General features: G+C 49.3%; 174 protein-coding genes, 6 tRNA genes, 1 rRNA gene and 1 riboswitch (1 of these 182 running past the window's edge). Of the genes, 134 read left to right on the top strand and 47 right to left on the bottom strand.

Translation table 11 applies throughout. The annotated features are described in order from the left end of the window. The first annotated feature begins 167 nt into the window (after positions 1-167). The 5 genes from rrf to BMY63_RS08170 all read left to right on the top strand — a co-directional run bounded on the left by rrf (position 168) and on the right by BMY63_RS08170 (position 3,752). Positions 168-280: ribosomal RNA gene (rrf, locus tag BMY63_RS08190) — 5S ribosomal RNA — on the top strand. A gap of 650 nt (positions 281-930) precedes the next feature. Then, positions 931-2,130 (top strand): hypothetical protein, encoded by a 1,200-nt coding sequence (locus BMY63_RS08185; RefSeq protein ID WP_143065757.1) that lies wholly within the window; start codon positions 931-933, stop codon positions 2,128-2,130. A 212-nt stretch (positions 2,131-2,342) separates the two neighbouring features. Beyond that, complete coding sequence (locus BMY63_RS08180; RefSeq protein WP_091915851.1) at positions 2,343-2,882, top strand: hypothetical protein; 540 nt, start codon at positions 2,343-2,345, stop codon at positions 2,880-2,882. Positions 2,883-2,903: 21 nt separating this feature from the next. Then, the gene (locus BMY63_RS08175; protein ID WP_091902256.1) at positions 2,904-3,452 is read left to right on the top strand and encodes a cob(I)yrinic acid a,c-diamide adenosyltransferase; all 549 of its coding nucleotides are present in this window, start codon (positions 2,904-2,906) and stop codon (positions 3,450-3,452) included. Between the two features lie 78 nt (positions 3,453-3,530). After that, entirely contained in the window at positions 3,531-3,752 is a 222-nt protein-coding gene (locus BMY63_RS08170; RefSeq protein WP_021852076.1) for a DUF2795 domain-containing protein, read from the top strand. Positions 3,753-3,894: 142 nt separating this feature from the next. Here the strand turns inward: BMY63_RS08170 and BMY63_RS08165 are convergent, their stop codons facing one another. The 7 genes from BMY63_RS08165 to nrdD form a co-directional block, all read right to left on the bottom strand. Next, positions 3,895-4,179 carry a winged helix-turn-helix domain-containing protein gene (locus BMY63_RS08165; RefSeq protein ID WP_091902255.1) on the bottom strand — a complete coding sequence of 95 codons (285 nt, stop codon included), beginning with the start codon at positions 4,177-4,179 and terminating at the stop codon, positions 3,895-3,897. A gap of 3 nt (positions 4,180-4,182) precedes the next feature. Further along, complete coding sequence (locus tag BMY63_RS08160; protein ID WP_091915849.1) at positions 4,183-4,803, bottom strand: hypothetical protein; 621 nt, start codon at positions 4,801-4,803, stop codon at positions 4,183-4,185. Between the two features lie 563 nt (positions 4,804-5,366). After that, positions 5,367-6,206: an alpha/beta hydrolase gene (locus BMY63_RS08155; protein ID WP_218141888.1), complete on the bottom strand. Its 840-nt coding sequence runs from the start codon at positions 6,204-6,206 to the stop codon at positions 5,367-5,369. A gap of 23 nt (positions 6,207-6,229) precedes the next feature. Continuing rightward, positions 6,230-6,805, bottom strand: a complete 576-nt coding sequence (locus BMY63_RS08150; protein ID WP_091902252.1) for a hypothetical protein — start codon at positions 6,803-6,805, stop codon at positions 6,230-6,232. Between the two features lie 14 nt (positions 6,806-6,819). After that, the gene (locus BMY63_RS08145; protein WP_091902251.1) at positions 6,820-7,338 is read right to left on the bottom strand and encodes an RNA polymerase sigma factor; all 519 of its coding nucleotides are present in this window, start codon (positions 7,336-7,338) and stop codon (positions 6,820-6,822) included. 167 nt (positions 7,339-7,505) lie between these two features. Next, positions 7,506-7,973: an anaerobic ribonucleoside-triphosphate reductase activating protein gene (gene nrdG, locus BMY63_RS08140; protein WP_091902250.1), complete on the bottom strand. Its 468-nt coding sequence runs from the start codon at positions 7,971-7,973 to the stop codon at positions 7,506-7,508. A gap of 5 nt (positions 7,974-7,978) precedes the next feature. Continuing rightward, entirely contained in the window at positions 7,979-10,075 is a 2,097-nt protein-coding gene (nrdD, locus tag BMY63_RS08135) for an anaerobic ribonucleoside-triphosphate reductase (RefSeq protein ID WP_091902267.1), read from the bottom strand. 274 nt (positions 10,076-10,349) lie between these two features. On the opposite strand from nrdD, the gene BMY63_RS08130 reads away from it, so the two are divergent. The 7 genes from BMY63_RS08130 (at position 10,350) to priA (ending at position 19,195) form a co-directional block, all read left to right on the top strand. Then, a complete protein-coding gene (locus BMY63_RS08130; protein ID WP_371113579.1) occupies positions 10,350-11,285 on the top strand; it encodes a PorP/SprF family type IX secretion system membrane protein in 936 nt (311 codons plus the stop codon). Positions 11,286-11,319: 34 nt separating this feature from the next. Then, positions 11,320-12,756 carry a T9SS ring complex lipoprotein PorK/GldK gene (locus BMY63_RS08125; protein ID WP_091915845.1) on the top strand — a complete coding sequence of 479 codons (1,437 nt, stop codon included), beginning with the start codon at positions 11,320-11,322 and terminating at the stop codon, positions 12,754-12,756. A 36-nt stretch (positions 12,757-12,792) separates the two neighbouring features. Then, positions 12,793-13,482 (top strand): type IX secretion system motor protein PorL/GldL, encoded by a 690-nt coding sequence (gene gldL / locus BMY63_RS08120; RefSeq protein WP_091902247.1) that lies wholly within the window; start codon positions 12,793-12,795, stop codon positions 13,480-13,482. Positions 13,483-13,485: 3 nt separating this feature from the next. Further along, on the top strand, positions 13,486-15,051 hold the full coding sequence (gldM, locus tag BMY63_RS08115) for a type IX secretion system motor protein PorM/GldM (protein ID WP_091915843.1): 1,566 nt from the start codon (positions 13,486-13,488) through the stop codon (positions 15,049-15,051). A gap of 40 nt (positions 15,052-15,091) precedes the next feature. Next, the gene (gene gldN, locus BMY63_RS08110; protein ID WP_255397560.1) at positions 15,092-16,189 is read left to right on the top strand and encodes a type IX secretion system ring subunit PorN/GldN; all 1,098 of its coding nucleotides are present in this window, start codon (positions 15,092-15,094) and stop codon (positions 16,187-16,189) included. A 116-nt stretch (positions 16,190-16,305) separates the two neighbouring features. Then, positions 16,306-16,917 carry a porin family protein gene (locus BMY63_RS08105; protein WP_091915841.1) on the top strand — a complete coding sequence of 204 codons (612 nt, stop codon included), beginning with the start codon at positions 16,306-16,308 and terminating at the stop codon, positions 16,915-16,917. A gap of 7 nt (positions 16,918-16,924) precedes the next feature. Then, a complete protein-coding gene (gene priA, locus BMY63_RS08100) occupies positions 16,925-19,195 on the top strand; it encodes a replication restart helicase PriA (RefSeq protein WP_256218975.1) in 2,271 nt (756 codons plus the stop codon). 99 nt (positions 19,196-19,294) lie between these two features. On the opposite strand, the gene BMY63_RS08095 is transcribed toward priA, so the two are convergent. Further along, positions 19,295-20,854, bottom strand: coding sequence for an OmpP1/FadL family transporter (locus tag BMY63_RS08095; RefSeq protein ID WP_143065756.1), 1,560 nt, complete (start codon positions 20,852-20,854; stop codon positions 19,295-19,297). A gap of 180 nt (positions 20,855-21,034) precedes the next feature. After that, positions 21,035-23,086 carry an HD family phosphohydrolase gene (locus BMY63_RS08090; protein WP_091915835.1) on the bottom strand — a complete coding sequence of 684 codons (2,052 nt, stop codon included), beginning with the start codon at positions 23,084-23,086 and terminating at the stop codon, positions 21,035-21,037. Between the two features lie 106 nt (positions 23,087-23,192). On the opposite strand from BMY63_RS08090, the gene gltX reads away from it, so the two are divergent. From gltX to BMY63_RS08075, 3 genes are all read left to right on the top strand, one after another. Then, positions 23,193-24,710, top strand: a complete 1,518-nt coding sequence (gltX, locus tag BMY63_RS08085) for a glutamate--tRNA ligase (RefSeq protein WP_091915833.1) — start codon at positions 23,193-23,195, stop codon at positions 24,708-24,710. A 3-nt stretch (positions 24,711-24,713) separates the two neighbouring features. Then, on the top strand, positions 24,714-25,940 hold the full coding sequence (locus BMY63_RS08080) for a 3-deoxy-D-manno-octulosonic acid transferase (RefSeq protein ID WP_091915831.1): 1,227 nt from the start codon (positions 24,714-24,716) through the stop codon (positions 25,938-25,940). Positions 25,941-26,003: 63 nt separating this feature from the next. Next, on the top strand, positions 26,004-27,119 hold the full coding sequence (locus BMY63_RS08075) for a metallophosphoesterase (RefSeq protein ID WP_091915829.1): 1,116 nt from the start codon (positions 26,004-26,006) through the stop codon (positions 27,117-27,119). A gap of 391 nt (positions 27,120-27,510) precedes the next feature. On the opposite strand, the gene BMY63_RS08070 is transcribed toward BMY63_RS08075, so the two are convergent. Further along, positions 27,511-28,026, bottom strand: a complete 516-nt coding sequence (locus BMY63_RS08070) for a gamma carbonic anhydrase family protein (RefSeq protein ID WP_091915827.1) — start codon at positions 28,024-28,026, stop codon at positions 27,511-27,513. A gap of 56 nt (positions 28,027-28,082) precedes the next feature. After that, the gene (locus BMY63_RS08065; RefSeq protein ID WP_091902234.1) at positions 28,083-29,069 is read right to left on the bottom strand and encodes a malate dehydrogenase; all 987 of its coding nucleotides are present in this window, start codon (positions 29,067-29,069) and stop codon (positions 28,083-28,085) included. 166 nt (positions 29,070-29,235) lie between these two features. Here BMY63_RS08065 and hypD point away from each other — a divergent pair, with 166 nt between their 5' ends. From hypD to BMY63_RS07785, 56 genes are all read left to right on the top strand, one after another. Continuing rightward, positions 29,236-31,638 carry a trans-4-hydroxy-L-proline dehydratase gene (gene hypD / locus BMY63_RS08060; RefSeq protein WP_256218974.1) on the top strand — a complete coding sequence of 801 codons (2,403 nt, stop codon included), beginning with the start codon at positions 29,236-29,238 and terminating at the stop codon, positions 31,636-31,638. A gap of 1 nt (position 31,639) precedes the next feature. After that, positions 31,640-32,560, top strand: coding sequence for a glycyl-radical enzyme activating protein (locus tag BMY63_RS08055; protein ID WP_091915825.1), 921 nt, complete (start codon positions 31,640-31,642; stop codon positions 32,558-32,560). 44 nt (positions 32,561-32,604) lie between these two features. Next, complete coding sequence (locus tag BMY63_RS08050; RefSeq protein WP_091915823.1) at positions 32,605-34,410, top strand: aminopeptidase P family protein; 1,806 nt, start codon at positions 32,605-32,607, stop codon at positions 34,408-34,410. 229 nt (positions 34,411-34,639) lie between these two features. Continuing rightward, on the top strand, positions 34,640-34,831 hold the full coding sequence (gene rpsU, locus BMY63_RS08045) for a 30S ribosomal protein S21 (protein ID WP_013065274.1): 192 nt from the start codon (positions 34,640-34,642) through the stop codon (positions 34,829-34,831). A 74-nt stretch (positions 34,832-34,905) separates the two neighbouring features. Then, positions 34,906-35,784 carry a site-specific tyrosine recombinase/integron integrase gene (xerA, locus tag BMY63_RS08040; RefSeq protein WP_091915821.1) on the top strand — a complete coding sequence of 293 codons (879 nt, stop codon included), beginning with the start codon at positions 34,906-34,908 and terminating at the stop codon, positions 35,782-35,784. A gap of 36 nt (positions 35,785-35,820) precedes the next feature. Continuing rightward, a complete protein-coding gene (hpf, locus tag BMY63_RS08035) occupies positions 35,821-36,120 on the top strand; it encodes a ribosome hibernation-promoting factor, HPF/YfiA family (protein WP_091902226.1) in 300 nt (99 codons plus the stop codon). A gap of 102 nt (positions 36,121-36,222) precedes the next feature. Then, positions 36,223-36,296: transfer RNA gene (locus BMY63_RS08030), tRNA-Thr, on the top strand. 107 nt (positions 36,297-36,403) lie between these two features. After that, positions 36,404-36,486, top strand: a tRNA-Tyr gene (locus BMY63_RS08025). Between the two features lie 17 nt (positions 36,487-36,503). Beyond that, a tRNA-Gly gene (locus BMY63_RS08020) sits at positions 36,504-36,576 on the top strand. 76 nt (positions 36,577-36,652) lie between these two features. After that, positions 36,653-36,724: transfer RNA gene (locus BMY63_RS08015), tRNA-Thr, on the top strand. Between the two features lie 61 nt (positions 36,725-36,785). Continuing rightward, complete coding sequence (gene tuf, locus BMY63_RS08010; RefSeq protein ID WP_091915819.1) at positions 36,786-37,970, top strand: elongation factor Tu; 1,185 nt, start codon at positions 36,786-36,788, stop codon at positions 37,968-37,970. A 71-nt stretch (positions 37,971-38,041) separates the two neighbouring features. After that, positions 38,042-38,114: transfer RNA gene (locus BMY63_RS08005), tRNA-Trp, on the top strand. 16 nt (positions 38,115-38,130) lie between these two features. Next, positions 38,131-38,322 carry a preprotein translocase subunit SecE gene (gene secE / locus BMY63_RS08000; protein ID WP_091902222.1) on the top strand — a complete coding sequence of 64 codons (192 nt, stop codon included), beginning with the start codon at positions 38,131-38,133 and terminating at the stop codon, positions 38,320-38,322. Between the two features lie 12 nt (positions 38,323-38,334). Next, positions 38,335-38,880 (top strand): transcription termination/antitermination protein NusG, encoded by a 546-nt coding sequence (gene nusG / locus BMY63_RS07995; protein WP_091902220.1) that lies wholly within the window; start codon positions 38,335-38,337, stop codon positions 38,878-38,880. 97 nt (positions 38,881-38,977) lie between these two features. Beyond that, on the top strand, positions 38,978-39,418 hold the full coding sequence (rplK, locus tag BMY63_RS07990; RefSeq protein WP_091902218.1) for a 50S ribosomal protein L11: 441 nt from the start codon (positions 38,978-38,980) through the stop codon (positions 39,416-39,418). Between the two features lie 21 nt (positions 39,419-39,439). Further along, positions 39,440-40,132 carry a 50S ribosomal protein L1 gene (gene rplA / locus BMY63_RS07985; RefSeq protein WP_091842959.1) on the top strand — a complete coding sequence of 231 codons (693 nt, stop codon included), beginning with the start codon at positions 39,440-39,442 and terminating at the stop codon, positions 40,130-40,132. 20 nt (positions 40,133-40,152) lie between these two features. Continuing rightward, on the top strand, positions 40,153-40,668 hold the full coding sequence (gene rplJ / locus BMY63_RS07980) for a 50S ribosomal protein L10 (protein WP_091902215.1): 516 nt from the start codon (positions 40,153-40,155) through the stop codon (positions 40,666-40,668). A 49-nt stretch (positions 40,669-40,717) separates the two neighbouring features. Next, on the top strand, positions 40,718-41,098 hold the full coding sequence (gene rplL / locus BMY63_RS07975) for a 50S ribosomal protein L7/L12 (protein WP_091902213.1): 381 nt from the start codon (positions 40,718-40,720) through the stop codon (positions 41,096-41,098). A 130-nt stretch (positions 41,099-41,228) separates the two neighbouring features. After that, positions 41,229-45,041: a DNA-directed RNA polymerase subunit beta gene (gene rpoB, locus BMY63_RS07970; protein WP_091902211.1), complete on the top strand. Its 3,813-nt coding sequence runs from the start codon at positions 41,229-41,231 to the stop codon at positions 45,039-45,041. 46 nt (positions 45,042-45,087) lie between these two features. Continuing rightward, positions 45,088-49,419 (top strand): DNA-directed RNA polymerase subunit beta', encoded by a 4,332-nt coding sequence (rpoC, locus tag BMY63_RS07965; protein WP_091902209.1) that lies wholly within the window; start codon positions 45,088-45,090, stop codon positions 49,417-49,419. A gap of 93 nt (positions 49,420-49,512) precedes the next feature. Then, the gene (locus tag BMY63_RS07960) at positions 49,513-49,833 is read left to right on the top strand and encodes a DUF3467 domain-containing protein (RefSeq protein WP_091915817.1); all 321 of its coding nucleotides are present in this window, start codon (positions 49,513-49,515) and stop codon (positions 49,831-49,833) included. Positions 49,834-50,036: 203 nt separating this feature from the next. After that, on the top strand, positions 50,037-50,417 hold the full coding sequence (gene rpsL / locus BMY63_RS07955) for a 30S ribosomal protein S12 (protein ID WP_013063973.1): 381 nt from the start codon (positions 50,037-50,039) through the stop codon (positions 50,415-50,417). A gap of 162 nt (positions 50,418-50,579) precedes the next feature. Next, positions 50,580-51,056 (top strand): 30S ribosomal protein S7, encoded by a 477-nt coding sequence (rpsG, locus tag BMY63_RS07950; protein ID WP_091902204.1) that lies wholly within the window; start codon positions 50,580-50,582, stop codon positions 51,054-51,056. A gap of 38 nt (positions 51,057-51,094) precedes the next feature. After that, positions 51,095-53,224, top strand: a complete 2,130-nt coding sequence (gene fusA / locus BMY63_RS07945) for an elongation factor G (RefSeq protein WP_091902202.1) — start codon at positions 51,095-51,097, stop codon at positions 53,222-53,224. Positions 53,225-53,306: 82 nt separating this feature from the next. Next, complete coding sequence (rpsJ, locus tag BMY63_RS07940) at positions 53,307-53,612, top strand: 30S ribosomal protein S10 (protein ID WP_013064715.1); 306 nt, start codon at positions 53,307-53,309, stop codon at positions 53,610-53,612. 181 nt (positions 53,613-53,793) lie between these two features. After that, positions 53,794-54,234, top strand: a complete 441-nt coding sequence (locus BMY63_RS07935; RefSeq protein ID WP_091915815.1) for an HU family DNA-binding protein — start codon at positions 53,794-53,796, stop codon at positions 54,232-54,234. A gap of 310 nt (positions 54,235-54,544) precedes the next feature. Beyond that, a complete protein-coding gene (gene rplC / locus BMY63_RS07930; RefSeq protein WP_091902197.1) occupies positions 54,545-55,159 on the top strand; it encodes a 50S ribosomal protein L3 in 615 nt (204 codons plus the stop codon). A gap of 2 nt (positions 55,160-55,161) precedes the next feature. Then, the gene (rplD, locus tag BMY63_RS07925; protein ID WP_091902195.1) at positions 55,162-55,791 is read left to right on the top strand and encodes a 50S ribosomal protein L4; all 630 of its coding nucleotides are present in this window, start codon (positions 55,162-55,164) and stop codon (positions 55,789-55,791) included. A 15-nt stretch (positions 55,792-55,806) separates the two neighbouring features. After that, positions 55,807-56,154: a 50S ribosomal protein L23 gene (gene rplW, locus BMY63_RS07920; RefSeq protein ID WP_091902193.1), complete on the top strand. Its 348-nt coding sequence runs from the start codon at positions 55,807-55,809 to the stop codon at positions 56,152-56,154. A 5-nt stretch (positions 56,155-56,159) separates the two neighbouring features. Further along, positions 56,160-56,987, top strand: coding sequence for a 50S ribosomal protein L2 (rplB, locus tag BMY63_RS07915; RefSeq protein WP_091902191.1), 828 nt, complete (start codon positions 56,160-56,162; stop codon positions 56,985-56,987). A gap of 27 nt (positions 56,988-57,014) precedes the next feature. Beyond that, positions 57,015-57,281 carry a 30S ribosomal protein S19 gene (rpsS, locus tag BMY63_RS07910; RefSeq protein WP_013065476.1) on the top strand — a complete coding sequence of 89 codons (267 nt, stop codon included), beginning with the start codon at positions 57,015-57,017 and terminating at the stop codon, positions 57,279-57,281. Between the two features lie 45 nt (positions 57,282-57,326). Next, entirely contained in the window at positions 57,327-57,734 is a 408-nt protein-coding gene (rplV, locus tag BMY63_RS07905) for a 50S ribosomal protein L22 (protein WP_091902189.1), read from the top strand. A gap of 2 nt (positions 57,735-57,736) precedes the next feature. Then, positions 57,737-58,468: a 30S ribosomal protein S3 gene (rpsC, locus tag BMY63_RS07900; RefSeq protein WP_091902187.1), complete on the top strand. Its 732-nt coding sequence runs from the start codon at positions 57,737-57,739 to the stop codon at positions 58,466-58,468. A gap of 15 nt (positions 58,469-58,483) precedes the next feature. Then, complete coding sequence (rplP, locus tag BMY63_RS07895; RefSeq protein ID WP_091902184.1) at positions 58,484-58,912, top strand: 50S ribosomal protein L16; 429 nt, start codon at positions 58,484-58,486, stop codon at positions 58,910-58,912. Between the two features lie 6 nt (positions 58,913-58,918). Continuing rightward, positions 58,919-59,113 carry a 50S ribosomal protein L29 gene (gene rpmC, locus BMY63_RS07890; protein ID WP_091902264.1) on the top strand — a complete coding sequence of 65 codons (195 nt, stop codon included), beginning with the start codon at positions 58,919-58,921 and terminating at the stop codon, positions 59,111-59,113. Between the two features lie 2 nt (positions 59,114-59,115). Next, on the top strand, positions 59,116-59,382 hold the full coding sequence (gene rpsQ / locus BMY63_RS07885) for a 30S ribosomal protein S17 (protein ID WP_091902182.1): 267 nt from the start codon (positions 59,116-59,118) through the stop codon (positions 59,380-59,382). 2 nt (positions 59,383-59,384) lie between these two features. Further along, entirely contained in the window at positions 59,385-59,750 is a 366-nt protein-coding gene (gene rplN, locus BMY63_RS07880) for a 50S ribosomal protein L14 (protein WP_091902180.1), read from the top strand. Positions 59,751-59,771: 21 nt separating this feature from the next. After that, positions 59,772-60,089, top strand: coding sequence for a 50S ribosomal protein L24 (gene rplX / locus BMY63_RS07875; protein ID WP_091902263.1), 318 nt, complete (start codon positions 59,772-59,774; stop codon positions 60,087-60,089). Further along, positions 60,089-60,646, top strand: a complete 558-nt coding sequence (gene rplE, locus BMY63_RS07870) for a 50S ribosomal protein L5 (protein WP_091902178.1) — start codon at positions 60,089-60,091, stop codon at positions 60,644-60,646. The genes rplX and rplE overlap by 1 nt, the downstream gene beginning before the upstream one ends. A 5-nt stretch (positions 60,647-60,651) precedes the next feature. Beyond that, positions 60,652-60,969, top strand: coding sequence for a 30S ribosomal protein S14 (gene rpsN / locus BMY63_RS07865; RefSeq protein ID WP_091902176.1), 318 nt, complete (start codon positions 60,652-60,654; stop codon positions 60,967-60,969). Positions 60,970-61,080: 111 nt separating this feature from the next. Beyond that, on the top strand, positions 61,081-61,476 hold the full coding sequence (rpsH, locus tag BMY63_RS07860; RefSeq protein ID WP_091902173.1) for a 30S ribosomal protein S8: 396 nt from the start codon (positions 61,081-61,083) through the stop codon (positions 61,474-61,476). A 14-nt stretch (positions 61,477-61,490) separates the two neighbouring features. Further along, positions 61,491-62,060 carry a 50S ribosomal protein L6 gene (rplF, locus tag BMY63_RS07855; RefSeq protein WP_091902171.1) on the top strand — a complete coding sequence of 190 codons (570 nt, stop codon included), beginning with the start codon at positions 61,491-61,493 and terminating at the stop codon, positions 62,058-62,060. 19 nt (positions 62,061-62,079) lie between these two features. Further along, positions 62,080-62,424 carry a 50S ribosomal protein L18 gene (gene rplR / locus BMY63_RS07850; RefSeq protein ID WP_091902169.1) on the top strand — a complete coding sequence of 115 codons (345 nt, stop codon included), beginning with the start codon at positions 62,080-62,082 and terminating at the stop codon, positions 62,422-62,424. A 6-nt stretch (positions 62,425-62,430) separates the two neighbouring features. After that, on the top strand, positions 62,431-62,943 hold the full coding sequence (gene rpsE, locus BMY63_RS07845; RefSeq protein ID WP_091902166.1) for a 30S ribosomal protein S5: 513 nt from the start codon (positions 62,431-62,433) through the stop codon (positions 62,941-62,943). Between the two features lie 15 nt (positions 62,944-62,958). After that, positions 62,959-63,135 carry a 50S ribosomal protein L30 gene (gene rpmD, locus BMY63_RS07840; protein WP_091902163.1) on the top strand — a complete coding sequence of 59 codons (177 nt, stop codon included), beginning with the start codon at positions 62,959-62,961 and terminating at the stop codon, positions 63,133-63,135. A 24-nt stretch (positions 63,136-63,159) separates the two neighbouring features. Next, positions 63,160-63,606 (top strand): 50S ribosomal protein L15, encoded by a 447-nt coding sequence (rplO, locus tag BMY63_RS07835; protein WP_091902160.1) that lies wholly within the window; start codon positions 63,160-63,162, stop codon positions 63,604-63,606. 8 nt (positions 63,607-63,614) lie between these two features. Next, on the top strand, positions 63,615-64,952 hold the full coding sequence (secY, locus tag BMY63_RS07830; protein WP_091902158.1) for a preprotein translocase subunit SecY: 1,338 nt from the start codon (positions 63,615-63,617) through the stop codon (positions 64,950-64,952). A gap of 6 nt (positions 64,953-64,958) precedes the next feature. Further along, positions 64,959-65,756, top strand: a complete 798-nt coding sequence (map, locus tag BMY63_RS07825; RefSeq protein ID WP_091902155.1) for a type I methionyl aminopeptidase — start codon at positions 64,959-64,961, stop codon at positions 65,754-65,756. 18 nt (positions 65,757-65,774) lie between these two features. Next, positions 65,775-65,993 (top strand): translation initiation factor IF-1, encoded by a 219-nt coding sequence (gene infA / locus BMY63_RS07820; protein ID WP_004341775.1) that lies wholly within the window; start codon positions 65,775-65,777, stop codon positions 65,991-65,993. Positions 65,994-66,008: 15 nt separating this feature from the next. Then, positions 66,009-66,125, top strand: a complete 117-nt coding sequence (rpmJ, locus tag BMY63_RS07815) for a 50S ribosomal protein L36 (RefSeq protein ID WP_009160995.1) — start codon at positions 66,009-66,011, stop codon at positions 66,123-66,125. A 111-nt stretch (positions 66,126-66,236) separates the two neighbouring features. Next, positions 66,237-66,617, top strand: a complete 381-nt coding sequence (rpsM, locus tag BMY63_RS07810; protein ID WP_073207290.1) for a 30S ribosomal protein S13 — start codon at positions 66,237-66,239, stop codon at positions 66,615-66,617. Between the two features lie 33 nt (positions 66,618-66,650). After that, positions 66,651-67,040, top strand: a complete 390-nt coding sequence (gene rpsK / locus BMY63_RS07805; protein WP_091902153.1) for a 30S ribosomal protein S11 — start codon at positions 66,651-66,653, stop codon at positions 67,038-67,040. Positions 67,041-67,083: 43 nt separating this feature from the next. After that, the gene (rpsD, locus tag BMY63_RS07800) at positions 67,084-67,692 is read left to right on the top strand and encodes a 30S ribosomal protein S4 (RefSeq protein WP_091842887.1); all 609 of its coding nucleotides are present in this window, start codon (positions 67,084-67,086) and stop codon (positions 67,690-67,692) included. 14 nt (positions 67,693-67,706) lie between these two features. Further along, positions 67,707-68,699, top strand: a complete 993-nt coding sequence (locus tag BMY63_RS07795) for a DNA-directed RNA polymerase subunit alpha (RefSeq protein WP_091902150.1) — start codon at positions 67,707-67,709, stop codon at positions 68,697-68,699. Between the two features lie 42 nt (positions 68,700-68,741). Beyond that, positions 68,742-69,275: a 50S ribosomal protein L17 gene (gene rplQ / locus BMY63_RS07790; protein WP_091902148.1), complete on the top strand. Its 534-nt coding sequence runs from the start codon at positions 68,742-68,744 to the stop codon at positions 69,273-69,275. 258 nt (positions 69,276-69,533) lie between these two features. Next, positions 69,534-70,295, top strand: a complete 762-nt coding sequence (locus BMY63_RS07785) for a hypothetical protein (protein ID WP_091915812.1) — start codon at positions 69,534-69,536, stop codon at positions 70,293-70,295. A gap of 22 nt (positions 70,296-70,317) precedes the next feature. On the opposite strand, the gene BMY63_RS07780 is transcribed toward BMY63_RS07785, so the two are convergent. The 3 genes from BMY63_RS07780 to BMY63_RS07770 all read right to left on the bottom strand — a co-directional run bounded on the left by BMY63_RS07780 (position 70,318) and on the right by BMY63_RS07770 (position 73,800). Further along, positions 70,318-70,980: a septal ring lytic transglycosylase RlpA family protein gene (locus BMY63_RS07780; protein ID WP_091902144.1), complete on the bottom strand. Its 663-nt coding sequence runs from the start codon at positions 70,978-70,980 to the stop codon at positions 70,318-70,320. Between the two features lie 88 nt (positions 70,981-71,068). Further along, on the bottom strand, positions 71,069-72,403 hold the full coding sequence (gene gdhA, locus BMY63_RS07775) for an NADP-specific glutamate dehydrogenase (RefSeq protein WP_091902141.1): 1,335 nt from the start codon (positions 72,401-72,403) through the stop codon (positions 71,069-71,071). A 113-nt stretch (positions 72,404-72,516) separates the two neighbouring features. Continuing rightward, on the bottom strand, positions 72,517-73,800 hold the full coding sequence (locus BMY63_RS07770; RefSeq protein WP_091902139.1) for an O-acetylhomoserine aminocarboxypropyltransferase/cysteine synthase family protein: 1,284 nt from the start codon (positions 73,798-73,800) through the stop codon (positions 72,517-72,519). A 409-nt stretch (positions 73,801-74,209) separates the two neighbouring features. Here BMY63_RS07770 and BMY63_RS07765 point away from each other — a divergent pair, with 409 nt between their 5' ends. From BMY63_RS07765 to BMY63_RS07755, 3 genes are read left to right on the top strand one after another with little or no spacing between them, the layout of a single operon-like run. After that, positions 74,210-74,704 (top strand): RNA polymerase sigma factor, encoded by a 495-nt coding sequence (locus BMY63_RS07765; protein WP_091902137.1) that lies wholly within the window; start codon positions 74,210-74,212, stop codon positions 74,702-74,704. Next, positions 74,701-75,336, top strand: a complete 636-nt coding sequence (locus tag BMY63_RS07760; protein ID WP_091902135.1) for a hypothetical protein — start codon at positions 74,701-74,703, stop codon at positions 75,334-75,336. The genes BMY63_RS07765 and BMY63_RS07760 overlap by 4 nt, the downstream gene beginning before the upstream one ends. Beyond that, positions 75,326-76,252: a hypothetical protein gene (locus tag BMY63_RS07755; RefSeq protein ID WP_091915810.1), complete on the top strand. Its 927-nt coding sequence runs from the start codon at positions 75,326-75,328 to the stop codon at positions 76,250-76,252. Before BMY63_RS07760 ends, BMY63_RS07755 begins: the two co-directional genes overlap by 11 nt. A gap of 258 nt (positions 76,253-76,510) precedes the next feature. Here BMY63_RS07755 and BMY63_RS07750 read toward each other — a convergent pair whose 3' ends face one another. The 6 genes from BMY63_RS07750 to BMY63_RS07725 all read right to left on the bottom strand — a co-directional run bounded on the left by BMY63_RS07750 (position 76,511) and on the right by BMY63_RS07725 (position 84,042). Further along, positions 76,511-79,054, bottom strand: a complete 2,544-nt coding sequence (locus BMY63_RS07750) for a TonB-dependent receptor (RefSeq protein WP_218141887.1) — start codon at positions 79,052-79,054, stop codon at positions 76,511-76,513. Positions 79,055-79,062: 8 nt separating this feature from the next. After that, on the bottom strand, positions 79,063-79,722 hold the full coding sequence (locus tag BMY63_RS07745; protein WP_091915806.1) for a DUF4974 domain-containing protein: 660 nt from the start codon (positions 79,720-79,722) through the stop codon (positions 79,063-79,065). 12 nt (positions 79,723-79,734) lie between these two features. Further along, entirely contained in the window at positions 79,735-80,268 is a 534-nt protein-coding gene (locus tag BMY63_RS07740) for a sigma-70 family RNA polymerase sigma factor (protein WP_091915804.1), read from the bottom strand. Between the two features lie 121 nt (positions 80,269-80,389). After that, entirely contained in the window at positions 80,390-82,927 is a 2,538-nt protein-coding gene (locus BMY63_RS07735) for a TonB dependent receptor (protein ID WP_091915802.1), read from the bottom strand. A 9-nt stretch (positions 82,928-82,936) separates the two neighbouring features. Further along, complete coding sequence (locus BMY63_RS07730; protein WP_091902123.1) at positions 82,937-83,524, bottom strand: DUF4974 domain-containing protein; 588 nt, start codon at positions 83,522-83,524, stop codon at positions 82,937-82,939. Further along, the gene (locus tag BMY63_RS07725; RefSeq protein WP_091915800.1) at positions 83,521-84,042 is read right to left on the bottom strand and encodes a sigma-70 family RNA polymerase sigma factor; all 522 of its coding nucleotides are present in this window, start codon (positions 84,040-84,042) and stop codon (positions 83,521-83,523) included. The genes BMY63_RS07730 and BMY63_RS07725 overlap by 4 nt, the downstream gene beginning before the upstream one ends. A 273-nt stretch (positions 84,043-84,315) precedes the next feature. On the opposite strand from BMY63_RS07725, the gene BMY63_RS07720 reads away from it, so the two are divergent. The 4 genes from BMY63_RS07720 (at position 84,316) to ald (ending at position 90,068) form a co-directional block, all read left to right on the top strand. Then, positions 84,316-85,128, top strand: coding sequence for a carboxypeptidase-like regulatory domain-containing protein (locus BMY63_RS07720; RefSeq protein WP_177178406.1), 813 nt, complete (start codon positions 84,316-84,318; stop codon positions 85,126-85,128). Between the two features lie 7 nt (positions 85,129-85,135). Continuing rightward, positions 85,136-85,708, top strand: a complete 573-nt coding sequence (locus BMY63_RS07715) for a hypothetical protein (protein WP_143065754.1) — start codon at positions 85,136-85,138, stop codon at positions 85,706-85,708. A 143-nt stretch (positions 85,709-85,851) separates the two neighbouring features. Continuing rightward, the gene (locus BMY63_RS07710; protein WP_091915886.1) at positions 85,852-88,848 is read left to right on the top strand and encodes a PEP/pyruvate-binding domain-containing protein; all 2,997 of its coding nucleotides are present in this window, start codon (positions 85,852-85,854) and stop codon (positions 88,846-88,848) included. Positions 88,849-88,961: 113 nt separating this feature from the next. Continuing rightward, positions 88,962-90,068, top strand: coding sequence for an alanine dehydrogenase (ald, locus tag BMY63_RS07705; protein WP_091915884.1), 1,107 nt, complete (start codon positions 88,962-88,964; stop codon positions 90,066-90,068). Here ald and BMY63_RS07700 read toward each other — a convergent pair. The 3 genes from BMY63_RS07700 to BMY63_RS07690 are packed head-to-tail and all read right to left on the bottom strand — an operon-like array spanning position 90,063 to position 93,672. Further along, positions 90,063-91,313: a sensor histidine kinase gene (locus tag BMY63_RS07700; protein WP_091902115.1), complete on the bottom strand. Its 1,251-nt coding sequence runs from the start codon at positions 91,311-91,313 to the stop codon at positions 90,063-90,065. The two genes, ald and BMY63_RS07700, sit on opposite strands and share 6 nt — an antisense overlap. Beyond that, positions 91,310-92,653 carry a sigma-54-dependent transcriptional regulator gene (locus BMY63_RS07695; RefSeq protein WP_091902113.1) on the bottom strand — a complete coding sequence of 448 codons (1,344 nt, stop codon included), beginning with the start codon at positions 92,651-92,653 and terminating at the stop codon, positions 91,310-91,312. The genes BMY63_RS07700 and BMY63_RS07695 overlap by 4 nt, the downstream gene beginning before the upstream one ends. Next, entirely contained in the window at positions 92,650-93,672 is a 1,023-nt protein-coding gene (locus BMY63_RS07690) for a YqiA/YcfP family alpha/beta fold hydrolase (RefSeq protein ID WP_091902112.1), read from the bottom strand. The genes BMY63_RS07695 and BMY63_RS07690 overlap by 4 nt, the downstream gene beginning before the upstream one ends. 218 nt (positions 93,673-93,890) lie before the next feature. On the opposite strand from BMY63_RS07690, the gene BMY63_RS07685 reads away from it, so the two are divergent. The 22 genes from BMY63_RS07685 to BMY63_RS07580 all read left to right on the top strand — a co-directional run bounded on the left by BMY63_RS07685 (position 93,891) and on the right by BMY63_RS07580 (position 125,042). After that, positions 93,891-95,219, top strand: a complete 1,329-nt coding sequence (locus BMY63_RS07685) for a TolC family protein (protein WP_091902110.1) — start codon at positions 93,891-93,893, stop codon at positions 95,217-95,219. 12 nt (positions 95,220-95,231) lie between these two features. Continuing rightward, the gene (locus BMY63_RS07680; protein WP_091902108.1) at positions 95,232-96,485 is read left to right on the top strand and encodes an efflux RND transporter periplasmic adaptor subunit; all 1,254 of its coding nucleotides are present in this window, start codon (positions 95,232-95,234) and stop codon (positions 96,483-96,485) included. A 73-nt stretch (positions 96,486-96,558) separates the two neighbouring features. Further along, the gene (locus tag BMY63_RS07675) at positions 96,559-98,397 is read left to right on the top strand and encodes a MutS-related protein (protein WP_091915794.1); all 1,839 of its coding nucleotides are present in this window, start codon (positions 96,559-96,561) and stop codon (positions 98,395-98,397) included. 46 nt (positions 98,398-98,443) lie between these two features. After that, positions 98,444-99,130: a helix-turn-helix domain-containing protein gene (locus tag BMY63_RS07670; RefSeq protein WP_091915792.1), complete on the top strand. Its 687-nt coding sequence runs from the start codon at positions 98,444-98,446 to the stop codon at positions 99,128-99,130. A 98-nt stretch (positions 99,131-99,228) separates the two neighbouring features. Then, the gene (locus tag BMY63_RS07665; protein ID WP_091915790.1) at positions 99,229-101,271 is read left to right on the top strand and encodes a TonB-dependent receptor; all 2,043 of its coding nucleotides are present in this window, start codon (positions 99,229-99,231) and stop codon (positions 101,269-101,271) included. Between the two features lie 139 nt (positions 101,272-101,410). Continuing rightward, positions 101,411-102,148 carry a porin family protein gene (locus BMY63_RS07660; RefSeq protein ID WP_091915788.1) on the top strand — a complete coding sequence of 246 codons (738 nt, stop codon included), beginning with the start codon at positions 101,411-101,413 and terminating at the stop codon, positions 102,146-102,148. Between the two features lie 156 nt (positions 102,149-102,304). Further along, complete coding sequence (locus tag BMY63_RS07655) at positions 102,305-104,722, top strand: FtsX-like permease family protein (protein WP_091915786.1); 2,418 nt, start codon at positions 102,305-102,307, stop codon at positions 104,720-104,722. Positions 104,723-104,743: 21 nt separating this feature from the next. Further along, positions 104,744-105,406: an ABC transporter ATP-binding protein gene (locus BMY63_RS07650; protein ID WP_091902096.1), complete on the top strand. Its 663-nt coding sequence runs from the start codon at positions 104,744-104,746 to the stop codon at positions 105,404-105,406. 113 nt (positions 105,407-105,519) lie between these two features. Then, positions 105,520-106,746, top strand: a complete 1,227-nt coding sequence (locus BMY63_RS07645) for a sugar MFS transporter (RefSeq protein WP_091902094.1) — start codon at positions 105,520-105,522, stop codon at positions 106,744-106,746. A gap of 314 nt (positions 106,747-107,060) precedes the next feature. Beyond that, complete coding sequence (locus BMY63_RS07640) at positions 107,061-110,252, top strand: SusC/RagA family TonB-linked outer membrane protein (RefSeq protein WP_091902091.1); 3,192 nt, start codon at positions 107,061-107,063, stop codon at positions 110,250-110,252. 50 nt (positions 110,253-110,302) lie between these two features. Further along, positions 110,303-111,835: a RagB/SusD family nutrient uptake outer membrane protein gene (locus BMY63_RS07635; RefSeq protein WP_091902260.1), complete on the top strand. Its 1,533-nt coding sequence runs from the start codon at positions 110,303-110,305 to the stop codon at positions 111,833-111,835. A gap of 53 nt (positions 111,836-111,888) precedes the next feature. After that, entirely contained in the window at positions 111,889-113,790 is a 1,902-nt protein-coding gene (locus BMY63_RS07630) for a hypothetical protein (RefSeq protein WP_091915784.1), read from the top strand. 11 nt (positions 113,791-113,801) lie between these two features. Beyond that, the gene (locus BMY63_RS07625) at positions 113,802-114,905 is read left to right on the top strand and encodes a family 16 glycosylhydrolase (protein ID WP_256218972.1); all 1,104 of its coding nucleotides are present in this window, start codon (positions 113,802-113,804) and stop codon (positions 114,903-114,905) included. Positions 114,906-114,911: 6 nt separating this feature from the next. Then, on the top strand, positions 114,912-116,147 hold the full coding sequence (locus BMY63_RS07620; RefSeq protein ID WP_091915882.1) for a glycoside hydrolase family 5 protein: 1,236 nt from the start codon (positions 114,912-114,914) through the stop codon (positions 116,145-116,147). Positions 116,148-116,184: 37 nt separating this feature from the next. Next, a complete protein-coding gene (locus BMY63_RS07615; RefSeq protein WP_091915780.1) occupies positions 116,185-118,467 on the top strand; it encodes a glycoside hydrolase family 3 C-terminal domain-containing protein in 2,283 nt (760 codons plus the stop codon). Between the two features lie 302 nt (positions 118,468-118,769). Next, the gene (locus tag BMY63_RS07610) at positions 118,770-120,443 is read left to right on the top strand and encodes a DUF6377 domain-containing protein (protein WP_091915778.1); all 1,674 of its coding nucleotides are present in this window, start codon (positions 118,770-118,772) and stop codon (positions 120,441-120,443) included. Between the two features lie 19 nt (positions 120,444-120,462). Beyond that, on the top strand, positions 120,463-121,368 hold the full coding sequence (locus BMY63_RS07605; protein ID WP_091915776.1) for a TraB/GumN family protein: 906 nt from the start codon (positions 120,463-120,465) through the stop codon (positions 121,366-121,368). A gap of 770 nt (positions 121,369-122,138) precedes the next feature. After that, positions 122,139-122,522, top strand: a complete 384-nt coding sequence (locus BMY63_RS07600) for a hypothetical protein (RefSeq protein ID WP_091915774.1) — start codon at positions 122,139-122,141, stop codon at positions 122,520-122,522. Positions 122,523-122,575: 53 nt separating this feature from the next. Further along, positions 122,576-123,160, top strand: a complete 585-nt coding sequence (locus BMY63_RS07595; RefSeq protein WP_091915772.1) for a hypothetical protein — start codon at positions 122,576-122,578, stop codon at positions 123,158-123,160. A gap of 71 nt (positions 123,161-123,231) precedes the next feature. After that, complete coding sequence (locus BMY63_RS07590) at positions 123,232-123,906, top strand: hypothetical protein (RefSeq protein WP_143065753.1); 675 nt, start codon at positions 123,232-123,234, stop codon at positions 123,904-123,906. A 111-nt stretch (positions 123,907-124,017) separates the two neighbouring features. Next, the gene (locus BMY63_RS07585) at positions 124,018-124,401 is read left to right on the top strand and encodes a hypothetical protein (protein ID WP_091902072.1); all 384 of its coding nucleotides are present in this window, start codon (positions 124,018-124,020) and stop codon (positions 124,399-124,401) included. Positions 124,402-124,454: 53 nt separating this feature from the next. After that, positions 124,455-125,042 (top strand): hypothetical protein, encoded by a 588-nt coding sequence (locus tag BMY63_RS07580; RefSeq protein ID WP_091915768.1) that lies wholly within the window; start codon positions 124,455-124,457, stop codon positions 125,040-125,042. 66 nt (positions 125,043-125,108) lie between these two features. Here the strand turns inward: BMY63_RS07580 and BMY63_RS07575 are convergent, their stop codons facing one another. From BMY63_RS07575 to BMY63_RS07565, 3 genes are all read right to left on the bottom strand, one after another. Then, positions 125,109-125,894 carry a LytR/AlgR family response regulator transcription factor gene (locus tag BMY63_RS07575; RefSeq protein ID WP_091915766.1) on the bottom strand — a complete coding sequence of 262 codons (786 nt, stop codon included), beginning with the start codon at positions 125,892-125,894 and terminating at the stop codon, positions 125,109-125,111. Further along, positions 125,891-126,946 carry a sensor histidine kinase gene (locus tag BMY63_RS07570; RefSeq protein WP_177178405.1) on the bottom strand — a complete coding sequence of 352 codons (1,056 nt, stop codon included), beginning with the start codon at positions 126,944-126,946 and terminating at the stop codon, positions 125,891-125,893. Before BMY63_RS07570 ends, BMY63_RS07575 begins: the two co-directional genes overlap by 4 nt. A 95-nt stretch (positions 126,947-127,041) precedes the next feature. After that, positions 127,042-129,522, bottom strand: a complete 2,481-nt coding sequence (locus BMY63_RS07565; RefSeq protein WP_091915761.1) for a TonB-dependent receptor — start codon at positions 129,520-129,522, stop codon at positions 127,042-127,044. A gap of 322 nt (positions 129,523-129,844) precedes the next feature. Between BMY63_RS07565 and BMY63_RS07560 the strand changes: the two genes are divergently transcribed. From BMY63_RS07560 to BMY63_RS07550, 3 genes are all read left to right on the top strand, one after another. After that, positions 129,845-130,906 carry a sensor histidine kinase gene (locus BMY63_RS07560; RefSeq protein ID WP_256218971.1) on the top strand — a complete coding sequence of 354 codons (1,062 nt, stop codon included), beginning with the start codon at positions 129,845-129,847 and terminating at the stop codon, positions 130,904-130,906. Next, positions 130,903-131,613 (top strand): LytR/AlgR family response regulator transcription factor, encoded by a 711-nt coding sequence (locus tag BMY63_RS07555; protein WP_091902399.1) that lies wholly within the window; start codon positions 130,903-130,905, stop codon positions 131,611-131,613. The genes BMY63_RS07560 and BMY63_RS07555 overlap by 4 nt, the downstream gene beginning before the upstream one ends. Positions 131,614-131,805: 192 nt before the next feature. Then, a complete protein-coding gene (locus tag BMY63_RS07550) occupies positions 131,806-132,807 on the top strand; it encodes a class II fructose-bisphosphate aldolase (protein ID WP_091902402.1) in 1,002 nt (333 codons plus the stop codon). A gap of 81 nt (positions 132,808-132,888) precedes the next feature. On the opposite strand, the gene BMY63_RS07545 is transcribed toward BMY63_RS07550, so the two are convergent. Then, positions 132,889-133,995, bottom strand: coding sequence for a DUF4831 family protein (locus BMY63_RS07545; RefSeq protein ID WP_091915759.1), 1,107 nt, complete (start codon positions 133,993-133,995; stop codon positions 132,889-132,891). A gap of 4 nt (positions 133,996-133,999) precedes the next feature. Next, positions 134,000-135,511, bottom strand: a complete 1,512-nt coding sequence (locus BMY63_RS07540; RefSeq protein WP_091915757.1) for an NAD(P)H-hydrate dehydratase — start codon at positions 135,509-135,511, stop codon at positions 134,000-134,002. Between the two features lie 157 nt (positions 135,512-135,668). On the opposite strand from BMY63_RS07540, the gene hpt reads away from it, so the two are divergent. From hpt to thiD, 15 genes are all read left to right on the top strand, one after another. Then, positions 135,669-136,205, top strand: coding sequence for a hypoxanthine phosphoribosyltransferase (hpt, locus tag BMY63_RS07535; RefSeq protein WP_091902454.1), 537 nt, complete (start codon positions 135,669-135,671; stop codon positions 136,203-136,205). Positions 136,206-136,225: 20 nt separating this feature from the next. Next, positions 136,226-136,798 carry an adenylate kinase gene (locus BMY63_RS07530; protein ID WP_091902409.1) on the top strand — a complete coding sequence of 191 codons (573 nt, stop codon included), beginning with the start codon at positions 136,226-136,228 and terminating at the stop codon, positions 136,796-136,798. Then, a complete protein-coding gene (gene obgE / locus BMY63_RS07525; protein WP_091915754.1) occupies positions 136,788-137,960 on the top strand; it encodes a GTPase ObgE in 1,173 nt (390 codons plus the stop codon). Before BMY63_RS07530 ends, obgE begins: the two co-directional genes overlap by 11 nt. Further along, positions 137,935-138,774 carry a peptidoglycan editing factor PgeF gene (gene pgeF / locus BMY63_RS07520; protein ID WP_091915752.1) on the top strand — a complete coding sequence of 280 codons (840 nt, stop codon included), beginning with the start codon at positions 137,935-137,937 and terminating at the stop codon, positions 138,772-138,774. The genes obgE and pgeF overlap by 26 nt, the downstream gene beginning before the upstream one ends. Positions 138,775-138,915: 141 nt before the next feature. Next, entirely contained in the window at positions 138,916-142,278 is a 3,363-nt protein-coding gene (locus BMY63_RS07515; protein WP_091915750.1) for a TonB-dependent receptor, read from the top strand. 27 nt (positions 142,279-142,305) lie between these two features. Further along, entirely contained in the window at positions 142,306-143,892 is a 1,587-nt protein-coding gene (locus BMY63_RS07510) for a BACON domain-containing protein (RefSeq protein ID WP_091915748.1), read from the top strand. A 3-nt stretch (positions 143,893-143,895) separates the two neighbouring features. After that, complete coding sequence (locus tag BMY63_RS07505; RefSeq protein ID WP_091915746.1) at positions 143,896-144,963, top strand: endonuclease; 1,068 nt, start codon at positions 143,896-143,898, stop codon at positions 144,961-144,963. A gap of 117 nt (positions 144,964-145,080) precedes the next feature. Beyond that, positions 145,081-145,181: riboswitch (TPP riboswitch) on the top strand. Between the two features lie 78 nt (positions 145,182-145,259). After that, a complete protein-coding gene (gene thiS, locus BMY63_RS07500; protein ID WP_091902422.1) occupies positions 145,260-145,457 on the top strand; it encodes a sulfur carrier protein ThiS in 198 nt (65 codons plus the stop codon). After that, positions 145,447-146,082 carry a thiamine phosphate synthase gene (locus BMY63_RS07495; protein ID WP_091902425.1) on the top strand — a complete coding sequence of 212 codons (636 nt, stop codon included), beginning with the start codon at positions 145,447-145,449 and terminating at the stop codon, positions 146,080-146,082. The genes thiS and BMY63_RS07495 overlap by 11 nt, the downstream gene beginning before the upstream one ends. After that, on the top strand, positions 146,075-146,848 hold the full coding sequence (locus BMY63_RS07490; RefSeq protein ID WP_091915744.1) for a thiazole synthase: 774 nt from the start codon (positions 146,075-146,077) through the stop codon (positions 146,846-146,848). The genes BMY63_RS07495 and BMY63_RS07490 overlap by 8 nt, the downstream gene beginning before the upstream one ends. Positions 146,849-146,864: 16 nt before the next feature. Beyond that, positions 146,865-148,559 carry a phosphomethylpyrimidine synthase ThiC gene (gene thiC, locus BMY63_RS07485; RefSeq protein ID WP_091915742.1) on the top strand — a complete coding sequence of 565 codons (1,695 nt, stop codon included), beginning with the start codon at positions 146,865-146,867 and terminating at the stop codon, positions 148,557-148,559. Then, positions 148,556-149,368, top strand: a complete 813-nt coding sequence (locus tag BMY63_RS07480) for a HesA/MoeB/ThiF family protein (protein ID WP_442512584.1) — start codon at positions 148,556-148,558, stop codon at positions 149,366-149,368. The genes thiC and BMY63_RS07480 overlap by 4 nt, the downstream gene beginning before the upstream one ends. A 4-nt stretch (positions 149,369-149,372) precedes the next feature. Further along, positions 149,373-150,506 (top strand): 2-iminoacetate synthase ThiH, encoded by a 1,134-nt coding sequence (gene thiH, locus BMY63_RS07475; RefSeq protein ID WP_091915738.1) that lies wholly within the window; start codon positions 149,373-149,375, stop codon positions 150,504-150,506. Beyond that, entirely contained in the window at positions 150,503-151,039 is a 537-nt protein-coding gene (locus BMY63_RS07470; protein WP_091915736.1) for a thiamine phosphate synthase, read from the top strand. The genes thiH and BMY63_RS07470 overlap by 4 nt, the downstream gene beginning before the upstream one ends. Further along, positions 151,030-151,830: a bifunctional hydroxymethylpyrimidine kinase/phosphomethylpyrimidine kinase gene (gene thiD, locus BMY63_RS07465; RefSeq protein ID WP_091915734.1), complete on the top strand. Its 801-nt coding sequence runs from the start codon at positions 151,030-151,032 to the stop codon at positions 151,828-151,830. The genes BMY63_RS07470 and thiD overlap by 10 nt, the downstream gene beginning before the upstream one ends. Before the next feature lie 41 nt (positions 151,831-151,871). On the opposite strand, the gene BMY63_RS07460 is transcribed toward thiD, so the two are convergent. Beyond that, positions 151,872-151,946 (bottom strand) — tRNA-Val (locus tag BMY63_RS07460). Between the two features lie 118 nt (positions 151,947-152,064). After that, the gene (locus BMY63_RS07455) at positions 152,065-152,760 is read right to left on the bottom strand and encodes a hypothetical protein (protein ID WP_143065752.1); all 696 of its coding nucleotides are present in this window, start codon (positions 152,758-152,760) and stop codon (positions 152,065-152,067) included. Between the two features lie 232 nt (positions 152,761-152,992). On the opposite strand from BMY63_RS07455, the gene BMY63_RS07450 reads away from it, so the two are divergent. From BMY63_RS07450 to BMY63_RS07440, 3 genes are all read left to right on the top strand, one after another. Next, positions 152,993-154,534 carry a glycine--tRNA ligase gene (locus BMY63_RS07450; RefSeq protein WP_091915730.1) on the top strand — a complete coding sequence of 514 codons (1,542 nt, stop codon included), beginning with the start codon at positions 152,993-152,995 and terminating at the stop codon, positions 154,532-154,534. Positions 154,535-154,537: 3 nt separating this feature from the next. Next, complete coding sequence (locus BMY63_RS07445) at positions 154,538-155,149, top strand: BamJ family beta-barrel-assembly machinery protein (protein WP_091915728.1); 612 nt, start codon at positions 154,538-154,540, stop codon at positions 155,147-155,149. 215 nt (positions 155,150-155,364) lie between these two features. Further along, positions 155,365-155,835: a hypothetical protein gene (locus BMY63_RS07440; RefSeq protein ID WP_091915726.1), complete on the top strand. Its 471-nt coding sequence runs from the start codon at positions 155,365-155,367 to the stop codon at positions 155,833-155,835. Between the two features lie 770 nt (positions 155,836-156,605). Here BMY63_RS07440 and BMY63_RS12325 read toward each other — a convergent pair. The 10 genes from BMY63_RS12325 to BMY63_RS07390 all read right to left on the bottom strand — a co-directional run bounded on the left by BMY63_RS12325 (position 156,606) and on the right by BMY63_RS07390 (position 166,808). After that, the gene (locus tag BMY63_RS12325; protein WP_176771136.1) at positions 156,606-156,782 is read right to left on the bottom strand and encodes a hypothetical protein; all 177 of its coding nucleotides are present in this window, start codon (positions 156,780-156,782) and stop codon (positions 156,606-156,608) included. Between the two features lie 70 nt (positions 156,783-156,852). After that, complete coding sequence (locus BMY63_RS07435; protein WP_143065751.1) at positions 156,853-159,705, bottom strand: RICIN domain-containing protein; 2,853 nt, start codon at positions 159,703-159,705, stop codon at positions 156,853-156,855. 18 nt (positions 159,706-159,723) lie between these two features. Beyond that, positions 159,724-160,299 carry a hypothetical protein gene (locus BMY63_RS07430; protein WP_091915721.1) on the bottom strand — a complete coding sequence of 192 codons (576 nt, stop codon included), beginning with the start codon at positions 160,297-160,299 and terminating at the stop codon, positions 159,724-159,726. After that, positions 160,296-160,838, bottom strand: a complete 543-nt coding sequence (locus tag BMY63_RS07425; RefSeq protein ID WP_256218969.1) for a stage II sporulation protein M — start codon at positions 160,836-160,838, stop codon at positions 160,296-160,298. The genes BMY63_RS07430 and BMY63_RS07425 overlap by 4 nt, the downstream gene beginning before the upstream one ends. Positions 160,839-161,335: 497 nt before the next feature. Continuing rightward, complete coding sequence (locus BMY63_RS07415) at positions 161,336-161,602, bottom strand: hypothetical protein (RefSeq protein WP_091915715.1); 267 nt, start codon at positions 161,600-161,602, stop codon at positions 161,336-161,338. 23 nt (positions 161,603-161,625) lie between these two features. Continuing rightward, a complete protein-coding gene (locus tag BMY63_RS07410; protein ID WP_091915713.1) occupies positions 161,626-161,913 on the bottom strand; it encodes a hypothetical protein in 288 nt (95 codons plus the stop codon). Positions 161,914-162,019: 106 nt separating this feature from the next. After that, positions 162,020-163,237, bottom strand: a complete 1,218-nt coding sequence (locus BMY63_RS07405; RefSeq protein ID WP_177178404.1) for an O-antigen ligase family protein — start codon at positions 163,235-163,237, stop codon at positions 162,020-162,022. 553 nt (positions 163,238-163,790) lie between these two features. Further along, positions 163,791-164,495, bottom strand: coding sequence for a type 2 periplasmic-binding domain-containing protein (locus BMY63_RS07400; protein WP_091915708.1), 705 nt, complete (start codon positions 164,493-164,495; stop codon positions 163,791-163,793). Further along, entirely contained in the window at positions 164,496-165,572 is a 1,077-nt protein-coding gene (locus BMY63_RS07395; RefSeq protein ID WP_091915706.1) for an efflux RND transporter periplasmic adaptor subunit, read from the bottom strand. 12 nt (positions 165,573-165,584) lie between these two features. After that, the gene (locus tag BMY63_RS07390) at positions 165,585-166,808 is read right to left on the bottom strand and encodes an ABC transporter permease (protein ID WP_091915704.1); all 1,224 of its coding nucleotides are present in this window, start codon (positions 166,806-166,808) and stop codon (positions 165,585-165,587) included. 590 nt (positions 166,809-167,398) lie between these two features. Between BMY63_RS07390 and BMY63_RS07385 the strand changes: the two genes are divergently transcribed. Both BMY63_RS07385 and BMY63_RS07380 read left to right on the top strand, forming a co-directional pair. Further along, positions 167,399-168,235, top strand: a complete 837-nt coding sequence (locus BMY63_RS07385) for an AAA family ATPase (protein WP_091915702.1) — start codon at positions 167,399-167,401, stop codon at positions 168,233-168,235. A 21-nt stretch (positions 168,236-168,256) separates the two neighbouring features. Next, positions 168,257-169,270 carry a DUF4435 domain-containing protein gene (locus BMY63_RS07380; protein WP_091915700.1) on the top strand — a complete coding sequence of 338 codons (1,014 nt, stop codon included), beginning with the start codon at positions 168,257-168,259 and terminating at the stop codon, positions 169,268-169,270. A 104-nt stretch (positions 169,271-169,374) separates the two neighbouring features. Here the strand turns inward: BMY63_RS07380 and BMY63_RS07375 are convergent, their stop codons facing one another. The 4 genes from BMY63_RS07375 to dxs are packed head-to-tail and all read right to left on the bottom strand — an operon-like array spanning position 169,375 to position 175,131. Next, entirely contained in the window at positions 169,375-170,328 is a 954-nt protein-coding gene (locus tag BMY63_RS07375) for a type I phosphomannose isomerase catalytic subunit (protein ID WP_091915698.1), read from the bottom strand. Between the two features lie 33 nt (positions 170,329-170,361). Next, on the bottom strand, positions 170,362-171,819 hold the full coding sequence (locus tag BMY63_RS07370) for a TrkH family potassium uptake protein (protein ID WP_091915696.1): 1,458 nt from the start codon (positions 171,817-171,819) through the stop codon (positions 170,362-170,364). Then, entirely contained in the window at positions 171,813-173,168 is a 1,356-nt protein-coding gene (gene trkA / locus BMY63_RS07365; RefSeq protein ID WP_091915694.1) for a Trk system potassium transporter TrkA, read from the bottom strand. Before trkA ends, BMY63_RS07370 begins: the two co-directional genes overlap by 7 nt. A gap of 55 nt (positions 173,169-173,223) precedes the next feature. After that, positions 173,224-175,131, bottom strand: coding sequence for a 1-deoxy-D-xylulose-5-phosphate synthase (gene dxs, locus BMY63_RS07360; RefSeq protein WP_091915692.1), 1,908 nt, complete (start codon positions 175,129-175,131; stop codon positions 173,224-173,226). A 101-nt stretch (positions 175,132-175,232) separates the two neighbouring features. On the opposite strand from dxs, the gene BMY63_RS07355 reads away from it, so the two are divergent. Then, positions 175,233-176,156: a putative 2-dehydropantoate 2-reductase gene (locus BMY63_RS07355; protein ID WP_091915690.1), complete on the top strand. Its 924-nt coding sequence runs from the start codon at positions 175,233-175,235 to the stop codon at positions 176,154-176,156. 12 nt (positions 176,157-176,168) lie between these two features. After that, a complete protein-coding gene (locus tag BMY63_RS07350; RefSeq protein ID WP_091915688.1) occupies positions 176,169-176,651 on the top strand; it encodes a nucleoside deaminase in 483 nt (160 codons plus the stop codon). A gap of 96 nt (positions 176,652-176,747) precedes the next feature. On the opposite strand, the gene BMY63_RS07345 is transcribed toward BMY63_RS07350, so the two are convergent. Further along, the gene (locus BMY63_RS07345) at positions 176,748-177,272 is read right to left on the bottom strand and encodes a hypothetical protein (RefSeq protein WP_143065750.1); all 525 of its coding nucleotides are present in this window, start codon (positions 177,270-177,272) and stop codon (positions 176,748-176,750) included. Positions 177,273-177,495: 223 nt separating this feature from the next. On the opposite strand from BMY63_RS07345, the gene BMY63_RS07340 reads away from it, so the two are divergent. From BMY63_RS07340 to BMY63_RS07315, 6 genes are all read left to right on the top strand, one after another. Next, positions 177,496-178,179: a lipoate--protein ligase family protein gene (locus tag BMY63_RS07340; RefSeq protein WP_091901196.1), complete on the top strand. Its 684-nt coding sequence runs from the start codon at positions 177,496-177,498 to the stop codon at positions 178,177-178,179. Positions 178,180-178,213: 34 nt separating this feature from the next. Then, the gene (gene gcvT / locus BMY63_RS07335) at positions 178,214-179,356 is read left to right on the top strand and encodes a glycine cleavage system aminomethyltransferase GcvT (RefSeq protein ID WP_091901198.1); all 1,143 of its coding nucleotides are present in this window, start codon (positions 178,214-178,216) and stop codon (positions 179,354-179,356) included. Between the two features lie 16 nt (positions 179,357-179,372). After that, positions 179,373-179,753 carry a glycine cleavage system protein GcvH gene (gene gcvH / locus BMY63_RS07330; RefSeq protein WP_091901200.1) on the top strand — a complete coding sequence of 127 codons (381 nt, stop codon included), beginning with the start codon at positions 179,373-179,375 and terminating at the stop codon, positions 179,751-179,753. Between the two features lies 1 nt (position 179,754). Further along, a complete protein-coding gene (gene gcvPA / locus BMY63_RS07325) occupies positions 179,755-181,071 on the top strand; it encodes an aminomethyl-transferring glycine dehydrogenase subunit GcvPA (protein WP_091901598.1) in 1,317 nt (438 codons plus the stop codon). 65 nt (positions 181,072-181,136) lie between these two features. Then, the gene (gene gcvPB / locus BMY63_RS07320) at positions 181,137-182,543 is read left to right on the top strand and encodes an aminomethyl-transferring glycine dehydrogenase subunit GcvPB (protein WP_091901202.1); all 1,407 of its coding nucleotides are present in this window, start codon (positions 181,137-181,139) and stop codon (positions 182,541-182,543) included. Between the two features lie 13 nt (positions 182,544-182,556). Beyond that, on the top strand, positions 182,557-183,870 hold the full coding sequence (locus BMY63_RS07315; protein WP_091915684.1) for a dihydrolipoyl dehydrogenase family protein: 1,314 nt from the start codon (positions 182,557-182,559) through the stop codon (positions 183,868-183,870). Positions 183,871-183,883: 13 nt separating this feature from the next. Here the strand turns inward: BMY63_RS07315 and purN are convergent, their stop codons facing one another. Both purN and BMY63_RS07305 read right to left on the bottom strand, forming a co-directional pair. Continuing rightward, positions 183,884-184,450 carry a phosphoribosylglycinamide formyltransferase gene (gene purN / locus BMY63_RS07310; protein WP_091915682.1) on the bottom strand — a complete coding sequence of 189 codons (567 nt, stop codon included), beginning with the start codon at positions 184,448-184,450 and terminating at the stop codon, positions 183,884-183,886. 79 nt (positions 184,451-184,529) lie between these two features. Then, the gene (locus tag BMY63_RS07305) at positions 184,530-185,429 is read right to left on the bottom strand and encodes a diaminopimelate dehydrogenase (protein WP_091901600.1); all 900 of its coding nucleotides are present in this window, start codon (positions 185,427-185,429) and stop codon (positions 184,530-184,532) included. A gap of 238 nt (positions 185,430-185,667) precedes the next feature. Between BMY63_RS07305 and ruvA the strand changes: the two genes are divergently transcribed. From ruvA to BMY63_RS07290, 3 genes are all read left to right on the top strand, one after another. After that, the gene (gene ruvA, locus BMY63_RS07300) at positions 185,668-186,291 is read left to right on the top strand and encodes a Holliday junction branch migration protein RuvA (protein ID WP_091915680.1); all 624 of its coding nucleotides are present in this window, start codon (positions 185,668-185,670) and stop codon (positions 186,289-186,291) included. A gap of 116 nt (positions 186,292-186,407) precedes the next feature. Continuing rightward, positions 186,408-193,805 (top strand): T9SS outer membrane translocon Sov/SprA, encoded by a 7,398-nt coding sequence (gene sprA / locus BMY63_RS07295; RefSeq protein ID WP_256218976.1) that lies wholly within the window; start codon positions 186,408-186,410, stop codon positions 193,803-193,805. A gap of 164 nt (positions 193,806-193,969) precedes the next feature. Continuing rightward, positions 193,970-194,688 carry the 5' portion of a hypothetical protein gene (locus BMY63_RS07290; RefSeq protein WP_091915676.1) on the top strand. Its footprint extends 154 nt past the window's final position, so only the first 719 of its 873 coding nucleotides appear in the window; it begins with the start codon at positions 193,970-193,972; its stop codon lies off the right edge, out of view.

Below are 194,688 nucleotides of genomic sequence, written 5' to 3'. Positions count from 1 at the left end.
GAGATCTTTCGCCGCGAGGCGGTACTTTCAGTTGTATGCTGAGAGATGTATGTTCATCAGTAGACATGGCCTTTGGCTTAGGTCTTGTGTGGAGATAGTCACCCATACGTTGGCAAGTGTCCGTTCCTCCTGAGATGGAGACGGCCGTTGTCCAATGAAATGATTTATCAGGTGGTTATTGCAGCGGGGTCCCACCTCTTCCCATTCCGAACAGAGAAGTTAAGCCCGCCTGCGCCGATGGTACTGCAATGCAATGCGGGAGAGTAGGAGGCCGCCACTTTTTCTTCAACCGAAGCCCTGGAACAGCAATGCTCCAGGGCTTCTTCGTTTTCCACGGTCCCTGAGTCCATCCTTCACGGTCCCTGAGCCTGTCGAAGGGACAAGAAACCATCCCTTTCGTTGAAAGACCATATCTCCTCGCCCCGTTCCCCTATCATCTCTCGAAGTAAAACAAGTTGTTTTACTGTCGTGGAGATAGGAGTTACGAGTCATGGAGATGCCTTCCATGAAGGTAAAACAAGTTGTTTTACTGTAAGAGAAGATATGTCTTATGGTGTAAAAGATACCTTCCAAGAAAGTTGAATATGGGCATCATGCTAATAGTCAGACGTTTATTTCGATGATGCCGACCTGCCGCGTTTTCTTGTCAGCCGACATCCGTACAACTCCAGATGTACTTGTTATTCAGTGTGAATCCATCTCGCTCTAACTAGAGGATCAATCGTGACACCTATGATCAAGAACGACAACGGATGGATGTAAAGAGGAAATTTTCTTTGAAAAGTTTTTTTATTTCAGATTTAATTAGTACCTTTGTATGTCGTTCTCATGTTGCTGTTCATTGTGTATGCAGCGCAAAGACCGGTGAAAAGCAGTTTACTCAAAAAACTAAAAACTTCGTATTATTAACACCATAATGAATTATTATTAATGAAAAAGGTATTTTTTTTCGTCCTGTTGGCAATCTCTGCAACAGCGGCTATGGCACAGTCTAACCCCAGAACAGGATTTATCATCACGAACGATGGCGACACTGTCCGTGGAATTATAGACTTCCGTACTAACGAGAAACTTTCGAGACAATGTGATTTCTGGGCTAATGGAGGGAGCGAGGGCAAGACTTATAAGCCTGGCGATATAGAAGGGTTCAGGTTTGACGAGGGAGGAAAGTATTTCGTTACGCGTCGCCTGACTGTTGCGGGCGACACCCAGCTGTATTTCGCGGAGTTTATGGTTCAGGGAAAGATGAACCTTTATTGTGTGGCGTACAATTCTGATGAGTACTTCTTCTTTGAACGTGAGGATGGTGAGATGGCCGAGCTTACTAACAGAGCATTCTATACGTCGTCTACTCTGGCCCGGGAACAGGAAAAGGAGCAGGAAAGAAAGGCGCAATACGGTAAGGTGAGGTTCCTGCTGAAGGACTCATGGAAAGCCATTAAGGACATGAACGACAAGGATATGTCGAGAAAGAAACTCGTGAGCATCGTACGCGACTATCATGATGATGTATGTACTGATGGCAGCACGTGCATGGTGTATGAGTACAAGCCGAAATCCGACAAGGCGAAATGTTACGTCAAGGCATTCGCTGGTTATGCATATTATTCAAAGGAGAGAACGGTCAATCAGACTTTGGAGGATGCGAGCTATCATGGTAATGCCTTAGAGTTTGGTCTTGGTGTAGAGACGGAAATAAATCGTATGGTACGTGGCGGTAGTGTGGAGTTTTGTGTTGCGTATTCTCCTAAGACAAAGTTTGAGCACGACGTCATGGTTCTTGGAGGACATGAACCCTCACATACCATATATGAAAGGGATAGTAGGTGGACCTTCTCTGTAGGTCTTGTTAAGCGCTTCGGCAAGGGAAAGATTTGTCCACTTGTTCGTGCTGGAGGCTTCTATACGTTACATTATGGAAACCATGAAAGCAGATACTACATGTCTAAGAAGATTGTGGACACGGAATGGGATAACACCGCGTTCTTTGGGGCATACCTCGGTGCCGGTGCCCAGATGGCGATGGGCAGACATTTTGTCCGGCTGCATGGCGACTGGTACAAGTCTTTAGCAATTTCGAATACTGGAAATATGATGAAGTGGGGGATTACAGCTGAATTCGGGTTGTAGTTTTCCTCCAATGAAGAAAGGCCGGATTGTGAAAATAATCCGGCCTTTCTTGGTATACCGTATACCAGCGTAACAAGTATGCTGGTTTTGTGTCTGACATTCCACGCTTTTTCCAGATCTTTATGACGGAAAAAGCCAAGATACATGTACTCAGCAAAAAAAATAAGTGAACTTATTTTGTTCTGCCCTCGATTATTCTTATCTTTGCACATATGTATTGGTTGAAGCGTCCTTTTGTATGGATGAGCAGGATTGGGCATTGCCGTGGCTTTGGCATCCAGTCGCCTACAGACTATTGGTTTGTGAGGTATGTCATCAATGAGCATTGGCCATATTACCTGTATGAGACGCTCGGTCAGGGAGATGGCCCCCGAAGGCGGAAGTTGGGGCGCCTGTATTTCCGTCTGGCGAACTGGCGGCAGCCGCAGACGATCCTCGATACCTCTCCACTCTATCGTGAATACTGGCAGGCAGGGTGTCGAAAGGCAGTGATCACGTCCGACACAGATCGTCTGGAACTGATAAGACTGGATATGAAGGATGATGTGCGTGGACAGTGGAAGCGCCTGTTAGCCTCCGGAGGGCTGGACGAACGGACTGTTCTCGTTCTGGAGAATATCCGACGCGACAAGCGACTCTGGCAAGAGATTGTTTCAGACCCTCGCACAGGCATTTCCTATGATCTGTATGATTGTGGTATTGTCCTGTTTGATACGAAGCGACATAAGAGGAACTATATAATAAACTTCTAACTGATAAATACCGATAAGCTTATGAAGATAACTAAAGTCTATACCCGTACGGGCGATCAAGGAGAGACGAGTATCATCGGTGGTATTCGCGTGAAGAAATCGTGTGAGCGACTGGAAGCCTATGGGACGGTCGACGAGCTGAGTTCCCATCTTGGACTGTTGGCAGCCCTTCTGCCGCAAGGCAATGATCGGTCGATGATTACCCGTATCCAGAAGAACCTGTTTGTGGTCTGTTCCAATCTGGCGACAGATCAGGCGCAGACAGCATTGTCAGACACCGCCAGGCTACCCAAAGGAGAGATAGAACTGCTGGAACAGGAGGTGGATAAGATGATGAGCCTGTTGCCGGAGCGGCATGGCTTTATTCTTCCTGGAGGAACGCAGGCAGCTGCTCAGGCTCATGTCTGCAGGACGGTCTGCCGACGCGCCGAACGCCGTATTGTCGCATTGGCAGAGCTTACCCCGGTATCCCCCGAGACACAGTGCTATATAAACAGATTGAGTGATTACCTGTTTGTCTTGGCAAAAAAAATAAATTTTAACGCAAATGTCAGTGAAATAATATGGTAAAATGTTTGCAGATAGGAAATAATTGATTACTTTTGCGTCCAAATTTAAAGAAGAGTAAAAACCAAAGACTAAGAATATATGTATTGGACACTGGAATTAGCATCGAAACTGGAGGACGCTCCTTGGCCAGCAACCAAGGATGAGTTGATAGATTACGCAATACGTTCAGGTGCCCCCCTGGAGGTGCTTGAGAACTTGCAGGAGATAGAGGATGAGGGCGATGTATACGAGAGCATCGAGGACATCTGGCCCGATTATCCCACCAAGGAAGACTTCCTCTTCAACGAGGATGAGTATTAGACAGTAAGTGCTTGTCTATTATCAGAACATCAGCGAGATGAACAAATTATAATTGTTTGTCTCGCTGATGTTTTATGATTTCGGCATCATTCGTCTGACCAGGTGGGATGACCACCGGTCTTTATGCTATGTTCCACCTTCGTTATTTGTGAAGATAGCTTTTCAGTGCCTCAATATAAGCCTCGAACGCTTGCCGTCCTTTGTCAGTGATGCGGCAGACGGTGCAAGGACGCTTGCCCTTGAAAGTCTTCTCTACCTCGATGTAGTCTGCCGCTGATAGCTTGTCTACCTGCACACTCAGATTGCCCGCCGTAGCTCCCGTCTGTTCCTTGATGTAGGGGAACTCAGCTTCTTCGGTACTGATGAGCAACGACATGACGGCCAGTCGTAGCTCAGAGTGCAGTAGTGGGTCTAATGGCTGGAACATAGGCTAATCGACCTTGATACCTGTTTGTATCTTAATGATGAGTCCGGGGATGACAAGACCGACGAAGGCCACAGCCGCCATCACATAGAGCTGGTCTATCTGGGGATATTGCATGGTTGTGAAAAAACCGCCTAAGCCAGCAATGATACCACATATCTGCATAATCCGGTTTTCAAGAACGAATCCCGTGATAGTAGCTGCAATACCAAAACCGAGTGAGATAATACTGGTGATGTTGAGACAGATGTGCCCGTCGGGTAGGACCAGTTCTGCTGGCAAGACACCACATCCACCGAAACCGAGAATGACACCGATGGTACCGAAGAAGAGGCCGAATGTGGTCCATACCTGTCCTATCGTCTTGCCGATAAAACTCTTTGGGGCTGGTTCCTTTCTCCTGCTGATAAACCATTGTCCAACGGCACAAATAACTAACATTAAGCCCCATAGGTCTTTCCATGCCTGACCCAGGTAGGCGATTAAAAGGGAAAATACGATGATCCATGATCCCCACCAGATGAGTGACCATACTGAATTCTTTGTAATAGAGCGACGACTGCGCTCAATCTGTTCTGTGATTATCTCCAGACTGCGCTCGGCAGTCAGATTGTTATTTTCTTCCATTGTCTTTACGTTGTTTGATGTTACAGACTTAGTTTACTTGTTCTCCGGTCTCGCCCAGGCTCCTGCAGAAAGACTGGTCTCGACCTTATGTGTTCGAATCACGGTGCAAAGATAAACAAGTTTATAATATAAACCAAATATTATAGAAGAAATTATTCATGCAAATGCAATATTTAACATTTGAAGGGTGAAAAGAAGAGAAAAAAGACAAGCGATGATTCTCTAATGTTTCATCGCTTGTCTTTTTGTAGGTAGTGTAAGTCAAGAGACGAAAGAAGCATATACAAGGAGATTCCTTGGACTTTGCTCTTAGTCAATCGTCCGGGGCACCTTGATAATAATACTCGTCGCTACTTACTAGCATCGCGGACTGTAGTTCTAACAGCAGCACTTTCATCGAAGGTTTTTTATACGTTTTCTTTTCCATATTGTCTTTTAAAAGTTATTGGCTACTTGCAAAGGTAATAAATAATCTGCAATACCACAATATAATGAACGGGAGATTTCATTAAGATGCCGATTTGTTGTATTAGTAATGAGAACAAGTCGTTTGCACATATACCTTAGACAGCTTTATCCACGTGGTAGTTAAAGAAACTCATAATATGGTTGATGTACCAATCCCAATCATCGTACATGATGAAATGAAGACCTTTCGATGCAAAGTGAATCTCTGTGTCCTTTTTTCCTGCGAATTGGTGTCTGACCGTGTTCTCGATACCTCGGAACTGTGGCTCAAGTAATACAAGCATTTTTGTCTGGACCCTATTGAGGGTTTCGCGTAGGTCGGTATTGCTATAGCTGTGGTACATGCTAATGTATGTCCGTCGATCTGTTTTTGCGACCCAATCCAAGATGGTTGGGATTCTTTCCGGACTGCATGTTTGTGTAGCTGCTCCCATCTGTTGCGTCCGTTTATACTGCTCATCATCCATCGACATGAATCTCTCGACCTCTGCGGAGTAGTCTTTGTCAGGATTGGCTTTGAATGCGGGGTTGTAGAGCGCAGACAGACAGGGAAGGGCATCGACGATGCAGACGCTCTCGACCATCTCTGGATAGTCGGCAGCTATAGCCATCGCCAGTCCTCCGCCCATGCTATGACCGATGAACGAGGCTTTCTGTATATGGCGCTTCAGCAACTCACCGACAATCTGTTCTTCCATCTTCTGGAAAGAAGGCTGTTCTGTTGGAACAGCGCCCGCAAAACCCGGTAGGGTCAATTGCAAACAGTGATACTGAAGACTGAGGGCCGCCGCCGTCTCATCCCATACATCTCCCGAACAAGCAAACCCAGGTATCATCACTAGTACACGGTTGCTGTCACCGGTTTCCTTGACGATCATCTCTCCTCTTGCGTTTCCTATGCCTGCCGATACAAGCAGAACGAAAAATAATAGCATCTTTCTCATGGCCTCAAAACATTCTATTTCTGTTTAAAATCATTCAACTCTTCTAAATTCTTCTCAATCCTCTGCATCGTTGTCTTGTGTTTTATCCATCCCATCCATCCGCAGCTTATTCCCATAAGAATACCGAGGACGATGAAGAAATAACCAGTTGGCGAGGCGACATTCTCAAAAAAGATTGATAAGAAGATACCGCTGCCTGCAAGCGGAATGCCCAAAACGGTCTCATAGGCATAACACCGTTTATAGTTGATAAGGTTGTGGAGCTGGTGCTGTGGTGATTTCAGCACATTAAAGCGAGATATGATCCAGAGGCGACAGACTGCCATCAGTACACAAAGAAGACAGACACCCTCTAAGATGTAGAACGATGTGTCGTGGCAGATTCCCTTGACGTGCATTATTGGGACAAGTACTGCAGCAAAGAAAAGTGCAGTGAAGAGGTTGATCAGACCACCATTGCGGATCTCTTTGTAAGAGGTCTTGTTCTTACGTCTGATGATCTCTGTGAGCATAGGCTGGTTATATACATCACTTGTTGAGAGCCGCTCATCAAGTATATTCCATTTCTGTTTCAGTTCTTGTAAATCCATTGCTGTTTCTGATTCTAATTGTTCGACATGACCTTGAGCTTCGTTTTGATACGGTTAATGCGGACACCTACATTCGAGACCGAAATATCAAGTATTTCTGCGATTTCCTCATAACTCCTCTCGTCCAGCCATAGCATAATAAGCGCGCGTTCCAATTCGCCGAGTCGGTTGATAAGAGTATATAGTTCGTGCAGTTGCTCCTTTTCTACTGTGTCAGGGAAGAGTTCATTCATCGATGTCGTCAGGGGAATCGTATCAGGACGTCTCTTCGTCTGGCGGAGGTTGGTGATACAGGTGTTCACGCAAATCCGGTAGACCCACGTCGAGGTTTTGCTCTCACCACGGAACCGGGGGAACGCCGTCCAGAGATTCAGTACTGCTTCCTGATAGAGATCACTGATAGCCTCATCGTTGTTGGCATACATAAAGCAGACCTTGTAGATAATCTGCCTGTGTTGTTGTATGAGATCGAGGAACCTTTGTTCTTGTTCCTCGCAGAGCGATGCGACATGGTCGATGGCTGAGTCTTTCATCTGTTTTCTTTCTTCTGTTGTTTACTCCATTAGTCGTCTGATAAACCCAAAACTTACACCATATTGAAACTTTTTAGAGAAATAATATAGAATCCACTTTTATGGTGATATGACACCTATTTAATATATATAATATAGTGGAAGTGATGTCTAATATGTTGGTTAGTCTATCGCTTCCAGAAGCGTGAGGTGATATCAATGAACTCACCGTCCTCATCTTGCTTGTAAAGTCGTTGGTTGGTAGTCGGCTTCTTCAGTGGTCCCAGATGACGGATGTATGGACCGATTTTGATATAGTCGAAGTCGTGCTTGTTGATCTCGCGGGAGATCCGAAGTCGTCCACTATACCATGCAACCTTGAATAGGGGGTGCTTTTCATGGATGTATTTCGCCAGGAGGTTAACCTCCATAGGATCGGCATCGCCTCCCATGAAGGCGATACAGGTGATGTCGTCGCCAAACTGTTTGACGAACGCATCGATAGCTTTGGCATCCAGAGGTTGCCCGATGTCCTCCCATAGATAATGGCTATGACAACCCGGACAGTGACACGGGCAATTAGAGATATTAATTGCCAGTGTCACTTCGTCGGGAATCTCTTGAAATACGATGCCTGTATTGACGTATTTGAGCATTCAGACTATTCTGCGTGTGCGTAGAACCTGCGTGAGGCCTCCTCCTGACGAGCCTGTGAGAAGTTGCTGACACGTTTCAGATAGCCGATAATTCGTGTCATGTAGTCCACATTCTTTGAGTGACAGTGCGGACACTCTTTCAGATAGCGCTTATCGATATGCCCGCAATCGTTGCAGACGGTGTTGGGAATATTGAAAGTGAAGTAGTTGCATCCCTCTTTGGCAGCGACCTTCAGCAGATGCGCATACTGCTCTTTTGAAAGGTGTTCATCCAGGTTCATGTGTAGGGCAGAACCACCTGTCAGGTGCTCGATATAAGGTGCTCCGTGGAGCTTGAACTTATCGATGATAGTGAGTGAGTCGTCTTCCACCACATAGAAATAGCTGTTGTAGCAGTCACGTGGTACGAAGTAGCCGTCCTCGCGATCCCACTTGGCATGTTTTACACCGACATTCTCGGCAGGAATCATCTCGCAGTTGAACATCACCTCTTTTGTGCGGTACTGCTTGTTGTACTTCTCAATGAGCCCGAGGATGCCTTGTACGAAGTGTAGATAGTCATCGTTCGGGGTGATCTTCAGTCCCATGAACTCAGCTGCCTCCACCAGTCCGTTGATGCCGATGGTCAGGTATTGACGGTTGATGTTGATATAGCCCGCATCAAACAGCGGCAACATCCCGTGAGCCTGTAGTTCCTTCAGGTTCTCGTTATAGGCGAGTTGTACTTTGTGACAAAGATCGATGATGGTGCCCAGGTATTCTAAGTAATCAATCTCATGGTTTACCGCATATTGGATGCAGCGGTTCAGGTTGATGGTGAGCACGCTTTTAGAACCCGTAGACACGCCTCCGGCACCGAGGGTGTAGCTGAAGCCATTGTCCGTGATTTCGTTACGCAGACGACAGCAGGAACTCAGTGAGTCGGCATTATTACTCATATAGGTAAAGAACGAGTGTCCTTCGCTATACATTTCTGCCGTGAAGTCGCCCCATTCCGGGTCTTTGCATTCGCCGTTCTCGTCGGTCAGCAGTGCCATCGTCTCCACAGGGAAGGTTAGCAGTGTCTTTGTACGTTCGTGGTTGAACCACTTCATAAAGCGTTTCTGCAGCCAAGACAGACCATCCCAGTCGGGCTTGGAACCATCGGGGAAGTAGAAGTCGCCGAAGATGCTTTCGAAATAATACTTGTCGTAATAGGCAATGTTCCAGAAGACGGCCTGATAGTTACGAGCACCTGTCGGTTGGTTTAATGTATAGACAATCTGCTCGAAATAGTCGGTGATTACTTTGTCAATGGAACGCTTCTTCAGACTAAGGTCTGCCTGATCGTTAGGGCGCTTCCAATAGTCCAGTCCATACTCTTTGCCGATGAAGTAGTTCATATACATCAGAAACTCTGGAGTAGCGCAGGCACCAGAGAGCATGGAACTAACCATGAACACCATGTTGACGAAACCACCGGCAAACGACTTTAGGTTGGTTGGAGCCGTCGAGTTGCCACCGATGCTGGTGGTGCCACCAATAAGCCATGGGTACATGGTGATCGAGGCACAATAGTTGGCAAGACTCGTCTCGTCGTTCTTGTATATATAATGATGTGTCAGTTTGTCGATATATTCGTCGGCTAAATGCTTGCCGTACATCTTTTTGATACGGTCGGTGAGCAGTCGACGATTCAAACGGATGAAGTTTGACTTCGGTAACTCTCCGATAAGGGTCGCGATATTCTTGTGCTCCACGTTAGCGTTAGCGTCGTATTTCGATCCAGTCGCAGCGTTCACAGAATCGCAGTATTCTGACAGGAATTGTAACTTTGCCAGTGTTTCGCGATCTTCAGAGTGAGCTTGACGATAGAGCATAAACGATTTGGCTACCTGATAATAGCCTTCGCGCATCAGCGCCTCTTCTACCTGATTCTGGATGTTTTCCACCGTGATATCGTCGTGGATGTCCAGGTGACTGAGGATCTTGGAGATGGTTCCTAGATCTGCGGGGCAGTCCACACTGTCGAATGCCTTGACAATGGCATTCATAATCTTGTCCAAAGAGAATTGATCTTTCGATCCGTCTCTTTTCGTGATGGTAAAGTTTTTCATTTCCATGTGTATCATCGTTAATAATTGTCGTTCTCTCTCCTATAAAGTTCTCCGTTTTGGGAAACTTTTTGGTTTTTAGTTTTGGAAAAGTTTCCCGTTTTGGGAAACATCAACCGTTTGCAAAGATACAAAATATTCCCAAAACTGCTAATGCTAATATCTAAAAAAAATATAAAAAAGAGAGAAGTCTTGATGTCCAGAATCGGGACGACTGGCGAAAAAACGCATGTGCAATATGGTAGTATGCAATAAAGAAGCCTAATAGTACGTTATAGAGAAGGTGTTGAGACGTTATGGTATATTACTAATAGTACTGTCGCTTTCGGTCCGTTTGATGGCACAGTATGATGCGGCTTTCTCCCATTATTGGGCGATGGAGCCGTCGTTTAATCCGGCTACAGTGGGAAAGGAGGTCAAACTGAACGCAGTAGCAGTTTATGCCATCCAGTTGGCCGGTTTTGATCATCATCCGAATACGATGTATGCATCGGTTGACATGCCGATTTATATTTTTGGTACCCATCATGGGGTAGGGGTACAGCTTTTGAATGATGCCATAGGACTGTTTACGCATAAACGTGTTGCCCTACAGTATGCTTGGCAATCCCGTATGTGGGGTGGAACATTTAGTCTTGGTGCTCAGGCTGGTATGCTTAGTGAGCATTTCGACGGTTCAAGACTAGATCTGGATGATGCCGATGACCCGGCATTTACATCGTCGTCGGTTGACGGGTCGAGTGTTGACGTGGGTATAGGTGCCTATTACAGGTGTCATGACTGGTATGTCGGTGTCTCGGCTATGCACCTGAACTCACCGCAAGTGGACTTGGGTGAGACCAATGAGTTGGATATCTCTCCTACATATTATTTGAGCGGTGGATACAATATTCGTTTGAGTCATCCGTTTTTATCCATACACACCTCCCTTCTGGGACGAACAGATGGGGTAGACTGGCGGGCAGATATCTCGGGTCGTCTGATGTACACCCATGAGAAAAGGGTCATGTATGCAGGACTGTCGTATAGTCCAACCCGTTCTGTGACGCTCCAATTGGGAGGAGATATCCGTGGTATCCGTGTCGGATATAGTTATGAGGTATATACCTCTGCTATTAGTTTCATCCATGGAAGCCACGAACTCTTCATCGGTTATCAGACCGAGTTGGATTTGTTTAAGAAAGGGCGAAACCTACATAAGAGTGTCAGGTTTCTATAATAATATATAAGGTGAAAACAATCAAGAAAGAGATATGAGACGAGGAATAATTTGTCTTGCAGGTCTGCTACTTCTGACTGGTTGCTATGGTGGTAAGATAGCCATGTCGGGTGGCGGCGGAGAAGTAACGGGTACGAGTGGTAGAGCCTTCGCGGAGCCGACTCCATATGGGATGACGCTGGTGAAACGTGGACATCTGAAGATGGGTATTGAGAAGCAGGATACACTTTGGGGTAAGAAGACCCCGTTGCGTGACATCTCTGTGGAAGGCTTCTGGATGGATGAGACGGAGGTGACGAACTCGAAATACCGTCAGTTCGTAAACTATGTGCGTGACTCCATCCTTCGTGAGCGGCTGGCCGAGATTGACGAGACCTACAAGACCGTCAGGACAGATCGCGATGGTGAGGAGATTGGTTCGCGCTTGAACTGGAAGAAACCTTTGCCCCGTAAGCCGAACGAGGATGAACAGGAGATCATTGATGCGATGTATGTGACGAATCCAGTGACCGGCGACAAAATGCTCGACTATCGTCAGTTGAACTACCGCTATGAGATCTACGATTATACCGCAGCTGCCCTTCGTCGTAACCGTCTAGATCCGCAGGAGCGTAACCTGAACACGGATATCACAGTGGATCCGGAACAACAGGTGTGGATATCCAAAGATACAGCTTATGTCGATGATGAGGGACGTATCATTCGTGAGACCATCAACCGTCAGTTGTCGGGACCGTGGGATTTCCTGAACACCTATATCGTCAATGTATTTCCAGATACGACCTGTTGGGTCAACGATTTTCCTAATGCCGACAATGAGATGTATTTGCGCTATTATTTCTCTAATCCTGCCTATAACGACTATCCAGTTGTGGGGGTCACTTGGGAACAGGCGAATGCCTATTGTGCTTGGCGTACAGAGTATCTGTTGAAGGGACTGGGGCCGGCGGCAAGATACGTACAACGCTATCGATTGCCGACAGAGGCCGAATGGGAGTATGCGGCCCGTGGAAAGGATCAGAATGAGTTCCCGTGGGACAATGAGGATGTGGCCAGTGGTAAGGGATGCTACTTTGCCAATTTTAAGCCCGACGACGGAAACTACACCAAGGATGGAAACCTGATCACCAGTAAGGTGGGTATCTATGCTGCCAACTCCAATGGACTTTATGACATGGCAGGCAATGTGGCGGAGTGGACAAGCACCATTTATACCGAGGCAGGTGTCGAGGCGATGAATGATATCAATCCGCAGTTGAAATACAATGCGGCACTGGAGGATCCGTATCGTCTGAAGAGAAAGAGTGTGCGTGGTGGTTCCTGGAAAGACCCTGAGTCGTATATCCGCTCAGCCTGGCGTTCGTCAGAGTACCAGAACCAGCCGCGATCATATATCGGCTTCCGATGTGTGCGCAGTCTCGCCAATACAACCAGTGAGAAGGCGAAGCAGACCAAACGCAAGAAGAAATAATCATTAACGGGAAAATAATAAATAGTTTTTGTTCCGATGACTACATATAGTAAATATAATTTCGTCTATCGCTTACAAAAGTGGATGGACAGCGTGCCGGGGCAGACGTTCCTGAATTATGCCTATAGTTGGGGTGCTGCAATCGTGATTCTTGGTACGCTCTTTAAGTTGACCCATCTTCCGGGAGCAAACTTCTTCCTGTTCCTTGGCATGGGAACAGAGGTGTTTGTGTTCTTCATCTCAGCCTTTGACCGTCCCTTTGATAAGACGACCGACGGCATGGATCTGGATACTCATATGAAGATTGGTAAGGATACCGCAGAGCCAATATCTGTTAATGCTGCGGTGGTTGCTACCCCTGTGGAGTCCAAGGCTACGGGACCAGTAGTGGCCACTGGCACATGCGGTATACCGGTCGTGAGTCCGGATATGGAGGAAGCAACATCTCATTATGTGGATGAGTTGAAACGACTGACGGAGATGCTCTCAAAAGTGTCGACACAGAGTGAACGACTGACACAGGACTCTGAGGAGATGGAGAATCTGAACCGTACGTTGACAGGTATCAGTAAGGTCTATGAGATGCAGCTGAAGAGTGCCAGTTCACAGATTGGCACCATCGACGAGGTTAATGAGCAGACCCGTAAGATGGCATCCCAGATCGCAGAGCTCAATAAGATTTATGCCCGTATGATCGAGGCGATGACGGCAAAGATGAACGGATAGCACATGGCAATCAAGAAACGACCCGTATCCCCCCGTCAGAAGATGATCAATCTGATGTATGTCGTTCTGATGGCGCTGTTGGCACTCAACGTGTCCAGCGAGGTGCTCAATGGTTTCTCTATTGTAGAGGATAGTCTGAACCGTACGACCAGTAATTCCTCTAAGGAGAATCAGACTATCTATGAGACATTTGAGGCCCAGATGAAGTCGAATCCTCAAAAGGTGGGCATGTGGTATGATAAGGCACAGCAGGTCAGACAGATGAGCGACTCGCTCTTTAACCTTGCCGCAGACTTGAAGATGGCTATTGTCAAGGAGGCCGATGGTCGTAACGGAGATGTCCGTCGTATCAAGAACAAGGAAGACCTCGAGGCTGCCAGTCAGGTGATGTTAGCTCCAGGCAGCGGTAGGGGCGGAGAGTTGTTCCGGGCCATCAATTCGTTCCGACAGCGGATGCTGATGATGGTGACTGATGAGCGACAGAAGCAGATTATTGCCAGTAACTTAACGACGGAAATCCCAAAGGACGCTGTCACAATGGGCAAAAACTGGCAGGAGTATATGTTCGAGTCGATGCCAGCCGCCGCAGCTGTTACGTTGCTTTCTAAGTTGCAGAGTGACGTACGCTATGCCGAGGGCGAAGTGCTGCATACGTTAGTGTCAAATATTGATGTGAAGGATATCCGCGTGAACCTGCTTGATGCGTTTGTCATTCCAAGTTCCCAGACAATCGTGAGAGGTGACCGTTTCTCGGCGCGCATTGTGATGGCAGCAGTGGATACGACACAGACACCGGACATTTATATAGGTAATCAGAAGGTGAATCTTCACGACGGGCTCTATGAGACCACATGCAATCGTACAGGCGATTTTACGCTAGCAGGTTATATGGAGACTGTGAACGGCAATGGCGACCGTATCCGTCGTGATTTCTCGCAGAAATATACGGTGGTTGATCCGAGTGCAACAGTATCGGCAGATCTGATGAATGTTCTCTATGCTGGATATAATAACCCCATCAGTATCAGTGTTCCAGGTGTGCCGTTGAGCAAAGTACAGGCATCCATGACGGGCGGAACGCTACAGCCGGTAGGACCGGGGCGATATATCGCCCGCCCGTCGAAGGTGGGACAGAATGTGACCTTTACGGTTTTCTCTACCAATACCGGACGACCCCAGCAGATGGGACAGTTCTCCTTCCGAGTGCGTAAGTTGCCTGATCCAACCCCGTATATCACTATGCGAGACGAGCATGGTAATCCTGCCCGTTATAAAGGTGGTGCTCTGCCAAAGGGGCAGTTGGTGGCTGCCGATGCCATCGGGGCGGCTATCGATGATGGGATACTTGACATCGCCTTCCGCGTACAGAGCTTTGAGACGGTGTTCTTCGACAATATGGGTAATGCAGTGCCGATGGTATCTGATGGTGCCTCGTTCTCCGCCCGACAGAAAGATACGTTCCGAAAACTGTCTCGAAACCGTCGCTTCTATGTCTCTCGTGTGACGGTGGTGGGTCCCGACGGTCTGACGAGAACACTACAGAATCCGATGGAGGTGATTGTGAAGTGATTGCACACCGAGGATTGAATGGTTGAAAATGGTATAACATATGAAACAGACGATAATGAATACAAAAGGGAATATAGTGCTGAGACTGATAATCGTGGTTGCTTGCCTGCAGTTCTCAGTCTTCAATGTTCAGTTGTCAACTTGTTCGGCGCAACCTAAGCAGCGTCAGGGACAACAGACAGACCGTCAGAAGAGTCCGTCTCAGGCCATGTCCATGCGTGCACAGATCTCGTTCCCGACAGCCTTGGAGATGCCGGAAGAGGTGGTCTGGCGTCGTGATATCTACCGAGAGATAGACCTGACGCAGGATGCCAATACCGGTCTCTATTATCCAGTAGAGCCGCAGGGTCGTCAGGTAAACCTGTTTACTTATATCTTTAAGTTGGCCCAGAACGGTTATATTCCTATCTATGAGTATCCGACAGATGGCAGCGATAACTTCTCCGATGAGGCAAGGGTTAGTATGAAGACCGTGCTCGACAATTATCATATCTTCTATGAGGAACAGGATGGAAAGCTAAAGGTCGATAACAGCGACATCCCCTCTGCAGAGGTCAAGAAGTTCTATCTGAAGGAGAGTGCCTATTATGATCAGGCAAATTCGTCACTTCATGTCAAGGTACTGGCTCTCTGTCCGGTGATGATGCGGGAGGATGACTTCAGTCTTGGCGATGATACGAATGCAACGCCATATCCGCTTTTCTGGGTGAAGTATAGTGATCTGGAGCCTTTCCTGAACCGACAGAACGTGATGGCGAGCAGTCTAAATAACGCCGCTATGGTTTCTATGGACGACTACTTTACGCTGAACATGTACCGTGGTAAGATCTATAAGACAAACAACGCACAGGGAAAGACACTCTTGCAGCTCTGTGGCGGTGACATGGATAAGATGACGGCAGAACAGAAACGCATCGAGGCAGAGTTGGCGGCGTTCCATCAGACCATCTTTGGCAGTCAGGAGAAGAAAGACTCGCTTGACAGTGTGGCAGCCCTCAGTGTGAAGACTGATAAAGCTGTGAAAACGAAGACCACCTCACCTCGTCGTACGCAGGTGAAAAAGACAAAGTCTTCGGCCTCAAAACGTGCTAGCGACAGTGGTTCCGCCCGTGTTACCGTTCGTAGGCAAAGACATTAAATGTGTTAAATACGGTTGAAGAACTTTGGTAATCGGACATTAATTCGTATCTTTGCCATCAAAGATGACGAAATAACTGTCGTCTTGGTAAAGAGAAACTTTAACAGTATTCAATTATGAAGAGAATTCTTATTTTATCGGTTCTGCTTTCGGCCGCCATGACGGCAGTGCAGGCACAGGGTTTGAAGTTTGGTTTCAAAGGTGGCCTTGATGTGACAGAGATGAGGTTCAATAAGAGCGTGTTTGACACATCCAATAAGACCGGCTGGTTCTTCGGTCCGACGGCTCAGGTGTCGCTTCCTGTCAGTGGACTGGGTGTCGATATCTCTGCTTTCTATGATCAGAAGAAATCAGAGGTGAATGATGAGACCATTACCCAGAAGAATATTCTCATTCCTCTGAATCTTCGTTGGAAGCTTGGGCTTGGTAGTCAGGCCGGTATTTACCTTGCCGCTGGTCCTCAGTTTGGATTCAATGTGGGTGACGATGAGTTCGAGTGGACTGATCGCGCGAGTCGTCGTAACACCTTCCAGTTGAAAAAGTCGAGTTTCAGTGTGAACCTTGGAGCTGGTGTCTATCTGTCGAAGCATCTGGAGATAGGGTTCTGTTATAACATCGCCATGGGGTCGACGGCTGATGCAACATTCAGTGATGCAATCGACTCAACCATCAAGACCGACGACGCCAAGCCGAAATCATGGCAGATCTCCGCTGCTTATTTCTTCTAGACAGACATTGTTCGCCGACGTTATCCTGCCCTTGCCGCTTGACGGCGTGTTTACCTATTCCGTTCCACAGCCGTTGGAGGGACAGGTACGGCGAGGTGTGCGTGTGTTAGTCCCGCTAGGACGAAACAAGACCTACGTCGGTATTATCTCTGAAACACATCAGCGGGCACCTGAAGGATATCAGACCAAGGAAATCCTTCAGGTGCTTGATGGTTCTCCTGTGTTGCTCGACAGTCAACTGAGACTATGGAGATGGATCGCCGACTATTACATGTCTCCTATTGGTGAGGTCTATAAGGCGGCCTTGCCATCAGGACTGAAGGCCGAAGACGGTTACAAGCCGAAGACGGAATTGTATATCGGCCTGACTCCACAGTTCCGGAATGAGAACGCACTCCATACGGCACTTAATATGCTTCATCGAGCCGACCGCCAGTTGGCTGCCTTTGTCGACTATCTCGCCCTTTCTCACTGGGACACGTTGGAGGGCTCCGAATGTCGGGAGTCTGTTGTCGAGATTACACGTGACGAACTGATGAATGCCAGTCATGCAACGCTCCAGACGCTGAATGCCTTGGTGAAGCGTGGCCTTCTGGAGACCTATGAGCGTGAGGTGGGGCGCCTGAATCATGGTGGAGAACCTCATCTTGAGAATGTCAAACCACTCAATGCACCGCAACTGGAGGCATTTAATCAGATACAGTTCTCTTTTCTGAAGAAGAGCGTTACGTTGCTCCATGGAGTGACCTCCAGTGGAAAGACCGAGATATATATACATCTGATCCGTCAGGCTCTTGAACGGCATCAGCAGGTGCTCTACCTGCTTCCGGAGATAGCATTGACGGTACAGATCATGCAGCGATTGCAACATGTGTTTGGTAATCGATTGGGTATCTATCACTCCAAGTATTCTGATGCGGAACGGGTGGAGATCTGGCAGAAACAACTCTCCCAGAACCCCTATGATGTGATCCTTGGTGCCCGTAGTGCCGTCCTTCTACCTTTCCAGAACCTCGGCCTCGTGATCGTCGACGAAGAGCATGAGACCAGTTATAAGCAGCAGGATCCCATGCCACGTTATCATGCCCGTTCTGCCGCTATCATCCTTGCTCAGATGTTTGGAGCAAAGACCCTGCTCGGTACTGCAACCCCGTCGATGGAGACCTACCACAATGCCAAGACCGGGAAATATGGTCTTGTGGAATTGTCCCAGCGTTATAAGGGCATCGAGATGCCCGAGATCCAGATTGTAGATATCAAGGATCTGCAGCATCGTAAGATGATGAACGGCCCTTTCTCTCCCGTACTGTTGGCGAGGGTTCGTGAGGCGCTGGAGCGCGGAGAACAGGCAATCCTCTTTCAGAACCGTCGTGGCTATGCCCCGATGATAGAATGCAAGCAATGCGGATGGGTCCCTCATTGCCAGCATTGTGATGTCTCATTGACGTTGCACAGGAATATGAACCAGTTGACTTGTCATTACTGTGGCTATACCTATCAGGTGCCGACGGAATGCCCGAATTGTGGTTGTCCGCAGCTACAGACACGTGGTTACGGTACGGAAAAGATTGAGGATGTGGTACGTGACATCTTCCCGGAGGCCCATATTGCCCGTATGGATCTTGATACGACCCGCAGTCGTCATGCCTATGAACGGATTATCAGTGACTTTTCTGCCGGACGCACCAATCTGCTTATTGGTACACAGATGATCTCGAAGGGACTAGACTTCGACAAGGTCAGCGTGGTGGGTATCCTTAATGCCGACACGATGCTTAACTATCCCGACTTCCGCGCCTATGAGCATGCTTTCATGATGATGGCACAGGTCAGTGGCCGTGCCGGTCGTAAGGGCAAGCGCGGACTTGTGATCCTCCAGACCAAGAGTCCCGACCTTCCCGTCATCCAGCAGGTTGTGCACAACGACTATTCGGCCTTCTACCGTTCACTGGTTACCGAGCGCCGACAGTTTCATTATCCGCCCTATTACCGACTGGTGGATGTCTATCTGAAGCATCGCTCCGACAGTCTCGTCGAGACGGCAGGCATCGAACTGGGCAGTCGTCTGCGCCAGTGGTTCGGCAGTCGTGTCCTCGGTCCTGATAAGCCCTCCGTGGCGAAGGTGAAGTCGCTCTCCATCCGTAAGCTTGTGCTCAAGCTTGAGCTCGGCTTGAACATGGCCGATGTGCGTAAGTACCTGACACTCGCCCAACAGCAGATGCTTCAGGACAAGCGCTATGCCTCCCTCCAGATCTATTACGATGTCGATCCATTATAAAGAAGAAGCGTATGGGCGATATCGAATATACGTGATAATACAAGAGCCTCCGCAGATTTCTGTGGAGGCTCTTGTATTGTCTATGGTGTCCTTGTTTCCTTACAGGCTCAGCTCACAGCCGATGCCGAGAACACGGTTGGTACGGGTGAAGGAGTCGCTGACCAGCGGCTCTGTAGAGATCACCCGGTCGTAGTGCTCGTAGTTAGTCTGGAAATAGCCAGCCTTCAAGGTAACCTTGTCGGATGCTTTATAGTTGAATCCGAACCCGAAGCTATAGCTGTTGACAACAAACGACATATCGTTCATATATTCGTCGGTCAACTGATAGCGGGTGAGTTGAAGGCCAGCACTGGCGGTGAGCTTGTCTGTGATATCCCACTCCACACCACCGAGGTACTCGTTGGTGCCACCGTCGAGCAGATCCTGTGTGTTATTATACCAGTTGACGTTCTTATCGTAGAAATGGTGATAGCCGAGATTGAGGCGTACATCATCGCTGATATTCCACATCGCGCCGAGAGCAAGTTGCGCAGGTGAGTCCTCGTCGATCTTCTCTGCATCGCGGAACTTGTTGACTGCGGGAATCTCACTGGCCTCGTTAACGGTCGACTCGTTCTTCATGTGAATCTGTGTCTTGAACTCGTACTTGGCGGCGAGGTTGAAGCGTCCGAACTTATAATCGATGCCAATGATAGGTGCGATACCGACGCTTGACTGGTTGCAGAGCAGGTTGACACCTTCAGAGTATTTCTGGAGAGAGTTGAGCGTGTTGCTTGTTCCCTGGAGTGCTGTGCCGGATGCTTCGAGCTTGGCCTTGGTGGCGGTCAGCTCAGCCGGTACCGGAGCACCTGCTGCCTCATACTGAGCGATGCCAGCATTGACCTGTGCCAGACTGTTACCCACATAGGTGATACCACCGTCGACCATCGCTGTGGCCGACTGAAGGAAGCTGCCGAAGTCGACGTAGCCTGCAGCGGTCTTTACCTGGATGTTGCTGATTTTCGCTTTGTAGGTGGCTGTTCCGTAGAGCAGGCGCAGACCACCGTAGATGGCGAGGTTGGGGTTGATCTTATAGGCCGTACCAAACTGGAACCCGAAGTAATACTGGCGTCCTTGCATGTAGCCGTCCATGTCGTAGCCGCTTACACCAGGTGCCGGCTGTCCGAGAGCGGTCGCAATCTGGTCGAGTCCGGAGAGCTGGTGGGCGATATTGCCAACAACGCTCTCGAAGGAACCGAGACCGTCGGCAAACTCACATTTTCCACCACCGCCGGGAACAGAGAAATTGAACTGTACACTCCAGTTTCCTTTATTATAAGCAGCCTGTATAGACGGGATGAACGGAGCATCTGCCACACCTTCGAATGTCTTAGTGCTCAGTCCTCCGTTCTTGCGACCCAACGCGAAGACCGGGTTGGTACAGTCGATGGTGCGTGTCTGGTGGGCGTACTGCCAGTTGAAGCCAAGATGGAAACCTTCGGGCATGAATGCTACACCAGCCGGGTTCGAGTAGACACCGTCGATGCCGATGGCGGCATCACGTGCTGGATTCCTCAGGAAGTCGATACTTTGGTTCGTATTGGTTAAGATGCCACCTGCTGTGGCGGTTGTTGCTACAGTCAGCATGAGGCTGACAAGCAAAGCATGATTTTTTTTCATATCCTTAAACATCTTTTTGCTAAAATCGGCTGCAAAGTTAGATAGATTGTTCTGTATTTCCCCAATTAGGGGTGCTGTATTAACAACCGTTAACTATAAACGAGGCGTTTTCTGCACAAAAAAGCCTATTTGTGCAATAATTTCTTGCACAGATAGGCTATAGAGTGTGCAATAAGACGCCTATTTCTTGAGTTCGGGATAGCTAACTCTTGTGTGATAAATCGTTTTTAGCTTCTCGATGAGAACAGTCTTGGCATAGGCGATATCACGGAAAGTGATTGGGCATTCCTTAAAGTATCCCTCTGCCACCTGTGCGTCGATCAGTTTGTTGACCAACTCCCGGATGCTCTTCTCGGTATAGTCGGGAAGAGAGCGCGATGCGGCCTCGACAGTGTCGGCCATCATCAGGATGGCCTGTTCCTTGGTTGTCGGGTTCGGACCGGGGTAGGTGAAGAGAAGATCGTCCACCTTGTCGTCGGGATGTGCATTTTTATATTGCACATAGAAATAACGTGTCTTCCCTTGTCCATGGTGTGTGGATATAAAGGCCTTGATGATATCAGGCAAGTCGTATTTCTCTGCGAGCTTGATGCCTTCGGTTACATGACTGATGATCATCTGGGCACTCTCAATGGCTCCCATCTTCTCGTGCGGGTTGACACCCGACTGGTTCTCGGTGAAGTAGATCGGATTGACAATCTTGCCGATGTCATGGTAGAGGGCTCCAGTACGGACCAGTTGGCTCTTTCCTCCGATCTTGTTGGCTATCTCTGCTGCCAGGTTGCCTACCTGGATGGAGTGCTGGAACGTGCCTGGGGCCACCTCACTCATTTTCCGCAGCAGTGTCTTGTTCATATCTGAAAGCTCGATGAGCGTGATGTTCGACGTAAAACCGAATGCTTTCTCAATCAGATAGAGCAGCGGGTATGAACAGAACAGAAGGAGACCGTTGAAGACGAGGTAGTTGTATTCGCTGTAGCTGATCTTGGTCAGGTCGTTGTTGCGGATCCAGTCGAGTGAGAGGTTGGTGGCCGTAGCAGCAAAGGTGACAAGAACGGCAGTCCAGAAAAGCTGTGACCGACTGGATAGCTCGCGGAGCGAGAAGATGGCCACCAGACCGGAAACCAGTTCTACGGTAATGAACTCCAGAGGATACTGTAGGATGCTGGCGCAGATGAGAACCATCGTTGCATGAGCCATGAAGGCGGTTCTTGAATCCATGAATACCCGGATGAAGATGGGTACCATGGCGTAGGGTAGGAAGTAAACATGCAGAATACTGTGACCGACCATCAGTGAACAGAGGACGGAGAAGAAGACGATCAAGGCGTAGAGCATGGTGATAGATCGTGACTTCTCGAAATAATCCTTGCGGAAGAGCGTCAGATATACGGTGAAGCATGTAATCAGGATAGCGACATATAGGATCTGTCCCATAATCGTCAGACTGATCTTCGGCTTGTTCTCCTCTTTTCGCTCCGTTTCCTTCTTGAACGACATGAGGATATTGTAGGTCTTAGTGTCCACGATGTCGCCCCTGTCGATGATCTTCTGTCCTCTTTGTACGAGTCCGCTGGCCAAGGGGATACTGTTCTGCAGGTCGTTCAGACTCGCCTCACTCCGTTCCTTGTCGTAGATGAGGTTAGGAGTGAGGTAATCGTTGAGATTACATTTCTGCAGAATCTCCCGGTGGGTGGCAAGCGTCTCGTCGAGGAATATCTGCTCATAGGCCGAAACGACAGAATAGACCTTACTGATTGGTACGCTGATGGCGTTCTTTCCGTTGATGACCCGAATTGTTCTTGCAGTGTCTTTTTTCAAAGCAGCATATTCCGAACTGCTCATGATTCCTTGTGTGTATAGACTCCGCAATCGGTTGGCGATGATACTGATATAGTCGTCAGACAGTCCTGGAATGCCCTTGTTATAATCTTTGGCAAACTGTCGTAGTTGTGTAGTTACAATATCATTGTTGAAGAAATAGTAGGGCTCGTACTGCTGCATCAGACTGTCGCGCTCGGCCTTCACTGCTTCGTCGCTCTTGTAGATGGGGAAGTCGAATGGCGCTTTCAGGTCGGTATAGACCCAGGGCTTTCCCTTCTCTATCTTGAAGTTGCTGCTGCTGTTTCTGGGCATCAGCCATACGATCAAGGCTACCGTAACGACAATGAGCGCTGACCGGATAAGAAAATCGTGCCACGTCAAGTCGTTTTTGATATTGAAGCTACTCATTTTGCTGTATTTTAGGCATTATGGATGCAAAGATAAGAAATAATTCACAATTCATAATCCATAATTCATAATTATTTCGTAATTTTGCAGGCAAATTAACGAAACAATGTCAGAAAGAAGAGTAAGAGTCCGATTTGCTCCTAGTCCTACTGGAGCCTTGCATATTGGTGGCGTTCGTACCGCCCTGTATAATTATCTGTTTGCCCGTCAGCATGGCGGCGATCTGGTGTTCCGTATCGAGGACACCGACTCCAACCGCTTCGTTCCCGGAGCTGAGGAATATATCATCGAGTCATTCAAGTGGTTGGGCATTCAGTTCGACGAGGGCGTCTCTTTCGGTGGCGACAAGGGGCCGTATCGTCAGAGTGAGCGTCGTGCTATTTACAAAGAGTATGTGCAGCAGCTGCTGGATGCCGGCAAGGCCTATATCGCTTTTGATACGCCAGAGGAACTGGAGGCAAAGCGTCAGGAGATAACGAACTTCCAGTATGATTGTCATACCCGTGGCAAGATGCGTAACTCACTGACCCTCCCGAAGGATGAGGTGGAACGACTGATTGCCGAAGGTCATCAGTACGTGGTTCGCTTCAAGATAGAAGCCGGTCAGGAGGTGTTGGTAAACGACCTGATCCGCGGTGAGGTTCGTGTGAAGACGGATATCCTCGACGACAAGGTGCTTTTTAAGAGCGCAGACCAGTTGCCTACGTATCATCTGGCGAATATCGTGGACGATCATCTGATGGAGATCTCTCATGTGATCCGTGGTGAGGAGTGGTTGCCTAGTGCCCCTTTGCATGTGCTCCTGTATCAGGCTTTTGGCTGGGAAGAGACGATGCCGCAGTTCGCGCATCTCCCGTTGCTGCTGAAGCCCGATGGTAAGGGAAAACTGTCGAAGCGTGATGGCGACCGTCTTGGCTTCCCTGTGTTCCCCTTGGAATGGCACGACCCGAAGACCGGTGAGGTGTCGAGTGGCTATCGTGAGCAGGGCTATTTCCCTGAGGCCGTCATCAACTTCCTGGCCTTGTTAGGATGGAACCCCGGTACGGAGCAGGAGTTGTTTACACTTGATGAGTTGGTTCCTCTTTTCGATATCTCAAAGTGTTCAAAGGCCGGCGCACGGTTCGCCTACGAGAAGGGTATCTGGTTCAACCATGAGTATATCCTGAAGAAGTCTAATGAGGAGATTGCTCAGTTGTTCTTCCCGATCGTCAAGGAACACTGTTCTGACGAGACACTGGAGCGTGTCGTGGCTGTTACGTCTATGATGAAGGATCGTGTATCGTTTGTCAAGGAGCTCTGGCCTTTGTGCTCGTTCTTCTTCGTAGCTCCTACTGAGTATGATGAGAAGACGGCCAAGAAGCGTTGGAAGGACGACTCGGCTCAGGTGATGACAGAGTTGATGGCAGTTTTGGAAAGCATTGATGACTTCTCTCTGGAGAATCAGGAGCGTATCGTCCATGAGTGGGTGGAGCAGAAAGAATATAAGCTTGGTAATGTGATGAACGCTTGGCGCCTCACGCTCGTTGGCGAGGGTAAGGGACCGGGTATGTTCGACATCTCTGCTTTCCTCGGTAAAGAGGAGACAATCCGTAGAATGAAACGTGCCATTGAAGTACTTGGATAATCAATGTATAATCTGATTATATATCTCTATCTTCTGGGTGTGGCTATCTATAGCCGCTTCAATCCGAAGGTGCGTAAGATGTGGCGCGGTGAGCGTGACGCCTTCCGCATTCTTCGTGAGAAGGTTGATCCCCAGGCGAAGTATGTGTGGTTCCATGCGGCTTCGCTCGGTGAGTTTGAACAGGGGCGCCCGCTGATGGAGCAGTTGCGCCGCGACCATCCGGAATATAAGATCCTGTTGACATTCTTCTCACCGTCGGGTTACGAAGTGCGCAAGAACTATGAGGGCGCCGACATCATCACCTATCTGCCGTTGGATACGATCACGAATGCACGTCGATTCCTTCGGACGATACGGCCGGTCATGGCGTTTTTCATCAAGTACGAGTTCTGGTACAACTACCTGCATATCCTGAAGCACAGACATGTACCCGTCTATAGTGTGTCGAGCATCTTCCGTCCGGACCAGGTGTTCTTTAAGTGGTATGGCTCTCAGTACGGTCGGGTGCTCAACTGTTTTACACACTTCTTTGTGCAGAACGAGGAGAGCAAGCGTCTGTTGGCGAAGATCGGCATTACGTCCGTCACGATCGTGGGTGACACCCGTTTCGACCGTGTCCTTCAGATCAAGGAAGCAGCCAAGCAGTTGCCTGTTGTTGAGGCATTCGTAGACGGGAAGAAGACCTTTGTTGCCGGTTCCTCTTGGCAACCTGATGAGGAGATCTTTATTCCATATTTTAATCTGCACCGCGACTGGAAGCTGATCATCGCACCACATGTTATCGGTGAAGATCATCTCCAGCAGATAGAGAAGCTGTTGGAAGGGCGTACCGTCGTCCGTTACACAAAGACTTCGGAGGCGGATGTGCGTGATGCCGAGGTGTTGATCATCGACTGCTACGGTCTGCTTTCCAGTATCTATCATTATGGTGAGGTGGCCTATGTCGGAGGCGGTTTCGGCGTTGGCATTCATAACCTGCCGGAGGCTGCCGTCTGGGACGTGCCTGTATTCTTTGGCCCGAACAATCAGAAGTTCCAGGAGGCTCAGGAACTCAAGGCGTGTGCCGGTGGCTTCGAGATAGTCGGTTATGAAGCTTTCCAGCAACAGATGGACAGTTTCGTCGCCGACCCGTCTGCCATGAGAGAGGCAGGCCAGCGTGCCGGCAGCTATGTCAAGGGTCAGGCCGGTGCCACGGAAAAGGTGCTTGCGAGTGTTGCGGCAGATCTGTAAACCTGATCGTGTCGTCTGTTGCCCGATAGCGCTTCTCCGTCGACGAGATTCACCGACTAAAGAGTGAGAAATATGTGGATGTTTCTTTTCTGGGTCTTGCCCGTTCTGTCTGTCGCCTATATAGCATGGCATATATGGGTGTTGCTTCCCTTATCGACTTTTTGGAAATCGATGGTCATTGCAGCAGGTGTCTTCTGTATAGTCTTGCTGTTCCTGCATTTCCGGCGGTCGTTCGAGCATCTGCCGCTTCCCGTAGCTCAGACGGCCTATGAGATCGGGACATCATCGCTCTTCGTCATCTTATATCTGGTTGTCATCTTCCTGGTCTTTGATCTGGGACGATTGTTCCGTCTGGTACCGAAGACCGTCGTCTGCCACAATGGCTATACCTCTCTGATTGTCTTTATCTTGATCTTTGGTCTGTTCCTTTATGGGAATATGCATTATAAGAACAAGGTCCGTGTGCCGTTGGAACTGAAATCGTCAAAGTCGTTGGCGAGAACATATAAGGTAGTGATGGCGAGCGACCTGCATCTGGGCTATCACAACACCCGGAAAGAACTGGCCCGATGGGTTGATATGATCAATGAGGAGAAGCCGGACTTCATCCTGATAGCAGGTGATATCATCGATGGCAGTATCCGTCCACTCGTGGAGGAGAGGATGGCCGAGGAGTTCCACAGACTGAAGGCGCCCGTTTACGCCTGTCTGGGTAATCATGAGTATTTCTCAGGTGAGCCTCAGGCGCGGCAGTTCTATCATGATGCCGGCATCCGTCTGCTCATCGATGAGGCTGCTGTTGTCGATAGCTCTATCGTTATTATTGGCCGTGATGATCGTTCCAACAGAAACCGTAAGTCTGTCCACAAGCTGATGGGCGGTCGTGAGCAGTTGACGACCATGTGCCGGCAGTCGCCCTATATCATCGTACTCGATCACCAGCCATACCATCTGGAGCATAGTGAGGTGGCAGGTGTCGACTTCCAACTAAGTGGTCATACTCATCGTGGACAGGTTTGGCCTATCTCATGGATTACCGATGCCATCTATGAATGTTCGTGGGGGACCTGTCACCGTGGCCACACCCAGTATTATGTTTCTTCCGGTCTCGGTATCTGGGGCGGCAAGTTCCGCATCGGTACACAGAGCGAATATGTCGTGGCCACCATCAGTAACTAATGTAAAGATTATATGCCAAAAAAAGTGCCTCTCCATTTGCTCGATCTAGAGTGGCGGAGAGGCCTTTTTTCGCTCTTCTTGTAGTCGATGATGACTTGTTTTAGTATCGATGGCTTCTTTCACTCGTTCAGACGTCATCTACGGGTTGTTCGGATAGGACTTACGAGTCATGGAGACGTCATCTATCTAGTGAAAGATGACGTCTCCATGACTCGTAGATGCCGTTTCAATGAGTGATAGACGATATTTCTATGACCCAAAGATGCCACCTATCTGAGACGTTTACGTAACTTGCAGATTGTTAGTGTGTTACAAAAACGGTCCAAAACTTGCATATTTGCGACCTTTGGACCGTTAGCTGACGAATATGCTCGTATTACGAGCCCGTTTGTTAAGAATCTTTCCCTTCTTCTAAGTAGTGCTTGGCGTACTCTACGTAGTGCTTGGCGTTGTCGGTCTGACCAGGGCGGACAGGCTTGATGTATTTGGCAGGTACACCGCCCCAGATCTCGCCTGCGGGAATCTTCGTGTTCTGGAGTACCAAAGCCCCTGCGGCTACGATGCTGCCTTCACCGATCTCACAGTTGTCGAGTAGGGTGGATCCCATGCCGATGAGCGCATTGTCGTGAATGGTGCAGGCATGAACGGTCACATTATGTCCGATAGTGACATAGTTGCCGATATGCGTAGGACCGGTCTCATGGGTCACGTGAACACAACTGCCGTCCTGGATGTTCGTGCAGTTACCTATCGTGATAGGGGCCACGTCGCCTCTGACAACGGCGTTGAACCATACGGAACACTCGTCACCCATCGTCACATCACCGATGATCGTGGCGTTCTCACTGAAATAACAGTCCTTGCCCCATTTAGGCGTCAGACCTCTGTAACTCTTTATTAAAGCCATAGTGAACAAAAAAAAAGAGCAGTATGGCGAACCATACTGCTCTATGATGAAACCGCTTAGAGGTTCGGGTTCTCAGATTTCCAGTCATCCACGGCTGGGATGATGTCAAGACTGATGATCTCGTCGCGCATCTTCTGCAGGTGCTCGTAAGAAGCCTGAAGGGCAGCCATCTCCTCAGCAGTACCCTCGGGCTGAGTGAAGTGAACACCGTCCTTGTCGATAACGGTCGGCATAGCCATCATCACGTTCTTGAAGCCGTAGGCGTTGACATAGCAACCTGCAGGCCACTTAAAGGGCTCACCGCCCATGGCACCCTCGATCATCTTCACAGCCTGATAAGCCGGGCTCTGGAATGAAGAACGACCACGGAGCTTGATGATGTTGCTACCACCCTGTGTGGTCATGTGCTTGATCTCTGCCCAACGCTCGTCGGTGAGAGGGAGCTCAGAGAGGGGCTTGCCGTCGATGAGAGCCTTGCTGGCGAATACTGCCATCTGCTCACCATGACCGCCGTAGGTGTAGGCATTGGTAACCTTGTCCTGACGAACGCCGAACTCCTGAGCGAGCTGCTGCTGCAGACGGGTAGAGTCGAGGGCGGCCAGAGAGGTCAGCTGGTTGGGCTTCAGACCTGAATGGATCAGAGCTGTCAGAGCGGTAACGTCAGCGGGGTTGAAGATCACCACCACGTGCTTCACGTCGGGGCAGTACTTCTTGATGTTCTCGCCAAACTCGGCAGCGATCTTGCAGTTGCCCTTGAGCAGGTCTTCGCGGGTCATACCCTCCTTACGAGGAGCACCGCCAGAAGAGATAATGTACTTAGCACCAGTGAAAGCCTCGGCGGGGTCAACGGTGTATGAGATGTTTGCGCCAGGGAAAGCACAGTGACACATCTCGTCGTAAACGCCATGAACGCCGGGTTCGTAGATATCGTACAGACAAATGTTTGGAGTGAGGCCGAGCATCAGAACGCTCTGCACCATGTTTGAACCGATCATACCGCCAGCACCGACGATAACCAGTTTTTCGTTTGTTAAGAATGCCATAATTGTATTATTATAATCCTTGTTATATCAAAAAGTGCTGCAAAGGTACAAAAAAAGCGAATATTCAGTCTTTTTTTATTATTAATCTGTGTTAATCCACGTAATTTGTGCCACTTATTTTATATCTTTGCCAACTCGATATTGCAAAACAACCAAGATAACTAAAATGATTAATAATAATCTCAGATATCCGGAGAACGACGGAGGTATGAATGAGCGTATCAGACGACTGCGTCGGTTGTCTCTCGACACCCCCACGACGTTGAGTATAGAACGGGCCCTTATCGAGACAGCTTTTTATGAGGAACACTACGGGACGATGCCCATCGCAGTGCTGCGTGCCCGCAATTTCTATGAGATCTGCAAGAAGAAGACCTTGTATATCGGCGATGATGAACTGATCGTCGGTGAACGTGGACCGCTTCCCAAGGCTGTCTCCACATTCCCAGAGCTGACATGTCATAGTGTGGCGGATTTGCATACGCTGAATGAGCGACCGTTGCAGCCATATTCGATCAGTCAGGCGGATATCGATACCTACGAGCGGGTGGTGATTCCCTACTGGAAGGGTAAGACACAACGGGAACGTATCTTTGGTCATGTGTCTAAGGCCTGGGAGGAGGCTTATCATGCCGGTGTGTTCACGGAGTTTATGGAACAACGTGCCGCTGGTCATACGGCCATGGATGGTAAGATGTATCGTGAGGGACTGCTTGACGTGAAGGCTCGGATAGAGAGACGGATCGCCAGTCTTGACTATATTCACGATCCTGAGGCAACGGACAAACAACAGGAGCTGGAGGCTATGGCCATCTCTTGTGATGCGGCTATTCTCTTCGCGGAGCGACATGCCGAACTGGCGGAACAGATGGCCGCCAAGGAGAGTGACCCGCGACGCAAGAATGAGTTGGAGAAGATCGCTGACGTGTGTCGATGGGTTCCTGCTCATGCACCGCGCGACTTGTGGGAGGCCATCCAGATGTACTGGTTCGTACACCTTGGTACGGTGACGGAACTGAACGGATGGGATTCGATGAACCCTGGTCATATCGATCAGCATCTGTTCCCGTTCTATCAGAAGGGTATTCGTGAGGGGACACTGACCCGTGATCAGGCGAAAGAGTTGATCAGTTGTCTGTGGATTAAGTTCAACAACCAACCCGCACCCCCGAAGGTCGGTGTGACAGCCTTGGAGTCGGGTACCTATAATGACTTTACGAATATCAATATCGGTGGGGTGGATCGTGACGGAAAGAGTGGCGCGAACGAACTCTCATATATGATCCTCGAGGTTCAGGAGGAACTGCACGAACTACAACCAGGTCTGAGCATCCATATCGCTGAGAATACGCCTGACGAGTTTCTGCTCGCAGGTATTAAGGTGATACGTCAGGGACATGGCTATCCGTCGGTGTTCAACCCCGACACTTATGTGAAGGAGATGGTACGTGCTGGTAAGACACTGGAGGATGCTCGTGAGGGCGGCTGCTCTGGCTGTATCGAGGTGGGGGCTTTCGGCAAAGAGGCTTATCTGCTGACGGGTTATCTGAACACACCAAAGATTCTGGAGATAACACTGAACAACGGTGTTGATCCGGAGACGGGCAAGAAGCTCGGTCTGGAGACGGGTGATCCTCGTCTGTTCAGTTCCTTCGATGAGCTCTATGAGGCATGGCATCGTCAGATGGTCTATTTCGTGAATCTGAAACTCTCGGTTAATAATTACATCGAACGGATGTTCTCCCTCTATGCCCCGGCAACGTTCCTCAGTCTTTATATAGACGACTGTATCGAGAAGGGGAAGGATTATTATAGTGGTGGTGCCAGGTATAATACGACCTATATCCAGTGTACTGGGTTGGGGACGATCACCGACTGTCTCACCGCCTTAAAGAAGCATGTGTTCGAGGATCATCGTTATTCGATGGACGAGATACTGAGGGCTTGTGCCGTTAACTGGAAGGGTGAGGAGAAGATGCGTCAGTATATCCGTAATCACACACCGTTCTTTGGCAACGATGACGACACTGCTGATAAGGTGGCTGTGCGTGTCTATGATGATCTGGTGGATGCGATCGAAGGACGACCGAACACCCGAGGGGGTAAGACGCAACTGAATATGCTTAGTACGACATGTCATAACTATTTCGGTAGTGTATGTGGTGCCACGCCCAACGGACGTTTTGCCCACTTCGCCATCAGTGATGGAACCTCTCCTGCTCATGGCTCCGACAGTCACGGGCCTACGGCTGTTATTAAGTCGCTAGGGAAGCTTGACCAGACAAAAAGCGGTGGAACCCTGTTGAATATGCGCTTTGTACCCGCCTTGCTGAGACGGGAGGAGGACCAGAAGAAGCTTGCCTCACTCATCCGGACGTACTTTAAGTTTGGCGGTCACCATATTCAGTTTAATATCGTAGATACGGCGACTCTTCATGATGCGCAGCAGCATCCCGATGAATACCGGGATTTGTTGGTACGTGTGGCTGGTTATTCCGACTATTTCAATGATATGACGGAACAGTTGCAGAATGAGATTATCGCAAGAACGGAAAACGACGAGATGTAGGATGGCACTGGTTTTCGACATCAAACGGTATGCCATCAATGATGGCCCAGGTATTCGGACCACCGTGTTCTTGAAGGGGTGTCCTCTCAGATGCGTATGGTGTCATAACCCAGAAGGTTGGACGACCCAGCCGCAGTTGTTGTATAAGGCATCAAGGTGTATCGGATGCCGTACCTGTGTTGATGTGTGTCCACAGCATCTCCTCTCGTTGACCCCTCATGGCATCAGCATGAAGGAGAGCTCATGCTCCCTCTGTGAGACATGTACGAACGAGTGCCCAACGAAAGCTCTGGAGGTGTGTGGCAAGGAATGGTCGATGGATCTCCTGATGACTGAGATTGAGAAGGAGCGTGCGGTGATGGAGGAGAGTGGTGGCGGCGTGACACTATGTGGTGGTGAACCGCTGATGCATCCTGACTATACCGTGGCTCTCTTGAGGGAGTTGGGGGCTCGTGGACTGCACCGTGTTGTTGATACCACGCTCTATGCGTCATCTGATGTCGTAAGGGCTGTTGCCGACTTGTGCGAACTCTTCCTCGTCGACCTGAAGCTGATGGATTCGCATAAGCACTGTCTGTATACGGGTGTTCCCAATGAACTGATCTTACGTAACATCCGTCTCCTGACTGAGATGGGGAAATCTTTCCGCATCCGCATCCCTTTGATTGAGGGCGTCAATGCCGACGAGGAGAATATAGAACAAACGGCTCTTTTCCTGGAGGGACTCCCCTCGCCAGGAGACAAGTGCGGGCGTTTTGTCAACCTATTGCCCTATCATGATGTCGGCAAAGATAAACACCGGCGTATGTGGAGTACTTACAACCCTCAGGGATATCCGATGAGTACTCCGTCGGAGGAGACCCTGCAGCGTTGTGCCGCACAGATGGAAGCTCACGGGCTCCATGTTGTCGTTGGCGGATAGGTTTGGATAGTGTTGAATATAATGACATAAAGTAGGAACGTGATATGAATGATGTCAACCAACGAATAGAGAACCTTCGAGAGGTGATGCGCCGTGAACATCTGGCGGCGTTCATCTTCCCTAGTACGGATCCTCATCAGGGCGAGTATGTTCCTGACCATTGGAAGGGTCGTGAGTTTATCTCGGGCTTTATCGGCTCGGCAGGCACGGCAGTGGTTACGATGACCTCTGCCGCCCTCTGGACAGATTCCCGTTATTTCATTGCTGCCGAGGAACAACTGAAAGGGACGGAGTTCCAGTTGATGAAGTTGAAGATGGAGGGCACTCCGACCATCTCGGAATGGTTGGGCAGGACATGTGGGGCCGGTGCCGAGGTCGGTATTGACGGTTGGTGCAGTTCTGCCAGTGCCGTGAAGAACTTGATCGTCGAGCTGCGCAAGGAGGGGGGCATCACTGTGCGTACGAATATAGACCCGCTGAGGCTGATATGGTCCGACCGTCCCGTGATTCCTGAGAATCCTGTGGAGATATTCCCGATGGCGTATGCAGGGGAGTCTGCCCATGAGAAAATCGGTCGTATTCGTCAGGCCTTGCGTGAGCGTCATGCCGACGGAATGCTGATGGCTGCCCTCGATGATATTGCCTGGACTCTCAATCTACGAGGAACGGATGTCCACTGCAATCCTGTCTTCGTGGCTTATCTTTTGATTTCTTCAAAGGATGTTACTCTTTATATCAACCAGAAGAAGCTCACGCCGGAGGTCATGGCATACCTGAAGACAGAGGGGGTGATGGTGGATAGCTATGAGAACGTGACCAAAGGGCTGAATGACTATTTTGAATATAATATCCTTCTCGACCCCGACGAGGTGAACTATGCCTTGTATAAGACCGTTGTCCGTGAGCGGGTAGAGGAGGAGTCTCCCGTGAAACGGATGAAGACCGTAAAGAACGAGACGGAGATCGCGGGCTTCAGGAATGCGATGCTGAAGGACGGTATCGCTATGGTGAAATTCCTGAAGTGGCTCTCTGCCTATGTCGGGAAACCGGAGATATCCGAATTGTCAGAGATATCTATTGACCAGAGACTGAAGGCCTTCCGTGCCGAACAGCCACTCTATCGTGACATATCTTTCGATACCATAGCAGGTTATGGTCCTCATGGCGCCATTGTGCACTATGAGGCAACACCGGAGACGGATGTCCCCTTGCAACCCAAGGGAATGCTCCTGCTCGACAGTGGTGCGCAGTATCTCGACGGTACAACAGATATCACCCGGACCATCGCCCTCGGTCCACTGTCGGACGAGGAGAAAAGGGCATATACATTGGTGTTAAAGGGACATATACAGATCGAACTCTGTAAGTTCCCGTCTGGTGCCAGCGGTACGCAGATAGATATTCTCGCTCGCAAGGATATGTGGCGGGAGGGACTGAACTACCTACATGGTACGGGGCATGGCGTCGGTACATATCTGAATGTGCATGAGGGACCTCATCAGTTCCGTATGGAATGGAAGCCGGCTCCGCTTGTGGCAGGCATGACCATCACAGATGAACCGGGCATCTATCTCGAAGGGAAGTTTGGCGTGCGTATCGAGAATACTTTGCTGATGATCCCTTACAAGGAGACGGCGTTCGGTAAGTTCCTGCAGTTCGAATCGCTCACACTCTGTCCCATCGACAAGACTCCTATCGTCAGGAGCATGCTCCTGCCAGAGGAGATCGACTGGCTCAATGCTTATCATCAGCATGTGTTCGACACCCTTTCGCCACATCTTGATGCCGATGAGACTGTCTGGCTGCGTGAGGCCTGTGCTCCAATCGACTCGACCTCTCCGCTCTCATAATCAGCTGTTTGGAAGAACATGCTCGTGATTTGCATGCCAGTATCCTCTCTTTCTTGGTGCTTGTATGAGCTCATGATGACTTTGACGACTCCAATTTTGGGCAAAAATAAATAAAAATCGGCAAAAGATTTGCTTGTTTCGTGAAAATGTCGTAACTTTGCAGCCGCTTTTCGTGGCGCTGTGCCCGAAGGCATTAAGTTTAACGTAAAATATTAAAAGTCAAAAGCAAATGATTATTGTACCGGTAAAAGAAGGCGAGAACATCGAGAAGGCCCTCAAGAAGTTTAAGAGAAAGTTCGAGAAGACAGGTGTTGTTAAGGAGCTGCGTCGTCGTCAGCAGTTTGACAAGCCGTCTGTCCTGAAGCGCCTGAAGATGGAGCACGCCGTTTACGTACAGCAGCTTCGCGCTAACGAGGAGTAAAAAGATCCTCAAAAATTTGGTAGTTTCGAATAATTTCCGTAAATTCGTAGCCGAAAGACTTATTGGCGCGGTTTATGCTGATTAACCAATTTCTGAACTACCTGCGCTATGAACGGAACGCATCTCCGCAGACAGCGCAGACATACGAGGATAGCCTTCGGGAATTTGAATCGTATCTGACTTTTAGGGATAACGGACTCTCTTTAGAGACGGCAGATGCCGATCTGATCCGTGACTGGATGGAGAGTCTGATGGATAAAGGAAACTCTGCTTCAACGATGAATAAGAAATTGAGTGCATTGCGTTCCTTTTATCGCTTTTCCCTTCAACGGAAGTTGGTTGCCAAGGATCCTGCACATGGTGTGACAGGACCGAAGAAGTCAAAACCGCTGCCCCAGTTCCTCCGAGAGGGGGAAATGGACAAGTTGCTCGACATGCAGGAATGGGGGGATAGTTATAATGATGTACGTGCGCGTACAATATTATTATTATTCTATGAGACAGGCCTTAGGCGTTCAGAACTTGTTGGGTTGAACGATGAGGATGTCGACTTGACTGCCAGGCAACTTAAAGTGATAGGTAAGCGAAACAAACAGCGTGTGATTCCCTTTGGGGAGGAATTGTCGGAAGCCTTGGTTCGTTATCGGACGATCCGTGGTCAGATAGAGCGCAATAGTAATGCGCTGTTCTTGAATGATAAGGGCGAAAGGATATCAGGTGGTCAGGTGTATGCTTTGGTACGCCGATATCTGACGACAGTCACTTCTCTGAAAAAACGTTCTCCCCACGTACTCAGACACACATTTGCAACTGCGATGTTGAATAACGGGGCGGGATTAGAGAGTATCAAGAGCCTGTTGGGACACGAGAGTGTCAGTACGACAGAGATCTATACACACACTACGTTTGAACAGCTGAAGCGAGTTTATAAAGAGGCTCACCCAAGAGCCTGAACCTTATTAATAACTATTTTAAAATAGGAGGTAACTATGGAGATTATGATTAAGTCGATTCACTTCGACGCTACCGAGAAGTTACAGGCGTTCGTTGAAAAGAAGATCGCCAAGTTGGAAAAGTCTTTTGAAGATATACAGAAAGTAGAGGTGCAATTGAAAGTGGTGAAGCCCGCTACTGCCCAGAATAAAGAAGTAAGCCTGTCTGTGGCAGTCCCAGGAAGTACATTGTTCGTGGAAAAGATAAGTGACACATTTGAGGAAAGCACAGACCTTTGTGTCGACTCCATGCGGGCTCAACTCCAGAAATTCAAGGAAAAATTAAGGAATAGATAAAAAAAACTTGGAAAAGTTTTGGTAATTCAAAAATAATGCCTAACTTTGCAGCCGTTTTCCGACAGGTCGTAAATCTGAAACAGAGAGCGGCTGCTTAGAAAAGCCTCTTTAGCTCAGTTGGCCAGAGCACGTGATTTGTAATCTCGGGGTCGTTGGTTCGAATCCGACAAGAGGCTCAAGGAGACCAGAGGGTGAGCAAAATCGCCTAAAGTCTAAATGATCGGGAACGGCTAAAGCTAACAGCTAATAGCTAATCGCTACCAGCCTACAGCTAATGGCAAATGGGTGTTTTCCAGAGTGGCCAAATGGGGCAGACTGTAAATCTGCTGTCTTTCGACTTCGGTGGTTCGAATCCATCAGCACCCACTCTCAAGAGATGTTTCGCGGAAATAGCTCAGTTGATAGAGCACTAGCCTTCCAAGCTGGGGGTCGCGGGTTTGAGCCCCGTTTTCCGCTCAAAGTTGCGATGACGCGAGAGTAGGAAACTCGCTAATGCCGAGCACGAGCAGTTTCGCACTTTGAAGTGCAACTTGCTGTAATAGCTCAGTGGTAGAGCACTTCCTTGGTAAGGAAGAGGTCCTGAGTTCAACTCTCAGTTACAGCTCTCTTGGATGGTAAGGAGGAGCAGGAAACTCGAATTATTCATAAAGTTAATAACAAGAAAAATGGCAAAAGAGAATTTTGTGCGCACCAAACCGCACGTAAACATTGGTACTATTGGTCACGTTGACCACGGTAAGACAACTCTGACTGCTGCTATCACCACCGTACTGGCTAAGCAGGGTCTCTCTGAGGTTAAGTCATTCGATCAGATTGACAACGCTCCCGAGGAGAAGGAGCGTGGTATTACTATTAACACCGCTCACGTTGAGTACGAGACAGCTACTCGTCACTATGCTCACGTTGACTGCCCGGGACACGCTGACTATGTGAAGAACATGGTAACCGGTGCTGCCCAGATGGATGGTGCTATCCTTGTTGTTGCTGCAACTGACGGTCCTATGCCTCAGACTCGTGAGCACGTTCTGCTCGCTCGTCAGGTGAACGTTCCCCGTCTGGTTGTGTTCCTGAACAAGTGCGATATGGTTGAGGATGAGGAGATGCTGGAGCTCGTTGAGATGGAGGTTCAGGAGATTCTCGCTCAGTACGAGTTCGAGGATGATACTCCTATTATCCGTGGTTCTGCTCTTGGTGCACTGAACGGTGTTGCTAAGTGGGAGGAGAAGGTAATGGAGTTGATGAACACCTGTGATACTTGGATCCAGGAGCCTCCTCGTGCTACCGATAAGCCTTTCTTGATGCCTGTTGAGGACGTGTTCTCTATCACTGGTCGTGGTACTGTTGCTACTGGTCGTATTGAGACTGGTGTGATCCACGTAGGTGACGAGGTTGAGTTGCTCGGACTTGGTGAGGACAAGAAGTCGGTTGTTACTGGCGTTGAGATGTTCCGTAAGATTCTTGACGAGGGTCAGGCTGGTGATAACGTAGGTCTGCTTCTCCGTGGTATTGATAAGAATGAGATCAAGCGCGGTATGGTGCTCTGCCATCCGGGTCAGATCAAGCCTTTCAAGAAGTTCAAGGCTTCTATCTACGTCCTGAAGAAGGAAGAGGGTGGTCGTCACACTCCGTTCGGTAACAAGTATCGTCCTCAGTTCTACCTCCGCACCATGGACTGCACAGGTGAGATCACACTCCCTGCTGGCGTTGAGATGGTGATGCCTGGTGACAACGTGGAGATTACTGTTGAGCTGATTTACGCTGTGGCTCTGAACCCAGGTCTTCGTTTCGCTATCCGCGAGGGTGGTCGTACCGTAGGTTCTGGTCAGATCACAGAGGTATTCGAGGACTAATCCTCACTACTCTTTAGATTGTCTATAAGAATAGATAAGAGCCCCCACACTTAGGTGGTGGGGGCTTACTTACGGGAATAGCTCAGTTGGTAGAGCATCGGTCTCCAAAACCGAGGGTCGTGGGTTCGAGTCCTCCTTCCCGTGCAAAATAACAAAGGATATGTTTAAGAAGTTTTTCGATTACTGTAAAGCTTGTTATGACGAGTTGGCTCATAAGACTACATGGCCGACTCGCAAGGAGTTGACCCATAGTGCAGTGGTGGTTCTTTCGGCCTCCCTGATTATTGCACTTGTGGTCTGGGCAATGGATTTCGTTTTCAAGTCAGTAATGAGCCTGGTTTATCCAGGATAATAATCAGATAAGATGGCTCAGACGGGAATGAAGTGGTATGTGCTGCGCGCTGTCAGCGGAAAAGAGGCTAAGGTTAAAGAATACCTTGAGGCTCTTATGAAGAATGATACGATGCTTGCTGCGAATGTAGGTCAGATTTTACTTCCTACGGAGAAATATGCACAGCTTCGTAATGGCAAGCGTGTTGTTAAGGAGAAACTGTTCCTCCCGGGATATGTCCTCGTAGAGGCAAATCTTCAGGGCGAAATTGCTCACACGTTGCGCTTCATGCCTAATGTGTTGGGCTTCTTGGGTGGTTTGGATAATCCTACACCGGTACGTCAGGCTGACATTAACAGGATTCTCGGTACTGCAGAGGAGACTATCATCAAGAGTGAGGAAATTGCTGTTCCTTACACTGTTGATGAAGCTGTGAAGGTGACCGACGGTCCGTTTAGTGGATTCAGCGGTGTCATTGAGGAGGTGAATGCCGAGAAGCGTAAACTGAAGGTCATGGTTAAGATTTTCGGTCGTAAAACTCCATTAGAACTGAGTTATAATCAGGTAGAAAAAGAATAGGGCGTTAATGTTACGGTTCGCCCGATTCTCTATATACGGTCGCAGGAGGCTTCCACTCCTAAGGCTTATATAACAATTCAAATAATAAATAACAGAAATGGCTAAAGAAGTTGCTGGATTAATCAAATTACAGATTAAAGGTGGCGCTGCGAATCCTTCTCCCCCAGTAGGACCTGCATTGGGTTCTAAGGGTATTAATATTATGGGATTCTGCAAAGAGTTCAACGCCAGAACCCAGGATAAGGCAGGAAAAATTATTCCTGTTGTTATCACTTACTATACCGACAAGTCATTCTCGTTCGAGCTCAAAACTCCTCCTGCAGCTGTTCAGCTGAAGGAGGCTGCAAAGGTTAAGAGCGGTTCTGCTGAGCCCAACCGTAAGAAGGTCGCCAAGGTAACTTGGGATCAGGTTCGTGCTATTGCAGAGGATAAGATGAAGGACTTGAACTGCTTTACCGTTGAGTCGGCTATGAAGTTGGTCGCTGGTACAGCGCGTAGTATGGGTATCACTGTAGAAGGGGAGTTCCCTGGTAAATAATTAATAACTTCAATTAAGACAATGAGTAAACTGACAAAAAATCAAAAGTTGGTAGCTGATAAGGTTGAAGCAGGGAAAGCATACTCTTTGAAAGAAGCCGCTGCGCTGGTGAAGGAGATTACCACCACCAAGTTTGAGGCTTCTGTCGATATCGATGTACGCTTGGGCGTAGATCCGCGTAAGGCTAACCAGATGGTTCGTGGCGTTGTTTCGCTGCCGAACGGTACTGGTAAGGTGACACGCGTGCTCGCTCTCTGTACTCCTGATCAGGAGGCTGCTGCTAAGGAAGCAGGTGCCGACTATGTTGGTCTTGACGAGTATATCGAAAAGATCAAGGGCGGTTGGACAGATGTAGATGTAATCATCACGATGCCGTCTTGTATGGGTAAGCTCGGTCCTCTCGGCCGTGTACTCGGTCCCCGTGGCCTGATGCCTAACCCAAAGAGCGGTACTGTAACAATGGATGTTGCTAAGGCTGTGAAGGAGGTGAAGCAGGGTAAGATCGACTTTAAGGTTGACAAGGCAGGTATCGTGCATACGTCAATCGGTAAGGTAACTTTCACTGCTGATCAGATCTTTGAAAATGCTAAAGAGTTCATCTCTACCATTATCAAGCTGAAGCCTGCAGCTGCAAAGGGAACATACATCAAGAGTATCTTCCTCTCAAGCACTATGAGTATGGGTATCAAGGTAGATCCTAAATCAGTTGAATAACTCGTTAAAAGATTAGACAAATGAAAAAGGAAGTAAAAGATACTATCATCGTAGAACTTGGAGAGAAACTGAAGGCATTCCCGCATTTCTATCTGGTGGATATCGCCGGCTTGAATGCAGAGAAGACCAGTGAGCTCCGTAGGAAGTGCTTCAAGAGCGAGATCAAATTGCTGGTTGTGAAGAACAAACTTCTCCACAAGGCCTTTGAGGCTTCAGAGATTGATTTCTCTCCGTTGTATGACTGCCTGAAGGGAAATACGGCTATCATGTTCGCACAGACGGCCAATGTCCCTGCTAAGCTGATTAAGGAGTACAAGAAAGAAGGTATCCCCGCCCTGAAGGGTGCATATGCAGAGGAGAGCTTCTTCGTTGGTGCTGACAAACTTGATGAGCTGGTTGCAATCAAGAGCAAGAACGAACTGATCGCAGATGTTGTAGCTCTGCTGCAGTCTCCGATCAAGAATGTTGTCTCTGGCTTGAATGCTGGTGGCAAGGTGCATGGACTGCTTGACGCTATCGCTGAGCGTAATAAATAAGCGAAAGAAGTAACATTATCATTAAAAAACAATTAAATTTTTAAATAAAATGGCAGATATTAAAGCTATTGCAGAAGAGTTGGTAAACCTTACTGTAAAAGAAGTTAACGAGTTGGCAACAGTCCTGAAGGACGAGTATGGAATTGAGCCTGCTGCTGCAGCCGTTGCTGTAGCTGCTGGTCCTGCAGCTGGTGGTGAGGCCGCTGCTGCTGAGGAGAAGTCTTCATTCGACGTTGTTCTGAAGTCAGCAGGTGCTGCAAAGCTTCAGGTTGTGAAGGCCGTTAAGGAGGCTTGTGGTCTTGGTCTGAAGGAGGCTAAGGATCTGGTTGACGGTGCTCCCGCAACTGTAAAGGAAGGCCTGTCTAAGGAAGAGGCTGAGAACTTGAAGAAGACCATCGAGGCCGCTGGTGCCGAGGTTGAGCTGAAGTAATTCGCACAACAATACTGATGTGGTTGGGGACTCTCCAGTCGAGGGTTCCCGACCATTTTCTGTCTTATAATCCGGTTCTTCCGGATAACTCCGGGAATAGACCGGTTCATAGATTCAACAACAAAAGAATATGGCTTCAAAATTAGTAGATAACAGAGTAAACTTTGGCAGCGTCAAGAATCCAATGCCGTTTCCGGATTTCCTTGATGTGCAATTAAAGTCGTTCAAAGACTTCCTGCAGTTGGACACTCCGCCTGAGGAACGCAAGAATGACGGTTTGTATAAGGTGTTCGCGGAGAACTTCCCTATCACCGACACACGTAATAATTTCGTTCTTGAGTTCCTGGATTACTATATTGATCCTCCCCGCTACACTATTGACGAATGTCTGGAGCGCGGACTAACATATAGCGTGCCTTTGAAGGCTAAGTTGAAACTGTATTGTACGGATCCGGATCATGAGGACTTCGGAACAGTAATCCAGGACGTGTTCCTGGGCCCGATTCCTTATATGACGGCCAACGGTACTTTTGTTATCAATGGAGCTGAGCGCGTCGTTGTATCTCAGTTGCACCGTTCTCCTGGTGTATTCTTCGGTCAGAACGTACATGCCAATGGTACACTGCTGTACTCCGCACGTATCATCCCGTTCAAAGGATCGTGGATTGAGTTTGCTACGGATATCAACAATGTGATGTACGCATACATCGACCGTAAGAAGAAATTGCCAGTAACGACTTTGCTCCGTGCTATCGGGTTTGAGACGGATAAGGACATCCTCCAGATCTTCAATCTTGCCGAGGAGGTGAAAGTGAACAAGAGTGCCCTGAAGAAGGTGCTTGGATGTAAGCTTGCTGCACGTGTGCTGAAGAGTTGGAACGAGGATTTCGTTGATGAGGATACCGGTGAAGTTGTTTCTATCGAGCGTAACGAGGTGATCATGGAGCGTGAGACGGAGATCACCGAAGATAATATGATGGAGATTCTTGAGAGTGGTGCCCAGACCATCCTCGTACATAAAGATGAGGCTGTCGCCCAGGATTTCTCGATTATCTTCAATACATTGGCTAAGGATCCCAGTAACTCAGAGAAAGAGGCTGTCCTATATATCTATCGTCAGTTACGTAATGCAGACCCTGCTGATGATGCCAGTGCTCGTGAGGTCATCCAGAACCTGTTCTTCTCTGACAAACGCTATGACTTGGGTGATGTGGGTCGTTATCGCATCAACAAGAAACTGAACTTGAATACTGATATGGATGTCCGTGTCCTGACGAAGGAGGATATTATTGAGATTATCAAGTACCTGATTCAGTTGGTGAACTCCAAGGCTGCCGTCGATGATATTGACCACCTGTCAAACCGTCGAGTGCGTACAGTGGGTGAGCAGTTATCGAATCAGTTCTCTATAGGTCTGGCACGTATGAGCCGCACCATCCGTGAGCGCATGAATGTGCGTGATAATGAGGTGTTCACTCCGACGGATTTGATCAATGCCAAGACAATCTCTAGCGTCATTAATTCGTTCTTCGGAACGAATCCGCTGTCGCAGTTCATGGACCAGACGAACCCATTGGCAGAGGTGACCCATAAGCGTCGTCTCTCGGCTCTCGGTCCTGGCGGTCTATCTCGTGAGCGTGCCGGCTTTGAGGTACGTGACGTTCACTACACACACTATGGTCGTCTTTGTCCGATTGAGAGCCCTGAGGGTCCGAACATCGGTCTGATTTCATCACTGTGTGTATATGCTAAGATTAATGAACTCGGCTTCATCCAGACTCCATACCGTAAGGTAGAGAATGGTGTAGCCAATCTGAATAATGACGAGATCGTCTATCTCACCGCAGAGGAGGAATCCGACCACATCATTGGCCAGGGTAATGCACCGTTGAACGATGACGGTACATTTATTCGTGAGGTCGTAAAGTGTCGTCAGGATGCCGACTTCCCTGTCGTTCCACCGACGGATGTTGATCTGATGGACGTATCTCCGCAGCAGATTGCCTCTATCGCAGCTTCTCTGATTCCGTTCCTAGAGCATGATGATGCTCACCGTGCACTGATGGGATCGAACATGATGCGTCAGGCTGTGCCTCTGCTTCACAATGAGGCTCCTATCGTGGGTACTGGTATCGAGAAGCAGGTTTGTGAGGACTCTCGCACGATGGTGACTGCTGAGGGTGACGGCGTCGTCGAGTATGTTGATGCGACAACCATTCGTATCTTGTATGATCGTACTGAGGACGAAGAGTTCGTAAGTTTCGAGCCTGCTCTGAAGGAGTATCGTATTGCTAAATTCCGTCGTACAAACCAGAATATGACCATCGATTTACGTCCTATATGTGAGAAGGGCCAGCGCGTGAAGAAGGGTGATATTCTGACTGAGGGTTATGCCACCGAGAATGGTGAACTGGCTCTGGGTCGTAACCTGCTCGTGGCTTACATGCCTTGGAAGGGTTATAACTACGAGGACGCCATCGTTCTTAACGAGCGTATCGTTCGTGAGGATATCCTAACTTCAGTTCACGTGGATGAGTATTCGCTCGATGTTCGTGAGACCAAACGTGGTGTCGAGGAGTTCACCGCAGATATTCCTAATGTCAGTGAGGAGGCTACGAAGGATCTTGATGAGAATGGCGTGATCCGTGTTGGTGCACGTGTAGAGCCAGGCGACATCCTGATTGGTAAGATCTCACCGAAGGGTGAGAGTGATCCTTCTCCTGAGGAGAAACTGCTTCGTGCTATCTTTGGTGATAAGGCTGGTGATGTGAAGGACTCTTCATTGAAGGCTAATCCTTCACTGACTGGTGTCATTATTGACAAGAAAATGTTTGCACGTGCTATTAAGGATCGTAAGTCAAAGCAGCAGGATAAGATCGTGCTGGCTAAGATTGACGAGGAATATGAGGCAAAGGTAGACGATTTGAAGGACATCCTCATTGACAAGTTACTCGAACTTACCAAGGGTAAGACCTCTCAGGGTGTCAAGGACTATACTGGTGCTGAAATCATCACCAAGGGTAGTAAATTCTCTGCGGCAGCTCTGAGAAATCTCGAGTATGGTGATATCCAGATCAGCAACTGGACGAATGACGAACATAAGAATGAGTTGATCGCTAAGCTGATCATCAACTTCATGAAGAAATATAAGCTGTTGGATGCAGAGATGAAGCGTAAGAAGTTTGCCATCACTATTGGTGATGAGTTACCCTCTGGTATCCTGCAGATGGCTAAGGTATATGTGGCTAAGAAACGTAAGATTGGTGTGGGTGACAAGTTGGCCGGTCGTCACGGTAATAAAGGTATCGTGTCTAAGGTGGTGCGTCAGGAGGATATGCCATTCCTCGAGGACGGTCGTCCCGTAGATCTCGTATTGAACCCGCTTGGTGTGCCTTCACGTATGAACCTCGGTCAGATCTTCGAGGCAATCCTCGGTGCTGCCGGTAAACGTTTGGGCGTGAAATTTGCTACGCCGATCTTCGACGGTGCCAAACTCGACGACCTCGCCGAGTGGACCGACAAGGCAGGTCTGCCGCGTCTCTGCTCTACACATCTCTATGATGGTGAGACGGGTGAGATGTTCGACCAGCCTGCAACGGTGGGTATCACCTACTTCCTTAAGCTCGGTCATATGGTAGAGGATAAGATGCACGCCCGTTCTATCGGTCCGTACAGTTTGATCACTCAGCAGCCTCTCGGCGGTAAAGCTCAGTTTGGTGGCCAGCGTTTCGGAGAGATGGAGGTCTGGGCATTGGAGGCCTTTGGTGCCAGTCATGTTCTTCAGGAGATTCTGACGATTAAGTCGGATGATACTGTTGGGCGTTCCAAGGCTTATGAGGCTATTGTCAAGGGTGAGCCGATGCCGACACCGGGAATTCCTGAGTCTCTCAACGTGCTGCTCCATGAGTTGCGCGGTCTCGGTCTGAGCATCACGCTCGATTAAGCGAGTTAAGTATTAAGAGTTACGAATTAAGAGAAAGATAATATATATGGCTTTCAAGAAAGATTCAAAAGTAAAGAGTAATTTTACGAAAATTACCATTGGACTTGCTTCGCCCGAAGAAATCCTCGAGAGTAGCTTCGGAGAGGTTACCAAACCTGAAACCATCAACTATCGTACGTATAAGCCAGAACGCGACGGTCTGTTCTGTGAGCGCATCTTTGGTCCGACGAAGGATTACGAGTGTGCCTGCGGAAAGTATAAACGCATCCGTTATAAGGGCATCGTCTGCGACCGTTGTGGCGTGGAGGTGACAGAAAAGAAGGTCCGTCGTGAGCGTGCTGGTCACATCGAGTTGGTGGTACCTGTTGCACATATCTGGTATTTCCGTAGCCTTCCCAATAAGATTGGTTATTTGCTCGGCCTTCCCACCAAGAAGCTCGATGCTGTGATCTACTACGAGCGATATGTAGTAATCCAGCCGGGTGTTATGGCTGGTAAGAAGGATGCAGAAGGCAATGATGTCATCGGTTCAAATGTGTACGATCTGCTCTCTGAAGATGAGTATAACGAGATTATGGATAACCATGTCTCACCTGAGAACGACTATCTGGATGATAGCGATCCCAATAAGTTCATCGCTAAGATGGGTGCTGAGGCCATTTACGACTTGCTCGTACGTCTGGACCTTGACTCTCTGTCGTATGAGTTGCGCGATCGTGCCAATAGCGATTCTTCTATGCAGCGTAAGAACGAGGCTCTGAAGCGTCTGCAGGTGGTTGAGGCTTTCCGCCAAAGTGTGGAGAAAGGGATCAATCGTCCTGAGTGGATGATTATGAAGATTATCCCTGTCACACCTCCTGAGCTCCGACCATTGGTGCCACTGGATGGTGGTCGTTTCGCCACGTCCGACTTGAATGATCTTTATCGTCGTGTGATTATCCGTAACAACCGTCTGAAAAGGCTGATGGAGATTAAGGCTCCTGAGGTGATTCTCCGTAACGAGAAGCGTATGCTTCAGGAAGCCGTCGACTCTCTCTTCGACAATAGCCGTAAGTCATCGGCTGTCAAGAGTGACAGCAACCGTCCTCTGAAGTCTCTTTCTGACTCACTGAAGGGTAAGCAGGGACGTTTCCGTCAGAACTTGCTCGGTAAGCGTGTCGACTATTCAGCCCGTTCGGTGATTGTTGTCGGTCCTGAGTTGAAGATGGGCGAGTGCGGTCTGCCGAAGTTGATGGCTGCCGAACTTTATAAGCCGTTTATCATCCGTAAACTCATCGAGCGTGGTATTGTGAAAACGGTGAAGAGCGCCAAGAAAATTGTCGATCGTCGTGAACCGGTCATCTGGGATATCCTTGAGAATGTGATGAAGGGTCATCCTGTTTTGCTGAACCGTGCGCCGACATTGCACCGTCTCGGTATCCAGGCCTTCCAGCCAAAGCTTATCGAGGGTAAAGCCATCCAGTTGCATCCGTTGGCATGTACGGCGTTCAATGCCGACTTCGACGGTGACCAGATGGCTGTCCACCTCCCGCTAAGCAATGAGGCTGTTCTCGAGGCGCAGTTGCTGATGCTCCAGAGCCATAACATCTTGAATCCTGCCAATGGCGCACCAATTACCGTGCCTTCTCAGGATATGGTGCTGGGTCTATATTATATCACGAAGATTCGTCCGGGTGCCAAGGGTGAGGGTTTAACCTTCTATGGCCCCGAAGAGGCTATCATTGCCCATAATGAGGGTAAATGTGACCTTCACGCTCAGGTGAAGGTTGTTGTTGACGATGTTGTTGACGGTAAGGCTGAGCGCCATATGGTGGAGACATCCGTCGGTCGTGTCATCGTGAATGGCATCATCCCGAACGAGGTAGGTTTTGTCAACAAGGTTATCTCTAAGAAGAGTCTGCGTGATATCATTGCTGATGTAATTAAGAACGTGGGCTTTGCAGAGGCTTGTGAATTCCTTGATGGCATTAAGAACCTCGGTTATCGTATGGCTTATCTGGCCGGTCTGTCGTTCAATCTCGATGATATCATTATTCCGAAAGAGAAGGCTGATCTGATCAAGAAGGGTAATGAGGAGGTTCGTCAGATTACTGACAACTATAATATGGGATTCATCACCGACAATGAGCGTTATAATCAGGTAATCGATACTTGGACTCATGTCAACAACGATATTGGTAATATCCTGCTGAAGCAGATGACCGAGGCTGATCAGGGCTTTAACGCTGTGTTCATGATGCTTGACTCTGGTGCTCGTGGATCTAAGGACCAGATTAAACAGCTTTCAGGTATCCGCGGTCTGATGGCTAAGCCTCAGAAGGCTGGTGCTGAAGGACACCAGATTATTGAGAACCCGATCCTGTCGAACTTTAAGGAGGGTATGTCTGTGCTTGAGTACTTTATCTCTACTCACGGTGCCCGTAAGGGTCTTGCTGATACCGCTATGAAGACGGCAGACGCTGGTTACTTGACTCGTCGTTTGGTCGATGTGTCTCACGACGTGATCATCACTGAGGAGGACTGCGGAACCCTGCGTGGCCTGCAGTGTACAGCTTTAAAGAGCGGCGACGAGATTATCTCTAGCCTGGCTGAGCGAATTCTGGGTCGTGTGTCTGTACACGATGTCATTAACCCGAAGACGGGTGAAGTGATTGTTGAGGCTGGTGAGGAAATTACTGAGAGTGTAGCCGATGCAATTGAGAAGGCTGACATTGAGAGCGTTGAGATCCGTTCTGTGCTCACCTGCGAGTCGAAGAAGGGCGTATGCATGAAGTGTTATGGACGTAACCTCGCTACCCGTCGTATGGTACAGAAGGGTGAGGCTGTTGGTGTGATTGCTGCACAGGCTATCGGTGAGCCGGGTACACAGTTGACTCTGCGTACATTCCACGCCGGTGGTGTTGCTGCCAACGCAGCTGCCAATGCAAGTATCGTATCGAAGTATGATCGTGCCATGATTGAGATGGAGGAAGTTCGTACTGTTCCGTTTGATGAGGATGGTCGCGACTGTGAGATGGTAGTTAGCCGTCTGGGTGAACTCCGCTTTGTCGACCCGAACACGAAGATTGTTCTTTCTACGGTGAACGTGCCTTATGGTTCTTCCCTCTATTTCCGTAATGGCGATGAGGTTGCTAAGGGTGATAAGATTGCCCAGTGGGATCCGTTCAATGCGGTCATCGTTACCGAGTATGCTGGTCGCCTGAAGTTCAATGATGTTATCGAGGGTGTAACCTTCCGTGCTGAGACTGACGAAACCACAGGTCTGACGGAGAAGATCGTTACTGAGTCGAAGGACAAATCGAAGGTACCGACCTGTGATGTGATCGGCGCTGATGGCGAGGTCATCGGAACATATAACTTCCCTGTGGGTGGTCACGTGGTCGTTGAAGACGGTCAGACTGTTAAGACCGGTGAGACCCTCGTGAAGATCCCGCGCGCTGCCGCCAAGGGTGGTGATATCACTGGAGGTCTGCCGCGTGTCACTGAGCTCTTCGAGGCTCGTAACCCGTCGAACCCTGCTGTCGTCTCCGAGATTGACGGTGAGGTTACCATGGGTAAGGTTAAGCGCGGTAACCGTGAGATCATCGTTACCTCTAAGACAGGTGAGCAGCGTAAATATCTCGTATCCCTGTCAAAGCAGATCCTGGTACAGGAACATGATGCCGTTCGTGCTGGTACACCGCTCTCTGACGGTGTGATCACACCGGCCGACATCTTGGCTATCAAGGGTCCCACCGCCGTTCAGGAGTATATCGTGAATGAGGTACAGGATGTGTATCGTCTGCAAGGCGTGAAGATTAACGATAAGCACTTCGAGATCATTGTTCGTCAGATGATGCGTAAAGTTCAGATTAATGAACCAGGTGACACCTCTTTCCTTGAGCAGGAGATTGTCGACAAACTCGACTTCGCTGAGGAGAACGACCGTATCTGGGGTAAGAAGGTGGTGACCGATGCCGGTGATTCCGAGAATCTTCAGAAGGGACAGATCGTAACCTCGCGTAAGCTCCGCGACGAGAACTCGATGCTAAAGCGTCGTGACCTCCGTCTCGTACAGGTTCGTGATGCTGTACCCGCCACATCTACTCAGATTCTGCAGGGTATCACACGTGCCGCACTCCAGACGAAGTCGTTCATGTCTGCTGCTTCGTTCCAGGAGACGACGAAGGTGCTCAACGAGGCCGCTATCCGTGGTAAGGTAGACCATCTGGAGGGTATGAAGGAGAACGTGATCTGCGGTCACCTGATTCCTGCCGGTACGGGTCTGCGTGAGTTCGATAAGATTATTGTTGGTTCCAAGGAGGAGTATGAGCGTATTCAGGCTAACCGCAAGAATGTTCTTGACTTCGCTGAGGAGACCGTGCTTGACGAGAAATAATTTTCTTTTCATGAATACTGAAAGGGCGTTGTACAGTTAGCTGTACAGCGCCTTTTTGCCCAAAGATTAAATGTATGCAAAACGTGATACACTATGAACGAGAATAACAACAGACAGCAGGGACTGCAGATTGACCTGCCGCAGGATGTGGCACAGGGCGAGTATGCAAACTTCGCCATCATTACACATGGTTCAAGTGACTTCGTGGTTGACTTCGCCAGGGTGCTCCCTGGAGTGCCGAAGGCTCAGGTGTGCAGCCGTGTGATACTTGCCCCTGAACATGCTAAGCGACTGCTTGGCGCTCTTCAGGAGAATATCATGCGCTACGAGGCTGAGTTCGGAACCATAAGAATCCCAACTCAAGAACCGCAGACAATCGCCCCATTCGACCTTTCGAAAGGGGAGGCGTCGTAGGGTAATTATTGCTAATTAATTCAAAAAGTGTTATATCTTGTTAAATCAAACGGGGTGTAACGCTTTTTCTTTTTTATATATTAGGTGGTTTCGGAAAATAGTTGTACCTTTGCAGCCCGAAACGCCTCTTTAAGCGAGAAGCGGCGTGTAAAGTGCTGAATATAAACAGAATAAACATATTAAATTATTAAATTAAAAGTATTATGCCTACAATTTCACAATTGGTAAGAAAGGGCAGAAAGGTGATTGTTGACAAGTCAAAGTCGCCGGCTTTGGACAACTGTCCTCAGCGTCGTGGTGTCTGCGTACGTGTTTACACAACAACCCCGAAGAAGCCTAATTCGGCTATGCGTAAGGTAGCCCGTGTTCGTCTGACAAATCAGAAGGAAGTTAACTCTTACATCCCTGGAGAGGGACACAACCTGCAGGAGCACTCTATCGTGCTTGTTCGCGGTGGTCGTGTAAAGGACCTGCCAGGTGTACGTTATCACATTGTTCGCGGTACGCTCGATACAGCTGGTGTCGCAAATCGCACACAGCGTCGCTCAAAGTACGGAGCTAAGCGTCCTAAGGCTAAGAAGTAATGACCGGAGAAGGTTAGTCAGGCCAAACAAAGAAAAGTAAAAATCGTTTTGCTGGAGCGTCGGTTTTACCGACAGATGTTAAAAGGTTGAGTAAATACTCTCGTGTGAGTGTTGAAGAACAAGTAAGAACAGCCCAAGCAGAATTTAATCATTCAAAACAAAATGAGAAAAGCAAAACCCAAGAAGCGTGTGATCCTGCCGGATCCCGTGTTCAACGACCAGAAAGTGTCGAAGTTTGTGAACCATCTGATGTTTGATGGTAAGAAGACCAAGTCGTATGAGATCTTCTACAATGCACTGGAGACAGTGAAGGCTAAGATGAACAACGAGGAGAAGTCTGCCCTCGAGATTTGGAAGCAGGCCCTCGATAACATCACTCCTCAGGTGGAGGTTAAGAGCCGCCGTATCGGTGGTGCTACGTTCCAGGTTCCGACGGAAATCCGTCCTGACCGTAAGGAGAGCGTATCTATGAAGAATATGATCTCTTTCGCCCGTAAGCGCAGCGGTAAGTCTATGGCTGACAAGCTTGCAGCCGAGATCATGGATGCCTATAACAACCAGGGTGGTGCCTTTAAGCGTAAGGAGGATATGCACCGTATGGCTGAGGCTAACCGCGCATTTGCTCACTTCAGATTCTAAGATAGGTTTAAGGTAAAGTAGTTAAAGGATAAACAAGAATGGCAAATCGCGATTTACATTTGACGAGAAACATCGGTATTATGGCTCACATCGATGCCGGTAAGACAACGACTTCTGAGCGTATCCTGTTCTATACAGGTAAGACGCACAAGATCGGTGAGGTACATGATGGAGCTGCAACGATGGACTGGATGGCTCAGGAGCAGGAGCGTGGTATTACAATTACCTCTGCTGCAACAACCTGTAACTGGACATGGAATAACAAGACATTCAAGATCAATCTGATCGACACTCCGGGACACGTCGACTTTACAGCCGAGGTGGAGCGTTCACTGCGCGTGCTCGACGGTGCTGTGGCTACATATTCTGCGGCTGATGGCGTACAGCCTCAGTCAGAGACGGTATGGCGCCAGGCCGACAAGTACAATGTGCCCCGTATCGGCTATGTTAATAAGATGGACCGCTCTGGTGCAGACTTCTTCGAGACTGTGCAGCAGATGAAGGACATCCTGGGCGCTAACCCTGTTGTTATCCAGGTGCCCATCGGTGCTGAGGAGAACTTCAAGGGTCTGGTAGACCTGATCAAGATGAAGGCTATCCTGTGGCACGATGAGACCATGGGTGCCGAGTATGATGTCGAGGATATCCCTGCAGACCTTGAGGCTGAGTGCGACGAGTGGCGTAATAAGCTGCTTGAGGCTGCTGCCGAGTACGATGAGGCTCTGATGGAGAAGTATTTCGATGATCCTAACTCAATCACAGAGGAGGAGATTATCGCCGCTATCCGTAAGGGAACCATCGCCATGCAGTGCACCCCGATGCTGCTTGGTTCTTCATATAAGAACAAGGGCGTTCAGCCCCTCCTTGACTATGTGTGCGCCTTCCTGCCGGCTCCTGTCGACGTAGAGGTGATCAAGGGTACCAACCCCAGCACAGAAGAGGAAGAGGATCGTAAGCCTTCTGAGGACGAGCCGACATCGGCTCTGGCCTTTAAGATCGCTACCGACCCGTACATGGGCCGTCTGGTGTTCTTCCGTGTTTACTCGGGTAAGATCACTGCCGGAAGCTATGTGTTCAACCCCCGTTCAGGTAAGAAGGAGCGTATCAGCCGTCTGTTCCAGATGAACTCAAATAAGGAGATCCCCATGGAGTCCATCGATGCCGGTGATATCGGCGCAGGTGTAGGCTTCAAGGATATCCGCACAGGTGATACCCTCTGCGACGAGGGACATCCTATCGTGCTCGAGTCCATGACCTTCCCCGATACTGTGATCTCTATCGCAGTTGAGCCGAAGAGCCAGGCCGACGTGGCTAAGCTCGATAACGGTCTCGCCAAGTTGGCTGAGGAAGACCCGACATTCACCGTACGTACCGACGAGCAGAGTGGTCAGACCATCATCTCAGGTATGGGTGAGCTTCACCTCGATATCATCATCGACCGTCTGAAGCGCGAGTTCAAGGTTGAGTGTAACCAGGGTAAGCCGCAGGTTAACTACAAGGAGGCTATCACGAAGACCGTCATGGGCTACCGTGAGGTTTACAAGAAGCAGTCTGGTGGTCGCGGTAAGTTCGCTGATATCATCGTGAACGTTGGTCCGGTCGATGACGATTGGGATATCGCTAAGGACGGTGGCCTGCAGTTCGTGAACGAGGTCAAGGGTGGTAATATCCCCAAGGAGTTTATCCCCTCTATCCAGAAGGGTTTCGAGGCAGCCATGAAGAATGGTATCCTCGGTGGCTATCCGATGGATTCGCTGAAGGTCGTTGTCGTGGATGGTTCGTTCCACCCCGTTGACTCTGACCAGCTCTCGTTCGAGATCGCAGCCCAGATGGCTTATAAGTCTGTCTGCGCTCAGGCTAAGCCTGTGCTGATGGAGCCCATCATGAAACTCGAGGTGGTGACACCCGAGGAGAACATGGGTGACGTGATCGGTGACCTGAACAAGCGTCGTGGTCAGGTAGAGGGCATGGAAGAGGCTCGCAGCGGTGCCCGTGTCGTGAAGGCTCAGGTTCCCCTGTCAGAGATGTTCGGTTATGTGACCGCTCTTCGTACCATCACCTCAGGCCGTGCTACCAGTTCTATGGAGTACGATCACCATGCACCGCTCTCAAGCTCTATCGCCAAGGCAGTGCTCGAGGAGGTGAAGGGTCGTGCCGACCTCGTGTAAAAGAGACAATACGGAGTGCCGCTGAGTAAATGACTCTTTAGCGGCCTCCACTTTTCATAATCAATTATTAATAATTCAACAAATGAGTCAGAAAATTCGTATTAAGCTGAAGAGCTACGACCACAAACTCGTGGACAAGTCAGCAGAGAAGATCGTGAAGGCTGTGAAGGCTACCGGTGCTATCATCAGCGGTCCTATCCCCCTTCCTACACACAAGCGTATCTACACTGTAAACCGCTCTACCTTCGTTAACAAGAAGGCTCGTGAGCAGTTCCAGCTGTCAGACTACAAGCGTCTGATCGACATCTACAGCTCTACAGCTAAGACCGTCGATGCCCTGATGAAGCTCGAGCTCCCCAGCGGTGTTGAGGTTGAGATCAAGGTATAGGATCGTACTCATCCTTATGATAGGCAGCGTGCTCTTTCGGGCGCGCTGTTTTTGTTTTGACCAAAATCGGCGGATTTGGTCGCCAAAACCGGCGGATTTGGTCAGCAATTCCGCCGATTTTGGACTGTAAGGTTTGGCAGTTTGAATAATAATCCTTATATTTGCAAGCAAAAAACGAAGTATGGCTATTCATTACAGACTGGTTCAGAACAAGATTAAGAGCGACCGGAACTACGGCAAATACTATGCCCACACCGTCAAGCAAGGTGAAATCTCGCTCGAGGAGATAGAGAGGATGATCGAGACGAACTGCTCGGCAAAAGCCTCGGACGTGAGACTGGTGCTGCGTGAGCTGTTTGATACCGTGCGCCATTACATGCAGAATGGCTACGTCGTCGACTTGAAAGAGATGGGTAAACTCTCAATCTCTGTGAAAAGCGTCTGCGTGGATAGTCCGAAGGAGTTCCGTCGTGACCGGCATATCACTGGGTTCAAGTGCAACTATACCCCTCACGGTGAGCGCTACAAGCCATCAGACGGTGCCCTGGCCGGCCATATCCGTCGTGGCCTGCTGGAAGAGTGTGAGGCCATAGAAGCACCTTCCAGTAGTAAGGCCAAGTGATGCAGATATCCTTATCGGATAGGTCGTTCCTCTTGTGTCATAGGGTGTGGAAATTATAAAAAACCTTAAAAGTTGCTTTGGAAAGCTAATTAATGTTGCGTGTTCCAATAAATAGTAGTACCTTTGCACCCGCGAAAGTGCGTATTGCGCTGGCTTGTATGCTATCAATACTCTGGTAAAGAGCGACTTAGCCTTCAAAAATGAAGCAGTTGAAGTTCCTTTTTAAGTGAGTTTGTATGCATCGGGAATAGCGAGATGACACTTAAAAAGAAACTTTATATATTAACATCATTATTAATTTTAAACTGAAATGCCAGGATTAATTGGAAGAAAAATCGGAATGACATCCGTTTTCAGTGCCGACGGTAAGAATGTGCCGTGCACTGTCATCGAAGCTGGTCCTTGTGTTGTAACTCAGGTTAAGTCTGTAGAGAAGGACGGTTACAAGGCCGTTCAGCTCGCCTTCGGAGAGAAGAAGGAGAAGAACACCACCAAACCAATGATGGGTATCTTCAAGAAGGCTAACACAACACCAAAGGCCCACTTGGCCGAGTTCAAGTTTGACGAGGAGTATAACCTCGGCGACACCATCACGGTCGACATCTTCGAAGGTGCCGAGTTTGTTGATGTGGTCGGTACGTCTAAAGGTAAGGGATTCCAGGGTGTTGTGAAGCGCCATGGTTTCGGTGGCGTAGGCCAGTCTACACACGGTCAGGACGACCGTCTGCGTAAGCCGGGTTCTATCGGTGCCTGTTCTTATCCCGCCAAGGTGTTCAAGGGAATGCGCATGGGCGGCCAGATGGGCGGCGACAGAGTGACAACTCAGAACCTCAAAGTGTTAAAGGTAATACCGGAGCACAACCTGATCCTTGTGAAGGGTAGCTGCGCTGGTTACAATGGTTCAACTGTAATAATCAACAAGTAAAGATGGAAGTTAGCGTATTAAATATCAAAGGTCAGGAGACCGGAAGAAAGGTGACTCTGAACGAGGCTATCTTCGGCATTGAACCTAATGACCACGTTCTTTATCTGGATGTTAAGCAGTATCTGGCCAACCAGCGTCAGGGTACAGCTAAGTCGAAGGAGAGAAGCGAAATCTCTGGTTCTACTCGCAAGCTCGGTCGTCAGAAAGGTGGCGGCGGCGCTCGTCATGGTGATATCAACTCTCCGCTGCTCCGTGGTGGTGGCCGCGTGTTCGGTCCGACACCCCGTGACTATAGTTTCAAACTGAACAAAAAAGTAAAGGTTCTTGCTCGTAAGTCCGCTCTGTCTTACAAGGCACAGGAGAATGCAATCGTGGTTGTAGAAGACTTCACTATGGAGGCTCCGAAGACTAAAGAATTCATAAACATTGCAAAAAATCTCAAAGTGGATGGTAAGAAGGTCCTCTTCGTTTTGTCAGGAACAAATAATAACGTATATTTGTCGGCTCGCAATCTGCAGGGCGCAGAAGTGATGGAGGCATCGACGGTCAATTCGTACAAAGTTTTGAATGCCGATGTGCTTGTTATTTCCGAGAAGTCTCTGGAGACTATCGACAGTATCTTAAACAAATAAAGGAGGCAATAAGATATGGCATTTATCATCAAACCTCTGGTCACTGAGAAGATGACCAAGATTACAGACAAGTCTTCTGTAGAGAAAACTTATAAGGTGAAGGGTGAGGAGAGGACCAAGAAGGCCGAGGCTAAGTATGGTTTCATCGTTCGTCCCGAGGCTAATAAGCTTGAGATTAAGAATGAGGTCGAGAGCATGTACAATGTTACAGTGATCGATGTGAACACGTGCCGTTATGCCGGAAAGCGTAGCTCTCGCTACACCAAGGCAGGTCTGATCAAGGGCCAGAAGAACGCGTTCAAGAAGGCTATCGTTACCTTGAAGGAGGGCGATACAATTGATTTTTATAGCAATATTCAATAATAGAAATGGCAGTACGTAAATTAAAACCCGTAACTCCGGGTCAAAGACACAAGATTATTGGCACGTTCGAGGATATTACTGCATCCGTGCCAGAGAAGTCTCTCGTCTTCGGTAAGCGTTCAACCGGCGGTCGAAACAACACCGGTAAGATGACTGTCCGCTACATGGGCGGCGGCCACAAGAAGAAGTATCGTCTGATCGACTTCAAGCGAGAGAAAGATGGTGTTCCAGCTGTAGTGAAGACAATCGAATACGATCCGAACCGTTCGGCTCGTATCGCTCTGTTGTTCTACGCTGATGGTGAAAAACGTTACATTATTGCTCCTAATGGACTGCAGGTTGGTGCAACCCTGATGTCAGGAGCTGAGGCAGTGCCCGAGGTGGGTAATGCTCTCCCGCTCGCTAACATCCCCGTCGGTACCGTCATCCACAACATTGAGATGCGTCCCGGCCAGGGTGCCAAGCTCGTTCGTTCGGCTGGTAACTTTGCTCAGTTGACTTCTCGTGAGGGCAGCTATTGTGTGATCAAGCTCCCCTCAGGTGAGACTCGTCAGATTCTCTCCGCTTGTAAGGCTACTGTAGGTAGTGTAGGTAACTCAGACCACGCACTTGAGCAGTCTGGTAAGGCTGGTCGCAGCCGCTGGCTGGGTCGTCGCCCGCACAACCGTGGTGTTGTTATGAACCCGCATGATCACCCGATGGGTGGTGGTGAAGGACGTCAGTCTGGAGGTCACCCACGTTCACGCAAGGGCTTGTACGCTAAGGGTCTTAAGACTCGTGCACCGAAGAAGCTTTCAAACAGATACATCATTGAAAGAGCTAACAAGAAGTAATCACGAAGTTAATTAGAAGAGTAAATTATGAGTCGTTCATTAAAGAAAGGTCCGTACATCAACGTCTCACTCGAGAAGAAGATTCTCGCTATGAATGAGAGTGGTAAGAAAAATGTCGTTAAGACATGGGCCAGAGCATCAATGATCTCCCCGGACTTCGTGGGACACACTGTTGCAGTTCATAACGGTAATAAATTTATCCCTGTCTACGTTACTGAGAACATGGTTGGTCACAAGCTCGGTGAGTTCGCACCCACCCGTCGCTTCGGTGGTCACGCCGGTAACAAGAAGTAATCCCAGGGGTAGTTAAGAATTAAGAATTAAGAATTAGAAATTACAATGGGAGCAAGAAAACATATTAAGGCTGAAGAAAGAAAGGCAGCACTTAAGACACAGTATTTTGCCAAGCTGAAAGGCTGTCCCTCTTCACCTCGTAAGATGCGCTATGTCGTAGACATGATTCGCGGCATGGAGGTCAATCGCGCCCTTGGCGTGCTGAGGTTCTCCAAGAAGGCAGCAGCAGCTCAAGTAGAGAAACTCCTCCGTTCGGCTATCGCCAACTGGGAAGCTAAGAATGACCGCAAGGCTGAGGACGGTGAGCTGTTCATCACCCGCGTATTCGTTGACGAGGGCGTTACAATGAAGAGAATGAGACCGGCACCGCAGGGTCGTGGATATCGTATCCGCAAGCGTTCCAATCACGTGACTCTGTTTGTAGACGCTAAAACTAATGACGTAAAAGAATAAGTATGGGACAGAAAGTTAATCCAATAAGCAACCGTCTTGGTATTGTTAGAGGTTGGGATTCAAATTGGTTCGGAGGCAAGGACTTCGGAGATAACCTGGTAGAGGATCAGAAAATCCGTAAGTACCTGAACGAGCGTCTGGCAAAGGCCAGCGTTTCGAAGATTGTCATCGAGCGTACGTTGAAGCTGGTTACCATTACTATCTGCACGGCTCGTCCGGGCATCGTCATCGGTAAGGGTGGTCAAGATGTTGACAAACTGAAGGAAGAGCTGAAGAAGCTCTATGACAAGGAGATCCAGATTAATATCTTCGAGGTAAAGCGTCCAGAGCTCGATGCCACGATTGTTGCCAACAACATCGCTCGCCAGGTAGAGGGCAAGATCGCATATCGTCGTGCCATCAAGATGGCTATCCAGAATACGATGCGCGCTGGCGCCGAGGGTATCAAGGTACAGATCTCAGGTCGTCTTAACGGAGCAGAAATCGCCCGCAGCGAGATGCTGAAGGAAGGCCGTACGCCGCTTCATACTTATCGTGCGGACATCGACTACTGCCATGCAGAGGCACTGACCAAGGTCGGTCTGCTGGGTATCAAGGTTTGGATTTGCCGCGGTGAGATCTACGGAGACGTAGACCTGGCTCCGAACTTCGCTCAGGAGAAGTCTGGCGGTCGTGGCAATGGTGGCCGTGGCGGTGACAGGAAGTTCCGTAATAAGAAGAATAATAACCGTTAAAAGTAGAAGCTTATTATGTTACAGCCAAAAAGAGTAAGATATAGAAGACCTCAGGACGGACGCGGCAACAAAGGCGACGCCCACAGAGGTACAACGCTGGCTTTCGGCTCATTCGGTATCAAGACTATGGACGCCAAGTGGATCGACAGCCGCCAGATTGAGGCAGCCCGTGTTGCCATCAACCGTTATATGAACCGTGAAGGTCAGGTATGGATCCGCATCTTCCCCGACAAACCAATCACTCGCAAGCCTGCTGACGTGCGAATGGGTAAGGGTAAGGGAGATCCCGCAGGATGGGTTGCACCTGTTACACCGGGCCGTATCCTCTTTGAAGTAGAAGGCGTTCCTTTCGAGGTTGCTAAGGAGGCTCTCCGCCTCGGCGCACAGAAACTGCCGGTTAAGACAAAGTTTGTTGTTAGACGTGATTACGATAAAAACGCTTAATTGAGTATGAAGATTAAAGAAGTAAGAGAGCTCGAGACCAAGGATTTGGCAGAGCGCATTGAGGCAGAGGTAGCAAAGTACAACCAGATGAAGTTGAACCACGCCATCACTCCTCTTGAGAATCCGTCTCAGATTAAGGCTGCTCGTCGTGATATCGCACGTATGAAATCAGAACTTCATCAGAGAGAACTTAAAAAATAACAATGGTCCATATGGAAACAAGAAATTTAAGAAAGACAAGACAGGGTGTTGTTATCAGCAACAAGATGGATAAAACCATTGTTATTGCCGCTAAGTTCAAGGAGAAGCACCCTATTTATGGTAAGTTTGTCCAGAAGACAAAGAAGTATCACGCACACGACGAGAAGAACGAGTGCAACGTAGGTGATACCGTGCTCATTATGGAAACCCGTCCTCTGTCCAAGACAAAGAGATGGAGATTAGTTCAAATCGTAGAAAAAGCTAAGTAATTATGATACAGACAGAATCAAGACTTACAGTAGCTGACAACAGCGGTGCACGCGAGGCTCTCTGCATCCGTGTATTGGGCGGAACAAAGCGCCGTTATGCCAGCGTAGGTGATATCATCGTCGTCTCTGTCAAGAACGCGATCCCTACAAGTGACGTGAAGAAGGGTGCAGTATCAAAGGCTTTGGTTGTTCGCACAAAGAAGGAGATTCGTCGTGCTGATGGTTCGTACATCCGTTTCGACGACAACGCCTGCGTGCTGCTGAACAATGCCGGTGAGCTTCGTGGTAGCCGTATCTTCGGCCCCGTTGCCCGTGAGCTCCGTGCCGTTAATATGAAAGTCGTTTCTTTGGCACCTGAGGTACTTTAATATTTTAAAATGAAACAAGAAATGGCAAAGTTCAATATTAAGAAAAACGATACAGTTATCGTCCTGGCCGGTGAGGACAAGGGCAAGACTGGTAAGGTGCTGAAGGTCTTGACCGACAAGCAGCGTGCACTTGTTGAAGGTGTGAACATGGTCAACAAGAGTGCTAAGCCGAGTGCCAAGAACCCTCAGGGAGGCTTCGTGAAGATGGAGGCTCCTATTCACATCTCGAATATTAGTTTGATTGATCCGAAGAGTGGCAAGGCTACCCGTGTCGCCATCAAGCGCGAGGGCAAGAAGGTCGTTCGTATCGCTAAAAAATCAGGGGAGGAGATTAAGTAATGGCAAATACAGCACAGTTAAAGAAAGAGTACAAGGAGAAGATTGCTCCGGCTCTGCAGAAGCAGTTCAACTATTCTTCTAAGATGCAGACTCCTGTCCTGAAGAAGATTGTCGTTAACCAGGGTCTGGGTGACGCTACACAGGACAAGAAGATCATCGACGTGGCTATCAATGAGATCAGTGCCATCTGTGGTCAGAAGGCAGTGGCAACTTATTCCAAGAAGGATATTGCCAACTTCAAGCTTCGTAAGAAGATGCCTATCGGTGTGATGGTGACTCTCCGTCGTGAGCGCATGTACGAGTTCCTTGAGAAGCTCGTTCGCATCGCACTGCCCCGTATCCGTGACTTCAAGGGTATCGAGAGCAAGTTCGACGGCCGTGGAAACTACACTCTGGGTATCCAGGAGCAGATTATCTTCCCGGAGATCAATATCGATTCAGTAGACCGCATTCAGGGTATGAACATCACCTTCGTTACATCGGCTCAGACCGACGAGGAGGGTTATGCTCTGCTGAAGGCTTTCGGTCTTCCATTCAAGAACGCTAAAAACGATTAAGAGATATGGCAAAAGAATCAATGAAAGCCCGCGAGGTGAAGCGCGCCAAGCTCGTAGCCCGTTATGCTGAGAAGCGTGCAGCTCTGAAGAAGATCATCGCTACCGCTGATGTGAACACTGAAGAGGGCGCAATGGCCGCCTATGAGGCTGCCCGCAAGCTGCAGAGCATTCCCAAGAACGCGAACCCCATCCGTCTGCACAACCGTTGTAAGATCACGGGTCGTCCGAAGGGATACATGCGCCAGTTCGGTCTCTCTCGTATCCAGTTCCGTGAGATGGCATCAAGCGGTCTGATTCCGGGAGTGAAGAAGGCAAGCTGGTAATTGGCTGTTAACTGTTAGCAGTTAATAAAGGCCAAGAGCCAGGCACAAGAGGCAAATAGTATATTATTTAATATTGTCGGGACAGTCCCGATTAATTAAAACATTATTTTTATGACAGATCCAATAGCAGATTATCTGACCAGACTCAGAAACGCAATCATGGCACATCATCGTGTCGTTGAGGTTCCTGCGTCTAACTTGAAGAAAGAGATCACTAAGATCCTCTTCGAGAAGGGTTACATCCTGAACTACAAGTTCATTGAGGATGGTCCTCAGGGAACAATCAAGGTGGCCCTGAAGTACGACCCCGCAACTCGTGAGAACGCCATTAAGAGCCTGACGAGAGTGTCTACACCAGGTCTTCGTAAGTACACTGGTTACAAAGACATGCCGAGAGTAATTAACGGACTGGGTATTGCTATACTTTCCACGTCCAAAGGTGTAATGACAGACAAAGAGGCTGCAGCCCTGAAGATTGGCGGCGAGGTGCTTTGCTACGTATATTAATTGGAGGATAGCATATGTCAAGAATAGGAAAATTGCCAATTAGTATCCCTGCTGGCGTTACCGTTTCTCAGGATAAGGACGGCATCGTAACCGTCAAGGGTCCCAAGGGAGAACTTTCACAGAAAGTCGACGCTTCGATTAAGATGAAGGTCGAAGATGGTCATATTGTATTTGAGATTGACGAGAACAGCCCTGTGAACATTAAGCAGAAGCAGGCTTTCCACGGTCTCTATCGTGCACTTGTCAACAACATGGTTGTAGGTGTGAGCGAGGGTTACAAGAAAGAGCTGGAGCTCGTCGGTGTAGGTTACCGTGTATCCAACCAGGGTAACATCATCGAGTTCGCGCTCGGTTATACTCACCCGATCTTCATCCAGCTCCCGAAGGAGGTTAAGGTGGAGACCAAGTCTGAGCGTAACCAGAATCCTCAGATCATCCTGGAGTCTTGCGACAAGGCGCTGCTCGGTCTGATTTGCGCTAAAATTCGTTCTTTCCGCATGCCTGAGCCTTATAAAGGAAAGGGTATTTTGTTCAAGGGTGAGGTTATCCGTCGTAAGTCGGGTAAGTCAGCATCAGCTAAGTAACTTTAATTGATTGAAGATTATGACAACGAAGAAAGTAGAAAGACGAATTAAGATCAAATATAGAATTCGTAAGAACGTATTCGGCACAGCCGAGCGTCCTCGTCTGAGCGTTTTCCGCAGCAACAAGCAGATCTATGCTCAGGTGATCAATGATTTGGAAGGTAAAACACTCGCATCTGCATCCTCTCTGGGTCTCGAGGCTATGCCGAAGATCCAGCAGGCTGAGAAGGTCGGCGAGCTGGTAGCCCAGAAGGCTCAGGAGGCTGGTGTAAGCACCGTGGTCTTCGACCGTAACGGCTATCTTTATCACGGCCGTGTAAAGTCTCTTGCAGACGCAGCACGTAAAGGTGGACTTAAATTCTAAACGATTATGGCAATGAACAAAGTTAAAGTAAATAGTGACGTAGAGTTGAAAGACAGACTGGTTGCCATCAACCGTGTTACCAAGGTAACAAAGGGAGGTCGCACCTTTACATTCGCAGCCATTGTTGTTGTCGGTGACGGCAACGGCATCATCGGCTGGGGTCTGGGTAAGGCTGGTGAGGTTACAGCAGCCATTGCCAAGGGTGTTGAGGCTGCCAAGAAGAATCTCGTAAAGGTTCCTGTACTCAAGGGCACCATCCCTCATGAGATGGAGGCTCGCTTCGGCGGTGCCCAGGTGTTCCTGAAGCCGGCAGCAGCTGGTACCGGTCTTGTGGCCGGAGGTGCTATGCGTGCCGTGCTGGAGAGCGTAGGTGTGAAGGACGTGCTGGCTAAGTCCAAGGGTTCTTCTAACCCCCACAATCTTGTGAAGGCTACCATCGAGGCCCTGAGCCAGATGCGTGATGCCTACACTGTAGCAGGTACACGTGGTATCAGTATGGAAAAAGTATTTAGAGGATAAAAGGAGAATTTGATTATGGCAACAATTAAGGTAAAGCAGATTAAGAGTAAGATCGGTTATCCGGTAGACCAGAAGCGCACGCTTGAGGCTCTCGGCCTGCGCAAGATCTCCCAGGTTGTTGAGGTAGAGGACAATCCTTCTATCCGTGGTATGATCCGCAAGGTACATCATCTGGTGACCGTAGTTGAGTAATAACAATTAAAAGAAGATTCGAATATGAAACTGAATAATTTAAAGCCGGCAGAAGGCTCTACCCACTCACGTCGTCGTATCGGTCGCGGAACAGGCTCTGGTCTGGGCGGTACTTCTACCCGTGGTCACAAGGGTGCCAAGGCTCGTTCTGGTTATAAGAAAAAGATTGGTTTCGAAGGTGGTCAGATGCCTCTCCAGCGCCGTGTGCCGAAGGGTGGCTTCAAGAACATCAACCACAAGGAGTTCTTTGCGGTTAACCTCTCTACACTTCAGAAGCTTGCTGAGGCCAAGAACCTCACTAAGATCGGTATCGAAGAGCTCGTGGCTGCTGGTCTCACTAACGGTAAGGAACTGGTAAAGGTTCTGGGCAATGGTGAGCTGAAGGCCAAGGTCGACGTAGAGGCAAATGCTTTCTCAAAGGCTGCTGAAGAGGCTATCAAGGCAGTAGGTGGTAACGCAACAAAAATCTAAACTGTAAGATGAAGAAGTTAATAGAGACACTGAAGAACATTTGGAAGATCGAGGATCTGCGCCAGCGCATCCTGATCACGCTCCTGTTTGTGGCGATTTATCGTTTTGGCTCGTTTGTGGTACTTCCAGGTATCAACCCGGCCATGTTGAGCCAGTTGCAGTCGCAGACTGCCGGCGGTCTGATGTCGCTGCTTGACATGTTCTCCGGTGGTGCATTTTCCAATGCGTCTATCTTCGCACTGGGAATCATGCCATACATCACAGCTTCTATCTTAATGCAGCTCCTCGCAGTCGCTGTGCCTTATGTACAGAAGATGCAGCGCGAGGGTGAGAGTGGGCGCAAGAAGATCAGTGCCTATACCCGTTATCTGACAGTGGCTATCCTGCTGTTCCAGGCTCCAGGTTATCTGATTAACCTGAAGATGCAGGCAGGTCAGGCTCTTGCCTCGGGTATTTCTTGGTCGACCTTCATGCTGCCCGCCGTTATCATTCTCGCTGCAGGTAGTATGTTCATCCTGTGGCTTGGTGAGCGCATTACGGATAAGGGTATAGGAAATGGTATCTCACTGATCATCATGGTCGGTATCATTGCCCGTTTGCCTCAGGCATTCATCCAGGAGGTGACCTCTCGGTTCACAGCTATCACAGGTGGTGGACTGGTGATGTTCCTTGCTGAGATTATCATTCTCTATGCTGTTGTTTGCGCAGCTATCGTTCTGGTACAAGGCGTCCGCAAGGTGCCCGTACAGTATGCGAAGCGTATTGTAGGCAACAAACAGGTGGGTGGTGCTCGTCAGTACATCCCCTTGAAGTTGTTCGCCGCCAATGTGATGCCAATCATCTTTGCACAGGCTATCATGTTCGTTCCTCTGTCTGTCGCTCAGTGGCTGACATCTGAGAGTACCTTGATTCCCCACGCATTGATGGATCATCACAGTTGGCAGTACAATGTCATCTTCGCGATTCTGATTATCGCGTTTACGTACTTCTATACGGCTATCACGCTGAATCCGACACAGATGGCAGAAGATATGAAGCGTAACAACGGTTTCATCCCTGGTGTAAAGCCGGGTAAGGATACCGCTGAGTATATCGACACCGTGATGTCTCGCATCACCCTGCCGGGCTCTCTGTTCATCGCCTTCATCGCCGTTATGCCTGCTTTTGCAAGCCTGCTGAATGTACAAGACGCGTTCTCTCAGTTCTTCGGTGGAACGTCACTGCTGATTCTCGTCGGTGTCGTGCTCGACACACTGGCACAGATCGAGAGCCACCTGCTGATGCGCCACTATGACGGTTTGCTCAGTTCTGGTCGTATCCACGGCCGCGGAATGGCTGCATACTAATCTTCTATGAAGATATTCCTGAAGACTGAAGATGAGATTGACCTGATGCGCCAGGCAAACCAACTCGTTGGTAAGACACTTGGCGAATTAGGAAAGCATATAAAACCTGGAGTAACGACCCTCCAGTTGGACAGAATAGCGGACGAGTTCATCAGAGATCATGGTGCCGTTCCCACGTTCAAGGGTTTCCCCAATCCATATGGAGGGCCGTTTCCTGCCAGTATCTGCACATCGGTAAACGATGTGGTGGTACACGGTGTCCCCAACGAGGAGACGATCCTGAAAGACGGAGATATCATCTCTATCGACTGTGGTACACTCCTCAACGGTTTCAATGGCGACTCTTGCTACACGTTCTGTGTCGGTGAAGTCTCCGAAGAGTTGAGACAACTGTTGAAGACGACCAAGGAAGCGCTCTATCTCGGTATAGAGAATGCGGTGGCAGGAAAACATCTGGGCGATATCAGCAGTGCGGTCCAAGACCATTGCGAGGCCCAAGGCTACGGCATCGTTCGTGAGCTTACAGGTCATGGCATCGGTCGGGAGATGCACGAGGATCCGCAGGTACCCAACTATGGACGTCGGGGGAATGGTGTCATGCTGAAAGCCGGTATGTGCCTTGCCATCGAACCGATGGTCACGATGGGAGATCGCGCCATCTGGATGGATCAGGACCGTTGGACTATCCGTACGCAGGACGGTAAACCCGCTGCTCATTTCGAGCACACGATTGCCGTTCGCCGAGGCAAGGCTGAGATCCTGTCTTCGTTCGAGGAAGCAGAAAGCATAGAAGGTCAAGTATAACGATATTTAAAGTTAAGTATGGCAAAACAATCCGCTATTGAGCAGGACGGAACTATCGTCGAGTCGCTGTCGAACGCGATGTTCCGTGTAGAATTAGAGAATGGAGTCCAGATTATTGCGCATATCTCTGGTAAGATGAGAATGCACTATATCAAAATCCTCCCCGGCGACAAGGTCAAGGTCGAGATGAGTCCGTATGACCTGACAAAGGGACGAATTGTATTCAGATACAAATAAACAAAAGGAACTAATATGAAGACAAGAGCATCATTGAAGAAGCGTACCCCAGACTGCAAGATTGTGCGTCGTAAGGGCCGCCTGTTCGTTATCAACAAGAAGAACCCTAAGTACAAGATGCGTCAGGGTTAATGTTAAATAAGCATAAAATGGCGGAGGTTTGGCAAAATCTTCGTACCTTTGCATGCTTTTTAGCGGAATTTCGAAATTTAAACTAAATTTTTTTATTTCTTTTATTAACAAATGGCAATAAGAATTGTTGGAGTAGATTTGCCCCAGAATAAGCGTGGCGAAATCGCATTGACCTATATCTATGGTATCGGTCGAAGTAGTTCAGCAAAGATATTGGATAAGGCAGGTGTCAGCCGCGACCTGAAGGTCAGCGAGTGGACTGACGACCAGGCAGCCAAGATCCGTGAAATCATCGGCGCTGAATTCAAAGTTGAGGGTGATCTCCGTAGCGAGATCCAGTTGAATATCAAGCGACTGATGGATATTGGTTGCTATCGTGGAGTCCGTCATCGTAATGGTCTTCCTGTTCGTGGTCAGAGCACAAAGAATAATGCTCGTACCCGTAAGGGAAAGAAGAAGACTGTTGCTAACAAGAAGAAGGCTACGAAGTAATTCTAAGTTGAACATCTAAAAGATTTGAGAATTATGGCAAAGAAAACAGTCACTTCCAAGAAAAGAAACGTGAGAGTGAACGCTATCGGTCAGCTCCACGTACACAGTTCTTTCAATAATATTATCGTTTCACTGGCAAACGACGAGGGTCAGATTATCTCTTGGTCGTCAGCTGGTAAGATGGGTTTCCGCGGTTCTAAGAAGAACACTCCGTACGCTGCTCAGATGGCAGCCGAGGATTGCGCTAAGGTTGCCTACGACCTAGGTCTTCGCAAGGTGAAAGCTTACGTGAAGGGTCCGGGTAACGGCCGTGAGTCCGCTATCCGCGCCATCCATGGTGCAGGAATCGAGGTTATGGAGATTGTAGACGTTACTCCGCTGCCGCACAACGGATGTCGTCCTCCGAAGCGTCGTCGCGTATAATATTCAGGATTGAACATTCAATTGAACATTTTTTTATTAAATTATGGCAAGATATTTAGGACCGAAATCAAAAATTGCGCGTCGTTTTGGTGAGCCCATCTTCGGCGCAGACAAAGTTTTGTCCCGCAGGAACTTCCCCCCGGGACAGCATGGCAACAACCGTCGTCGTAAGATGTCGGAGTATGCAGTCATGCTGGCAGAGAAGCAGAAGGCCAAGTATACATATGGAGTACTTGAGCGTCAGTTCCGTAATTTGTTTGAGAAGGCAGCCAAGGCTGAGGGTATCACCGGTGAGGTGCTTCTCCAGTTGCTGGAGAGCCGACTCGACAATGTAGTGTTCCGTCTGGGTATTGCTCCTACTCGCGCAGCTGCTCGTCAGCTCGTGGGTCACAAGCACATTACTGTAGATGGCCAGGTAGTTAATATCCCTTCGTATAGTGTGAAGCCCGGTCAGGTCGTCGCTGTTCGTGAGAAGTCAAAGTCTCTCGAGGTGATTGAGGCTGCCCTTGCTGGTTTCAACCATAGCAAGTACCCTTGGATCGAATGGGATGAGAACTCTAAGAGCGGTAAGTTCCTGCACAAGCCGGAGCGTGCCGATATCCCTGAGAGCATTAAGGAACAGTTAATCGTTGAGTTGTACTCTAAGAACTAAAATCATTTAAATTAATGGCGATATTAGCATTTCAAAAACCTGATAAAGTCGTAATGTTGGAGGCCAACGACAAATTCGGCAAGTTCGAGTTTCGTCCTTTGGAGCCTGGCTTCGGTGTAACCATCGGTAACGCCCTGCGCCGCATCCTTCTTTCTTCGCTGGAGGGTTATGCCATCAACACCATCCGTATCGCTGGTGTTGAGCATGAGTTCTCTTCAGTTCCTGGAGTAAAGGAAGATGTTACCAACATTATCTTGAACCTGAAGCAAGTTCGGTTCAAGCAAGTAGTAGAAGAATTCGAGAACGAGAAAGTCAGTATCACGGTCGAGAATTCTACCGAATTCAAAGCCGCAGACATCGGCAAGTATCTGACTGGATTTGAGGTGCTGAATCCCGATTTGGTGATTTGTCATTTAGATTCCAAGGCATCGATGCAGATTGATCTTACAATCAACAAAGGTCGCGGATATGTACCCGCTGATGAGAATCGCGAGTTCTGCACCGACGTGAATGTAATTGCAATCGATTCTATTTACACTCCGATCCGCAACGTCAAGTACGCTGTTGAGCCGTATCGTGTCGAGCAGAAGACCGACTACGACAAGCTCGTGCTTGAAGTGACGACGGACGGTTCCATCCACCCGAAGGATGCACTGAAAGAGGCAGCCAAGATCCTCATCTACCACTTCATGCTGTTCTCCGACGAGAAGATTACGCTCGAGAACAACGACACGGAGGGCAATCAGGAGTTCGATGAGGAGATCCTGCACATGCGCCAGCTGCTCAAGACACGTCTCGTAGACATGAACCTCTCTGTTCGTGCCCTCAACTGCCTCAAGGCAGCCGATGTCGAGACACTTGGCGATCTGGTACAGTACAACAAGACCGACCTCTTGAAGTTCCGTAACTTCGGTAAGAAATCGCTCACTGAGCTTGATGATTTGCTCGAGAGTCTGAATCTGTCGTTTGGAACCGACATTTCAAAGTATAAACTGGACAGGGAGTAATCGTTGAGACTACCGAATGCCCAATAAAAGTAAAGAACAAAAATGAGACATAATAAGAAATTCAACCATCTCGGTCGTACTGCATCTCACCGCAGCGCCATGCTCGCTAACATGGCTGTCTCTCTGATCATGCACAAAAGAATCACTACGACCGTCGCAAAGGCTAAGGCCCTCAAGAAGTATGTGGAGCCCCTGATCACAAAGGCAAAGGAAGACTCCACCAACTCTCGCCGTGTCGTATTCAGCTACCTCCAGAACAAGGAAGCTATCAAGGAACTCTTCGGAGCCGTTTCCCAGAAGGTAGGCGACCGTCCCGGTGGATACACCCGTATCATTAAGCTCGGTACACGTCAGGGCGACGCTGCTCAGGTGTGCTTCATCGAGCTCGTAGACTTCGACGAGGCTATGGCCAAGGAGACCAAGAAGAAGACGACCCGTCGTTCTCGTAAGGCCGCTCCTAAGGCTGAGGCTGCTCCCGCAGAGGCTCCCGCCGCTGAGGAGGCAAAGGCAGAGGCTCCCGTTGAGGAGGCACCTGCTGCTGAGACTCCTGCCGCAGAAGAGGCAAAGGCTGAATAATCTCACACTCTTTATAGAGAAGCCCGCATCCCACAAGGATGCGGGCTTTTTTGTTCCGTGACATATGCTCCTGTTGTCATCCAGACGAGGGCGAGTCGTGATTGTTATTCGCCCTCATGCATCCATATGTCGTATGTGAAGATGAGAGTCAAGAGGCATATGGTAGGGTTTCCCCTATGGTTTTATGGGGAAATTCCCTTTGAACTATTGGTGGGGAATGATTATCTTTGCACCGTGAATTATTAAAATGTATCGGTCATGAGGAAGACATTGGTTTTATCGGTTGGTGCCTTGCTGCTGCTTAGCAGTTGTGGTACTTATACGGCGGAGGGAGCCTATACGGGTGGCACCTTCGGGTCAATCATCGGCTCTGCTATCGGTGGTATCACGGGTGGTCCCCGGGGCAGTGATGTCGGTACGCTGATTGGTATGGCTGGTGGTGCGGCTGTCGGAGCAGTCATCGGTGCGGCTGCCGACGATGCGCAGCAGCGCCGTTATGAGGACTACCGGGCGGCACGTCGTCAGAGATATGAGGAGGCGCGCCCCGACCAGCGTCGCTATGACGATGGTTATACGGATGAGAGTGGCTTCGACAGTACAAACAGCGGGGACGATCGTCTCTATGGGTTTGGCGAGGATCTTAGCAGTACGGTAACGCCCGCGAACACCTCTGTACTGGAGATTCGTCATGCCCGTGTTATCGACAAAAACCGTGACGGTGTGCTGAACCGTGGCGAAGAGGCCATGGTGGTGTTCGAGGTCTTCAACACCTCGTCTGAGACAGTCTACCGAGTACAACCGTCGGTAGCAGAGGTGACAGGCAACCGTCACATACGTATCTCGGAGAACGTGCTTGTTGAGAGTATTCGGCCAGGAAAGGGCATCCGCTATACGGCGGTCCTTAAGGCCGACGACCGTCTGCGCGACGGTGACGCGGTGATACGCGTCGGAGTATTTCAGGGTAACAGAGAAGTGAACTCGCAGACACAGGAGTTCACCATTAAAACAAGCAGGCGATAGAATCCTATTGCCTGCTTGCTTTTTATTTCCTATAGCGTTTCATGTATGCCTTCGAACGGTTGGGCTTGTTGTTGATCTCCTTCAGATCGTCATGGGTGCCGGCCTTGGTGGCGTGTGTCGTCGGATTGTCGTGCTTGACGACCGTCTTCTGTCTGGCATGATTCTCCTGTTTAGCTTGTGATTCTTGTTTAGCCAGGGCCTCTTCTTTGGCCTGCTGGTCACGGCTCTCTTTTAGTAGCATCCAGAGAGGCTTCGTGTCGGCACCTTCGTTGGCGCCCATCTCCATCTCCGGCAGATCGATGTTCTCCTCAGGCTTGAAGGGGATCACAGGAGAACTGTAGCGCTCCACGATGACGGGGGCGATACCTTGGGCAAGGATGCCAATCTCTCTGGCGGCACGTGCTGAGAGGTCGATGATCCTTCCCTTGACATACGGACCGCGGTCGGTCACACGGACGATGACCTGCTTGCCGTTGGCCGGGTTGGTGACCCGTAACAATGTGCCGAAAGGATAGGTGCGGTGGGCACACGTCAGACTGTCATGATGCATCCGTTCACCGTTGGCCGTGCGACGGCCTGTGAACTTCTTAGCATAGAACGAGGCATTACCGCTCTGCGTTTGGGCCTGCAGAGCGGTAAAGCTGAATAGGAATGCGATGAATGCAATATATGGTTTGATATTCATTCAGTTTGATGGCGTCTTTTGTACCTTGGCTTCGCCGAGCTACACAACGCCGTGATTCTGGCGTCTTTTGTACCTTGGCTTCGCCGAGCTACACAACGCCCTGCGCCATCATGGCGTTAGCTACCTTCATGAAGCCGGCGACGTTGGCGCCTTTCACGTAATTGATGTAGCCAGCCTCCTTGCCGTACTTCACGCACTGGTTGTGGATGCTCGACATGATATGATGCAGGCGCTGATCCACCTCCTCACTGCTCCAGGCGAGGCGCATGGAGTTCTGTGTCATCTCCAGACCCGAGGTGGCCACACCACCGGCATTCACAGCCTTGCCAGGGGCAAACAACTGCTTGGCGGCGATGAACTTGTTCACAGCCTCGGCCGTACAGCCCATGTTCGATACCTCAGCCACGCAGAGCGGCTTGTTGGCCAGAATCTGGTCGGCATCACTGCCGTTCAGCTCGTTCTGGGTAGCACAGGGCAGGTAGATATCGGCCTTCTGCTCCCAAGGCTTCTTGCCAGCGAAGAACGTGGCACCGTCGAACTCCTCCTCGTAGGGCTGACACACGTCGTTACCACTGGCTCGAAGCTCAAGCATATACTCGATCTTCTCTGCGTCGAGACCTGCCGGGTCGTAGATATAACCGTCGGGACCGCTGATCGTGATAACCTTCGCACCGAGCTCGGTAGCTTTCTTCGCAGCGCCCCAGGCCACATTGCCGAAACCACTGAGGGCAACGGTCTTACCCTTGATGTCGAGTCCATGCTCTGTGAGCATCTGGTTCACGAAGTACAGGGCTCCGTAGCCGGTCGCCTCCGGGCGAAGGATAGAGCCGCCCCATTCCATGCCCTTACCGGTGAGCACACCTTGGAACTGGTGGGTCAGCTTCTTATACTGGCCGAACAGGTAACCTATCTCACGGGCACCTACGCCGATATCGCCTGCCGGCACGTCCTCGTCGGGACCGATATGACGGTACAACTCGGTCATAAATGCCTGACAGAACTTCATCACTTCATTGTCGCTCTTACCGCGGATACTGAAGTCGGAGCCGCCCTTACCGCCACCCATCGGCAGCGTCGTGAGGGCGTTCTTAAAGGTCTGTTCGAATCCGAGGAACTTCAGGATGCTGAGGTTGACGGATGAGTGGAAGCGCAGACCGCCCTTGTACGGTCCTATGGCGCTGTTGAACTGTACGCGGTAACCGAGGTTCACCTGTATCTCGCCCTTATCATCGACCCAGGGCACACGGAACGTGATGATACGCTCGGGTTCCACGATACGTTCTATAATCTTTGCCTTCTCAAACTCCGGATGTTGGTTATACACATCCTTGATTGATTCCAGCACTTCTCTTACTGCTTGTAAGTACTCTGACTCGCCCGGATGCTTCTGCTCCAAGGCTTGCATGATCTTCTCAACTTCCATAGCGTCAATCGTCTTTAGTTACAAAATGTTATCTTAGATGACGCAAAAATAGGAAAAATATCGATATGCTCCAAGGGAAATACCGAATATTTTTCCTGTTAAGTTACATTTTGTTAAATCTGAGCCAGAGCCTGCTTGATGTCGTCGAGGATGTCTTCCACGTCCTCGATACCCACGGAGAGACGAATCAGATCGGGGGCGACACCAGCCTCGAGCAACTGCTCGTCGCTGAGCTGACGGTGGGTGTGACTGGCGGGATGGAGTACACAGGTACGCGCATCGGCCACGTGGGTCACGATATTGATCATCTTCAGCGAGTCCATCCACTTGACGGCAGTCTCTCGTGTTCCTTTCAGGCCGAAGGCGATAACACCGCATGAGCCGTTGGGCAGGTACTTCTGTCCCAGAGCATAGTGGGGATCATCCTTCAGACCACAGTAGTGTACCCATGCCACCTTCTCGTTGTCGTGCAGGAACTCAGCCACCTTCTGTGCGTTCTTGCAGTGCTGCGCCATACGGAGGTGGAGTGTCTGCAGACCCATGTTCAGCAGGAAAGAGTTTTGCGGAGCGGGAATCGAACCGAGGTCGCGCATCAGCTGGGCTACGAGCTTCGTCATATAACCCATCTTACCGAAGGCCTTTACGTAGGTCAGACCATGGTACGACTCGTCGGGCGTGCAGAGACCGGGGTACTTGTCGGCATGAGCCATCCAGTCGAAGTTACCGCTGTCGACGACGCAACCGCCCACCTGTGTGGCCAGACCGTCCATATACTTCGTGGTGGAGTGGGTGACGATGTCGGCGCCCCACTCAAACGGACGACAGTTCACGGGCGTGGCGAAGGTGTTATCGATAATCAGGGGCACCCCGTTCTTATGGGCAATCCTAGCGAACTTCTCGATGTCGAGCACGGCACAGCCGGGGTTCGAGATGGTCTCGCCGAACAGCGCCTTCGTGTTCGGACGGAAGGCGGCCTGGATCTCCTCCTCACTGGCATCCTGGGAGATGAACGTACAGTCGATGCCGAGCTTCTTCAGCGTCACGCCGAAGAGGTTGTATGTGCCGCCGTAGATCTCATTGGAAGTCACGAAATGGTCGCCGGCCTGACAGATATTGAAGATGGCGTAGAAGTTGGCTGCCTGTCCACTGGAAGTCAGCATGGCACCCACGCCGCCCTCGAGGGTAGCGATCTTAGCGGCCACAGCGTCGTTCGTCGGGTTCTGCAGGCGGGTATAGAAATAGCCCTCTTTCTCCAGATCGAACAACTTCGCCATCTCGTCGGAGTCGTCATACTTGAAGGTGGTCGATTGGATGATGGGAACCTCGATCGGTTCTCCGTTCTTGGCTTTATAGCCTGCCTGCACGCAGAGCGTGCCCTGTCTGAATTTCTTTTCCATAATTGTATGTCGGTTTAGCTTTTTTCAGACGACAAAGGTACGAATAAGTGAGCGAAAAACCAAATTTATTTGGTGTTTTCCGAACGGTAGTACTTTCGAATGAAGTTCAAAGGTACGAATAAGTGAGCGAAAAACCAAATTTATTTGGTGTTTTCCGAACGGTAGTACCAAATTTATTGAACCTTCCTCTATGATGCCCACCATCCCTGTCGCTGTCGGCAGAGAAACATAAAAAAGCTAAAAACCATGGTATAATAAATGGTATAATAGAATGTATTTTGTAATTTTACACCGATAATCCCTCCTAAGTCTATGATAGAGAAGAAAGGGTAGATATGTTAAGGTAAGTTAATTAAAGTTTGGTTTTTATGGACCGGTGTGTCTGGTAAGTGTAAAGCGTAAGTAAAGAATGGAAAGAAGTGCATTCGAACAAGAAGCCCGCTCGTGGCGGCAGAAGGCCCTTGAGGTGAGTCGGCACTATGGGGCGGGCGCAGATGAGGCAGAGGACATCGCACAGGATGTGATGCTCCGTCTGTGGCAGATGCACGACGAACTGGAGCGCTTTCGTTCGACGGAGGCCATAGTGGTCCTGATGGCGAAACACCTGCTAAGGAACCGTCAGCGACGGCGACCGTCGGAAACACTGAACGAGGCCGTCGTGGTAGGCTTCAATACCAGTCCGCACGAGGAACTGGAAACCAAGGAGAACGACGAGTGGCTGACGGCCCGACTCCAACAACTGCCCACCACACAGCGCACCTTACTGTATCTGAGACAGGTGGAGCGTAAGAGTCACGAAGAACTTGCCACGTTGCTGGGCATCGAGATCACCTCAGTCAGTACGCTGCTCGCAAAGGCTCGACGAACAATGTTAGAAGAAATCAAACGGAGGAACCAGATATGATACATTACACGAAGGCATATATCAAGAGTCTGCTGGACAAATATATGGACGGCATGACCACACTGGAAGAGGAGGATATCCTCGTAGGCTACTTCCGGGGCGAAGACATTCCTCAGGAGTGGGAAGACTATCGGCAACTGTTCCTGGAGATCGAACAGACCTCGGCCGTCTCGCCTGAGACGGTGGCACCCCAGTCGAGGGCCAGTCGACGGTGGATAGGCTGGAGCGTGGCAGCTGCCGTCGTGGCAGGCGTGCTCTATCTGGCCATCCCGTCCGAGCAGACCGCCTCGCCTGATAAACAGGTTTTGGTGGCACAGACGGATACGGCGGTGGTATCGCCGATACAGCAAACCGACACGACCTCTCTGCGTCAGGAAGAAGTGCAGCCGATGCAGTCGAAGAAAAAAGGCCTGCGTAAGGTACAGCCTACCATCCACGACTACGACAAGGTCTACACCCAGATGGCTCAGGTTGTCAAGGAGCAACAGGAGGCAGAGCAGCAGTTGACCGAATGCCAGATGGAGGTGATCGAGGCACAGCTTGCCGCCTACGGCTATATCCCAGTAACACAAGAAGATGGTACCATTATATATATTAACGAACAAACAGATTATTACGCATATGAAGAGTAAAGTCATGATCCTCACAGCCATGCTGACGGCACTGCCTTCAGCCATGATGGCGCAGCAGAACATACAAAAGGCTTTTGATGCACTGCTGAACGAAGAGAAGGTTGAAATCAAGACACAGCACAGTCTGGAAGTCGATTCTGAAACGGGAAGGAAGATCGAACAGGCCGATGTCTATGACTTCACAGTATCCACTGCTACCGGTCTCGGCCGTATCAATGATGTCCGGAAGGCTTTTGAGAAAGACAAGGATTCGGCATATCATGTCAGGTCTGGTAGTAAAGTCGGCGATAATTATACTGCCTTGGCAGTTGGCGAAGGTGGCCAGCCTGTGGCTATCGGAGCGATTGACGGCTCAGAGTTTATCTATGCCTGCTTCCTCGACAAGGACGATCCCGAGAAGAAGCATCGCTATGCCTATGCCCTGGAATGGGCGGAGAAAGGCGAGAGAACGCAAGTCCGCCTGGCCATCACATATGCGCTCTCCCAGCAGAGCCGTGCTCACAGGATCAGCAAGATCATCGTCAATGGCAAAGAGATTAATGTGGACGACCCGAGACTCTTGTTTGAGCGCCGACTACGTTCCGTTCTGACAGCAACACCCCCATCGGATTCGATCACCTCTGCTCCCGTAGATCGCAGTATCGACGTTGGTAATGTGGGTAACCCCTTCGACGTCGTCTTCGGAGACTGGTTGAGTAATTTCAATAACTATAAGAACCTTTTCCTGAAGAATCCCGAAGGGACAGCGGCAAACGTTTATGCATCACGTATCTACAATCTCTGCAAGAAAGCAGACGAACTGGACGATGCGGAGAAGGAACTGGTCATCAAAGAGATCCGGAAACTGACAAACAAAACCAAGGATGATTTCGTCCAGCAGTTGTTTGAGATGAGCATCGAACGACTCAAGAAGTAACCTACATAGCATCGATAACGATGATGTAGTAGGGGGTATCAAGAGAAAGAGATAATCTTCTTAACAGTAAAACAACTTGTTTTACCTTGAAAGAGATAGCTTCTTTGTTGGTAAAAGACTATCTTAACGAAGGTAAAACAAGTTGTTTTACTATTTAAGGCCTGGTCTCTTCGTCGTTACCGGCGCCGGTCTTTTCGTGTTCCGGATGGCTGGTATCAAGACGATGTCGCAGGGTTATCATATGGCGGTGCCCTTCGGTTAGAAGGCACCCGTATCGGTATCCTTGTTCTGCAGCTTGCGGTTCAGCTTCAGGTTCTTACCGCTGGAGAAGTCGTAACTGAAGCCAATGACAAACATCGACTTGTTGTCGTTGATCCATGTCTTGCTGGTACTTTGCAGGATGCTTGTTGGCAGACTGTTGGAAGAGTACCGTGAACGGCTGAGGAACCAGAGGTCGGTGGCATAGATCCGCCAGCCTTTCTTCTGCCAGAACACGGTGAGGTCAGACACATTCTCTCCCGCGTCAAGGGTTGAGCCCCACAGTTGCTTCGACACAATCTTGCCGCTATAGCTGGCTCCCCAACAGCCTTTCCTGAATCTGATGCTATAGTAGAATGGCGCATACGTATGGTGATACTGTCCGATGATCGGGCTGCTCACGGTCTGGTATACGACGTCGTTTTGCAGATAGATAGTCAGCAGGTCGTTCTTGAAGGGCTTGATGTTCAGGCGGGCGAATCCACCTGCGTCCGACGAATAGTTGGCATTCTCCATCATTCCAACAATGTATTTCTCTCCATTGATCTCCTGCTCCGTATAGTATTTGTTGATGGGCGAGTCACTATAATTATAGCCCAAACCTATTGTGGCATTCAGCCAACTGAGGTTCCATCGGAGGTATAGTGCCGACGAGTAGTTGTTGTAGCTCTTCAGCGATGGATTGCCCACATTCATGACACCGGGGATGAACAGGCTCGCATTGTTGCTGAGTTGGGAGATGGTCGGTATTGATGACCATGATGTGGTTTCCCACTGAAGACTCATCTTCTTTGAGAGGTTGGTGCTCAGGATGAGTTTCGGCGTAAAGAGCCAGTGGGAGTCGTGGGCATCGTCATTGTCCTGTGTCACCTGCGTGGCACCGGCTCCGATGCGATACATCAGCTTCTTCCATGTGCCGCTATACTCTGCATACATATAGTGCTGATAGCTGGCCGAGGCGTAGTCATAGTCCTCATAGTCGGACAGAACGTTACTGATGGTGGCCTTCGAACGACCAAAGCTTCCGCGATAACCGAGGCTGAGGCTTCCCTGTTCCCACTTCTTGGTGTAGGCCAGCTCACCGATGAAGGAGTATTTCTTGTTCTTCTGGTTTACCTTGTCAGAAAGTAGGCTGCTGTTGTCGCTGAGGTCGATCTCCTCCTTCTCATCCTTAGACTTACCGTGATAATAGGTGCCTAGCAGGTCGATGGCGAGTTCCTGATTCTTGGGAAGGGTCTTCTGAAGATAGACATTCAGACTGGGACCGAATGTGTTTCTCTTGCCATTGAACGTTCCTTCGCCTTTCGTTCTGGTGCTGGCAGAAAGGATCTCGATGTCTTTAGTACCATGATCGTGATATGTATTGAAGTACGGGGTGGCCGTTATCTGCACGGCTATATCGTCGGGCTTGTTGTAAGTGTACTTGATGACAGGGTTGTTATCTCTATAGCCGAACTTATCGCGCGAAAGACTCTCATAGTGGGTCTGCTCTCCGTTGAGGAGATAGTCGCACGTCCGCTCGCCGAATCGTTTGGTGTATTCCCTGAGACTGAACCAGTAGGAGAGTGATAACTGGTGGTTACCTGATGTGAGGTTGAGGTACGCCTCGTCGTCGGTGAAGCCTGTCGTGAAGGCCGCCCTACTATCAATACCTGCATTCACACCATTATCCAGTTTCTTTGTGATGACATTGATGAGCGTGCCGGCGTCGGCATAGCGGGCGGGGGGGATATTGTAGTATTCCACCTTGGCGATCTTGTTGGCTGGGATGCCTATGAGGTCGATATCCGAGGCGCTGATGCCGTTGAGCAGAATCTTCACGTTGCCGCCGTCGATACGCTTGATCTTATTACTGAGGGGGTCGATCCTCAGGTCTTCCACATGCTCCAACAGGTCGTGTACATGGCGGGCCTGTCTGATCTGCTCATGGGAGAACGTATGGACGGACTTGTCGACATAGTTCATGATATGTGTGCCTTCGACGGTGACCCCTTTGATGGTGTACTGGGCCGGTAGTAGTTGGATCGTACCGAGGTCACCCACCTCGCAGTTGCGCCAGGCGGTCTTGTAACCCACGAAGGAGCATTTGACAACGACACGGTAGGCCTCGGTGGGAATGACGAAGTCGCCGTTCTCGTTGGTCACGCCGCCACCGATAAGGGCGGAGTCGGCGGGATTGAGCAGAGAGACGTTGGCATAGGATAGCGGTTGTCCGCCCTCGTCGACAAGGTGTCCTTTCAGGTGACGTTCTGTCTTGTGGGTACACTCCACGAATATCTTGGCGCCGTCTTTGACAATGCGAACGGGGTAGAAGCCCACGACCCTCATCAGTGCCTCTTCAAGGCTGAGGCGCTCGAAGTGGCAGGTGACGGTGAAGTCCTCGAGGTCGTTATAGACGAATGATATCTCGTATTGCCCTGTGGCTGCGTTGATGTCTTCGAGGACACGACTCAGTGACTCTCTCTGATAGCTACGTGTTATCTTCTGGGCATGGATGGTGCCGACTGCTATGCACAGTGACAGCAGGAAAAAGATCTTTCTCATCATGGTTGTCATGGCTTTACAATCAGTTTGTCGTCTTCAATGGCGAGGTTCACATGGTCGAAGTGGTTCAGGTCGCTGACAATCTCCTCGAGGTTGTCCTTACGGTTCCACTTGTAGAATATCCGCAGCTCGTGTGCCTGGGTGTTCTGGATATCGACCTCCTTCTTGTAATAGGCGCCCAACTCGTTGACAATCTCGTCGAGGGATGTATCCTCGAAGATACGGGTCTGCGAGATACTGTCGGTAACCTCTTCCGAGTGCTCCATAGAGGTGGAGCTTGTCGTGACGACGGTCTGCTGTCTCTCCTCTTCTGTGGATGTCGTGCGCTGACCGGTGCTCCATAGATGAATGGCGGCATAGGCGATGCCTGAGAGCATCAGCAGCCCGATGAAGATGGCCGCGATCTTCTTGGTAGAACTGAAGAGTTGGCGAATCTTCGTATTAGAGTCCTGGGGGCTCAACTTTCCTTCGAGTCTAGCCCATTCCTCTTCCTTCAGACCGTCGGCCAGTTTCTTTCTGGCATCTTCCATCTCAAAGGCATCTGCACTGAGACGCATGGCGTCGTAGAGTTCCTGGCATTCCTCGTCGCTGAGTAACTCGCGGAGTTCCTCGTCGCTATACAATTCCGGATGTTCCATCATCCTTAGAAGTTTTTCTGTTTTATCCATCGCTATTAGGGATTAAAGTGTTGTGACTTGGCAAAAATGCTGTTTGATCTTTTTTAGTGCCTGGGCGAGGTGCTTGTAGACAGCCACCTCACTGATCTGCAGCTCCGAAGCAATCTCCGTATACTTCTTCCGTTGCTGATAGCGCAACCGGAACACGTGGAGGGTCTGCGGAGTGAATGTCTGTTCGCTGTAGCGGAGCACTTCTGTCAGATGATCGGTCTGTGCCTCGATGGGTATCATCTCGATGCCGTCATCCAGTTGCAGAAGTTTCCTGGCGCGCAGTCTTACCTGTTTGGCACGGATGACCTTCAGGCATCGGTTCCGCACACAGGTCAGCAGGTAGCTCTTGGCAGTCTTGGGACGCAGGTCGATGCCGTCCGTCTCCGGGACCTGCCCAGCAGTCTGCATCCGCTCGGCAATCTGGGCGAACACGTCGCTCACTACGTCGCGACTCTCCTCGTCATCGTGCAGCATGACCCGTGCCAGCAGATACATCCTGTCGTAATGCTCCATGAAGAGCGCTTTCAAATCGTCCTTGCTTGTCATGTAATGGGTTTCTTTTATCCCTAATATCCCTTGAGGTGGTTTTTACTAACCCCTTGGAGAAACAAATTGTTGCAAAGATATAAAAAATCCCCGAATCGGGAAAGATTCGAGGATTGGATTTTTATAGACGGTCGCGTTCGCTCTGACCAGCGTGGCTACCCTTGTAGCGACTTCTTGTGGCATTGAATTTCCATGAGACATCGATGCCGACGCGGCGGGTGTCATCGTACTCTCGGAAATGGGTGCGTATGTTAATGCCGCCGTAGGCTGTCATCTCTTTGTACTGCGTGTGCAGGATGTCATTGGCGGTGACGGCCACACTGAGACTCTTGTCCTTCAGGAACTGCTTGCTCAGACGTAGATTCAGGAAACCTGTACTCTCGATCTGTGAGCAGCCCGACTTCCGATATGGTGTGACACAGCCTTGGATATTCAGTGCCCATGATTTCGGGAGCATGAGTGAGTTGTCGAGCACGAAGTCCGTGCAAAGACCGTTCCAGTCGTGGGTGATACCCATCGGTCTCAGGTCCTCATCGTCGAAGTACAAGCTTGCGGTGTAGTTCATCTGCCAGAAGCCGATCTTGGGCGAGAAGTTCAAGTTGACCCCATAGACCTGTCGCTTAGGAGAGTTGCGATAATCCATCATCATCACACCGGGATGGTTCGTGTCGTCGTAAGCATATTGGAATGATCGTATGGCATGTTTCAAATGCTGATAGAAGGCTTCGACGTAGATCCATTTCCATTGCGAGGTCCATGACAGCTGACGGCTGGTGGTCGGTTTCAGCAGTGGGTTACCCATGTCGTATTCGTACTTGCTGCGATAGTGTATGTCTGACGACATCAGCTGATACTGCGGATTGACACGTGAAGTGAAGAATGCCAGTTTATGCTTCCATCTCTGTGTCTGATAGGTCACCGATGCGCGGGGGATGAGGATGTGGTAGTCCGGACTCATCTCATCGTTGCGCTGCCCATCGACGTCATAGTTGTTTAGCTCATTTTGCCAGCGCAAGCCTGCGTTGATACTGAACTTGCCCAGCGTGATGGAATAGTCGGCGAACAGCGACCAGGTGGTGGTCTGCTGACGGATATGGTTGTCCTCCGCATAGCCACTCTGTGTGAAGTCGGAGGTACGGTCCACGCCAGAGACCTCCTCTCCGAATGTCAGGCTCCCTTTGGGTACCGGTGCCTTGATGACCAGCTTCTCTGCCACCAGTTTGTTCATGGCGTCGCTACGGCTGCTGATGATCGGTTCGCCTACTGTTCCGCCTTCCATCTCCGAGACGGACGGGGCCCTGTAATAGTCGGCATTGAAGTCAATGCCCCACTGGCCGATCCTTCCCGCATAGTAGGCGTTGATGCTGTGGCTTACCAGAGGCTTGCGGGTGGTGTTCGTCTCACTGTGTCCGCCATCGACAAGTTGTCCGTCGCGATAGGTCTTCTCGTCGCTGGCGCGAAGGTCGGGCTTATTGCCTAGATAACTGAATGGCGTGTAGCTGATACCGACGGAGTGACGGTCGTTGATGTCCCAGTTCCAGCCGAAGCTGCCAAAGAAATAGTTAAAGTGGTAGAAGACTTCATTATCGCGGTGATAGTCCCAGATGCTCGAGGCCTGCAGTTGGTCGTCGGCAGTGGCACAGAGAAACTGGTTGAGATGGCTGATGTTTACCCCGCCGAAGAAGTCCATGCCGTTCCTGGTGCGGTAGTTCAGCGAGATGCTCCCGTCGGCCTGCTCTCCCTTTCCCTGATGATAGCCGGCGCTGAAGTTACCGCTCCATCCCTCACCAGTGCGCCTGATGGTCTTCAACTTAATGACCGATGTAACCTCCGCACCGTATTCCGATCCGGGATTGGTGATGATCTCTGCTGTCAGAATCTCGTTAGAGCGCAGACGCTCAAGTTCTGCCTCGTCGCGTACCTTTTTATTGTTGATGTAGATGACGGGTTTCCCATGGCCGGCTATGGTGCCGTTGCTCATCATCAGTGGCAGATGAGTGATCATCTCCGAGGCGGAACCGAACAGCTCCAGTGCAGTACCCTGTACGTTTGCTATCAGGTTGTTGCCTGAGGTGTACACGATGCGCTTGGATCCCTTCACCTCTACGCCTCTTACCATGTATTGGTCTGGAAGCATACGAACCTTGCCGATATGACAAACATCATATGGTTGTTCGATGGTCTTGTAACCAATACAGCTGATACGGGCAACGACGCGCTTCAGAGTACAGGGGATAACGAAGTCGCCTGCCTCGTTACTCACACCACCTGTCAGGAACATCGAGTCGCTTAGCGACAGCAGTGCGACACTGGCGTAGGGTATAGGCTGTCCTTTCTCGTCTACGACACGTCCAGAAAGTTTCGTATCGGCTTTCTGGGTGCATTCGATATAGATGTCCTGTTCGTCGAAGGTCAGATGCATAGGATAGAACCCGCAGACCTGGCGCACGGCATCGCGCACTGTGGTATTCTTCAGTGAGGTGGTTACGGTGAAGTCCTCGAGCTCGTCGAAGATGAAATTCAACTTGTAGTTGTCTTGAGCGTTGTCAATCCATATAAGTGCCTCACTGAGCGAGGTGTTCTGGAAGTTGTGCGTCAGTCGCTGTGCCTTCGCGCTCATGACGACAAGGCACAATAAGAGTATATAAAGTCGTTGCATAGTGGTATTCTATTCGATGGTGATAGTATCCTCGTTGAGTGTCAAGGTGACTTTCTCAAAGTGGTTGATCTTTTTAATGATATCCTGCAGGGTGTCGTCTGCTTCCCATTGCAGATAGAAACGAATGGTACGGGCGGCTTCATTCTTGAATTCCACCTTGACGTCGTATCCGTCGGCGATATACTGCATGATCTGACCCAGTTCCACATTATTATATATGACAGGTGTCTTCTGTGTCGGAGCAATGGTACCACCATATACCTTTTCGATCTTCTTCACGTCGGGCTTGCGTTCTGTGATGGCTGTCTGTGGCTTGGAGTCGATGGTTCTGACGATATGAATGGCGGCATAGGTGATGCCTGAGAGCATCAGCAGTCCGATGAAGATGGCCGCGATCTTCTTGGTGGGGGTGAATAGTCGGAGGGTAGGAGAGCTGAAGGGACTTCTTTCCTCTTCCTTTATTCTTCCTGTAAGTCTTTGCCATTCCTTGTTGGTGTCAGGAATGTCAACTCTGGTCTCATCCAGCATCTGGGCGAGTTGTTCGTCTGTATACTTCTCGGGGTGCAGGAGCATCCGCAGTTGTTCTTCTTCTTTCATGCTTCCTTGTTTTTAAAGGTTGAACGTAACTTCCTCATTCCTTGCACAATGTGCTTGTTGATGGCAGAGAGGCTGACGCCGAGAGACTGGGAAATCTCCTTGTACGACTGCTCCTCGTAGTAGCGCATCTGGATGATGCGACTGGTCTGAGGGGTCAGCTGTTCGTCGATGTAGGTCTTGATGACCTCGACGAGCTCGTCATCGTGGCTGCCCTCATCGACGGTCTCGGGAGTCAGCAGTTGCATGGCCTTCTGTTCTGTCTGACGGTGTGCAATGATGTTGAGGCAGCGATTTCGGACGCAAGTAAGCAGGAACGCGGTGATGGACTCCTTACGCAGTGGACTGGTACCTGTCCATAGCTGGACGAAGACGTCCTGTACGACATCTTTCGCCTCGTCTTCGTTGTCCAATAGGATGTGAGCTGCTCGGTACATCCTGTCGTACTCCGAATAGAAGAGTTGCTCAAACTGTTGTTCTCGCCTTGCGGGCGACCAAAGGTCGACTGTCTTTTCTTGCATCTTTTTCGTCGCTTTTTTATCTTATATACAGACGAGTGGGGGAAATCATCACCCCCTTATGACGGATTATGATGCAAAAATACAAAAAAAGATAGAATAACGCCTGTGGTTAGATAAAATTCGTTATTGTTTGATAATTTTTTATTACCCTTTAAAAGGTTAATTATGTTAGATTTTATGGCAAGATGTTAAAAAAGAACTGCAGATTAGAACGAAGACGTTATCTTTGCGGTCGAATTAAACTATAACAGACTTTATATGAGAAAATTAGGCATGAGAAAATTAGGTGTACTGTTCCTGACGGTTGTCATGCAGACGGTATGTCTTGCTCAGACTACTGTCAAGGGACATGTAGTGAATGAACGGGGGGAGAGCATCGAGTATGTTAGTATCGGCTTTGAGGAGGATAGCGTGGGTACGATCTCAGATGCCAAAGGATATTTTACGCTGCAGATCCCCAAGGGTAGGACCAAAGATCTGTCGTTTAGTCATGTGTCTTACCAGACGACAGATGTCCCCTATCAGGAGTATGCCGGTGGTAAGGAATTGACAGTTGTGCTGAAAGACAGAGTCGTGGAGCTGACCGAGGTGGTCATCGGGAAGAAGAACAAGCCTAAGACCATCGTGGGCAAGGGTCTTCCTGCTCCTGGGGTCCTTGGCATCTCAGGGCGAGGCATGGCAGACGGTCCAGAGGGCGGTCCCACCTTCTCTTGTAGTAAGAGCTATGTAATTAGCGACATCCTGGTAAATGTCTCTGGCTTAAGCTACAAACAGTGCACGCTGAGTGTCAACATCTATGAGAGAAAAGACGGACAGCTCGTGAATATTCATCAGAAGCCAATCTATGAGATTATCAGGCAAGAGGCAGGGGCACACACTTTGGATATCCGACCAGAAGAAAATATTGTGTTGAAACCCAAGACCGACTATTATCTCAGTATTGCAGTTGTGGATAGCGACGGAGAAGGATATCTGTATATGAAAGGTTACTTGAAGAACGGCCTTTATCGTAATGCCGTTAAGGGAAAGACCAAGAAACTCCCCATCTGTCCGGCCATTCAGATCAAGGGCTACGAAGTAGAATAATTGTTGTATGGCATTTGTATCAATGTTGGCGCGTCCTTTATATGTGATGTTCCTCTTTGTGTTGGCGCATAAAGTGATGGCTCAGCGCCAGCTGGTCGTGGCGAACATGGAGTCGCATGTTCCTGTCCGTGACATCAAAATCTATACCGACAATCAACAAGAGACAAAAAGCCGTTGGGATGGCACGTTCACGCTTCGTGATGGTTACAAGCGGATCACGTTTGTCCATCCAGACTACGTGAAACGCTATGTGCTCACATCGGAGTTGAAGAGCGATACCATCTTCCTTATTCCGAATGTCAATGCTTTGAAAGAGGTAGTCATCTACGGGCACCGTCGGTTTGACGAGCGGATGTCTAGTATGATGACACCTTCACCGCAGCAGCTAGAGCGTGACAAGTTGCCGAAGTTTGTACCGCAGGGCATCAATCCTGTCGCTCTTATAGGCTTTCTTTATGATGTTACTCTTCGTAAATCTGTTGAGGAACGAGCTCGTAGGAAACGAGCCTTGAAGGAGGTTCGTAGGCAGGAACAGTTGCTTCAAGAGAAGTGGGACTCACTTGGCATAGCCAGTAAATAAGGAGTGCCCGGAAGTTACTCTGCGTTCGAGAATATAAAGAAAAACATGTTTTCCTTTTGTATTTCTCTCGTTTTTCCGTACCTTTGCCATCAAAGATGGCGAGAAAACTCTGTATCATTGTCATCAGAATGTTTTGGAGCGATATGGACGAAGAAATCAAAATACCACAGGAGTGGAATAAATTCTATTTGAAAGATGTGTCGTTCGTCAACCTGATGACGAGGCGTATCTTCAATGTACTGATCGTCGCCAATCCCTATGACGCCTTTATGTTGGAGGATGACGGACGAGTCGACGAGAAGATCTTTGACGAGTATATGGAACTGGGTATGCGCTATCCGCCCACATTTACGCAGGTATCTACAACCGAGGAGGCCAACGAGGTTCTTCAGACGACGGATATCGATCTGGTGATCTGTATGCCAGGTAATGCCGATAACGATGCGTTTACCGTGGCACGTGAAGTGAAGGCCGCTCACCCTAGTATCCCCTGTGTGGTGCTTACTCCTTTCTCGCATGGTATCACGAAACGTATAGAAAACGAGGACATGTCAGTGTTCGACTATGTGTTCTGTTGGCTTGGTAACACAAACTTGATTGTGTCGATCATCAAACTGATAGAGGACAAGATGAATATTGAGCACGATATCAAGGAAGCAGGTGTACAGATGATTCTGCTCGTGGAGGATAATATCCGTTTCTACTCTTCTGTGCTCCCCAACCTGTATAACTATATCCTTGCCCAGTCGAAGCGTTTCTCTACCGAAGCCCTGAATCCACATGCCGCAGCTCAGCGCAAGCGCGGTCGGCCGAAAGTCGTACTGGCCACGAATTACGAAGAGGCCATGACGCTCTATGAGAAGTATCATGAGAACACGCTGGGTGTGATTAGTGATACCCGCTTTCCAATGCATAGCGTTCCTGGTCGTCTCTCTCATGTTGAGGAAGGCGATCCAGAGGCTGGTCTGAAACTCCTGAGAGAGATCAGGCGACGCGACGAGTATGTGCCTCTGATCCTCGACTCCTCCGAGACTATCAATCGTGCCCGTGCTGAGGCTGAAGGCTTCCATTTCATTGACAAGAACTCAACGAAGATGAACGTGGATTTGCATAAGCTGATGGAAGAGCATATGGGATTCGGTGACTTCATCTTCCGTGATCCAAAGACGAAAGAGGAGGTGGCGCGCGTATCGTCTCTGAAAGAGTTGCAGGATAATATTTTCAAGATTCCGAAAGACTCTATGCTCTATCATGTGTCGCGGAACCATATGAGTCGCTGGCTCTGTGCCCGTGCTATCTTCCCTGTCTCGGCCTTCCTGAAGCATGTTACCTGGCATAAACTGCAGGATGTCGATGCCCATAGGAAGATTATCTTCGACGCCATCGTACAGTATCGTCGTATGAAGAATATCGGTGTGGTAGCCGTGTTTGACCGTTTGAAGTTCGACCGCTATGCTCATTTTGCCCGTATCGGTGAAGGCTCCTTAGGTGGTAAGGGACGTGGTCTGGCTTTCCTTGATAATATCATCAAACGCCATCCGGAACTTAACCAGTATGAGAACGCGAGCGTGTCGATACCGAAGACAGTAGTACTTTGTACCGATTTCTTTGATGAGTTCATGGAGAAGAACAACCTCTATCCCATCGCTTTGAGTGATGCATCTGATGACGAGATATTGCAGCAGTTTATGAAAGCTCAGTTACCTGATTCTTTGATTGCCGACTTCTTTACGTTCTTCGATGCTGTGAAGTCACCGATAGCCGTGCGTTCGTCGTCGTTGCTTGAAGACTCTCACTACCAGCCGTTTGCTGGCATCTATTCTACTTATATGATTCCTTATCTCGATGATAAGTATGAGATGCTGAGGATGTTGGCCTGTGCCATCAAGGGTGTCTATGCCTCTGTCTACTATAAGGACTCAAAAGCCTATATGCTCGCAACACAGAACGTTATCGATCAAGAAAAGATGGCGGTGATCCTCCAAGAGGTGGTGGGCAAGCAATATGGTGACCTCTACTATCCGAACTTTTCGGGAGTGCTCCGCTCACTCAATTACTATCCTATTGGTGAAGAGACGGCTGAGGAGGGTATCGCATCTTTGGCCCTTGGACTAGGTAAGTATATTGTGGATGGCGGACAGACCTTGCGCGTTTCGCCTTACCATCCGACTCAGGTATTACAGACGAGCGAGATGGAAACTGCACTGAGTGAGACGCAGACGCGCTTTTATGCCCTCGATATGAATCATGTCGGCGATGATTTTAAGGTTGACGATGGTTTCAATATCAAGAAGCTTCGTGTGAAGCAGGCTGATGCTGATGGCTCGTTGACTTTTATTGCCTCGACCTTTGATCCGGTAGATCAGGTAATCCGTGATGGTATCTATGAGGGGGGGCGTAAGATTATCTCCTTCTGCGGACTCCTTCAACACGGGGTGTTCCCCCTGCCTGAACTGCTCCAGATGGTGCAGAAGTTCGGTTCTGAGGAGATGCGCCGACCTGTTGAGATTGAGTTCGCATGTAATCTGAACAACGATCGTACCGGAGAATTCTACCTGCTACAGATCCGCCCGATTGTTGATAGTAAGCAGATGCTTGACGAGGATCTGTTGCAGATTTCCGATGAACGCTGCCTGCTCCGCTCGAATAACTCGCTTGGGCATGGTATCTCGGAGGATGTAGTGGATGTGGTCTATGTAAAAACCGATGACGACTTTACGGCTGTCAATAATCCAATCATAGCCGACCATATAGAACAGATCAACCGTAAGTTCCTGAATGAGGGGAAGAACTATGTGCTGATTGGGCCGGGGCGTTGGGGATCCAGCGACTACTGGCTGGGTATCCCCGTAAAGTGGCCGCATATTTCTGCTGCTCGTGTTATCGTGGAGTCGGGTTTGAAGAACTACCATGTCGATCCTTCTCAAGGGACACACTTTTTCCAGAACCTCACATCTTTTGGTGTCGGCTATTTCACCATTAATACCTACACGGGTAACGGCGTGTTCCAGAAGGAGGTACTTGATGCCATGCCTGCCGTAGAAGAGACGGAATATGTGCGTCATGTGCGTTTCGATTGTCCGCTGAAGATTATGATGGACGGTAAGAAACAACACGGCGTTGTCCTACTGCCGGAATAAAAGAATTCCCTGCTTGGCAAAAGCAGGGAATTTTTTTATTCTTAAGAACAATATATGAATATTTTTCGTATCTTTACACCCAGAATAGAGTGTTTAACAAAAATCGTAAAGATATGAAAGTAGGAATTCCAAAGGAGATCAAGAACAATGAGAACCGCGTGGGAATGACGCCGGCTGGTGTAGCCGAATTAGCACGCCGCGGTCATGAGGTGAGTGTGCAGCACACGGCCGGTGAAGGCAGTGGTTTCTCTGATGATGACTATGTGGCTGCCGGTGCGCGGATCCTGCCGACGATGGAGGCGGTGTATCGTGAAGCCGACATGATTGTGAAGGTGAAAGAGCCTATTGAACCTGAATATGGACTTGTGAAACCGGGGCAGCTACTCTTTACTTATTTCCATTTCGCATGTGAGAAGGAGCTGACGGATGCTATGTTGAAGAGCGGTGCCGTCTGTCTGGCATATGAGACCGTGCAGTTACCGAACGGTTCACTGCCCTTGTTGCAGCCAATGAGTGAGGTGGCAGGACGTATGGCAACCCTCAATGGTGCCTATTACCTGCAAAAGACAAAAGGTGGCAAGGGTAAACTGATCAGTGGCGTTCCCGGTGTGTCGCCTGCAAAGGTGTTGGTGCTTGGTGGTGGTATCGTCGGTGAAGCGGCTGCGCTGATGGCTGCCGGTCTTGGTGCTGACGTGACGATTGCCGATATCTCGCTGCCTCGTCTGCGTCAACTTGATCTTGAGACCCCTTCCAATGTGCACACGCTCTATTCGTCGGAACATCATATCCGTCAGTTGTTGCCGACGGTTGATATCGTCGTGGGCTCAGTGTTAGTGCCGGGCGACAAGACCCCGCATCTGATAACAAGGGATATGCTCCGACTGATGGAACCGGGAACGGTGCTTGTCGATGTGGCTATCGACCAGGGTGGTTGTTTCGAGAGTTCCCGTCCAACAACCCACAGCGATCCTGTCTATGTGGAGGAGGGTATTGTGCACTATTGCGTGGCAAACATTCCTGGCGCAGTGTCTCATACCTCGACATTGGCTCTGACGAACGCTACGTTGCGTTACGCGCTCGCTCTTGCCGACAAAGGCTGGCGACAGGCCTGCAAGGATGATTCGGCATTGGCAAAAGGACTAAACGTAGTGAACGGAAAGGTTACCTATAAGGCTGTAGCCGATGTGTTCGGCCTGCCCTACGAACCAATCGTCTTATAGGAATGTAAGTGAGAAGGTTGTGCGGCGGTGCGTACTATCACTCTTGAGTGTCAGCGTACCGCCGCTCAGTTTCATAATCTGACGGGAGATGCTGAGGCCTATACCAGATCCTTTTTCCTTAGTAGTGAAGAAAGGTACGAAGATATGTTCGGCAACATCCTGTGGTATCAGTGGGCCGTCGTTGGCGATGTCGATAACAACAGCATCGTCTTGGTTGCTGTAAGCATGAAGCCAGATATGAGATCCTTCGCCCGAGGTGGTGATGGCTTGGATGGCATTCTTGAATAAGTTGGTGACCACATGGCCGATGAGCCCCTCGTCTGCATAGACCAATAGGTCCAGTGGCTCGGTGTCGATGGAAATGTCGATATTCTGAGCGCCAGTCTGTTCCTGGGCAATGTGCCGCATCCGTTCTGCGAATTGTTTGACATAGAATAGGCTTGGCTGTGGAGTCGGGATATGGGTGAGTCGTCTGTAGTTCTCCACGAAGGCCGTCAGACCGGCACTAGTGGTGTGGATGACCTCTAATCCGTCTTTTACCTCGCCATCTGCGATTTTTCCAAGTAGTGTCTCGCTGAGACTGGTGATTGGTGTGACGGTGTTCATAATCTCATGGGTGAGTACTCGGATGAGTTTGTTCCATGACTCCATCTGATTGTCGTCCATCTCTGAGTTGATGTCGTTGAGGGCGATGATACGCACTTGTTTCCCTTTGATGGTGGCAGAAGAGGCACGGATGCTCAGTTCTACATTCCCGCGCTCGTTAAGGAACGTGGCATGAGACTTCTCACCTGGTTGGATGGTGCTGATAACTTTCTCTATCTGTTCTCCGATACGGGAGAGTTGTTTGGTGTGCGTCAGGATCTCCATCCCTAATAAGCGTAGTGCCTCGTGGTTGCTCTGAAGGATATTCCCTTTCTCGTCGACAACAATGATGCCCGTGTTCACCTGATTGATAATCAGTTCATAATACTTCTCACGTTCTAGTGCCTCGGTTCGTGCATCTTGCATGATTCGAGTAATGCGGTTGAGGGCTGCATTCATGCCGATCTCACGAGAGGAAGATCCGCCTAGTCTTAATATGGAGTCGCCTATTCGTTGTTTCTCCAAGAATTTAAAGGAATAGTCGCCCGCTGAAATCGCGTCAAGAAGGAAGTTCGTTTTCTTGGTACTTTGCTGTCGTTCATGGCGCAGCATGATGACAAGGATCAGACACAGGACGGCGAGGACAATCGTGATGATCATAGGCCGTATCGTTTAATCTTGTTGTAAAGTGTCTGTCGGGAGATGCCCAGCCGGTTGGCAACGAAGGAGAGGTTGCCTTCGCATTCGCGGATAGCTCGGGCTATCTGCTCGCGTTCCATCTCCTCGAGGGTCTGAGGAACACCCTCCCCTGATAGTCCGACTTTCTCGGATGGTCCGATCAGTTCGATGTCGGCAGATGCAATGACGGGGTGGTCACAGAGGATGACCGTCTTCTCAATAGTATGCTGAAGCTCACGGATATTTCCCGACCAATAGTGATTAGTCAACTTCTCCTCTGCATCCTTATCAAAAGAGATGTCGTTCTTATTATATTGCTCAGCATATTTCTGGAGAAACAACTTTGCTAAAGGAACGATATCTTTTCGACGTTCCCGTAGGGCAGGAAGTCTTAAGTGGATAGTGTTGATTCGGTAGAGCAGATCCTCGCGGAATTGTTGTTGACGTACCATCTCCGGTAGGTCACGGTTGGTGGCGCATATAAGACGTACGTTGATGGGAATCTCTTTCGTGCTACCAAGGCGCACGACGGTGCGGCGTTGGATGGTGGTCAGCAGTTTGGCCTGTAAGGCATACGAGAGGTTTCCTATCTCATCGAGGAAGAGCGTGCCGCCTTCTGCCTGCTCAAATTTACCTGGCTGATCAGTATGTGCGTCGGTATAGGCCCCCTTCATATGTCCGAACAACTCACCTTCAAACAAGGTCTCCGTAATGGCACCCATGTCGATTGGCATCATCGGTCCACCATTACGCGCAGAGAGTCTATGGATCTCGTTGGCCAACATCTCCTTACCTGTTCCATTTTCGCCGGTGATGAGGATATTCGCATCAGTGATGGCGACTTTCTCAACCATGATACGGAGTTGTTGCATCGTTTCGCTCTCGCCCCAGTACATCTGACTCTGATGCTTGACGACTGAGATCTGTGGGGTGTGAGCGGTCTTGGCATAAGCGTCGCTAAGTGTTTGTATCATCTTGGCATTATCGAAAGGCTTGACAATGAAATCTGCGGCTCCTTCCTTCAGCCCGTTTACGGCGAGTTCGATGTCTGCATAGGCCGTGAAAAGGACCACCTGCGTGTCGGGTTGTAATTTCTTGATCTCACGGAGCCAGTAGAGTCCTTCATTACCTGTGTTGATGCCGCTACGGAAATTCATGTCGAGTAGTACTACGTCGGGATGCTTCTCTCTGAGTGTTGCGGGTATCGCATTAGGGTTGGCCAGCATGAAGATGTTTTGGAAGGTATCTTCAAGCAGCATTTTAACAGTGGTAAGGATGTTACGGTTATCATCGACGATGAGTAATGTTCCTTTCTTCTTCATTGTCCTTTAAGTCTGGTAAAAAAGTCAATAATATGATCCCAAGTCTTGAATGTGTCTGAACCGAACTGGATCAGTGTCGCCATACCTTCGGTCTTTTCCGCATCTATCAGATAGTCGCCGTAGAGTAGATGCTTCTGATTGGTAAAAACGGTATGTCCATATGCTGGTACGTTAATATATTGGTAAAGCCATTGGTTGATCTCAGTATAGTAGGGAGATTCTACTGGGGCTGGAGACACAAAGAACAACTGGTAGTTCTCAAGTAGCAGTCGGACAGCTTTCTGCGATGAACTTTGTGGTTTCATTCTCGATATCGGTTCGCCAACGCCTTGCCATTTCTCGATGAGCGTGTTCACGTCAATGTAGACAATCGGACGTTCACGTCCTTCCTGTTGGTCGTCTATCCAACGAATCACAGGTATGACGGCATGCATAAACGAGTTGTCGTTCATACGATGCTCTCCGTGGAATCGGATGGCTGTGTTGTAGTGCGCGTGGAACAAGTCATAAGTGTTCACCGTGGTGTCCTCGTCGCCAAAGAGGCCCCAGACATGTCTCTGTTCCTCGGGGGTGATTCCCTCGAAACAATGTTCGGTCATCTCTTTATATTCTTTTACCAGAGCCTTAGTGACGATGAAATCCTGCACTCCATCCTGTCTGGGATTGGAGAAATGTTGTGCTCCGATCATTCCATGGTCTTTCATCGTGTCACCCATCTGCAGGGCGGGGTTTACAAGGATGCGGTCGTAGCCGTAGAGCATCTCCGTATACATGCCGCCCATGGAGGTGCCGATGATGAGGTCTGGCTGTTCGGTGGTGCAGATACGACGTAGCAAGTCTATCGCTTCCTGTGGACGGATCGGCAGGTCAGGCGCGATGACCATCGCATGGGGCAGAACCTCACGGATACGGTCGACAGTCCCAGACTGTCCACTGCTTCCGAAACCATGGACATATAGTATCTTCTTCCCTTTCATCAGCTCGGGAAACTGTTTGATATATTGGTTTATCTGTTCCATTAAATCATGATAGTTTGCAACTGATGTCGCAAAGTTACGAAGATTTTACGAATAAAGGGAGACTAAGGGCGTATTTTCTTTCACGATGTCCAGAATTTAGACGGCACGTGTCCAATTATTGGACATCAAAAAGATGACGGAATTTTGTAAATGCCTGAATATCAGTGTAGCGTCTTGTTTGGCATGGCTTTTGATAGTATAAACAGAAAAGAAACAATATGAGAAAAAAGATAATCGTTTTGTCTGTTATGATGACCATGATCGCATCGGGTCATGCCCAGACAGAGTCAAGTGAGAAGAGTTGGACGATGGATGATTGTATCCGCTATGCCATCGTTCATTCTACCAATGTACGGCGGAAGGTCATGGAGGAAAAAATTGCCAAAACCGAAGTGCAGACCGTGTTGAGTGACTTCCTTCCCTCTGTGACGGGTAACGTGAACGGACAGTATTCCTGGGGGCGTAATATTGATCCGGAAACGAATATCTACAATAACTATACCACATTTAATAATTACTATAGTCTTTATGCCACTCTTACTGTGTTCGACGGCGGACAGACTATTAACCGATTCCGGCAGGCGAAACTGCTTCGTCGACAAGGACAGACCCAGTTGCAGCAGGCGAGTGACGATAAAGCCATCGAGGTGATGCAGAAATTCGTGGATGTCGTCTATGCACAGCGATGTGTGGAGTTGGCCAGCGAGAAGTACGATGAGAGCACCCGTCTGCTGATGAAGACGAAACGTATGGAGGAGTTGGGCATCAAGAGTCTGCCCGATGTGGCATTGGTTGAGTCGCAGGTGGCAGAGGATGACTATAACCTGACACATAGCCGGAACCAATTCCAGACCGCAATGCTTGCCTTGAAGAGTGTGATGAATTATCCTGTGGACGACAGTCTGGCGGTGTCGTATCACCCTTCTGGGGAAGTAGAGGTTCCTCGCATCTCTGATGATATTTATACCTATGCCTTGCAGAACAACCCGAAAGCTGTGTCGGCTCAGATGAATGTCCGCAAGGCTGAATTCGATCATATAATTGCAAAAGGGCGGTTGTTGCCATCTCTTTCCCTTCAGGCATCTGTCTCCACCGGCTATTTCCGTAATATCTCTGGTGGAGGCTCCGCCCCGCCCTTTCATACGCAGTTCTGGGATAACGTTGGTGAGGGGTTAGCGGCATCCCTATCATTGCCGCTTTTCGAGTTCTCACGATATAAGAATGTGCGTAAAGCGAAGCGGAATATTGAACTTGCTCAGCTTGAACGTGAAGAGACGATGCGTCAGCTCCACGATGATATCACTCAGGCTGTACTCGATTGTGAGGGATATGCGAAGGAGGTGGAGAAGATGGCACGTAAGGTTGAAAGCGACTCTCTCGCCTATCATCTCTCCTATCGCAAGTACGAGGAAGGTATGCTCTCAACCTTTGAACTACGTACCTCGTCGAATACGTTGCTCGACTCCCGCATCCGTCTGCTCCAGATGCAGATGATGTATATTATCAAACGTAAACTTGTGAACTATTATAAAGGTGAAGGAATATAAAGAATAACAGATATGGATAAGATTATTGAGAAAAACAGACGATTCTACATCAAGAAGTATGGGCCTTATGCCATTGGCGGAATGGTGTTCGTGATTCTATTGGCATGGCTCGGCATCAGCAACTATACTTCGGTGCTGAAAGTTGATCGCCGCGGACTAGGCATTGGTGAGGTGAAGAACGAACAGTTTAACGATTATGTATCGCTTGACGGACAGGTGGCGCCGATTCAGGTCGTACAGTTGTCTCCTGAAGAGGGAGGCATCGTGACGGAGCGTGTCGTGGAAGAGGGGGCTCATGTGAATAAGGGTGATATCCTTGTGCGTCTATCTAACTCCAACCTCGACCTACAGATCTTACAGGCGGAGAGCGAGTTGGCCGAGAAACAGAATATGCTCCGTAATACACAGATTTCGATGGAACAGGACCGGTTGAACAATCAGAATGAGAAACTCTCCTTGGAGATGGATATGCAGCGCAAACAACGTGAGTATAATCAACAAAAGCGGTTGTATGACGAACGGCTGACGGCCAAGGAAGACTATCTGAAATCACAAGAGGACTATGAGCTCTCGCAGAAGAAACACCAGTTGATTACCCGACGACTGGCTGAGGACGACAAGTTCCGCAAAGCGCAGGTGGATCAGATGCAGGACAATCTTGATGCCATGCGTAAGAATGTGTTGTTGGTTCGGGAACGTAAGGAGCATCTGAATATCCGCTCTCAGATCTCGGGTGAGGTGGGCTTGCTTGATGTGGAGCTTGGTCAGAATATTCAGCCAGGACAGAAAATAGGTGTTGTTAACGATCTCTCTGACTATAAAGTGCAGGCGAAAGTAGACGAGCATTATATCGACCGCGTGCATCAAGGACTCACTGCCACCTTCGAACAACAGGGTAAGCGTTATACGCTGAAAGTTCGTAAAGTATACCCAGAGGTGCGTGAAGGACACTTTAAGGTTGACTTCGTCTTTGATGGTGAACGCCCGAAGAATATCCGTACGGGTCAGACCTACTATGTCGATCTGCAGCTTGGTGCCTCGAAGAAAGCCCTTATAATTCCCAAAGGAACCTTTTATAGCGTCACAGGCGGACAGTGGATTTTCGTGCTTGACAGGAGTGGCGAACGTGCCTACCGTCGCAATATCCGTATCGGTCGACAGAACCCGCAGTACTATGAGGTGCTCGAAGGTCTGGAGCCTGGTGAGAAGGTGATTGTCAGCGGTTACGAGGCTTACAAGGACAACGAGATCCTCAAACTGCAATAGATTGTTAAAGAACGGTATCTTATCCTAATGCCAGGCAGATGTTTCGGAGGAAATAATTACCTTTGTCTGTAATATGGACAAAGAGCAAAGAAAGCAGTTCTACCAGCAACAGGCGGAGAATCTGGCTGTAGAGATACGGAGACTTAGGAAACGGAACACGACATTCGTCATCGCAGAACTGGTGTCGTTTGCCTTGATAATAGTGTCGGTCGTGGCATATCTCTCTACAGATACGGGGTACACCTGTTTGTATCTGGCAGTGCTGATGTTGATGGCGTATATCGTAATCCGCAGGCAGGATGTAAGAAATAGTGACCGAACGGAGAGACTGGAGAATACCCATCGGGTCTATCAGAAAGAACTCGCTTATCTGGATAAGAATTTCAGTGTGTTTGGTGATGGAGAGGACTATGTTGATCCTCAGCATCCATATTCGTTCGATCTGGATGTTTTCGGGCGTGACTCGTTATTCAACCGCGTTAACCGCACAATCACGACAGGGGGTAGCGACTGGTTGGCTAATGAATTCAAGAATGAACAGGATGACTGGTCTTGTCAACAGATATCAGACAAACGGGAGGCTATCCGTGAGTTGGCGGAGGCAGAACCTTTGCGTACCCGTTTCTTGTCGTACGGTCAGCAGTCGGTTATCAACACAGACGAGGTGTTGAAAGCCCTGCAGGGGATAGGGAAGGTGCGCCTGCCTAGATGGCCCCAGTCGTTAATCTCATGGCTGGTTGTATGCGTGGCTATTGCAGGACTCCTTCTGTCCATCGTACTGGCCTGTCTTGGAACCATTGCTGCAAAAATCCCTATTATCTGGATGGTGGCTCAGTTCTGTATTGTCTATGTCCTTCATGTGCGGACGTTGAGAGAGGCTGATAAGGCAGTCAACAAGATCCATCAACAGTTGAGCAAGTATATCGCACTAATCTTACTCATTGTCCACTCCGACCTGAAGAGTAAGGTGAACAGGGACATTGTCGCAGAGTTGGGAGGAGAGGGGCATGGAGCGCTGACCTCATTTGCGGAGTTACAAAGAATCCTTGACGGACTGGACAGACGAGGCAACCAACTGGGACTCTTCCTGACCGATGCCTTTGCTTGTTCCGACTATTTTCTGGTACGGCGTTTCCTTCGTTGGCGGGAGCATGATCTTTTCCGGATAGAAGACTGGATTAAAGCCGTGAGTCATTTCGATGCTTTGGTGTCTATGGCAACATTCCGTTACAACGAACCGTCGGCAATAGATGCAGAGATTGTTGAATCTGACAAGGTGATCTATGAAGCAGAAAGTATTTCGCATCCGTTCCTCGGTAGTCAGGCTGTCGCGAACGACTTTAACCTAAGTGATGGTCATTATTATATCATCACAGGTGCGAATATGGCGGGAAAAAGTACATTCCTTCGCACGATCGGTGTGAACTATATCCTTGCCGTATGCGGAATGCCTGTGTTTGCTAAGCGACTGAAGGTGTCGGTATTCTCGTTGTTCAGTAGCATGCGAACGACAGACGATCTGACACATGGCATCTCCTATTTCAATGCTGAGTTGATACGTTTGCAGCAACTGATAAGGTATTGTAAACAGAATCATCATACTCTTATCATCCTCGATGAGATCCTTAAAGGTACAAACTCACTTGACAAACTTAACGGATCACGTCTGTTCCTCCAGTCAATCTCAGATCTCCCCGTCACAGGCATCGTTGCTACCCATGACCTTGAACTGTCACGGATGGCCGACTGTCAGTCTGGGCGCTTCCACAACTTCTGTTTTGAGATCCAGCTCTCCGATGAGATTACCTATACCTATCATATTACCGAAGGGGTTGCCCGCAATCAGAACGCCACGTATTTGCTAAAGAACATATTACAAGAGCAAGACCTTTGGCGGACAGAACAAGTATAAGGAAGACCAAGAATAAAATAATTTATCATATCAATGATATAAACGGATGAAACAGAGACATGCAGTCATCATACTCTTTGCCCTGATCGTGGTGACGGGGCTGACGAGTTTCAGTAGTTATCGGGCGACGGAGCGCCTAGTAGAGAATGATATGAAAACGGCGCTGACTAAGACATTGGCAGCGCAGGGGAGCGATGTTATCAGTAGCGACACAATTCAGGTGTTCAATAGTTACTTGCAGATTTCACAACTGCGAGGTAAGGCCCTGTTGGCTGTGGATACCTGTCAGAAGGGGTTTTGCCCGAAGGCCCGATGCTCGGTGGCAACCATCTTCTCTATATCGGAGCAGAGACCGGCGACGGTGCTGTGGACGTTGACATTGCTATGGGGTATGTTCTGTCTGTATCGCAGACAACCGGTCTCCATACAGTCTCAACCTATAGTCTGTTATGGCGGAATCACTTATTCTGAGACTGACGGACATTTTCTCAACCAAGTAGGTGAGCGTATCAGACTGACGCCGATGCAGCAACAGTTGATGGAACTCTTCTTCCGTGCTCCTGGTCATACGCTCTCGAAGACGGAGATCTGTGATACCCTTTGGCCGAAGAAGGAGGATGCGAGTGAGACACTTTACACCCTTGTACGTCGACTTAAACCCATCATCGAACAGCATTCAGACCTGAAGATCGAGGTCGAAAGGGGACGCGCCTATGAATTGAAAGTCAGATAGTTGCAGGACTGTCATGTAAATATCAGACAAATGTCAGACAGATTCTTCCCTTAAGAGACAATCTCTTCATACCTTTGCTGGAAAAAACAGTGAAGCATATGAAGAGATTACTTTTTTTACCTCTGTTGACGGTCGTGTTGACCATCACGGCACAGAATGAGGAAAATGCGAAAGAAATTGAATTGAAAGGGGTGACCGTGCAGGGTGCCCGGATGGTACAGCGTACAGACGGCCTGTGGTTATATCCTACGCGCCAACAGATTGCGGGATCGACTAATGGTTACTCGTTGCTGTCGAAACTCGCGTTGCCCCATCTCCGTATCGACCCGACGATGCACACCATCACGGCATTGAGTAATACAGGCTCTGTCCAGGTGCGTATCAATGATATGATTGCGTCACAGGAAGACTTGCTGTCACTTGATGTGAGGACCGTGGAGCGTGTCGAGTATCTAGATAATCCCGGAGTGCGTTATGGAGAGGATATCGCCTATGTGGTGAACTTCATGGTGAAGAAACCTGTTAGTGGCTATGTGATAGGTTCCGACCTGACGAATACGCTTACCACGGTGAATGGTAACGAGACCGTCTATGGTAAGGTGAACAGCGGCAAAAGTGAGCTCGGAGCCAGCTATTCATTGAAATATCAGAACTTCAAAGGGATAGAGTATAAAGAGCATGCGACCTATGAACTGGAGTCGGGAGAAAGCCGACAGATTCATCGTCAACAGTTGGAGGGACAGAACAAGAGTTTGCGTCATCAAACCCAGTTGACTTACAATCTGAGTGACTCCGATTATGTGTTCCAAACGAAGCTCAGTCTTCAACGAGACATTAGCCCTCATAGAGCCTATAGCCGTACGCAGATAGAAAATGGTACTTACGATGAACATTCGTCTTCGTGTACCACCTCTCCTGTGCTCGACCTCTATCTTCACCGCAACTTCGCCCATCAACAATCGTTAACAGCCAATGTCGTAGGTACCTATATCGATAGTAATCAATATGCCGAGAGGAACGAGGGCGGCGATTACCACTATACGGTACAAGGACAGACTTATAGTCTTTGGGGCGAGGCTATTTACGAGAACCGCCTGCAGCCCTTCACTCTCTCTGCGGGTGTTCAGTATGGGCAGAAATATGTGCACAACCGGTATGAAGGTGATACCGATGCCTTGAACGATATGCGTTCTTCGGGTATCTATCTCTTCGGTCAGTTGAAAGGTCATCTTGGTAAACTCGGTTATATGGCAGGACTTGGCGCGAGCACCCGTTATTACCGGCAGGGCAAGAACGACCATCGTTTCTGGTTGTTCCGACCCAAACTTACTGTGACCTATCCACTGGCGAGTGGTCTCAAGGTGAAATATGACTTTGAGGTGTCGCAGCACGTCTCACAGATAGCCCTTGTGAGCGATGTGAGCATCAAACAGAATGCCTTGGAGACACTTGTCGGCAATCCGGACATCCGCCCGAATCGTATGACGGCCCATAATCTGCGCCTGACATATTCGACACCGCGTCTGACAACGGAACTGCAGGGCTATTATCGTCTGAACGCCAACTGTAATATGGAACGATATACCCGTCGGGATGGTCATTTCTATCAGACGCAGACAAACGCAGACAACTCATGCAGTTTCTTTTTCATCCAGGATTATAACCGTTGGGATGTGGTGCCGGAAATCCTTTCTGCTACTATCTATGGAGGACTCTATCGTTTCTTCAACTTCACCGACGACTATTGCCATACCTATACCACCTTCAACGGCGGTGCCGGTCTTGAGGCCTATTTGGGCCAGTGGACATTGACGGCCGATGTGGATAATGGGTGGAACTTCATGGAAGGGGAGCATCGGGGACATCAAGCGCCCGCGTGGTATTTTACAGCCTCATACCGCCTCAGTCAACTTACGCTCTCACTTTATGTCCAGCATCCCTTCTGTAAGCGCCCACTCTCCAACAAGGCCGAAGTGTTCAATCGCTATATCCGGAAAGAGATGACGATGCATAACCGCGACTTTGGTAATATGATCACCTTTAACCTCTCATGGACCATCTCGTCTGGTCGTAAGTACCGGGATATCCAGCGTACGATGAACCATCGTGATACAGATACCGGTATCTTGCAAAACGACTAATTCTATGCGAGGGTTTTTACTCCTGTCAGTGCTCGGCTGATGAGAGCGAGGCATGGGAGTTAAGGATAATTAACGGATAATCTTGCAAGAAATCCTGTCATGCTTGGTTCTAGTAAGAAAAGTAGTTAATAAAGGCATTATGAATAAATTGAGAGTTGGTCTGTTGGGACTGGTGTTGGTGTGTGTTGGCCTTGTGGTGAAAGCCCAGGATGTTAACTGGCAGGTGAGGGGCGGAGGTGACTGTGCCACCATCATTGGTGGCGTGACCAATATCGATACCCAGTTTGGATATCATCTCGGAGGTACGGCTGATATCGCTTTGAGAGAAGATGGCGTTTTACGTATCCAACCCTCTCTTCTGTTCTCACAGAAGGGGTGGACATTTGATGGCTATTATGGTAGCGAACAGATTCTGGAAGCAAAATATAGTACCCGGTTACATTATCTGGAACTTCCTGTGCCGTTGGCGGTCCGCTTGCGTATAGGAAAGGAGTGTTTTGTCACATTTAAGTTTGGACCTTATGTGGCGTACGGCTTGAATGCGAAGACTACCATGGAGGTCATGAACACAGATGCCAAGGAGACCTTCAAGGCGAACCACTTCAGTAAGTCATGCGACTTCTATGGTGATGCCTACGATAAGGAGAAACGTCATGTGGACTATCCGAAACTTAATCGTTGGGATGTGGGGGTTGCAGAGGGCATCGATCTGACGCTCAACCATGTTATAGTAGGTGTGAATCTCTTTTATGGTCTTACACCACTCTGTAGGTCTGGCTTTATGGGAAATCCTGTCGCCAATGTCCTGACCTCATTGATGTTTGGTCGTCATCCCAAGAATTTTACAGTAGGACTCTCTCTCGGCTATCAGTTCTGATGGCTTTATGTTTTTTTGTCCAGAAGTTAGACAGCAAGTGTCTAATTTCTGGACATGTTTTTGGCCCGTCAATTATACCGCATGTTGATTATCAGTGTGTTACGTTTCTGGCACGGCGTTTGATAGAGTGTTAAGAAAAGAAACGTAACGATAAAGATGAAACTATTACAGAATTTAAAAATGGCCGTGCTGAATATCCCTCGTAAGGGACGGCACAACATCGTGAAAATCCTTTGTCTTGGTGCCGGCATGGCGATGGGTGCCGTGATAATAGCCGAGGTGTATTACGAACAGACGTATGATACATGGTTCCCGAATCATGAGAGGACATACCTCGTTAATGAGATGATTGTTCATGACGGGGAGTATAAGGAGTATCCCCAGACCTCGGGCGCTATCGCCAAAGGATTGAAAGATAACTGTCCTCAGATCGAGGCTGCCACAAAGATAGGTGATGCAATCTACGACATGTACTTCATAACCGATGATGAGAAAGAGTTTAAGCTCACCATCCCGATTGCAGATCCTGGCTTCTTTGACGTGTTTGGCAATCGTGTTGTGCATGGCGATCTCAAGAAGTCGCTTGACACTCCAATGCATTGTGTTGTCAGTCGCTCGTTTGCCGAGAAGATAGGCGGTGGAAATGTTGTTGGCAAGCATCTGACCAATAAGAATAAAAAGGAGGATTACCTGACGATAGGCGGGGTCTATGAGGACTTCCCCTACGGCTCGTCCTTCCATGGGATAGACGTGATACTTGCTTTTGATACCTTCAAGGCCAGTAGGGATTTTAGCAATATGTGGATTGGAGCAGACCGTTTTCATTCCTATGTTCGTTTGCAGTCAGGTGTGAAGCCCGAGGATCTGAAGCCGAATATACAGAAGATGAAAGATGCTCATGGAGAGTTTGCCGAAGCAAAGAAGGCGGGCGTAGATATGGATTTCAGTTTTACCCAGATCTCGGATGCCTATCGTCAATCGGATATTGTGAAGCGTATGTGCTGGATCATGTCGCTATTGGCGGTCATCCTTCTGTTCTCAACGGTGATGAACTACCTGCTCATCGTGATTGGTAATATGGTCGGACGCTTCCGTGAAATGGCTGTCAGGAAGTGCTATGGTGCAACCCCGAAGAACGTCCACGCGATTGTGTTGACAGAGGCTATAGTCCATGTGGTACTTGGCATTGGTGTAGCTGCCTTATTACTTTTTCTCTGTAAGGGTACGGTTGAGGAGTTGATCTCAGCGCCGCTTAAGGTACTGATATTCAACCGTGGTGCATGGCTGTTGGGACTGATGGTTCTTGTGGTGATCCTCGTTGGTGGCGTGCTACCGGGTTGGCTTTATGCACGGATTCCCGTGACGGCAGCCTTCCGTGGGGTGAGTGAGGCGAAGCATCGTTGGAAACTTGGTCTGTTGGCTTTCGAGTTCCTGGCAGTTGGTCTGTTGTTCTGTCTGCTGATGGTGGTGCATCGTCAGTATCAGATGATGGTAAACGATCATCCCGGTTACGACTACGAGAATCTGGCCGTGGTAACAGTCAATGGTGTTGATAGAGCCGCACGTAAGAGAGCAGAGACCGAGCTCCGTAAGATGCCTGAGGTAGAGATGGTCTCGTCGGCTCATAGCTTGCCTATCCATGGAGCCAGTGGCAATAACATATATCTGCCTGGTGAAGCCCAGGAACTCTTCAACGTGGCCGATCAGTACGAAGTCACCGACAATTATTTCCAGTTGATGAACATCCCCATCGTAGAAGGTCGTGGCTTCACGGCACATAGCGACTCTCTCCACGAGGTGATGGTCGATGAGCGCTTTGTAGAAAAAATGAAGAAAACTGTTGGTTGGACGGGTAGTATCGTTGGCAAGCGGATCTCTATAACGGAGCATAACATGAGTCCTGCGGCATTGGCCAACGACAATGTACTAACCAGTGGCGATGTCTTCCACACGATCTGTGGTGTGTATAGAAACTATCGTATCGGTTCGCTGATGTATACCGATCAGCGCCCAAGCGTGCTCTTCTATTCAAGCAATGGAGCAACGCATCAGATGGTCAAATTCCACAAGCTGACACCTGAGAACATCGAGACGGTGAAACATCGTCTGGAGGAACTCTACCCGAATCATGAGGTTGACGTGACGGCCTATAGCTTCTATGTGTGGGAACAGTATACTGTTCAGAACCACTTCCGTAAGGGCGTGATGATCTGTGGCTTGATGATTCTGTTAATCTCGCTGATCGGACTTATCGGTTATGTCATCGACGAGGTCAATCGCCGACGTAAGGAGATCGCTATCCGTAAGGTGAACGGCGCCACGTTGACCAACGTCCTACGGATGTTCATCAAGGACGTGACGGTGGTGGCACTACCGGCACTCGTCCTGGGAGCGGTAATCGCTTATTATATTGCTAAAGAATGGTTACAGACGTTCTCTGAGAGAGTGTCGCTGAATCCGATCTATTTCTTGCTATGTATCCTCGTTCTCTTGATCGTAATTGTGATCGTGGTCGTAGCCAATTGTTATAAGATTGCCAATAGTAACCCTGTAGATTATCTGAAAACAGAATAAAATAATAAAGAAATAATAGTTATGATTAAAGTAGAAAACCTGTGTAAGTCGTTCCGCACAGAGGAGGTGGAGACGATTGCTTTAAACAATGTGTCGTTTGAGGTGAACGACGGCGAGTTCGTGGCCGTGATGGGACCTTCCGGTTGCGGCAAGTCGACATTGATGAACATCCTTGGTCTGCTTGACAACCCCACCAGTGGCAAGTATTTCATCGGCGACCGTGAGGTGGCAGGCCTCAAAGAAAAGGAACGCACGGAAGTGCGCAAGGGCGAGATCGGGTTTGTGTTCCAGTCGTTTAACCTGATCGACGAGCTCAACGTGGCAGAGAACATCGAACTGCCATTGACCTACCTGGGCGTACCGAAGGCAGAACGTAAACAGCGGGTCAAGGACATCATGACCCGGATGAATATTGCTCATCGTGCCGGACATTTCCCTCATCAGCTCTCAGGTGGTCAGCAGCAGCGCGTGGCCATCGCCCGTGCCGTTGTCTTCAATCCGAGAATGATCCTTGCCGACGAGCCGACGGGTAATCTCGACTCGAAGAACGGTGCCGAGGTGATGAGTATGTTGACGGAGTTGAACCGTGAGGGTACGACCGTCATCATGGTGACTCACTCTGAACACGATGCTTCATTTGCTCATCGTGTCATCCGTCTGTTCGACGGAGAGATCGTGAAATAAAGATTGTTGTTATGTTTTGTATCTTTGCGCTTAGAAAGCGCAAAGATACTTCGTCTCGGTAAAAAAGAAACAAGTTTCTTTGTTTTGCTCTCGACTTTTCGTACCTTTGCAGCATGAGAGACGAAAAAAACGGATTGTTCCGTCAGAACGGCATCAATTATCTGGTACCGTTCATCCTGATTACCACCCTTTTCTTCCTCTGGGGGTTTGCAAGAGCTATCCTTGATGTGCTCAACAAGCACTTCCAGAACCAGTTGCATATCTCCATCACCGAGTCGTCGCTGATACAGGTGACAACCTACATGGGCTATTTCCTGATGGCAATACCTGCCGGTCTGTTCATCAACCGTTTCGGCTATCGCCGTGGTGTCGTCTTCGGACTGTTACTATTCGCTATCGGGTCGCTGCTTTTTGTACCCTGTACCGAGGCAGGTACACTCTATGCCTATCTCTTTGCCCTCTTCATCATCAGCTGTGGGCTGGTCTTTCTGGAGACTGCAGCCAACCCCTATGTGACAGAACTGGGTGCCAAGGAGACGGCTTCCAGTCGCTTGAACCTCTCACAGTCGTTCAACGGACTGGGTTGCCTCTTCGCCACGTTTGCCGTGGGACAGTTCCTGTTTGGTAGCAACGGACAGGGGAGTGTGGCCTTGCCATATGTGATCCTCGGGATGGTGGTGTTGGTGATCGCACTACTCTTCTCAAGGGTGAACCTGCCGGAGATCCGGCATGACGACGGACTGGAGGAGAAGGCAAAGTATGGACGTGAGCCGTTATTGCGAATCTGGAAGCAGCGTTATTTCGTCTATGGTCTGATAGCACTACTCGCTTATGAGGTAGCGGAGATATCCATCAACAGTTATTTCATTAACTATGTCACCGGACAGGGATGGATGGACGATCGTACGGCCTCCATGGTGCTGACCGGTGCTCTGGCCTTTTTCATGGTGGGACGTTTTGGCGGTAGTCTGATTATGCGTCGCCTCCCGGCCGAGACCATGCTCCTGATCTGTGCCTGTGGTTGTGTAGCCAGCACCATGCTGGTGCTCATGAACTTCGGTATGTACTCGATGATCGGCCTGTTGGGTATCTATCTTTTCGAGGCGGTGATGTTCCCCACTATCTTCTCTCTTGCCATCCGCGACTTAGGCAGTCTGACGAAGAGTGCCTCGTCGATTCTGATGATGACCCCTGTGGGCGGTTGTGGTTTCCTGCTTGTGGGTATCATTGCCGATGCGACGAACCTCGTCATCCCTTTTATCATCCCTCTGGTTTGTTATGTCATTGTAGGACTCTTCGGCTTCGGACTGGTGGTACATCGTGATGAGAATAAAGTCTGAAACCATGCATTTGTAAAGAATGCATCATTAATGTAGTTTATACACCTCTATATTACGTCCACTCTTTTTTGAAAGGGTGGACTTTTTATATGTCTGATTATAAACGTCTTAGTCTTTCTTGTGTGGCGTGCGAATCCACTTTTCTGATTCATGCTCATGAGTAGAGTCTCTTTTTTATATAAATTTGCATTCGGAAAGCTACAAGACGAGATAGGCCTTCATAACATACCTGAAAATGACCGGCCCCCATGTCGAGGAAGAGAAAAACTGATGGCTACATTCTAACTTAAATATTAACAATAATCAGACAAAGTATGAAAAAAAGCAGGTTCATGATGATGTTGTTGGCACTCCTGGTGTCGATGACATCTTTTGCCCAGGGAATTCTGGGAACTGTGATCGACGAGAGCGGAGAGCCCGTAATCGGAGCCTCTGTTGTCGAAAAAGGTAATCCTCAGAACGGTGCCATCACCAATCTTGATGGTCAGTTCACGTTGAAGGTCAACGAGGGTACACCTATTATTATTACTTATATCGGCTACACCACTCAAGAGGTGAAGGCCAGCAGTCACATGCGCATCACGATGAAGGAAGATGCACAGACACTGCAAGATGTGGTCGTCATCGGCTACGGTGTGCAGAAGAAGAGTGTGGTTACCGCCTCTATCGCCAAGGTTAGCTCAGAGGACCTTGAAGGAAAGACCCGTCTGCGCGCCGATGATGCCCTGAAGGGCTTGGCAGCAGGTGTGAACGTCACGTCGGCCAATGGTCAGCCTGGATCGCAGTCGATGATACGTGTGCGTGGTACCGGTACAATCAACGACACCAACCCACTTTATATCATTGATGGTATGCCTGCCGACCAGTATGGTCTTGAGAGCGTAAACCCCAACGATATCGAGAGTATCGAGGTGTTGAAGGATGCAGCCTCGGGCGCTATCTATGGAGCCCGTGCCGCCAACGGTGTTATTCTGGTTACCACCAAGAAGGGTAAGATAGGTAAAACCCAGATTAACTATAACTTCAGCTACGGATGCCAGAGCGCATGGAAGCACCGTGATGTGACCAGCGCTACCGACTATGCCATCCTGCAGAACGAGAAGTATGTGAACGGAGGACAGAAACCCCTGTATGCCGACCCTTACAACCTGATCGATGCCAATGGTAATAAGATCGTAGGCTTCGGTACAGACTGGCAGGAACTGTTGTTTAACGATAATGCCCCTGTCGTACAACACGACGTGTCTGTCAGCGGTGCATCCGAGAAGGTTAACTATTACCTTTCTATGGGTTATTACACTCAGGATGGTATTGTGGGTGGAAACTATGGCCGCTCGAACTATGATCGTCTGACACTACGTTCAAACAACCAGTTCAATATCTTTGACGACTCTAAGGAACGTTCGTTCCTGAACAAACTTGATATCAGCGCCAACCTCAGTTATATGCGTACGCATAGTACTGGCATCGATACCAACTCTACATGGGGCTCGCCTCTGGGTTCTGCCCTTTATCTGGCTCCATTGCTGCCAGTAACGCTCACGGGTGATGTGGCTCAGGATATGATTGACCGTTATAGCGCGTATGATCTGTACCGCGATGCTAACGGTGATCCTTATACGATTCCGAACTATGTGGGTAGCTATCAGGAGCAGAATAACCCCATCGCCATGATGCAGGGCAACCCCAGCAAGGGCTGGAGTCATAAGTTCATGCCTAAGTTCGCGATTGACCTGCAGCTGTGGGATAACCTGAAGTATCATTTTACATGGAGCGCAGAGCAGTCGTTCTGGGGCAGCGATGCTGCAACGGTTACGAAGTACTACCTCTCGGGTAACAACAACTCCGACCATACGCAGGCTTCATCCGAGAAGGCCAATGCCACACAGTGGCAGGTGGAGAACACCCTGACCTACGATAAGGAGTTTGGCAAGCACTCGATAGGTGTTGTGCTGGGACAGAGTGCCTTGAAGTACAAGGGTAGCTATGTAGGTGCATCGCATTGGAACCTGATCAACATAGGTAAGCCATATGTTGACTATACCACTGGCGGTAGCATTGAGACGACTACCGATGCTGATGGACATATCACAGGCGTGAAGAGTCTGGTCAATGGATGGGCCGGTCCATACGTTGAGCATCACCTTGCATCGCTTTTTGCACGTCTGAGTTATAACTACGACGAGAGATATATGTTCCAAGGCACGATCCGTCGTGACGGATCGAGCCGATTCGGATCGAATAATAAATATGGTGTGTTCCCTTCATTCTCAATTGGATGGAACATCATGAACGAGAAGTTCATGGAGAGCACACGCGACTGGCTGACCAACCTGAAGTTCCGTGCCAGTTGGGGTAAGAACGGTAACGAGAATATCGGTGACTTCCGCTACACGGTGCTGACCACCACAGGTGGCACCAGCAACTACTACTTCGGACGTCAGGCAGCCATGGTCTACGGTTCGAAAGCCAATGGACTGGCCAACGAGAACCTGAAGTGGGAAGAGAGCGAGCAGACCGACTTGGGTATCGACCTCGGATTCTGGAACAATAAACTGACCTTCACCGTTGACTATTATATCAAGAAGACCAACGGTATGCTGATGACCATGCCTATCCCATCGTATGTCGGCGAGACCAAGCCTATCGGTAATGTCGGCGACATGGAGAACAGTGGTATCGAGTTTGAGTTGGGTTACAAGTGGAACGTGGGCGATGCTCACTTCGCTATCAAGGGTAACGCCTCTTATCTGAAGAACAAACTGAAGAACCTGGGTAACGACACCGGTTTCCTGAACTACGGTATCTCGCAGTTCAGCGATGGTGGCACACGTGCCGAGAATGGTCAGCCTTTCCCGTACTTCTATGGATACAAGACGGCGGGCGTGCTGCAGAACAAGGCCGAGGCCGATGCTTATAATGCGAAATACGGTACGAGCTCTAACCCTGGCGACCTGATCTTTGTTGATGTGGACAACGATGGCTTCATTACCAGCAACGACCGCACCAAGATTGGTAAGCCGACACCCGATTGGACTTTCGGTATGAACTTCAACGCTGAGTGGAAGGGCTTCGACCTGAACCTTTTCTTCCAGGGTGTGAGTGGTGCCGATATCTTCGACGCTACCTGGCGACAGGACATTGAATCGGGTAATTATCCCACTTGGGTGCTGAATCGTTGGACTGGCGAAGGTACGTCGAACAAGTTACCTATGCTGAAACTGGGCGACTCGAAGAACTGGGTGGTTAGCGACATCTACGTACAGGATGGCAGCTACCTGCGCCTGAAGAACCTCGCACTGGGCTACACGCTGCCCCGTCAGCTTACGCAAAAGGCTCGCATCGAACGCTTCCGCGTTTACGTACGTGCCGAGAACCTGTTCACTTGGACTAAGTACTGGGGATTCGATCCTGAGATTGGTACGGGCAGCACCTCAATGGGTGTAGACTACGGTGTTTATCCACAGGCACGCATCTTTACTGTAGGATTTAACCTCTCGTTGTAAGAATGGAAGGATTGAAGGATTTAAAGTTGAAATACATTAAAAGAAGTATTATGAATACGAAGATATATAAAGTGATGTGCGCTGGAGTGGTAGCAGTAGCGCTGACCGCTTGTAGCGACGATTTCCTGGAGGTGACGAATCCTACCGGAGAGCCTCTGGAGGAATATTATATGACCGACGAGCATCTGAGCGAGGCTTGTACTTCGGCCTATGCCCCTCTGCACTGGCCCGACTGGGATGGCAGTGCCTATAACGACCTGACTTGTGATGCTGAGATCATGGGCGATGACTTCTGGGTAGGTGGCGCCAGCATCAGTGACAACCAGCACTGGCATAAGCTCTTCAACTTTGAGGGCGACGGCAACAACACACTGGGAACCCTCTGGGGTGATTTCTATAGTGGTGTCAAGCGTTGTAACGACGTGATCAAGTACTGTTCCTGGGGTGGTGGTGACAGAAAGAACCGCCAGTCGTATGAGATGCAGGCCCGACTGTTGCGTGTCTACTATTATAATATCTTGTGGCATTACTATGGCAATGTGCCCTTCTATCTTGAGAACCTGAGTGAGCCATATACGGCTCCGCAGATGAAGGCCGATGAGATCTATGCCCAACTGATGCCTGAGCTGGAGGCTATTATCGCATCGGACATACTGCCCATGCGCTGGGATGTGGCCGAGAGCGGTCGCGTGTCACAGGCAATGGCCTACATGCTGTATGCTGAGATGGTGATGTACCAGAACGACTCAGCCCGCTATCCTACTGCCCTGAACTACATGAAGCAGATTATCAGCGACTCTCAGTATCAGCTGAACCCCGACTTCAAGGATCTGTTTGATGAGAGTGGTGAGTGGTGTGCCGAGAGCATCTTCGAGATCAACTATGAGGATGATAACGGTCAGCGCGACTGGGGCACTCCGTTGCACGCAGGTGGTACCGTGTTCCCAACGCTTTGCTCGCCCAACGGTTGGGCTGGCGGTGACGGTTGGGATACTGGTAACGACGGCTGGGGATTCCTGCCCATGCGACTTGAGGCTTACAACATGTATGCCGAGAACGACAAGCGCCGTGACGTGACCTGTTGGGACGTACGTAGCTACACCTACGCAGAGCGTTATCAGGATACGCACATCTGGCATGGTAAGTATCGTCCGCAGAGCGCTAATAATCAGGACTGCCCTGCATCGAAGAACCTGAACTATAACAACAACAAACGTATCTATCGCTATGCAGAGACCTTGCTGAACGCCGCCGAGCTACTGTTGCAGACTGGTGGCAGTGCTGCCGAGGCTGCAGGTTATGTCAACGAGGTACGTGCTCGTGCAGGTCTGAGCAACCTGAGTAGTGTCACCATCGATGACATCCTGACCGAGCGTCACCTGGAGTTCTGCGGTGAGGGTAAGCGTTATTTCGACCTGGTACGTGCCGAGGGTATCAGCGGCGCCACACAGAAGGCATCAACGATACTTGTGCCCGACAGCTATGGCTATCGCACGAACTCATGGACACCCAGCAAGAAGTACATTCCTCTGTCACAGAGTGAGCTCGATGCTGATAACACACTTGTTCAGAACAACTATTAATAGTTGAAGAATGGAAGAATTAAAGAATAGAAATTTGAAATAGCAAAAAGATTATGAAGAATCTGTTTATATATTCAATAGGAGTTCTGTTGACAGGTGTGATGATGACTGCCTGCTCGCCCGAAAGCTTCGACGGCGCAGACCCCAATGGTATTCCGTCAGTAAGCGATGTCGACTTTAGCATCAACGTTGATCAGGAGACCAACCAGATGATTGCCACATATACACCGCAGCCTGGTACATACCCTGTGTGGATCATAAATGGCACCACATATTCTACCTTGCAGGAGGTCGGTTATCAGAATCCTGAGGCTGGTTCTTATACTATCGACCTGAAGCTGGGTAACCGCAATGGCTTCAGTCAGGGCGTCGTGTCTAAGTCTTTCACTTTCAATGAGACCAAGATCGACTATAGCGCCGACTTCAAACGTCTGTGTGGTAAGGAGTGGCGCATCGCCAACCGCGAGGTGGCTCACATGGGTTGTGGTCCTGCCGGAACCGACGGTGCTGGCTGGTGGAGTGCTCAGCCCGACGATAAGAAGGACTTCGGTGTCTACGACGACCGCATCACCTTCACCGCCGATACTCGCAAGGGCGGTTCTTATACCTACAGTGCTGGCGAGGACGGTATGACCTATGTAAACGTGGGTACCAAGTGGGGCGCAGGTGCCGATGCCGATATCGACGTTGCTCTGGGCAACCAGACTTCAACATGGAGCTTCGAGGTGTACGACTGGGAGGATGCCGAAGGTAACGTTACCAAGCAGACTTATATCCAGTTGGCCGCCAACACACTATTCCCGTATATCTCTGGCGATGCTCAGTACGAGAATCCTAAGTTCCGTATCGAGGAGTTGACGGCTAAGAAGATGATATTGGTTTACGACGCCCCCGACCGTAGTATAGCCTGGCGCTTTGTCCTGACCAACGGCGAGGATGAGCCTGATAATAACGACACCCCAAGTGCCGACTGGGATTATGCCAGTGGTGCGAACCTGTGGAAGAGCGTTGACGACGGTACACTGTTCGAGGCCTTCGGCTACTGGTTTGCCGACGACAGTTGGACAGCACTGCCCACGCAGCCTGAGGCAACCCACAACGGCGATGTTTACGAACTCACCATCCCTGAGGGAACAGGCGGTAGTCAGTGGCAGGGTCAGTTCCATATCGACACCAAGCTCACGGCAAGCGCAGCCAAAGCCTACAACTTCTATCTGGTGATGGAGGCCGACAGCGATTGCCCGGGTGTAACCTTCAAACTGACCGACGCTGGCGATAGCAACTTCTTCATCGAGGAGCGTAACGACGTAAAGGCCGACGTGCCATTCGTGCTGAAGCGCGAGGGCGTGACCCTGAAGGAAGGCAAGGATGCCGATGCCATCCGACTGTTCTTCGACTTTGGTGGTGCACCTGCTGGTACTCACATCAAGATCAGTAAGATTTACTTCGAGGAGGACGTTATCATCAATTACGATGATGCCAACAACCTGTGGAAGGGTGTTGACGAAGGAACCGTAGGCAGTGAGTTCGGCTATTGGTTCGCCGACGACAGTTGGACAGCACTGCCCACACAGCCTGTGGCAAAGCACAGCGGCGACACTTACGAGATCACACTGCCTGAGGGCATGGGTGGCAGTCAGTGGCAAGGTCAGTTTCATATCGATACCAAGCTCACGGCATCAGCTGCTAAGGCATATCACTTTAAGATGGTCGTTGAGGCCGACGATGATTGTCCTGGCGTAACCATCAAACTGACCGATGCTGGCGATACCAACTTCTTCTGTGAGGGTCGTCACGATATCCAAGGCGGCAAACCGTTCGAGTTCGTTCTGAAGGGTGCTACTCTGAAAGAGGGCAAGGATGCCGATGCCGTCCGACTGTTCTTCGACTTCGGAGGTTCGCCCGCAGGCACCAACATCAAGATAAGTAAGATTACGCTTATAGAAGCTCAATAACAGAATAATTAATGAAACGTTGCATGCTTAACACGCTATTGCTCTCACTCACCGTGGCCCTTTGGGGCTGCGGTGGGGGTGGCGATGAACCGGAGCCCGTTGCTCCGTCAATCACCACTTCGGTGGAGTCCATCAGTGCACCTGCAACTGGGGGCTCTTATACCATCAGCGTGACCACCACCGGCCAGGAATGGGGTGCCTATGCAGAAGGTGACTTCATGAAGGTATCTGCCCAGAACTCGTCAAGTCAGATGGGTACGGTATCAGTCATCGTGCCCGAGAACCCCAATACCACGGAGCGTGCAGGTAACGTTGTCATCATGTCGGGTGTCGCCCGAAAGAGCATCCGTATTACACAGGCCGCTGCAGAGAAGCCGGCTTATCATGCCCCCGATGGTTATACACTGGTATGGCAGGATGAGTTCGAGACGGGGTCGGAACTGAATGCCGACGATTGGACCCATGAGGTGAAGAACTCGGGATGGGTGAACCATGAAATGCAGAACTACGTGAATCACAAGACTCCTGACGGCGCGCTGGTGACTCAGGTCAAGAACGGAACCCTGCGCATCACGGCTCTGAAGGAGAATGGTAAGGTTTACTCCGGACGTGTGTATGCCAAGGTGAAGCAGGGCTGGACCTACGGTTATATTGAGGCTAGCATCAAACTGCCAAAGGGCAAAGGCACATGGCCTGCCTTCTGGATGATGCCTGTGAATTTCCGCTCATGGCCTGCCGATGGTGAGATTGATATCATGGAAGAGGTGGGCTATCACCCCGACTACGTATCGTCGAGCCTGCATGCCAATGCACATGTGCATTCGAACAACACGCAGGTTACCCACGAGATGAAGTGTGCAGGTGCCGAGGGTGAGTTCCATACTTATGCGATCCTCTGGACGGCCAATAATATCACCACCTATGTGGATGGTAAGGTTCAGCTCAGCTACGACAACCGAGGACTGGGTAGAGACGATTGGCCCTATGATGAGCCTTTCTATGTGATCCTCAATCTGGCGTGGGGTGGCGACTGGGGCGGTGCTCAAGGCGTTGACGAGGGTGCCCTGCCTGCCACCATGGAAGTAGACTATGTGCGTGTATTCCAAAAGAAGTAATTGATGATGAAAAAGTCTTTCTTATACCTCATCGTGCTTCTGCTTGCTGCTTGTACTGCTGGCAGCGGACAGAAAGGCGATGCGGGATTTGTAACCATAAAAGGGCATGACCTGATCAAACCTAATGGCGAAAAGCTCTTTATTCAGGGTACAAACCTGGGTAACTGGCTCAATCCTGAAGGCTATATGTTCGGGTTTAGTCGCACCAACTCGGCCTGGATGATAGACTTGATGTTCAAGGAGGCTGTGGGACCAGACTTCACGGCAGCGTTCTGGCAGCGATTCAAGGATAACTACGTGACCCGTGCTGATATCAATTTCATCGCCAGTCAGGGCGCAAATACCATTCGGCTGCCGTTCAACTATAAGCTCTTCACCGACGAGGACTATATGGGACAGACGGGTGAGAAGGATGGTTATGAGCGCATTGATTCGGTGGTCAGCTGGTGCAAGGCCAACAATCTGTATCTGATCCTCGACATGCACGACTGTCCCGGTGGACAGACGGGTGATAATATCGACGACGGGCATGGCTATCCTTGGCTGTTCGAGAGTGAGAAGAGTCAGCAACTGTTCTGTGACATCTGGTGCGAGATTGCCGGGCGCTATAAGGACGAACCCACGATCCTCGGATATGAGCTCATGAACGAGCCCATCGCACATTATTTCGCCAACAAGGATTCTCTCTATACTTTGTTGCAGCCTCTCTACAAGCGTTGTGTGAAGGCTATCCGGGAGGTTGATAAGAATCATATCATCTTGTTGGGTGGCGCACACTGGAACAGTTTCTTCTGGATGCTCGACGATACCAGTTACGACGACAAGCTGATGTATACCTGTCATCGTTACGGAGGACCGGCCACCAAGGAGGCCATCGCTCATTATATCCACTTCCGCGACTCGGTCAACCGCCCCATGTATATGGGTGAGTTCGGGCATAATACCATGGAGTGGCAGAGTGACTTCGTGCATGTGCTTAAGGAGGTGAACATCGGCTATACCTTCTGGCCCTATAAGAAGGTGGACAACTCATGTATGATGGGTATCCAGCGCCCTGACGGGTGGGATAGCATCGTCGTCAGATACGCTGAGACTTCGCGCAATACCTATCAAGAATGGCGAGAGGCACGTCCCGACCAGACTCGTTTCCGTGAACTGCTCATGCAGTTCGCCGAGAACTGTCGCATTGAGAACTGCCATCCTCAGACGGATTATATCCGAACGATGGGGATGAAGGAGTGACAGAAGTTAAGAACCAAGAAATAAAAGTTAGGATAATATGATTAGTAAGACATACAGGAGAATTCTGGTCGGTTGCACAATCCTTATCGGCCATTCCTCTTTAGGCGAGGCACAGTCTGTGCCTGTCTATCTCGACGAGTCGAAGCCTGTGGAGCAGCGCATTGAGGATGCCCTGGCCCGGATGACGCTCGACGAGAAGATCGCCGTGATCCATGCACAGTCTAAGTTCTCCAGTCCTGGTGTGAAGCGCCTGGGCTTCCCTGACCTCTGGACTGATGACGGTCCTCATGGCGTGCGCCCAGATGTGCTTTGGGATGAATGGGTGCAGGCCGGACAGACCAACGACTCGTGCGTAGCCTTTCCTGCGCTGACCTGTCTGGCGGCCACATGGAACCCTCAGATGGCCCGTCTCTATGGCGAGAGCCTCGGTGAGGAGGCCCTCTATCGTAAGAAGAGTGTCATCCTCGGTCCGGGTGTCAATATCTATCGTACGCCTCTCGGCGGACGTAACTTCGAATATATGGGTGAGGACCCCCTGCTCGCCTCCCGTATGGTGGTGCCCTATGTGCAGGGCCTCCAGTCGAAGGGCGTGGCCGCCTGTGTGAAGCACTATGCCCTGAACAACGATGAGGAGTATCGCCATCAGGTGAATGTCGTCGTGAGCGACCGTGCTCTCCACGAGATCTACCTGCCTGCCTTCAAGGCAGCGGTGACAGAGGGTGGGGCATGGGCCATCATGGGTGCCTATAACCTCTATCGGAACCAACACAATTGTCATAATAGCATCCTGCTCAACAAGATACTGAAACAAGACTGGGGCTTCGACGGTGTGGTCATCAGCGACTGGGGTGGTTGTCACGATACCGACGAGGCCGTCACCAATGGGCTCGATCTTGAGTTCGGAACCTGGACCGACGGACTGACCATGGGGCGCACCAATGCCTACGATAGTTATCATCTGGCCGAAGCCTATAAGCAGGCCATCCGTGAGGGTAGATACACCACGAAAGAGCTCGACGAGAAGGTGCGCCGTGTGCTCCGCCTGTTCTATCGTACGACGATGAGGCGCGAGAAACCGTTTGGTTTCCTCTGCTCGGAGAGTCATTACGACGCAGCCCTGAGGATTGCCCAGGAGGGTATCGTACTGTTGAAGAATGGAAGAGTGGCCAAGGCTGGGGGGAAAAGGGAGACCGCTCCGCTACTACCTCTTGATCTCTCAAAGAAGAAACGTATCCTCGTGGTCGGCGAGAACGCCATCAAGATGATGACGGTCGGCGGAGGCTCTTCCTCGTTGAAGGTTCAGCGTGAGATTCTCCCCCTTGATGCCATTCAGGCCAGATGCTCAAAGTTCAAAGCTCAATGTTCCTACGCCCGTGGCTATGTCGGTGACACCATCCAGAGCTACGATGGTGTGACCGTGGGGCGCTCGCTCTATGAGGCTCGTTCGGCCGAGGAACTGAGGACTGAGGCTGTGGTCAAGGCCAAGGAGGCCGATGTGGTCATCTTCTTCGGTGGACTTAACAAGAGCGACTATCAGGACAGTGAGGGACACGACCGTCGGCAGTATGGTCTGCCTTACGGACAGGATGAGCTCCTCGAGGCGCTCCTCGCAGTCAACAAGCACATCGTCTATGTCAACATCTCTGGCAATGCTGTCGCCATGCCTTGGCTCAACAAGGTGCCTGCCGTCGTGCAGGGCTGGTTTATCGGTTCCGAGGCCGGTGAGGCTCTGGCGTCTGTGCTGATGGGCGACGTGAACCCTTCCGGCAAACTGCCCTTCACCTGGTATCAGCGTCTGGAGGACTGTGGTGCTCATGCCTTGAACACCTATCCTGGTACGTGGCGCGACGACCATCAGGTAATCGACGAGACGTACAAGGAGGGTGTCTATGTGGGGTATCGTTGGACCGACAAGCAGAAGGTGCGTCCGCTCTTCGCCTTCGGTCATGGCCTGAGCTATACCACGTTTAAGTTTGGTAAGCTCACCGCCGACAGACAGCGTCTCACCGCTGATGAGCAGATCACCTTCACCGTGAGTGTCACCAATACCGGTCGCCGGGCTGGCAGCGAGACCGTCCAGCTCTATATCGCAGACAAGAAAGCCTCGGTCGACCGACCCGTGAAGGAGTTGAAGGCCTTCCAGAAGGTGTTCCTCCAGCCGGGCGAGACCACTGATGTGAAGCTTACGATAGGTCGTGACGCCCTGAGTTTCTATGATGAGGATACCCAGGCTTGGAAGGCCGAGCCGGGTGAGTTTGAGGCTCTCGTAGGCTCTGCCTCCGACCGCTTGCCTGCCAAGTATATATTCAGATTGGAATGATGAATTTAGAATGCATATATTGATAGAAGTTGGTAATTGGAAGATTGTTTTTAGGAGTTGACAAGAGGAAGTCTGGGAAAGAATGCTTTCCCGGACTTCTTTTTCTCTCGCTTATTCGTACCTCTGCGATTCTAATCGCGAAGATACTCCGTCTCGAGAGATGTCTCTTTTGTTATAAACTCTCTCAACTTTTCGTATCTCTGTGCTCTGCGAGCACGAAGATACTCACGCTCGGAAAAATCCAAATAAATTTGGTTTTTCTCTCGCTTATTCGTATCTTTGTCCCACGTAAAGTAGAAACAATGAAGAAGATACTGTTGCTCTCGGTGCTGCTGACGGTCGTGGGTGTCGGCTCTGCGGCTCGCCATCATGACCTGACGTCTTATTGCAAGGCGGTAGACGAGGCCATTGCCCACTCTGCCGACTATGTGGCGGCTCATGAACAGAAGATCGGCGTGGCCCGACGGGAACTGGCGTATGAGACCTCAGCGAAAGGGAAGTATCAATGTAACTATAAGCTGTACGAGCTTTACAAGCCTTTCGTGAGTGATTCTGCCATGTACTTTCTCCGTCAGTGTATCGCACTGGCCGATGGCATGGGCGATGTGTCGTCGGCTGTTAAATGTCGCTCGCAGTTGGCTATCCGTTGTTCGAACATCGGTATGTACGACGAAGCACTGAGCATCCTTGACTCTGTCAAGAACCTGAACGTCGACACCTTGGCACTGGGCACCTATTACGAGGCTTACAACAACGTGTATAGCGAACTGGCTTATTATACTCATCTGGACTATATGCACCAGAACTATCTGGAGAAGGCTTATCATTATGAGCAGTTGATGATGGCTACCCTGCCACCGACCAGTGAGTCGTGTTTCCTGCGCAGGGAGCAGCGCGCTCAGGGCGAGGGTAGGCTGGAAGAGGCCATGCGTATCAACGACGAGTGGCTGAAAACGGTAGAGCCGGGCTCACACCCTTATGCCTTGGTGGCTCTCTATCGTTATATCGAATACAAGATTCAGGGCGATAGTGTGCAGATGATGCATTGGCTGGTGGAGTCGGTGTTGGCTGATATCAGGCATGCCGCCATGGATCAGGGGTCGATGTGGGAACTGGCCAATGAGTTGATGCTGAATGGCGATATCGACAAGGCCTCGAGTTATATCAGCTTTACCAGCGACTGTGCCAACAGGTATGGGTCGCGACAGCGTAACTGGCAGATAGCTCCGTTGCTTACTACCATCGCGAAGAACTATAAGAGTCAGAGCGAGCGTACCACGTCTCAGTTGCGCATGGCCCTGGTGGGCATCAGTGTGCTGGCGTTGCTGCTGCTCGGCGTGCTCTTGTTCCTCCATCGCCGTAACCGTCAGCTGGATGCCGCCCGTAAGGCGCTGAAGGGTTCGAACGACGAGCTGGCGTCGGCCAATCAGCAGTTGGCCGCCCAGACGGATGAGTTGTCGGCACTGAACAGTGAGCTGTCGATGCTGAACTCCCAGCTCTCCGAGAGCAACCGTGTGAAGGAGGAGTATATCGGACGCTTCATGAGTCTCTGCTCACAGTATATCGATAAGATCGACGACTATCGGAAGATGGTCAACAAGAAGATGAAGAACAAGGAGCTCGACGAGCTGTTCCGCCTCTCGAAGTCGACCGAGCTGAAGGAGCATGAGCTGGAGGAGCTCTATCAGAACTTCGACTCCGTGTTCCTGCATCTCTTCCCGAACTTTGTCAACGACTTCAATGCCCTGCTGCAGCCCGACATGCAGGTGCGTCCGAAAGAGGAGAACCGGCTGACGACGGAGATCCGTATCTTCGCCTTGATCCGTCTGGGTATCGAGGACTCCTCGAAGATCGCGGAGTTCCTGCACTACAGCGTGAACACGATCTATAACTATCGGGCGCGCATCAAGAACGGTGCCCTCGACAACCGCGAGAGCTTCGAGCGCCGCATCAAGCAGTTGGGAATGATTCAATAACTTAACCATATTATCAATAATGAAAAGATTCATCTTCACACTTACGCTCATGGTGGCACTCATGAGCGCACAGGCCCAGATCCTGTACAAGATCTCTGGTCGTGGACTGACCGCACCCTCTTATATCGTGGGCACCTATCATCTGGCCCCCGTGTCGTTCGTCGACTCCATCCCTGGCATCCGTCAGGTCATGGCCGACTGCCAGCAGGTGTACGGCGAACTGGTGATGGCCGACCTGCTTGGTTCCGACAGTCTGGCGCAGATTCAGCTGGCGATGCTGCTGCCCGAGGGTATGGCACTCGACAAACTGTTGGATGCTGACGAGATGGGACGCCTGAACGCCTATATGAAACAGTTGCTTGGCCTCGACATGACCAACCCGCTGATAGCTCAGCAGATGAACAGGATGACACCGTCGGCCCTGAGCACGACCCTGTCGGCGCTCTCTTATATGAAGAAGAGTGGTAGCATTAACCTGCAGAACACCTTCGACGACTACTTCCAGAAGGAGGCCCGGGCTCAGGGTAAGGGCGTGGGCGGACTGGAGACGGTGGCCTTCCAGATCAAGACGCTCTTCCAGGGACAGACGCTCGAGCGGCAGAAGGAGCTGCTGATGTGTCAGGTCGATCATGCCGACTTCATGGACGAGATGGCCGAGAACGTTGTCCATGCTTTCTTTGCTCAGGACCTTGACGCCATCCAGAAGGCGATGGAGGCGAAGCTGAACAACAGCTGCGACAACACGCCGGAAGAGGATGCGGAGATCCTTGACAAACGTAATGCCGACTGGCTGACGAAGATGCCCGCCATCATGGCAGAGAAACCGACGCTCTTTGCCGTCGGCGCCGCCCATCTGTATGGCGAGCAGGGTGTCTTGCACCTGCTCCGCACCGCCGGTTACACCGTGGAGGGTGTCACCAAGTAACCACTCTTCCCGTGACGTGCTTTTGTCCTAAAAAAGTGACTAAAAAAGCACTCGTCTGAAGTCACAAACTAGAAAAACCAAGGGGGCTCTTTAGTCCCCTTCTTGCCCTGTTTAGGTGCACTTTCGACCTGTCCGGTGTAGAGAAGTGGGCTACTTGGGGTAGGGGTGCCTTCTAACAGTCAAAGAGATAGTCTCCACGACGGTAAGGAATGGCATCTACGAGAGAAGGAGATAATCTCTTATAGGGTATAGAGATAATCCCTTTCACTCGTAAACCCTATCTCCACGACTCATAGGCCCTATCTCCATGACTGTAAAATCCCGACCCTTTCTTGCATGGGTGTAATCGCCTTATTATCAGTTGATTATCAAAACGGTTCAAAACTCGCGTCTACGCCCCACATTCCCATGTTCCTGCCCACCACGCGAGTTATGAGCGCCCATTTGTAAAGATATATCACCACAGGCTCTTCGTAAGTCCCTTCGACAGGCTCAGGGACCACGGTAGGGTGCTCAAGGACCGCTCACCATCTACGGCCCCTAAGCCTACAATCCCCCAGCGGTCCCTGAGCCTGTCGAAGGGAGAACCGCCCCCCGCTCTCTGAGCACCCCACTGCGGTCCCTGAGCTTGTCGAAGGGAGAACCGCCCCTCACAATTTATCTCACAGATTTGGCCGTTTCAAACAAATTGCCTATATTTGCCCTCGATATCAACCATATATCGCACGGGATTGCAAATAGACTATCTTTGTGTGTTAAAAAGAAGTAATATGAAATATTTAAAGTTTAAATATAATATTGGTTCAGTATTAGATGAATCCTTTTTTGAAAGGGTTCTCTCAAAGTTCTTAAGAATTATCTTTTTTTGGGAAGATCCGGATTTTGGGGAATTGTATTCTTTGGTAGAAACATGGTATATAGAGTATGATGAGATAGATGAACAAGACGGAGCTTATCGTGAAGTAGGAAGAGACGCATACGGAAGGATTATCGTCAAAGACCCGGATGAAAGGAATTCTGGTTTCTGGAGCGACACGAATATGGGACTCAATGACTATATCAAGCAAATGCATGCCGAGTATATCAGCAAGGAAGAGTTCGAGGCCGTATGGAACGAAGAACTTGTAAAAGTAGATAAGAAGTCTTATCGATAAATAACACAGCAAACGGTATGGGAATTATATTTGAAAAAGAGTTCTAATAAGTTATGCAGAAAGTTTATATATCATTATTTATAGTATTGTTATTCTCGTGCTGCACGTCTTCGGATAGCAAAGATGCAGAACTTGAATATCCTATCGAGATAAATAACAAGGATCTGGTAGAAGCTATTACAGAATATCAGGACTTTCTATATAAGGATAGAAAGGCAGACATAGAGCGTGGTGACTCAGTCTATGTGGGAGTATGGTCAAGAGACGTTAATGATAGTATATATCGTTATTATCTAGCCCCTGTGCGTGGCATGTTGGTACTCCCGATTGTTGCTCCTTTTGATCTGTGCAGGGTAAATGGTCATCATGTGATATTCTCACATGCGATTTTGTCTATGAAGGTTCGATTAGAAAATAGGTTTAGCATACTTTCGGATACGGCATACGTCAAATATTCAAAGATACTCTTCCCAAAGGAATATGAAGAGAATAATAAAGGGAAGTGGTTAGACCTAGATGAGCCTGATAATATTTATCTGACATTCCTTGGAGACAGTTTGATAGATAAAACAATCAAACGTGGCATGCCAAGAGAAAAAATCCCAGTAAAGCTTAATGGTGAGGAAGTCTATCTGTGATCGCTGAACCTAATCATTACTTTGTATATACCAGTCAAGAAAAGAAATCAAAACATAAGTATGGTAAATTTATGAAGAATAATTATATCACTTTATTATGTGCCTTTTTTATGCCACTCATGATAGTCTGTTGTACAGGTGACAGGCATTATGTGGTGCATAAGGAAGACGTTCTTTCGACAGGTTTTAAACAATGGCGTGAATATTTCGTGTCTGTTGATAATGACACCATGGCTGCTTCTTTCTCTTTTAAGCGATGGAGCGGAGATCGTCTCCAACTGAGTGTCGATTTTAACCAAGACATAAAGCACTTTCAGCAATGGAGAAAGAAGAGCGGAGGGAAGTATAAGGTCTCTACTTACCAAGAGTTCCTCCAACAGTTCGGAGAATGTTTAAAAGAGGCAAGGAATGATATTGATATTTCTCGTGTTGGTTCTATGGAAATTCTTATGTTGGACAACCTTCCTGACATTGCCATTGCTGTTAGTCGCCAACTGACGAAAGAGAATCTGTTTAACCATTCAGCTGTTGACTCTGCTTTGTATCGCACTTCTCTCAAAAGCGATTTGGAAGGGATTCTGCAGAGATATCATTTGTGTGTCGGAGAGATGATGAGCGTGGATATGATCATTCCTGTAGATGCCGAAGATTATGCCAAGCAGTACAATCTCTCAAGAGATAGCCTCCCAGAGAAGATTATTGGTGTTCTGATCTATGTCGGATTAGAAAGTATGGATGTGAAATAGGAATTATTATGCTGGATCGTTGGGACGCTTTGGCTATATTTGCCCTCGATATCAACCATATGTCGCATGGGGTTGCTAATAAACTTTTTTTGTGTGGTAAAATGAAGTCATATGAAATATTTAAAATTCAATTATAATCTTGGTCCTATCCCAGAGTATTCTTTCTTCGTAAAGCTTCTGATAAAGTTAATAAGGATTATTATCCCAGAAGAGAATCCGGATTTTAGGCAATCATACCACTTAGTCGAAACATGGTATATCGAATACGATGAGACGTGTGAAAATGATGGAGTTTGCCGTGAAGTAGGAAGAGACACTTATGGAAGGGTTATTGTTAAAGACCCTGATGACAGGAATTATGGGTATTGGACTGATGTTTATGGGGGAATAAATGATTACATCGAGCATATGCACGCCGAATATATCAGCAAAGAAGAATTCGAGGCCGTATGGAACGAGGAGCTTGTTCGAGTAGATAAGAAGTCTTATCGATAAATAACACAGCAAACGGTATGGGAATTATATTTGAAAAAGAGTTTTAATAAGTTATGCAGAAAGTTTATATATCGTTATTTATAGTATTGTTATTCTCGTCCTGCACGTCTTCGGATAGCAAAGACGCAGAACTTGAGTATCCTATCGAGATCAATAACAAGGATCTGGTAGAAGCTATTACAGAATATCAGGACTTTCTATATAAGGATAATAAGAAAGTCGTAGAACAAGGAGACTCTGTGTATGCGGTGGTATGCTCAATAGACATTAACGATAGCATTTATCGGTATGTTATATACCCTATATGTCAGATGTATGAAATTAAGTATGAGGTTCCTTTTGATCTATGTAGGGTAAATGGGCATCACGTGGTGTTCTCACATGTAAATAGTTATATGGTTCAGCTAGAAAAAAGATTTTGCAAACTTTCAGAAACGGTCTATTTAAGGTATGCGAAAATACTGTTTCCAAAAGAATATGAAGAATCAAGAAAGCAAGAGAGTCAAGTTCTTAGAATATATGAGCCCGATAATTGTTATCTGACATTCCTGGGAGATAGCCTAATAGATAAAACTTATAAACAAGGATTGTCAAGAGACAAAATTCTTGTAAAGCTTAATGGCGAAGAAGTTTATCTGTGATATCCGAGCCTAATCATTATCCGCAGCTTTGCTCACGGCAAGGCTGCGGATAATCTTTGGTATGTATTATGCTGGATCGTTGGGACGCTTGTCGAAGAGACGGGCCTGGAGGTACTGGTTGAAGGTGTTGCGGAAGGCGTCGGTGACGCGGATAATCTCGTCGCCGATGTAGATGCAATCGTTGCGGTCGACGCTGCGGATCTTGTCGAGGGCTACGATGTAGGAACGGTGGACACGCATGAAACGTGACGGGGGCAGCATCTCCTCGACCGACTTCATGGTAAGGTGGGTGATGAGCGGCTTGCGATCGCCATCGAGGTAGAACATCACATAGTCTTTCAGACCGCTGACGTAGAGGATCTTGTCGAGGGCTATCTGACGGTATTCTCCGTCGACCTTCAGGAAGAGGGTGCCTCTTCCGACCTCCCCTAAGGAGAGGGATACCTGCGGGGTACTGGTCTCGCCGGGCTCTTCGGCCCTTTGTGTCGATCGTGTGAGATACCACTCCCTGGCTTTCTCCACGGCGGCGATGAACTTGTTGTAGCGGATGGGCTTCAGCAGGAAGTCGAGCGCAAAGACCTCGTAGCTCTCAAAGGCATATTCCTTGAAGGCGGTGGTGAAGATGATACGGGTGCCTTCGGGCAGCATGTGGGCCAGCTCCATGCCGTTGAGGTCGGGCATCTGGATATCGAGGAAGAGCAACTGGGGCTTCCGTTCCTTGATGGCGTTGATGGCCTCGACGGAGTCGGTGAAGCTACCGAGCAGCTCTAGGTCGGGGGTCTTGGCAACAAACGACTCCAGCAGCTTGACGGCCAGTGGCTCGTCGTCGACAATCATACAACTTAGTTTCATGATATCTTTAATGTAATCTTGACATGATAGATGTCGTCATGAAGCGACTGCTCCCATTGGTAGTGGCCGGCATACATGAGCTCCAGTCGGCGACGGGTGTTCTCCAATCCGATGCCAGAGCCGCTGCGGTCGGCATCGTCTTTGGGGTAGTTGGTGTTGTCGCAGTTGAAGATGAGCTGGTTGCCCTCCTGAAGCAGACGGATGTCGATCTTCGAGGGACGGCTGCTGCTGACCCCGTGTTTGAAGGCGTTCTCGATAAGAGAGATGAAGAGCAGGGGGGCGATCTCCGTGTCCTGCTGGATATCGAACGAGGTGGTCACCTCGGTCTTCTCGTTGCAGCGTAGCTTCATCAGACAGATATAGTTGCGCATGAACTCCACCTCGCCCTGGATGGGTACGGTCTTCTTGTTGGTCTCGTACATGGCGTAGCGCAGCAGGTCGCTCAACTGGGCGATGGCATCCTGGGCCGCGTCGGGGTCGATCTGCGTCAGACTGGAGATGTTGTTCAGCGTGTTGAAGAGGAAGTGCGGATTGATCTGGTTCTTCAACCAAGCCAGCTCGGCCTCGGTGTTCTTCGCCTTCTCGTCGCGCAACTGCTGCCGGATCTGATTGGTGCGGATGAAGTGACGGATGCCGATGGCGATGGCACCGATGGCGATGTCCATCAATAAGGTGATGAGGATACTCATGAGGAAGGCGCTCCATGCTGCATCCTGCGGTAGCCCGGGCGCTATTTCTGGCACGCGCTCCTTGACCATGGCATAGCCAACGAAGAACCGGTTGTTGATCGCGACGATCAATAGGATGTTACACAGGGCGAACCACCAGAACTTACGACGGAAGAACAGGTAAGGGCCGAAGATGTAGAAGTTGGCGAAGTAGACGATGAGAGGACCGTGGAACAATCCCCATGCCATGAAAAACGATGGTTTGGACGATGCGAGATCGTGCGTGCTGAGCAGGGAAGCCAAAGGCAACGCGAGGATGACGATGCCCCATACCACCACTTGTGCCAGAAACAACCAGAGGTCTTTTTTGCTTATTCTCTTCATACGACTGCAAATATAGCTATTTATTCTTAAACAACCAAATCTCTCCTGCATTATCTCGAATGCAGGAGAGAATGTGGGATGTGGTATATCTGTTATTATGGCATTGTCGTGGTGCCGTTGCCTGTGGTGCTACCGCCGCCGACGCTGTTGAGGAGCTCACCCTGAGACTGCTGCTCGATGAAGTCGTCCTGTACACGGTTGACATGCTGGTTGGCGCGCATCTTTGAGTTGCCGAAGGTGTAGCTCACAGTGAAGGTCACACCGGAGATGGGCACTTTGGCAATGGTGTAGCTGGTGAAGTTCTTGCCACGGCTCTCGCTATCGATGTTGATATTGCCGTTCTTGTTGAGACCCAGACTGCCGCTGACACTCAGGTTGAGTTTGTCTTTCAGCAGCGACTTCGACAGACTTGTAGAGAGCAGGTTGAATCCGCCGGTCCAGCCCTGCAGGGTGTAGCTCTTGGTAGAGGTGATGGCGAACAGACTCAGCTTGATATCCAAGGGGAGCGTCTGCTGTAAGCCGACCATGGCATTGGCCGTCCAACCGTTGTTGCTCTGGGTGAGTGCGTCGCTGCGCAGGTCGGTGTAGTTCAGACCGCCGTTGAAGAAGATTCGGGTGTCTTTGGCCAGCAGGTAGTTCACGTAACCGCTCAGACCTGTCTGGTGGCGCTTCACGACATTGCCGTAGGTGTTGTTGAGCAGGTTGTTCGTGTCGTAGAAGCTGTACTGTGAGATGGCGTTGTCTACAAAGTTGTGGTGCAGATTCAGGTTGATCATCAGCTTGGCGGTGAACATATTGTAGACCAATGAGATGTTATGGTTCTTCTCCACGTCGAGCTCCGGATTACCGTAGGTCAGGGCGATGGGGTCGGTCTTGTCGACGTATGGGTTCAGGTAGGTGATACCCGGGCGAGAGATACGCATGTTATAGGTCAGACCGAGGTTGCTGCCCATACCGAGGTTATACTGCAGACTGGTTGTGGGAACGAGGCATCCGTAGTCCTTCTTGAAGTTCTCGCCATTGCCGAGGTGGTATGCCACATCCTGCCAGGTGTGCTCATAGCGGAGACCTGCCTTGAAGCCGATCTTGTTGAAGTTGGTGGCGTACTCGCCGTAGCCTGCGAGGATGGTGTTCTTGTACTCGTACTCAGAGCTGGAGCTGGGGTCATAGACATCCTTCAGGTAGTACTTGGCATCGGAGGTGGCGTCGTGGAACTGCAGCTTACTGCCGAAGCTCAGGGTCTGTCCTGTGCCGAGAGGCATGGTGTAGTCGACCTGGAAGATGTGGTTGGTGGTCTTGTCCTCGTTGTTCGAATAACGGTTCGTCAGGTCGATGAACTCGGAGGTAGTACCGAAGTTATAGGTCATCTCCGTGGTGGCAGGACTGTAGTCCAACTGGTAGGTGAGGGCCAACGACTGGGTGTGCTCCTTGTTGAAGAAATGCTGGTAGTCGAGGCTGCCGCTGAATGAGGCGCGTGAGTTCTTCATGTCGGTGGTACCGCCGAAGCTGAAGTCATTGCCATAGCCGCCCATTAAGGTCAGGGCCGTGCCCTTGCTCTTCATGGTCAGGGTGTTCACTTGAGCTGTGAGGTTCAGTACACTTTTGTCGTCGATCTGGTAGCCCAGTGTCAGACTTCCCATGGTGACCGGTACTTTCACGTCGTTCTCGGTGGTCTGTATCTGAGAGGCCCCGTTATCCTGGATCTGTCTCGTCTCCGTGGTGGTATTGCCGGGCGTGACATAAGAGGTCATCACGTTGGTGCTGTAGGAAAGCTTACCCTGCTGTCCGCTCAGGAAAGCACTGGCACCCAACTGCCTGTTGCCGCCGTTGAGGCGGATGGTTCCGTTGTAGCCGTTCATGCTTTGGGCGGCCTGCGGGTCCATCTTGTTCATCACGATATTCAGAACGCCCGTAGCTCCTTCGGCATCATACTTCGCACCGGGGTTGGTGAGCACCTCAATATTCTTCACGGCCGTGGCGGGCATGCTCTTGAACACCATCGAGGGGTTCGACGAGAACATGGCATTGGGCATGCCGTCGACATATACCTTAAAGGAGGAACTACCGTTGACGGAGATGTTGTCCTGACCGTCGACCGTCACCATGGGCACCTTGCGGAGCATGTCGAGGACGGTGTTCGACTTCGAGTCCTCGTCTTCTGCCACGTTATAGCTCATCTTGTCGACATCCATCTTCACCAGTGGCTTCTGGGCGATGACCTCTACACCCTTCAGCATCGTGGCGTTCTCTTTCATATATAAGGTACCGAGATCCAGGTCACCGCTGTTCTCAAGGGTAACACTTTTCTTCAGGTCTTCCTTGCCGACACTGCTGAACACGATATCGAAATTACCCTTGCCCTTCACCTCCTGAGAGAACTGACCGTCCTCCTTGGTGAGGAACATGGCCACGGGCTTGTCCTTTTTACCTGCCTTGAACACGCGGACGGTGGCGAAAGGCTCGCTCTCGCCCAGGGTCTCATCCATTAACACGCCCTTGACGGTGGTCTGGGCCATCACTGTCGATGACATGGTCATCATCACTACTGCTGCAAAAAATGCTTTTAACTGTTTCATATTCTTATTTATTTAATCGTTTTTTTATGTCTTGACCAGCCTTCGGTTGCTGCCGTGGCTGGTTTGCGATGGCAAAGGTAATGTGATTGTCGTTTGGCTCAAAATGGATTTCGACGACTTTCGGGGATTTTTTCGACGAATTACGCCGAAGGCTTGTCCTTTCGGTCCAAAAGAGGCATGTGAAGGACGGTTTGCAGGAATTTAACACTCGGATGAATTGTCGATGAATTGATGATTGTTATCTATTAACTGACATATTTTATTGATTTCGTTTGGCGATTACTGGCAAATAGTTTATTTTTGCATCTCGAGAGAGAAAGATATGTATATGAATAAGAAACTGAAAATCTTCCTGCATGTATCGTTCTGGGTAATGATGTTCCTTTCGCCATTGGCGATTATGCGAGGCCCTGGTGTGACACTACCCAAGTATCTGGTCAACTGTATGACATCGTTGCTCCCGATGCTGGTGTTTTATATTAATTTCCTATGGCTGACGCCAAAGTACTTCGTGGCGGGTAAGCATCGGTATCATCTGCTCATCAACTTTATCATGGTGGTGTGTCTTGGCTTCTTCCTCCATTACTGGATATGTCATGCCCATCTGCTGTTTACAAGCGTACCGCCAACCCGGCAATACTCGTTGGTCGAATCGATGTTGTATATCGTACGTGATATCACCAACCTGTCCATCTTCGCTGCGTGTGCCACCGCTTTCGTGCTTGCCATGCGTTGGCAGCAAAACGAGGACGCGATGCTGGAGGCTGACGCGGTGCGGGCTGAGGCGGAGTTGAAGAACCTGCGCTCACAGATCAATCCTCATTTCCTGCTGAACACATTGAATAATATCTATGCGCTGACGGCTTTTGACCAGAAAAGGGCACAGGAGGCTATCCAACAGTTGTCGAAGATGTTGCGTCACATGCTCTACGACAATCAGGAAGAGATGGTGTCGCTCGGCGACGAGATACAGTTCCTGGAGAACTATGTCAGTCTGATGAAGATACGACTGCCAGAGACCGTTGATGTACAGTTCGACAAGAAAGGGGCGAAGAATGATCTGCAGATTGTTCCCCTGATATTTATCTCTCTCGTGGAGAATGCCTTCAAGCATGGCATCAGTCCCACCAAGCCGAGCTTTGTGCATATCAGCATTACGACAGACGTCGAGTATCAGGGAAATCGTGGTATCAGGGATGTCGTGATCTGCAACATAGAAAATTCAAACTTTCCTAAAAACCATCAGGATCGCAGTGGTCATGGTATCGGACTGAACCAGGTACAGCGCCGTCTGGATCTTGCTTATCCTCATCGGTACACCTGGGAGAAGGGGGTGAATGCCGACGGGACTATTTACTCATCAAAAATCAGAATAGAAATATGATTATTACTTGTGCCATTATCGATGACGAGCCCCTGGCCGCCGGACTGCTGGAGAGCTATGTCGCCAAGACCCCGTATCTGAGTCTCAAGGGTACTTATAACAGTGCCATCCAGGCGATGAAAGACCTGCGTGACGATGCCGTGAATCTGCTGTTCCTCGACATCCAAATGCCGGAGCTGAGCGGCATTGAGTTCGCAAAGATCCTCCCCAAGGATACGAAGATTATCTTCACGACAGCCTTTCCACAGTATGCCATTGAGGGCTATAAGGTGAACGCACTGGACTATCTGTTGAAACCCATCTCGTATGAGGACTTCCTCAAGTCGACGGACAAGGCTCTGGCCTGGTTCTCTGCTTCGAAGAAACAGGATGTGTACCGTCGCGACCGTTTTATGTTTGTGAAGAGCGACTACAAGCTTCAGCGTATCCTGCTCGATGATATCCTCTATATCGAGGGCCTGAAGGATTATGTCAGATTCTATATGAGGAACGGTGACAAGGTGATGTCTCTGATGAGCATGAAGAAGTTGGATGAGTATCTTCCCAAACCGGAGTTCCTGCGTACGCACAGGTCGTTTATCGTGCACATGACCGAGACGCCTCAGGTGGACCGCTTCCGTATCGTCTTCGGTGATGTCTATATACCGGTTTCCGACAATTATAAGGAAGAAGTACAGGCTTATTTTGACCAACATACGCTGGTATAGTGCATTTTTGATGACGAAGAATGCAAAGTGTGTTTTGCAAATACTCTGTCGTCCTGCTCCATGCGTGTAAAGAATTAGAAAAAAGGAAGCAAAAAGGGAAAATAATTGCGGATTATGAATACCTGATTATGAATTATTTCGTAACTTTGCGCTCGAAAATAAGAGATTTTTTCTAAATTTAATTATACGATTATGGTAAACTACAAGGATTTAGGTCTCGTTAATACGCGCGAGATGTTCAAGAAGGCAGTAGCTGGTGGCTATGCTATCCCTGCTTTCAACTTCAACACAATGGAGCAGATGCAGGCTATCGTTCAGGCTGCCGTTGAGACAAAGTCACCTGTGATCATGCAGGTTTCCAAGGGTGCCCGTAACTATGCCAACGCTACGATCCTCCGCTACATGGCTGAGGGTGCTGTGGCTTACGCTAAGGAGCTGGGTTGCGAAAAGCCCGAGATCGTGCTTCACCTCGACCATGGTGATAGCTTCGAGCTCTGCAAGGACTGTATCGACATGGGCTTCTCAAGCGTGATGATCGACGGTTCTTCACTGCCTTATGAGGACAACATCGCTCTGACCAAGAAGGTTGTTGACTATGCTCACAAGTACGACGTGACTGTTGAGGCTGAGCTCGGTGTGCTCGCCGGTGTTGAGGACGAGGTTGTGGCTGAGGAGTCTCACTACACCAAGCCTGAGGAGGTTATCGACTTCGCTACCCGTACAGGTTGCGACTCTCTCGCTATCTCTATCGGTACCTCTCACGGTGCTTACAAGTTCAAGCCCGAGCAGTGCACACGTGACCCGAAGACTGGTAAGCTCGTTCCCCCGCCACTCGCATTCGATGTGCTGGCTGAGATTGAGAAAAAGCTTCCTGGATTCCCCATCGTGCTCCATGGTTCTTCTTCAGTTCCTCAGGACGAGGTTGATACCATCAACAAGTTCGGTGGTAACCTGCCCGACGCTGTAGGTATCCCCGAGGAGCAGCTCCGTCAGGCTTCTAAGAGCGCTGTCTGCAAGATCAACATCGACTCAGACTCTCGTCTGGCTATGACCGCTGCTATCCGTCAGTATTTGGCTGAGCATCCCGATCACTTCGATCCTCGCCAGTATCTGAAGCCCGCTCGTGAGAACATGAAGAAGATGTACATCCACAAGATCGTGAATGTGCTCGGTTCTGATGGCAAGCTCGGCTAATCAGCATTCTTGATAGAACGCATATATTAAAAGCTCCGGATGCTTCAAGTATCCGGAGCTTTTTATGGGGTGTAAGGATTATCACTTAGGTTGCTCTGCCTCGAGCTTCTCCACGGCTCCAGAGATAGGATGGAGCAGGAGGTGGGTCGTATAACGTTTGTTGAAGAGCGCACCGCTCAGCAGTTCCACGTTACCGAACTGTCCGGCAGGGAACTCGTCGGTAACAAACGTCTTCTCCATGTCGGCAACTGTGGCGCGCAGACGACCAGGGATATTCACATAGATGCCTGGCACGGGCTTCGCGTTCTTTTTCGGGTCGACGGGCTCCGGCTTTGGAGCGGTACCGAGGTCTTCGATGCTGATGTAATAGGGCGCTCCGGATAGATCGTCGCTGTCAACCAGTCCGAGCTTCTGGGAAAAACGGAAAAGGATGTCTCGCGAGATGGTCTTGTCGGGGATGACCGTGAAGCAATACTCGGCAGTATCCTTGACGGTCGTTCCGGTGAACATACTTGTCAGGACACGGTCGTGCAACTCCAGTTGACTGAGCATCAGTCGCAACTGCTCTCCGTCTTTCGGCATGTAGTCGGCCTGTCCACGCACAAGTAGGTTGCGGCTCTCCCTGATCTCATAGATGTCCTGGGCTATCAGCTCTGCCATCTTAGCTGTGCTGCCTGCGGCAAGCATCTCCTCGCTGAGGTATTGATGAGGGGAGGGGAGTGGCTTCTGACCGCTGGTCTTTATCTGTTGACCATCTGCCGGTCTGTTGCCTGTGACTTTTTCCTCGGTATTGATGGCCCGTAGGATGCCGTCGTCGGACAGGACCACGTTACAGGCTGACGTGCGGGCATCGAATTTCACGGCATAGCGTTTGGTGGTGTCGGCTACGGCCACGGCCTCCTGACGGATGGCGGTGATACGGTAGCTGACAGACGACTCAGGTGACACGTCCTTGATGCGCAGATAGCGCTCAGAGTATCTGCATAGTTCTCCTGGGGTATAAGTCGCTTTCTCAACCTGTACGGTAACCTTAACGGCTGTCTTGGGTAGGAAATAGACAGCCCCCTCGGTCGTTACGCCAGGCCTATAATAACTGGTACTGGTCTGGGCGGATATGGGTGAGAAGGCAAGGAGACAAAGAGGAAGGATCCATCTTGTCTGATGTGTTCTATTCAGAATGGGAATCATGATGTTAGTCTCTAAGTTTCTTGAAAGCCTGTGGCAGATATTGGATCAGGTCACTGGCGATGACGCTCTCTTCTCCGAGCTCGCGGGCGGCGATATCACCGGCCAGACCATGAAGGTACATGCCGACAACGCAGGCGTCCTCCTGTTTATAGCCGCGCGCCAGAAGTCCTGTGATAATGCCCGTCAGCACGTCGCCGCTACCGGCTGTCGCCATACCGGCGTTTCCGGTGGAGTTGAACATGATATGTCCGTCGGGCAGACAGAGAGAGGTATGGTGACCCTTCAGTAGGATGTAGGCCTGCAGGCGTTCTGCCAGATCACGGGCTTTCATGAGTCGTTCGAAACTGTCGGTGCAACGACCTTCCAGTCGGTCGAACTCCTTGGGGTGGGGTGTCATGATGATGCCCTTCGGCAACTGCTGCAGCCATGCACGGTGATTGGCCAGTATGTTAATGGCATCAGCGTCGGCCACAATCGGGCACTGTGTACGGCGCAGTTGGGCGATGATGGCGATGGCTGTCTGCTCACTGGTGCCTAGTCCCGGACCGATACCCACTGCATTGAAGTCTTCCGTATCGACAGCCTCGGAGAAGGTGGTTTCCTCGCGGTCGAACTGGATGACAGCCTCGGGAACGCTGATCTGCATGATGATATTATTGCGCTTGGGCGTGTGTGTCGTCACCTTACCGGCTCCCACACGCAGACAGGCTTTGGTGGCCAGTACAGAGGCACCCCCCATGCCGTAGCTACCGGCGATGATCAGGGCGTTGCCCATCTTTCCCTTGTGGGCGAATGGGTCGCGACCCAGTAGTCGGGGACGGATGTCGTTTTCTTCCAGAAGGGTGTAGTTGGCATCGATCTTCTCAATGCCTTCTCTGCTAAGCCGGATGTCGAGTACCTTCAGCTGGCCGAGGAACTGCTGGTTCTCAGGAAACAGGAACGAGAGCTTCTGTTGCTGAAGAGTGAGTGTCAGATCGGCCCGGATGATGTTCGCTCTGACATTATATGTGTTGTCCTCGGTCATCAGTCCTGAAGGGACGTCAATACTGACAACTTGTGCCGGGGATGCGTTGATGTATTTGACCAGAGAGGCAAAGCCGCCGGCTAAGGGTTTGTTGAGACCGGACCCGAAGAGACCGTCGATGATCAGCATGCCAGCCTCCAACTGAGGCGGTTCAAACTCCTGGACGACCTCGATGAGTGCCTTGGCTTTTTTCTCCAACAGTCTTTTCTTGTTGGCTGCGCAGTCGTCGGAGAGATGACCGGAGATGTTGAACAGATAGGCCTTGACGTCATAATTCTTGTCAAGAAGCAGTCGGGCAATGGCCAGTGCGTCGCCGCCGTTGTTACCCGGACCGGCAAAGATGATGACCGGGGTGGTATTCTTCCAGTTGTCGGTGATAGTCTGAGTCAGGGCCTTCGCCGCCCTCTCCATCAGGTCAATGGACGTGATGGGCTCATTCTCTATCGTGTATTTATCCAACTCGTGGATCTGGGCACTGGTGAATATCTTCATTCTTCTGGTTGATATCTTTGCTGCAAAGATAAGGAATAAACCTCAGATTATTCATATTCCATGGAAAAAAAAACTTTTTTTTATAAAAAACTGCATAATCTGTGCTATCTGCCGTTATTTTTTCGTAATTTTGCATCATAATTAAACAGTTCTGATGATGAGCATTGTAAAAATCAAGGACAAAACATTTAAGACTTCCATTACGGAAGAAGAGATCAAGAAGCAGGTGAAGGCTGTGGCACAGCAGATCAGTAAGGATATGGAAGGGAAGAACCCGCTTTTCCTCGCAGTGCTTAACGGCTCGTTTATCTTTGCTGCCGACTTGATGCGTGAGATGACTATCCCGTGTGAGATCTCGTTTGTAAAACTGGCATCGTACCAAGGTACGACTTCAACGGGCAAGATCAAGGAGGTGATTGGTATCAACGAGGACCTGAGCGGTCGTACGGTGGTGATCGTGGAGGATATCGTGGAAAGCGGTCAGACCATGAAGCGTATGATCGAGTCGTTGGGTACGAGAAACCCAGCGTCGGTGCATATCTGCTCCTTGTTTTTCAAACCCGAGAAGTTGCAGACGGAGTTGAATATCGACTATGTCGCCTTCCGGATTCCCGACGACTTTATCGTCGGTTATGGTCTCGACTACGACCAGCAGGGGCGTGAGCTCAGAGATGTCTATACGATTGTGGAATAACATAAAAAGCTAAATAATAGATGAAGAATATCGTGATTTTTGGTGCCCCGGGCTCTGGCAAGGGCACACAGAGTGATAAGATGATTGAGAAGTACGGTCTGAACCATATCTCTACGGGCGACGTGCTCCGTAGTGAGATCAAGAATGGTACAGAACTGGGTAAGACAGCTAAAGGCTATATCGATAACGGTCAACTGATTCCCGACGACCTGATGGTGAGTATCCTCGCCTCTGTATATGACAGCTTCGGTCGTGAGCACAAAGGAGTGATCTTCGATGGCTTCCCCCGTACGATACCACAGGCTGAGGCTCTGAAGAAGATGCTTGATGAGCGTGGCGACAAGGTGGCTGCGATGATTGAGTTGGATGTGCCTGAGGAGGAACTGATGAAGCGTCTGATCCTGCGTGGTCAGCAGAGTGGTCGCGCTGATGACAACGAGGAGACTATCAAAAAGCGTCTTGTTGTCTATCGTAACCAGACCCTGCCACTGATTGAGTGGTACAAGAACGAAGGCATCCACCATCACATCAATGGTCTTGGTGAGCTGGATCGTATTTTTGGTGACATCTGTGCAGTGATTGATGGAATCTAATTTCGTAGATTACGTAAAGATATATTGCCGTTCGGGAAAAGGCGGAAAAGGAAGCATGCACCTGAAGCATGTGAAGTACAACCCGAATGGTGGTCCCGACGGCGGAGACGGCGGTAAGGGCGGTAGTATCATCCTGCGTGGTAATCATAACTACTGGACGTTACTGCACCTGAAATACGAACGTCATGTCTTCGCTGAGCACGGTGGTAATGGTGGTCGTGACAAGTGTCATGGCACCGACGGCAAGGACGTCTATATCGACGTGCCTTGCGGTACCGTGGTCTATAATGCCGAGACGGGAAAATATATCTGCGACGTTACCTACGACGGTCAGGAGGTGATGCTCTTGAAGGGTGGCCGCGGCGGACTGGGTAACTTCCAGTTCCGTACAGCGACGAATCAGGCACCGCGCTATGCGCAGCCGGGAGAACCGATGCAGGAGATGACCATTATCCTGGAGCTAAAGCTTTTGGCGGATGTCGGTCTGGTGGGCTTCCCGAATGCGGGTAAGTCAACTCTCGTGTCGGCTCTGTCGAATGCTCGTCCGAAGATCGCTAACTACCCGTTCACAACGATGGAACCCTCGCTGGGTATCGTCGGATACCGCGACGGTAAGTCGTTCGTGATGGCAGATATTCCTGGTATCATCGAAGGTGCCAGCGAGGGAAAAGGACTCGGTCTGCGCTTCCTGCGCCATATCGAGCGCAACTCCCTATTACTCTTCATGGTACCGGGCGATACAGACGACATCAAGAAAGAATATGAGATTCTGCTCAATGAACTGGCACAGTTCAATCCTGATATGCTCGACAAACATCGTGTACTGGCGGTGACTAAGTGCGATCTGCTTGATGAGGAACTGATCGAAATGCTTCGTGAGACCTTACCGGAGGATTTGCCGGTGGTGTTTATCTCGGCTGTGACGGGCTTCGGACTGGATGAGTTGAAAGACGTGCTCTGGCGCGAACTGAATGCTGAGAGCAATAAGTTGGCCGTTGCCATCTCGGAGGATACACTCGTTCATCGCGATAAGGATATGACACGCTTTGCCGAGGAGTTGGCCGACGAGGGCGAAGATGAGGATATCGTGTACCTTGATGAGGATGAGATAGAGGATCTCGACGATTTTGAGTACGATGACGACGAGGGCGACGAAGCCTAAACCCCAACTGCTTTTTTATGAAATAGCTGACGGCGTGACTGCCTTCAGTTCGATGCGTCATGGTGGCTATGGTCAGGGCAACTATGGCGAGTTCAACGTGAACGCATTTTGTGGTGACGTACCTCAGACGATCGCCATGAATCGCCAACTGCTCTGCGAGGAGTTGGGTATTACGGTAGACCGCCTGCTGATACCTCATCAGGTGCATGGCACGGAGGTCTGTCAGATACGTCAAGAGGATTTACAATCTGATGTAGGCGGGAATGCCGGGACAATGGCCTGTCCGCCGGTGCTCGAAGGTGTTGATGCCGTGATGACGGATGTACGTGGTGTGTGTGTCGGTGTCTCTACGGCCGACTGCATACCTATTATTATATATGACCCTGAGCATCATGCGGTTTGTGTGGTACATGCTGGTTGGCGGGGTACCGTCAAGCGTATCGTACGGAAAGCGGTGCTGATGATGACGGAGGTCTATCAGTCTTGTCCGACACAGATGAGGGCTGTCATCGGACCGGGCATCTCTTTTGACAATTTCGAGGTGGGAGATGAGGTGTATGATCAGTTTGAGGCGGCCGCCTTCCCGATGGAGCATATCAGTCGACGACTGCCGGCAATGGATGGCAGTCTCATGAAGAAATGGCACATAGACCTCTGGGCATGCAACCGTCTGCAGTTGCAGGCGGAAGGCGTTCTGCCGGAGTATATAGAGGTGGCGGGCATTTGCACCTACGACAGTCACGACGATTTCTTTTCCGCCCGACGGCTGGGTATCGCGTCGGGGCGAATTCTGACTGGCGTGGTACTCAGATAAGCTATCTCAAGTTATTTCACTAATTTTAAAAAAAGTTGCCGTTTTATAACATTAAATCGGATAATTTCGCTATATTTGCAGCGCAAAAAATATAATAGGTTTGTAACCTACTGATTAATTAATTAAAACATTCTTAGATTTATGCAGAAAAGATTTCTCTTTCTGGTGGCTATGATGTTAACGTTGTCGTTGACTATTATGGCGCAAATCACAACATCAAGTATGGCTGGAAAGGTGACGCTCGACGATGCCAACGGCGAGGATGTCATCGGTGCTACAGTTGTGGCAGTACACGAACCTTCCGGTACTCGTTACACGGCAGTGACAAACACCTCTGGTCGTTTCTCTATCCAGGGTATGCGTACGGGCGGTCCTTATGAGGTGACTGTCTCTTACATCGGTTTCCAGTCAAAGACGCTGAAGGGCATCACCCTGCAGTTGGCTGAGACTTACAACCTCTCTGTATGGCTCTCCGAGGATGCCAACGAACTGGCAGAGGTGGTGGTCAGCGGTAAGGCTTCGAAGTTCGCCGCTGAAAAGACTGGTGCTGCTACGAACATCAACAGCACACAGATCGCTAACCTTCCGACGGTCAGCCGTAGCATCACGGACGTGACCCGCCTGTCTCCTTATGGCGGTAACGGCATGAGCTTCGCTGGTAGTGATGGCCGTAATGCCAACTTCACTGTTGATGGTGCTAACTTCAATAACAACTTCGGTCTTTCCGACAAGTTGCCTGGTGGTGGTAACCCGATCTCTATCGATGCTATCGAGGAGTTGCAGGTGGTGATCTCGCCGTATGATGTCCGTCAGACCAACTTCATCGGTGGTGGTGTGAACGCTATCACGAAGTCGGGTACGAACACCTTCAAGGGCAGTGCCTACATCTATCATCAGAACGAGAACCTGCGCGGTGATGCAGTTAAGCGTCAGCAGATCCTGAATGCTCGTGAGAAGGATCAGAAGACCACCTATGGTTTCACGCTCGGTGGTCCGATCATCAAGAATAAACTGTTCTTCTTCGTCAATGGTGAGATGATTAAGATTCCTACCGTGGTGAATCGTTGGAGAGGTTCTGAGGATGGTGTTTCTGATCCCGACCGTTATATCTCTCGTACCACGAACAAGGATCTGGAGGCTGTCTCTAAGTACATGGCCAGCAAGTACGGCTATGATACTGGTAGTTGGACTGCCTTCCCTGCTGATGAGAGCAACTACAAGCTGATGGCCCGTCTGGACTGGAACATCAACGATAAGCACAAGGTGGCTCTGCGTTATAACTACACGAAGAACAATATCTGGAACTCACCTAACGGTACCTCTATGGATGGTGGTACACGTATGGTCAGCTCTCGTATGTCTCCTATCTCCATGTCGTTTGCCAACTCCATGTACTCGATGGAGAACCTGGTACACTCATGGTCACTCGACCTGAACAGCCGTCTGACGGAGAACCTCTCCAACCAGTTCCTGGCTACCATCTCTAAGCTCGATGATATACGTGGCACCAACTCTTCTGAGTTCCCCTTCATCGATATCACAAAGGACGGTGATAACTATATGGCTCTCGGTTACGAGTTGTTCACATGGAACAATGCCGTTCATAACACTATCTGGAACATCAAGGATGACGTGACCTATTACATGGGCACGCATAAGATTATGGCCGGTGTGACCTTCGAGCATCAGATGGCCGACAACCAGTATATGCGTAATGGTTCTGGTTACTATCGTTACAACCTGACCGATGATATGTATGTTGGTGGTGTCGTTGATCCTGCTGCTCTGTTCAATAGCACACCAGAGATCTTCTGTCTGACCTATGGTTACGATGGTGAGACCAAACCTGCTGCACGTGTTCAGTTCAACCGCCCGGGTGTTTATGCTCAGGATGAGTGGAACGTCACGGACAAGTTCAAACTGACCTACGGTCTGCGTATCGACGGTCTGTTCTTCAACAACAGTGACTTGCTGACCAACAATGCTATTAAAGCACTCGATTATAATGGTAGTCACATCGATACAGGTAAGTGGCCTAAGAATAGCATCACCTTCTCACCTCGTCTCGGTTTTACCTATGATGTGTTTGGTGACAAGAGCTTGAAGGTACGAGGTGGTACCGGTCTCTTCTCTGGTCGTCTGCCGCTTGTGTTCTTCACGAATATGCCTACCAACGGTGGTCTCGTGCAGTATCAGGCTCAGTTGAACGGCAAGACAATGGTATGGGATGGAAAGACCAATGCTCCTGCAAAGGGTTATGCAAACTATTCTGGCGCCTATACGACAGATGATAAGACTGGTAACCGTTATATCGACATGACCCAGTTCGCTGGCGGTCCGATGACTAATGTCGATGCGATGATTGCAAAACTGCAGTCACTGGGTTATCCAACAACCGTTTCTCCTGAGGATGGTACCGTTCCTTCTGCTATCAACGGTGTTGATCCTAAGTTCAAGATGCCGCAGGTATGGAAGACCTCTTTGGCTTTTGACTATCAGATTCCTGTTAACTTCCCGTTCACGGTGACTGTTGAGGGTATCTACAACAAGACCATCAATGCGGCTTCTATCTCTGACTGGAGTATCCCTAATGTCGGTGGTTTCTCTCGTTTCAATGGTATTGACAACCGTCCCATCTATCCTGCAGGCTTCCGTACTGGTACCAAGGCTTTCGTGCTTGAGAACACCAGCCGTGGTTATGGATGGAGCGCTAACATCACTTTGAACGCACAGCCTACTGAGTGGATTTCTCTGATGGCTGCTTATACTCACACTGTATCTAAGGAGGTGACCGGAATGCCGGGTTCTGCTGCTGAGTCTGCCTTCACATATGTTCCTACGATTGAGGGTCCGAACAACATCAAACTGCATAACTCTCAGTATGTAACACCTGATCGTATTGTGGCTGATGCTACGATCCACGACAAGAGCGGCAACCACTATAGCTTCGTCTATGAGGCATGGCGCGGTGGTTACAACTACTCTTACATGATGGTCAATGATATGAACAGCGACGGTTACAACTACGATGCACTTTATATTCCGACCGACGCTCAGGTGGAGAAGGGCGAATTCCGTTTCGTATCTGCTGATGATGCTAAGCGTTTCATGGACTATGTTCATAAGGACGACTATCTGAAGAACCATCAGGGTGAGTATGCCGAGGCTTATAGCCTTTACTCTCCTTGGGTACACCGTGTTGACTTCGCTTATAAGCACGACTTCAAGGTGAATGTAGGTAAGACTTCACATGCCCTGCAGTTGACATTCGATATCAAGAACGTTCTGAACCTCTTCAACTCTTCATGGGGTGTTGCCAAGTATCTGAATACTGAAATCGGTACAGATCCGCGTATCCTGAAGTACGAGGGTGTTGACGCAGAGGGTTATGCTACCTTCTCTACGCCTTCTGTCATCAACGGCAATACGAAGACATGGTCACCGAACTACTCACTTGGTCAGTGCTGGTATGCTTCTATTGGTATCAAGTACATCTTCAATTAATAGTATAAAAGTAAAAATCTAAAGAATATGAAACTTAGATATTTCATTCCGTCTCTTCTGGCAGTGGTGGCTTCAGTGTTTACTGGCTGCTCTGAAGACTATGATCCTACATATCTCGATCAGATTCAGGTGTCACAGTCGTATGTTGCTCTCAATACCAATGGCGGATCAACAAATATCACCCTCACGGCAAAGGGAGCTTGGCAGTTCGAGAAAGTCATCAAGATGACAACGAAGGATGCTGAAGGAAAAGACGTGGTCTCATACGTTGAGACACCTGCTTGGCTGCAGGTAAGTCAGTTGTCTGGAAATGCTGGTGAGACGACTCTGACATTCAGTGCTGAGGCTGGCGAAGGTCGTAACTGCGAACTGAAGGTCTCTTGTAATGGTCAGACCCAGATTATTAACATTATCCAGGGTGTTGCAACAGTCTCTACCGCTACTTGTGCAGAGGTGATTGCTGGACCGGAATCCAAGACCTATCGTGTGACCGGTGTTGTGACCAAGATTGCCAATACGACCTATGGTAACTGGTATCTGAAAGATGCTACCGGTGAGGTATATATCTATGGTACGCTTGATAAGAAGGGTGCAGAGAAGAACTTCCTCAGCCTCGGTATTGAGGTGGGTGACGAGGTTACCGTGGAAGGTCCGAAGCAGCTCTATAACGGCACCGTAGAACTGGTGAACGTCACCGTTGTAAACATCAATAAGTCATTGATCAAGGTCGACTCACTGAGCGTTGCTGGTGAGAAGGTGGCTGCCGTAGCTCTGCCTCTCGAGGGTGGTGAGGTGACGGCTCACGTCACTTGCAAGGGCGATGGTATCAATGCCGAGATTCCTCAGGACGCCAAAGACTGGCTCTTTATCTCAGCTGTAACTTCTAACACCATCACGTTCCGTGCCCTGCCTAACACCGCTGGCGACCGTAGCACGACCGTGACCCTTAAGACCTATAAGGATGGTAGGGAGTACACCTCACAGTTCGCTGTCGCTCAGGCTGGTGCTATCATCGATGCCACCGTGGCTGAGTTCCTCGCCGCTGAGGTGGGAGATACCCAGTACCGTCTGGAGGGTGTCATCACAGCTATTTACGACAGAGACAACCAGGGCAAGAGCTTCTATATCAAAGACTACACTGGTGAGACACTGGTTTACCGTGCGGAGGGTTTCCTCGACAGCGGTATCAAGGTTGGTGACGTGGTGACCGTTCTGGGTAAGCGTGGCGCCTATAAGGACAGTCCGCAGATGGTTAACGGTTCTTGTGTCCTGAAGCATGCCGTGAAGGCTGTTTCCATCGCAGAGTTCCTGACCATGCCCGACGACAAGAACGTCTACTACATGGTGACAGGTAAGATCAGCTCGCTCCTTGGCAGCAACGGTAAGGAGAACGACTATGGTAACCTCTACATCAAGGATGGTGACAACGAGCTTTATGTCTACGGTACTTATGCCGGATGGAATGCTCAGGGTGATGCCCGTAAGTTCTTCATCGCCGACAATGGTCTGAAGGTAGGCGACGAGATCACCATCATCGGCTACAAGGATACTTATAAGGATCTTGTAGAACTGTGTCAGGGTGTCTGCTTCTCGTTCAAGAAGGCTGGAGAATAATTTATGAAAAAATATGTATTACTGGTGATGTCATTATTGGCATCACCAGTTGTTTTCTCACAAGGGCCGAACGATACTGGTGCCTACTACCAGGCGGCCGACGGTAAGAAGGGCTCGGAACTGAAGACGGCGCTCTTCCAGATTATCAGTCCGCATACCATACAGTCGTATACACCTGGTGTATGGAATGCCATCAACTCTTACGACCTTCGCGAAGATGGGAAGATATGGGAGATTTATTCCGGTATTTCCAATTTCACCCCTGTGACGGATCAAGACAAGGGTGAGGATATCGATGACGAGGGTGTGGTGTATAATCGTGAGCATGCGATGCCAAAGAGTTGGTTTAATGAGAGCACCCAGAAAAACAACACCACCGAGGTGTATCCGATGTATACCGACCTGCATCATCTGTTTCCGACCGACCGTTCGGTAAACTCCATACGCTCTAATTATCCTTATGGTGAGGTAGGCGAGAACATCACGAAACAGTCGAAGGACGGCTTCTCTAAGTTCGGACGTTGTGTCGACAGTCTTGGTTACAAGATATCCGGGCAGAACGGTCGTGTCTTCGAACCCAATGATGAGTACAAGGGTGACCTGGCCCGCGTTTATTTCTATATGGCCACCTGCTATGAGTCGTACAAGAATGAGAAAGGTGTTACCCGCAGTCCAAAAGACTGGGATAAGAGTGATAAGACGATGCTCGATGGAAGCGTCTTTCCTTTCTTTAAGGGATGGGCTCTGAAGATGCTCCTTCGTTGGGCGCAGCAGGATCCTGTCAGCGAGAAGGAGATCCGTCGCAACGAGGGTATCTATGCCATCCAGAAGAACCGTAACCCCTTTGTCGACTATCCAGGACTGGAGCAGTATATATGGGGTACGGCCACCGATGTGGCTTTCAGCTATGACAACTATCAGTCTGTTGTCACCGGCATCTCTGCGCTACATCGTGAGGCTTCACCGGCGGAGAACAATCATATCTATGATCTCAGTGGCCGCCGTGTCGATGGCCATCGACTGAAGAAAGGCCTCTATATCCGCAATAAACGTAAGATTGTCGTGAGATAAACGGAACGAGCCGTCGCCTTCGCATGAGGTCGATGGCTCGTTGTTTTTGTGCTCGCAAACAAAAACGGACTTTTTCTTGCAGGAGTGAAAATAAATGATTACTTTTGCAGCGTCAAAAAACGATACTCGGGGTGCAGAGGCCACGTGCCGAAGCTGAGATGATACCCATAGAACCTGATGCGGGTAATGCCGTCGCAGGGATGTAGTAGAATCAAAATCATATATTTTAGAGTAAATAATGCCTCGAGTAGCAAGTGACAACACTGGCTGCTCGATTTTTTTTGTGCTTATACGTCATGAACGTGCAGATTAACAACCAAGACCATCAGACCGAGGCCCGTAACCTACAGGACCTTGCTATCGAACTGCAGTTGCCTCAGAAGGGCGTGGCTGTAGCTATTGACAATCAGATGATGCCCCGTGGAAGTTGGGCGCAGACCGCTCTTCAGGAAGGTGCTCGTATCGTCATCATTAAAGCCGCATGTGGAGGATAAGGTGATGTTGCAGTTTATCTCCCATTGTACAGAACGTTACACCTATCTCGACTCCATTCGCCTGGCCCTTGAGGGCGGATGCCGATGGATACAGTTGCGGATGAAGGACGCTACCGATGAGGAGGTGCGACCCATAGCCCTTGTCGCCCAACGGCTTTGTCATGAGGCCGGTGCTACGTTCATCATCGACGACCGTGTCGGCCTGGTGCGTGAGCTCCATGCCGACGGCGTGCATCTGGGACAGAACGATATGCCCATCCGTGAGGCGCGTCGCCTGTTGGGCGATGGTTTTATCATCGGTGGAACGGCCAATACCTTCGATCAGGTACGGGCTCATTACGAGTCTTCTGCCGACTATATCGGTTGCGGTCCTTTCCGTTTTACCACCACCAAACAGAAGCTCGCCCCCGTCCTTGGACTTGATGGCTATCGTACGATCATCAGTGAGATGGAAGAGGCACACATCCACATTCCTATTGTCGCCATCGGTGGCATCACCGAGGAGGATATCCCCGATATTCTCCAGACCGGTGTCAGTGGCATCGCCCTCAGCGGTACTGTCTTGAGGGCCGATGATCCCGTTCAGAAAATGAAACAATTAATCAATACAGTCAACCATGAGTAAATTAGTTATTGCGGGGCGTGAGTTCGGTTCCCGCCTGTTCTTGGGTACAGGAAAGTTCAACAACAACGAGCTCATGGCCCGTGCCATCGATGTCTCTGGCACAGAGATGGTCACCGTCGCCATGAAACGTGTTGAGCTCGACGATCAGAACGATGACTTGCTGACCCACATCACCCGAAACCAGAAGATCCAACTGTTACCTAACACCTCTGGCGTACGAAATGCCGAGGAGGCGGTCTTTGCCGCACAGATGGCGCGCGAGGCATTCGGCACCAACTGGCTTAAGCTCGAGATTCATCCCGACCCGCGCTATCTGCTGCCCGACTCCGTTGAGACTCTCAAGGCCACCGAACAATTAGTGAAGCTCGGTTTTGTGGTACTGCCTTATTGTCAAGCCGATCCCACACTCTGTAAGCACCTGGAGGAAGCCGGTGCGGCTACCGTTATGCCACTAGCCGCACCTATTGGCACCAATAAAGGCCTGCGCATGAAAGACTTTCTGCAGATTATCATCGAGCAGGCCACCGTGCCCGTCGTGGTCGATGCTGGCATCGGCGCTCCCAGTCATGCTGCCGAGGCCATGGAGATGGGTGCCGACTGTGTGTTGGTGAACACCGCGATCGCCGTGGCCGGTGATCCCGTAGCGATGGCCGACGCCTTCCGTCAGGCCGTCATCGCCGGTCGTCAGGCTTTCGAGGCTGGTCTGGGAGCTATCGCCGACAGTGCCGAGGCTTCTAGTCCTTTAACTGCTTTTCTGAATTCTTAATTCACATTTTTCGATTATGATCAACGATCACAAGGCTTACGCCCAGCGTGAGAAAGCATACATGCCGGGCCAGTTGTTCCCCTATATCCGTGTCGGTATGACCAAAGTCAACCTCACTCCTACGGTGACGCGCGACGAACACGGTGTGCCCCACATGGAACCCAATGCACCAGTATATATCTATGATACCAGCGGTCCTTTCTCCGACCCTGCGATAGAGGTCGACCTGAAGAAAGGTCTGCCCCGTATGCGTGAGCAGTGGATTCTCGACCGCAACGATACCGAACAACTCGCACAGGTCAGTTCGGAGTATGGTCGTCAGCGCCTGGCCGACACGTCGCTCGACCACCTGCGTTTTGAGCATATCCAGTTGCCTCGTCGTGCCAAGGCCGGGCGTGCAATCACCCAGATGGCCTATGCCAAGGCTGGCATCATCACGCCTGAGATGGAGTATGTGGCCATCCGTGAGAACATGAATTGTGAGGAGCTAGGCATCAAGAGTCATATCACCCCCGAGTTCGTGCGGTCAGAGGTAGCACGTGGTCGGGCAGTCATTCCCGCGAACATCAACCACCCCGAAAGTGAGCCGATGATTATCGGTCGTCACTTTGCCGTGAAGATCAATACGAATATCGGCAATTCCGCCACCACCTCGTCTATCGAGGAGGAGGTCGACAAGGCCGTGTGGTCTTGTAAGTGGGGCGGCGACACCCTGATGGACCTCTCCACTGGTGACAATATCCACGAGACGCGTGAGTGGATCGTACGTAACTGTCCTGTGCCCGTGGGTACGGTACCTATCTATCAGGCTCTCGAGAAGGTGGACGGTAGAGTGGAAGACCTCACATGGGAGATTTACCGTGACACGCTGATAGAACAGTGCGAACAGGGCGTCGACTATTTCACGATACATGCCGGTATCCGTCGTCATAACGTTCATCTGGCCGACAGTCGTCTCTGTGGTATCGTCAGTCGAGGTGGTAGTATCATGAGCAAGTGGTGCCTGTTGCACGACCGTGAGAGTTTCCTCTATGAGCACTTCGACGATATCTGCGACATCGTGGCCCAATACGACGTGGCCCTCTCGTTGGGCGATGGATTACGTCCCGGTTGTACGGCCGACGCCAATGATGCCGCCCAGTTTGCTGAGCTCGACACCATGGGCGAGCTTGTCACCCGTGCCTGGGACAAGAACGTGCAGGCTTTCATCGAAGGTCCTGGTCATGTGCCTATGCATAAGATACAGGAGAATATGGAGCGCCAGCTGACCCACTGTCACGAAGCGCCCTTCTACACCCTTGGACCGATCGTCACCGATATCGCACCGGGCTACGATCATATTACCAGTGCCATCGGTGGTGCACAGATCGCATGGCTGGGAACGGCTATGCTCTGCTATGTCACCCCCAAAGAACACCTGGCCTTGCCCAATAAGGAGGATGTGCGCGCGGGTGTCGTCACCTATAAGATTGCTGCCCATGCCGCTGATCTGGCCAAGGGCCACCCCGGTGCTGCTATCCGCGATAATGCCCTCTCCAAGGCGCGTTTCGAGTTCCGCTGGCGTGATCAGTTCCATCTCTCGCTCGATCCCGAGCTAGCTCTCCGTTATTTTGAGGAGGCAGGGCATACCGATGGGGAGTATTGCACCATGTGCGGTCCGAATTTCTGTGCCGCTAAACTGACCCATGACCTGCGTAAACTCAAGAAATGATGGAACTCACACGTGAACAGCGTCAGCGCTATAACCGGCATCTCATCCTTGAACGGTTCGGTCTGGAGGCACAGACACGTCTGTTGCAGTCGAAGGTGCTGCTCGTCGGTGCGGGCGGATTGGGCTCTCCCGTAGCCCTTTATCTGGCAGCTGCCGGGGTTGGTACCCTCGGTGTCGTCGATGGTGACACGGTTAGCATTACCAACCTGCAGCGCCAAGTCCTCCATACCACTGGTGATATCAACCGACCTAAGGTAGAGGTGGCTGCCGAGCGTATCCATACACTCAATCCCGACGTCCATGTGGAGACCTATGAGTGTTATCTGAGCGAGGCCAATGCCTTAGACCTGATCCGTCCCTACGACTTTATTATCGATGGCACAGACAACTTTGCCACGAAATATCTTGTCAATGATGCCTGTGTCATGTTGGGGAAATCCTTCTCCATGGGTGGTATTAGCCGTTATAGTGGTCAGCTGATGACCCATGTCCCTCAGTCGGCCTGTTATCGCTGCCTGTTCCCAGAGCCTCCTGCCAAGGAGGATGTCGAGACCTGTGCCATGGTGGGTGTTCTGGGCAGTATCGCTGGTATGCTGGGCACTGTTCAGGCCACTGAATGCATCAAGTATCTCACGGGGGTGGGCGAGTTGCTCACCGACAGTCTTCTCACTTTCGACGCTCTCACCATGCAGTGGCAGCGTTTCACCTTCCCGCAGCGGCCCGACTGTGCCCTCTGCGGCGCTCATCCTTCTATCCATGAACTGAAGGAATATGCTTTTCAACCCTGTCAATCCAAAAACAACAAATAGAATCATGTTCTCAGACGAACTCAAAAACATCAGTTGGGACGAGACCACCGAGCGCATTGCCTCGATGACCGATACCGATGTACGACGGGCTCTTGGTAAGAGCCGTTGCGATGTCAACGATTTCATGGCTTTGCTGTCACCGGCGGCCGAGCCATATCTGGAGACGATGGCGCGCCTCTCACGCCGTTATACCGAGGAGCGTTTCGGACGCACCATGTCGATGTTCATCCCGCTCTATATCACGAACTCCTGCTCGAACTCGTGCGTCTACTGTGGCTTCCATCGCGAGAACCCCATGGCGCGCACCATCCTCACCCCCGAGCAGATAGAGGACGAGTACCGGGCCATCAAACAACTGGCACCCTTCGAAAACATCCTCCTTGTCACGGGTGAGAACCCGGCCAAGGCAGGCGTGCCTTACCTGGCCAAGGCCATTGATATCGCTAAGCGATATTTCTCGAATATCAAGATCGAGGTGATGCCCTTGAAGATGGAGGAGTATCGGGAACTGACCCACCACGGACTCAATGGCGTCATCTGTTTCCAGGAGACCTACAACAGCGACCATTACAAACTGTATCACCCACGAGGCATGAAGAGCCGTTTTGAGTGGCGTTGCGACGGCTTCGATCGTATGGGACAGGCGGGCGTGCATTCCATCGGTATGGGCGTGCTCATCGGACTTGAGAAAGAGTGGCGCACCGATGTGACGATGATGGCCTATCATCTGCGCTATCTGCAGAAGCATTATTGGCGTACGAAGTACTCTATCAACTTCCCCCGCATGCGACCGGCACAGAACGAGGGGTTCCAGCCCAACTGCTTCATGACCGATCGTGAGTTGGCGCAGGCCACCTTTGCCATGCGTATCTTCGATCACGATGTTGATATCTCTTATTCTACCCGTGAGCCGGCCTATATTCGCGACAACATGTGTACGCTGGGTGTTACCACGATGTCGGCTGAGAGTCATGTCAATCCCGGTGGCTACCACACTTATCCGCAGGCATTGGAGCAGTTTACCGTCAGCGACGAGCGTACGGCCAGGGTCATCAATGCCCGGTTGAAGGAGCTCGGTCGCGAGCCGGTATGGAAAGACTGGGATGCCTCGTTCGACCTGTTCAAGAAGTGCGTATGATCATTGTCATCACTCGTCCCGAGTTCTTCGTGGGTGAGGCCGCACGTATCGCGGAACTGCTCACCAGCGGAACGGCCGATCTGGTGCATCTCCGTAAGCCGTCGTCCACATCCGACGAGATGGAACTGTTATTACGTCAGTTGCCGCCCGTCCTCTACGACCGTCTGGTGCTGCACGACCATTTCGATCTGGCCGTCCGTTACGGTCTTCGGGGTGTTCATCTCAACCGTCGTAACCCACAGCCGCCCATGGGGTGGGAGGGGAGTGTCAGTATCTCCTGTCATTCGCTCGCAGAACTCGCTGAGTGCCGCTGTCAACCATATGCCTATATGAGCCTGAGTCCGGTCTTCGACAGCATCTCCAAACAAGGTTATCGTTCGGCATTTACCAAAGCCCAACTCGATGAGGCGCGTCGGCTGGGACTTATCGACCAGCGTGTCATGGCCTTAGGCGGCATGACCTTTAATCGTGTTAAGGAAGTATTACAAATGGGCTTTGGAGGAGCCATGATCCTCGGTGACGCATGGAAATAGTATTGACCATCGCTGGTAGTGACCCGTCGGGCGGTGCCGGCATCCAACAAGACCTCAAGACCATCACGGCACATGGTTGTTATGGTGCTACGGTCATCACTTCTATCACTTCGCAGAACACGCTGGGTGTCCTGTCGTCGATGCCTGTGCCGCCTGATGTGGTGGCTTCACAGTTGCGTGCTGTGCTGAGCGATCTTGAGCCGACCGCCATCAAAATCGGCATGTTGCCTAGTCGTGCGGTTGCCGAGGTCGTGGTGGAAATGTTAACCGATTATCTCCGGTCACAGAACCCTGTCGACGTGGCGGTGGTCTATGACCCCGTGATGGTTTCGACCAGCGGCTATCCTCTGATGCAGCAGGATGCTATCGACTATATCATCCAAAAGCTCTTCTCCCTCTGTACTCTTGTCACACCCAACCTCCCTGAGACCGAGGTGCTCTTGGCAAAAGTCAAGGATAATCATTTGGTGGCCGATATCCAACAGTCTGGGCGTATATTAAGTCAGTATTATGCCACTGCCTTTCTACTCAAGGGCGGTCATGCCGATGGTCCGCTGACAACCGACTGGCTCTTCGAGACCGACGGCACCGTCTGCCCGTTTACCACTGAACGGATTGCCACCGGCAACCTCCACGGCACTGGCTGTACGCTCTCGTCGGCTATCGCCGCCCGTTTGGCACTTGGCGATCGTCTGTCAGTAGCTGTAGGGAAAGGAAAAGACTATGTGACGGCTGCCATTCGGCGCTCCGTTGATAGTCATATTGGCCACGGAAACGGGCCATTGATATAAAAAAGAACGAATCCCGCTGATGAGTGGGATTCGTTCTTTTGTAGGGACACCCGGGCTCGAACCGGGGACCTCTGCAATGTGACTGCAGCGCTCTAAACCAACTGGGCTATGCCCCTATCTTCTTGTTTGGCGGATGCAAAGGTACAACATTTTACCGAAAAGCGGTGACCGTAATGGGAAAAGTTGCCGTGCCTTGAGGTTTTTTAACGCTTCATGTTCACATGTCCCGTACCCTTAATAGCGCTTACGGTTGTCAACGAGGAAGGTGTATACCTCACCATCGACGGGAATCTCAAGTACGATATGGTCGGCCTTGCGTTTCTTCAGAGCGATGAAGCCGCTGTGCTCTGACATGTCGAAGATGGTGTTGGCGCGCCAGTAGCCTTCGTCGATGCGCTGCATCTCAATACGGCGCAGTGCCTCACCCTCGTCGATCATATCCTCCATATGCTTCCGTGCCCAGAAACGATCGTCGGGCGTGTCTTTTGAGAGGGCAGCGTCAGCGGTGCCGACGAGGACTGTCACTAGTGTGTTAGCCCAGAATATGGTGTTGTTCCTCTTTCTCTTGTATTTCTCGTAGGGGTATACCATGAGCGAGTCTTTCACAAGTGGTGTCATATCCATTCCCATGTCGAAGTAGCGTGTCAGCATGCTGCGTGTCTCCTTGGGGTGGCCTTTCACGGCATAGCAGTATGCCTTGATCTTCTTGGGCTCGAAGATGATTTCATGACCGGAGTCATTGATGATGGAGATGTTGGGAACGAACAAACCTCCTTCGGTCACATCGACCACGACGGTGACGCCCTTGTGGTTGCAGTAGTGTATCAGACAATCGTTCTTCACGTAGGTCTTGTACTCTTTGGTGTCTTGTGCTCTGGCTCCTGTGAATAGCGTGGCGCAGAACAATGTCAGTAAAATGGATTTCTTCATAATGATTAATGTCAATATTGTTTTGCTTTATTTTACTGCAAAGATACGTTTCTTCTCGTGAAACATAAAAGGATTTTCCCTATTATCCTATGGAAAATCCCTATGGACTTGTAGATGGACAGTCAAAAATTCATAATTCTTCCGCACAGATGCGTTTTTTTCTTAATTCTTAATTCTTAATTCTCTTTTTATTCGTACCTTTGCATCCATAATTTCGAAATTATATTTATTTATGGCACAAGAAGATGTATTTAAGAAGATCGTGAGCCATTGTAAGGAATACGGATTCGTGTTCCCCAGCAGTGAGATCTACGATGGTTTGGGAGCCGTTTACGACTACGGTCAGAACGGTGTGGAGTTGAAGAATAATATCAAACAATACTGGTGGAAGGCTATGACGATGCTGCACGAGAACATCGTGGGTATCGACTCTGCCATCTTCATGCACCCAACGATATGGAAGGCGTCTGGTCATGTCGATGCCTTCAACGATCCCCTCATCGACAACCGCGACTCGAAGAAGCGCTATCGTGCCGATGTGCTCATCGAGGATCAGATAGCCAAGTACGATGAGAAAATCCAGAAAGAGGTTGAGAAGGCCCGTAAGCGTTTCGGCGACAGCTTTGACGAGGCGAAATATATGGAGACCAGTGAGCGTGTGAAGGAGACCAAGGAGAAACGCGACAACCTGCATGCCCGTTATGCTGAGGCTATGCAGGGTCCAGATCTGGAGGCCCTGAAGCAGATTATCCTCGACGAGGAGATTGTTGACCCCATCAGTGGTACGAAGAACTGGACCGACGTGCGTCAGTTCAACCTGATGTTCGCTACTGAGATGGGCGCTTCTGCTGATGCTTCAATGAAAGTGTACCTGCGTCCGGAGACCGCTCAGGGTATCTTCGTGAACTATCTGAACGTGCAGAAGACTGGTCGTATGAAGATCCCCTTCGGTATCGCCCAGATCGGTAAGGCCTTCCGTAACGAGATCGTGGCCCGTCAGTTCATCTTCCGTATGCGTGAGTTCGAGCAGATGGAGATGCAGTTCTTCGTACAGCCTGGCACAGAGCTGGAGTGGTTCCCCAAGTGGAAGGAGACTCGTATGAAGTGGCATCAGGCCCTCGGCTTCGGTGCAGAGAACTACCGTTTCCACGACCACGACAAGCTGGCACACTATGCCAACGCTGCTACCGATATCGAGTTCAAGATGCCGTTCGGCTTCAAGGAGGTGGAGGGCATCCACAGCCGTACGAATTTCGACCTCTCGCAGCATGAGAAGTACTCTGGCAAGAGCATCAAGTACTTTGATCCTCAGACCAATGAGAGCTACACTCCATACGTCATCGAAACCTCTATCGGTGTCGACCGTATGTTCCTCTCAATCATGTGTCACGCCTTCGAGGAGGAGAAACTCGAGAACGGTGAGACTCGCACGGTGCTCAAGCTGCCTGCTGCCCTCGCACCTGTGAAGTGCGCCGTCATGCCTCTGGTGAAGAAAGACGGTCTGCCTGAGAAGGCCCGTGAGATCATCGACCAGCTGAAGTTCCACTTCAACTGTCAGTACGACGAGAAGGATTCTATCGGTAAGCGCTATCGTCGTCAGGATGCTATCGGAACGCCGTACTGTGTCACTGTCGACCACGACTCTCTGACCGACGGTAAGGTGACTCTGCGTTTCCGCGACACGATGGAGCAGGAGCGTGTGAACATCAGCGACCTGAATTCCATCATCGAGGATAAGGTGAGCATCGCAAGTCTGTTGAAGAAGCTTCAGTAAACAATGAAGAACTGGAAATACATATTGCTGGCCCTGATACTGTTCCCGTTTGCGGGGATGGTATCATCGTGCAGCGAGGATAGCGAGGAAGAGGGCGAGTACGACGACTGGCAGAACCGCAATGACGTTACGACGAGCAAGTGGGCCGCTAATTCGATGAAGAAGATTATCTGTTACTCGAAGAATTCCGCCATGTCCGGTAACGTCGGTGACTATATCTATGTTGAGGTCTTGGAGTCGGGTACAGGTACAGAGACTCCACTCTTTACTGACACCTGTCGCTTGGCCTATCGTGGCCGTCTGATTCCGTCAAAGAGCTATCCCGAAGGATATGTCTTTGATCAGAGTTATTTGGGTGACTTCAATTGGAACACGATAGGTGTGGCCAAGGATGAGAATGGCAGGGATTTTGTGTGCCACGATTTCGTTGCTGGCTTCACCACCGCCCTGATGAACATGCACATCGGTGATCATTGGAGAGTGTATATTCCTTATCAGTTGGGCTATGGCAGTTTGGCTAAACCGACGTGTAGTTATAGCAATCTGATCTTCGATGTCGCTCTTGTCGACTTCTGGCACCCAGGTGAGCATCGCCCGGTATTCAAGTCAAGGTAAGTGTTCTTCTAAAGAGAAAAGTTGCATATCACATCAAAAGCCCTCGGCTTAATGATACTAAATCCCTGAAAGATAATACTTTCGGGGATTTTTCTTTGTTGTTTGTTCGATTCTTTGTATCTTTGTATCCGGATAGCAATGGGAGGTCATCACGTATGACATCTACCTTGCCTTAAATTAACTCAAAAACATAAACGACAAAAAACCGAACCACTATGAGCACGGAAGAAGAACAGTTTCTGGCTCTCCTGAAGGAGAACCTTCGCGCACACCAGAACATCGCATCCATCGTGATTAACTACACTTGTTGCAGTGTACACAATGTTGGCACACTCAACTTTACTGCCAATGATGGCGGTCGTGTCGCCATGAGGCAGTCAGACGTACCCCAGTCACAAGAAGTGGTGACGCTGCCCGACGAACTGGCTACCGACGAGGCGATTCACCTCTGGCAGAAACTGCAGGAAGCCGATTATATCGATGAAAACTATCAGCCACTTGTCTCCCGCCCGAAGGCTGCCCTATTGGCCGATGCCATGGCCACTTGTCTGGGCATCCGACAAAGATGGAGAATTTTTGAAGAAGTGTGGCAACGCCGTAATATGCGTAATGACTTTGCAAGGGCCTTATCCCAACAACAGTCGCTTGACTTTCAAGATGATATTCGAAAGTTAATGCGCAGATAATCAGTCATTTATGATGTATGCATGCAGTGCATGCACTGCATGCATACACCTAATTTTCGATTTTATTTTGTATCTTTGTTCCCTGACTTATATAGATAGCTCATGGAACAAGAACATCTCATACATTTTCGCTCCCCTCCTGTGTGACAGATATGACACTTATGACGGATAATTTCAGAAATCCTCACGCGTGTACGCAGGAACTTTTGCGGCGCCGAAAGTTCCTGCGTACACGCGAGAAAACTCTAAAAACATCTGTCATATCCGTCATATCTGTCACAAATAACGGTAGGAGAAGAAAACAGGAGTTAACGGTTCCTGAGCGGTCCCTGAGCTTGTCGAAGGGCCTGTCGAAGGGGAAACCGCAGGTTCAGGGACCGTAGTAAAGCAAAGTACGCCCTTCTTCTGCGCCCAAGTACGCCCCACTACGCCCTACTACGGAAAAGCGCTCTTTGAAATGTTGTACCTAGACAAGCGACCAGACAAGTGTGTCGCCCCCCCAACTATGGGTGAAAGAGATAATCCCTTTCGGTGAAAGAGACGTCATCTACGACTGATGGAGATAATCCCTATAGGGGTATAGACCCTATCTCCATGACTCGTAAACCCTATCTGAATGACTCATAGGAGGCATCTCTTTGAGCATAAACAGCCCCTTCTCACAGAAAGTAAGAGATTCGCCGTTCTAGTGATACGGCGAATCTCATAAAAGACAAATTCTTCTATTCAGTGAAGCAAATCTTCACTGTACATGAAACTAGCTGTTAAGACTAAAAGCGGATGTCCTTAATGGGATCGGGCAGCTCTACTTTGTAGTTGTAGTAGCAGCAAGCGAACTCCATGTGATCACAGATCTTAATGATCTTGTCTTTGTTAATGCCAGCCACGGTGGCATTCATCTCGCTTTCATTCAGAACTGCGAAATCTTCTCTTCTAATTTTCTTCATAATAGTTAATGTTTTAAATTTTTAGGTCTGTTTGATGCGCAAGACCGTTAGCGCTTATTGATTAAACATATCACCACCAGAGCTGTTGTCCATCCTCATATGTGAAGATACGTTCCTCGATTCCTTTCGTCAGGTCCTTCAAAAGATATAGGCCGTCACTTGGCATATTTTCAAGAACCAGCTCCGTAGCCTTTGCTTTCGTCACCGCCAGAGGAAGCCATTTCCCACGATCATACACTAGTAACTGATACATATCACCGACTTCGATGCAGTTACCGTCATTTCGAGGTATGAACCTAATCTTTGCCACGTCGGACGGCTGAGCCAGTTCCAGTCCTACCCAATGACCATCGGGACTGATTCCGTTAAATCCAGTCAGAATATCGCCGTCAAAGACGGTCTCCTTCGTGTGACCGGGCATGCCCTGAGTGCCAAGTATCTTGCCGGTCAGTTTCTGGCCTTTGCTGTTATAGAACTCTACCTCATTGACGTTACAATAGGAGCCCGTGTGGCCAATATAACGAAGATAGCGGTATTTGCTTCCGACATTCTCTGGTGTCAGCTCATACCAGCAGGCATCAGTATATCCATAGTATCGATACAGACGTGAGGCCTGAGAGAAGTCCTTGGTATTGCTTCCCTCGAATATTCCATGATCCATTCTGTATCTGAAGGAATCAAATTGGGCGAAGAAAGGATATTTGCGGAGTAACGTCATTGTCTGGCGTTTGGAGTTGTTGCATACGATTTCTCTGATCGATCCGTCTGGTTTCAGGATAAAGGGATTCCCGATGGGGATCAGGTCTTGACCCTGACAGATGCAGACGGAATATAGGATATTACGTCCCATAGACGTGAAGGTAACCTTGCCCCTTGATACCTTGCCATAATGAACGGGGATCCAGTGCTCCTTGTCGTTGACACAGATGTAGGCGATCTTACTGTCACGGAACTCCTTCGGAATGTCACGTACCACATCCGTCGTATTCAGATACTCGTCTGTGACATCTGTAAACGTCGGAAACTGGAACAACTCAGGGACGCTCTTCTCACCTCTCATGTCATCGACGATCTTATGGTTAACCTCGAAGCGGTATCTGTAGATCTTGGGCTTCAGATAGACGGGACTATGCGTGAACTGGGTCGTATCTCCCGGGACATATCCCATGTAAAAGGGTGTCGCCTTTCCATTGGGTAGTATCAGGGCATTCCACGTATGATCATTGGGACGGTTTCCCCAGTGCGGTGTGAAATCTATGGCCACGGGAATGCCCATATATTTCGACAAAGAAGCCACGTAGGAGGCTTCATCCTTACAGGGTCCTGTACGGTATCGGCATAATGATGCCAGACTCGGAGTTACACTGCCTCTGGATTTGGATGGCACAAACATATCCATCACATCCGTCACCCGCACAGCCTCAGACTGGGCATTCCCGATCCTGAAGAATGACCGGGCATAGGGGTTCTTTTCTTTCTTGGTGATCTTCCATTTCTGCGTGGCCTTTCCAGAATAGAAGTTCTGTACCAGAATCTCCTTGCCAGTCTGCTTGTCGACGCGGGATTCCCAGAACAAGCCCGTCTGCTTATTCATGATCTTGCACATGCCGTCACCCACAGGTATGATTGCCCATTTCTGGTGATTGATGTATCTGGACTGATAGGCGGTCACATCCCTTTCATAGCATCTGTCCGGATTGGTCACCAGGATGTATACCTGCTTACTTACAATCGCCAGGGTGTCAAGACTGACCCGATAGTCTTCCAGGTACAGGTCCACGGAGTCCATGGGAGCAATCCTCCAGCACGGATAGCCCTGATAGTCCAGACGCATGTTGAGCGTCCTGTCATCCGGCGAATAGCCGCGAAGTGTGATGGGCTGACCAATCGTTGACTGTATGGTGTCGAAGGAGACATAGTTGCTCGTGCCCACATTCTGTATCTGGCAATAGGAATCGGAGTAGTCGACCGCCTCTTCCGAATGATAAGGCTCATAGGCCCCCACTTCCATGTAGTCAAGGACAAACGGCTTGTTGGCAGACCCTATCGTAATCTTGTTCTCCCCTTTCTGCAGGTTCAGCACGATTCCAGGAAGGGAGGTCTTGAATGAATACTCGTTCCCGACCTGCATCAGGTCAATGGTTCCGACGGTCTGGTCATTCACCTTTACCTGTGCCTTCGTGCCTACCGACAATGCACAGGACCTGAGTCGTATGACTTTCTGTACATCCATGTCTGACGGGATGCTGAAAGTGACAGAGGAATTGTCAGGGGATATCCGTACTGCTTTTCCTTTCTTGGCATTGGTTGATTCAATTATCTTTGCGTTGACATGATGTCCTTCAAAAGCTGAGAACTGAACGCCCTGATCGCTGTACGCCACATCGGCATCCAGATACGGGAATAAGGTCTTAATGGTTTGTCGCCAATCACTTACAGGTTCATCGGAAAGCCTGTATGGCAATACGTAATTAAAGAACGTGGATTGATCATACTCGTTTTTCCAGTTCACTTTTGCCCAGAGGTCGCAGGCATCATCTATCGCCTTGATCAGGAAATCGGCTTTCATGGTTCTAATATCCGAAATCTTCATGGCAGCCTGACCGGAAAGTTGTTGCATCTCTGCATTGACAACACTGTCGCGATATTCAGTGGCATGCGTCCCCATTGCTGCATAAGCCTTCGCATACTGATCTGCAATCTCACCATATAATGCGTGATGGTAGGGCATGTTCTCAATCAGGAACTTAGCCGACTCATACTTCAACGGGTCGGGATCGTTCTTAAAATGATCCAGTACTTTTTCTAACTCCTGACAGTTGTCACCCGCCAGTTTTAATGCTTTCTCCAAAGAATCTCCACCGCAGGAAAGAAATGTCGCAGATACGACAAAAACTGCAAGACTATATAAAAGTTTTCTCATTGCTCCTTTTCCCTTTATTTATAACAACTTGAAGAGTTCCGTTACCCCCCATACAGAGGCTACTGGTATTACGACCGACAAAAATGAATACAACCATTTTATATTGTAGGAATACCGTATAACGCAGACTGTAAGAAGGTAAAAAGGCAGATACGAATAGTTGACGATATCCATGATTAATATGAATCTGCGATTATCCATAAGATTATTAATCACGTTCTCACTTTCTTCCACATCCAAATAGCCAAGCATATTGATTGCTACGACCAAAGCAATGGCTGGAATAAAATACAGATAAGAAGAAACGAAGAGAAATTTGCTAAAATCCTGTCTGCCATTAAAAAGCAAAGCAATAATATGGAACATCAAACTCATTATAACCCACGCTGCAAGTGCAGAAATAATGGATATAATATAACCGAGTTGCATAAGGCTCTCTACAATTCCAGAAACTTCGCCGAGCCCTTTCATAACAAAGTCGTTAATTGTTGACATGTATTCTGCCGACAACAATGCATAGATTAACACGATTGCTCCGCCATACCATTTTGAGATGGAAGACAAACCGTTGACAAAATCTTTTATTCCCATCATACCATATTAATTGAAATGTGTGCCTCAATATATGCGGAACACAAAATGATTAAAAAGACGCAAATAGCGTATATACACATTCTCTTCAAAAAGCCTTTTGACCATGACTCTTTCCCCCTCATAAAAAGAACTAACTGCCATGCAATCATAAAGCCCATCGCACCAGACAACCAAAAACCAATTAACTCAGGACTATGCGGTAACGTCGTCTTAAGAATGTTTTTAATTGAGAACCCCGACTCATATGAGCATACAAACGCATCAGATGCCGCAAAGCCATTTATGGCAAGGTTTGCAACTGTTCCTATTCCAAGCAACGCACCACCACACACGTTGATTGCGCAACCTTTGATATTTGTCGCAAATATCAGGATGAAAGCCTTATCATTATCGTTTGCTTTCCATGCATCCTGAATTGCTTCAATAACATGATTTCCACTCCCGGTTTTCTCTTCCGGTATTTCTTGAGAAAAGTTCATAGGTATCCGTGCACAAAACGGAAGGAGCCAGATGGCAAAAGCCAGAAGAAAATATTTCATCTGCTCAAGATCTTATATAACAACAAGCTATACACGCCTATGAAATATACAACAGAGGCGCCATACACCCAAATATAGAAATAGTCAACATCCAGATTATACATATCACTCCATGATGGGTATATAAGAAACACTGTAAGCAATGCAACATATAAACAAAAAAGCAATAGGTTCTTTTTCCCACACTCAGAATCGTCTTTATATGGAATTCTAAGAAACTTCATATTACATGCCAGATGCGCCAATATTGTACCAAGCACAATCCCGACAGCGATTGACAGCGTGCTCAATTTATGAAATAACACGGTACACGTAAAACCAGAGAATCCCATAAGAAACAAAAGTGTTATGGTATTTCGGTCAGAAAAAACCTGTGAAAGAAGATGTTTCATAATGTTAACAACCATTCAAATTTTCATATCAACTTATATCGGAATCTATTGGATGAATATCTATATATAAACATATAAATAGACACCAATAGATTCCACAAGAGATTACAACGCGCCTCCAACTATAATGCCTGCCCAACCGACAGGATTCCATGAAGCTGGAAGAGATGAAGTCAAAATACCTATGCCAACACCTGCTACGATAGAACCACCTGCAGCAGTAACAGCCTCATTGCTACCACTCTCACATAGGCCAGCAGCTGCAATCTGTGAAATGACGCCATTCTCCTCTGCAGTATTTTGTGCATTATATTGCAAGAAAGCAACAGCTAATACGACAGATGTAAATACAGAAAATAATCTTTTTTTCATAATAAAAAACTAAATTAAATTGTTTATAATGTACAGATTCCTCCTAACAGGCCATTTGCGATAGCCACGGGTGCACCAACACCTGTAGCGCCAGTAACAATTGCTGATGTGTAAAAATAGCTGGCAGCAGATCCTGCAACAGCTGATGCGGCAGCCCATCCATTATATTCACCTTCTGAATTGGATGCGCAAGACAATGAAACCTGCTGAATGTTGGTGTTATTACCGTCATTGTTAAAACTATTCATGACACCCAGTGACATAACCATTGCTACAAACATTGCAAATAATGGCTTCTTTTTTGTTTTCATAATTTTAAAAATTTTGTTGATTAATAATAATGTTAATTAATTGGTTATTGGTTCGTTATACCATCATGATGGCATAACGCATTTGTTGATTGATTCTCTGTTTTTTTTACTTCATAGGCAATCTGTTTTGAGGGTTAGACAATCTGTTAACTATAAGACGCATTTCGCCTTTTATTTCTTTACCAGCCGTTGTTGGAACCTTCTCCTTCATCTGTAGAATCTCGTTCGCCAGTTTGTACGCCTCTGTTTTATGCCCCATATCCATCAGAAGGTGAACAATCAAAGAACGGGGATATAATCGGGAAGGAATCGTGTTTATCGCTTTTTGATATGCCTCTCTTGCAGCCATGAGATTCCCTGTTTTTTTGTAGTTTTCTCCCATCAACATATAGATATGAGGATCAGAGGATTTTATTTCAGCCATCTTTAACATTCCAATACTCTTCTCTGGCTCATTTGCCATCGATAAGGCCGACGCATAATAAAACAGGAAGATGCCATTATTGCTCATGATTGGATACGCCTTCTTATAATGTTTAATAGCACCTGTCATATCTCCATGAGCCGCATTTCCTAATCCATTTTCCAGTAATCGAAGGCCATATAATTGGTGCAGGCTCATTAAGGAGACGCAGACGACCACCAGTAACAAGCATAATGACATGATATGTCTCGACCATACTCCGACCCGATGACGTTGTTTGTTTCTATGTGCCAAAAGCAAAGCCAATACAACTATCAGATGCAGATACATAAGCTGAACATGTAAAGGGTAAGAGACGCAACAGAGCACTAGGAATCCCAATAATGATGCTTTTGCCCCAATAAAGATATGTGAACGGTGTGAGTCCTTCTGCAGCAGTGCGAGAAGTATAATACCAAAGAACAGCAACGTACCGACGACGCCATGGTCGATAAATACCTGTAAGAATTCATTATAGGCACACGTCACGTAATCAGCAAGAAATTTTTCTCTCTCAGTTCCTTCACCTGAGGCAAAATAATCGCGTTGCCACCGGCAATAGTTCGCCTCAAACGAACCACACCCGTCACCAAGCAAAATATTCTCACGGGGAGCCTGAAGTGCGACTTTCCATACAAGTAGTCTTCCATCTGCAGAATCGGCTTTGAACTTGTATAGGAAGAAAACCCCACCAAGAAGGCCCACTCCTAATAAGACGGATAATACGAGACGCTGGGTGCGACTAAAATGCCTACGAATAGATTTCAGTACGCCATAGTAGTGTTCTATCACAAAGACACATCCTATCAAGCATGCCAGCCACGCTCCACGGGAACGGGATAAGAAGATGAGAGCAAGCATAAAGATGAGGCATGCCAGGAGTAAGTATCGAACATTCTCACAATCACGATTTCGCCTGCAAGTCAGATAGACAGGAAGGACTATTGGAAATATGACGCTAAGATATCCCGAATAGGCCCCGGGATTGCCAAGAGAGCCTCCAAATTGGAAAAAAGCGTTACCATTCTCCATCAGTCCATAGAGTTGTCCGAAGCCAACAACAATCTCAATCCACGCACAAACAATGATGGAACAAATAAGACTTTTTTGAATATGTCGACTTAAGAATAGCATACTCAGAACTAGGAATAAAAGCCAACAGACTATCATGAAACAGCAAAAGTCAGAGCCATAAGTATTCCTTCTTATAATCCCATCAGCAAATAAGAATAACAAATATGCAAAGGCAAGTATATTACAAACGTCCCGAGTAACGTTGTCTCGTTTAAGAAACAGACCGATACAGATCAGAGCTACTGCCAACACATAAAATGCGGCATACCTTTCCACATACGAGCTTGGATAGCTCATATGCAATGATACAAGTAGGACAAGAATTAATATACTGACAAGCCTATTCATCTTTCTTTTTTCTTTTGTCAAGTAGCGTCATGATTAGGTAGACAAGGATGCCGATTCCTAAGGCAATTGCAATCTTGCCAAAAGTAAAGGCTGACTCATTATGTGGCTCGACATACACATAATCGTTATCAATATCTATGTCCTGAATTAGTTTTTGTAAAACAGTATCAGAAGCAGACGGTATCTCATTCTTATCATAATACGCAATACAGATATAACCGAATCTTGACAATAACAGAATTTGTTGACAATTCACATTTGCGGAGTCTTTATATATCGTCATGTTCGATTGTATTTGAAACTTGTTTCCAGCGCTTAGACTATCCATCCCATTATAGACGACATGAATAGAGTCATTATTGGGTATGGAATTTTGCTTCATCATTCCCTTCAACTCATCATAGATCGCCTTACAGGGGAGATTATTAAGGCTATTGACTGTTGGCAGAAACGACAGAATCATATATTTCTCCTCAAAATAATCAGTTTTACCTTTTGGATATAAACCCATGACAGCCACTTTCTTGCCCAACTTTTGGTCAAGAGCACTTTGAGGAATTGTATCCCATCCCTCCGGCACAGCAACAGAGAACTTACACGACTGAACTTGAACAGGAATGCGTTCTGGCGTTCCTGCCGCATTTGCAAATAATACCAACGGCAGAAATACTGCCAATAGAAACATTCGATTTTTCATTTACTTATTCTTTTTATTGTCTTTGATTTTATCTTTAGCACTTAATCCACTTACAATCTCCGTATAGGTACCGTCAGAGATTCCTGTCTTAAGAAATCTCTTTTCAAACGATCCGTCATCCTTCTGTACCTCCACATATACCGAGTCATAACTAAACTTAAAATATTTCTCTTCAAGGGCCAAAACCTTTGTTTTCTTCTCAATAATAGTTGTTGCATTGGCCGTACATCCGGCCTTAATATATTTCCGATAGTTATTAGGGATATCTATAGTTGTTGTCACCTGAAAGCGTGAGACACCGTCTTGCACATTTCCTTTAGGAGATATCACTTCTATTCTTCCCATAAATTGGATGTTTTTATCAGCCGACAGAGTGAATTTCACAGGCATGCCGACACTTAGTTTCAATATGTCAGACTCTAACACATCCCCCTTAAACACCAGTGAATTCATGTCGGCGAGGCGAGCGATAGTCGTACCCTCATATAATGTTCCCCGTGCCATAACAGAACCACCTTCTTTGACTGGAAGTTCCAGGATGGTTCCACTCCCCGTAGCCGTAATAATGTTTGAGATTTCCTTTTGCTGATAATTACCTCGTAACATTTTTAACTCAGATTCGACGGACCTATATTCTAACCGAAGAATAGCCAGTTCATCTTTTTCATTTTCATATTCTAATGGTGCAATGAGTTTCTGACGATATAGGTTCTGGGTACTTTTGAATCTAAGTTCCGCATTGTCAAGTCGAGTACGGGCAACTTCTAATTGGTTCAGCAGGTTTTTGTACTCCATCGGGTCCTTTACATAACGGACACTTGCTATTGGAGTTCCAGGCTGCACATCTTCACCGACCCGAGCAGACAACTTCTCAAGGACGCCTGAGATGGTAGATTTTATCTCGATCTCCTTTTCTGGTATGATCGTTCCTGAGATAGTAAGAGTTTTCTCGATATTACGGTATTCCGCCTGCACAATACGTACACGCTCATGTTTCTTACCGGTCGTCATGCGAAATACTACAAAACCTAAAGCAAGAAGTATGAATAGTATGATTGTAATTTTTGTCGTTTTCATCCGAGTATATTTTTAGTTTTCATCTCTTAGTGCCTCTATAGGACGTAGATCTGCTGCATACATAGCAGGCTTTAGTCCTGCTAATACACCAGCAATCATCAATATCAGCATCGCGCATATCGTGATAAGCAGATTGATCTGGGGCTTATCCATCATCAGTGTATCATCATCCATTAACATACTTACCAATTCCAAACACAACCATCCCAGTGCAATACCGACATAACCAGAAATAGATGTAATGGCAATGGACTCACAAAGAAACATTCCTTTTATCGATGATGATCTTGCACCAAGTGATTTCCGGATGCCTATTTCACGTGTACGTTCCTTGGCAGAGATATACATGATATTGCCAATTCCGATAATACCGCTAACCAATGTGCTGATTCCCATAAACCACAAGAACCCTTTCAACGTATTAAACAAGCTGTTAAAAGCCTTTACCTGTTCTTCCATACTATTGAAGAAAAAAGCGCTACCATCGTCTGGATCCACGTTCTTAATTCTCGAAAGGACGCTCTTCACTTGGTCATTTACTTCTTTTGATTCCACACCATCACACACGGCATACACCATCGTCGTAAATTCTTTTGCTGTGGCATTGGTCCTCAGATATGTAGAATAAGGCATATAAATGACACGGTCTTCAGAAGAACTTAACAGTGTGTTTTTAATGATACCCACCACCACATATACCTCTGTTCCAATACGAACCTCCTTGCCTATCGGCTGATCATGATAGAACAGCACATCTGCCACATTCTTTCCTATAACTACGCATTTTCGGGATTCACTCATATCAAGGCTATTAAGCAACCGACCTTTTTCCGTTTCCAATATCCTGATATCAAAATAGTCAGGACGGACGGCGCGGACATCAAAGGCACCCTGGGCCTTTTCGGAATAAACAGTTCCCCAATGAGATATCTCTGGAGATATCCTTGTAATCTCGGGGACATCCTGCCTCAAACGAATCATATCTTCCTCCGTAATAGTAACCGGTTGGCCAACAGCCGTTCCCTTATATGCTTTTGATGTTTGGGAGGTAAAAACATACGTCGTACTTTTTGAATAGCCATCAAACAATTTTAATACACCTTTTTCAAAACCTTCACCAATGCCGACCAATAGGATGAGTATAAAAATACCCCACGAAATACCAAGACCTGTCAATATGACACGTGTTGGTTTCCTTCGAACGGTTTCCCATATTTCATACCAAAAATCTATCATACAGCAATAGTGAACTTTTCTTCGGGAACGAGTAGTAATTTAAAACGGTTTTTAATCGGTTGGTCTTCAAACATTCTGCACAAAGCAGATAGGATTCGGATCGTTAAATCGCCACAAAACTAGTAAACATATTCATCCGAGACAAAGAAAAAGCGTTGCAAGTTAGAAAAGCATTATAGATTAAAAATTTCAACTAATCATGTTGATATCATGCAAATTGCAGCATGCGCAACGATGTTGCAGATGGAAGAATCAATAAAATGAAACGCCTCATAAGCCCTGTTGTATATTCTATGAGATGATTGAAAAACAAATTGTAACAAGTAAACAACCCCAATCACTTAAGTAAAAGTTTGAAAGCTAGGTGTACGATGTGAGTTTTAATTCTTGAATGCCATCCCCTAAGTGCTTATAAGGCTTGCCATTGCTTCGATGCATACTGAATAAAGTGATCTCTTCTGTGCAATAGAGGCCAAGCGATGCTTGTGTAAACCATAAAAAACCGGAATTCCTTTGGAGGGTTCTGGATTTTTTGTATATTTGTGGTCGAAACGTGGCTGATAGACTGATGCCAATAAAAACTGACGACTATGCCAAAGTACGCTGAATATATCAAACGGATAGAGATCGACTCGCTATGGAGTGGGAAGAAACACATTATCTGGGATCTGAACCGACAGGTGAACATCCTCAGTGGTATCAACGGAGTGGGCAAGAGTACAATCTTGAACAAGGTAGTGAAAGGACTGACGGCTGGCGGGGAGTTTCCCTCGCACATGCTCAAGGGCGTAAAGCTCGATGTGGTGCCGGCCGATGCGAAATGGATACGATATGATGTGATACGCTCGCTCGACTCGAACCTTTCGCAGACACTCTCCGAAGGAGAGGGGTTCCTGAGGCAAGCGCTCTCGGCACTGGCTGGTGTTGGGGGTGGCTCCCTGCTGGATATCCAGTTGTACAACCTGCAGCGGAAGTATCTGGACTATCAGGTGAACATCGGTAACCGTATCATAGAACTGCTGCAGAAAGGTGATGCCGAGGCGGCACAACAACTTTCGCTGAAGAAGAAACGCTTTCAGGATATGGTGGATGAATTGTTCGAGGATACAGGTAAGAAAATCATACGAACGGAGAACGAGTTGCGTTTCACGCAGATTGGTGAGGTGCTATTGCCTTATCAATTGTCGAGTGGCGAAAAGCAGATGCTGGCCATCTTGCTGACGGTGCTCGTGGAGGATAACCTGCCATATGTGCTCTTCATGGACGAACCGGAGGCATCACTACATTTCGAGTGGCAGAAAAGATTGATAGACCTGTGTATCGAACTGAACCCGAACGTGCAGATTATCCTGACGACGCACTCGCCGGCTGTGGTGATGAACGGCTGGGCTGATAGCGTGACAGAGGTGTCGGATATCACGGTTTAGGGAATAGGCAGTTGATGTGGGATGGCAAGGAGACTGAGGGATAACCTGAACAGCAAGTATTTCGAGGCGGCGAATGCGCTCACCTCGAAGAAGGCTCGGCGTCGGATAGTGGCTTATGTTGAGAGCTATGATGATATCTATTTCTGGCGGACGGTGCTCTCGGAGTTCGAGAACGACAAGCGATACTTCGAGGTGATGCTGCCGTCGAAGGTGAACCTGACGCGTGGTAAGAAGTCTGTGTTGATGAACTTCCTTGAAGGGGAGGGCCGGCAAGGGGACGAACCGCTGGGCAGGGATATGATCGCTTGCGTGGATGCAGACTACGATTATCTGATACAGGGGCGTACGGCGCAGTCGAGGCGTGTGTTGGAGAGTCCGTACGTGTTTCATACGTATGTCTATGCCATTGAGAACTACCAGTGTTATGCACCATCACTGCATAACGTGTGCGTGTCGGTGACGCTCAATGATCATCGCATCTTCGATTTCCGTGGGTATTTCGAGCAGTTCAGTGAGGCCCTGTTCCCGTTGTTCGTGTGGTCGATAATGCTATATCGTAACGGTAACTACCCGAAGTTTTCTATCACGGACTTCAACCGTATCGCTGACCCGGGAGGCTTCAACGTGCATAACCCCGTGCCCTCGATTGCCAATGTGAGACGGAAGGTGCACACGAAGATCAACGAATTGCAGCGTCTGTTCCCGGATGCGAAAGAGGAGTATCTGGCCACGAAGAATGAAATCATGTCACTGGGTGTGACACCGCAGACGACCTATCTCTATATGCAGGGGCATCACTTGTTTGACACGGTGGTGTCGCCCATCCTGTCGAAGGTATGCAACCTGCTTAGGCAGGAGCGTCAGAACGAGATTTATCATGCCTCGGCCCACCGTACGCAGAAACGAAATGAAATGTCCTGCTACGAAAACTCGCTGCAGGACATTAAGGTGATGCTCAAGAAAAACACTGGTTATGTGTTCTCTGACCAGTTTCGACGGTTACAGGATGATATTCGTAATTATCTTTCCGAATAGTTTCGTATATGGTTTGCTCATTGGCTTACGCTCTGCCCCTTCGTCCCCCAAGCATAAAAAGCTCTTTATGGCCTAGCATCGCTCATGACACCAGCTGTATAAGTCTATACAAAAGTTTCCAGAAACTTTATTTCACCCTCGACGACGACCCTACCGGTGGTGGCAGGGAGAAGGATGGTGTCGCCCGCCTGTAGCGGTAGCATTTCATCGTCGTCGGTGATGGTACCTTCGCCCTTGACGGCTATCAAGATGACGAACGAGTCGAGTTCGGTATAATCTATGGTCATCGGCTCGGTAAGGTCGTAGACGGCCGTGGTGAAATAGGGACAGTCGACCAGTTGCTGCCCTTCGTTCTTCTGGGGCGTGTACGATGTGCGATAGTTGTCGAGCACGGTATAGTCGATAGCTTCAGCGGCTTCACGGGTGTGAAGCTCACGGTAGTGACCGTCCTTGTCCTTACGCTTGAAGTCGTAGATGCGGTAAGTGACGTCGGATGTCTGTTGGATCTCTGCCACGAAACAACCGGCACCGATAGCATGGATACGTCCGGCGGGGATGAAGAATACGTCGCCTTCACTGACGGGGTATTGGGCAAGGGCATCACAGATGGTGTCGTCGGCAACCATCTGTTGGTAGCGCTCGGGGGTAATCTGTTGCTTCAGACCATTGTAGAGCATGGCACCAGGGGTACTCTCCAGGGCATACCACATTTCTGTTTTGCCTCTGCTTCTGCCTTGACGACGGGCGACCTCATCGCTGGGATGGACCTGTATGCTGAGATCCTGACGGGCATCGATGAACTTGATGAGCAGGGGGAACTCGTCACCGAAACGTTCGTAGTTGTTACGGCCGACGAGACGAGCTTGCTCTGTCCGAACTAGTTCGTTCAGCGTGAGTCCTTTGTATCTCCCGTTGGCGACGATAGTTTCGCTGCCGGCGACACCGGAGATCTCCCAGCTCTCGCCGACATGCTCCAACTGTGTGTCCAGATGCTTGAAGGGGATGATCTTATTGCCCCCCCATAGCGTTTGTTTCAATAGTGGTTCAAATTTGTACATTGTCTTGGTATTGTTTATGGTATTTTGATATAATCAATTTTCTTTCCAGAAGCTACGCGTGAAGAGTACCAGTACAGTCATAATCTCCAAACGACCCATCAGCATGAGCAGACAGAGGATCCACTTGATGAAGTCGGGAAGGATGGACCATGACATGACGGGACCGATCTGTGTACCTAGGGTCGGACCGACATTACTGACGCAACTCAAGGCTATTGTAATAGCATTCGTGTTGTCTATTCCTGCCACAATCATAATCGTAGCGGTGACAATGACCATCATAATAGTCAATGTGAAAAACGCGAATAAGGCGATAAGTTTCGACTGGGGAATGTTTTGTCCGTTGACCTTCACGGGCAATACTGCGTTCGGGTGCAAGATCTGGCGGAAATTGTTGCGTACCACTTTCAGCAGCATCACACCTCTGATACACTTGAAACCGCCGCTCGTGCTACCGGCACATGCTCCCATATACATCACGACACCCAAGATGACCCATGTGATGTGAGGCCATGTGCCTGCATCCTCATTGAACATACCGGTGGTGGTCATAAAGGAGACGACTTGGAACAAAGAACTCCGGAATGCGTGCTCCAGATCATAGCCCATCCTGCTGATGAGAAGGTACATGATCCATAATGTTGCTCCCAAAACGATACTGATATACAACTTGAATTCGGAGTTGGTGAACAGCGATTTCGGCTTCAGTTTAATGGTGCTCACATATAATAATGTGAAGTTGATTCCCGATAGAAACTGGAATATGATCGATATGTAGTCGATGGTGGGTGAGTGGAAGAACTCCGTACTCTCATTATGGATGGCGAATCCGCCTGTAGCCGTCGTCGTCATGGAGTAATTCAGAGCCTCGAACCAGTTCATACCAGCACACAAGAACGACAGACCGCATGCGACGGTGAGCAGAAGATAGATGCTCCATATCCACTTGGCTGTGGTAGATAGTCGCGGGTGCATCTTTGCCTTGATGGGACCGGTGGCCTCTGCTGCGAACACCTTTACACTTCCGCCTACCAGAGAGGGGAGGATGGCGATGGTGAAGAATACGATTCCTAATCCGCCTATCCACTGCATCAACGATCGCCAGAATAGAATGCCATGTGGGAGTACCTCCACGTTGTCTAGGATCGTCGCTCCTGTGGTGGTGAAACCTGATGTAGACTCAAAGAAAGCATCGGTTACACTAGGAATACAACCGTGAAGGAGGAATGGGAACATGCCATAGAAAGAGAATACAACCCAGGCAGCGGTCACAACCACGTAAGCGTCACGACGACTGAGTATATTTTCTGAATTACGACCGAGATAAAGGAAAAAGAAGCCACTTCCGAATGTCAGTAACATCGATAGCACAAAGGCGTAGCAGTCGTCCTCATGGTGGTAGAACGAGAGGGCTACACACCAGGCCATGAAGAATCCCTCGATAAACAGCAGGGAGCCGATGATCTTACTGATGATACGGAAGTTTACCATATCGCGTTCTTTTTGAAGAATTTCTCGATATTGTTGAGCTTTGCTTCATGGCAGAAAACCATGACGGAGTCGCCAGCCTCGATCTGTGAGTTGCCGTTGACCAGCATACCGACACCCTTGCGGACCAGTCCACCGATGGTCGTACCAAACGGTAGGCCAAGGTCCTTAACAGGTTTCTTAGTCACCTTTGACCCCTCGGCGGCTATGAACTCGGCCACCTCTGAATCGACGAGCATCAGCGAACGTAGGTTGCTCACGTCGGCATCGAGCATCATCTGGAAGATATGACTGGCGGCAATTGTCATCTTGTTGATGATCGTGCCGATATCCAGTTCCTCGGCCATCTTCACGTAGTCAAGGTTCTCTACCATGGCCACTGTCTTACGTACACCCAAGCGCTTGGCCGTCAGACAGGCCAGGATATTGGTCTCGGCATTGCCAGTGAGAGCTACGAAGGCCTGTGTATTACGGATGCCTTCTTCCTCGAGCAGGCCGAGGTCGCGTCCGTCACCATGAATCACCATCGTGTCACTGTCACCAAGGAGTTCATTAAGTTTCTCACAACGCTCGGCGTTTTTCTCGATGATCTTCACGTTCATATAGTCGGGAGCTGTCAAGGCTGCTCTGACCGATGTCTTGTCACCGCCCATCACGATGACGTTCTTGACGTCGGCATAGTGCTCCTTGCCCACAATCTTCCGAATATAAGGAATGTATTCCTGTGTAGTCATGAAATAGGCCAGGTCGCCTACGCGCAACTCGTCAAGTCCACCAGGGATAATCGTCTCCTCATCACGTTTGATAGCCACAATATGATAAGGGTCGTCGGGACCACAGAGGTCGCGCAACGGTTGGTTGAGTATCTCTGCCGTCTCGCGCAGTTTGATGCCGAGTAGTGTGAGGGCCCCGTCGTGTACGTCCCAGCGTTGACGCACCCAGGAGAGTTTCAGACCGTTGTTGATATCGATGGCGGCCAGCACCTCCGGGTAAATGAGCGAATCGATGCCCATGTTCCTAAAGAAATCCTTGTTCTGTGGACTCAAGTATTCGTAGTTATCGATACGCGCCACGGTTTTCTTCGCACCCAAATGATGTGCAATCATGCACGCTGTCAGGTTGGTCGTCTCCTCGGGGGTAACCCCCACAAAGAGATCTGCATGCTGCACTCCAGCCTCTTTCAGCACCTTGATGCTCGTGGGTGATGCATTATAGGTCATCACGTCATACTCGCTGAGTGCGCCCAATCTCTCCTCATTGTCGTCGATGAGCACACAGTCCTGATGCTCTCGCGACAGCAGTTTCGACAGATGAGTACCAACGGCACCTGCACCGACTATTACAACCTTCATATCGTTCTAATTAATGATGACAAATCGTAATTATATCATCTCGGATTTTTAATCCTCAGCTGACGATGGCCTTGATAATGCTTTCCTCGTCGAGACCAACAATCTTTTGTAGTTCCGACACCTTTCCGTGCTCTACAAACTCGTCTGGTAATCCAAGACGTATCACCTCTGGATGATAGCCATGGTCGTTCATCCACTCTAATACAGCCGAACCTAGTCCGCCTTTCTTTGTACCATTCTCGACAGTGACTATGCGGCGAAATTTCTTTCCCACCTCTTCGAGGATCTGCTCGTCGATAGGCTTCAGGAAACGCATGTCATAGTGGGCTACGGAGACCGATCCCATACTCTTGTCTCCCATCTCCTGCATCCTTTTAATCGCTTCCGTTACATTATTTCCAATCGGACCGATGCTCAGGACGGCCACATCGCTGCCGTCTTTCAGCTTACGACCTGTGCCTACGGCAATTTCCTCAAACGGGCAGCGCCAGTCCTGCAGCACACCACCGCCTCTTGGGTAACGTATCACGAAAGGTCCCTTGTCGGGCAACTGTGCGGTATACATCAACCTGCGCAACTCATGTTCGTCCATTGGCGACGAGATGGTCAGATTGGGTATCGGCCTGAGGGCAGCCAGGTCGAAGGCCCCATGATGGGTGGCTCCGTCCTCGCCTACGAGCCCTGCGCGGTCGAAGCAGAGCACCACGTTCAGGTTGAGCAGTGCCACGTCGTGGATGATATTGTCGAATGCACGTTGTGCAAAGGCGCTATAGATATTGCAGAAGGGCAACAGTCCGTCTTTAGCCATACCACCTGAGAACGTGACGGCATGCCCTTCAGCGATGCCTACGTCGAAGGTACGATCGGGCATCTCCTTCATCATGATATTCATTGAACAGCCCGATGGCATGGCTGGCGTCACACCGACGATCTTCGGATTCTGTTTGGCCAGTTCCAGAAGCGTATGCCCGAACACATCCTGATATTTCTGTGGTTTGTTGGGATCGTTGTCCACAAGGCGTTCGCCAGTGTCTGGGTTGAACTTGCCCGGTGCATGCCAGGTGGTGACATCCTTCTCGGCCGGTGCATAGCCGTGTCCTTTCTGTGTATGCAGGTGCAACAGCTTCGGCCCTTTCATATCCTTCATCTGACGGAGGATACGTACCAACTCTTTTATGTCGTGACCGTCGAAGGGACCGAAGTAACGGATGTTCATGCCTTCAAAAACGTTCTGCTGATGCGAGATGGCGCTTTTCATGGCATTCGTCAGACGGATGAGACCTTTGCGACGGTCCTCACTGAGCATACCTCTGCCGTGCAGCCAGCGCGCAGCCTTAAAACGAATGGCATTATAGGTCTCATTTGTGCTGAGACCAATCAGATATTGTTTCATGCCGCCCACAGAGCGATCGATAGACATGTTGTTATCGTTGAGGATGATCAGCAGGTCATTGGGCGATGATGACACATTGTTCAGTCCCTCGAAGGCCAAACCTCCACTCATGGCACCATCGCCGATGACAGCCACCACATGGCGCTTGTTGTTATGCTCCAACTTGGCAGCGACGGCCATACCCAGCGCCGCAGAAACGGAGTTGCTGGCATGTCCGCAGGCAAATGTGTCGTACTCGCTTTCCGTGGGTGAAGGGAAGGGCTTGAGGCCACCCAACTTGCGGTTCGTGCAGAACTGCTCACGACGACCGGTCAGGATTTTATGCCCGTAGGCCTGATGACCTACATCCCATACGATACGGTCGTCGGGTGTATCATAAACATAATGTAGTGCTACGGTAATCTCTGCTACGCCCAGACTGGAAGCCAGATGACCGGGGTTTACCGACAACTCTTCCACGATGTCTTGTCTCAGTTCCTTGCACACCAAAGGTAGCTCGTCTACGGATAGCTTGCGCAGATCTTCTGGGGATTGTATCTTGTTGAGTAGTGTAAATTCGTTTTTGTCCACTTAATCTTCAGTATTTTTGTGCAAAGATATGCTTTTTTTATCAAAGATACAAAAAAAATCATTAATTTTGCATGCAGATATTATTTTAGCATTTTGAGGATATGAAATACGGAATTATAGGAACAGGTGCCATTGGCGGCTATTATGGCGGGAAACTGGCCAAGAGCGGACAAGACGTTCATTTCCTGTTCCATAGCGACTATGACTATGTCAAAAAGAACGGTTTGCAGATTGACTCTTGTGACGGTTCCTTCCATATAGACCATGTGAACGCTTATCATACCACGACCGAGATGCCACCCTGCGATGTCGTGCTTGTATGTCTGAAGTCGACCAACAACCATCTTCTGCCTGAGATGCTCCGGCCGTTGCTCCATCTCCATACGCTGGTTGTCCTGATACAAAACGGTATCGGTGTCGAGTCCGATCTGCAGCAACTCTTCCCGGATTTGCAGCTTGCTGCCGGACTGGCGTTTATTTGTTCGGCCAAAACCGAGCCCGGACGTGTGAGTCACCAGTGTTACGGACAGATTAACTTCGGCAATTTTTCCTGCCGTGATGAACACTTGTTCCAACAGTTGCTTGACGACTTCAATGCCGCTGGTGTTGAGGCTGGTGCCGTCGACTATCAGGAGGCGCGTTGGAAAAAAGCCGTGTGGAATATGCCGTTCAACGGTATGACCGTCGCGTTGAATACTCAGACCGACCTGCTGCTGAAACAGCCGGCCACCCGTCGACTCATTCGCGACCTGATGATGGAAGTCGTGGGGGCCGCTCGTCACCTCGGCGTCGAAGCCCTCGATGATACTTTTGTCGACAAGATGATTGAGATGACCGACAACATGACACCATATTCTCCATCGATGAAACTTGACTACGATTTCCATCGGCAGATGGAGATCCATTATATCTATAGTCGTCCTATCGAGATCGCCTGTGAGGCAGGTTACCGTATGCCGAAACTTGAGATGCTCGAGGCCGAGCTCCGCTTCCTGCAGTCAGGCTATCTTCCAGAATCCAAATAACCCGACCATACGATGAAACAAATCACAGATAAAGACAAACATTTCATGCGTGAGGCCATCCGACTGGCCGACGAGAGCGTGCTACGTGGTGGCGGTCCCTTCGGAGCCGTCATCGTGAAAGACGGTGAGATCATCGCCGGTAGCAGCAATAGCGTGACCATCGATCAGGATCCTACTGCTCATGCCGAGGTGAACACCATCCGTGAGGCCTGTCGCAAGCTAGGCACCTTCGATCTCACTGGCTGCACCATCTATACCTCGTGTGAGCCTTGTCCGATGTGTCTCGGTGCCATCTACTGGGCCCGTATCAGTCGTATCTTCTATGGTAACACCCGAAAAGACGCCCGAGACATCGATTTCGCCGACGACTTCATCTACGAGGAACTTGACAAGCCTCTCGCTAAACGCACCGTCCCCATTATTCCTCTGCTGCGCGACGAAGCCCTCCGCACCTTCCGCCTCTGGCAGGAAAAAGACGACAAGACCGAATACTGAGCATGGCTCACTGATCCTGTGTATCCACTCGTCACCATAGCTGCACAGAGCGCCCATCGTCATCACGATGACGATGGGCCGTAAGAACAGTCTTTTTTATTCTCCAGACGGGGTAATCAGGATGGTGTTCCTCTCCTTGAACGACACGAAGCCGTCGTAGTCGGTCCACGTCTCCTCGTGGGTCGTGCCGTCCTCATCCATGATGACAGCTGTGCACTGGTTCAGCACCAGGCGGAAGCGCTGCGCCGTGATGTTCTCGATGGTGAAGTAGATGTTCACATTGCAGATACAGTTGGCCGTGTTATCCGTTTCGACCCAAGGGTTCAGTAGGATGGTGCCGTTGTCTTTCACCTCGATCTTCATGCCGGCGTCGGTGTAGGCGCAGTTCACGCGGTAGTCGAGGTACTCGCCTGATATCGACTGAGTATCCTCGTGGTAGGTGAGTCTCAGCCGAGTAGGCTCTGGGATCGTATTACGCGTAAGCGTATGGTATTGGCAGTCGCTGTGCCATACGTTTCTGAGCGATGTCTGTCCCATCTGTGCCAGAAAACTGTCGCCCGACGAACAGCTGCAAAGTATGAGCACCAATGTGCCCAATAGATAAAATAGAACCTTTTTCATTTTCGTTTGTCGATTTGTAGAATGATTTTTCTACTCTAACCACTGCAGAGCCGGAAACCTTGCATAAGAGATGTGGTATTTAACCTTTTTTATACTTTTATACGCAAGTATTCGTGTAAAATCCTAACTTCTACAATCTAAAAAAATAAATGCTAAAAGATTTGGATAGTACATAAAAACTTCATATTTTTGCAGAAAGATCATAAAACGATCAGCCTAAAACATGAAATATATCACCTTACCGTCTGAGGAGACCTACCCTCTGTCGTTCTATTTGGCGATGGAAGAGTATGTGGCGCGTCATGTCAACGAGTCCGAGTGTTTCTTCATGTGGCAAGTTGAACCAACCGTTATTTATGGTCGTAATCAGGTGTTGGAGAATGAGGTTAACCTCGACTATTGTCGGGAACATGCCATCCAAGTGGTTCATCGCAAAAGTGGAGGAGGCTGTGTGTATGCCGATATGGACAACCTGATGCTGTCGTACGTTACATCGGGCGAGAATGTTGGTTTTGCGTTCAACCAGTTTGTAAACATGATTCTATTGGTGCTCCACAAGGCAGGTGTCAAGGCCACAGGTACTAGTCATAACGATATTATGATCGGTGATCGTAAGGTGTGTGGCACTGCCTGTTATCACCTTAGTGGCAGAATTATCGTCCACAGTACGATGCTGTACGATACCAAGATGGAACACATGTTGAACGCCATCACGCCGGGACCAGAGAAGCTTGAGAAGAAAGGTATTGAAAGTGTGCGCCAACGTATTACGCTGTTGAAGGATCATACTTCGTTGACGCTCGAAGAGTTGAAGACGCTTATTCGTGGGACGCTCTGTCAAGGCGAATTGATGCTCACCCCGACAGACGTGAAAATGATAGAACAGATGATCGCAACAGGTGGATAGAAAGACCACCGATTAACTAAAAACCAAAGAAACAATGGGAATAAAACAAGAACTGGAAAGGAAGGAGAAACGAACCTGTTTGTATGATAAGCACGTGTCGTTGGGCGCGACAATGGTGTCGTTCGGAGGTTTCGACATGCCTCTGCTTTATCAGTACGCCGGTATCGCACCAGAGCATATGGCTGTTCGTGAGCATGTTGGACTCTTTGATGTATCCCATATGGGGGAGGTCGTTGTGCGGGGCAAGGATGCCGAGCGCTATGTGAACTACATTTTCACCAACAGTGTGACAGACATTCCAATAGGTAAGATACTATATGGGATGATGTGCTACGAAAACGGCGGTACTGTCGATGACCTCTTGGTGTATAAGATGGGTGAGAACGACTTCTTCCTGGTGGTCAATGCAGCGAACATCGACAAAGACTGGGCGTGGATGCAAGAGCATGCAACTGGTTTTGACATCGACCTGCAAAACCGTTCTGACTTTTATGGTCAGATAGCCGTTCAGGGACCAGAGTCCGAGCATATTGTAGAGACAGTCTTAGGCTTATCGTGTGCAGAACTGACATTCTACACGTGCAAGACGATTCAAGTTTCATTCCCTCACAAGGAAGGGACAGAGGAAAGTCTTATCATATCACGAACAGGTTATACGGGAGAAGACGGTTTTGAGATATATGCCTCGCACGACTATATCCGTGACTGTTGGGACAAACTCATTGCTGCTGGTGTCCAGGCCTGTGGTCTTGGTTGTCGTGACACACTGCGTTTTGAGGCAGGCTTGCCGCTCTATGGTGACGAGTTGTCGGAGGAGATCACCCCTGTGATGGCCGGTTTGACGATGTTCGTGAAATTTGAGAAACCGACATTCATCGGAAAGGAGGCCTTGTTGAAGCAGAAGAACGATGGGTCTGCTAAGAAGCTTGTGGGTATTGAACTCTTCGATAAGGCGATACCCCGTCATGGATACCCCGTGTTGAACATGAACGGCGATCCTATTGGTGAGGTGACAACGGGTTATCACACTCTTTCCACCGACAAGAGTGTGTGCATGGCGCTCGTCGATGCGGCCTATGCGAAACTCGATACCGAGGTACAGATCCAGATCCGTAAGAAGGTGTTTGCTGGTAAGGTAGTGAAGAAATTGTTCTATCAGAAAAAGTATAAAAAGTAATAAGGAAATATATATTATGGCAAAGGTAATTGAAGGACTCTACTACTCGGAGTCACACGAATTTGTAAGAGTAGAAGGCGATTTCGGATTCATTGGTATTACAGACTATGCCCAGAATGCGCTAGGTAATGTGGTGTATGTTGATATGCCCGATGTGGACGATGAGGTAACGGCCGGAGAGGAGTTTGGTGCCGTGGAGAGTGTGAAGGCAGCTAGTGATCTGATTTCGCCTGTGAGTGGTACCGTCGTAGAGGTGAACGAGATGCTCGATGATCAGCCCGAACTCATCAATGAGGATGCTTTTGAGAACTGGATCATCAAAGTAGAACTCAGCGACAAGGCCGATTTGGATAAACTGATGGACGCCAAGGCCTACGATGCATTCTGCCAGAAATAATATGGACTATAAGTATTTTCCACATACGGAGGACGATCTTCAGACGATGTTGTCGAAGGTGGGCGTGGCGTCGCTAGATGCGCTATACGCCCAAATACCCGAAAGTATCCGTTTCAAGGACGACTATCGGATTCCGACTGCGATGAGTGAGATGGAGGTGCGACAGCTCTTCGGACAGTTGGGCTCACAGAACAGACAACTGACATGCTTTGCCGGCTTCGGCGTGTATGATCACTATACCCCTTCGGTGATATCTGGTTTGTTGCAGCGCTCGGAATTTCTGACCTCCTATACCCCGTATCAAGCGGAGATCTCGCAGGGTACGCTCCATTATATCTTCGAGTATCAGTCGATGATGGCCGAACTAACAGGTATGGAGGTATCGAATGCCTCGATGTATGACGGGACGACTGCTTGTGCAGAGGCTATGATGATGGCCGTGGCAGCGGGAAAGAAAATGGACAAGGTGCTGGTGTCGGCTACTCTGAACCCCAAGACGCGCGAGGTGCTTGACACATATGCTTTGCATCAAGGCATCGAACTAGTGACGATTCCCGCGAAGAACGGTGTTACCGACCGGTCTGTCCTCTTCTCCCAACTTTCGACTCTCGATGGAGTGGCAGGTGTTATCGTACAGCAGCCAAACGTCTATGGTATTGTCGAGGATTTCTCGGGGATTGCCGATGCCTGCCATGAGCAGAAAGCACTCTTTATCGTCGATAGTATTGCTGCTGATCTCGCCGTATTGAAAACTCCGGGAGAGTGGGACGCCGACATTGCTGTCGGTGACGGACAATCGTTGGGCATCCCAATGTTGTTCGGTGGTCCTTATGTGGGTTATATGTGTTGTAAGGAGAAACTCATCCGGAAGATGCCTGGACGTATTGTCGGCATGACACAAGATGATCGAGGACAGCGTGCTTTTGTGCTGACATTGCAGGCGCGCGAGCAGCATATCAGGCGGCAAAAGGCCACCTCGAATATCTGTTCCAACCAGAGTCTGATGGCTCTCTTCGTGACGATCTATATGTCGCTGATGGGGCGTCAGGGTCTGAAGGAAGCAGCGGAATTATCCTATGCCGGTGCACACTATCTCTGTGACGAACTGTTGAAGACGGGACGTTTTGAATTGATCTATGACCAGCCTTTCTTCAATGAGTTCTATGTGAAGTACGACGGTGATGTTGACACCCTCTATCAGCGTTTTATAGAAGCAGGTGTCCTTGGTGGTGTGCGTCTGAAAGACGGACTGCTTTTTGCCGTTACGGAAAAACGTACGAAAGAAGAGATTGACAACCTCGTGAAATTAATAGTCTAGGCAATGGTTATTTGATACCCCATGAAAAGGGACAAGCATATGCCAAGGATTCAGATGATACGATTATGAATAATAAGTTATATGGCAATTTGATCTTTGAACTATCAAAGGCAGGTCGAAAGGGCTTCTCTCTACCTAAAAATAATTACGGGACCTGTACGATTCCAAAGGAACTCTGTCGTCAAAAGGAAGCGGCGCTGCCTGAGTGTGATGAGTTGACTGTGGTTCGTCACTATACGAACCTCTCAAACAATAACTTTGGTGTAGACACAGGCTTCTATCCTCTCGGCTCCTGTACGATGAAGTATAACCCGAAAATCAATGAGGAGATAGCCGCACAGCCGCAGTTCCAGAACATACATCCTGAACAGCCCACGGAGACTACGCGTGGTGCACAGGCCATCGTCAGTCTGCTGGAGCGCTCGCTCTGTGAACTCACAGGTATGGCTCATTTCACTTTCAAGCCCTATGCGGGGGCACATGGTGAACTGACGGGACTGATGACGATTGATAACTATCACCGTTCGCGAGGTGATTTCGATAGGAAGAAGGTCATTGTGCCCGATAGTGCTCATGGGACGAACCCTGCTTCGGCGGCGGTCTGCGGACTGGAGATCGTCGAGGTGAGCTCGCGGGCAGATGGAACGGTCGACTTTGAGGATTTGCAGCGTATTGTTGCTGAGCAGGGCACGGAGATTGCTGCAATGATGATGACGAATCCTAATACCCTTGGCCTCTTCGAGACGCGTATCCCGGAGATTGCCAGACTTATACACGACTGTGGTGGTCTGATGTACTACGATGGGGCAAATTTGAATCCGATGTTGGGCGCATGTCGTCCCGGTGATATGGGGTTCGACGTGATGCATGTTAATCTGCATAAGACATTCTCTACTCCTCATGGTGGCGGTGGACCTGGTAGTGGTCCGGTTGGTGTTCGTGAGGGCTTGCAGTCATTCTTCCCCTTTGTGTCGCCTTATCATGGCAACTTTGGCGTTATGATGCGTGCGTATGCCTATATCCTTTCCTTAGGTCGTGAACATGTAAAGGAGGTGGGACCGTTGGCCACACTGAATGCCAACTATATCAAGGCGTGTCTGAAGGATGTCTACGAGTTGCCCATCGATACAGTGTGTTGTCATGAATTCGTGTTCGATGGTCTGAAGGATAAGACGACAGGTGTGACAACGATGGATGTGGCGAAACGTCTGCTCGACTACGGCTATCATGCTCCGACAATCTATTTTCCGTTGCTTTTCCATGAGAGCCTGATGATTGAGCCGACAGAGAACGAGTCGCGTGAAACACTCGATGGCTTCATTGCCGTGATGCGCAAGATAGCAGAGGAGGCGAAAGTCAGTCCCGAGAAGGTGAAATCTGCTCCTCATACAACACCTATTGGAAGGGCTGACGATGTGCTCGCTGCTAAACATCCTGTTGTGACCTATCGTCAACTCAAGTCAGAAGCCTAATGTTCAATGTGTGATGAAAAAGACAGATTTGATCGTTATTGGCGCAGGACCGGGTGGTTACAAGGCTGCCGAGTATGCGGCCAAACGGGGACTGAAGGTGACGATTTTCGAGGTTGGAGAGGTTGGGGGTACCTGTCTTAATGTTGGCTGTATCCCCACGAAGACCTTTGTTCATAGTACCTCGTTTGATGAGGCCCGTGAACGTATGGTTCAGGTGGTGTCTCAACTCCGCCAAGGGGTGGAGGGTATCCTTTCGCATCCGAATATTACTCTTGTCCGTGAGAAAGTCTCTTTTGTCGATGCTCATACTGTTCGTTATGGAGACGGTGATTTGGTTATTGCTGATTACATCATTATCGCCACAGGATCCGAAACAAAATGGCTATCTATTGTTGGTGCAGACAGTCCCAGAGTTGTCGACTCTACAGGTTTGCTCCGGCTCGGCATCCTCCCCAAACGTCTCTGTGTCATTGGTGCCGGAGTCATTGGTATGGAGTTCGCTTCAGTGTTTCAGCGTTATGGTTCTGAGGTTACCGTCATTGAGTATCTGAAGGAATGTCTTCCTGCCCTTGATGGTGATATAGCGAAGCGTCTGCGTAAGACTTTGGAGAAGCGTGGCATAACTTTCCATATGCAGTGTGCCGTGAAACAGATTGTGGATGAAGAGGTGGTGTTTGAAGACAAGAAGGGACAGCAAGTACGCATAGCGGCAGATGTCATCCTAATGGCTACGGGCCGCAAGCCTCGAACTGAGGGCCTAAATCTGGAAGCCCTTGGCATCACTCTTGCCCCCAATGGTGCCATTCCCGTCGATGATAATTTCTGTGTAGCGTTGAGAGGAGCCGAGAGAAGTCCTCTCTATGCTATCGGTGATGTGAATGGTCGACAGATGCTTGCTCATGCCGCGGAGATGCAGGCTATCCATGCTGTCAATCATATTTTAGACAAGAAAGACGGTATCCGCTTCGATATCATGCCCGCTGCCATCTTTACCGAACCAGAGGCCGCCTGCGTGGGGCCTACCGAGGATCAACTTAAGGAACAAGGTGTTGCATATACCTGCCAGAAGGCGTTCTGGCGTGCCAACGGTAAGGCTCTTGCGATGGGCGAGACAGAGGGGATGCTTAAACTCTTTGTCTCCCCTTCTATGGAGGGGCGGGGAGGAGGTCTTATCCTTGGTTGTCATGCTTATGGTGCTCATGCTGCTGATATCGTCCAAGAGGCATCGGTACTCATGTGCAAGAACACCACGGTCGACGAACTTACCGACATGGTGCACATTCATCCAACCCTTGGGGAAATATTGAAGTCCGTTACAGAGCAGTAACGGACTTCAATATTTAGAGACTTTTCAGTATATCTTCAACAACCTTGGGGAAATATTGCATTTCCAGTTGGTGTTCTTTCTCAGCGATGTCGTCAACGGTGTCGTTGGGGGAGAGGGCAACCTTGTATTGAGCGATAATCTCTCCTGCATCGCAGACAGGGGTTACCCAATGGACAGTCATGCCTGTTTCGGTTTCTCCTGCAGCCTTTACGGCCTCGTGGACATGATGTCCCCACATACCCTTCCCGCCATACTTGGGCAATAGGGCGGGGTGTAGGTTGATAATCCTATGCGGATAGGCGTCGATGAGAAAATCAGGAATGAGCGGTAGCCATCCTGCCAGTACGATGAAACTGATATCGTATTTCTGAAGCAAAGGTAACATCACGTCTGGGTTGTGGAGATCGGCCTTGGGGGCAACGGCTGTGGGAACGCCGAGACGCTCTGCTCTTGCTAATGCATAGGCATCATGCTTATTGCTGACAACGAGAGCGGTATGAACGCTCTCGTTGTCAGCAAAATAATTAATCAGGTTTTCGCAGTTAGTCCCGCCGCCTGATACAAAGATTGCTATATTCATTTCATTCTATTCAACATAGAAATACAGAGAGGACAGAGTTTTTGTTATTTCCTCTGTGTCTCTGTACTTCTGTGTCTGTTTATACTAAGTGTTCGATAAGATCAGCACGGTCGCCGGGGAGCATGTCAATGACTGGAATCTCAACCATGGTATAGCATCCGGGCTGCAGGCGTACGGAAGCACGGGCCACGTTGACAAGCACCTGACCGGTAAGGGCAGGATTGTTGATGCTCATATTGAATTCCAGACGCTGGTTCTGTGTCTTACCGCTGACACCCTTGCGTACAAGGTTTACACCATGCCCCATGTCGCGTACATCGTCGACGCTCTCAACTTGGAACACATGAGTCTCGTCGGAAGCGAAGTAGGGATCAGCTTTGATATCTTTAGACACATCTTCCAGTTTTGCGCCTTCTTCCAGTTCAACATATACCATACGACGATGGATACCCTCACCGAGAGGGATAGTCATTGATAGCGCATTCTTCACGCCTTTCTTCGAGCGGACGCAGACGCTGTGTCCCATGGACATACCAGGACCAAAGTTCGTGTAGCTGAGTCCCTTTGGCGCAAGACTCTGCATGAGGGTGCGCACGATAGAGTCGGAGCCTGGATCCCATCCGGCAGCGATGACACTGACAGTGTTGGTCTCTTTGTTGAGCTTCATCAGACGCTCGCGGTATCCGCGGATGTTCGTGTGAATGTCGAAAGAATCGACGGTGTTGATGCCAAGAGGAAGAATCTGATTCGCATACTCCTCACAACTGCGAGTAGGGGTGGCAAGGATGGCTACATCGACATCCTTCAGTTCGCGGATGTCCTTCACTACTTCATAGTCTGCCAGTTCTGCAGGCTTGTTCTCCGCACCGTTACGACGTACGATACCTGCTACCTCGAAGTCGGGAGCTGTCTCCAGTGCCTGGAGGGCATACTGTCCGATGTTGCCGTAACCCACGACGGCTGCTCTGATTTTCTTCATAATCTTTTTTATGTCTTTTGTTGGTTGTTCCATCACTGCTGTTCTTCGCGGGCAAGGCGAAGGCATTGCTATCGAGCGGCAAAAGTACACTTTTTTACTGAGATACGTGACAAAACGACGGGAAAAATATCTAAAATCTTTCTTTTTGTGATAATTGATAAGGTTTCTGACACGAAATACAATAAATTGTAAGTATTGTGCGTTTTATGAATGGTGAAAATGAAAAACTGTAAGAACTATGATTGAGTATATCAAAGGAGAACTGACAGAACTGACTCCCGCGTTGGCGACGGTGGAGGCTGCCGGAATCGGCTATGGACTGAACATCTCGTTGAATACGTTCAGCGCCATCCAAGGGTTACGAGCAGACGGAACGGGAAAGAAGGATGTGAAACTCTATGTCTATGAGGCTATTAGGGAGGATGCCCATCAACTTTATGGCTTTGTGAACAAGAAAGAAAGAGAGATGTTCCTATTACTCATTTCGGTAAGTGGGGTGGGTGCTAACACGGCCCGGATGATTCTCTCGTCGCTGAGTGTCAGTGAACTATGCAATGCAATCTCAACCAATAATGAACGATTGATTAAGGGTATCAAGGGCATCGGTCTGAAAACGGCCCAGCGTATCATCGTCGACCTGAGAGATAAGATTGTCGCATTGGGCATAGCAGAGGAAATTCCTGTGGGTGGACAGGTGTCTGCACCGGTAAATAGTCAGGTGAAGGACGAGGCTGTGAGTGCACTCACGATGTTGGGTTTTGCCCCGGCACCGAGTCAGAAGGTGGTTGTCGCCATCATGCAGGAACAGCCCAATGCTCCTGTGGAGCAGGTTGTGAAGCAGGCATTGAAGATGATCAAGTAAGTTCGGGGAATCATTCTGAAACTGACGGCAGGACTTGAGGGCTATTATATAGGGGCCTTTTGAAGTCCTGTTGTCCGCTGCAAACATTATTAATGAGACGGATTATAGGAATTGTCATGGGATTGGTTCTCGCGTGCGCATGTGCGCATGCGCAAAAAGACTCGTTGCGTGCGCGGTGGCGCATACAATGCACGGCCCCCATGTTGGTGCACGATCTCGATTCGTCGGCCCTCGATTTAAAATGGCCTGACAATATCCGTCAAACAGTCGAGTATGATGACTCGGCTAATGTCTATTATATCGGTTCAAAGTTGGGTGACTCTTATCTGACGGCTCCTATACTGATGACGCCGGCAGAATATCAGAAGTGGGTAGAACAGAGGGCACTCCGTCAGTTTTTCCGAAAGAAAAACACGGAAAACGTGGCGAATGGCGGGAAGGATAAGTTCTTGTTTTCTGACATGCATTTCGACCTTGGTCCGGCAGAGAAGATTTTCGGTCCAGGTGGTGTACGCATCAAGACACAGGGAACGGCAGAACTGAAGTTCGGTGCGACGATGAAGAATATCGATAATCCATCGCTACCTATCCGTAACCGTAAGACAACAAGCTTTGATTTCGATGAGAAGATCAATCTGAGTGTGAATGGTATGGTGGGAGACAAGGTGAACATGAACTTGAACTATAACACTGATGCGACATTCGACTTCGACACTCAGAATCTGAAACTGAAATATGAGGGTAAGGAGGATGAAATCATCAAGTTAGTGGAGGCTGGTAATGTCACTTTCCCGTCGAACAACTCGTTGGTGAAGGGAGCGAGCAGTCTTTTTGGCGTGCGTACCGATTTGCAGTTTGGTAGACTGAAGTTACAGACGGTACTTTCGCAAAAGAAATCGTCGACGAAAAGTGTATCGTCGAGAGGTGGTACGCAGACAACGGCTTTTGAACTGGATGCGTCCGACTACGAAGAGAACCGCCATTTCTTCCTCTCACATTATTTCCGGGAACATTACGATCAGGCGATGTCGACCCTGCCGAACCTGATGACGGGCATTGAGATCAACCGTGTGGAGATCTGGGTGACAAACAAGACGGGCACGACGGCTAATACCCGTCATATCGTGGCGTTGACAGACTTAGGAGAGAATACACAGGTAAGTAATCCCTATTGGAATCTGTCCGGGCAGACGGTGCCAGGTAATGCAGGAAACACAGAGTATGCAACACTGGTGAATAGCTATGCCGATGCCCGTGATATAGATCAAACAAACAGCGTGTTGGCAGCTATCCCCGGTTTTGAGAATGGTGTGGACTATGAGAAACTGTCGAGTGCCCGTCTGTTGACTGCCTCGGAGTATACCGTGAACAAATCGTTGGGTTACGTGTCGTTGAAGGGTGGTTTGCAGACAGATCAGGTACTGGCGGTGGCCTATGAGTTCACGGCAGGTGGGGTTACCTATCAAGTGGGTGAGTTTGCTGGTGATGTTGCGGAGACTTCAAAGGCGTTGTTTGTGAAGTCGTTGAAGAATACATCGGCTACGCCCTCTCAGGGAAACTGGCGTCTGATGATGAGGAACGTGTATTATCTCGCTTCAACGGTCGAAAAAAGCAGGTTCCGTCTTGATATCAAGTATCAGAGTGATACGGCAGGCGTCTATCTGACCTACATCCCAGAACAGCAGGTGAAGAGAACTCCTTTGTTGCGACTCCTCGGTTGTGATCGATTGGACAATAACAACAAGACGCATGCCAATGGATATTTTGATTTCGTTGAGGGTTATACCGTGTCCGACGGTCGTGTTTTCCTGCCTGCTGCAGAGCCCTTCGGTGATTATCTGCGTCAGCGACTTCTCCGTGAAGGACTGTCGTCGGCAGATGCGGAGAAATACGTGTTCTCCCAGTTGTACGACTCAACGAAGACGGTAGCGCGACAGAATGCAGAGAAAGACAAGTATATCCTCTCCGGACAGTATAAGGGAACTTCCGCCAATGTAATTTCTCTTGGGGCTTATAATGTGCCGCAGGGTTCCGTCGTGGTCACTGCAGGTGGTATCGTTTTGCATGAGGGGTCTGACTATTCAGTTGACTATTCAGCTGGTGAGGTGACGATCCTGAACCAGAGTATCATCGATGCAGGAACAAACGTCAATGTGTCGCTGGAGTCGAATACTGATTACGGCATGCAGCGGAAGACGATGATGGGTGTGAATTGGGAATACGATTTCTCTAGGAACTTCCAGATTGGAGGTACACTGATGCATCTCTCCGAACAAGCACTCATCTCGAAAGTAGCGATGGGTGAGGAACCGCTGAAAAACACACTCTGGGGATTGAGTGTCAACTGGAAGCAGGAGTCGCAGTGGCTTACTTCTGTTCTCAATAAGATACCGTTCTTACATGTTAAGGAACCATCGCATATCTCTTTCACCGGCGAGTTCGCACAACTCGTCACAGGAACGGCAGGTGGCACACAGGATAATGCCTCGTATATCGACGATTTCGAGAATACGAAGAACTATATCGACGTGAGTAGTCCGAAACAATGGACACTCTCTAGTGTCCCGACGATGTTTCCGGAAAGTGTTGACAAGACGGGAGTAACTAGTGGTATGAACCGTGCACTGTTAGCTTGGTATAACGTTGATCCGATATTTACCCGTCGTTCATCGACGCTTACGCCAGGACATATCAAGAGTGATCTTGAGCAGCTATCCAATCATTATGTGCGTGAGGTATATGTGAAGGAACTTTATCCTAACCGTGATCAGAGCACTTATAATGGGGCAACATCAACGCTACCCGTGCTGAATCTCGCCTATTATCCACAGGAACGCGGTCCCTATAACCTGACACGCGATCTGAACAGTGACGGTTCTATGCGACAGCCCGAGACGAAATGGGGTGGTATGATGCGCAGACTCGACACTAACGACTTCGAACAGGCAAATATCGAGTATATCGAGTTTTGGATGCTCGACCCCTTTATCTACACCCGGCAGCAGGGCAATGAATCCGATTACAGTGGCGATCTCTACTTCAATCTCGGTGAGGTGAGTGAGGACGTGCTCCGCGACGGTAAGAAGTTCTATGAGAGTGGCATGCCCGTCGACGGAAGTAATTCGTACAACACCACCCAATGGGGAAAGGTGCCTGTTCAGGCAACGCAGACCTATGCCTTCGCTACGACAACCGGCTCGCGACGATTACAGGATGTGGGTTTCAATGGACTAAATAATGACGAGGAACGCTCGTATGGAGCTTACAAAGAGTGGATAGATGCCGTGAGTGGGATAATCACTAACGACAGTATCCGTGAGGCGTGGCGCAACGACCCTGCTGGCGATGACTATCATTATTTCCGGGGCTCCGACTTCGACAAGGAACGGAAGACTATTCTCGACCGTTACAAACGAATCAACAACCCACAGGGAAATTCTCCCGATACTGATGAGCAAACAGAGTCGTACGACACCAGTTATAAGACGGGGCCGGACGTAGAGGATATAAATCAAGACTATACACTCAATGAGTACGAACGTTATTATCAGTACAAGGTGCGTATCAGTCCGGAAATTCTAGATGCTTACCGTCACGGTGTGGCGTCTGCCGACTGTTTTATCACAGACATGCGTACTAGTAGTGTGAAGTTACGCAATGGCGATACGACGAGTGTTAACTGGTATCAGTTCCGTATTCCTTTGACGGCATACGAGCGTAAGGTGGGGTCAATTAGTGGTTTCACTAGCATCCGTTTCATGCGAATGTTTATGACCGGTTTTCAGAAACCTATCGTTCTTCGTTTTGGTTCGTTGGATCTTGTGCGCGGTGAATGGCGTGTATATAAGCAGAGTCTTGGAACCTCGGCAGCAGAGGGAGGTGTCATGGAGGTCAGTGCTGTGAATATCGAAGAGAACAACGACAAGACGCCGGTGAATTATGTGTTGCCGCCAGGTATCAGTCGTGTGACAGACCCCTCACAGCCTCAACTTGTGGAGAACAACGAACAAGCACTCGATATCGTGGTCAAGGAACTGCGACAGGGCGAGTCGAAGGCAGTCTATCGGAACACCAGTTTGGACCTGCGTCACTATAAACGCATGCAGATGTTCGTTCACGCCAATCACCTCATGCCTGATGCCACGAATCTGCAAGACAATCAATTGGCTGTGTTCATCCGCCTTGGTAGTGACTACAGGAACAACTACTATGAGTATCTGATTCCATTGCAACTCACACCTGACCGTAGCGACTATAGCAAATATTCTACTGCCGACCGTCGACAAGTATGGCCCGAAACGAATATGCTCGATATTAGTCTTCATCTCTTTACTCAACTGAAAAAGCAGCGTAATCTGTCGAGATCGCAAGGTACAGCCTCCTATAGTCATCCCTTTTCTGTCTATGACCCCGATCGTCCCGGTAATAAGGTTAGTGTGCTTGGTAACCCGTCGCTTGGTGAGGTGAAGGTGATGATGATCGGTGTGCGAAATATTTCCGGTGATGTGAAGTCAGGAGAGGTATGGGTTAACGAACTTCGCCTATCCGAAACGAACAACGATGGTGGATGGGCGGCCTCAGGAACGATGAATGTGCAACTCTCTGACTTCGGTACTGTGAATATGATGGGCCGTTATATCGGCGACGGCTTCGGAGGACTGGAGGAGGGGGTGACACAACGGTCTACCGATACGCAGAAAGAATACAGTGTGACAACATCATTGGAACTAGGTAAGTTCTTCCCTGAGAAGGCGAAGGTCAGTGCACCGCTTTATTACTCCGTGACAAAGGAAGAGGTAAGACCGCGTTACAATCCTTTAGATTCCGATATGCGCCTCAGCGACGCCCTTGATGCAGCAGCTGATCGTCGTGAGCGAGACAGTATTGAGAACATTGCTGTCACAAAGACTACAAACAGTAACTTTGCACTTTCGAATTTTCGCTGGGGACTACGAACGAAACGTCATCCGATGCCCTATGATCCAGCCAATTTCTCGTTTAGTTACAGTCATTCTCACCGTTATACGTCGGGCGAGACGACCGTCTACGAGAAAGAGGACCAGTGGCGTAGCGCACTAAACTACAATTACTCTCCTGTATATAAAACTTGGGAACCATTCAAACACTTGAAAGGAAAATCAAAGTGGCTGAACTTTCCAAAGGCATTTGGCATCAACTATCTGCCGCAGAGTATTGCCTTCAACTCCGAGATTACCAGGAACTATTACGAATTGCAGGAGCGTGACATGGAGAGTCTGGATCGGCAGCGTCTTCCATTGACGTTCTCCGAGCAGTTCCTGTGGAACCGTGACTTCTCCTTACGTTGGGATTTTACGAAGAACCTGCATTTCAATTTCCAGTCGGCTACTCGTGCGCAGATAGAGGAACCGTATACACCCGTCAACAAAGACCTCTATCCAGACCACTATACTGCATGGAAAGACTCTGTACGACGGAGCATCCGCAACTGGGGTACGCCACTCGACTATCAGCAGCAAGTCAGTGCAAGCTATCAATTGCCACTGAACAAATTGCCGCTCTTTGATTGGGTGAATGCCGACGCTTCCTATCATGCGCGTTATTCATGGGTGAGAGGTACGGAACTGGATGACGGTACGAGTTTGGGTAATACCATCTCCAGTAACCGTAACCTAAACATCAATGGTTCTTTTAACATGGAGACGCTCTATAATCATATACCATTCCTGAAAAGGGTCAATGAGCGATTCAGGAAGACCGGTGTCAGGAATCCCAGAAGTCCAGAAAAGCCTAAGTTATCCAGAAGAAATAAAAAAACAGAAAACGACGGTGACTATGGTGATCATGCCGAGCTGGCCTCTCTCGAAGACTCTCGGAACACTTATCAGCGTGAAATCACTCTTCGCTCCGATACAACGCTCACTGTGGCTCATAACAGAAACTCTAGACGGATTGTAGTGACGGCTCGGACGAAGGACGGTCGTCTCTATAATCTCCGATATAAGACCATTGATCCTAATAGGATTGTGATAAAAAGTCTTGACACCATATCTTTGAAGATTACGATTTCTGCAAAGCCTACATCGGAGAACAAGTGGTGGTATAAGTCTGCCCAAAGCGCGGCCCGTGTATTGATGATGGTTCGTTCTGTCAGTGTTAACTACCGTCATCAGTATGCAATGCTATTACCGGGCTTTCTGCCCAATGTAGGTGATATGTTCGGTCAAAGGGCCGATAATGTGATGTCGCCTGGTCTCGATTTTGCCTTCGGTGTGATGGGCGATGGCTATCTCGATAAGGCGATGAGGAACGATTGGTTGCTGATGAACGACAGCGTGGCAACACCGGCAACCGTTAACAGCTCCAGTGACTTGCAACTGAGAGCAGTTCTAGAACCGCTCCGAGACTTGCGGATTGACCTTCATGCCTCACGTACCGACAATAGGGCGAGAAGCATCCAATATATGTATGCAGGGACACCGACAACCTATAGCGGAACGTTCAATATGACAACGATATCGTTCAAGGGGGCGTTAGCCGGTATAGGTAACGCAAACAGCGGTTATCGATCGGCAACTTTCGACCGTTTCCGCACGCTTGTTGACGATTTTCAACAACGTGTGCAGCAACTGTACGACGGTGCACCGCACACGTTTGCTGATGTCAATCCTTATAGCGCTGATGTGATGGTGCCGGCCTTCCTTTCCGCCTATACGATGGGGGCCGGGAAGTCGCTTGCTGTCTTTCCTTCGCTGATGCGTCTGTTGCCGAACTGGACCATGCATTACTCGGGACTCTCAAAACTTCCGTGGGTGCGCGACTATCTGAAGAGCCTCACTCTCAGTCATGCATATAAGAGTGTTTATAGTGTAGGCAGTTATGCGTCATACAGTTCGTGGCAGGAGTATATGGACGGATTAGGTTTTATCACAGATCAAGTGACGGGCATGCAACAGCCGTCGTCGATGTACAACGTTTCTACCGTCAGCATAAACGAAGCATTTTCACCATTGCTCGGTGTCGATGCTACGTTTCAAAATAATCTCACGGCGAAGTTGGAGTATCGTACGAGTCGTGTACTTAGTCTCTCGATGACAAGTATTCAACTCAATGAGGCACTCAGTCGTGACTGGGTTGTTGGGATGGGCTATAAGATTCAGGATTTTAATCTTTATGGTGCTGCAGGTAACCGTAAAGTCAAGCGGGCACAGTCGGCATCTGGTAAATCGGGGAAGGTCGGATATTCTGGATCATCCGGCAAATCCGGTGTGAACCATGACCTGAATCTGCGTTTAGACCTTTCATACCGCCGGCAAGCATCTATCACCCGTGATATTGCATCCGGTGTGTCATCGGCCTCGAGCGGAAACACAGCTTTCAAGTTGTCTTTTATGGCTGACTATACGCTCTCTCGTTTACTCACCCTGACGGCTTATTACGATCAGCAGACAAACACTCCTTTACTCTCAAGCAACAGTTATCCTACGACGACGCGTGACTTCGGACTGTCGTTAAAATTCTCGCTCACACGATAGGATGCTTTTTCGTGTTTTCTTTTTTGAATTCTCGAAAAAAGTTCGTACCTTTGCCGCTGTAGCTTTAATGATACCATCTACAGATATGATTTTGAAACGTATGTTCCAATTACGGCGTCTATTGCTCGGGTTGGCATAGGGTTTTTGTTAAGTGTGATTCCGAAATGAGAGAAACAGTATATTATAAGGTAGCAGGTCACCTATATAGCGTGAGCGCAGAGAAGGATGTCTTTGCGATGATGAAAAATTATGAACCATTTAAAAGTGACGGTGACGCGACGACGTTTACCTTAGTCATTGAGAATGGAAAGGCACCCGATTACACCGAGGAACTACGACAAGACGATGAGGAACAGACCATCATTTGCGGATGTACGATAGACGGTAGGCCTGTGTTTGAATTTCGTTGGCAGAACATAACGGCAGGATGGCTTATCTGTACAGACGACTATCGTGACGGGCAACTTGTCGTGACGGACCGTCATGTAAAAATGGCTATCGACAATGCTCTGATGGTACTGTTTGCGCTGGCAACGGCCGATAAGAATACACTGCTGTTTCATGCATCTGTGGTCAGCTATAAGGGATATGGTTATATGTTCCTAGGCAAGAGCGGAACTGGTAAAAGTACTCATTCGAGTCTTTGGCAACAGTATGTCGATGCGACGGAACTGATAAACGATGACAATCCGGTGGTGCGTATCGAAGATGACAATCAGATTGTTGTGTATGGTTCACCTTGGAGTGGAAAGACACCCTGTTATCGGAACGTCGTTTGTCCCTTGGGTGGTATCGTTCTCCTTTGTCAGGCACCTTATAATAAGATATGTCGGTTGACAGGTATTGAGACTTATGCGGCATTGGTGCCCAGCATCAGTGGTAA

Source organism: Prevotella aff. ruminicola Tc2-24 (genome assembly GCF_900110895.1).
Taxonomy (GTDB): Bacteria; Bacteroidota; Bacteroidia; order Bacteroidales; family Bacteroidaceae; genus Prevotella.
The sequence above is the reverse complement of the archived record's forward strand: the minus strand, read 5'-3'. Positions and strand labels throughout refer to the sequence as shown.

Coding starts and splice junctions, on each gene's coding strand:
- BMY63_RS08185 (WP_143065757.1), top strand. CDS start 931: ATGAAAAAGGTATTTTTTTTCGTCCTGTTGGCAATCTCTGCAACAGCG.
- BMY63_RS08180 (WP_091915851.1), top strand. CDS start 2,343: ATGTATTGGTTGAAGCGTCCTTTTGTATGGATGAGCAGGATTGGGCAT.
- BMY63_RS08175 (WP_091902256.1), top strand. CDS start 2,904: ATGAAGATAACTAAAGTCTATACCCGTACGGGCGATCAAGGAGAGACG.
- BMY63_RS08170 (WP_021852076.1), top strand. CDS start 3,531: ATGTATTGGACACTGGAATTAGCATCGAAACTGGAGGACGCTCCTTGG.
- BMY63_RS08165 (WP_091902255.1), bottom strand. CDS start 4,179: ATGTTCCAGCCATTAGACCCACTACTGCACTCTGAGCTACGACTGGCC.
- BMY63_RS08160 (WP_091915849.1), bottom strand. CDS start 4,803: ATGGAAGAAAATAACAATCTGACTGCCGAGCGCAGTCTGGAGATAATC.
- BMY63_RS08155 (WP_218141888.1), bottom strand. CDS start 6,206: ATGCTATTATTTTTCGTTCTGCTTGTATCGGCAGGCATAGGAAACGCA.
- BMY63_RS08150 (WP_091902252.1), bottom strand. CDS start 6,805: ATGGATTTACAAGAACTGAAACAGAAATGGAATATACTTGATGAGCGG.
- BMY63_RS08145 (WP_091902251.1), bottom strand. CDS start 7,338: ATGAAAGACTCAGCCATCGACCATGTCGCATCGCTCTGCGAGGAACAA.
- nrdG (WP_091902250.1), bottom strand. CDS start 7,973: ATGCTCAAATACGTCAATACAGGCATCGTATTTCAAGAGATTCCCGAC.
- nrdD (WP_091902267.1), bottom strand. CDS start 10,075: ATGGAAATGAAAAACTTTACCATCACGAAAAGAGACGGATCGAAAGAT.
- BMY63_RS08125 (WP_091915845.1), top strand. CDS start 11,320: ATGAGACGAGGAATAATTTGTCTTGCAGGTCTGCTACTTCTGACTGGT.
- gldL (WP_091902247.1), top strand. CDS start 12,793: ATGACTACATATAGTAAATATAATTTCGTCTATCGCTTACAAAAGTGG.
- gldM (WP_091915843.1), top strand. CDS start 13,486: ATGGCAATCAAGAAACGACCCGTATCCCCCCGTCAGAAGATGATCAAT.
- gldN (WP_255397560.1), top strand. CDS start 15,092: ATGAAACAGACGATAATGAATACAAAAGGGAATATAGTGCTGAGACTG.
- BMY63_RS08105 (WP_091915841.1), top strand. CDS start 16,306: ATGAAGAGAATTCTTATTTTATCGGTTCTGCTTTCGGCCGCCATGACG.
- BMY63_RS08095 (WP_143065756.1), bottom strand. CDS start 20,854: ATGAAAAAAAATCATGCTTTGCTTGTCAGCCTCATGCTGACTGTAGCA.
- BMY63_RS08090 (WP_091915835.1), bottom strand. CDS start 23,086: ATGAGTAGCTTCAATATCAAAAACGACTTGACGTGGCACGATTTTCTT.
- gltX (WP_091915833.1), top strand. CDS start 23,193: ATGTCAGAAAGAAGAGTAAGAGTCCGATTTGCTCCTAGTCCTACTGGA.
- BMY63_RS08080 (WP_091915831.1), top strand. CDS start 24,714: ATGTATAATCTGATTATATATCTCTATCTTCTGGGTGTGGCTATCTAT.
- BMY63_RS08070 (WP_091915827.1), bottom strand. CDS start 28,026: ATGGCTTTAATAAAGAGTTACAGAGGTCTGACGCCTAAATGGGGCAAG.
- BMY63_RS08065 (WP_091902234.1), bottom strand. CDS start 29,069: ATGGCATTCTTAACAAACGAAAAACTGGTTATCGTCGGTGCTGGCGGT.
- hypD (WP_256218974.1), top strand. CDS start 29,236: ATGATTAATAATAATCTCAGATATCCGGAGAACGACGGAGGTATGAAT.
- BMY63_RS08055 (WP_091915825.1), top strand. CDS start 31,640: ATGGCACTGGTTTTCGACATCAAACGGTATGCCATCAATGATGGCCCA.
- BMY63_RS08050 (WP_091915823.1), top strand. CDS start 32,605: ATGAATGATGTCAACCAACGAATAGAGAACCTTCGAGAGGTGATGCGC.
- rpsU (WP_013065274.1), top strand. CDS start 34,640: ATGATTATTGTACCGGTAAAAGAAGGCGAGAACATCGAGAAGGCCCTC.
- xerA (WP_091915821.1), top strand. CDS start 34,906: ATGCTGATTAACCAATTTCTGAACTACCTGCGCTATGAACGGAACGCA.
- hpf (WP_091902226.1), top strand. CDS start 35,821: ATGGAGATTATGATTAAGTCGATTCACTTCGACGCTACCGAGAAGTTA.
- tuf (WP_091915819.1), top strand. CDS start 36,786: ATGGCAAAAGAGAATTTTGTGCGCACCAAACCGCACGTAAACATTGGT.
- secE (WP_091902222.1), top strand. CDS start 38,131: ATGTTTAAGAAGTTTTTCGATTACTGTAAAGCTTGTTATGACGAGTTG.
- nusG (WP_091902220.1), top strand. CDS start 38,335: ATGGCTCAGACGGGAATGAAGTGGTATGTGCTGCGCGCTGTCAGCGGA.
- rplK (WP_091902218.1), top strand. CDS start 38,978: ATGGCTAAAGAAGTTGCTGGATTAATCAAATTACAGATTAAAGGTGGC.
- rplA (WP_091842959.1), top strand. CDS start 39,440: ATGAGTAAACTGACAAAAAATCAAAAGTTGGTAGCTGATAAGGTTGAA.
- rplJ (WP_091902215.1), top strand. CDS start 40,153: ATGAAAAAGGAAGTAAAAGATACTATCATCGTAGAACTTGGAGAGAAA.
- rplL (WP_091902213.1), top strand. CDS start 40,718: ATGGCAGATATTAAAGCTATTGCAGAAGAGTTGGTAAACCTTACTGTA.
- rpoB (WP_091902211.1), top strand. CDS start 41,229: ATGGCTTCAAAATTAGTAGATAACAGAGTAAACTTTGGCAGCGTCAAG.
- rpoC (WP_091902209.1), top strand. CDS start 45,088: ATGGCTTTCAAGAAAGATTCAAAAGTAAAGAGTAATTTTACGAAAATT.
- BMY63_RS07960 (WP_091915817.1), top strand. CDS start 49,513: ATGAACGAGAATAACAACAGACAGCAGGGACTGCAGATTGACCTGCCG.
- rpsL (WP_013063973.1), top strand. CDS start 50,037: ATGCCTACAATTTCACAATTGGTAAGAAAGGGCAGAAAGGTGATTGTT.
- rpsG (WP_091902204.1), top strand. CDS start 50,580: ATGAGAAAAGCAAAACCCAAGAAGCGTGTGATCCTGCCGGATCCCGTG.
- fusA (WP_091902202.1), top strand. CDS start 51,095: ATGGCAAATCGCGATTTACATTTGACGAGAAACATCGGTATTATGGCT.
- rpsJ (WP_013064715.1), top strand. CDS start 53,307: ATGAGTCAGAAAATTCGTATTAAGCTGAAGAGCTACGACCACAAACTC.
- BMY63_RS07935 (WP_091915815.1), top strand. CDS start 53,794: ATGGCTATTCATTACAGACTGGTTCAGAACAAGATTAAGAGCGACCGG.
- rplC (WP_091902197.1), top strand. CDS start 54,545: ATGCCAGGATTAATTGGAAGAAAAATCGGAATGACATCCGTTTTCAGT.
- rplD (WP_091902195.1), top strand. CDS start 55,162: ATGGAAGTTAGCGTATTAAATATCAAAGGTCAGGAGACCGGAAGAAAG.
- rplW (WP_091902193.1), top strand. CDS start 55,807: ATGGCATTTATCATCAAACCTCTGGTCACTGAGAAGATGACCAAGATT.
- rplB (WP_091902191.1), top strand. CDS start 56,160: ATGGCAGTACGTAAATTAAAACCCGTAACTCCGGGTCAAAGACACAAG.
- rpsS (WP_013065476.1), top strand. CDS start 57,015: ATGAGTCGTTCATTAAAGAAAGGTCCGTACATCAACGTCTCACTCGAG.
- rplV (WP_091902189.1), top strand. CDS start 57,327: ATGGGAGCAAGAAAACATATTAAGGCTGAAGAAAGAAAGGCAGCACTT.
- rpsC (WP_091902187.1), top strand. CDS start 57,737: ATGGGACAGAAAGTTAATCCAATAAGCAACCGTCTTGGTATTGTTAGA.
- rplP (WP_091902184.1), top strand. CDS start 58,484: ATGTTACAGCCAAAAAGAGTAAGATATAGAAGACCTCAGGACGGACGC.
- rpmC (WP_091902264.1), top strand. CDS start 58,919: ATGAAGATTAAAGAAGTAAGAGAGCTCGAGACCAAGGATTTGGCAGAG.
- rpsQ (WP_091902182.1), top strand. CDS start 59,116: ATGGTCCATATGGAAACAAGAAATTTAAGAAAGACAAGACAGGGTGTT.
- rplN (WP_091902180.1), top strand. CDS start 59,385: ATGATACAGACAGAATCAAGACTTACAGTAGCTGACAACAGCGGTGCA.
- rplX (WP_091902263.1), top strand. CDS start 59,772: ATGGCAAAGTTCAATATTAAGAAAAACGATACAGTTATCGTCCTGGCC.
- rplE (WP_091902178.1), top strand. CDS start 60,089: ATGGCAAATACAGCACAGTTAAAGAAAGAGTACAAGGAGAAGATTGCT.
- rpsN (WP_091902176.1), top strand. CDS start 60,652: ATGGCAAAAGAATCAATGAAAGCCCGCGAGGTGAAGCGCGCCAAGCTC.
- rpsH (WP_091902173.1), top strand. CDS start 61,081: ATGACAGATCCAATAGCAGATTATCTGACCAGACTCAGAAACGCAATC.
- rplF (WP_091902171.1), top strand. CDS start 61,491: ATGTCAAGAATAGGAAAATTGCCAATTAGTATCCCTGCTGGCGTTACC.
- rplR (WP_091902169.1), top strand. CDS start 62,080: ATGACAACGAAGAAAGTAGAAAGACGAATTAAGATCAAATATAGAATT.
- rpsE (WP_091902166.1), top strand. CDS start 62,431: ATGGCAATGAACAAAGTTAAAGTAAATAGTGACGTAGAGTTGAAAGAC.
- rpmD (WP_091902163.1), top strand. CDS start 62,959: ATGGCAACAATTAAGGTAAAGCAGATTAAGAGTAAGATCGGTTATCCG.
- rplO (WP_091902160.1), top strand. CDS start 63,160: ATGAAACTGAATAATTTAAAGCCGGCAGAAGGCTCTACCCACTCACGT.
- secY (WP_091902158.1), top strand. CDS start 63,615: ATGAAGAAGTTAATAGAGACACTGAAGAACATTTGGAAGATCGAGGAT.
- map (WP_091902155.1), top strand. CDS start 64,959: ATGAAGATATTCCTGAAGACTGAAGATGAGATTGACCTGATGCGCCAG.
- infA (WP_004341775.1), top strand. CDS start 65,775: ATGGCAAAACAATCCGCTATTGAGCAGGACGGAACTATCGTCGAGTCG.
- rpmJ (WP_009160995.1), top strand. CDS start 66,009: ATGAAGACAAGAGCATCATTGAAGAAGCGTACCCCAGACTGCAAGATT.
- rpsM (WP_073207290.1), top strand. CDS start 66,237: ATGGCAATAAGAATTGTTGGAGTAGATTTGCCCCAGAATAAGCGTGGC.
- rpsK (WP_091902153.1), top strand. CDS start 66,651: ATGGCAAAGAAAACAGTCACTTCCAAGAAAAGAAACGTGAGAGTGAAC.
- rpsD (WP_091842887.1), top strand. CDS start 67,084: ATGGCAAGATATTTAGGACCGAAATCAAAAATTGCGCGTCGTTTTGGT.
- BMY63_RS07795 (WP_091902150.1), top strand. CDS start 67,707: ATGGCGATATTAGCATTTCAAAAACCTGATAAAGTCGTAATGTTGGAG.
- rplQ (WP_091902148.1), top strand. CDS start 68,742: ATGAGACATAATAAGAAATTCAACCATCTCGGTCGTACTGCATCTCAC.
- BMY63_RS07785 (WP_091915812.1), top strand. CDS start 69,534: ATGAGGAAGACATTGGTTTTATCGGTTGGTGCCTTGCTGCTGCTTAGC.
- BMY63_RS07780 (WP_091902144.1), bottom strand. CDS start 70,980: ATGAATATCAAACCATATATTGCATTCATCGCATTCCTATTCAGCTTT.
- gdhA (WP_091902141.1), bottom strand. CDS start 72,403: ATGGAAGTTGAGAAGATCATGCAAGCCTTGGAGCAGAAGCATCCGGGC.
- BMY63_RS07770 (WP_091902139.1), bottom strand. CDS start 73,800: ATGGAAAAGAAATTCAGACAGGGCACGCTCTGCGTGCAGGCAGGCTAT.
- BMY63_RS07765 (WP_091902137.1), top strand. CDS start 74,210: ATGGAAAGAAGTGCATTCGAACAAGAAGCCCGCTCGTGGCGGCAGAAG.
- BMY63_RS07760 (WP_091902135.1), top strand. CDS start 74,701: ATGATACATTACACGAAGGCATATATCAAGAGTCTGCTGGACAAATAT.
- BMY63_RS07755 (WP_091915810.1), top strand. CDS start 75,326: ATGAAGAGTAAAGTCATGATCCTCACAGCCATGCTGACGGCACTGCCT.
- BMY63_RS07750 (WP_218141887.1), bottom strand. CDS start 79,054: ATGAGAAAGATCTTTTTCCTGCTGTCACTGTGCATAGCAGTCGGCACC.
- BMY63_RS07745 (WP_091915806.1), bottom strand. CDS start 79,722: ATGGATAAAACAGAAAAACTTCTAAGGATGATGGAACATCCGGAATTG.
- BMY63_RS07740 (WP_091915804.1), bottom strand. CDS start 80,268: ATGACAAGCAAGGACGATTTGAAAGCGCTCTTCATGGAGCATTACGAC.
- BMY63_RS07735 (WP_091915802.1), bottom strand. CDS start 82,927: ATGCAACGACTTTATATACTCTTATTGTGCCTTGTCGTCATGAGCGCG.
- BMY63_RS07730 (WP_091902123.1), bottom strand. CDS start 83,524: ATGAAAGAAGAAGAACAACTGCGGATGCTCCTGCACCCCGAGAAGTAT.
- BMY63_RS07725 (WP_091915800.1), bottom strand. CDS start 84,042: ATGCAAGAAAAGACAGTCGACCTTTGGTCGCCCGCAAGGCGAGAACAA.
- BMY63_RS07720 (WP_177178406.1), top strand. CDS start 84,316: ATGAGAAAATTAGGTGTACTGTTCCTGACGGTTGTCATGCAGACGGTA.
- BMY63_RS07715 (WP_143065754.1), top strand. CDS start 85,136: ATGGCATTTGTATCAATGTTGGCGCGTCCTTTATATGTGATGTTCCTC.
- BMY63_RS07710 (WP_091915886.1), top strand. CDS start 85,852: ATGGACGAAGAAATCAAAATACCACAGGAGTGGAATAAATTCTATTTG.
- ald (WP_091915884.1), top strand. CDS start 88,962: ATGAAAGTAGGAATTCCAAAGGAGATCAAGAACAATGAGAACCGCGTG.
- BMY63_RS07700 (WP_091902115.1), bottom strand. CDS start 91,313: ATGATCATCACGATTGTCCTCGCCGTCCTGTGTCTGATCCTTGTCATC.
- BMY63_RS07695 (WP_091902113.1), bottom strand. CDS start 92,653: ATGAAGAAGAAAGGAACATTACTCATCGTCGATGATAACCGTAACATC.
- BMY63_RS07690 (WP_091902112.1), bottom strand. CDS start 93,672: ATGGAACAGATAAACCAATATATCAAACAGTTTCCCGAGCTGATGAAA.
- BMY63_RS07685 (WP_091902110.1), top strand. CDS start 93,891: ATGAGAAAAAAGATAATCGTTTTGTCTGTTATGATGACCATGATCGCA.
- BMY63_RS07680 (WP_091902108.1), top strand. CDS start 95,232: ATGGATAAGATTATTGAGAAAAACAGACGATTCTACATCAAGAAGTAT.
- BMY63_RS07675 (WP_091915794.1), top strand. CDS start 96,559: ATGGACAAAGAGCAAAGAAAGCAGTTCTACCAGCAACAGGCGGAGAAT.
- BMY63_RS07670 (WP_091915792.1), top strand. CDS start 98,444: ATGAAACAGAGACATGCAGTCATCATACTCTTTGCCCTGATCGTGGTG.
- BMY63_RS07665 (WP_091915790.1), top strand. CDS start 99,229: ATGAAGAGATTACTTTTTTTACCTCTGTTGACGGTCGTGTTGACCATC.
- BMY63_RS07660 (WP_091915788.1), top strand. CDS start 101,411: ATGAATAAATTGAGAGTTGGTCTGTTGGGACTGGTGTTGGTGTGTGTT.
- BMY63_RS07655 (WP_091915786.1), top strand. CDS start 102,305: ATGAAACTATTACAGAATTTAAAAATGGCCGTGCTGAATATCCCTCGT.
- BMY63_RS07650 (WP_091902096.1), top strand. CDS start 104,744: ATGATTAAAGTAGAAAACCTGTGTAAGTCGTTCCGCACAGAGGAGGTG.
- BMY63_RS07645 (WP_091902094.1), top strand. CDS start 105,520: ATGAGAGACGAAAAAAACGGATTGTTCCGTCAGAACGGCATCAATTAT.
- BMY63_RS07640 (WP_091902091.1), top strand. CDS start 107,061: ATGAAAAAAAGCAGGTTCATGATGATGTTGTTGGCACTCCTGGTGTCG.
- BMY63_RS07635 (WP_091902260.1), top strand. CDS start 110,303: ATGAATACGAAGATATATAAAGTGATGTGCGCTGGAGTGGTAGCAGTA.
- BMY63_RS07630 (WP_091915784.1), top strand. CDS start 111,889: ATGAAGAATCTGTTTATATATTCAATAGGAGTTCTGTTGACAGGTGTG.
- BMY63_RS07625 (WP_256218972.1), top strand. CDS start 113,802: ATGAAACGTTGCATGCTTAACACGCTATTGCTCTCACTCACCGTGGCC.
- BMY63_RS07620 (WP_091915882.1), top strand. CDS start 114,912: ATGAAAAAGTCTTTCTTATACCTCATCGTGCTTCTGCTTGCTGCTTGT.
- BMY63_RS07615 (WP_091915780.1), top strand. CDS start 116,185: ATGATTAGTAAGACATACAGGAGAATTCTGGTCGGTTGCACAATCCTT.
- BMY63_RS07610 (WP_091915778.1), top strand. CDS start 118,770: ATGAAGAAGATACTGTTGCTCTCGGTGCTGCTGACGGTCGTGGGTGTC.
- BMY63_RS07605 (WP_091915776.1), top strand. CDS start 120,463: ATGAAAAGATTCATCTTCACACTTACGCTCATGGTGGCACTCATGAGC.
- BMY63_RS07600 (WP_091915774.1), top strand. CDS start 122,139: ATGAAATATTTAAAGTTTAAATATAATATTGGTTCAGTATTAGATGAA.
- BMY63_RS07595 (WP_091915772.1), top strand. CDS start 122,576: ATGCAGAAAGTTTATATATCATTATTTATAGTATTGTTATTCTCGTGC.
- BMY63_RS07590 (WP_143065753.1), top strand. CDS start 123,232: ATGAAGAATAATTATATCACTTTATTATGTGCCTTTTTTATGCCACTC.
- BMY63_RS07585 (WP_091902072.1), top strand. CDS start 124,018: ATGAAATATTTAAAATTCAATTATAATCTTGGTCCTATCCCAGAGTAT.
- BMY63_RS07580 (WP_091915768.1), top strand. CDS start 124,455: ATGCAGAAAGTTTATATATCGTTATTTATAGTATTGTTATTCTCGTCC.
- BMY63_RS07575 (WP_091915766.1), bottom strand. CDS start 125,894: ATGAAACTAAGTTGTATGATTGTCGACGACGAGCCACTGGCCGTCAAG.
- BMY63_RS07570 (WP_177178405.1), bottom strand. CDS start 126,946: ATGAAGAGAATAAGCAAAAAAGACCTCTGGTTGTTTCTGGCACAAGTG.
- BMY63_RS07565 (WP_091915761.1), bottom strand. CDS start 129,522: ATGAAACAGTTAAAAGCATTTTTTGCAGCAGTAGTGATGATGACCATG.
- BMY63_RS07560 (WP_256218971.1), top strand. CDS start 129,845: ATGTATATGAATAAGAAACTGAAAATCTTCCTGCATGTATCGTTCTGG.
- BMY63_RS07555 (WP_091902399.1), top strand. CDS start 130,903: ATGATTATTACTTGTGCCATTATCGATGACGAGCCCCTGGCCGCCGGA.
- BMY63_RS07550 (WP_091902402.1), top strand. CDS start 131,806: ATGGTAAACTACAAGGATTTAGGTCTCGTTAATACGCGCGAGATGTTC.
- BMY63_RS07545 (WP_091915759.1), bottom strand. CDS start 133,995: ATGATTCCCATTCTGAATAGAACACATCAGACAAGATGGATCCTTCCT.
- BMY63_RS07540 (WP_091915757.1), bottom strand. CDS start 135,511: ATGAAGATATTCACCAGTGCCCAGATCCACGAGTTGGATAAATACACG.
- hpt (WP_091902454.1), top strand. CDS start 135,669: ATGAGCATTGTAAAAATCAAGGACAAAACATTTAAGACTTCCATTACG.
- BMY63_RS07530 (WP_091902409.1), top strand. CDS start 136,226: ATGAAGAATATCGTGATTTTTGGTGCCCCGGGCTCTGGCAAGGGCACA.
- obgE (WP_091915754.1), top strand. CDS start 136,788: ATGGAATCTAATTTCGTAGATTACGTAAAGATATATTGCCGTTCGGGA.
- pgeF (WP_091915752.1), top strand. CDS start 137,935: ATGACGACGAGGGCGACGAAGCCTAAACCCCAACTGCTTTTTTATGAA.
- BMY63_RS07515 (WP_091915750.1), top strand. CDS start 138,916: ATGCAGAAAAGATTTCTCTTTCTGGTGGCTATGATGTTAACGTTGTCG.
- BMY63_RS07510 (WP_091915748.1), top strand. CDS start 142,306: ATGAAACTTAGATATTTCATTCCGTCTCTTCTGGCAGTGGTGGCTTCA.
- BMY63_RS07505 (WP_091915746.1), top strand. CDS start 143,896: ATGAAAAAATATGTATTACTGGTGATGTCATTATTGGCATCACCAGTT.
- thiS (WP_091902422.1), top strand. CDS start 145,260: ATGAACGTGCAGATTAACAACCAAGACCATCAGACCGAGGCCCGTAAC.
- BMY63_RS07490 (WP_091915744.1), top strand. CDS start 146,075: ATGAGTAAATTAGTTATTGCGGGGCGTGAGTTCGGTTCCCGCCTGTTC.
- thiC (WP_091915742.1), top strand. CDS start 146,865: ATGATCAACGATCACAAGGCTTACGCCCAGCGTGAGAAAGCATACATG.
- BMY63_RS07480 (WP_442512584.1), top strand. CDS start 148,556: ATGATGGAACTCACACGTGAACAGCGTCAGCGCTATAACCGGCATCTC.
- thiH (WP_091915738.1), top strand. CDS start 149,373: ATGTTCTCAGACGAACTCAAAAACATCAGTTGGGACGAGACCACCGAG.
- BMY63_RS07470 (WP_091915736.1), top strand. CDS start 150,503: ATGATCATTGTCATCACTCGTCCCGAGTTCTTCGTGGGTGAGGCCGCA.
- thiD (WP_091915734.1), top strand. CDS start 151,030: ATGGAAATAGTATTGACCATCGCTGGTAGTGACCCGTCGGGCGGTGCC.
- BMY63_RS07455 (WP_143065752.1), bottom strand. CDS start 152,760: ATGAAGAAATCCATTTTACTGACATTGTTCTGCGCCACGCTATTCACA.
- BMY63_RS07450 (WP_091915730.1), top strand. CDS start 152,993: ATGGCACAAGAAGATGTATTTAAGAAGATCGTGAGCCATTGTAAGGAA.
- BMY63_RS07445 (WP_091915728.1), top strand. CDS start 154,538: ATGAAGAACTGGAAATACATATTGCTGGCCCTGATACTGTTCCCGTTT.
- BMY63_RS07440 (WP_091915726.1), top strand. CDS start 155,365: ATGAGCACGGAAGAAGAACAGTTTCTGGCTCTCCTGAAGGAGAACCTT.
- BMY63_RS12325 (WP_176771136.1), bottom strand. CDS start 156,782: ATGAAGAAAATTAGAAGAGAAGATTTCGCAGTTCTGAATGAAAGCGAG.
- BMY63_RS07435 (WP_143065751.1), bottom strand. CDS start 159,705: ATGAGAAAACTTTTATATAGTCTTGCAGTTTTTGTCGTATCTGCGACA.
- BMY63_RS07430 (WP_091915721.1), bottom strand. CDS start 160,299: ATGATGGGAATAAAAGATTTTGTCAACGGTTTGTCTTCCATCTCAAAA.
- BMY63_RS07425 (WP_256218969.1), bottom strand. CDS start 160,838: ATGAAATATTTTCTTCTGGCTTTTGCCATCTGGCTCCTTCCGTTTTGT.
- BMY63_RS07415 (WP_091915715.1), bottom strand. CDS start 161,602: ATGAAAAAAAGATTATTTTCTGTATTTACATCTGTCGTATTAGCTGTT.
- BMY63_RS07410 (WP_091915713.1), bottom strand. CDS start 161,913: ATGAAAACAAAAAAGAAGCCATTATTTGCAATGTTTGTAGCAATGGTT.
- BMY63_RS07405 (WP_177178404.1), bottom strand. CDS start 163,237: ATGCTTGCTCTCATCTTCTTATCCCGTTCCCGTGGAGCGTGGCTGGCA.
- BMY63_RS07400 (WP_091915708.1), bottom strand. CDS start 164,495: ATGAAAAATCGAATGTTTCTATTGGCAGTATTTCTGCCGTTGGTATTA.
- BMY63_RS07395 (WP_091915706.1), bottom strand. CDS start 165,572: ATGAAAACGACAAAAATTACAATCATACTATTCATACTTCTTGCTTTA.
- BMY63_RS07390 (WP_091915704.1), bottom strand. CDS start 166,808: ATGATAGATTTTTGGTATGAAATATGGGAAACCGTTCGAAGGAAACCA.
- BMY63_RS07385 (WP_091915702.1), top strand. CDS start 167,399: ATGCCAAAGTACGCTGAATATATCAAACGGATAGAGATCGACTCGCTA.
- BMY63_RS07380 (WP_091915700.1), top strand. CDS start 168,257: ATGGCAAGGAGACTGAGGGATAACCTGAACAGCAAGTATTTCGAGGCG.
- BMY63_RS07375 (WP_091915698.1), bottom strand. CDS start 170,328: ATGTACAAATTTGAACCACTATTGAAACAAACGCTATGGGGGGGCAAT.
- BMY63_RS07370 (WP_091915696.1), bottom strand. CDS start 171,819: ATGGTAAACTTCCGTATCATCAGTAAGATCATCGGCTCCCTGCTGTTT.
- trkA (WP_091915694.1), bottom strand. CDS start 173,168: ATGAAGGTTGTAATAGTCGGTGCAGGTGCCGTTGGTACTCATCTGTCG.
- BMY63_RS07355 (WP_091915690.1), top strand. CDS start 175,233: ATGAAATACGGAATTATAGGAACAGGTGCCATTGGCGGCTATTATGGC.
- BMY63_RS07350 (WP_091915688.1), top strand. CDS start 176,169: ATGAAACAAATCACAGATAAAGACAAACATTTCATGCGTGAGGCCATC.
- BMY63_RS07345 (WP_143065750.1), bottom strand. CDS start 177,272: ATGAAAAAGGTTCTATTTTATCTATTGGGCACATTGGTGCTCATACTT.
- BMY63_RS07340 (WP_091901196.1), top strand. CDS start 177,496: ATGAAATATATCACCTTACCGTCTGAGGAGACCTACCCTCTGTCGTTC.
- gcvT (WP_091901198.1), top strand. CDS start 178,214: ATGGGAATAAAACAAGAACTGGAAAGGAAGGAGAAACGAACCTGTTTG.
- gcvH (WP_091901200.1), top strand. CDS start 179,373: ATGGCAAAGGTAATTGAAGGACTCTACTACTCGGAGTCACACGAATTT.
- gcvPA (WP_091901598.1), top strand. CDS start 179,755: ATGGACTATAAGTATTTTCCACATACGGAGGACGATCTTCAGACGATG.
- gcvPB (WP_091901202.1), top strand. CDS start 181,137: ATGAATAATAAGTTATATGGCAATTTGATCTTTGAACTATCAAAGGCA.
- BMY63_RS07315 (WP_091915684.1), top strand. CDS start 182,557: ATGAAAAAGACAGATTTGATCGTTATTGGCGCAGGACCGGGTGGTTAC.
- purN (WP_091915682.1), bottom strand. CDS start 184,450: ATGAATATAGCAATCTTTGTATCAGGCGGCGGGACTAACTGCGAAAAC.
- BMY63_RS07305 (WP_091901600.1), bottom strand. CDS start 185,429: ATGAAGAAAATCAGAGCAGCCGTCGTGGGTTACGGCAACATCGGACAG.
- ruvA (WP_091915680.1), top strand. CDS start 185,668: ATGATTGAGTATATCAAAGGAGAACTGACAGAACTGACTCCCGCGTTG.
- sprA (WP_256218976.1), top strand. CDS start 186,408: ATGGGATTGGTTCTCGCGTGCGCATGTGCGCATGCGCAAAAAGACTCG.